The 227695-nt window shown below is 70.6% G+C and carries 207 protein-coding genes, 7 tRNA genes, 1 other RNA gene and 5 pseudogenes (2 of these 220 only partly in view); 109 read left to right on the top strand and 111 right to left on the bottom strand.

What is annotated here, in order from left to right; genetic code table 11:
- The 6 genes from BCL76_RS10685 to pknB all read left to right on the top strand — a co-directional run.
- A protein-coding gene (locus tag BCL76_RS10685; protein ID WP_109779240.1) for an FhaA domain-containing protein crosses the window boundary here: on the top strand, positions 1 to 167 show its end. Its footprint begins 673 nt before the window's first position; only the last 167 of its 840 coding nucleotides appear in the window; its start codon lies beyond the left edge, outside the window; its stop codon occupies positions 165 to 167.
- A 10-nt stretch (positions 168 to 177) separates the two neighbouring features.
- Positions 178 to 684, top strand: coding sequence for an FHA domain-containing protein FhaB/FipA (locus BCL76_RS10690; protein WP_109779241.1), 507 nt, complete (start codon positions 178 to 180; stop codon positions 682 to 684).
- A 147-nt stretch (positions 685 to 831) separates the two neighbouring features.
- A complete protein-coding gene (locus BCL76_RS10695) occupies positions 832 to 2292 on the top strand; it encodes a PP2C family protein-serine/threonine phosphatase (RefSeq protein ID WP_258309509.1) in 1461 nt (486 codons plus the stop codon).
- 34 nt (positions 2293 to 2326) lie between these two features.
- A complete protein-coding gene (locus tag BCL76_RS10700) occupies positions 2327 to 3751 on the top strand; it encodes an FtsW/RodA/SpoVE family cell cycle protein (protein WP_030714098.1) in 1425 nt (474 codons plus the stop codon).
- Positions 3748 to 5211, top strand: a complete 1464-nt coding sequence (locus tag BCL76_RS10705) for a peptidoglycan D,D-transpeptidase FtsI family protein (protein ID WP_109779243.1) — start codon at positions 3748 to 3750, stop codon at positions 5209 to 5211. The genes BCL76_RS10700 and BCL76_RS10705 overlap by 4 nt, the downstream gene beginning before the upstream one ends.
- A 195-nt stretch (positions 5212 to 5406) precedes the next feature.
- Positions 5407 to 7416, top strand: a complete 2010-nt coding sequence (pknB, locus tag BCL76_RS10715) for a Stk1 family PASTA domain-containing Ser/Thr kinase (RefSeq protein ID WP_109779244.1) — start codon at positions 5407 to 5409, stop codon at positions 7414 to 7416.
- A gap of 237 nt (positions 7417 to 7653) precedes the next feature.
- On the opposite strand, the gene BCL76_RS10720 is transcribed toward pknB, so the two are convergent.
- From BCL76_RS10720 to BCL76_RS10740, 6 genes and pseudogenes are all read right to left on the bottom strand, one after another.
- The gene (locus BCL76_RS10720; RefSeq protein ID WP_109779245.1) at positions 7654 to 8379 is read right to left on the bottom strand and encodes a class E sortase; all 726 of its coding nucleotides are present in this window, start codon (positions 8377 to 8379) and stop codon (positions 7654 to 7656) included.
- Positions 8380 to 8392: 13 nt separating this feature from the next.
- Positions 8393 to 9064 (bottom strand): annotated as a pseudogene (locus BCL76_RS10725) (class E sortase); the annotation flags it as partial.
- Positions 9065 to 9213: 149 nt separating this feature from the next.
- The gene (locus BCL76_RS10730) at positions 9214 to 9852 is read right to left on the bottom strand and encodes an aminodeoxychorismate/anthranilate synthase component II (protein WP_109779246.1); all 639 of its coding nucleotides are present in this window, start codon (positions 9850 to 9852) and stop codon (positions 9214 to 9216) included.
- Positions 9849 to 10025 carry a hypothetical protein gene (locus BCL76_RS38895; RefSeq protein WP_030011120.1) on the bottom strand — a complete coding sequence of 59 codons (177 nt, stop codon included), beginning with the start codon at positions 10023 to 10025 and terminating at the stop codon, positions 9849 to 9851. Before BCL76_RS38895 ends, BCL76_RS10730 begins: the two co-directional genes overlap by 4 nt.
- An 89-nt stretch (positions 10026 to 10114) precedes the next feature.
- Positions 10115 to 10900 carry a class E sortase gene (locus BCL76_RS10735; RefSeq protein WP_109779247.1) on the bottom strand — a complete coding sequence of 262 codons (786 nt, stop codon included), beginning with the start codon at positions 10898 to 10900 and terminating at the stop codon, positions 10115 to 10117.
- Positions 10872 to 11645, bottom strand: a complete 774-nt coding sequence (locus BCL76_RS10740; protein WP_030755224.1) for a DUF881 domain-containing protein — start codon at positions 11643 to 11645, stop codon at positions 10872 to 10874. Before BCL76_RS10740 ends, BCL76_RS10735 begins: the two co-directional genes overlap by 29 nt.
- Before the next feature lie 91 nt (positions 11646 to 11736).
- Here BCL76_RS10740 and crgA point away from each other — a divergent pair, with 91 nt between their 5' ends.
- Positions 11737 to 11991: a cell division protein CrgA gene (crgA, locus tag BCL76_RS10745; protein ID WP_030383881.1), complete on the top strand. Its 255-nt coding sequence runs from the start codon at positions 11737 to 11739 to the stop codon at positions 11989 to 11991.
- 115 nt (positions 11992 to 12106) lie between these two features.
- Here crgA and BCL76_RS10750 read toward each other — a convergent pair whose 3' ends face one another.
- Together BCL76_RS10750 and BCL76_RS10755 are read right to left on the bottom strand one after the other, a co-directional pair.
- Entirely contained in the window at positions 12107 to 12985 is an 879-nt protein-coding gene (locus tag BCL76_RS10750; RefSeq protein ID WP_109779248.1) for a rhomboid family intramembrane serine protease, read from the bottom strand.
- Positions 12986 to 13071: 86 nt separating this feature from the next.
- Positions 13072 to 13599: a peptidylprolyl isomerase gene (locus BCL76_RS10755; RefSeq protein WP_030755229.1), complete on the bottom strand. Its 528-nt coding sequence runs from the start codon at positions 13597 to 13599 to the stop codon at positions 13072 to 13074.
- 174 nt (positions 13600 to 13773) lie between these two features.
- Here BCL76_RS10755 and BCL76_RS10760 point away from each other — a divergent pair, with 174 nt between their 5' ends.
- The gene (locus tag BCL76_RS10760) at positions 13774 to 14454 is read left to right on the top strand and encodes a DUF5324 family protein (RefSeq protein ID WP_109779469.1); all 681 of its coding nucleotides are present in this window, start codon (positions 13774 to 13776) and stop codon (positions 14452 to 14454) included.
- Between the two features lie 66 nt (positions 14455 to 14520).
- Here the strand turns inward: BCL76_RS10760 and BCL76_RS40305 are convergent, their stop codons facing one another.
- Complete coding sequence (locus BCL76_RS40305) at positions 14521 to 15063, bottom strand: LysM peptidoglycan-binding domain-containing protein (protein WP_309136823.1); 543 nt, start codon at positions 15061 to 15063, stop codon at positions 14521 to 14523.
- Positions 15064 to 15261: 198 nt separating this feature from the next.
- Here BCL76_RS40305 and BCL76_RS10770 point away from each other — a divergent pair, with 198 nt between their 5' ends.
- Both BCL76_RS10770 and BCL76_RS10775 read left to right on the top strand, forming a co-directional pair.
- Positions 15262 to 16167, top strand: coding sequence for a hypothetical protein (locus tag BCL76_RS10770; RefSeq protein ID WP_109779249.1), 906 nt, complete (start codon positions 15262 to 15264; stop codon positions 16165 to 16167).
- A gap of 85 nt (positions 16168 to 16252) precedes the next feature.
- A complete protein-coding gene (locus BCL76_RS10775; RefSeq protein WP_033214888.1) occupies positions 16253 to 16432 on the top strand; it encodes a hypothetical protein in 180 nt (59 codons plus the stop codon).
- Positions 16433 to 16504: 72 nt separating this feature from the next.
- Here the strand turns inward: BCL76_RS10775 and BCL76_RS10780 are convergent, their stop codons facing one another.
- Complete coding sequence (locus BCL76_RS10780) at positions 16505 to 19711, bottom strand: AfsR/SARP family transcriptional regulator (protein ID WP_109779250.1); 3207 nt, start codon at positions 19709 to 19711, stop codon at positions 16505 to 16507.
- Between the two features lie 173 nt (positions 19712 to 19884).
- On the opposite strand from BCL76_RS10780, the gene BCL76_RS10785 reads away from it, so the two are divergent.
- Positions 19885 to 21336 (top strand): NB-ARC domain-containing protein, encoded by a 1452-nt coding sequence (locus tag BCL76_RS10785; RefSeq protein ID WP_109779251.1) that lies wholly within the window; start codon positions 19885 to 19887, stop codon positions 21334 to 21336.
- Between the two features lie 34 nt (positions 21337 to 21370).
- Here the strand turns inward: BCL76_RS10785 and BCL76_RS10790 are convergent, their stop codons facing one another.
- Genes BCL76_RS10790 through BCL76_RS10845 form a run of 12 tightly spaced genes read right to left on the bottom strand, consistent with a single transcriptional unit; the run spans position 21371 to position 34197 of the window.
- A complete protein-coding gene (locus tag BCL76_RS10790; RefSeq protein WP_109779252.1) occupies positions 21371 to 22348 on the bottom strand; it encodes an MmcQ/YjbR family DNA-binding protein in 978 nt (325 codons plus the stop codon).
- 43 nt (positions 22349 to 22391) lie between these two features.
- Positions 22392 to 23537 carry an NAD(P)/FAD-dependent oxidoreductase gene (locus BCL76_RS10795; RefSeq protein ID WP_109779253.1) on the bottom strand — a complete coding sequence of 382 codons (1146 nt, stop codon included), beginning with the start codon at positions 23535 to 23537 and terminating at the stop codon, positions 22392 to 22394.
- 36 nt (positions 23538 to 23573) lie between these two features.
- Positions 23574 to 24836: an ATP-grasp domain-containing protein gene (locus BCL76_RS10800; protein ID WP_109779254.1), complete on the bottom strand. Its 1263-nt coding sequence runs from the start codon at positions 24834 to 24836 to the stop codon at positions 23574 to 23576.
- 5 nt (positions 24837 to 24841) lie between these two features.
- Positions 24842 to 25345 carry a YbaK/EbsC family protein gene (locus tag BCL76_RS10805; RefSeq protein ID WP_109779255.1) on the bottom strand — a complete coding sequence of 168 codons (504 nt, stop codon included), beginning with the start codon at positions 25343 to 25345 and terminating at the stop codon, positions 24842 to 24844.
- Positions 25345 to 27123 carry an ABC transporter substrate-binding protein gene (locus BCL76_RS10810; RefSeq protein WP_109779256.1) on the bottom strand — a complete coding sequence of 593 codons (1779 nt, stop codon included), beginning with the start codon at positions 27121 to 27123 and terminating at the stop codon, positions 25345 to 25347. Before BCL76_RS10810 ends, BCL76_RS10805 begins: the two co-directional genes overlap by 1 nt.
- Positions 27120 to 27455: a hypothetical protein gene (locus BCL76_RS10815; RefSeq protein WP_109779257.1), complete on the bottom strand. Its 336-nt coding sequence runs from the start codon at positions 27453 to 27455 to the stop codon at positions 27120 to 27122. The genes BCL76_RS10810 and BCL76_RS10815 overlap by 4 nt, the downstream gene beginning before the upstream one ends.
- Complete coding sequence (gene ddaH, locus BCL76_RS10820) at positions 27452 to 28276, bottom strand: dimethylargininase (protein ID WP_109779258.1); 825 nt, start codon at positions 28274 to 28276, stop codon at positions 27452 to 27454. Before ddaH (BCL76_RS10820) ends, BCL76_RS10815 begins: the two co-directional genes overlap by 4 nt.
- Complete coding sequence (locus BCL76_RS10825; RefSeq protein WP_109779259.1) at positions 28269 to 29522, bottom strand: ATP-grasp domain-containing protein; 1254 nt, start codon at positions 29520 to 29522, stop codon at positions 28269 to 28271. The genes ddaH (BCL76_RS10820) and BCL76_RS10825 overlap by 8 nt, the downstream gene beginning before the upstream one ends.
- A 14-nt stretch (positions 29523 to 29536) precedes the next feature.
- The gene (locus BCL76_RS10830; protein WP_109779260.1) at positions 29537 to 30832 is read right to left on the bottom strand and encodes an MFS transporter; all 1296 of its coding nucleotides are present in this window, start codon (positions 30830 to 30832) and stop codon (positions 29537 to 29539) included.
- Between the two features lie 15 nt (positions 30833 to 30847).
- Positions 30848 to 32467, bottom strand: coding sequence for a class I tRNA ligase family protein (locus BCL76_RS10835; RefSeq protein WP_109779261.1), 1620 nt, complete (start codon positions 32465 to 32467; stop codon positions 30848 to 30850).
- Positions 32464 to 32832 (bottom strand): cupin domain-containing protein, encoded by a 369-nt coding sequence (locus BCL76_RS10840; protein WP_030755280.1) that lies wholly within the window; start codon positions 32830 to 32832, stop codon positions 32464 to 32466. Before BCL76_RS10840 ends, BCL76_RS10835 begins: the two co-directional genes overlap by 4 nt.
- Before the next feature lie 54 nt (positions 32833 to 32886).
- Entirely contained in the window at positions 32887 to 34197 is a 1311-nt protein-coding gene (locus BCL76_RS10845) for a SidA/IucD/PvdA family monooxygenase (RefSeq protein WP_109779262.1), read from the bottom strand.
- 318 nt (positions 34198 to 34515) lie between these two features.
- On the opposite strand from BCL76_RS10845, the gene ddaH (BCL76_RS10850) reads away from it, so the two are divergent.
- From ddaH (BCL76_RS10850) to BCL76_RS10900, 11 genes are all read left to right on the top strand, one after another.
- Positions 34516 to 35382, top strand: coding sequence for a dimethylargininase (ddaH, locus tag BCL76_RS10850; protein ID WP_109779263.1), 867 nt, complete (start codon positions 34516 to 34518; stop codon positions 35380 to 35382).
- 107 nt (positions 35383 to 35489) lie between these two features.
- Positions 35490 to 36044: a methylated-DNA--[protein]-cysteine S-methyltransferase gene (locus BCL76_RS10855; protein WP_109779264.1), complete on the top strand. Its 555-nt coding sequence runs from the start codon at positions 35490 to 35492 to the stop codon at positions 36042 to 36044.
- Between the two features lie 32 nt (positions 36045 to 36076).
- Positions 36077 to 36832, top strand: coding sequence for a 2OG-Fe(II) oxygenase (locus BCL76_RS10860; RefSeq protein WP_109779265.1), 756 nt, complete (start codon positions 36077 to 36079; stop codon positions 36830 to 36832).
- A 280-nt stretch (positions 36833 to 37112) separates the two neighbouring features.
- Positions 37113 to 38198 carry a 50S ribosomal protein L11 methyltransferase gene (locus BCL76_RS10865; protein ID WP_109779471.1) on the top strand — a complete coding sequence of 362 codons (1086 nt, stop codon included), beginning with the start codon at positions 37113 to 37115 and terminating at the stop codon, positions 38196 to 38198.
- 71 nt (positions 38199 to 38269) lie between these two features.
- Entirely contained in the window at positions 38270 to 39685 is a 1416-nt protein-coding gene (locus BCL76_RS10870) for an iron-containing redox enzyme family protein (RefSeq protein ID WP_109779266.1), read from the top strand.
- Positions 39676 to 40050, top strand: coding sequence for a Rieske 2Fe-2S domain-containing protein (locus BCL76_RS10875; RefSeq protein ID WP_109779267.1), 375 nt, complete (start codon positions 39676 to 39678; stop codon positions 40048 to 40050). The genes BCL76_RS10870 and BCL76_RS10875 overlap by 10 nt, the downstream gene beginning before the upstream one ends.
- A gap of 123 nt (positions 40051 to 40173) precedes the next feature.
- Positions 40174 to 41424 carry an ATP-grasp domain-containing protein gene (locus BCL76_RS10880; RefSeq protein ID WP_109779268.1) on the top strand — a complete coding sequence of 417 codons (1251 nt, stop codon included), beginning with the start codon at positions 40174 to 40176 and terminating at the stop codon, positions 41422 to 41424.
- On the top strand, positions 41421 to 42707 hold the full coding sequence (locus BCL76_RS10885) for an MFS transporter (protein WP_109779269.1): 1287 nt from the start codon (positions 41421 to 41423) through the stop codon (positions 42705 to 42707). The genes BCL76_RS10880 and BCL76_RS10885 overlap by 4 nt, the downstream gene beginning before the upstream one ends.
- A gap of 62 nt (positions 42708 to 42769) precedes the next feature.
- Positions 42770 to 43729 carry an alpha/beta hydrolase gene (locus BCL76_RS10890; RefSeq protein WP_109779270.1) on the top strand — a complete coding sequence of 320 codons (960 nt, stop codon included), beginning with the start codon at positions 42770 to 42772 and terminating at the stop codon, positions 43727 to 43729.
- Positions 43716 to 45011, top strand: coding sequence for an ATP-grasp domain-containing protein (locus BCL76_RS10895; protein WP_258309511.1), 1296 nt, complete (start codon positions 43716 to 43718; stop codon positions 45009 to 45011). Before BCL76_RS10890 ends, BCL76_RS10895 begins: the two co-directional genes overlap by 14 nt.
- 20 nt (positions 45012 to 45031) lie before the next feature.
- A complete protein-coding gene (locus BCL76_RS10900) occupies positions 45032 to 45643 on the top strand; it encodes a LysE family translocator (RefSeq protein ID WP_146228354.1) in 612 nt (203 codons plus the stop codon).
- 29 nt (positions 45644 to 45672) lie between these two features.
- Here BCL76_RS10900 and BCL76_RS10905 read toward each other — a convergent pair whose 3' ends face one another.
- Positions 45673 to 47859, bottom strand: a complete 2187-nt coding sequence (locus tag BCL76_RS10905; RefSeq protein WP_109779272.1) for a BTAD domain-containing putative transcriptional regulator — start codon at positions 47857 to 47859, stop codon at positions 45673 to 45675.
- A gap of 483 nt (positions 47860 to 48342) precedes the next feature.
- Between BCL76_RS10905 and BCL76_RS10910 the strand changes: the two genes are divergently transcribed.
- Both BCL76_RS10910 and BCL76_RS10915 read left to right on the top strand, forming a co-directional pair.
- The gene (locus BCL76_RS10910; protein ID WP_109779273.1) at positions 48343 to 49023 is read left to right on the top strand and encodes an RNA polymerase sigma factor; all 681 of its coding nucleotides are present in this window, start codon (positions 48343 to 48345) and stop codon (positions 49021 to 49023) included.
- On the top strand, positions 49020 to 49796 hold the full coding sequence (locus BCL76_RS10915) for an MGMT family protein (RefSeq protein ID WP_109779274.1): 777 nt from the start codon (positions 49020 to 49022) through the stop codon (positions 49794 to 49796). The genes BCL76_RS10910 and BCL76_RS10915 overlap by 4 nt, the downstream gene beginning before the upstream one ends.
- 73 nt (positions 49797 to 49869) lie before the next feature.
- Here the strand turns inward: BCL76_RS10915 and BCL76_RS10920 are convergent, their stop codons facing one another.
- Entirely contained in the window at positions 49870 to 50181 is a 312-nt protein-coding gene (locus BCL76_RS10920) for an ArsR/SmtB family transcription factor (RefSeq protein ID WP_109779275.1), read from the bottom strand.
- A 144-nt stretch (positions 50182 to 50325) separates the two neighbouring features.
- Here BCL76_RS10920 and BCL76_RS10925 point away from each other — a divergent pair, with 144 nt between their 5' ends.
- Positions 50326 to 51813, top strand: coding sequence for an FAD-dependent monooxygenase (locus BCL76_RS10925; protein ID WP_109779276.1), 1488 nt, complete (start codon positions 50326 to 50328; stop codon positions 51811 to 51813).
- Positions 51814 to 51861: 48 nt separating this feature from the next.
- On the opposite strand, the gene BCL76_RS10930 is transcribed toward BCL76_RS10925, so the two are convergent.
- Positions 51862 to 51934 (bottom strand) — tRNA-Ala (locus tag BCL76_RS10930).
- A 162-nt stretch (positions 51935 to 52096) separates the two neighbouring features.
- On the opposite strand from BCL76_RS10930, the gene BCL76_RS10935 reads away from it, so the two are divergent.
- Entirely contained in the window at positions 52097 to 52645 is a 549-nt protein-coding gene (locus BCL76_RS10935; protein ID WP_030012999.1) for a helix-turn-helix domain-containing protein, read from the top strand.
- 44 nt (positions 52646 to 52689) lie between these two features.
- Positions 52690 to 53991 (top strand): serine/threonine-protein kinase, encoded by a 1302-nt coding sequence (locus BCL76_RS10940; RefSeq protein WP_109779277.1) that lies wholly within the window; start codon positions 52690 to 52692, stop codon positions 53989 to 53991.
- On the opposite strand, the gene BCL76_RS10945 is transcribed toward BCL76_RS10940, so the two are convergent.
- The 11 genes from BCL76_RS10945 to dnaA all read right to left on the bottom strand — a co-directional run bounded on the left by BCL76_RS10945 (position 53978) and on the right by dnaA (position 68197).
- The gene (locus tag BCL76_RS10945; RefSeq protein ID WP_109779473.1) at positions 53978 to 55288 is read right to left on the bottom strand and encodes a hypothetical protein; all 1311 of its coding nucleotides are present in this window, start codon (positions 55286 to 55288) and stop codon (positions 53978 to 53980) included. The two genes, BCL76_RS10940 and BCL76_RS10945, sit on opposite strands and share 14 nt — an antisense overlap.
- A 122-nt stretch (positions 55289 to 55410) precedes the next feature.
- Entirely contained in the window at positions 55411 to 55545 is a 135-nt protein-coding gene (locus tag BCL76_RS39385; RefSeq protein WP_208809277.1) for a DLW-39 family protein, read from the bottom strand.
- A gap of 144 nt (positions 55546 to 55689) precedes the next feature.
- Positions 55690 to 55763 (bottom strand) — tRNA-Ile (locus BCL76_RS10955).
- A 118-nt stretch (positions 55764 to 55881) separates the two neighbouring features.
- Positions 55882 to 56430 carry a DUF3566 domain-containing protein gene (locus BCL76_RS10960; RefSeq protein WP_181382504.1) on the bottom strand — a complete coding sequence of 183 codons (549 nt, stop codon included), beginning with the start codon at positions 56428 to 56430 and terminating at the stop codon, positions 55882 to 55884.
- 87 nt (positions 56431 to 56517) lie between these two features.
- Positions 56518 to 59124, bottom strand: coding sequence for a DNA gyrase subunit A (gene gyrA, locus BCL76_RS10965; RefSeq protein ID WP_109779279.1), 2607 nt, complete (start codon positions 59122 to 59124; stop codon positions 56518 to 56520).
- Positions 59125 to 59167: 43 nt separating this feature from the next.
- Positions 59168 to 61189, bottom strand: a complete 2022-nt coding sequence (gene gyrB, locus BCL76_RS10970; protein WP_109779474.1) for a DNA topoisomerase (ATP-hydrolyzing) subunit B — start codon at positions 61187 to 61189, stop codon at positions 59168 to 59170.
- Between the two features lie 282 nt (positions 61190 to 61471).
- Positions 61472 to 62005 (bottom strand): DUF721 domain-containing protein, encoded by a 534-nt coding sequence (locus tag BCL76_RS10975; RefSeq protein ID WP_109779280.1) that lies wholly within the window; start codon positions 62003 to 62005, stop codon positions 61472 to 61474.
- Positions 62002 to 63138 (bottom strand): DNA replication/repair protein RecF, encoded by a 1137-nt coding sequence (recF, locus tag BCL76_RS10980; protein ID WP_109779281.1) that lies wholly within the window; start codon positions 63136 to 63138, stop codon positions 62002 to 62004. Before recF ends, BCL76_RS10975 begins: the two co-directional genes overlap by 4 nt.
- Positions 63139 to 63226: 88 nt before the next feature.
- The gene (gene gnd, locus BCL76_RS10985) at positions 63227 to 64102 is read right to left on the bottom strand and encodes a phosphogluconate dehydrogenase (NAD(+)-dependent, decarboxylating) (protein ID WP_109779282.1); all 876 of its coding nucleotides are present in this window, start codon (positions 64100 to 64102) and stop codon (positions 63227 to 63229) included.
- Between the two features lie 295 nt (positions 64103 to 64397).
- Positions 64398 to 65528, bottom strand: coding sequence for a DNA polymerase III subunit beta (dnaN, locus tag BCL76_RS10990; RefSeq protein ID WP_109779283.1), 1131 nt, complete (start codon positions 65526 to 65528; stop codon positions 64398 to 64400).
- An 875-nt stretch (positions 65529 to 66403) separates the two neighbouring features.
- The gene (gene dnaA, locus BCL76_RS11000; protein WP_109779284.1) at positions 66404 to 68197 is read right to left on the bottom strand and encodes a chromosomal replication initiator protein DnaA; all 1794 of its coding nucleotides are present in this window, start codon (positions 68195 to 68197) and stop codon (positions 66404 to 66406) included.
- A 355-nt stretch (positions 68198 to 68552) separates the two neighbouring features.
- Between dnaA and rpmH the strand changes: the two genes are divergently transcribed.
- The 9 genes from rpmH to BCL76_RS11045 all read left to right on the top strand — a co-directional run bounded on the left by rpmH (position 68553) and on the right by BCL76_RS11045 (position 75030).
- On the top strand, positions 68553 to 68690 hold the full coding sequence (gene rpmH, locus BCL76_RS11005; RefSeq protein ID WP_008741645.1) for a 50S ribosomal protein L34: 138 nt from the start codon (positions 68553 to 68555) through the stop codon (positions 68688 to 68690).
- 21 nt (positions 68691 to 68711) lie between these two features.
- Entirely contained in the window at positions 68712 to 69086 is a 375-nt protein-coding gene (rnpA, locus tag BCL76_RS11010; protein ID WP_078851074.1) for a ribonuclease P protein component, read from the top strand.
- Positions 69083 to 69364, top strand: a complete 282-nt coding sequence (gene yidD, locus BCL76_RS11015) for a membrane protein insertion efficiency factor YidD (RefSeq protein ID WP_076043740.1) — start codon at positions 69083 to 69085, stop codon at positions 69362 to 69364. The genes rnpA and yidD overlap by 4 nt, the downstream gene beginning before the upstream one ends.
- Before the next feature lie 3 nt (positions 69365 to 69367).
- The gene (yidC, locus tag BCL76_RS11020) at positions 69368 to 70471 is read left to right on the top strand and encodes a membrane protein insertase YidC (RefSeq protein ID WP_030755359.1); all 1104 of its coding nucleotides are present in this window, start codon (positions 69368 to 69370) and stop codon (positions 70469 to 70471) included.
- Between the two features lie 15 nt (positions 70472 to 70486).
- Positions 70487 to 70999, top strand: coding sequence for a Jag family protein (locus BCL76_RS11025; protein ID WP_030755362.1), 513 nt, complete (start codon positions 70487 to 70489; stop codon positions 70997 to 70999).
- Between the two features lie 138 nt (positions 71000 to 71137).
- A complete protein-coding gene (gene rsmG / locus BCL76_RS11030; RefSeq protein WP_030755365.1) occupies positions 71138 to 71854 on the top strand; it encodes a 16S rRNA (guanine(527)-N(7))-methyltransferase RsmG in 717 nt (238 codons plus the stop codon).
- A 276-nt stretch (positions 71855 to 72130) separates the two neighbouring features.
- The gene (locus BCL76_RS11035; protein ID WP_109779285.1) at positions 72131 to 73219 is read left to right on the top strand and encodes a ParA family protein; all 1089 of its coding nucleotides are present in this window, start codon (positions 72131 to 72133) and stop codon (positions 73217 to 73219) included.
- Positions 73216 to 74310, top strand: a complete 1095-nt coding sequence (locus BCL76_RS11040; RefSeq protein WP_109779286.1) for a ParB/RepB/Spo0J family partition protein — start codon at positions 73216 to 73218, stop codon at positions 74308 to 74310. Before BCL76_RS11035 ends, BCL76_RS11040 begins: the two co-directional genes overlap by 4 nt.
- Positions 74311 to 74412: 102 nt before the next feature.
- Positions 74413 to 75030 carry a GNAT family N-acetyltransferase gene (locus BCL76_RS11045; protein WP_030755373.1) on the top strand — a complete coding sequence of 206 codons (618 nt, stop codon included), beginning with the start codon at positions 74413 to 74415 and terminating at the stop codon, positions 75028 to 75030.
- A gap of 72 nt (positions 75031 to 75102) precedes the next feature.
- Here BCL76_RS11045 and trxA read toward each other — a convergent pair whose 3' ends face one another.
- The 7 genes from trxA to BCL76_RS11080 form a co-directional block, all read right to left on the bottom strand.
- Complete coding sequence (gene trxA / locus BCL76_RS11050; protein ID WP_109779287.1) at positions 75103 to 75444, bottom strand: thioredoxin; 342 nt, start codon at positions 75442 to 75444, stop codon at positions 75103 to 75105.
- A 59-nt stretch (positions 75445 to 75503) separates the two neighbouring features.
- Positions 75504 to 76463, bottom strand: a complete 960-nt coding sequence (trxB, locus tag BCL76_RS11055; protein ID WP_109779288.1) for a thioredoxin-disulfide reductase — start codon at positions 76461 to 76463, stop codon at positions 75504 to 75506.
- A gap of 128 nt (positions 76464 to 76591) precedes the next feature.
- On the bottom strand, positions 76592 to 77542 hold the full coding sequence (locus BCL76_RS11060; RefSeq protein WP_309136826.1) for an anti-sigma factor family protein: 951 nt from the start codon (positions 77540 to 77542) through the stop codon (positions 76592 to 76594).
- Positions 77539 to 78234 carry an RNA polymerase sigma factor SigM gene (gene sigM / locus BCL76_RS11065; protein ID WP_109779290.1) on the bottom strand — a complete coding sequence of 232 codons (696 nt, stop codon included), beginning with the start codon at positions 78232 to 78234 and terminating at the stop codon, positions 77539 to 77541. Before sigM ends, BCL76_RS11060 begins: the two co-directional genes overlap by 4 nt.
- A 109-nt stretch (positions 78235 to 78343) precedes the next feature.
- Positions 78344 to 80071, bottom strand: coding sequence for a protein kinase family protein (locus BCL76_RS11070; protein ID WP_109779291.1), 1728 nt, complete (start codon positions 80069 to 80071; stop codon positions 78344 to 78346).
- A gap of 117 nt (positions 80072 to 80188) precedes the next feature.
- Positions 80189 to 82363, bottom strand: coding sequence for a murein biosynthesis integral membrane protein MurJ (murJ, locus tag BCL76_RS11075; RefSeq protein WP_109779292.1), 2175 nt, complete (start codon positions 82361 to 82363; stop codon positions 80189 to 80191).
- 46 nt (positions 82364 to 82409) lie between these two features.
- Complete coding sequence (locus BCL76_RS11080) at positions 82410 to 84674, bottom strand: DUF6049 family protein (RefSeq protein ID WP_181382505.1); 2265 nt, start codon at positions 84672 to 84674, stop codon at positions 82410 to 82412.
- Between the two features lie 186 nt (positions 84675 to 84860).
- On the opposite strand from BCL76_RS11080, the gene BCL76_RS11085 reads away from it, so the two are divergent.
- Positions 84861 to 86327: a CCA tRNA nucleotidyltransferase gene (locus BCL76_RS11085; protein WP_109779293.1), complete on the top strand. Its 1467-nt coding sequence runs from the start codon at positions 84861 to 84863 to the stop codon at positions 86325 to 86327.
- Between the two features lie 66 nt (positions 86328 to 86393).
- On the opposite strand, the gene BCL76_RS11090 is transcribed toward BCL76_RS11085, so the two are convergent.
- The 3 genes from BCL76_RS11090 to BCL76_RS11100 form a co-directional block, all read right to left on the bottom strand.
- Positions 86394 to 87662, bottom strand: a complete 1269-nt coding sequence (locus tag BCL76_RS11090; protein ID WP_109779294.1) for an MFS transporter — start codon at positions 87660 to 87662, stop codon at positions 86394 to 86396.
- A gap of 104 nt (positions 87663 to 87766) precedes the next feature.
- Positions 87767 to 88849: an inositol-3-phosphate synthase gene (locus BCL76_RS11095; protein WP_030008394.1), complete on the bottom strand. Its 1083-nt coding sequence runs from the start codon at positions 88847 to 88849 to the stop codon at positions 87767 to 87769.
- Between the two features lie 49 nt (positions 88850 to 88898).
- Complete coding sequence (locus BCL76_RS11100; protein ID WP_030008393.1) at positions 88899 to 89501, bottom strand: PadR family transcriptional regulator; 603 nt, start codon at positions 89499 to 89501, stop codon at positions 88899 to 88901.
- A gap of 275 nt (positions 89502 to 89776) precedes the next feature.
- On the opposite strand from BCL76_RS11100, the gene BCL76_RS11105 reads away from it, so the two are divergent.
- Together BCL76_RS11105 and BCL76_RS11110 are read left to right on the top strand one after the other, a co-directional pair.
- Positions 89777 to 92401: a transglycosylase domain-containing protein gene (locus BCL76_RS11105; RefSeq protein ID WP_109779295.1), complete on the top strand. Its 2625-nt coding sequence runs from the start codon at positions 89777 to 89779 to the stop codon at positions 92399 to 92401.
- 94 nt (positions 92402 to 92495) lie between these two features.
- Positions 92496 to 93956 (top strand): glycosyltransferase family 87 protein, encoded by a 1461-nt coding sequence (locus tag BCL76_RS11110; RefSeq protein ID WP_181382506.1) that lies wholly within the window; start codon positions 92496 to 92498, stop codon positions 93954 to 93956.
- Positions 93957 to 93966: 10 nt separating this feature from the next.
- Here the strand turns inward: BCL76_RS11110 and BCL76_RS11115 are convergent, their stop codons facing one another.
- The 3 genes from BCL76_RS11115 to BCL76_RS11125 all read right to left on the bottom strand — a co-directional run bounded on the left by BCL76_RS11115 (position 93967) and on the right by BCL76_RS11125 (position 96647).
- Positions 93967 to 94998: an alanine racemase gene (locus tag BCL76_RS11115; protein ID WP_109779297.1), complete on the bottom strand. Its 1032-nt coding sequence runs from the start codon at positions 94996 to 94998 to the stop codon at positions 93967 to 93969.
- A 76-nt stretch (positions 94999 to 95074) separates the two neighbouring features.
- The gene (locus tag BCL76_RS11120; protein ID WP_030755412.1) at positions 95075 to 96193 is read right to left on the bottom strand and encodes a lipid II:glycine glycyltransferase FemX; all 1119 of its coding nucleotides are present in this window, start codon (positions 96191 to 96193) and stop codon (positions 95075 to 95077) included.
- A 151-nt stretch (positions 96194 to 96344) separates the two neighbouring features.
- On the bottom strand, positions 96345 to 96647 hold the full coding sequence (locus BCL76_RS11125; RefSeq protein ID WP_030008388.1) for a hypothetical protein: 303 nt from the start codon (positions 96645 to 96647) through the stop codon (positions 96345 to 96347).
- 251 nt (positions 96648 to 96898) lie between these two features.
- Between BCL76_RS11125 and rpsF the strand changes: the two genes are divergently transcribed.
- The 4 genes from rpsF (at position 96899) to rplI (ending at position 98602) form a co-directional block, all read left to right on the top strand.
- Positions 96899 to 97189 carry a 30S ribosomal protein S6 gene (gene rpsF, locus BCL76_RS11130; RefSeq protein ID WP_004950685.1) on the top strand — a complete coding sequence of 97 codons (291 nt, stop codon included), beginning with the start codon at positions 96899 to 96901 and terminating at the stop codon, positions 97187 to 97189.
- Between the two features lie 72 nt (positions 97190 to 97261).
- A complete protein-coding gene (locus BCL76_RS11135; protein ID WP_109779298.1) occupies positions 97262 to 97858 on the top strand; it encodes a single-stranded DNA-binding protein in 597 nt (198 codons plus the stop codon).
- A 42-nt stretch (positions 97859 to 97900) separates the two neighbouring features.
- The gene (gene rpsR / locus BCL76_RS11140) at positions 97901 to 98137 is read left to right on the top strand and encodes a 30S ribosomal protein S18 (protein WP_005315025.1); all 237 of its coding nucleotides are present in this window, start codon (positions 97901 to 97903) and stop codon (positions 98135 to 98137) included.
- Between the two features lie 18 nt (positions 98138 to 98155).
- Complete coding sequence (gene rplI / locus BCL76_RS11145; RefSeq protein WP_030008386.1) at positions 98156 to 98602, top strand: 50S ribosomal protein L9; 447 nt, start codon at positions 98156 to 98158, stop codon at positions 98600 to 98602.
- Positions 98603 to 98735: 133 nt separating this feature from the next.
- Here the strand turns inward: rplI and BCL76_RS11150 are convergent, their stop codons facing one another.
- A complete protein-coding gene (locus tag BCL76_RS11150) occupies positions 98736 to 100073 on the bottom strand; it encodes an MATE family efflux transporter (RefSeq protein ID WP_109779299.1) in 1338 nt (445 codons plus the stop codon).
- A gap of 452 nt (positions 100074 to 100525) precedes the next feature.
- On the opposite strand from BCL76_RS11150, the gene dnaB reads away from it, so the two are divergent.
- The gene (gene dnaB / locus BCL76_RS11155) at positions 100526 to 101992 is read left to right on the top strand and encodes a replicative DNA helicase (protein WP_109779476.1); all 1467 of its coding nucleotides are present in this window, start codon (positions 100526 to 100528) and stop codon (positions 101990 to 101992) included.
- A 9-nt stretch (positions 101993 to 102001) separates the two neighbouring features.
- A complete protein-coding gene (locus BCL76_RS11160; protein WP_109779300.1) occupies positions 102002 to 103387 on the top strand; it encodes a serine hydrolase domain-containing protein in 1386 nt (461 codons plus the stop codon).
- A gap of 17 nt (positions 103388 to 103404) precedes the next feature.
- Here BCL76_RS11160 and BCL76_RS11165 read toward each other — a convergent pair whose 3' ends face one another.
- The 3 genes from BCL76_RS11165 to BCL76_RS11175 are packed head-to-tail and all read right to left on the bottom strand — an operon-like array spanning position 103405 to position 106000.
- Complete coding sequence (locus BCL76_RS11165; RefSeq protein ID WP_109779301.1) at positions 103405 to 104574, bottom strand: winged helix DNA-binding domain-containing protein; 1170 nt, start codon at positions 104572 to 104574, stop codon at positions 103405 to 103407.
- A gap of 56 nt (positions 104575 to 104630) precedes the next feature.
- Complete coding sequence (locus BCL76_RS11170) at positions 104631 to 105092, bottom strand: GNAT family N-acetyltransferase (protein ID WP_109779302.1); 462 nt, start codon at positions 105090 to 105092, stop codon at positions 104631 to 104633.
- A gap of 14 nt (positions 105093 to 105106) precedes the next feature.
- Positions 105107 to 106000, bottom strand: coding sequence for a GNAT family N-acetyltransferase (locus BCL76_RS11175; RefSeq protein WP_109779303.1), 894 nt, complete (start codon positions 105998 to 106000; stop codon positions 105107 to 105109).
- 155 nt (positions 106001 to 106155) lie between these two features.
- Here BCL76_RS11175 and BCL76_RS11180 point away from each other — a divergent pair, with 155 nt between their 5' ends.
- Complete coding sequence (locus tag BCL76_RS11180; RefSeq protein ID WP_109779304.1) at positions 106156 to 106806, top strand: HAD family hydrolase; 651 nt, start codon at positions 106156 to 106158, stop codon at positions 106804 to 106806.
- A gap of 142 nt (positions 106807 to 106948) precedes the next feature.
- On the top strand, positions 106949 to 108136 hold the full coding sequence (locus tag BCL76_RS11185) for a globin domain-containing protein (RefSeq protein WP_258309520.1): 1188 nt from the start codon (positions 106949 to 106951) through the stop codon (positions 108134 to 108136).
- A gap of 33 nt (positions 108137 to 108169) precedes the next feature.
- Here the strand turns inward: BCL76_RS11185 and BCL76_RS11190 are convergent, their stop codons facing one another.
- From BCL76_RS11190 to BCL76_RS11210, 5 genes are all read right to left on the bottom strand, one after another.
- Complete coding sequence (locus BCL76_RS11190) at positions 108170 to 108649, bottom strand: NUDIX domain-containing protein (RefSeq protein ID WP_109779306.1); 480 nt, start codon at positions 108647 to 108649, stop codon at positions 108170 to 108172.
- A gap of 71 nt (positions 108650 to 108720) precedes the next feature.
- Entirely contained in the window at positions 108721 to 109626 is a 906-nt protein-coding gene (locus BCL76_RS11195; protein ID WP_109779307.1) for a LysR family transcriptional regulator, read from the bottom strand.
- 188 nt (positions 109627 to 109814) lie between these two features.
- Positions 109815 to 110975, bottom strand: coding sequence for a cystathionine gamma-lyase (locus BCL76_RS11200; protein ID WP_109779308.1), 1161 nt, complete (start codon positions 110973 to 110975; stop codon positions 109815 to 109817).
- A complete protein-coding gene (locus tag BCL76_RS11205) occupies positions 110972 to 111463 on the bottom strand; it encodes a low molecular weight protein-tyrosine-phosphatase (RefSeq protein ID WP_109779309.1) in 492 nt (163 codons plus the stop codon). The genes BCL76_RS11200 and BCL76_RS11205 overlap by 4 nt, the downstream gene beginning before the upstream one ends.
- A gap of 11 nt (positions 111464 to 111474) precedes the next feature.
- The gene (locus BCL76_RS11210; protein ID WP_030713863.1) at positions 111475 to 111855 is read right to left on the bottom strand and encodes a phage holin family protein; all 381 of its coding nucleotides are present in this window, start codon (positions 111853 to 111855) and stop codon (positions 111475 to 111477) included.
- An 89-nt stretch (positions 111856 to 111944) separates the two neighbouring features.
- Between BCL76_RS11210 and BCL76_RS11215 the strand changes: the two genes are divergently transcribed.
- The 4 genes from BCL76_RS11215 (at position 111945) to BCL76_RS11230 (ending at position 114246) form a co-directional block, all read left to right on the top strand.
- Positions 111945 to 112262 (top strand): cupin domain-containing protein, encoded by a 318-nt coding sequence (locus BCL76_RS11215; RefSeq protein ID WP_109779310.1) that lies wholly within the window; start codon positions 111945 to 111947, stop codon positions 112260 to 112262.
- A gap of 176 nt (positions 112263 to 112438) precedes the next feature.
- On the top strand, positions 112439 to 112657 hold the full coding sequence (locus BCL76_RS11220) for a DUF5326 family protein (RefSeq protein WP_109779477.1): 219 nt from the start codon (positions 112439 to 112441) through the stop codon (positions 112655 to 112657).
- Between the two features lie 295 nt (positions 112658 to 112952).
- Positions 112953 to 113699: an IclR family transcriptional regulator gene (locus BCL76_RS11225; RefSeq protein ID WP_109779311.1), complete on the top strand. Its 747-nt coding sequence runs from the start codon at positions 112953 to 112955 to the stop codon at positions 113697 to 113699.
- 97 nt (positions 113700 to 113796) lie between these two features.
- Positions 113797 to 114246, top strand: a complete 450-nt coding sequence (locus BCL76_RS11230) for an SsgA family sporulation/cell division regulator (protein ID WP_030008369.1) — start codon at positions 113797 to 113799, stop codon at positions 114244 to 114246.
- A 56-nt stretch (positions 114247 to 114302) separates the two neighbouring features.
- Here the strand turns inward: BCL76_RS11230 and BCL76_RS11235 are convergent, their stop codons facing one another.
- Positions 114303 to 115817 (bottom strand): YibE/F family protein, encoded by a 1515-nt coding sequence (locus tag BCL76_RS11235; protein ID WP_258309523.1) that lies wholly within the window; start codon positions 115815 to 115817, stop codon positions 114303 to 114305.
- A 212-nt stretch (positions 115818 to 116029) separates the two neighbouring features.
- Here BCL76_RS11235 and thiC point away from each other — a divergent pair, with 212 nt between their 5' ends.
- Positions 116030 to 117817, top strand: a complete 1788-nt coding sequence (gene thiC / locus BCL76_RS11240) for a phosphomethylpyrimidine synthase ThiC (RefSeq protein ID WP_109779312.1) — start codon at positions 116030 to 116032, stop codon at positions 117815 to 117817.
- Between the two features lie 245 nt (positions 117818 to 118062).
- Positions 118063 to 118197, top strand: a complete 135-nt coding sequence (locus tag BCL76_RS39660) for a hypothetical protein (RefSeq protein WP_258309525.1) — start codon at positions 118063 to 118065, stop codon at positions 118195 to 118197.
- 9 nt (positions 118198 to 118206) lie between these two features.
- Here BCL76_RS39660 and BCL76_RS11245 read toward each other — a convergent pair whose 3' ends face one another.
- The 3 genes from BCL76_RS11245 to BCL76_RS11255 form a co-directional block, all read right to left on the bottom strand.
- Positions 118207 to 119031 carry a hypothetical protein gene (locus tag BCL76_RS11245; RefSeq protein WP_109779313.1) on the bottom strand — a complete coding sequence of 275 codons (825 nt, stop codon included), beginning with the start codon at positions 119029 to 119031 and terminating at the stop codon, positions 118207 to 118209.
- 148 nt (positions 119032 to 119179) lie between these two features.
- The gene (locus BCL76_RS11250) at positions 119180 to 120433 is read right to left on the bottom strand and encodes a metallophosphoesterase (protein ID WP_109779479.1); all 1254 of its coding nucleotides are present in this window, start codon (positions 120431 to 120433) and stop codon (positions 119180 to 119182) included.
- A 270-nt stretch (positions 120434 to 120703) separates the two neighbouring features.
- Positions 120704 to 121819 carry a LacI family DNA-binding transcriptional regulator gene (locus BCL76_RS11255; protein ID WP_109779314.1) on the bottom strand — a complete coding sequence of 372 codons (1116 nt, stop codon included), beginning with the start codon at positions 121817 to 121819 and terminating at the stop codon, positions 120704 to 120706.
- A gap of 361 nt (positions 121820 to 122180) precedes the next feature.
- Between BCL76_RS11255 and hisC the strand changes: the two genes are divergently transcribed.
- Positions 122181 to 123260, top strand: coding sequence for a histidinol-phosphate transaminase (gene hisC / locus BCL76_RS11260; RefSeq protein WP_109779315.1), 1080 nt, complete (start codon positions 122181 to 122183; stop codon positions 123258 to 123260).
- A 91-nt stretch (positions 123261 to 123351) separates the two neighbouring features.
- On the opposite strand, the gene BCL76_RS11265 is transcribed toward hisC, so the two are convergent.
- Positions 123352 to 123720, bottom strand: a complete 369-nt coding sequence (locus BCL76_RS11265) for a cyclophilin-like fold protein (RefSeq protein ID WP_109779316.1) — start codon at positions 123718 to 123720, stop codon at positions 123352 to 123354.
- A 190-nt stretch (positions 123721 to 123910) separates the two neighbouring features.
- Here BCL76_RS11265 and BCL76_RS11270 point away from each other — a divergent pair, with 190 nt between their 5' ends.
- The 4 genes from BCL76_RS11270 to BCL76_RS11285 all read left to right on the top strand — a co-directional run bounded on the left by BCL76_RS11270 (position 123911) and on the right by BCL76_RS11285 (position 132021).
- The gene (locus BCL76_RS11270) at positions 123911 to 125416 is read left to right on the top strand and encodes a cytochrome ubiquinol oxidase subunit I (protein WP_109779317.1); all 1506 of its coding nucleotides are present in this window, start codon (positions 123911 to 123913) and stop codon (positions 125414 to 125416) included.
- A gap of 18 nt (positions 125417 to 125434) precedes the next feature.
- Complete coding sequence (cydB, locus tag BCL76_RS11275; RefSeq protein WP_109779318.1) at positions 125435 to 126436, top strand: cytochrome d ubiquinol oxidase subunit II; 1002 nt, start codon at positions 125435 to 125437, stop codon at positions 126434 to 126436.
- Between the two features lie 131 nt (positions 126437 to 126567).
- On the top strand, positions 126568 to 130191 hold the full coding sequence (gene cydD, locus BCL76_RS11280) for a thiol reductant ABC exporter subunit CydD (RefSeq protein ID WP_109779319.1): 3624 nt from the start codon (positions 126568 to 126570) through the stop codon (positions 130189 to 130191).
- 138 nt (positions 130192 to 130329) lie between these two features.
- Positions 130330 to 132021: a GAF domain-containing sensor histidine kinase gene (locus tag BCL76_RS11285; protein WP_181382520.1), complete on the top strand. Its 1692-nt coding sequence runs from the start codon at positions 130330 to 130332 to the stop codon at positions 132019 to 132021.
- A 198-nt stretch (positions 132022 to 132219) separates the two neighbouring features.
- Here the strand turns inward: BCL76_RS11285 and BCL76_RS11290 are convergent, their stop codons facing one another.
- The gene (locus tag BCL76_RS11290; protein WP_109779320.1) at positions 132220 to 133104 is read right to left on the bottom strand and encodes a Cof-type HAD-IIB family hydrolase; all 885 of its coding nucleotides are present in this window, start codon (positions 133102 to 133104) and stop codon (positions 132220 to 132222) included.
- 106 nt (positions 133105 to 133210) lie between these two features.
- On the opposite strand from BCL76_RS11290, the gene BCL76_RS11295 reads away from it, so the two are divergent.
- Positions 133211 to 134116: an LLM class flavin-dependent oxidoreductase gene (locus tag BCL76_RS11295; RefSeq protein ID WP_109779321.1), complete on the top strand. Its 906-nt coding sequence runs from the start codon at positions 133211 to 133213 to the stop codon at positions 134114 to 134116.
- 164 nt (positions 134117 to 134280) lie between these two features.
- On the opposite strand, the gene BCL76_RS38495 is transcribed toward BCL76_RS11295, so the two are convergent.
- From BCL76_RS38495 to BCL76_RS11310, 3 genes are all read right to left on the bottom strand, one after another.
- Positions 134281 to 137310, bottom strand: a complete 3030-nt coding sequence (locus tag BCL76_RS38495; protein ID WP_146228355.1) for a tetratricopeptide repeat protein — start codon at positions 137308 to 137310, stop codon at positions 134281 to 134283.
- Entirely contained in the window at positions 137307 to 139208 is a 1902-nt protein-coding gene (locus tag BCL76_RS11305) for an HSP90 family protein (RefSeq protein ID WP_109779322.1), read from the bottom strand. The genes BCL76_RS38495 and BCL76_RS11305 overlap by 4 nt, the downstream gene beginning before the upstream one ends.
- A 133-nt stretch (positions 139209 to 139341) precedes the next feature.
- On the bottom strand, positions 139342 to 139881 hold the full coding sequence (locus tag BCL76_RS11310; protein ID WP_109779323.1) for an RNA 2'-phosphotransferase: 540 nt from the start codon (positions 139879 to 139881) through the stop codon (positions 139342 to 139344).
- Positions 139882 to 140026: 145 nt separating this feature from the next.
- On the opposite strand from BCL76_RS11310, the gene BCL76_RS11315 reads away from it, so the two are divergent.
- Positions 140027 to 140836, top strand: a complete 810-nt coding sequence (locus tag BCL76_RS11315) for an aquaporin (RefSeq protein ID WP_109779324.1) — start codon at positions 140027 to 140029, stop codon at positions 140834 to 140836.
- 197 nt (positions 140837 to 141033) lie between these two features.
- On the opposite strand, the gene BCL76_RS11320 is transcribed toward BCL76_RS11315, so the two are convergent.
- Genes BCL76_RS11320 through BCL76_RS11335 form a run of 4 tightly spaced genes read right to left on the bottom strand, consistent with a single transcriptional unit; the run spans position 141034 to position 145580 of the window.
- Positions 141034 to 141948: a MerR family transcriptional regulator gene (locus BCL76_RS11320; protein ID WP_109779325.1), complete on the bottom strand. Its 915-nt coding sequence runs from the start codon at positions 141946 to 141948 to the stop codon at positions 141034 to 141036.
- Between the two features lie 10 nt (positions 141949 to 141958).
- The gene (locus BCL76_RS11325) at positions 141959 to 142909 is read right to left on the bottom strand and encodes a metal-dependent hydrolase (protein ID WP_375137903.1); all 951 of its coding nucleotides are present in this window, start codon (positions 142907 to 142909) and stop codon (positions 141959 to 141961) included.
- Complete coding sequence (locus BCL76_RS11330) at positions 142906 to 144669, bottom strand: SDR family oxidoreductase (RefSeq protein WP_109779482.1); 1764 nt, start codon at positions 144667 to 144669, stop codon at positions 142906 to 142908. Before BCL76_RS11330 ends, BCL76_RS11325 begins: the two co-directional genes overlap by 4 nt.
- Positions 144670 to 144692: 23 nt before the next feature.
- Positions 144693 to 145580 (bottom strand): M24 family metallopeptidase, encoded by an 888-nt coding sequence (locus tag BCL76_RS11335; protein ID WP_258309527.1) that lies wholly within the window; start codon positions 145578 to 145580, stop codon positions 144693 to 144695.
- Positions 145581 to 145797: 217 nt separating this feature from the next.
- Between BCL76_RS11335 and BCL76_RS11340 the strand changes: the two genes are divergently transcribed.
- From BCL76_RS11340 to BCL76_RS11360, 5 genes are all read left to right on the top strand, one after another.
- Positions 145798 to 146787 carry an ABC transporter ATP-binding protein gene (locus BCL76_RS11340; RefSeq protein ID WP_109779326.1) on the top strand — a complete coding sequence of 330 codons (990 nt, stop codon included), beginning with the start codon at positions 145798 to 145800 and terminating at the stop codon, positions 146785 to 146787.
- Complete coding sequence (locus BCL76_RS11345) at positions 146777 to 147664, top strand: hypothetical protein (RefSeq protein ID WP_109779327.1); 888 nt, start codon at positions 146777 to 146779, stop codon at positions 147662 to 147664. Before BCL76_RS11340 ends, BCL76_RS11345 begins: the two co-directional genes overlap by 11 nt.
- On the top strand, positions 147661 to 148572 hold the full coding sequence (locus BCL76_RS11350; RefSeq protein WP_109779328.1) for an ABC transporter ATP-binding protein: 912 nt from the start codon (positions 147661 to 147663) through the stop codon (positions 148570 to 148572). Before BCL76_RS11345 ends, BCL76_RS11350 begins: the two co-directional genes overlap by 4 nt.
- 15 nt (positions 148573 to 148587) lie before the next feature.
- Entirely contained in the window at positions 148588 to 149307 is a 720-nt protein-coding gene (locus tag BCL76_RS11355) for an ABC transporter permease (RefSeq protein ID WP_109779329.1), read from the top strand.
- An 83-nt stretch (positions 149308 to 149390) separates the two neighbouring features.
- Entirely contained in the window at positions 149391 to 150026 is a 636-nt protein-coding gene (locus BCL76_RS11360; RefSeq protein ID WP_109779330.1) for a rhomboid-like protein, read from the top strand.
- Positions 150027 to 150031: 5 nt separating this feature from the next.
- Here BCL76_RS11360 and BCL76_RS11365 read toward each other — a convergent pair whose 3' ends face one another.
- Positions 150032 to 150706, bottom strand: a complete 675-nt coding sequence (locus tag BCL76_RS11365) for a response regulator (RefSeq protein ID WP_109779331.1) — start codon at positions 150704 to 150706, stop codon at positions 150032 to 150034.
- Positions 150707 to 150716: 10 nt separating this feature from the next.
- Positions 150717 to 151712, bottom strand: a complete 996-nt coding sequence (locus tag BCL76_RS11370) for a sensor histidine kinase (protein WP_109779332.1) — start codon at positions 151710 to 151712, stop codon at positions 150717 to 150719.
- A gap of 165 nt (positions 151713 to 151877) precedes the next feature.
- On the opposite strand from BCL76_RS11370, the gene BCL76_RS11375 reads away from it, so the two are divergent.
- Positions 151878 to 152420 (top strand): hypothetical protein, encoded by a 543-nt coding sequence (locus BCL76_RS11375; RefSeq protein WP_109779333.1) that lies wholly within the window; start codon positions 151878 to 151880, stop codon positions 152418 to 152420.
- 139 nt (positions 152421 to 152559) lie between these two features.
- On the opposite strand, the gene BCL76_RS11380 is transcribed toward BCL76_RS11375, so the two are convergent.
- From BCL76_RS11380 to BCL76_RS11420, 9 genes are all read right to left on the bottom strand, one after another.
- On the bottom strand, positions 152560 to 153375 hold the full coding sequence (locus BCL76_RS11380; protein ID WP_109779334.1) for an HAD family hydrolase: 816 nt from the start codon (positions 153373 to 153375) through the stop codon (positions 152560 to 152562).
- A complete protein-coding gene (gene serS, locus BCL76_RS11385) occupies positions 153372 to 154649 on the bottom strand; it encodes a serine--tRNA ligase (protein ID WP_109779335.1) in 1278 nt (425 codons plus the stop codon). Before serS ends, BCL76_RS11380 begins: the two co-directional genes overlap by 4 nt.
- A gap of 527 nt (positions 154650 to 155176) precedes the next feature.
- Positions 155177 to 156112, bottom strand: coding sequence for a prephenate dehydratase (gene pheA / locus BCL76_RS11390; RefSeq protein ID WP_109779336.1), 936 nt, complete (start codon positions 156110 to 156112; stop codon positions 155177 to 155179).
- A 42-nt stretch (positions 156113 to 156154) separates the two neighbouring features.
- On the bottom strand, positions 156155 to 157432 hold the full coding sequence (efeB, locus tag BCL76_RS11395; RefSeq protein ID WP_181382508.1) for an iron uptake transporter deferrochelatase/peroxidase subunit: 1278 nt from the start codon (positions 157430 to 157432) through the stop codon (positions 156155 to 156157).
- Between the two features lie 5 nt (positions 157433 to 157437).
- Entirely contained in the window at positions 157438 to 159519 is a 2082-nt protein-coding gene (locus BCL76_RS11400) for a copper resistance CopC/CopD family protein (protein ID WP_109779338.1), read from the bottom strand.
- 22 nt (positions 159520 to 159541) lie between these two features.
- The gene (locus BCL76_RS11405; RefSeq protein ID WP_109779339.1) at positions 159542 to 160021 is read right to left on the bottom strand and encodes a copper chaperone PCu(A)C; all 480 of its coding nucleotides are present in this window, start codon (positions 160019 to 160021) and stop codon (positions 159542 to 159544) included.
- Positions 160018 to 160671: an SCO family protein gene (locus BCL76_RS11410; protein ID WP_109779340.1), complete on the bottom strand. Its 654-nt coding sequence runs from the start codon at positions 160669 to 160671 to the stop codon at positions 160018 to 160020. The genes BCL76_RS11405 and BCL76_RS11410 overlap by 4 nt, the downstream gene beginning before the upstream one ends.
- 69 nt (positions 160672 to 160740) lie before the next feature.
- The gene (locus BCL76_RS11415; RefSeq protein WP_109779341.1) at positions 160741 to 161466 is read right to left on the bottom strand and encodes a YcnI family copper-binding membrane protein; all 726 of its coding nucleotides are present in this window, start codon (positions 161464 to 161466) and stop codon (positions 160741 to 160743) included.
- A gap of 108 nt (positions 161467 to 161574) precedes the next feature.
- Positions 161575 to 162417: a PASTA domain-containing protein gene (locus BCL76_RS11420; protein ID WP_109779342.1), complete on the bottom strand. Its 843-nt coding sequence runs from the start codon at positions 162415 to 162417 to the stop codon at positions 161575 to 161577.
- 210 nt (positions 162418 to 162627) lie between these two features.
- On the opposite strand from BCL76_RS11420, the gene BCL76_RS11425 reads away from it, so the two are divergent.
- Positions 162628 to 163071: an ATP-binding protein gene (locus BCL76_RS11425; RefSeq protein WP_109779343.1), complete on the top strand. Its 444-nt coding sequence runs from the start codon at positions 162628 to 162630 to the stop codon at positions 163069 to 163071.
- A gap of 91 nt (positions 163072 to 163162) precedes the next feature.
- On the opposite strand, the gene BCL76_RS11430 is transcribed toward BCL76_RS11425, so the two are convergent.
- Entirely contained in the window at positions 163163 to 164629 is a 1467-nt protein-coding gene (locus tag BCL76_RS11430; protein WP_109779344.1) for an aminopeptidase P family protein, read from the bottom strand.
- A 129-nt stretch (positions 164630 to 164758) separates the two neighbouring features.
- On the bottom strand, positions 164759 to 166315 hold the full coding sequence (locus tag BCL76_RS11435; protein WP_109779345.1) for a PP2C family protein-serine/threonine phosphatase: 1557 nt from the start codon (positions 166313 to 166315) through the stop codon (positions 164759 to 164761).
- Between the two features lie 397 nt (positions 166316 to 166712).
- Between BCL76_RS11435 and BCL76_RS11440 the strand changes: the two genes are divergently transcribed.
- Positions 166713 to 167486 (top strand): bifunctional DNA primase/polymerase, encoded by a 774-nt coding sequence (locus BCL76_RS11440; RefSeq protein ID WP_109779346.1) that lies wholly within the window; start codon positions 166713 to 166715, stop codon positions 167484 to 167486.
- 109 nt (positions 167487 to 167595) lie between these two features.
- Positions 167596 to 168168: a hypothetical protein gene (locus tag BCL76_RS11445; protein ID WP_181382509.1), complete on the top strand. Its 573-nt coding sequence runs from the start codon at positions 167596 to 167598 to the stop codon at positions 168166 to 168168.
- 181 nt (positions 168169 to 168349) lie between these two features.
- Here the strand turns inward: BCL76_RS11445 and BCL76_RS11450 are convergent, their stop codons facing one another.
- From BCL76_RS11450 to BCL76_RS11460, 3 genes and pseudogenes are all read right to left on the bottom strand, one after another.
- A complete protein-coding gene (locus BCL76_RS11450) occupies positions 168350 to 169324 on the bottom strand; it encodes a DUF5926 family protein (protein ID WP_109779348.1) in 975 nt (324 codons plus the stop codon).
- Between the two features lie 240 nt (positions 169325 to 169564).
- A pseudogene (locus tag BCL76_RS11455) lies at positions 169565 to 170202 on the bottom strand (ATP-binding protein).
- 59 nt (positions 170203 to 170261) lie between these two features.
- Positions 170262 to 171050 (bottom strand): glycerophosphodiester phosphodiesterase, encoded by a 789-nt coding sequence (locus BCL76_RS11460; protein ID WP_181382521.1) that lies wholly within the window; start codon positions 171048 to 171050, stop codon positions 170262 to 170264.
- Positions 171051 to 171288: 238 nt separating this feature from the next.
- On the opposite strand from BCL76_RS11460, the gene BCL76_RS11465 reads away from it, so the two are divergent.
- The 16 genes from BCL76_RS11465 (at position 171289) to BCL76_RS11540 (ending at position 186396) form a co-directional block, all read left to right on the top strand.
- The gene (locus BCL76_RS11465) at positions 171289 to 172749 is read left to right on the top strand and encodes a S1C family serine protease (RefSeq protein ID WP_109779350.1); all 1461 of its coding nucleotides are present in this window, start codon (positions 171289 to 171291) and stop codon (positions 172747 to 172749) included.
- A 102-nt stretch (positions 172750 to 172851) separates the two neighbouring features.
- Positions 172852 to 173757 (top strand): LysR family transcriptional regulator, encoded by a 906-nt coding sequence (locus tag BCL76_RS11470; RefSeq protein ID WP_030755598.1) that lies wholly within the window; start codon positions 172852 to 172854, stop codon positions 173755 to 173757.
- Between the two features lie 79 nt (positions 173758 to 173836).
- Positions 173837 to 174385 (top strand): cysteine dioxygenase family protein, encoded by a 549-nt coding sequence (locus BCL76_RS11475; protein ID WP_109779351.1) that lies wholly within the window; start codon positions 173837 to 173839, stop codon positions 174383 to 174385.
- Positions 174385 to 175431 carry a YeiH family protein gene (locus BCL76_RS11480; RefSeq protein ID WP_109779352.1) on the top strand — a complete coding sequence of 349 codons (1047 nt, stop codon included), beginning with the start codon at positions 174385 to 174387 and terminating at the stop codon, positions 175429 to 175431. The genes BCL76_RS11475 and BCL76_RS11480 overlap by 1 nt, the downstream gene beginning before the upstream one ends.
- A gap of 266 nt (positions 175432 to 175697) precedes the next feature.
- Entirely contained in the window at positions 175698 to 176645 is a 948-nt protein-coding gene (locus tag BCL76_RS11485; RefSeq protein WP_109779353.1) for a trypsin-like serine peptidase, read from the top strand.
- Positions 176646 to 176696: 51 nt separating this feature from the next.
- Positions 176697 to 176781: transfer RNA gene (locus tag BCL76_RS11490), tRNA-Ser, on the top strand.
- 126 nt (positions 176782 to 176907) lie between these two features.
- Positions 176908 to 177138, top strand: coding sequence for a hypothetical protein (locus BCL76_RS39390; protein ID WP_219933939.1), 231 nt, complete (start codon positions 176908 to 176910; stop codon positions 177136 to 177138).
- A gap of 366 nt (positions 177139 to 177504) precedes the next feature.
- Positions 177505 to 177981, top strand: coding sequence for a DUF6344 domain-containing protein (locus BCL76_RS39665; protein ID WP_258309528.1), 477 nt, complete (start codon positions 177505 to 177507; stop codon positions 177979 to 177981).
- A gap of 629 nt (positions 177982 to 178610) precedes the next feature.
- A complete protein-coding gene (locus BCL76_RS11505; RefSeq protein ID WP_109779354.1) occupies positions 178611 to 178922 on the top strand; it encodes a hypothetical protein in 312 nt (103 codons plus the stop codon).
- A gap of 165 nt (positions 178923 to 179087) precedes the next feature.
- Positions 179088 to 180239 (top strand): acyl-CoA dehydrogenase family protein, encoded by a 1152-nt coding sequence (locus tag BCL76_RS11510; protein WP_109779355.1) that lies wholly within the window; start codon positions 179088 to 179090, stop codon positions 180237 to 180239.
- Complete coding sequence (locus BCL76_RS11515) at positions 180236 to 181270, top strand: bifunctional MaoC family dehydratase N-terminal/OB-fold nucleic acid binding domain-containing protein (protein WP_109779356.1); 1035 nt, start codon at positions 180236 to 180238, stop codon at positions 181268 to 181270. Before BCL76_RS11510 ends, BCL76_RS11515 begins: the two co-directional genes overlap by 4 nt.
- Positions 181270 to 182328 (top strand): acyl-CoA dehydrogenase family protein, encoded by a 1059-nt coding sequence (locus BCL76_RS11520; protein WP_109779357.1) that lies wholly within the window; start codon positions 181270 to 181272, stop codon positions 182326 to 182328. Before BCL76_RS11515 ends, BCL76_RS11520 begins: the two co-directional genes overlap by 1 nt.
- Positions 182325 to 182753 carry a MaoC/PaaZ C-terminal domain-containing protein gene (locus tag BCL76_RS11525; protein ID WP_109779358.1) on the top strand — a complete coding sequence of 143 codons (429 nt, stop codon included), beginning with the start codon at positions 182325 to 182327 and terminating at the stop codon, positions 182751 to 182753. The genes BCL76_RS11520 and BCL76_RS11525 overlap by 4 nt, the downstream gene beginning before the upstream one ends.
- Positions 182750 to 183916, top strand: a complete 1167-nt coding sequence (locus tag BCL76_RS11530; protein ID WP_109779359.1) for a lipid-transfer protein — start codon at positions 182750 to 182752, stop codon at positions 183914 to 183916. The genes BCL76_RS11525 and BCL76_RS11530 overlap by 4 nt, the downstream gene beginning before the upstream one ends.
- Before the next feature lie 134 nt (positions 183917 to 184050).
- Entirely contained in the window at positions 184051 to 184584 is a 534-nt protein-coding gene (locus BCL76_RS11535; RefSeq protein WP_109779360.1) for a SigE family RNA polymerase sigma factor, read from the top strand.
- A 162-nt stretch (positions 184585 to 184746) separates the two neighbouring features.
- Positions 184747 to 186396, top strand: a complete 1650-nt coding sequence (locus tag BCL76_RS11540; protein ID WP_109779361.1) for a long-chain fatty acid--CoA ligase — start codon at positions 184747 to 184749, stop codon at positions 186394 to 186396.
- Between the two features lie 10 nt (positions 186397 to 186406).
- Here the strand turns inward: BCL76_RS11540 and BCL76_RS11545 are convergent, their stop codons facing one another.
- The 3 genes from BCL76_RS11545 to BCL76_RS11555 form a co-directional block, all read right to left on the bottom strand.
- Positions 186407 to 186982, bottom strand: a complete 576-nt coding sequence (locus BCL76_RS11545) for an antibiotic biosynthesis monooxygenase (protein ID WP_109779362.1) — start codon at positions 186980 to 186982, stop codon at positions 186407 to 186409.
- Positions 186983 to 186995: 13 nt separating this feature from the next.
- Entirely contained in the window at positions 186996 to 190340 is a 3345-nt protein-coding gene (locus BCL76_RS11550) for a response regulator (protein WP_109779363.1), read from the bottom strand.
- 119 nt (positions 190341 to 190459) lie between these two features.
- Complete coding sequence (locus BCL76_RS11555; RefSeq protein WP_109779364.1) at positions 190460 to 190885, bottom strand: SSI family serine proteinase inhibitor; 426 nt, start codon at positions 190883 to 190885, stop codon at positions 190460 to 190462.
- 188 nt (positions 190886 to 191073) lie between these two features.
- Here BCL76_RS11555 and BCL76_RS11560 point away from each other — a divergent pair.
- Both BCL76_RS11560 and BCL76_RS11565 read left to right on the top strand, forming a co-directional pair.
- Positions 191074 to 191164: transfer RNA gene (locus BCL76_RS11560), tRNA-Ser, on the top strand.
- Between the two features lie 218 nt (positions 191165 to 191382).
- Positions 191383 to 191455 (top strand) — tRNA-Arg (locus BCL76_RS11565).
- Between the two features lie 132 nt (positions 191456 to 191587).
- Here BCL76_RS11565 and BCL76_RS39675 read toward each other — a convergent pair.
- Positions 191588 to 192808 carry a tyrosine-type recombinase/integrase gene (locus BCL76_RS39675; protein ID WP_375137904.1) on the bottom strand — a complete coding sequence of 407 codons (1221 nt, stop codon included), beginning with the start codon at positions 192806 to 192808 and terminating at the stop codon, positions 191588 to 191590.
- A gap of 335 nt (positions 192809 to 193143) precedes the next feature.
- Here BCL76_RS39675 and BCL76_RS11585 point away from each other — a divergent pair.
- Positions 193144 to 193713: pseudogene (locus tag BCL76_RS11585) on the top strand (UTRA domain-containing protein); the annotation flags it as partial.
- Positions 193710 to 194253 (top strand): annotated as a pseudogene (locus tag BCL76_RS11590) (GNAT family N-acetyltransferase); the annotation flags it as partial. The pseudogenes BCL76_RS11585 and BCL76_RS11590, both read left to right, overlap by 4 nt.
- 63 nt (positions 194254 to 194316) lie before the next feature.
- Here BCL76_RS11590 and BCL76_RS38500 read toward each other — a convergent pair.
- Complete coding sequence (locus BCL76_RS38500; protein WP_146228356.1) at positions 194317 to 195810, bottom strand: hypothetical protein; 1494 nt, start codon at positions 195808 to 195810, stop codon at positions 194317 to 194319.
- 139 nt (positions 195811 to 195949) lie between these two features.
- On the opposite strand from BCL76_RS38500, the gene BCL76_RS38905 reads away from it, so the two are divergent.
- Positions 195950 to 196114 carry a hypothetical protein gene (locus BCL76_RS38905; protein ID WP_181382510.1) on the top strand — a complete coding sequence of 55 codons (165 nt, stop codon included), beginning with the start codon at positions 195950 to 195952 and terminating at the stop codon, positions 196112 to 196114.
- A gap of 400 nt (positions 196115 to 196514) precedes the next feature.
- Positions 196515 to 196880 carry a PH domain-containing protein gene (locus BCL76_RS11600; protein ID WP_030762749.1) on the top strand — a complete coding sequence of 122 codons (366 nt, stop codon included), beginning with the start codon at positions 196515 to 196517 and terminating at the stop codon, positions 196878 to 196880.
- A 12-nt stretch (positions 196881 to 196892) separates the two neighbouring features.
- Here the strand turns inward: BCL76_RS11600 and BCL76_RS11605 are convergent, their stop codons facing one another.
- Positions 196893 to 197804 carry an SMP-30/gluconolactonase/LRE family protein gene (locus BCL76_RS11605; RefSeq protein WP_109779366.1) on the bottom strand — a complete coding sequence of 304 codons (912 nt, stop codon included), beginning with the start codon at positions 197802 to 197804 and terminating at the stop codon, positions 196893 to 196895.
- Between the two features lie 107 nt (positions 197805 to 197911).
- Between BCL76_RS11605 and BCL76_RS11610 the strand changes: the two genes are divergently transcribed.
- From BCL76_RS11610 to BCL76_RS11650, 9 genes are all read left to right on the top strand, one after another.
- Positions 197912 to 198346, top strand: a complete 435-nt coding sequence (locus BCL76_RS11610) for an Lrp/AsnC family transcriptional regulator (protein ID WP_033223357.1) — start codon at positions 197912 to 197914, stop codon at positions 198344 to 198346.
- Complete coding sequence (locus BCL76_RS11615) at positions 198343 to 199236, top strand: DUF2797 domain-containing protein (protein ID WP_109779367.1); 894 nt, start codon at positions 198343 to 198345, stop codon at positions 199234 to 199236. The genes BCL76_RS11610 and BCL76_RS11615 overlap by 4 nt, the downstream gene beginning before the upstream one ends.
- Before the next feature lie 155 nt (positions 199237 to 199391).
- Positions 199392 to 199730: an antibiotic biosynthesis monooxygenase family protein gene (locus tag BCL76_RS11620; protein ID WP_181382511.1), complete on the top strand. Its 339-nt coding sequence runs from the start codon at positions 199392 to 199394 to the stop codon at positions 199728 to 199730.
- Positions 199714 to 200595 carry an amidohydrolase family protein gene (locus BCL76_RS11625; RefSeq protein WP_109779369.1) on the top strand — a complete coding sequence of 294 codons (882 nt, stop codon included), beginning with the start codon at positions 199714 to 199716 and terminating at the stop codon, positions 200593 to 200595. The genes BCL76_RS11620 and BCL76_RS11625 overlap by 17 nt, the downstream gene beginning before the upstream one ends.
- Before the next feature lie 97 nt (positions 200596 to 200692).
- On the top strand, positions 200693 to 201514 hold the full coding sequence (locus BCL76_RS11630) for a response regulator transcription factor (protein ID WP_309136828.1): 822 nt from the start codon (positions 200693 to 200695) through the stop codon (positions 201512 to 201514).
- Positions 201514 to 203124 carry a sensor histidine kinase gene (locus BCL76_RS11635; RefSeq protein ID WP_309136829.1) on the top strand — a complete coding sequence of 537 codons (1611 nt, stop codon included), beginning with the start codon at positions 201514 to 201516 and terminating at the stop codon, positions 203122 to 203124. The genes BCL76_RS11630 and BCL76_RS11635 overlap by 1 nt, the downstream gene beginning before the upstream one ends.
- Positions 203125 to 203149: 25 nt before the next feature.
- A complete protein-coding gene (locus BCL76_RS11640; protein WP_109779371.1) occupies positions 203150 to 204424 on the top strand; it encodes a bifunctional glycosyltransferase family 2/GtrA family protein in 1275 nt (424 codons plus the stop codon).
- Positions 204421 to 206661, top strand: coding sequence for an ArnT family glycosyltransferase (locus tag BCL76_RS11645; RefSeq protein WP_109779372.1), 2241 nt, complete (start codon positions 204421 to 204423; stop codon positions 206659 to 206661). The genes BCL76_RS11640 and BCL76_RS11645 overlap by 4 nt, the downstream gene beginning before the upstream one ends.
- Positions 206662 to 206722: 61 nt before the next feature.
- On the top strand, positions 206723 to 207046 hold the full coding sequence (locus BCL76_RS11650; protein ID WP_109779373.1) for a hypothetical protein: 324 nt from the start codon (positions 206723 to 206725) through the stop codon (positions 207044 to 207046).
- A gap of 67 nt (positions 207047 to 207113) precedes the next feature.
- Here BCL76_RS11650 and BCL76_RS11655 read toward each other — a convergent pair.
- Together BCL76_RS11655 and BCL76_RS11660 are read right to left on the bottom strand one after the other, a co-directional pair.
- Positions 207114 to 208670: pseudogene (locus BCL76_RS11655) on the bottom strand (MDR family MFS transporter); the annotation flags it as partial.
- A gap of 85 nt (positions 208671 to 208755) precedes the next feature.
- Positions 208756 to 209175, bottom strand: coding sequence for a MarR family winged helix-turn-helix transcriptional regulator (locus BCL76_RS11660; protein WP_109779485.1), 420 nt, complete (start codon positions 209173 to 209175; stop codon positions 208756 to 208758).
- Positions 209176 to 209405: 230 nt separating this feature from the next.
- Between BCL76_RS11660 and BCL76_RS11665 the strand changes: the two genes are divergently transcribed.
- Complete coding sequence (locus tag BCL76_RS11665) at positions 209406 to 209648, top strand: hypothetical protein (protein ID WP_109779374.1); 243 nt, start codon at positions 209406 to 209408, stop codon at positions 209646 to 209648.
- A 28-nt stretch (positions 209649 to 209676) separates the two neighbouring features.
- Here the strand turns inward: BCL76_RS11665 and BCL76_RS11670 are convergent, their stop codons facing one another.
- From BCL76_RS11670 to BCL76_RS11710, 10 genes are all read right to left on the bottom strand, one after another.
- A complete protein-coding gene (locus BCL76_RS11670) occupies positions 209677 to 210471 on the bottom strand; it encodes a hypothetical protein (RefSeq protein ID WP_109779375.1) in 795 nt (264 codons plus the stop codon).
- Between the two features lie 50 nt (positions 210472 to 210521).
- Entirely contained in the window at positions 210522 to 211373 is an 852-nt protein-coding gene (locus BCL76_RS11675; RefSeq protein ID WP_109779376.1) for an RNA polymerase sigma factor SigF, read from the bottom strand.
- A 230-nt stretch (positions 211374 to 211603) separates the two neighbouring features.
- The gene (locus BCL76_RS11680) at positions 211604 to 212554 is read right to left on the bottom strand and encodes a SigB/SigF/SigG family RNA polymerase sigma factor (RefSeq protein ID WP_375137905.1); all 951 of its coding nucleotides are present in this window, start codon (positions 212552 to 212554) and stop codon (positions 211604 to 211606) included.
- A gap of 207 nt (positions 212555 to 212761) precedes the next feature.
- Positions 212762 to 212923 carry a hypothetical protein gene (locus tag BCL76_RS38910; protein ID WP_167745563.1) on the bottom strand — a complete coding sequence of 54 codons (162 nt, stop codon included), beginning with the start codon at positions 212921 to 212923 and terminating at the stop codon, positions 212762 to 212764.
- Positions 212924 to 213408: 485 nt separating this feature from the next.
- The gene (locus BCL76_RS11685) at positions 213409 to 213732 is read right to left on the bottom strand and encodes a hypothetical protein (protein ID WP_109779378.1); all 324 of its coding nucleotides are present in this window, start codon (positions 213730 to 213732) and stop codon (positions 213409 to 213411) included.
- Positions 213733 to 213879: 147 nt separating this feature from the next.
- A tRNA-Ser gene (locus BCL76_RS11690) sits at positions 213880 to 213964 on the bottom strand.
- 131 nt (positions 213965 to 214095) lie between these two features.
- Positions 214096 to 214524: a tRNA adenosine(34) deaminase TadA gene (tadA, locus tag BCL76_RS11695; protein WP_030768877.1), complete on the bottom strand. Its 429-nt coding sequence runs from the start codon at positions 214522 to 214524 to the stop codon at positions 214096 to 214098.
- A 56-nt stretch (positions 214525 to 214580) separates the two neighbouring features.
- The gene (locus BCL76_RS11700) at positions 214581 to 215129 is read right to left on the bottom strand and encodes a tRNA adenosine deaminase-associated protein (RefSeq protein ID WP_109779380.1); all 549 of its coding nucleotides are present in this window, start codon (positions 215127 to 215129) and stop codon (positions 214581 to 214583) included.
- Between the two features lie 456 nt (positions 215130 to 215585).
- Positions 215586 to 215765, bottom strand: a complete 180-nt coding sequence (locus tag BCL76_RS11705) for a hypothetical protein (RefSeq protein WP_030768873.1) — start codon at positions 215763 to 215765, stop codon at positions 215586 to 215588.
- 82 nt (positions 215766 to 215847) lie between these two features.
- Positions 215848 to 216858 carry a universal stress protein gene (locus BCL76_RS11710; RefSeq protein WP_109779381.1) on the bottom strand — a complete coding sequence of 337 codons (1011 nt, stop codon included), beginning with the start codon at positions 216856 to 216858 and terminating at the stop codon, positions 215848 to 215850.
- 163 nt (positions 216859 to 217021) lie between these two features.
- Between BCL76_RS11710 and upp the strand changes: the two genes are divergently transcribed.
- A complete protein-coding gene (gene upp, locus BCL76_RS11715; protein WP_030768869.1) occupies positions 217022 to 217657 on the top strand; it encodes a uracil phosphoribosyltransferase in 636 nt (211 codons plus the stop codon).
- 44 nt (positions 217658 to 217701) lie between these two features.
- Here upp and BCL76_RS11720 read toward each other — a convergent pair whose 3' ends face one another.
- Complete coding sequence (locus BCL76_RS11720) at positions 217702 to 218373, bottom strand: LytR C-terminal domain-containing protein (protein ID WP_109779382.1); 672 nt, start codon at positions 218371 to 218373, stop codon at positions 217702 to 217704.
- A 93-nt stretch (positions 218374 to 218466) separates the two neighbouring features.
- The gene (locus tag BCL76_RS11725; RefSeq protein WP_030768867.1) at positions 218467 to 218763 is read right to left on the bottom strand and encodes a type II toxin-antitoxin system VapB family antitoxin; all 297 of its coding nucleotides are present in this window, start codon (positions 218761 to 218763) and stop codon (positions 218467 to 218469) included.
- Between the two features lie 88 nt (positions 218764 to 218851).
- Between BCL76_RS11725 and BCL76_RS11730 the strand changes: the two genes are divergently transcribed.
- Both BCL76_RS11730 and opcA read left to right on the top strand, forming a co-directional pair.
- Positions 218852 to 220540: a helicase HerA-like domain-containing protein gene (locus tag BCL76_RS11730; protein ID WP_109779383.1), complete on the top strand. Its 1689-nt coding sequence runs from the start codon at positions 218852 to 218854 to the stop codon at positions 220538 to 220540.
- Between the two features lie 21 nt (positions 220541 to 220561).
- The gene (opcA, locus tag BCL76_RS11735; protein ID WP_109779384.1) at positions 220562 to 221494 is read left to right on the top strand and encodes a glucose-6-phosphate dehydrogenase assembly protein OpcA; all 933 of its coding nucleotides are present in this window, start codon (positions 220562 to 220564) and stop codon (positions 221492 to 221494) included.
- Here the strand turns inward: opcA and BCL76_RS11740 are convergent.
- The gene (locus BCL76_RS11740; protein WP_109779486.1) at positions 221443 to 221916 is read right to left on the bottom strand and encodes a cupin domain-containing protein; all 474 of its coding nucleotides are present in this window, start codon (positions 221914 to 221916) and stop codon (positions 221443 to 221445) included. The two genes, opcA and BCL76_RS11740, sit on opposite strands and share 52 nt — an antisense overlap.
- A 180-nt stretch (positions 221917 to 222096) precedes the next feature.
- Positions 222097 to 222699 (bottom strand): HhH-GPD-type base excision DNA repair protein, encoded by a 603-nt coding sequence (locus tag BCL76_RS11745; RefSeq protein ID WP_109779385.1) that lies wholly within the window; start codon positions 222697 to 222699, stop codon positions 222097 to 222099.
- Positions 222700 to 222864: 165 nt separating this feature from the next.
- Here BCL76_RS11745 and BCL76_RS11750 point away from each other — a divergent pair, with 165 nt between their 5' ends.
- From BCL76_RS11750 to BCL76_RS11765, 3 genes are all read left to right on the top strand, one after another.
- Positions 222865 to 223677 (top strand): VOC family protein, encoded by an 813-nt coding sequence (locus tag BCL76_RS11750; protein WP_109779386.1) that lies wholly within the window; start codon positions 222865 to 222867, stop codon positions 223675 to 223677.
- Between the two features lie 90 nt (positions 223678 to 223767).
- Positions 223768 to 224541, top strand: a complete 774-nt coding sequence (locus BCL76_RS38505) for a hypothetical protein (RefSeq protein WP_146228357.1) — start codon at positions 223768 to 223770, stop codon at positions 224539 to 224541.
- A 123-nt stretch (positions 224542 to 224664) separates the two neighbouring features.
- Positions 224665 to 225012, top strand: a complete 348-nt coding sequence (locus BCL76_RS11765) for a DoxX family protein (RefSeq protein WP_109779389.1) — start codon at positions 224665 to 224667, stop codon at positions 225010 to 225012.
- 37 nt (positions 225013 to 225049) lie between these two features.
- On the opposite strand, the gene BCL76_RS11770 is transcribed toward BCL76_RS11765, so the two are convergent.
- Entirely contained in the window at positions 225050 to 225829 is a 780-nt protein-coding gene (locus BCL76_RS11770; protein ID WP_109779390.1) for an ATP-grasp domain-containing protein, read from the bottom strand.
- A gap of 183 nt (positions 225830 to 226012) precedes the next feature.
- Positions 226013 to 226100 (bottom strand) — tRNA-Ser (locus BCL76_RS11775).
- 107 nt (positions 226101 to 226207) lie between these two features.
- Between BCL76_RS11775 and ffs the strand changes: the two genes are divergently transcribed.
- Positions 226208 to 226306, top strand: an RNA gene (gene ffs / locus BCL76_RS11780) — signal recognition particle sRNA small type.
- A 77-nt stretch (positions 226307 to 226383) separates the two neighbouring features.
- A protein-coding gene (locus BCL76_RS11785; protein WP_109779487.1) for a DNA polymerase III subunit gamma and tau crosses the window boundary here: on the top strand, positions 226384 to 227695 show its 5' portion. It continues 878 nt past the right edge of the window; the window shows 1312 of its 2190 coding nt (coding positions 1–1312); it begins with the start codon at positions 226384 to 226386; its stop codon lies beyond the right edge, outside the window.

Here is a 227695-nt window from a genome sequence, read left to right on the forward strand (position 1 = left end):
GCCGGCACTGTGAGATCCGGACCGGAACGCCCTCGACGATCCAGGATCTCGGGTCCACCAACGGCATCGTGGTGGACGGGCAGCACACCACCCGCGCTACGCTCCGCGACGGCTCGCGGATCGTCGTGGGCAGCACCACCATCATTTACCGGCAAGCCGAAGGGTGAAGCGGGGGCAATGTCAGAGCTGACCCTTACGGTCATGCGGTTGGGTTTCCTGGCCGTTCTGTGGCTGTTCGTCATCGTGGCCGTCCAGGTCATCCGCAGCGATCTCTTCGGGACGCGCGTGACCCAACGCGGCTCCCGTCGTGGAAGCGCGGGCGCCGGCGGCGCCCCGCAGCAGACGGGTGGCCGGCAGGCCACGCCTCCGCAGCAGCGCCAGCGGCGCGGGGCACCCACCAAACTCGTCGTCTCCGAGGGCATCCTCACGGGAACCACCGTGGCCCTCGCCGGCCAGACGATCACGCTGGGCCGCGCGCACGACTCCACGATCGTGCTGGACGACGACTACGCGTCCAGCCGCCATGCCAGGATCTATCCCGACCGTGACGGCCAGTGGATCGTCGAGGATCTCGGGTCCACCAACGGCACGTATCTCGACCGGACCCGGCTGACCACCCCGACGCCCATTCCGCCGGGCGCACCGATCCGCATCGGCAAGACCGTCATCGAGCTGCGGAAGTAGTACGAGAATGAGCGAGCGGAGCGAGCGCGCGGCGGCGATCCGTCCCACCGAGGGCACGGACCCGAGCGCGCTCCCGACCGGAGGGTGGGCAGTGTGGCTCGAGACCGGTTGTACCCGGAGGCAGCTTCGTCGACAGGGCAGGTGCGCATGAGTCTGTCCTTGCGGTTCGCCGCCGGATCACACAAGGGCATGATCCGTGAGGGGAACGAGGACTCCGGCTACGCCGGTCCCCGGCTCCTCGCGATCGCCGACGGCATGGGAGGCCAGGCCGCCGGCGAGGTCGCGAGCTCCGAGGTGATCTCCACCCTCGTGCAGCTCGACGACGACGTCCCGGGCTCCGACATCCTCACCTCGCTGGCCACGGCCGTGCAGCGCGCCAACGACCAGCTGCGCGTGATGGTCGAGGAGGACCCGCAGCTCGAGGGCATGGGCACCACCCTGACCGCCCTGCTGTGGACCGGCCAGCGCCTGGGCCTCGTCCACGTCGGCGACTCCCGCGCCTACCTGCTCCGCGACGGCGTCCTCACCCAGATCACCCAGGACCACACCTGGGTGCAGCGCCTCGTCGACGAGGGGCGCATCACCGAGGAAGAAGCCACCACCCACCCGCAGCGCTCCCTCCTGATGCGCGCGCTCGGCAGCGGCGACATCGTCGAGCCCGACCTCTCCATCCGCGAGGTCCGGGCCGGTGACCGCTACCTGATCTGCTCCGACGGGCTCTCCGGCGTCGTCTCCCACCAGACCCTGGAGGAGACCCTCGCCGACTACCACGGTCCCCGCGAGACCGTGCAGTCGCTGATCCAGCTCGCCCTGCGCGGCGGCGGACCCGACAACATCACCTGCATCGTCGCCGACGTGCTCGACACCGACAGCGGTGACACCCTCGCCGCCCAGGTCAGCGACACCCCGGTGGTCGTCGGCGCGGTCGCCGAGAACCAGCACCAGCTCTTCGACGGCGGCAACGCCATGCAGTCCGCGGCCGGCAGGGCCGCCGGACTCGGCCGCCAGGGCCGGCCCCCCGCCGGCGCCTTCGGCCCCCCCGGCAGCGGCGACGCCGCCGGCTACGGGTACTCCGGCGACCAGGGCAAGGGTGGCGGCGCGTACGGCACCTTCGGCGAAGCCGACGCGTACACCCCCGAACCCGGCTACGAGGACACGTACGACCACCCCCGCAGGCGCCGCAGCAAAGGGCGCAAGTGGACCACGCGTACGCTGACCCTGCTCATCGTCGCCGGTGTCGTCGGCGGTGGCCTCTACGCCGGCTGGCGCTGGACCCAGACCCAGTTCTACGTGGGCGTGAAGGGTGAGCACGTCGCGCTCTTCCGCGGCATCAGCCCGAAGCTGGGGCCGCTGGAGCTCTCCAAGGTGGAGACCGATCGCCCCGACATCGAACTGAAGTACCTGCCGCCCTTCAAGCGGAAGCTGGTCGAGGCCACCATCAGCGAGAACAGCTTCGACGCGGCGCGCAAGAAGCTCGATGATCTCGGCGTCCAGACGTCCGCCTGCAAGAAGGACGAGGAACGTCGCAAGGCCGAGGCGAACAGCCAGACGCCCGCCCCCAGCCTGACTCCCGAGGAGCAGGCACTGGTCGGGCTGTGCGGCAAGTAGTAGACATACGCGGGCGCAGGGGGCCTGCCACACCATGAGCGTAGTCACCAACACCACCACGATCGGCGCCATCGAGCTGCCGAGCAGGCGGAACACCGAGCTCCTCCTGCTCGGCTTCGCCGTGCTCATCCCGATGTTCGCCTACGCCAACGTGGGCCTCGCGATCAACGGCAGCCTGCCCCCCGGCATGGTGCTCTACGGCCTCGGCCTCGGCGCCCTCGCCGGGATCGCACACCTTGTCGTGCGCCGGTACGCCAAGTACGCCGACCCGCTGCTGCTGCCCCTCGCCACGCTCCTCAACGGTCTCGGCCTCGTCCTGATCTGGCGCCTGGACCAGTCCGAGCGCCTGCAGAACCTGGCGAAGCGGGCCTTCGGCGGGTTCTCCCCCTCCGCGCCCCGCCAGATGATGTACACCGCGGTCGCCATCGCCCTGTTCGCCGCCGTGCTGCTGATCCTGAAGGACCACCGCGTCCTGCAGCGGTTCACGTACATCTCGATGGCCGGCGCCCTGGTCCTGCTGATCCTGCCCGTCATCCCGGGCCTCGGCGCCGACGTCTTCGGCGCCAAGATCTGGATCAGCGTGGGTGGCTTCTCCATCCAGCCCGGTGAGTTCGCGAAGATCGTCATCGCGATCTTCTTCGCCGGCTACCTGATGGTGAAGCGCGACGCGCTCGCGCTGGCCAGCCGCCGCTTCATGGGCCTCTACCTGCCGCGTGGCCGCGACCTCGGCCCGATCCTGATGATCTGGGCGATGAGCCTGCTCGTCCTCGTCTTCGAGAACGACCTCGGCACCTCGCTGCTCTTCTTCGGCATGTTCGTGATCATGCTGTACGTGGCCACCGAGCGCACCAGCTGGATCGTCATCGGCCTGCTGATGTCGGTGGGCGGCGCCGTGGTCGTCGGCACCTTCGCCAGCCACGTCCAGGCCCGTGTCAACGCCTGGCTCGACCCCTTCGCCTGCTACACCACCTCGGGTGCCTGCGAGCAGGTCGGCCAGTCGATCATGAGCTTCGGTTCCGGCGGGGTCCTCGGCGCCGGCTGGGGCCAGGGCAACTCCGACCTGATCGGCTTCGCCGCCAACTCCGACTTCATCTTCTCCACCGTCGGTGAGGAACTCGGCCTCGCCGGCGTGATGGCCTTCCTCCTGCTCTACGGGCTCATCATCGAGCGCGGCGTGCGCACCGCCCTCGCCGCCCGCGACCCCTTCGGCAAGCTCTTCGCCATCGGCCTCTCCGGCGCCTTCGCGCTCCAGATCTTCGTGGTCGCCGGCGGAGTCATGGGCCTCATCCCCCTCACCGGCATGACGATGCCCTTCCTCGCGTCCGGCGGTTCCTCCGTCCTCGCGAACTGGATCCTCATCGCCATCCTCATCCGGATCAGCGACACCGCACGCCGCCCCGCACCGGCTCCCGCCCCGTCCCCCGACTCCGAGATGACCCAGGTGGTCCGTCCGTCATGAACAAGCCCCTGCGCCGCATCTCGCTGTTCTGCGGGCTGCTCGTCCTCGCCCTGCTGATCCGTACCAACTGGCTGCAGTACGTGCAGGCGGAGGAGCTCAGCACCCGCAAGGAGAACCGCCGGGTCCAGATCGCCCAGTACGCGACCGAGCGCGGCAACATCATCGTCAAGGGCGAGCCGATCACCGGTTCCAAGGTGACCGACGGCAGCGACTACAAGTTCAAGCGGACCTACATCAACGGTGAGCTCTGGGCTCCCGTCACCGGGTACGCCTCGCAGGCCTTCGGCTCCACCCAGCTGGAGTCCCTCGAGGACGGCATTCTCACCGGCAACGACGACCGGCTGTTCTTCGACCGCACCATCGGCATGTTCACCGGGGAGAAGAAGCAGGGCGGCAACGTCGTCACCACGCTCAACCCCGCGGCCCAGAAGGCCGCCTTCGAGGCGCTGGGCACGAAGAAGGGCGCCGTCGCGGCCATCGACCCGCGCACCGGCGCGATCCTGGCCCTGGTCTCCACGCCCTCCTACAACCCCTCGCGCTTCGCGGGCAACTCCAAGGACGACGAGAAGGCCTGGGTCGAGCTGAAGGACAGCGAGGACAAGAACCTCGTGAACCGCGCCCTGCGCGAGACGTACCCGCCGGGCTCCACCTTCAAGGTGGTCACCGCGGCCGCCGCCCTCGAACACGGCGTCGTCCAGGACATCAACGCTCCGACGGACACCCCGGACCCGTACTTCCTGCCGGGCACCAAGACCGAGATGGTCAACCACGCCACGGGCTGCGAGAAGGCGAGCCTCAACGAGGCGCTGCGCATCTCCTGCAACTCGGTCTTCGCGAACATGGGCGACAAGGTCACCCGCGACAAGATGGTGGAGACCTCGGAGAAGTTCGGCTTCAACAACGACAAGATCGACGTTCCGGTCCGCGCGTTCGCCAGCATCTACGACAAGAAGATGGGCAAGGACGGCAACGCCCAGAGCTCCATCGGGCAGTTCAACACCGCCGCCACCCCGTTGCAGATGGCCATGGTCACCGCCGCGATCGCGAACGACGGCAAGCTGATGAAGCCGTACATGGTGGACATGCTCCAGTCGCCGAACCTGGACATCATCGAGAAGCACGAGCCGCAGGAGATGAGCCGGCCGCTCTCCGCCGCCAACGCGGAGAAGGTGCAGCAGATGATGGTCAACGTCGTCCAGAACGGCACCGGCTCCAAGGCCAAGATGAGCGGCGTGACGGTCGGTGGCAAGACCGGTACGGCGCAGCACGGCGAGGGCAACAAGAAGCGCCCCTACGCCTGGTTCATCTCCTACGCCGAGACCCCGGACAAGGCCTCGCCCGTCGCCGTCGCCGTCGTGATCGAGGACAGCGAGGCGGACCGCGAGGACATCAGCGGTGGCGGTCTGGCCGCCCCCGTGGCCAAGGCGGTCATGGCGGCGGTGCTCGGCAGCCAGGGGTGAACGAGGGACCACGGACCGGAGTTCAGTGATCCGCATCACAGAATTCCGGCCGGGTCCGAGCGTACGGTACCGGTCCAGTATCAGCCTGTGGCCACGAACCGATCACGGACGATCGGCCGGTAGCCTTTGCGCGAACAGCACACCGCCGGACCACACACAGGTGCGGTCGGGACTGACGGAGAGGGCTGCAACGTTATGGAAGAGCCGCGTCGCCTCGGCGGCCGGTACGAGCTGAGCCACGTGCTCGGCCGTGGTGGCATGGCCGAGGTCTATCTCGCCCACGACACCCGGCTCGGCCGTACCGTCGCCGTCAAGACTCTGCGCGCCGATCTCGCCCGTGACCCGTCCTTCCAGGCCCGGTTCAGGCGCGAGGCCCAGTCGGCCGCGTCGCTGAACCACCCGGCGATCGTCGCGGTCTACGACACCGGCGAGGACTACGTCGACAACATCTCCATCCCGTACATCGTGATGGAGTACGTCGACGGTTCCACGCTGCGCGAGCTGCTGCACTCGGGCCGCAAGCTGCTGCCCGAGCGGACGCTGGAGATGTGCATCGGCATCCTCCAGGCCCTGGAGTACTCGCACCGCGCCGGCATCGTGCACCGCGACATCAAGCCCGCCAACGTGATGCTGACGCGCACGGGCCAGGTCAAGGTCATGGACTTCGGCATCGCCCGTGCCATGGGCGACTCCGGCATGACCATGACGCAGACGGCCGCCGTCATCGGCACCGCCCAGTACCTCTCGCCCGAGCAGGCCAAGGGCGAGCAGGTCGACGCGCGCTCCGACCTCTACTCCGCGGGCTGCCTGCTCTACGAGCTCCTCAGCGTCCGGCCCCCGTTCGTCGGTGACTCCCCCGTGGCCGTCGCCTACCAGCACGTACGGGAAGAGCCTCAGCCGCCGTCGAACTTCGACCCCGAGATCACGCCCGAGATGGACGCCATCGTCCTCAAGGCACTGGTCAAGGACCCCGATTACCGCTACCAGTCGGCCGACGAGATGCGCGCCGACATCGAGGCCTGCCTCGACGGGCAGCCCGTCGCGGCCGCCGCCACCATGGGCGCGGCCGGCGGCTACGGCTACCCCGACCCGGGCAACGGCTACGGGCACCAGGGCTACGACCAGCCCACCACCGCCCTGCGGACCACCGACCCCGGTGCCCAGACGTCGATGATGCCGCCCATGCCCCCGGGCGACGGCGGATACGGCCACGGCGGATACGACCAGGGCCCGGGCCGCCGCCAGAAGAAGAGCAAGGCGTCCACCGTCCTGCTCGTCGCTGCGGGCATCCTCGTCCTGGTCGGCGCGATCCTCATCGGCCGTTCCCTCTTCGGCGCGGGCGCCGACAACCGGCCCGCCGTGCCCAAGCTCATCGGCCAGACCCTCGAAGCGGCGCAGAGGAGCGGCGACAACGTCGGCCTCAAGGTGGTCAAGGGCCCCGACGCGCCCTGCGAGGACCAGCCCAAGGGCAACGTCTGCAAGCAGGACCCGGCGGCCGACGCGAAGGTCGACGAGGGCTCCACCGTCACGGTGACGATCTCCACGGGCGCGCCCAAGGTGACGGTCATCAACGTGCAGAGCCTCAGCTTCGAGGAGGCCGAGAAGCAGCTGAAGGAGAAGGGCTTCCAGGTCGACCGCAAGACGCAGGAGTCCGACCGACCGGCCGGGACCGTCCTCGAGCAGAACCCGAAGAGCGGCACCGAGGCGGAGCGCAACACCGTCGTCATGCTGACCGTCGCCAAGGAGGTCACCAAGGCCACGGTGCCGGAGCTCAGGGGCAAGAAGAAGGACGAGGCGGCCAAGGCCCTCACGGACGCCAAGCTCCGGCTCGGCAGCGTGACGGAGACCGAGCAGCCCGGAGCCGTTCCCGGCACGGTCATCAGCCAGCAGATCGAGGCGGGCGAGGAGCTCGAGGTGGGCAAGACGGTGAACATCACCATCGCCAAGGCCTCGGCGCAGACCGCGGTGCCCAACTTCAACGGCCTCACCGTGGACCAGTACAAGGACGAGCTGCGACGCGCCAACCTCCGGCTCGGCGTCGTCACCGGCTCGACGGACGGCAACGCGATCATCGTGCGCACCGACCCGCTGCCGGGTACCCCGATCGCCACGGGTCAGCCCGTGAACGTCATCGCCCTCGGCGGTGGCGGCCCGCAGCAGGGCGGCAACAACAACGGCGGCGGCTTCGGCGGCTTCGGCGGCTGACGCGACCGTCGTCGGGGCCCCGGCCACCGGTTCGACGAAAAGGTCCGGCCTCCTCTCCCGTTCCCGGGAAGGAGGCCGGACCTTTTCACGTACCTCTTCACGTTCTGCCGCTGTGCGGCCACCTGCGGGCTTCTCCGGGGCGGGTGGGCCTCGTGGGGCCAAGGAGGCGCCGACGGCTCCCAGAGGGGCCTTCTGGGGCTCTCGTGGTGCCGCGGCCGCTCAGGTCCCGGCAGCCGCTCAGCTCAGCTCGGGCGGCGGGGTCCGCTTCGCGTCCACCTTCTCGGTGCGGACCAGCTCGCCCCACACGATGTACCGGTACTTCGAGGTGTAGACGGGGGTGCAGGTGGTGAGCGTGATGTATCGGCCCGGGGCGGTCTTCCCCGAGTCCTTGGGGACCGCGTTGATCACGTCGGTGTTGAACTTCGAGGTCTGGCGCAGCTCCGCGAAGACCTTGTAGACGTACCAGGTGTCGCGGGTCTCGAAGACGATCGCGTCGCCGTTCCTCATCTTGTCGATGTTGTGGAACTTCGCCCCGTGGCCGTCCCGGTGCGCGGCGAGCGCGAAGTTGCCCTTCTCGTCCCACGGCAGCGCCGACTTCACCGGCTGCGTGTAGTACCCGGCCACACCGTCGTCGAGGATGTCCGGGTCGGTACCCGCCTTGACGAGCACCTCGCCGTTGCGCATCGCCGGTACGTGCAGGAAGCCGACGCCGTCCTGGGTGTCCAGCGCCCCGGGCGGAGCGGCCTGCGGGGACGGGTCGTGCCACTGCCGGCGGATCTCGTCCCCGCGCGCCGACGCCTGTCGGTCGGCGAGCACGTTCGTCCACCACAGCGAGTAGGCCACGAACAGGCCCAGCACCAGGCCCACGGTGATCAGGACCTCGCCCAGCAGGCTCAGGAATCCGGCGAGCACACTGCGGTTGCCGACGGGCGGGGCCGCGGCGCGGCAGCGGGCACGAGACACGGCTGATTCGTCCTTAACTGGTCAGCGCGGGCGGCGGGCCCTGGCTGCGGGGGCGTTCATCGGTCATCCTGCCCCATACGATCAACCGGTAGGTGCTGGTGAATTCCGGGGTGCAGGTGGTCAGGGTGATGTACCGGCCCGCGGAGGTGAATCCCGAACCCTCCGGCACGGGCTTGATCACCGCCACGTTCGTCGGCGGTGTCTGCGCGAGCGACGAGGTCGTCTCGTACGTGTAGTACGCGTCCCGGGTCTCGACCACGACGGGATCCCCGGGCGCCAGCCTGTTGATGTAGCGGAACGGCTCGCCGTGGGTGTTGCGGTGTCCGGCCAACGCGAAGTTGCCCTGCTTGTCGGCCGGCATGGCCGTTTTCAGCGCGCCCTCGCCGTAGTGCCCGACCATGCCCTTGTCCAGCACCTTCGGCTTGCTGATGCCCTCCGCCACCGGGACCTTCACGTCCAGCTTCGGGATGTGCAGGATCGCGAAGCCCTGGCCGGGCTCGAAGGCCGTCACGGGCGGTGCGGCGGCCCCGGAGCCGCCGGGGTCCCGTTCCCAGTTCTGCCGCAGGGAGCCGGCGGCGCCGTTCGCCACGCGCTCCGCCAGCAGGTTCGTGTACCAGAGCTGGTAGGCGACGAACAGCAGCATCACCAGGCCCAGCGTGATGAACAGCTCTCCGCCGAGCCGGCTCGCGATGACCACCGGGCCGCCCGAGGCCGGCCGCCTGCGCCGCCGGCCGCCCCGCCTACGGCTGCGTCGGGCGGCCTGTTTCGCGGCCTCCTGAGCGGCCCTGCGTCGCGCGGCCCGGCCCTGCGTGGGCGCGGACGGCGCGACCGCGGTCACGCGACGGCCTTGCCCACCACCGGGGCCAGCCCCACCGAGCGCTCCACGGCGCCCGTGTCACCGCACCGCACCAGCCAGTTGGCGAGCATCCGGTGACCCCACTCGGTCAGCACCGACTCGGGGTGGAACTGCACGCCCTCGACGTCGTGCTCCCGGTGGCGCAGGCCCATGATGATCCCGTCCTCGGTCCGCGCCGTGACCTCCAGCGCGTCCGGCAGGGTCCCGGGCTCGGCCGCGAGCGAGTGGTAGCGGGTCGCGGTGAACGGCGACGGCAGCCCCTGGAACACCCCGAGCCCCTCGTGGATCACGGGTGAGGTCTTGCCGTGCAGCAGCTCGGGCGCCCGGCCCACGACGCCGCCGTAGGCCACGGCCATCGACTGCATGCCGAGGCACACGCCGAAGACGGGGACGGCCGTGCTCGCGCAGTGGCGGACCATGTCGACGCAGACGCCCGCCTCCTCCGGCGTACCGGGGCCGGGGGACAGCAGCACGCCGTCGAAGCTGTCCTGCGCGTGCGCGAGCTCGACCTCGTCGTTGCGCAGCACCTCGCATTCGGCGCCGAGCTGGTAGAGGTACTGGACCAGGTTGAAGACAAAGCTGTCGTAGTTGTCCACAACCAGAATGCGCGCGCTCACGGAGTGGCTCCCGATCCCTCGTCCACCGTCACATCGTTGAACGGAAGAAGCGGCTCGGCCCACGGGAAGACGTACTGGAACAGTACGAAGACCACCGCGAGAACCAGTACGAGCGAGATCAGCGCGCGTACCCACGCGTTTCCCGGCAGATGCCGCCAGATCCAGCCGTACATGCCGCCTGATTCCTTTTCGTCCATGTTCGTTCAACGCACCGCGGGGGCGGTACGCGAACAGACTAAAGGCAGCGGCCCGAAAGGGTGGGTCACCCGGACAAACCCTCCGGCCGCCCCTCGGCGGCGGGGAGCGTCCCGGTCAGCTCCGCCCAGACGACCAGCCGGTGGCTGTGACCCCATTCCGGATCGCAGGTCGTCAGGGTCAGATAGCGGCCGGGCGCCCGGAACGGCGATTTCTCCGGGACCGGGTCGACCACGGCGACGTCGGTGGGCAGGGTGCGCAGGGGCGCGGAGCGGAGCGTGTAGGTGTACCAGGTGCTCGCGTCCTTGAGGATCACCACGTCCCCCGGGCGCAGGCGCGGGAAGTCCTTGAAGGGGTCCCCGTAGGTACGTCGGTGGCCGGCCACCGAGAAGTTGCCGACCGCGCCGAGGGGGGCGGTGGCGGCGTAGTGGCCGAGGCCCTTCTTCAGCAGTTCGGGGTCGGTGCCCTCCAGTACTGGCTTGACCCAGTCCGGGCCGAAGCGCGGGACGTACATCTCGGCGAAGGCCCGGCCGGCGGGGTGGCGCTCCGGCGGCGCGGCCGGCGTCGGCGTCGGGGACATCGGCGGGGCCTGGGCGGGAGCCCGCGACGGGGCCGGTGACGGCGGCGGCCCGGGCGCGGCGGCCGGGGCGGCCGCCCAGCGGTCGCGCATCCGGTCCATCTCCCCGTCCATGGCCCGGTCGGCCTTGACCCCGGTCCACAGCAGGACGTAGGCGACGAAGAGCACGATGAGGGTGCCCGCCGTCAGGCACACCTCGCTGAACGTCCGTACCAGCAGGCGCAGTACGACGTCAGGACGGACCCGATCACGGGGTGGGCGCCACCGGCTTCGCATAGTGGAGGTCCACTGTGCCGGAGTAGCCGGGAAGTGTCAGCGCCTTGTGCTCGTCCACTTTCCAGCCCAGCCCGTACGCGTTCACGTACAGCTGGTAGTTCTGCAGGGCCGGCGAGGCGGCGAGGGCCTTCTTCATGGTGCCCGGGTCGCCGACCGCCGAGATCTTGTAGGGGGGCGAGTAGACGCGGCCCTGGAGGATCAGGGTGTTGCCCACGCAGCGCACCGCGCTGGTGGAGATCAGCCGCTGGTCCATGACCTGGATGCCCTGGGCACCGCCGCGCCAGAGAGCGTTGACCACGGCCTGCAGGTCCTGCTGGTGGATCACCAGGTCGTTGGGCTGCGGCTCGGGCACGTTGGGGATCCGGGCGGTGGCGTTCGGCGGGGCGTCGTTGAGGGTGACCGTCAGGCCCTTGCCGGTGAGCTCCTCGGTGCCGGAGGCGGCGCGCAGGGCGGCCAGCTTGGCGTCCTCGGCCTTGGTGCTGCCGTCGTCACGCTCCGCGAGGGTGTCCACCCGGCCGCGTACGGCCGCGGTGCTCTGCTCCAGCTCCGCGTTGTCCTGGCTGCGTTCCTTGATCAGGTCCGACAGCTTCAGGAGTGAGGCGTCCGTCCGGATGTTCGTACCCTTGGAGGTGTTGAAACTGGTGACGAAGAGCAGCCCGGCCAGGGCGAAGACGGCGGCCGTCAGCAGCCGGACCGGCCTGGCCCGGCGACGGGGACCCGCGGAGGAGTCGTCTGAATTGCTCAACGTACCCTTCTCCTTCAACGCCACAGGTCCACTACGCTAACGGACGCCCGGGGCAGGCAAGGTCCCCAGCGCATCGACAGGAGAGCCCCTCGTGCCGAAGTCACGTATCCGCAAGAAGGACGACTACACGCCGCCGCCGACCCGGCAGCCGCAGAGCATCCGGCTGACGAACCGCAGCTGGGTCGCCCCGGTCATGCTGGCGTTCTTCCTGATCGGACTCGCGTGGATCGTGGTTTTCTACGTGACCGAGACCCAGCTGCCGATCGAGGCTCTGGGCAATTGGAACATTGTGGTCGGTTTCGGCTTCATCGCTGCCGGATTCGGCGTATCCACGCAGTGGAAGTAGCACCCGACAGCCCCTGAGGGAAGCTCTCCCCATGAGTTATCCACAGCGTCATCCACACCTGAGGAAAAGACAGACGATCTGTGGATAACTCTGTGGAGAGTTGACGCCGGTGTGATCAGGTGAGTTCCGCGGTGCGGATCAGGATCAGCACCACGGCCAGCAGGAAAGCCACCGCACAGGTACCCCACTGGACGAGTGCGCGATGCCGGCCGGCGGTGGGCACGAGCATGCCCAGACCCACCAGCGCTCCGGTGACCAGGCCACCCACATGGGCCTGCCAGGACACCGTGAGCGCGCGGCCGAGCGGTACGAAGGTCAGTACCAGCATCAGCACGACCATGACGATCACCGGCCGCATCTCGTAGCGCAGCCGCTTCGCCAGGACGACGGTGGCGCCCAGCAGCCCGAAGACGGCGCCGGACGCGCCGAGGGTCCGGACGTACGGCTCGCTCAGCAGATAGACCAGCGCACTGCCGCCGAGGCCCGAGAGCAGGTAGACCGCGAGATAGCGGACCCGGCCCAGCGCCGCCTCCAGGGGCCCGCCGATCACCCACAGGCCGATCATGTTGCCGGCCACGTGCCACCACTCGACGTGCAGGAACATCGAGGTCAGCAGCCGGTGGTACTCGCCCGCGGACACCCCGTGGAGCGGGCCGCCGGGATACTCCTGGTACCGGCCGCCGATCAGCTCCAGCCGGACCGCGAACGCCGGGTCGGAGAGCATCACGAGGAACACCAGGACGTTGATCCCGATGAGGATCTTGGTGACCAGATGGGGATCGGCGGCGACCACCCCGCCGGCGATGGTGCGCGGCGCGTTCGCGGTCGGTGGGTGGCCGGTGCCGGAGCCCGCGCGGACGCACTCGGGGCACTGGAAGCCGACCGAGGCGCTGATCATGCACTCGGGGCAGATGGGACGCTCGCAGCGGGTGCAGGTGATCCCCGTGACGCGGTCCGGGTGGCGGTAGCAGCCCGGCAGACGGTCGGTGTCCATCGGTTCCCTCGGTCAGCGGCGAGGCACGGGCTGCCCCGCCGGTACGTATCCAGTACGGACGGGCGGGGCCGGAAGGTTCCCGGGCGTCAGCGCTTCTCGACGACCACGGACTTGATGATCACGTCGTCCAGCGGCCGCTCGGTGCGGGGGTTGGTGGGGCCGGCGGCGATGGCCTGCACGACCTTCTGGCTGGCCGGGTCGGTGACCTCGCCGAAGATGGTGTGCTTGCGCGTCAGCCAGGCGGTGGGCGCGACGGTGATGAAGAACTGAGAGCCGTTGGTACCCGGGCCCGCGTTGGCCATGGCGAGCAGGAAGGGCTTGGTGAAGGCCAGGTCGGGGTGGAACTCGTCCGCGAACCGGTAGCCCGGGCCGCCGGTGCCGTTGCCGAGCGGGTCGCCGCCCTGGATCATGAAACCGCTGATGACACGGTGGAAGACGGTGCCGTCGTACAGCGGGTCCGTGGTCTTCTGACCGTCGGTGGGGCGGGTCCATTCACGGGCGCCCGTGGCAAGCTCGACGAAGTTCCTGACGGTCTTCGGGGCGAAGTTCTCCAGCAGCTCGATCTCGATGTCGCCGTGGGTCGTCTTCAGGGTGGCGTAGAGCTTCTCGGCCACGGATCTGCCTTCCATAGTCATCACTGTCGGTCCAGATGGTCGCACGGAGCGCTCCGCGGCACTGAAATCCTCCACCCGTATGCCCTGTCACGCATGCCTGTCCGCGATATGGCAGGCATGATCCGACAAAGGGTGGAAAGGTGAACTGTGTCCGCCACCGAGGAGGAGGATCCCGTGACCGGCAAGGAGAGCATGCGCCTGGCAGCCGAGAGCGCCAGGGAGAGTGTGCGGCACGCGACGGAAGTGGTGGCACCGTACGCGGAATCCGCCAAGGAAGCCGCGGTGCACTACGCCCAGGAAGCGAACGAGCGGCTGGCACCCAAGGTGTCCTACGCGGCCACCAACGCCGCCCAGCATGCCCGTTCGACCTACGACTGCCATCTGCATCCCCGGCTCAAGGCGGCGCGGGCCCATGTGCCGCCCCCCGTCGACCGGGCGGCGACACAGGCGCGCCGGGCGGCGCGGCAGGCCGCCGACTACACCCAGCCGAAGATCGAGAGCGCGATCGCGGCCGCCACGCCGGTGGCCGAGGAGGCCGCTTCGCGGTCGACGGCGGCCTTCGCGGCGCTGCGCGGCCAGGTGACCGCCAAGGAAGTGCAGAAGCTGGTGCGCCGTCATCGGCGGCGCGAGCGCAACGGAAAGATCCTGCGGGGTGCCGCGCTGGTCGGCGTCCTGGCGGCGGCCGCCTTCGCGGTGTGGAAGTGGTGGGACCAGCAGTCGAATCCGGACTGGCTCGTCGAACCGCCGGCGGCCACCGAGCTGTCGGCGCGCGACGCGGCGCCGACCGGCTTCGACGAGGAGCTGGCCGAGAAGGAGCGCGAGGCCGGGGCGGGCCCCGACGACAAGCAGCTCTGAGCGGCACATCGGAAGGGGCCCGGATCCTGTCACCAGGATCCGGGCCCCTTCCGCCTGCGCGCGGCGTCAGCCGGGGAGGGTGAGGACCGTGCCCGGGCGGATGAGGTCGGGGTTGGGGCCGACGGCCCCCCTGTTCATCGCGTAGAGCTCACGCCAGCGGGCCTCGTTGCCCAGTTCCTGACGGGCGATCGCGGGGAGCGAGTCGCCGGCCCGGACGGTGTAGGTGCGCTTCTTCGCGGTGGACCCTGGCCCCCGCGTCGGGGCCGCCGGTACCGCCTTGTGCGCGGCCGAGTGCGGGGTGGGCGTGTGCATGGCACCCGGCGCGGCCGGGGAGGCGGCCCCGGGCTTCGGCATCGCGGTCGGCCGGGGGGCGGCGGGCACCGCCTTGTGCGCGGCGGAGGTGGGGGTCGGGGTCGCGGGGGCGGGCCGGGGCGGCGCGGCCGCCGCCATGCGCTCGGCGGTGGCCCGGGTGGCCGAGGCGGCGTCGGCCGCCGATCCTGCGGGCGGCCTCCGGGCCTCGCCCGCCGGCTGCTGCACCTGTTCGTCCGCCTTCTCGGCGACGTCGTGCGCCTTGTGTCTGTCGGACTTCAGGAAGTCGAAGAGTCCCATGTCTGTACGCCTCCGGCGTGCTGGTCCCCCCTGGGATCGTGCCCTCCTTCCACTGTCCTGCACCGGGCGTCCGAAGGCCCTGCGACGGGGCCGTCCGGGGGACGCGTGAGCGGGGCCGCGGCCCGGTGAGGGAACGCGGCGGTAAGGGACCGGGAAGGCCCGGCGACACCATCGTGGGACACGATGGAGGAGATTTCTGTGATCATCAGACAGGCCGCGGAGCGGGTAGTGCTGGTCAGGCCCGGACCCGGGCTCGTGAGCGCCGCGATCGTGGCGGGCCTGGACGTCTGGGTGGTGTCCGATCCCGGACCCCACCCACCGGACGCGCGGCTTCCCGCGGAGCTGCCCCCGCAGCGGCTCCTGAGGGTGGACTTCGACGACACGGCCGCCCTCCGCACCCTGCTGACGGACACCGTCCGGCGGCACGGGATCGGGCAGGTCCTCCATCTCGCGAGCGATCTGGAGAAGGGTCTCGGCAGCGGGACCGCGGCCGCCACCGAGGAGGTGCTGCGGGAACTGTCCGCCGAGCGCGGGAGGCCGGCCCGCGGGTTGCCGGACGCGGTCACGATCCGGCGGATCCTCAACGAGAGCCGGACCTCCGCGGTGCGTGCCGAGGAGGCCCGGTCCGTCACCGAGGCCTGCTCGCTGGCCGAGGACTTCCCGCTGCCCGTGGTCATCAAGTCGGCCGACAGATCCGGGTGTTGGTGGACCGTCGCGGTGCACGACCGTCCCGAGCTCGCCCGGTGGGCCGAACAGGCCGTCACCGCCCGGCACTCGGCTCCTTATCTCGTCGAAGAGCTCCTGACCGGAGACAAGTTCAGGGTGGAGACGCTGACCGTCGACGGCATGCACCTGGTCGCCGACATCGCCCCCGAGGGAACGGCGCCCCCGCTCCACGACGCGGAGCAGGCCGGCATCCGCTCGACGGTGCGGGCCCTGCTGGATCTGGCCGGGTACGAATCGGGCACCACGCGGACGGATGTGCTGGTCAGCGCGCGGGGATCACGGATCGCGGCGGCCACGGAGCCGGACCGGGAACAGGCCGGGAACCGCCGTTCCCACAGCGCGACCACGGGCGGTATCGAGAGGGGAACGGACCGGTAAGCGCCTCGGCCACTCTTTGTCCTGTCGAGAGCGGCCACCGCACCACACGGGAGCCGCACCGGGTACACACCAGGGGGATCAACACATGCGCAGCAAGCTGGCGGGCCTGATCGGAATCATCGCGGCGGCTCTGGCGATCGGAGTCGGTGTGACGGTCAGCAGCCCGGTGGACACCGGTCAGCCCTCCGGCTACCAGGTCCTCGCGGACGACAAGGGCCCCGGGGTCGCCTCCCCGGCCCCGACGCCGGTCCCGTCCCCCCGCTAGGACCTGCCGCTCGCCGCGCAACGGGAAGTGCCCCGCACCGGACTCCGGTGCGGGGCACTTCCCGTTGCGCGGTCAGTACGTCCGGCGGTGCGCCGGCAGGCCCATGAAGTCGAATAACTCCTCGGCGGCCGCCCGGTATCCGGCCGCGGCCGGGAGATCCCCGAGCGCTTCGGCCGCCTGGACCATCCCCACCAGCGCGGACGCCTCCTCGGCGCGGAAACTCATCGGCTCCGCGATCTTGTGGGCGTGCGTGTGCAGGTCGAGCGCCACCTGGTGCTCCCCCCACGCCATGTGGAGCCGGCCGAGGACGTTCTCGACCTTGGCGAGCCGGATCGGGGCGCCGCTGGTGCGGCCCAGGGCCAAGGAACGTTCGGCGAACGCGCGGGCCTGCGCGCCGTCGCCCCGTTCGTGCGCGACCTGGGCGGACAGGGCCAGTACCAGGGCCACGTCACCCGGTGACCTGGTCTCGTCGCACAGGTCACGGGCGCGTTTGAGGCCGGCGTCCGCCTCCGCGTATTCACCGAGCCCCACCTGGGCGAAGGCCAGATCGGCCAGGGCCATGATCTCGTTGCTGCGGTAGCCGAGATCACGGTCGATCTCGATCGCCCGGTGGGCGGCCGCGGCCGCCTCCTGATAGCGGCCCCACCGCTCGTACAGCGTGCTGAGGGTGGTGAGGCTCTCACACTCCGCGCGCGGATTGCCCAGTTCCCGGGCCGCCGTCACGGACCGCTCCAGCAGCGGAAGGGCCTCCCCGTACCGCCCGAGCATCGACAGCAGCAGCCCGATGGTCGATTCGCTGTTCGCCTCGGTGTGCCGGTCCCCGGCACGGACCGCGGTGTCGCGCGCCTCACGGGCCACCTCCAGCCCCTCCTCGAAACGGCCCAGCTTCCAGCAGGCCGCGCCCAGATTGGCCAGGCTGATGCCGAGGAGCGCCGGATCGTCGAGCCGGCGGGCCGCCGCCACCGCCAGGTGGCCGACGCTCCAGAACTCGTCGAGCTGCCCGTGCGAGTGCAGGTGGAAGCCGATGTTGCGGCTCAGGCAGGCCGCGTACCGGTCGTGGCCGGACCGCTCGGCCAAGGACACGGCAGCCAGCAGACCCGCCTGCTCCCGGTCGAACCAGCTCACGGCCTGCTCGGCGTCCCGGAAGCGCGGCCGCTCGCCCTGGTACGGCGGGATGCCGGTCGGGCGGCGCTCACGGCCCGGGAACAGCATCTCGCAGGCCGCGTCCGAGGTCGTCATGTAGTAGCTGAGCAGCCGCTCGACCGCCGCCGCGTCGTCGTCCGCCGTCGCCGGGCCGCGCAGGCTCTGGGCGAAGCTGCGCACCAGGTCGTGGAAGGTGTAGAGGCCGATGTCGGGCTGCTGCACCAGATGCACGTCGAGCAGGAACTCCAGGGCGTCCTCGGCGTCCCGGACGGTCGTACCGAGGAGCGCGGCCGCCGAATGGACGTCGGTCCCGGCACACGGGTACAGGCTGAGGATGCGGAACGCGGTCCGGTACTCCTCGTCCATCGCCAGGTAGGACAGGCGAAGGGTCGCCGCGACGCTGCGCTCTCCCGAACTCAGCTCGTCCATCCGGCGCTTCTCGTCACGCAGCCGCTCGACCAGGTAACGCACCGTCCAGCGCGGCCTGTTGCGCAGCCGGGCGGTCGCGATCCGCAGCGCGAGCGGCAGGTGCCCGCACAACTCGGCCAGTTCGGCCGAGGCCCCCGGCTCGGCGGCCACCCGGGTGGTACCGAGGGTCTCCGCCATCAGGCTGGTGCTGTCCTCGGGCTCCATCATCCCGATCGACACCCACTCGACGCCGTCGAGGTCCAGCAGTCGCCCGCGGCTGGTGATCAGGGCGAGGGAGCCGGGCGAGGCCGGCAGCAGGGGCCTGATCTGCGCCGCGTCGACCGCGTTGTCGAACAGGAGCAGCATCCGCCGGCCGTCCAGCTTGGAGCGCCACACGGCGGTGCGCCCCTCCAGGTCCTCGGGGATCCGGTCGCCCGGGGTACCGAGGGTCCGCAGCAGGCCGTCGAGCGCGGCGGTCGGCGTCACGGGCTCGCGGCCCGGGGTGAATCCGTGCAGGTCGATGTGGAGCTGCCCGTCGGGATACCGGTCGGCCAGCCGGTGCGCGGCGCGCACCGCCAGGGTGGTCTTGCCCATGCCGCCCATGCCGTCGATGGCCACGATCCGGGCGTAGCGGTCGCCGGCGCGGCCCTCGTCCTGCACGTAGTCGAAGAGCTCGGCCAGTTCCTTGGCGCGGCCGGTGAAGTCGGGCAGGTCGTAGGGCAGGGTGCACGGGGCGTCGACCGGGGCGGTGCGCGCTCCCGGCTCCCCTTCCCGGTCCGCCTCCGTGCGGGGCGGGGCCTCGGGTGCCGCGCCCTCGGACGCCGCGGTCACGGCGACGGCCGGTTCGGGCACCGGCTCCACGGGTACCGCCGGTTCGGACACCGGACGTACGGGTGCCACGGGCACCGGCGCCGGCCGTTCGGGCGCGGCCAGCTCGGGGCTGTCCCGCAGGATCGCCTCGTACAGCTTGGCGAGCCGCGGGCCCGGGTCGATCCCGAGCTCGTCCACGAGCAGCTCGCGGACCTCCCCGTACTCCTTGAGCGCCTCCGCCTGCCGCCCGGAGCGGTACAGGGCGAGCATCAGGTGGCCGCGCAGCGTCTCCCGCAGCGGGTGCTGGGTGATCAGGGCGCGCAGGCCCGAGATGAGTTCGCCGCTCTCGCCCAGTGCCAGGCACAGGTCGAAGAACTGCTCGGCGGCGGCCAGCCGACGCTCCTCCAGCGCGGTCGCCGCGGCCTCGATCACCGGTCCGCCCGTGCCGGACAGGACCGATCCCCGCCACAGCGCGAGAGCGGCCCGCAGTGCCTCGGCGGCCGCGGACCGCCCGCCTTCCCGCAGGGCCTGCCCCGCCGCCCGGGTCAAGGCGTCGAACTCCAGGAGGTCCACCTGGTCGTCCGCCACCACCACGCGGTATCCCGGCCCGTCGGTGGCGATCACCTCGGTGCCGGTGGGTATGCGCCGCCGCAGGTCGGCGACGGCCTTGCGGACCTGGTGCGCCGCGGTCACCGGCGGGTCCTTCTCCCAGGTCGCCTCGACGAGGCGGGCCACGGGCACCACCCGTCCGGCTTCGAGCAGCAACATGCACAGGACCCGTTCCTGAATCGCTCCCCCCAGCCTCAGTCGTACCTCACCGAACCATCCCTCGAGCGATCCGAGCACGTGGAAGCGCAGCCTGCCCCCCGCAGGATTCGCGCCACGTCTCTCCCCGGACTCCGCATCCGCCCCCGGCATCGGACATCCACCCCCAAATGAACAAGACCCCTGGCCAGGTCATGTCAACCGGATCATAGGGGTTACCACTAGCAGGCGGTAAGCATCCGGTAGCAGATCAGGAAGGGCGACACGGACAGTTCATGGGCGGCCCGGAGCAGGCAGCACAGGAGCGAGTACCGAAGGAGCAGGCTGTGGGAAGACTGGAGAGACCACTGGCCCCCGATGCCGGACCAGTCACCGCGTTCGCCCGGGAGTTGCGCAGGCTGCGGACCGCGGCCGGCAGTCCCGGCTACCGCGACATGGCCACGCGTGCCATGTTCTCCGCGTCCGTACTCTCCGACGCGGCCGCCGGCTACCGCCTCCCGACCCTGCAGGTGGCCCTCGCCTTCGCCGAGGCCTGCGGCGGCGACCGCGCCAGCTGGGAGCGCCGCTGGCACGAGGCGGCCCGCGCCGACGGGGACGACGCAGGCGCCCGTCCGGCGGTCAAGGCCGTGCAGCAGCACCAGGAGAACGAGCTGCGGGCGGCCGACGTACGCGCCGTGCTGCCGCCGCCCTCACAACTACCGATGGAGGCTCATCCCCTGGTGGGACGGCGTGAGCTGCTCCAGCGGGCCCGGGCACTGACCGCCCCCTCGTACGACGGACAGCGCCTCGCGGCGCCCCTGGTGATCAGCGGTCAGGTCGGTGCGGGCAAGACGGCCTTCGCCCTGCGGCTCGCCCACGAACTCGCCGTGAACCTGCCCGACGGACAGCTCTACGCGAACCTCGACCCGGCGGCCGACGGCCGCAAGGACGCCGCCGGCATCGCGGGCGGTTTCCTGGAGGCGCTCGGCATCCCCACCGACCGGATCCCGAACGATCCCGGTCAGAGAATTGGCCTGTACCGATCGCTTCTGAACCGGCGACGGCTGCTCGTGGTGCTCGACGGCGTCCAGCACGAGCGGCAGATCCGGGAACTTCTCGTCGCGGCTCCCGAGAGCCGCGTCATCATCACCAGCCGATCGCGTCTACTGGGCCTCGACGGAATTGGCCGGATCCGGCTCCCCGCACTGGATCGCGACGAGTCGATGGAGTTGCTCGCGCAGCTCCTCGGCGGCGACCGGGTCGGCAGCGAGCCGCGCGCGTGCCTGCGCCTCGCCGACGCCTGCGGGGACCTGCCGCTGGCGCTCAACCTGGCCGGCCGGCGCATCGCGGCCCGCCCCGAGTGGATGCTCCAGGACTCCGTGTCCGAGCTGCTCGGCGAGGGTCCGGACGGCCGGGCACCCGGCCGCTTCCTGGCCCGGCTGCAGATCGGGGACGACGCGCTGAGCACCCGCCTCGACAGCGCCTACCGGCTGCTGACCCCGTGGGCCCGCCTGATGCTGCGCCAGTTCGCCGGCTCCGACAATCCGCCCTCCGTGGACAACGTGGTGTACGAGTCCGCCGACGCGCTCGCCATGCTGGTCGAGCGGTCCGCGCAGCCGGTGGAGGACCTTCTCGAACGGCTCCTCGACGCGGGGCTGCTCGACCACTCCGACCTGCCGGGCCAGTACGGACTGACGCCGATGGCCCGGGCGTACGCGCTGACGCAGCCGGACCCGACGGAGGAGGACCCGGCGCCCGCGGCGGCGCCGGGCCGGACGCCCGCGCGGCAGCCGAGGTAGGCCCGGCCGGGGGAGGACCGCGCCGCCGGTCGCCTCAGGCCGCGTAGGTGATCGTGACGTAGAGGTGCTCGTCAAGGATCTTGGCGAGGGACACCCCGGGGCGGCCGATCTCGGCGCACAGGGCGGCCTCGTCGAGGCCGCCGCTCTCCTCGATCGCCGCACGCGCCCAGCTCCGCCCGAGCTCCAGGTGGCGGGCGAAGGCCGCCCGGTCCCGGGCTCCGTGCAGCCGCTGCGCGATGGCCGCGTCCCACGGCATGACCGAGTCGGGCCGCAGCGCGTACAGCGCCTTGGCCGCGGCGGTCGGACCGAGGCTGCGGCGGCCGATCGGCAGCGCCGCCAACTCCTCGTACGCGGCGGCGAACCCGGCGATCTCCCGCGGGGTGAGCCGGGCCAGCGGGGCGTGCGAAGGTGCGTGCCGCCGCGCCCATGCGGCGAGCCCCTCGCCGAAGGTGTCGGGTTCGCCCTCGCGCGGGTAACGGATGCGGCAGCCCCAGGAGTTCAGCCAGCGGTGCAGCGCGCCGCGGTGCGCGGCGAGCGAGAGGTCCAGGGCACGACCGGTCTCCTCGCGGAACGCGAGCCAGCTCCGGTCCACCCCCGCGAAGCCGTTGAACACCTCGGCGGAGGAGCGCAGTTCGGCCAGGGACGGGGCGGGCGGCAGCGGCGGCGCGGCCGGCGGGTCCAGATGGGCGCGGGCGACCTTGGCGGGCACCACCATCCGCCAGGCCTCGGTGACCAGCTCCGTCAGCTCCTCGACGTCCAGGGCCGCCAGGTGGGCCTCCACCCAGTGGAAGCGCAGATCGGACTCGCGCGGCAGGAAGAACTTCTGCGGCTCGGCGGCGACGAGCGCCGCCCGCTCCTCCTTGGGGAACGCGAAGCCCAGTTCGCTCTCGTCCCGGGACAGGGCGAGATAGACGATGCTGCCGATCCGGAACTTCACCCGGTCCCGGATCAGGTGTTCCTCGGTCCTCGGCAGGCTCAGCGCGAGCCGCCGTACGTCGTCCACCGTCGCCACTGCCCGCTCCTCGCTCGTCCTGCCGCCCATCCCGGCCGCCCCCTCACCGACCCGCGAGCTGCGGGGTGTGGACGTCCAGCGGTGGCCCGTCGAGCGCACCGAGGCCGATCAGGGACGGACTCCTGCCGATCAGCCGGTCGGCCAGCGACCGTGCGATGAGCGGCGCGAACTTGAAGGATGTGCCACCGCAGGCCGCGTACGCGAATCCCGCGCCGCCGAGGGCGACCAGCAGGGGGCCGCCGGTCTCGGCGAAGGACGAGTAGTAGGCGTCCTTCGCCGCGGTGACCCAGGCCGGGCCGAAGCCGGGGAGGATGTCCCCGAACTCCTTCTCCAGCTTGCGCTGCCAGTACGGGTCGGTGGCGTAGTCGGTGATCCCGTCCACCTCGCGGCAGGCGGTCGCCGAGGTCAGTTTGAGGGCCGTGCCCGCCACCGGTGGGATCAGCCAGGCGCCGCCCGCGGTGCCGAGGGCCGGTATGGCCGGCGTGACCGACCAGGCCTGCGACTGCTGCCGGGGCACCCGGCAGTAGAGGAGGGACTGGCGGTACAGCGTCAGCCGCTCGGCGATGCTCGGCGGCAACAGGTCCCGGGACCAGGGGCCCACGGCCACCAGCACCGCGTCGCTGCGCAGCACCCGCCCGTCCACCAGCCGTACGCTGCCGCTCTCGCCGTCGACGGCGGTCACGGCGCGGTGCTCGATCAGCTCGATGCCCCGCTGCCACTTCAGCCAACCGACGCAGGCGGCGAGGACCCGTTCGGCGAGCAGCACGCCCGCCTCGTCCTCCAGTACCGCGCCGAGGCCGCCGCCCAGGTGCAGGTGCGGATAGCGGTCGGCCAGTCCGGCCGCCGTCAGTTCCCGTGCGTGGCCGCCGGCGTCGGCGAGCATCGTCGCCGCGTCCGTCGCGGCCGCGGGCGGCAGGACGGTGAGGGAGCCGACCTGCTCGTAGAACCGCGTCAGGAACAGCTCTTCCAGTTCGACCCAGCGGTGGTGCGCACGCAGTGCGGCCGCCGTGGTCCGCGGGTCCGCCGGGTGCAAGGCCCGCAGGATCCGGTGCTGGTCGAAAGAGGTGGCTCTGCTGTGCGGGATGGGGCCTTGGTCCACGACCGTGACCTTGTGTCCGTCGAGCACGCACTCGACCGCCGTGAGCAGGGCGATCACTCCGCCGCCCACTACCGTCACCCTCGTCGACATCACACACCTCCCTTCAGTTTTCGCATGGCCGACGGGTCAGCCGGCGAGGACGATCGTGGTCAGTGCGGCCGCCTTGTCGAGGGACTCCTCGCAGCTCAGGACGGTATCCGCGGCGCAGATGAGGTTGGCGTACCGGCTGAGGTAGCCCTCGGGCGGCAGCAGCAGCGTTGCTCCGGGCGCCACCATCACGTTCGTCTCCAGCAACCCCGGTACGTCCGGGAGGGCGGGTACGTCGACCGAGCGGACGGTGCCGTTCTCCGGCGGGTACAGGAAGCGGATCCCCACGGTGCGGGACTGCGTCGGGTCCCACACGGGGCGGACGCCGGCGGCCACGTCCGCGGCCAGCTCCCCGGGCTCCACGCCGGTGGCGAGGCTGCCGAGGTAGGGGATGAGGTCGCCGCCGAGGCGGGCGTTCACCTCGATGATCACCGGTCCGCGGGTGGTGAGCTTCACCTCGGTGTGGGTGATCCCGTAGCCGATCCCCAGTTCCCGGTGGGCGTCCCGCAGGACTCCCAGCAGCTCCTCGTCGGCCAGCAGCGGGTCGGTGGCGCTGACCACGTGGCCGGTCTCCTCGAAGTAAGGCGCGAGACCCACTTCCTTGTGCGCGAGGAACAGCGGGGACCAGTCGCCGTCGAAGACCACTCCGTCGATGCTGATCTCGGGGCCCATGACGCACTCCTCGACCAGCACACCGCCCTCGTAGTCGCTGTTCCCGCCGCGGCTCGCGGCGTCGGCGACCTCGAAGGCGGCGCGGACGCCGGCCGCGTCGTCGACCCGGATGACGCCGATGCTCGCGCCCATGCCGCGGGGCTTGAGGACGACCGGGTAGCCGAAGGAGTCGGCCGTGGCGAGGGCCTCCTCGGCGTCGGTCACGTAGGCGAAGTGCGGCTGGGGCAGGCCGGCGGCGGTCAGCAGCTGCCGGGTGTTGTGCTTGTTGCGGCAGTTGTCGGCGCCCCGGGAGGTCAGTCCCGGCAGGCCGAGCCGCTCGGCTATCAGCGCGGTGGTCACCACGAGCGTCTCGTCGTAGCTGAACACGCCGACCACGCGGTGCTCGGCGGCCACCGCCTCGGCGGCCTCGATCAGGCCTTCCGTGTCGGGGACCAGGCGTTCGCGGTCGAGCAGTGCCACCGTGGTGGAGCCGCGTACGTACTCCTGCTGCCAGGTCGGGTCGACGGCGTCCAGGATCCAGATCGGGCGGCGCCTGGCGGCGCCGGCGAGCAGGTACTCGCGGTAGGCGCGCTGTCCGCTGCCGACCAGGATCACCACGCCGTCATCGGTCGTGCGGTCGTCGTCCGTCATCTTCGTCACCTCGCGGAGTGGGTCAGGACCCGATCGCCGGCCGTCGCGATCGCCGCGAGCTGCGGCTGGGCGAGGGCCAGGTAGTCGGGGGTGGACAGGGCCACGGAGCGGTCCAGGCGGGCCGCGTTGAAGTAGATCTCTTCGGTGAGGATCAGGCCCTCGTCGACGACGAGGTGCAGATCGGGGTGGAAGCTGAGCGGCATCACCGTGCCGCAGACGCTGCCGGCCAGGCGCTCGGCGATCTCGGGGGTGGCGAAGGCCGTCCGCCCGCCGCCGAAGAGCGCGCCGACGGCCTCCAGGTCGACCTGCCGGTCGCCGGGAACCACCGCGAGCACGTACTTGCCGACGCGCTTGGTGATGCTGACGCGGACGACGATGCACTTGGCGGCCTGGTCCAGCGGGTGACCGCGCAGGACGCTCGCCAGGTCGGTCCGGCCCTCGGCCACGTGGTCGATCAGCCGGTACCGGGCCTGATTGCCGTCGAGGAGATCGATCAATCGCTGGTACATCAGAGCACCTCGCCGACGTAGTGCCAGTCCTCGGGATTGATCAGTCCGAAGGGGTTGATCGGAGCCACGCCCTTCAGGTCCTTGGCCACTTCCAGGAGACGGAAGGGGAAGTTGGGCATCCAGATGACGGGGACCTGCCGCGCGATGTAGTCCTGGTAGGCGTACAGGTCCGCCAGGTCGTCGCTGACGACGGTGCGGGCGATCAGCTCGTCCGCCTTCGGGTCGCTGTAGCTGCCGAAGTTCACCGAGGAGCCGGTGGAGTAGAGCGCCTCACCGGTCGGGTAGAAGCCGGGGCCGTAACCCCAGCCGCCGTTCCAGTCGCTGAACTCCCACAGGCAGGGGCTGTCGGGGCCCGGGGTGCAGGTGGTGTCCTCCAGGACCAGGACGCTCGCCTCGACCTCGGTCAGCACGATCTCGATGCCCGCCTTCGCGGCGTCGGCGGCGAACTTCCGCATGACCGCGGTCAGGGTCTCGTGGCCCTGGGCGTACCGCATCGAGAACCGCAGCGGGGTGCCGGCCGGGATGCCCTCGCCGGCCTCTCCGGGGCCGGTGCCCTCGCGGACGCAGCGCGCCGGGGTGGTGCTGGTGTCCCAGCCGTTCTCGGTGAGGAAGGCGCGGGCCGCCTCGACGTCGAAGGGGTACGGGTCCTCGTGCGCGGCGGGCGAGAGCAGCGGGCTGTCCGGCAGGGCCGGGATGGGCCCGGTGGTCGGGTAGCCGTAGCCCTTGTAGACGTCGCGGATGGCGCCCCGGGAGTCGAGGCAGGACTGCAGTGCCTGGCGGAAGTAGAGCTGCTTGAAGATCTTTCCGGAAACGGTCGGGTTGTTGAAGTTGATCGGGAAGTAATGAATTTTGTAAGTGAGTTGGGGGACGAGGTCGTAGTGCTCGCCGAGCGGGTTGGGCCCGCCGACCAGCGGGTCCTCGGCCGGCTCGGTGATCTCGTCGAAGGGCAGGAAGCCGATCTGCACACCGTCCTGGGCCTCGGGGCCGCGGCGGAGCATCTCGTACTGCTCGGTGTCGGAGCCGGTGGGCACCAGCCGGAACTCGTCCAGGTAGGGCTTGTTCGGGCCCGAATAGGTCTCGTTGGGCACCAGGACGGCCTCGCCGGAGATCCCGTCGATGGTGTAACTGCTGAGCTTCCAGGGGCCGTTGACCACGCTCCAGACGGGGCTGGTGTCCCAGCTCTTGCGCTCGTCGTTGCAGGCCCGCAGGTAGGCGTAGACGGCGGAGGCCTGCGCCGGGTCGTGGGTGGCGTCGGCCGGCCGGTCGTCGGCGGTGCGGTCCCAGGCCTTCGGCAGCGGGGTGATGGTGCTGAACTGGTTCATCAGCACCCAGTTGTGCGAGTAGGCGCGGTCGAAGGTGAAGCTGACCCGGTTCTCGGCGACCTTCTCGTAGCCGGTGAGGTTGTCCGGGAAGAAGCCCGGCGTGTAGCCGCCGAAGCTGTCCTTCTCGGCCTCCAGGAGGTGCATCCACAGCATCACGTTGTCGGCGTCGACGCTCTCGCCGTTCGACCACCGGTACGGCTTGATGGTGATCGTCGCCGTGCGGCCGTCCTCGCTCCACTCCGGCGGTTCGGCGAGGCTGCGCTCGTAGTCGACCGTCGGCTGGCCGCCGGTCCCGTACCAGTACAGCGGGCGGTACATCAGGGTCTGGAACTCGTGCAGGTTGGCCACCCCGTAGTACTCGCCCGGGGTGAAGGGGAAGATGAAGACCGGGCTGAAGCCGCTGGTGCAGGCCCAGGTCACGCTGCCCCCGCGGAGCGGGGTGGTGGGCGGGGTCATGTCCTTACCTCCTCCAGTGCGGACACGCCGCTGTCCGAGTGGGCTCCGTAGCGCTCCCAGCGCTCGTTGAGCCGGATCCGTCCGTCGTCCAGGAACTCGGGGGTGCTCCAGCACCGCCCGGCGACCACCTCGCCGTCGGCGAGGACCATCGTGTAGGCGAACTCCAGGTTCCCGTCGGGCTCCACGCGCCCGTTCAGCGAGCCCCTGCGGACGGGGCCTCCGTCGAAGTCGGCCCAGAGCAGGTCGCCTTCCTGGCGGTAGTGGCCCACGGGGGCGTCCTGGTCGGACGGGTAGCCGGTGTTGCGGAAACTTCTGCCGTCGTAGTCGATCACCGGTGTCGTATCTCCTGAGTGATGCACTTGACCGCGCCACCGGCCTTCAGCAGCTCGGACATGTCCACGGGGTGCGGCTCGAAGCCGCGCTCGCGCAGTTCGTCGATCAGGTGGGTGGCGGTCTCCGTCACCACCACGTTCAGTCCGTCGCTCACCGCGTTCAGGCCGAAGGCGTCGGCGTCCTGGCGGGTGGCGAGGATCGCGTCCGGGTACAGCTCGCGCAGCACCTCCTGGCTCTCCTCGGAGAAGGCGGCGGGGTAGTACGCCACCAGGTCCTCGTCGAGGACGAACAGCGCGGTGTCCAGGTGGTAGAAGCGGGGGTCGGTCAGGGTCAGGCCGACCACCGGCAGGCCGAAGAACTCGGCGAGCTCCTCGTGCGCGCCGGGGTCGCTACGGAATCCCGCGCCGGCCAGGATCCGCCGGCCGGCCGGGGCGAAGTCGCCCTCGCCCTCGTTGACGTACCGCGGGAGGTGGATGTCGGTGTGGCCGTGGGCCTCGAACCAGGCCCGGTGCGCGTCGGCCTCGGCCGCCCGCTCCTGGTGGCGGAACTTCGCGATCAGCACCTTGCCGTCGACCACGGTGGCTCCGTTGGCGGAGAACACCATGTCCGGCAGGCCCGGGACCGGGTCGATGAAGGAGACCTCGTGCCCGAAGGCGAGGTACAGGTCCCGGATCCGCTCCCACTGGGCCAGCGCCAGGTCGGCGTCCATCGGCTTCTCGGGGTTCATCCACGGGTTGATCGCGTAGGTCACCTCGAAGTGGGTCGGCCGGCACATCAGGTAGTGCCGCTTGGTGGCCGTACGCCGGGGGGCCTCAGCCATGCTCCGGCCTCATCTCGGTACGGATGCGGCCGGCCGCCACGTGCGCGGTGGTCAGCGCCTCCGTCAGGGAGGTGCCGGTGGCGCCGATGAAACCGAGGATGTTGTTGCCGGCCGGCGGGCGCTTGATGAGGGTCCCGGCCGTGGCCGTGATCTTGAGGAAGAACAGCGCCGGGTCCTCGGCGACCTCGGTGGGCACCTCGATGGACTCGACCGTGCCCGCGCCGCTGATCAGGCACATCGCGGCGGTGTGCACACCGGTCGGCGCGTAGTGCGAGACGTCGGGCCGGATACCGCGGGCCACGTCCGCCACGCACCGGATGGGGTCGTGGCCGGCGCTGATCCGCGCCATGTGGTCGAGGCCGCCGCCGCCGGGACGGATCGCGATCTCCAGGATGAAGGGCTTGCCCTGGTGGAAGCGCACCTCGGCGTGCAGCACGGACCGGCGCAGTCCCTGGGCGTGGGCCGCGTCCCGGACCACCTCGTGGACCGCGGCGATCTGCTCGGGGGTCAGGGAGCTCGGCGCGTGGTGGACGTCGTCGTCGAAGGTGCCGCTCTCGACGGTGATCCGGTCCACGATGGAACCGAGGTACACCTCGTCGTCCCAGGCCAGCGCCTCGATGAGGTGCTCGTGGCCGTCGAGGTAGCCCTCGACGATGATCCCGTTCGGGCCGAGGTCCAGGCCGTCGGCCTCCATCAGGGCCCAGGTCATGGTCTCGATGCCCGAAGTGGCGTCCGCGAAGCGGGCCCGCATCTCCTCGGGGTCGTCGACCTTGAACACGAAGTTGCTGGCGGCGCCCAGGGTGGGCTTGAGGATCAGCGGGTACCCGAGCTCGTCGCCGGCCTTCAGGGCGGCCTCGATGTCGGGGGCGTGGCGGAAGCCGGGGTGCGCGGCGCTGCCGCGCTCGTGGGCCTGGCGCATCAGCAGCTTGTTGCGGCTGGTGCGGGCGGCCTCGAAGCCGATGCTCGGCAGGCCGAGCGCCTCGGCGACGACCGCCACGGTGACGACCCCGGACTCCGAGAAGGTCAGGACCCCCTCGAACTCCTCCTCCGCGTGCCAGATCTTGGCGGCGGTGACGATGTCCTCGATCTGCTTGGAGCCGGCGATCCGGTAGCGGTCGGCGTCCCAGAAGTCCTCCGTGCCTATGCCGTTGAGGACGTGGACCTCGGCCCCGAGGGCCTCGATCTGCTGGTAGCGCGAGATGTAGTAGGTGGCGTTCTGGCTGGCTTCGATCGCGAGCAGCTTCATCTGTGCCGCCCCCCTCAGACCTTGGCCGGGACGGGCTCGGCGGCTTCGGTGACCTCGGCGCTCTCGGCGACCGGCGCGGAGACGGCCTCGGCGGCGGCCTCGGCGGCGGCGACCTCACGGTCGTGCTTGCGGAGCGAGATGACGGTGAGGGTGGAGATGACGACGACCAGGGCGGAGAGGGCGTAGAAGCCGTTCTTCACGTTGGTGGAGTCGACCAGGAGCGAGATCAGGACCACGGCGGCGGTGCCGGCGGCGAGGCCGAAGGCGTTGGTGGCGCCGAACACGAAGCCTGTCTTCTCCTCGGGGGCCGCGCTCATCAGGGCGGTGCGGGCCGAGATGCGGGCCACGCAGAAGGCGATCGCGGCGAACGGGATGACGGCCATCATCGCGTAGAGGTGGATGGACTCCATGGACAGCAGCACCGCGAAGGCGAGGTAGCCGATCAGGGCGGTCTTCAGCACGGTGGCCTTGGAGCTGATCTTCTTGAAGGCCCAGGCCGCGAACAGGGCGCCGATGCCGAACAGGGCGTCGACGATGCCGAGGTAGCCGGCGTTGGACTTGAAGCCCTCGATGACCAGGACCAGCATGATGCTGTTGCCGACGATGATGACGATGTTGCCGATGATGTACAGCAGCGCCAGACGGGCCAGCGGCGGGCGGGAGGCGGTCAGCCGGGCGGCGGCGGCCGACGCGGCCTTGGCGGCGGCCTCGGTGACGGCCTGGCCGGCCGGACGACGGCCGATGAAGAACAGCAGGACGGCGGAGAGCAGGAACGTGATCGCGTTGAAGTAGAAGAGCGACGTGGTGCCCACCCAGACGATCACCCAGCCGCCGAGGGCCGCCGAGGCGAGCGTGCCGGCCTGGATGGCGATCTCGGCGTTGCCGTTGAACTGCGCGAGCCGGGACTCCGGGATGCGCTCCTTGATCAGGGCGTTGCTGGCCGGGAAGAACAGGGCCGCGGAGATCGACAGGACGAAGCTGGCGACGTAGCTGACGGTCGAGGGGTTACCGCCGAGGGCCAGCCACACCGGCAGGGCGATCGCGGCGACCGCGCTGGCCAGGTCCGAGATCATCGCCAGGGTGCGGCGGTCGAAGCGGTCGGCGAGCTTGCCGAAGAAGAGGGACAGCGCCACCTGCGGGATGGTGACGGCGATCATCAGCCAGCTGACCGCGAGCATGGTGTTGGCCTCGGTGAAGACCAGGTAGGAGGCGGCGGTGAGCTGGATGCCGTTGCCCAGGTTCGTGATGAAGGTCGCGGGGATGAGCAGTCGTTCTGCCCGATTGGGACGGGGCGGGGCGATCGTGGACACAGTGCTCCTCGGAGGTCAGGCTCGGATGACGGCCGGCTCGGCCACGGGCGCGAACGCCCCGACCGCGGTGGACAGGAGGGGGAGTCGCAGCGGAGCGACGGGTTCGACCGGGAAGGCACCGGCCGGCAGGCTCAGATCGGCGCCGGCCCGCTCGGCCCGGGCCGCGAGGTCGACGAGCAGCGGAGCCGCGCACGCGGTCAACGTCCGGACGGCGAGGACCAGGTCACCGAGGTCGCTCGGGACGTCCGCCGCCACCCGGTCCGCCTGCTTCAGCAGCCGGTCGAGGTGCACGACGATCAGGTCCGCGGCCCGGTGCAGGCTGAAGCTCTCCAGCTCGTAGTGGGAGCGGAACCGCTCGACGACGATCCCCGCCTCCTGGGCACCGGTCTCGGAGACCGGCAGCGGCGCGTCCACCGGATGCGCGGCGAGCAGCTCCTCCAGCCGGCCCGCGAGGTGGTTCCACGGATTGACCAACCGGGAGCTCGACAGGGTGTCGAGCGCCTCCCGGCTGAAGTTCGTCCGGGAGTGCTCCGGCGCGGTGAGCGCCAGGTAGAAGCGCACCAGGTCGCGGGGGACCTCGGCGACCAGATCGGCGGCCCAGACCACGTGACCTTTGCTTGTGGAGAACTTCTGGTTCTCCAGTTCGTAGAACTCGTTCGACACGATGGCGTGCGGCTCGACGTACCGGTCGCCGTGCGCCATCAGCAGCGCCAGGTGCGTCATTCCCCAGAAGTAGACGTTGTCGAATCCGAGGAAGTACACGAGGTCGATGCCGTGCTCGGACAGCCAGTGCTCGTCGAAGCGGTCGGCGTGCTCACCGAGCTGCTCCGCCGCGTACCAGGTGCAGTACATCGAGGCGGCCATGCCCTCGGCCCAGGCGTTGAGGACCTGGCCCGGCGTCTCGGTGAACGGCGCCGGGATGCCCCACGCGGTGGGGTAGGTGATCGGGAAGTCCGGCAGCGGCCGGTCCAGCGCCTCCCGGACGAGCTGCGCGGTGTGCGGGCGCAGGACGTCCCGGTGCCGGACGTAGTAGTCGGCGAGCCGGTCGCGGTACTCCTCCATCGGCAGCACGAGGATCTGTGCCTCGCGGTGCGTGACGACGGCGTCCGGGTCGACCGTGGAGCGCGGGCGCAGCAGCTCGTCGAAGTTGTTGGGGTGTCCGCAGGACTCGCACAGTCCGCCGCGGCTCTCCACGAGGCACACCGGGCAGTCGCCGGCGACCAGGCCCTCCATCAGGTACTCGCCGGTGGCCTCGACGTACGGCAGGAGCACCGTCTTCAGGCGGAAGGCGCCCTCGCTGTGGAGGTCGGTGACGAAGTCGATGACGGTCTGGCGGTAGCCCTTGTCGAAGGGGGCGAAGCCGTCGACGGAGACGCCGGCCGCCTCCAGGGTGGCGCGGATCTGCGTGGCGGAGCGCAGGGCCAGCTCCTCCGGTGTCAGACCGGCCCGGGCGGCGCTGGCCACCACGTAGGTCTGGCTGTCGTCGGTGCCACTGGTGAAGATCACCGGCCGGTCCGACGCCCGCAGGTAGCGGGCGTACACGTCGCCCGCCAGGTACGGGCCCGCCAGGTGTCCGGTGTGCAGGTCCCCGTTGGGGGTCGGCGGCGGCGCGATGATGACCGTACGGCGTGTCATGCCTGGGCTCCTTCGTGGCGAGCTGCGAACCGCTGTGTCATGTCGAGGTCCCACCAGACGCTGTACATCTCGAAGTCCTCGTCGGACTCGTTGATCACCCGGTGGTCGGAGCCCGGGGTGAAGTGCACGATGTCCCCGGTCGTGAAGGGCTTGCGCACGCCCTGGGACTCCAGCACGGCGGAGCCGGCGACGGCGATGAAGATCTCGTACTCGTGGTGGGCGTGGGCCGTCGATGCGGTGCCGGGCCGGATCACGCACCAGGACCCCTCGAAGGGGGCGTTGAGCTCGGGCCAGGGCAGCAGCCGCTGCGCGTCGAGGCCGTTCTCGTGCGTCAGTCCTTCGCGGTCGAGTGGCTGGGTGAGCATGTGCTTCGGTCTCTCCTCGGCTGGCGGGTACGACTGGTGAGGGGCGCGCGGGTCTCAGACCGCGCCGGCGAGCGCGAACTCCCGCGTGGCCGGGGCCTCGGCGGAACGGCTCCGGCGGTGCGCCAGGATGTCCTCGGTGATCTCGGCGGAGCGGCCCGCGAGCACGCTGAGCAGCGAGTCGGCGATGCCGTGGGTGGCCTCGTTGACGCCCTGCAGGTAGCAGGCGGCGGTCGCGGGACGGCCGAGGTCGAGCCGGTAGTTGCGGCTCACGTTGATCTCCTCGACACCGATCGACTCCGCGAGGGCCTTGACCGCCCACGGCATCTCCCGGACGAAGCCGGTGCCCAGGAGCACCAGGTCCGTGCGCATCTCCCACTCGGCTCCCGACTTGCGGTCGACGAGGGTCAGGACGACCTCGTCGCCGTCCATGCGGGCGCCGGTCACGTCCGTCATGGGGTGCATGCCCAGGCGCTCCTGGCCGGAGCGGCGGTCCTGGTAGAACTGCCGGTACAGGCCGTCCAGGGTGGCCGGGGAGAGACCGCCGTAGTTGGAGCGGTACATCTCGCCGAGGAGCTGCCGGCGGGCCTCGGGCGAGGACTCGTAGAACTCGTCGATGAAGGACGTGTAGTAGAGCTCGTTGGTGAACTTGCTGCTCTCGTAGCCGTTCAGACCGATGGAGCGCATGATCATCGTCGGCTTGCACTCGGGCAGGTCCCGCAGCGCGGCGCCGAACAGCTCGGCCGCGCTCTGGGCGCCGCCGATCACCGCGACGCGGTGCGGCAGGTCGGCCCGCACATCGGTGATGCGCTGCGAGTACTGGGTGCTGTGGATGACGCGCTCGGCCGGCAGACCCTCGAACACGGCCGGAATGTGGGCGTCACGGCCCGCGCCGATCACGAGGTAGCGGCACCCGATGGTGTCGCCGTCGGCCAGCGTGACCAGCCAGCCGGCCAGCTCGCCGTCCTCGCCCGTCACCGCCTCGACGCCGGCGCATTCGCGGCCGTATTCGACCTGCACCGTCTCCAGTTCGTCGGCGACCCACTGCAGATACTCGGATATCTCGCTGCGGTAAGGAACGAAACTCGCGAGGTTGACGAAAGCGTCGAGGCGCTCCTGCGAGTGAAGGAAATTGACGAAGGAAAATCTGCTGCACGGATTGCGCATGGTGACCAGGTCCTTGAGGAAGGACACCTGGCTGAGCGCGTCGGGCAGCAGCATGCCTCGCTGCCACACGATGTCCTGCTCGCGCTCGATCAACAGGGTGTCACCGGCCAGCTCGGGTGCGAGCTCCTCGACGGCGACCGCCAGCGCCAGGTTCGCCGGGCCTGCACCGACTGCGAGCAGTTCGACATTGCGATGCGCCATGGAAGTACCTCCAGATGGAACAGGTGGACAGGTTCGTACGGTCAGGCAGGACGGTTCGCGTCCTTGCTTTGCCTCCCGGGTGATGACCACATTCCATGGCAGCGCCCGATTGCCCGGAAGGCGTCTCGACCACGGACAATCAACTCGGCGTCGGCCCTCGCGGGCGGGTTGATTGGCCGGTACCACCGATTACTTCCGGTCAATGCGGAGCCCCTTTTCCATAGGGGCACGTGATCAGTTGCGTCACACGTTTCCGGCTGGCCGAACCATCCCTCGGGCAGCCGGGCTTCCATCGAAACCCCATGAGAAGGAGCCCTCGTGCCGCTCACCGAGCCCATCACCCCTGCCGGCGCCCTCTACCGTTCCGAGAGCCCCACCCGGGTCGCCACGCGCCGACGTCTGCTGATGTGCCGGCCCCGGCACTACGACGTCACGTACTCGATCAACCCCTGGATGAACCCGCAGCACGCGACGGACAACGCGCTCGCCGTCAGTCAGTGGGAGGGTCTGCGTGACCTGTACCTCGAACTCGGGCACGTGGTCGAGGAGATAGACCCCATCGAGGGCCTGCCCGACATGGTGTTCGCGGCCAACGGCGCCACCGTCGTCGACGGCAAGGTCTACGGGGCCCGCTTCCGGCACGCGGAGCGCACCGCCGAAGGACCGGCGTACCTGCGGTGGCTGGAGGGCCGCGGCTACACGGACACCCTGTGGCCCGAGTTCGTCAACGAGGGTGAGGGCGACATCCTCACCGTCGGCCGCCGCCTGCTGGCCGGTACCGGCTTCCGCACGGACCCGCGTTCCCACGCGGAGGCGCAGGAGTTCTTCGGCCTCCCGGTCACCTCGCTGACCTTGGTGAACCCGGAGTACTACCACCTGGACACCGCACTGTCCGTGCTGTCCGAGGACGAGGTCATGTACTACCCGGCCGCCTTCTCCCAGGGCAGCCAGGCCGTACTGCGCGCGCTGTTCCCCACCGCGATCCTGGCCACCGCCGAGGACGCGGCCGTCTTCGGCCTCAACGCCTTCTCCGACGGACGCCACGTGCTCCTGCCCGCCGCGGCCACCGGCCTGCACGCCAAGCTGCGGGCGCGCGGCTTCGAGCCGATCGGCGTCGAGCTCTCCGAGCTGCTCAAGGCCGGCGGCAGCGTCAAGTGCTGCACCCTGGAACTGCGTGACCGCTGAGCGCGCAACCCTTTCGGCGGCGACGGTGTTTCTACCGTCGCCGCACGGCCCTGGCGGTGGGCCGGGTCGTGACGCACCAAGATCATGACGAACGAAGGAGTCCCGCCATGCCGACCCCCGGCCCGCTCAGCGCCGCCACCGCCACGGTGGCCGTCCATCCCACGATCCTGGGGCCGCTCGTGCTGGCGGCGACGGACGACGCGCTCGTGCTGTGCTGCTACGACACCACCGAAGCGGCCGCGGAGCGCCTGGGCCGGGGCGGACTGCGCCCGGCCGGACCGGGGGACGGGAGCGCACCGGGACAGAAGGTCCTGGACGAGGCCCGGGAGCAGATCGACGCCTATCTGGCCGGGACGCGCCGGGACTTCACCGTCGCGACGGATCTGCGGCTCGCCACCCCGTTCAGCCGGCGCACCAACCTGATGCTGGCCGAGTTCGTGCCGTACGGGAGCACCGCGACCTACGCGGACCTCGCCCGGGCCCTGGAGCGGCCCGGCGCCGCGCGTGCCGTCGGCACGGCGCTGGGCAACAATCCGCTGTGCGTGGTGCTGCCCTGCCACCGGATCATCGGCTCCACGGGCAGTCTCAGCGGCTACGCGGGAGGGCTGGAGGCCAAGCGCCATCTGCTCGCCCTCGAAGCCGCCGGTGCGCCGGCCGCCTGAATCCGCCCTCCCCTCCGCAGAAAGCAGAGCATGTGAGCGCGTACGAGCCGTCCCAGCTCCCGGGCCTCGAACTCCCCGGCCCGGTCTTCGCCCCACCCGCGCCCGGAGGCCTCCACTGGGAACGGCTGGCCGCGGAACTGAACACCGAGGGGGTGGCCGTGACCCCGCCGCTGCTGTCGCCCGAGCAGTGTGCGGAGCTACGGGAACTGTTCGACCACCCCACGGCCTTCCGCAGCACCGTGACCATGGCGCGGCACCGCTTCGGCGAGGGCCTCTACCGCTACTTCGCCTACCCGCTGCCCGAGATCGTCCAGGACCTGCGGGAGCGGCTGTACCCGCCGCTCGCCCTGATCGCCAACGAATGGGCCCGGCGGCTGGGGCAGCCGGCCTTCGCCCCCGACCACGAGGGACTGCTCGGGGCGTGCGCGGCCGCCGGTCAGCACCGCCCGACCCCGCTCCTGCTGCGGTACGGGCGGGGCGGCTACAACTGCCTGCACCAGGACGTCTACGGCGACCTGACCTTCCCGCTCCAGGTGGCGATCATGCTCGACCGCCCGGACGAGGACTTCACCGGCGGGGAGAGCGTGTTCGTCGAGCAGCGCCCGCGCGCGCAGTCCCGCCCGCTCGTCAGACGGCCGACCCAGGGCCAGGGCCTGATCTTCACGGTCGACCACCGCCCGGTGCGCTCGGTACGCGGCTGGAGCCGGGTGACGCTGCGGCACGGCGTGAGCGCCGTCCTGAGCGGGGAGCGCCACGTACTGGGCGTCATCTTCCACGACGCGCGCTAGGCGGCGGTCCTTCTATACCGGGAGGCGGCGGAATCAACCGGTCCGAGGACCCGGTTTCTGCCGCCTCGTTCCAGCGGACCGGCACGGCGGACGGTTCTCGCGGGTCAGCGTCCCGTACGGCGGTCCCGCGCCCGGCAGAACCGCCGCTCGCGCTGAAGTTCCGCTGGAGTTCCGCACCATCACGTTTCCGTACGGTCGCCTTGCGACGGAGCGCCGATCTTGACGAGCCGTCGTGCACCTCGGCTGATCGGGCGGTCCAACGTGAGGAGCGGTGGCGAACATGCAGCACGTCCAGGGCGCACAGGTCGCGACATCAGGGCACGATCCCGGACCCGCCGGTCCGAGCCTGTCGCTCAACAGCTCTCAACACCGACTCATCACCGCGTCCCTGCAATCGCTGGCGCAGGAGATGAACGACATCGCCGAGCAGGCGTCCGCGCTGCTCACGACACCGGCGGGCGGTCCGTCCACCGACTCCGAGGTCTTCACCCGGATCGCCCGCAGAACCGTTCCCCGCTGGCACTTCGCGATGCTGAACGACACCGAGCGCAACGACGCCCTGGCCGGCGCCTTGGCCCGGGGCATCCCGTCCGGGGCGACCGTGCTGGACATCGGCTCGGGGAGCGGGCTGCTCGCCATGGCGGCGGCCCGGGCCGGCGCTGCCCGCGTGATCACCTGCGAGATGAATCCGCTGCTCGCGGAGGTGGCCCGGCAGGTGATCGACGCCCACGGCTACAGCGACGTCATCACGGTGATCGGCAAGCCGTCGACCTCGCTGGAGATCGGCCGTGACCTCGACGGCCCGGTGGACGTACTCGTCTCGGAGATCGTCGACTGCGGACTCATCGGGGAGGGCCTGCTGCCGTCGATCCGGCACGCGCGCCGGCACCTGCTGAAGCCCGGCGGGATCATGTTCCCCTCCGCGGCCCGGATCCTCGGCCGGCTGGTCAGCAGCGAGGACATCCTGCGGCTCAACCAGGTCACGACGGCGAGCGGCTTCGACGTCTCACTCATGAACACGCTGTCCACCCGCGGCCACCTCCCGGTGCGCCTGGGCACCTGGCCCCACCGGTTCCTGTCCGAGACCGCCACGGTCGTGGACTTCGACCTGGCCGAGGACCCCTTGGAGCCGGGGGAGCGCCAGATCGACCTCACCGCGAGCACCGACGGCGAGGCGCACGCCCTGGTCGTCTGGTTCGAGCTGGACATGGCGGCCGGCACCACACTGACCAACTCCCCGGAGAACACCCGCTCGCACTGGATGCAGGGCTGGGTCCCGCTGGAGAAGTCCGTCCCGGTGAAGGCGGGCGAGAGCGTCCCGCTCCGGCTCCGGTGGAGCGACTTCTCCCTCGGCGTGCACGTCTGACCCACACCTCCGGCGGGCCCACCCCGTACCGCCGGTCGTACCTCCTGCGCATCCGGACCAAGGAGAACGCAATGAGTCACGTACCGCAGCACGTCCCGTTCGAACTCAGCGGCACCGAACTGCGCGACGCGATCGTGCAGTACGCCACGAACCCGATCTTCCTCGACAACCTGGACTGGCAGAACGACGACAACCCCTACCGTCGCCAGCTGCGCCCGCAGGTCCTGCCGCACCTCGACTTCGACAAGGTGCCGGGCCGGGAGAACATCCTCGACTACACGAGCCTGGCCGTGCAGCGCCTGCTCACCTCCGTCTACGAGGCCGACCTGGTGTTCTTCCCCAAGTCCGGCCTGGAGGGCAAGGAGGAGGACTTCCGCGCGTTCTACAGTCCGGCCAACCGGGCGCTCGGGGAGCGAATACGCCCGGCCCTGGAGCGGTACGCCTTCGGTTTCCTCGACGACGAGGTCGAGACGTCCGGGAAGTGGACCAGGGCGAGCCTGGACAGCTACCTCGACTCGCTCGACATGGGCGGCGGTGAGGAGCTGTCACCGATCGAGGCCGCCGTCACCGGCTCCACCGATCCCGAGCGCGCCGCCCGCATGTGGCTGGTGCAGTTCGCCCCCGACTTCCTCTCCGAGGCGTCGCCGATGATGCGCAACGTCCTCGGCTACTACGGGCCGGTCCAGTCCGAATGGTTCAAGGTCGTCATCGACGAGTACGGCTACGGCGTGCACGACACCAAGCACAGCACGCTGTTCGAGCGGACCATGGAGTCCGTCGGCCTGAAGTCCGACCTCCACCGGTACTGGCAGTACTACCTCAACAGCAGCCTGCTGCTGAACAACTACTTCCACTACCTGGGCAAGAACCACGAGCTGTTCTTCCGCTACGTCGGCGCCCTGTTCTACACGGAGAGCTCGCTCGTCGACTTCTGCCGGCGGGCCGACCGTCTGCTGCACGGCGTCTTCGGCGACTCCGTGGACACCACGTACTTCACCGAGCACGTGCACATCGACCAGCACCACGGCCGGATGGCGCGCGAGAAGATCATCGCGCCGCTCATCGAGGCCCACGGCGAGGGGATCATCCCCGAGATCGTCCGGGGCATCGAGGAGTACCGGGTGCTGCTGGAGGTCGCCGACAAGGACTTCGTCGCGCAGATCTCCTGGATGGACGACCAGCCGGAGCTCAAGAAGCTGCACGGTCCCGTCTACGAGGCCATCAAGGAGGGCCGGGTCCAGGCGCCGGTGGCGCACCTGGTCGAGCCGTTCAACGAGCTCTCCAACACGCACTGCCACGAGGGCGACGAGCTCTGCCACATCGTCTCCGGGACCATGCGCTTCGAGAGCGGGCTCGGCTCGTCGCTGACGCTGGAGGCGGGCGAGGGAGTCGTGATCCGGCGCAACCGGCTGCACGGCGCCGACATTCTGTCCGAGGAGTGCGTCTACGAGATCCACTCGGTGGGGGATTACCGCAAATGCCTGTAGTGAGCTTCCCGGTCGCGGGGCGGGAGAACTGCGTGGTCGTCTCCGGGACGGCCTACGTCTACGCCACGGTCGACGGCCGCGGCTTCGTGATGAACGCCCAGTGTCCCCACCGCGGCGGCCCGCTCCACCTGGCCGGTGTGACACCGGACGCCGGCCGGCTGATCTGCCCCTGGCACGACCGCAAGACGTCCGCGGCGCGGCTGCGGGGCGAGATCCCGGCCGTGCGGACCGGGAACCGGGTCACGGCGGTCTTCCCCGACCGGCCCGCCCGCCCCGAGACGGCCCCGGCCGACGTATGCGGCCGCACCAGCCGTGAGTACCGGCCATTGTCGGCCGAACTCGCCCGCCCTGGTGCGGCGGTCTGATCCCATCCCGTTGCACCCGACGTCGCGGATCCGGCGTCGGGTGCAACGGCCTGGACCGACCCGGTGTTCCACAGGTGGCGGCGCACCGGCCGAAGGCATCACGACGAACGAGGAGTGTGGACCATGGCGTGGGACGGCGAGAAGCCGCTTCTGCTGCTGATCGGAAGCAGCGGTCAGCGCAGCAGGGAGTTCATTCTGCGGACGGTGAGCACGCGGTACGCGTTATGGCTCCTCCAGCCGGCACCGGTGAGCTGGGAGGACCCGTACGTCGTGGGCTCCACGGTCGTGGACAACACCGACCCGGACGCGCTGACGGCGGCCGCCCGGCAGGTGGCCGCCGAGCACGAGGTGGCCGGGGTGTTCTGCTACGACGAGGGGCTCGTCACCCCCGCCGCGCACGTGGCCCGGGCGCTCGGGCTGCCGGGCAACTCCCCCGAGTCCGTCATCGCCTGCCGGGACAAGGCCGCCACGCGGGCCGCGCTGGAGACGGCCCGGGTGCCCCAGCCGGCCTCGATCGGGGTCCGGTCCCTGGCCGAGGCCCGGGCGGCGGCGGAGAAGATCGGCTTCCCGGTCGTGCTGAAGCCGCGCGGGCTGGCCGGCGGGATGGGCGTGCGCAAGGCCGACGGTCCCGAGGACGTGGAGAGCGCCTACCGGGCGGCGTCCGGCGCCTCCTACCCCGGTGTGCCCGTCTTCGACGTGTCGGTGCTCGTCGAGGAGTTCGCCGACGGCCCCGAGATCAGCGTCGACGCGGTCTTCTTCGACGGGGAGTGCGTGCCGCTCGTCGTCGCCCGCAAGCAGGTCGGCCTGGCGCCCTTCTTCGAGGAGACGGGTCACGAGGTCGACGGCGCCGACCCGTTGCTGACCGATCCCGAGCTGCTGGAGGCGCTGCGGGCCGCGCACACCGCCCTGGACTTCCACACCGGCGTCAGCCACACCGAGTTCCGCATCACCGCCGGCGGCCTGCGCCTGATGGAGGTCAACGCCCGCCTCGGCGGCGACATGATCCCCTACCTCGGGGAGCTCGCCACCGGCGTCGACGTCGCGATGGCGGCGGCGGACACCGCCGCGGGGGTCCGCCCGGACACCGAGGTCCGCCACCGCAAGGCCGCGGCCATAGCCTTCCTGTACCCGGACGAGGACATCGAGATCGACGCGGTGACCGTCCACGAGGACCGCTTCCCGGCCGATGTCCACAGCGCCGACGCGATGGCGGGTCCCGGCGCCGTGCTGCGTCTGCCGCCCCGCGGCTACATCTCCCGCTACGCCCGCGTGATCGCCCTCGCCGACTCGGTCGAGCGGGCCCGCGCCGCCCTGCTGACCGCCCCCGAGATCGTGGAGATCGACTCCCGACCGGCGGAGGTACCCGCTCCGTGACGAACACCGGACACGACTCCCCGGAGGGCCGCAAGGCCGCCCGGCCGTCCGTCGTACAGACCCTGCGCGGGATCCCGGGACCGATCTGGCTGGTCCTGGTCGGCATGCTGATCAACCGGCTGGGCAATTTCCTCCAGATCTACCTGGTGCTCTACCTGACCGACAAGGGCTTCAGCACGTCCGCGGCCGCCTTCGCCCTCGGTGCGTACGGGGTGGGTTCGGTCGTCGGTGTCCTGGCGGGCGGCTCGATCTCGGACCGGGTCGGCTACGCGTGGACCATCGTCTCCTCCATGGCCCTGGCCGGCCTGCTCACCCTCAGCCTGGTCTTCCTCGACAGCCTGCCCGTGGTGATCGCGGTGGCCGCGGTGATCGGCATCGCCGCGCAGGCCTACCGGCCCGCCTCCTCGGCGCTGCTGGTGGAGGCGACCCCCGAGGAACACCACGTGATGGTGTTCGCGGTCTACCGCATGGCGTTCAACCTCGGCACGACCGCGGGCCCGCTGCTGGGCGCCCTGCTCATCAGCTACTCGTACGACCTGATGTTCTACATCGACGCGGTGACCTCGGTCGGCTTCGCGCTCTTCGCCCTGGTCCTGGTCCGCACCGGGACGACCGACGGTCCCGGCACCCGGGATCCGCAGGCCGACGGCGCCTCGTACCTGGCCGTCCTGCGCGACCGGCGCTACCTGCTGTTCCTCCTGGCGCTGTTCCTCAACGCCGTCGTCTACATCCAGCACACCTCCGCGCTGCCGCTCCAGCTCAAGGCGGACGGCCACGGACCGACCTTCTACTCCACCCTGCTCTCGCTGAACGCGGCCATGGTCATCTGCCTGGAGCTGCTGTTCACCAAGTACGTGCAGCACCTCCCCGGACGGTTCGCCGTCGCGCTGGGCGTCGGTCTGGTCGGCGTCGGCATGAACCTCTACGTGGCCGGTCCCGGCATGGCCATGTTCGTGATCGCGACGGTGGTCTGGACGGTCGGCGAGATGATCGGCACCCCGACCGCCTCCGCCTGGCCCGGCAAGGTCGCCCCCGCGCACCTGCGGGGCCGCTACATCGCGGCCTCCGCCTTCCCGATGCAGATCGGCTACGCGGTCGGCCCGGTGATCGGCATCGCGGCGTGGCAGGCCTCGGCCGCCTCCGTGTGGTGGCTGTGCGGAGCACTGACCGCCGTCGCCGTCGTCGTCACCCTGATCGGCATGGTCGAGCCCCCTGCCGACAAGCGGCGGCCGGCCGCGGACGCCGAGGCGTCGGCCGCGCCGGCGCCCGCCGAAACACCCTGAGCCCCCTCCCCCGTGCCGCGGTTCTCCGGCACGCCGTGATCCGGAAGTGAGCGAAGCTGCCCATGGCCTACGCAGACGGCATCGAGAATTTCGTGAAGACCGTCGACGGCGCCCTGCCGCCGGACTTCTACACCTACCCCGTCGAACGACAGCGCGCCCTGTACGACGGGCTGACCGAGGTCCTCCCGATCCCCGTGCCCGAGGGCGTGACCCACCGGGACGCGAGCGTCACCCACGGCGGACGGACCGCCCGGATCCGCATCTACGAGCCGGCCCGGCGCACGGGCGACGCCGTGCTGTTCTACATACGCGGCGGCGGCTTCGTCATCGGCTCCCTGCACAGCCACCACAGCCTCGTCGCCGAACTCGCCGACCGCACCGGCCTGGTGGCGATCGCCCTCGACTTCGGCATGGCCCCGGAGAACCCGCACCCCGGCCCGCTGGAGGACTGTTACGCCGGACTGTGCGGCACGCTGGCCGACCTGCCCGCCCTCGGCCTCGACGGCATCGACCCCGAGGGCGCGGTGCTCTGCGGGGAGAGCTCCGGGGCCAACATGGCCGTCGTCCTCTCGATGATCGCCCGCGACCGGGGCGGCCCCCGGCTGCGCGGCCAGGCGGTCATCAGCCCGGTGCTCGACTTCACCCGCTGGCGGCACGGCGGCGAGGACGCCCCGCTGCTCTCCGGCGGGGAGATGGAGTTCTACACGGCCTGCTACTGCCCCGAACCCGGGCAGGCGGAACTCCCGTACGTCTCCCCGCTGCTCACCGGCACCTTCCACGACCTGCCGCCCGCGTACGTGGTGGGCTGCGAGATGGACTCGCTGCGCGTGGACGCCGAGAAGTACACCGCCCGACTGCGCCAGAACGGCACCCCGGTGACGTACGTGATGGAAGAGGGGATGGTGCACGCCCCGGTGCGCGCCCGCCGGATCAGCGAGCCGGCCGGGCAGTTCTTCGCGCGCTACTGCGACGCCGTCGCCGCCCTCGCGGCCGGAGAGGCGGTCGACCGTGACGCGCGCTGAGCGGATCCCCGACGCACCGCAGGGCCCCTGCGTGATCGTCGACCCGTACTCCTCGGGGGCCCTGTTCGCCCAGGCACTGGCCGACCACGGCGTCCCGGTGATGGCGGTGGTCACCGGCCCCCGGCCCCCGGAGGCCTACGCCGGCTCCTACCGGCCGCAGGACTTCCCCGAGATCATCGTCCACGAGGGCGACCTGGAGTCCGTCGTGGAACGGCTGCGGGCGTTGGACCCGCGCTGCGTCGTGGCGGGCTGCGAGTCCGGGGTGGAACTGGCCGAACGGCTCGCCCCGCTCGTGACGCCCGAGCGGTGCAACGTACCCGAACTCGCCGACGCCCGCCGGGACAAGAGCAGCATGGCGGCCGCCGTCGCGGCGGCCGGCCTGCCGGTCATCCCCCAGCTGTGCACCGACGACGCCGACGAGGTGGCGGCCTGGCTGGAGCGCGAGGGCCTGGCCGGGGCGGACCTGGTCGTCAAACCGCCCAAGAGCGCCAGCACCGACGGTGTGATCAAGCTGGTCGGCGGCGAGGACTGGCGGGCGGTGTTCGCGCGCCAGCTCGGCCGGGTCAACCAGTTCGGCGAGGTCGACGACCGGCTCCTGGTCCAGAAGTTCGTCACCGGCACCGAATACGTGATCGACACCTTCAGCCACGACGGCAAGCACGCCGTGGTCGACGTGTGCGCCTACCGCAAGGTCGACAACGGACCGCACATGGCCGTCTACGACACCATGCGATGGCTCCCCCCGGACGATCCGGCCCTGCCCGGCCTCACCGAGTACGTCTTCGGCGTCCTGGACGCGGTGGGGTTGCGCTTCGGCTCGGCCCACGTCGAGGTGATGGGGACGGCGGAGGGACCGCTGCTCATCGAGCTCGGTGCCCGGCCGCACGGCGGCGGGCAGCCGCGCTTCAACCGCCACGCCACCGGCGACAGCCAGATCGACCGGACCGTGCGCTGGCTGACCGGGGGCGAACTCCCGCAGGGCTACGAGCTGCTCGTCCACCAGATGTGCGTCTTCCACATCGCGCCCCGCTCCGGGACCGTCAGCGGCACCGCCGCCCTGGACTCGGTCCGTGACCTCCCCAGCCACCACTTCTCGATCCAGAACCTGACCGACGGCGACCACGTCCCCGCCACCCGGGACCTGGTCGACAGCCTCAACTTCGGATTCGTGATCCTCGCCCACCCCGACGCCGAACAGATCCAGCGGGACTACGAGGCCGTCCGGGCCGCGGAGCGCCTGCTTTCCATCGAGGAGCAGCGATCAACACCGCCGCTTTCCTGATCAGTTCCCTGGTGGTGATCATGACGCCCGGACCCGACCTCGTCATGATCACCAACCTGGTGCTGAACGGCTCCCTACGGGTGGCCACCGCCGCCGCGCTCGGCATGATCACCGCGGGGGCCGTCCAGGCCGGACTCGGCGCGGCCGGGCTGGCCGCCCTCCTCGCGGCCAGCCCGGGGCTCTTCGCGGCCTTCCGTTGGGCCGGCGCGGTCGTGCTGCTCGGCTGGGCCGTGCTCGCCGTGCGGCGGGCCACCGCCCGGGCCGGTGCCGGTGCCGAGGCCCCGGCGCAGGCCACCGGCAGCCCGGCCGTCCCCGCGCACGCGACGGGCGAACCCTCGGTGCGGCAGGCCTTCGGGCAGGGCCTGCTGTGCACCGGCTCCAACCCCAAGGTGGGCATCTTCCTGATGGCCTTCCTGCCCCAGTTCGTGCCCGTGGGCATGGCCCCCGAGATCGGCGTCCCGCTGCTCGCCGCCTGCTATCTGGCCCTGGGCCTGCTCTGGCTCCTCACCTGGATGCGGCTGGTCCACCGGCTCGCACCGCACCTGAGGTCCCCGCGGGTGCTACGGATCGCCGACAGCCTCACCGCCGCCGTGTTCGGGCTCTTCGCGGTCCGGCTGGCACTGGGCGGGTGAGCCGGCCTCCCGCCCACGCCCCGCTGCGGTCACACCGACCGCAGCGGGCACTGCGCGTCCTCCCGCAGCGCCAGTCTGCGCGCATAGCGCAGCAGCGGAGCGGGGAGCGAGAACCGGTTGGGCGCGCACTCCCGCAGCAGGCTCACCCCGACCAGGCGGCGCAGGGCGCGCGTCGCCTCCAGCGGGGTGGTCCCGGCCAGGTCCGCCATGGCGTAGCCGCTGACGAGCCGTCCCTCGGTCCGGGCGAACAGCCGGAACCAGCGGCGCAGGGGCTCGGGCAGCGACATATAGGAGAGTTCGAACGCCGCGTGGACCGCGGTGAACAGGTCGTCGTTCTCGACCGGCAGCTCCTGGAACGCCCCGGCCTCCTGCAACTCCACGCAGAGCTGGGCGACACCGACCCCGGGATGCTCCTCCAGCCGTGCCGCGAGCAGCCGGATCGCCAGCGGCAGACCTCCGCACTGCCGGTTCAGCGCCCTCGCGGCCAACGGCTCGGCGTCCACCCGCCCGCTGCGCAGCAGCCGGGCCAGCAGGGTGATCGCCTCGTCCTCACCGAGCACGTCGAGGTCGAGCCGCGGCACACCGTCGCGGGCCACCAGTCCCGGCAGGGTGTCACGGCTGGTGACGAGAACCGCGCAACCGGCCGCGCCCGGGACGAGCGGACGGATCTGGCTCTCCTGACGCGCGTTGTCCAGCACGATCAGCATCCGCCGGTCCGACAGCAGGGTGCGGTACAGGTTCGCGGCCTCGTCGAGGGAGCGGGGGAGTTCCCCGTCGGGGACGCCCAGGGCGCGCAGGAACGAGGCGAGGACCTCCTGCGGGTGCAGCGGCCTCCGGTCGGCGTACCCGTGCAGGTCCACGTACAACTGCCCGTCCGGGAACCGGTCGCGCACCCGGTGCGCCCAACGCACGGCCAGCGCCGTCTTGCCCACCCCCGGAAAGCCCGTGACCAGCACGGCCGGTACCTGCCCGACCTGCTCGCCGGTGGGCAGGAGCAGCCGGTCCAGCCGCTTCAGCTCGGCGGCGCGGCCGACGAAGCCCGTGCTCGCCGCCGGGGTCTGGGACGGCCGGGGTCTCGGCGGGGGCGCGGCCGGCCGGGGCGGGGGCGCGGGCGCCGCGTCGAAGGCGGCCCACGCGGCCGCCGGACCCGTCCGCGGCCAGGGCAGCTCCTGGTGCAGGATCCGCAGGTGGGCGCGGCGCAGTTCGTCGCCCGGCTGGACACCCAGCTCCCGGTCGAGCCGGCGGGCCACCTCGGAGTAGATCCGCAGGGCCTCCCGCTGCTCCCCGCAGCTCGCCAGCACGAGCATCAGCCGTGCCTGGAGGCCCTCGTGCAGCGGTTCCTCCTCCGTCGCCCCGCGCAGCGCGCCCAGTACCCGCTCGGGCCGCCGCACCTGCAGCGACAGGTCGGTGTACAGCAGCAGGCTCTCCACCCGCTGTCGGGCGGCCGCCATCGCGGCGGGATGGTGCGGCAGCAGCGGTTCGCAGGCCAGGAGCGGGCCGCGCCAGCAGCCGTAGGCGCGTTCGGCCAGCTCGTGGGCCGCCTCGGCGTCCCCGGCCCCGTGGGCGTGGCGCGCCCGTGCCCACAGGTCCTGGAACTGGGTCAGGTCGACCTGGTCGCGCTCCAGTTCCAGCACGTAGCCCGTGTGGGTGCGCGCCAGGAACGAGGGGGCCGGCGCCTCGGCCTCACCGCCGGGGAGCAGCAGCACCCGGCGCGCCTGGCTGACGTAGGTGTGCACCAGGTTCTGGTACGACCGCGGCGGGTCCTTGGGCCACAGCGCGTGGGTGATCTCCCCCAGGCCGGCCGCCTCCGGGTACCGCACGGCGAGCAGGGCCAGCAGGCGCCGCACCTTGGCCGCGTGCACCGGGGTCTCGACACCGCGGTACCGGACGGACAGCGGGCCGAGGATGCCGATGTGCAGTCGCTCGCCCCCCGGGCGTACGGCCTCCCGCGCGGGCGGCGCCAGCTGCCGTGCGGTGTCCGCGTCCAGGCCCAGGACCCGGGCCAGGAGTCGTACGGTGCGCGTCTGGGGCCGGTGGACCCGGCCGTGCTCGATGTCCCGCAGGACCCGCACGCTCACCCCGGCGCGTTCCGCCAGCTCGCGCTGCGTCAGTCCCTCGCGTCCCCGGAACGAGAGAAGCCGTTCACCGAAGGACCAACTGCCGCCGCTTAAGTCTTCGTCCGCGGGCGTCGTACCGCGGACGCGGTTCCCCATCATGCCGGAAATGCGGGTACGGACGAAAGGAGGACGGGAAGGAGACGTCTTGTGAATCGTTTTTCCATTGCTGTGCGCAGAACGGTCGCCACCACGCCTCCCCCGAGACCTCACCGGATCTTGAGCAACCCGGACCGTGAGCGACCCGGCTGTGCGCCCACAACTCGTCCGCAACTCTAGCTTCGCGGTGCGACCACTGGTCAAGGGGCTCGCCCCCTTTTGTTCCGAACCGGTCACATCGCACCCCTTGCACCTCCCACTTCGGGAATCCCGCGAATATCGGCCAGGTGGCGAGAAATATGCAGTACTTCATGATCTCGCCCGAACAAGATCTTCACCGCGCCCCGGAAGATCGCAGCGACACCGCCCGATATTCGGATGACATGAAGTGAACCGAATATCACACGGAATGCGAATGGCAGGCAAAGTGAAAGAATTTTCCCGGTAGCTGCAACGCTCTCGCGCGCACCGGTGTTCACAAGGAGGATGGACGAGACGACTCTCCCGCTGACGGAACTGCTCGCGACCGACCTGGACGACGGGTTCACCGAACTCGTACGCACCCAGGCCGGCACCGTGCGCGCTGTCCTGCTGCGTCTCTCCGGCTCCGCGCGGGACGCCGACGACCTGGGCCAGGAAACGTTTCTGCGCGCCTACTCCGCCCTGCGCGGGTACCCGCCCGAGCGCCGCGGGCAGCTCCAGCCGCGCGCCTGGCTGCTGACCATCGCGGCGAACGTATGGCGCAACCACGTCCGCACCCTGAGCCGCCGGCCCGGCGTCGCCGACGGTATCGAGGTGACGACCATCGAGATCCCGGACGGCTCCCCCGGGCCGGAGCAGCTCGCGCTCGACGGCGCGCGCCGGGCCCGGCTGGTGGCCGCGCTGTCCGGGCTGCCGGACCACCATCGGCTGCCCGTGGTCCTGCGGCACATCGGCGAGCTGAGCTACCAGGAGGTGGCCGGGATCCTGGACTGCCCGGTCGGCACGGTGAAGGCCCAGGTCTCGCGGGGGCTCGCCGCCCTGCGCGCGGAGCCGGGACTCGCCCCCGACCGCAAGACGTACGGAGCGGCGGGAGATACCGGAACGGCCGGGCCGGCGCCCGGGGGAGCGACGGCGAGGACGGCACACGAGGCGGCCCGGACGGAAAGGAAGGAGGCGACGGGATGAGACTGCCGGACGAGTTGGACACGTTGCGCGAGGCGGCACCCGCGGGGTTCGCGGCACGCGTGCTGGACCGCGTCGGCGTTCCGGCACATCGCTACGACTGCTACGTACGGGCCGAATCCCCGGTCGGCCCCCTCTACGTCGCCCACGGACGGGGCGCGGTGACCGGCGCCGCCGCCACGGACTGGTACGCCGACGACCGGGCGTTCGAGGACGCCTACCGGGCCCGGACCCATCGCTCGGTGCTCTCCGGGGTCAAGCCCCCGCCGGGGCTGGCACGGGCCCTGCGCGGCCGGGACCGGACCCTGCGCTACGCGTTCGGGCCGCTCCCCGAGGAACAGCGCGCCGTCCTGCAGGCGACCCGGGCCGTCCCGTTCGGGCAGCTCCGTCCGGCGGCCTGGCTGGCCCGCGAGGCCGGGATGCCGGACCTTCCGCCCGAGGCGGTGCTGGCGGCGGTCCGGGCCAATCCCGTCCCCGTGCTCGTGCCGGCGCACCGACTGTGCACGGACGACGGGCTCCCGGCGGACTGCGGACTGCCGGCCGGGTTCCAACAGCGGCTGCGGGACCACGAGGGCGTGGACGCCGAGCGCGTGGAGCGGTTCGTACGGGCGGGCGCCCGGTTCCTGGGCAGCGGCACCACGCGGATCTTCTGCTATCCGACCTGTGCGCACGCGCGCCGCATCACCGCCCGCCACGAGGTGCCCTTCACCTCGGCCGACGAGGCTTCGGCCGCCGGATTCCGGGGCTGCCTCAGCTGCCGACCGGCCGTCGTCTGACCGGCCGTCGTCCGACCGGCCGTCGTCCGACCGGCCGTCGTGCGACCGACGGTCCGCTCCGGCCGGCGCGTCCTCAGCTCTCGGCGGCGATCAGGTCGAGCAGGCCGGGGAAGCGCGCGTCCAGGTCCGCGCGCCGCAGCGTGGCGGCCCGGCTGTTGCCGCGGTCCACCTGCCGCACCAGGCCCGCCTCGCGCAGGACCCGGAAGTGGTGGGTGGTCGTCGACTTCGAGACCGGAAGGTCGAAGGAGGCACAGGTGCGCTCCGTGCCCGCCGGCTGCCTGAGCAGCTCGCTCACGACGGCGTAGCGCAGCGGGTCGGCGAGCGCGGTCAGCACGACCTGCAGGCTCATCTCCTGCGGCGAGGGGTGGCCGTCCTCGTCGGGCATCGCGCCCTCCTCCTATAGGTACGCCTTGCATCATACCTCCCCCATGTGTCAGCTTAAGGTTCGACCAAAAGCGAACCTGACCGTCGACGGGCCGGGCCGGGCCGAGCCCGCAGGCGTGCCCACGAGTACGCGGAGGAGCACCGCATGACACACACCCAGGTCCTGGTCATCGGGGGCGGGCCCGTCGGGATGCTCGTCGCCGCCGAGCTCGGGCACCACGGCGTCGCCACCGTCGTACTCGAAGTCGAACCCCGGACCGTCGACCGGCCCAAGGCCGGCACCCTGCACGCCCGTACCGTGCAGGGCCTGGCCCGGCGGGGCCATCTGCCCGGGCCCCTCGCGACCGAGGAGCTGCTGCGGCGCGGCTCGGCCGAGGCGTTCCACTTCGCGGGAGCGCCGGGCCTGGTCATCACCGCCCCCGCCACCGAGCCCGGACCCGTGGTCGGCCGCTCCCAGGCCGATCTGGAACGGGACTTCGAGCGGCGGGCCCGCGAACGGGGCGTCACCGTGCTGCGCGGACACCGCGTGATCGACATCGCCTCGGACCCCGACGCCGTCCGGGTCACCGCACAGGGACCGGACGGCTTACGGCAGTTCACCGCCGAGTACGCGGTCGGCGCGGACGGCGCCCGCAGCACGGTGCGCGAGCGGCTCGGCTTCACCGCGGACACCCATCCGGCCACCGTGTCCGCCCTGCTCGGCCTGGTACGGCTGACCGACCCGGACACCGTGCCGTACGGCTGGCACCGCACCCCGCGCGGCTGGACGGTCGCGGGCGTCTCCCCGTACGGGCACAGCCGGTTGATCACGATGGACTTCCGCGGCCCGCACCCCGACCGGCACGCCCCGCTCACCCTCGACGAGCTGCGCCGGGAGGGCGAGCGCATCGTCGGCCACCGCATGCCGATGACCGACGCGCGATTCCTCTCCCGCTTCAGCGACTTCGCCCGGCTGGTGCGCAACTTCCGCCAAGGCCGCGTGTTCCTCGCCGGCGACGCCGCCCACATCCACTTCCCCGTCGGCGGGCAGGGCCTCAATCTGGGCCTGCAGGACGCTCTGAACCTGTCCTGGAAGCTCGCGCACACCCTCGCCGGCACCGCGGGCAAGGACCTGCTCGACACCTACGACATCGAACGCCGGCCCGCCGGGCAGCGCGTCATCGACAACACCCGGGCCCAGGTCGCCCTGATGCGGCCGGACCCGGGGCTCGATCCCCTGCGCGACCTCTTCGCCGAACTCCTCGAACTCGACGCGGTGACCACCCACCTGGGGCACAAGATCAGCGCCCAGGAGACGGTGTACCCCGGGCGCACCGGGCGCGGCTCCCGCTGGGAGGGCCGATTCCTGCCGAACCTGCCGCTCACCACCGCCGACGGCCCCACGGACCTGACCCGGCTGCTGCTGCCCGGCCGCCCCGTCCTGCTGCTGCTCGGGGAGGCCGGCCGGGCCCGCCGCGAGCAGGGCGCGGGCTGGGCCCACGTGGTGCGCACGGTGTCCGCGAGCACCGCGCGGCCACTGCCCTGGGACGCCGTCCTCGTGCGGCCCGACGGATACATCGGCTGGGCCCCGGACAGCAGCTCCCTGGGCGACGCCCTGCGCGACTGGTTCGGCGAGCCCCGCGGCCAGGCATGAAAAATGCCCTCCGACCTGCGTTTCCGCAGGTCGGAGGGCATTTACATGTGGAGCCTAGGAGATTCGAACTCCTGACATCTGCCTTGCAAAGGCAGCGCTCTACCAACTGAGCTAAGGCCCCATGGAAGTGGACGCACCCGTCCCGTGCGGGAGGTGAGGTCGTTCCGCAGAACAGAGTACCGGGTGTACCCCCTCATCTCGCAAAATGATAGGGACTCCCGCCGTGCGACCACTCTCCGTAAGATGCTCGCGAGGTTCGCACCAGCGAAGGGGAGTAGTCAGAGTGGACGCAGTACAACAAGAGGCCACGGCCAGAGCCAGAGAGCTTCAGCGCAGTTGGTACGGGGAGCCGCTGGGAGCGCTCTTCCGCCGGCTCATAGATGACCTCGGCTTGAACCAGGCCCGCCTCGCTGCCGTCCTCGGACTGTCGGCGCCCATGCTGTCCCAGCTCATGAGCGGCCAGCGAGCCAAGATCGGGAACCCGGCCGTGGTCCAGCGCGTCCAGGCCCTCCAGGATCTCGCCGGCCAGGTCGCCGACGGAAGTGTCAGCGCGGGGGAGGCCACCGACCGGATGGACGAGATCAAGAAGACCCAGGGGGGTTCCGTCCTCAGCAACAGCGGCCAGACCACCACGAGCTCCGGCGCACCCACGGTCAAGCGGGTCGTCCGCGAGATCCAGTCGCTGCTGCGCTCGGTCTCCGCGGCCGGCGACATCATCGACGCGGCGAACACCCTCGCCCCCAGCCATCCGGAACTGGCAGAGTTCCTCCGGGTCTACGGCGCGGGCCGCACCGCCGACGCGGTCGCCCACTACGAGGCCCACCAGAACTGACACGCACGAGGGCGGACGACGGGTGACGGGGGACGGGCGCAGCGATGGGTGAGGTGTTCGCCGGTCGGTACGAGCTGATCGATCCGATCGGCCGCGGTGGCGCGGGTGCCGTTTGGCGGGCCTGGGACCACCGCCGTCGCCGCTACGTCGCCGCGAAGGTCCTCCTGCAGAGCGACGCCCACACGCTGCTGCGGTTCGTACGGGAGCAGGCACTGCGGATCGACCATCCGCACGTACTGGCTCCGGCCAGCTGGGCGGCCGACGACGACAAGGTCCTGTTCACCATGGACCTGATCGGCGGCGGCTCGCTCGGCCATGTGATCGGGGACTACGGTCCCCTGCCGCCCCGTTTCGTGTGCGCCCTGCTCGACCAGCTCCTGTCGGGGCTCGCGGCGGTGCACGCGGAAGGCGTGGTGCACCGCGACATCAAACCGGCCAACATCCTGATGGAGGCCACCGGAACCGGGCGGCCGCACCTGCGGCTGTCCGACTTCGGCATCTCCATGCGCAAGGGCGAGCCGCGGCTGACCGAGACCGACTACGTGGTCGGCACGCCGGGCTATTTCGCCCCCGAACAACTCCTGGGCGCCGAGCCCGACTTCCCCGCCGACCTCTTCGCCGTGGGGCTGGTCGCCCTGTACCTCCTCCAAGGCCGTAAGCCCGATTCCCAGGCGTTGGTGGAGCACTTCTTCGCGCAGGGCACCCCGGGCGCCCCCGAAGGCGTTCCCGCACCGCTCTGGGACGTCATCGCCGCTCTCCTGCAGCCTGACCCCCAGAGCCGCTTCCGGACGGCCACAGGGGCGCGCAAGGCCCTTGCCGAGGCCGTGGAGCTGCTGCCGCCGCCCGCCCCGGACGAGGAACCGGTGGAGGTGTTCGACCAACTCGGCCCGCTGCCTCCCGGATTCGGCCCGCAGGGCCCGTTGAGCACGGCGGCCGCGCCCCCGCGGGCGCCCGCGGCCGAGGCCGCGGCGCCGGGGGCGTCCACCTCCGTCACGGTGCCCGCGGAGCCCGGGCCGCCCGACCCGCGCGGTACGGCGCGCACGGCTCCGACGGCCCTGTCCGCGCCGACGACCCCGTACCCGGCCGCCCCCGTCGTCCCCGTCGTCCCGGCCGGCCCGGTCCCCGCCGTCCCCGCCCAGGCACCCGGGTACGGGCCCTCGGAGACGGGCAGCTTCCACCTGCCGCCGCCGTCCGTGCCCACCGCGCCGGTCCCCTCGGCCCCCGCCGCGGCGCCCGTCCGGCCGGGCCGCGGGATCGCCCCGCCCCCGGCGAAGGCGGTGGCCTCGCTGCTCGCCGCGGCGCTGCTCTGCTTCGCGGTGGGCGTCTGGGCCCTCACGCAGTTGTAGGACCGCGCCCCCGCCGCCGCCCGAGCAGCGTCCAGCCGCCCAGCACCGACAGCAGGACGGCCCCGGTGCCGAAGCCGGCGCCCGCCACGATCCGCATCGTGGAGTGCCGCTCGGCGGCCTCGGCCGCCTCCGGGGCGGTGAGCCCCTCCTCGGCCGCGGCCCGGTCCGCGTCGCCCACCCCGAAGCCGCCGGCGGCGGGACTGCCCTGGTACGCGGGCCCCTTGGCGGGCGTACCGGTGACGTCCAGGCGAAGGGTCAGCGGCACGGGCACCGCGTCCTCGGTGAAGTCGGCGACCTTCGCGCCCATGGTCACGGCGACGTAATACCAGCCCGCGACGGAGACGCTCTGCACGGTTCCCCCGCTCGCGAAGCGGTTCTCGTACGTGACGGGCGGGGTCTTCTCCAAGGTGATTCCGGCCTGCTTGCCGTCGTAGGAGACGTCCTTGTCGGAGATCAGGCCCCGGTAGGGGCTGTAGAGGGAGACGGTGAGCCCGCCCGAGGCCGAGCCGTAGGTCTTGGTCATCTTCGCGGCGGCCAGTTCGGCGCCGAGGCCCAGTTGCTGTCCCCAGTCCAGCGGGACCCGGTAGAAGCGGGTCTGCCCGGGCCGCATCTCGTCACGGAACACGCCGGCGCCCAGGGCGCGGGCGTCGTTGAAGCCGGTGCCGCCGCTGCGGGGCACCGCCTCGGTGCCGGGCAGCGCGGGGGCGCCCGAGGGCCAGGCCTCGGGCGCGACGGTGGGGGCGCCGGGGCCGCGGCCGGGCTCCCGCTGGACCTTGATCTCCAGCGGCCAGGGGCTCTGGTCGTAACCCTTGGCCGAGGTCCGCGTGACCTTGGCGTAGTAGACGCCCGCGGGCGCGCAGTCCTCGTCCTCGGAGCCCCTGCGGACACCGGCGGCGGCGATCGGGTAGGCGTCGTAGCCGAAGTTCGCCCGGCCGCCGCTGCGCGGGCAGGAGCGCCCGGCGGTGGTCATGATCTCCACGTCGACGCCGTCGCCGCCGGAGACCTTGGCGCCCGCCGCGGGGCGGACCACGGCGGAGACGTAGACGTCGGACCCGTCCTTGTCGAGGACCAGCCGGTACAGGCGTTCGCCGGGCCCGAGCGTGTCCCGGTAGACGTTCCCGGCCTCGATCAGCGGGGCGTCCGCCGTGGAGGGCTTGCCCTCCACGGCCTCGGCGCCGTCGGCGGTCCGGTAGGTCGGCAGGGGACCGGGCGCGGCCCCGTCGGCGTACGCGACCCCCGGCGCTCCCGCGACCAGGCCCAGGGCCGCCGCCCACACTGCCGTCCGTCCCCGAACCATCACGCCCACCCCGAGTTTGCTCGCGCAAGCCAAATATTTACATAACGGAAGTTTTCGTCACAGAGCAGCACAAAGCCCCGGCCGCAGCGGCAGCCGGGGCTTCATGGGATCAGCCGTGGGTCTCACACACCGGAACCAGAGGGCACGGAGTCAGTTGCCTCCGTCCACAGGTCCTGCTCGGCGCGGTCCGCCTGGATCTGGCGGTACACGAGGAGCCCGCCGATGGCGGCCAGTGCGACCAGGAGCAGCTTCTTCACCGCGCGACCTCGTCTTTCGTTGACGTAGGGGACTTCTGGCGCCCAACAATACACACCGACCGATACCGATCGGTGACCTGCCGGCCCACCAACTGGCCCAACGACGAAGACCCCCAGGCCTTGGCCTGGGGGTCTTCGACACTGTGGGGCTAACAGGATTTGAACCTGTGGCCTCATCCTTATCAGGGATGCGCTCTAACCAACTGAGCTATAGCCCCATCCGCGCTGCGCGCTGACTCCTGAAGATTAGCGCACAGACCCGGTCAGGCCAAAATCCGTTGCCCGGGGGCGTCTGCGCAGGTCATCCGACCCGTCGCGGGCGCCCGAACGGACGGCCTACTCGTCCTCGGCGAGGGTGAGCTCCACACCGCCGACGAAGCCCGCCGACAAGTTGTAGATGAACGCGCCCAGCGTCGCCAGTGCCGTCGCCAGCACCACGTCGATCACCGCGATGACCGAGGTGAAGATCAGAACGCGCGGCAGCGACAGGAACGACTGGAGGTCGAAGCCGTTGCCCTCGTTCGAACCGGTCGCCTCGCTGATCGTGCCGCCGACGGTCGAGAAGACGCCCATCGCGTCCATGACCATCCACAGCACGGCCGCCGCCACGATCGTGCAGATGCCGAGCGCGATCGACAGCAGGAAGCTGACCTTCATGACCGACCACGGGTCGGCCTTGGCCACCCGCAGTCGCGCCTTGCGCGTGCGAGGGGCCGTACGGACCCCCGTGCGCGGCTTTCGCTGCGCGCCCGCCGCCTTACCGCCCGGCGCCGCCCCCGGGCCCGAGGGCGCCGAGTAGGCCTGCGGCGGGTGGTACGGCTGTGCGGGCTTGTCCTGGCCGGCGTCCGCGCCGACCGACGGCTTCGGTCCTCGGGTGTCCGTCACGGTTCCCCCCTGGGAGTCCGCGGCAGGGCCACGGGCACCGTTCGCTCCAGTCTTGGCCGGTCCGGCGCCCGTGGCTCCACTCACGACTTACTCCTCGTGCTCCCCGGCCGAGGGCTGCGTGCCCTCGGCGGCCTCGGCGACCTGTCCGTCGGCCACCTCGGTGTCGTTCTCGTCGGCCTCGACCTCGTCAGCTTCCTGACCGGCCTCGGCGTTCCGGGCGATGCCGACCACGGCATCGCGCTTACCCAGGTTGATCAGCTGGACGCCCATGGTGTCACGGCCGGTCTCCCTGACTTCGTTGACGCGCGTGCGAATCACACCACCGCCGAGCGTGATGGCGAGAATCTCGTCCGTCTCGTCGACCACGAGCGCCCCGACGAGCGATCCGCGGTCCTCCACGATCTTGGCGGCCTTGATACCCAGACCGCCACGCCCCTGGACGCGGTACTCGTCGACCGGCGTCCGCTTGGCGTAGCCGCCGTCGGTCGCGGTGAAGACGAACGTACCCGGCCTCACAACGCTCATGGAGAGCAGTTCGTCACCTTCACGGAAACTCATGCCCTTCACACCCGAGGTGGCGCGGCCCATCGGACGCAGCGCCTCGTCGGTCGCCGTGAAGCGGATCGACTGCGCCTTCTTGCTGATCAGCAGCAGGTCGTCCTCGGCGGACACCAGCTCCGCGCCGATCAGCTCGTCGTCGCTGCCGTCCTCGGTCTCCCGGAGGTTGATCGCGATGACGCCGCCGGAGCGGGGCGAGTCGTAGTCCTTGAGCGCCGTCTTCTTCACCAGGCCGCCCTTGGTGGCCAGGATCAGGTACGGCGCCGCCTCGTAGTCACGGATCGCGAGGATCTGGGCGATCTTCTCGTCCGGCTGGAAGGCCAGCAGGTTCGCCACGTGCTGCCCGCGGGCGTCGCGGCCGGCGTCCGGCAGCTCGTACGCCTTGGAGCGGTAGACCCGGCCCTTGTTCGTGAAGAACAGCAGCCAGTGGTGCGTGGTGGAGACGAAGAAGTGGTCGACCAGGTCGTCCTGCTTCAGCTTGGTGCCGCGCACGCCCTTGCCGCCGCGCTTCTGCGAGCGGTAGTCCTCGGTCTTGGTGCGCTTGACGTAACCGCCGTGCGTGATCGTGACGACGATGTCCTCTTCGGCGATCAGGTCCTCGATGGACATGTCACCGTCGAAAGGCACCAGCTTGGAACGCCGGTCGTCACCGAACTTCTCGACGATCGCCGCCAGTTCCTCGCTGACGATGGAGCGCTGGCGCTCCTCCGAGGCCAGGATGGCGTTGTACTCGTTGATCTTGGCCTGGAGCTCGTCGTGCTCGGCGACGATCTTCTGGCGCTCCAGGGCCGCGAGGCGACGGAGCTGCATCTCCAGGATCGCGTTCGCCTGGATCTCGTCGATCTCCAGGAGGCCCATCAGGCCCTCGCGCGCGATCTCGACCGTGTTGCTGCGCCGGATGAGCGCGATGACCTCGTCGATCGCGTCCAGCGCCTTGAGCAGGCCGCGCAGGATGTGGGCGCGCTCCTCCGCCTTGCGCAGGCGGAACTTCGTACGCCGGACGATGACCTCGATCTGGTGCGTCACCCAGTGGCGGATGAAGGCGTCGATCGACAGCGTGCGCGGCACGCCGTCCACCAGCGCCAGCATGTTCGCGCCGAAGTTCGTCTGCAGCTCGGTGTGCTTGTAGAGGTTGTTCAGCACGACCTTGGCGACGGCGTCGCGCTTCAGCACGATCACCAGGCGCTGGCCGGTCCGCGACGAGGTCTCGTCACGGACGTCGGCGATGCCGCCGACCTTGCCGTCCTTCACCAGGTCCGCGATCTTCTGCGCGAGGTTGTCGGGGTTGGTCTGGTACGGGAGCTCCGTGACCACCAGGCACTGGCGGTTCTGGATCTCCTCGACCTCCACCACCGCGCGCATCGTGATGGAGCCGCGACCGGTCCGGTACGCCTCCTCGATGCCCTTGCGGCCCACGACCAGGGCGCCCGACGGGAAGTCCGGGCCCTTGATCCGCTCGATCAGCGCGTCCTGGAGCTCCTCGTGCGAGGCCTCCGGGTGCTCCAGCGCCCACTGCGCACCGGCCGCGACCTCGCGGAGGTTGTGCGGCGGGATGTTGGTCGCCATGCCGACCGCGATGCCGGCGCTGCCGTTGACCAGCAGGTTCGGGAAACGCGCCGGGAGCACGGTGGGCTCCTGGTTGCGGCCGTCGTAGTTGTCCTGGAAGTCGACGGTCTCCTCGTCGATGTCCCGGAGCATCTCCATGGCCAGCGGCATCAGCTTGCACTCGGTGTAGCGCATCGCGGCCGCCGGGTCGTTGCCCGGGGAGCCGAAGTTGCCGTTGCTGTCCACCAGCGGCATGCGCATCGACCACGGCTGGGCCAGGCGGACCAGGGCGTCGTAGATCGAGCTGTCACCGTGCGGGTGGTAGGTGCCCATGACGTCACCGACGACACGGGCGCACTTGTAGAAGCCCTTCTCGGGCCGGTAGCCGCCGTCGTACATCGCGTACAGCACGCGGCGGTGCACCGGCTTGAGGCCGTCGCGCACGTCCGGCAGGGCGCGCGAGACGATGACGGACATCGCGTAGTCGAGGTAGGAGCGCTGCATCTCCGTCTCGAGCCCGACGGGCTCGATGCGCAGCACGGGCTGCTCCTCCGCGGGGTTCTCTGCGGTGGGGGTGGTTTCGTCGGCCATTGCTGGTCAGAAGTCCTTTCAGGCGGCGGTCAGCGGAGCCGACTCAGATGTCGAGGAAGCGGACGTCCTTGGCGTTGCGCTGGATGAAGGAGCGCCGCGCCTCGACGTCCTCACCCATCAGCACCGAGAACAGGTCGTCGGCCTGCGCCGCGTCGTCCAACGTGACCTGGCCGAGGACACGGTGGTCCACGTCCATGGTGGTGACGCGCAGTTCCTCGGCGTTCATCTCGCCCAGACCCTTGAAGCGCTGGATCGAGTCTTCCTTGATCCGCTTGCCGTTCTGCTTGCCGAGCTCCACCAGCGCGTCCCGCTCGCGGTCCGAGTACGCGTACTCGAAGTCGTCCCGGCCCCACTTGATCTTGTAGAGCGGCGGGCGCGACAGGTACACGTGCCCGGCCTCGACCAGCGGCCGCATGAAGCGGAAGAGGAAGGTCAGCAGCAGGGTGTTGATGTGCTGGCCGTCGACGTCGGCGTCCGCCATCAGGATGATCTTGTGATAGCGGAGCTTCTCGATGTCGAAGTCCTCGTGCACACCGGTACCGAAGGCGCTGATCAGCGCCTGGACCTCGGTGTTCTGGAGGATCTTGTCGATCCGCGCCTTCTCGACGTTCAGGATCTTGCCGCGGATCGGCAGGATGGCCTGGTACATCGGGTTACGGCCGGACTTCGCGGAGCCACCGGCCGAGTCACCCTCGACGATGAAGATCTCGCACTTGGTCGGGTCGTTGGACTGGCAGTCGGACAGCTTGCCCGGCAGCGAGGCGCTCTCCAGCAGACCCTTGCGACGGGTGAGGTCACGGGCCTTACGGGCCGCGACGCGCGCCGTGGCCGCCTGGATCGACTTGCGGATGATGTCCGCGGCCTCGACCGGGTTGCGGTCGAACCAGTCGTTGAGGTGCTCGTGGACGACCTTCTGCACGAAGGTCTTGGCCTCCGTGTTGCCCAGCTTGGTCTTCGTCTGACCCTCGAACTGGGGCTCGCCCAGCTTGACCGAGATGATCGCCGTCAGACCCTCGCGGATGTCCTCGCCGGCGAGGTTGTCGTCCTTCTCACGCAGCAGCTTCTTGTCACGCGCGTAACGGTTCACCAGACCCGTCAGAGCCGCGCGGAAGCCCTCCTCGTGCGTACCGCCCTCGTGCGTGTGGATCGTGTTCGCGAAGGAGTAGACCCCCTCCGTGTACTGCGAGTTCCACTGCATCGCGATCTCGACCGAGAGCATGCGCTCCTTGTCCTCGGCCTCGACGTCGATGACGGTCGGGTGGATGAGCTCACCCTTGCGCGAGTTGAGGTACTTCACGAAGTCGACGATGCCGCCCTCGTAGTAGTACTTCACCGTGCGCGCCTGGGGCTCGGCCGTGTCCGCGTCCGGGTCGTCGGCGCCCGCGGTCGCCTTCGCGGACTCCCGCTCGTCGGTCAGCGACAAGGTGAGGCCCTTGTTGAGGAAGGCCATCTCCTGGAAGCGCCGCGACAGCGTCTCGAAGGAGTACTCGGTCGTCTCGAAGATGTCGCCGTCGGCCCAGAAGGTGACCGAGGTGCCGGTCTCCGCTGTCTCCTCGTTCTGTGCCAGCGGGGCCGTCGGCACGCCCAGCTTGTAGTCCTGGGTCCAGCGGTGGCCGTCCGTCTTGACCTCGACCGCGACCTTCGTCGACAGGGCGTTCACGACGGACACACCGACACCGTGCAGACCACCGGAGACGGCGTAGCCGCCGCCGCCGAACTTGCCGCCCGCGTGCAGGACGGTCAGGACGACCTCGACGGCCGGCTTGCCCTCGGACGGGACGATGCCGACCGGGATACCGCGACCGTTGTCGATCACGCGCACCCCGCCGTCGGCGAGGATCGTCACGTCGATGGTGTCCGCGTGCCCGGCCAGCGCCTCGTCGACCGAGTTGTCGACGACCTCATAGACGAGGTGGTGCAGACCACGCTCACCCGTCGAGCCGATGTACATACCCGGCCGCTTGCGGACCGCGTCCAGGCCCTCGAGGACCTGGATCGCACTGGCGTCGTAATTCTTCTCGTTGGAGTCGCCGGAATCGGCCACGAAGCGCCCTTTCTGGCACAGCGCAGCCCGTACTCCGGGCCGGCAAGTGCGCCGGCGGAGCGGCCGCGTCGATCTGCGTTGTCTGCGTGATCCCGCGAACAGGCGGGATTTGCTCCAGTCTACCGGTACCACGGACATGAATGGGGGTTTGCCGGTACCTGAGTCCGCATGTGCCGCCCTGAACCTCCACTCTCCGACTCCCCACATCCGGGGAGGGGCTCAAAGAGGCTCACACGGGCATCCAGCGCTTCGGCCTGTCAACCTCCGGCTACCGTGAGGGACGCCACCCGCCGGACCACCTACTCACCCGTAGGTGTCGCCCGGGCCCTTGCTGCCCGGCGCCCGCCACGGCCCGTAGCCCTTCGGCCGTCCGCCGGGCCCCTGGACCTTGATCAGGCGTACGGTGCCCTGCCCCAGATCCGCGTTCAGCCGCGCGACCAGCTGCGGAGCCAGCAGCTTCAGCTGCGCCGCCCACGCCGAGGAATCGCACCGCACGACAAGCTCACGGTCCTCGTACCGTTCCGGTTCACAGTGGGCCGCGATCTCCGGGCCGACGATCTCCGGCCAGCGCTCCATCACGCCCGCCACCGCCATCGGCATCTCCCAGCCGCGTTCGGTGCGCAGCCGGTCCAGCGCGGCCATCAAAGGCATCGGGTCCCGGCCGTCCGCCCGGGCTCCCGAGCGCAGCCCGGGCTGCTGCCGCTTCTTCCCGCCGACCGCGTTGCCCCGGGCCCGCGCCTGCTCGCGCGCCGCCGCGAGGGCCTGGCGCGCGAGGTCCACCCCGGAGACCTCCGGGGTCCTGCGACCCTCCTGCGGGTCCTTCGCCTGTTCGTTCACAGCCGGGTCACCTCACCGCCGGACACCCCGAACCGCGTTCCGACCAGCACCCCCGGGACGTCGTCGTCCACCGCCGCCGTCACCAGGACCTGCTCACCGGGGGCCACCAGCTCGGCCAGCCGCTCCCGACGCCGGGTGTCCAGCTCCGCGAACACGTCGTCCAGGATCAGCACGGGCTCGCTGCCCTCCGAGCGCAGCAGCTCGTAGGAGGCCAGCCGCAGCGCCAGCGCGTACGACCACGACTCCCCGTGACTCGCGTACCCCTTCGCCGGCAGCTCCCCGAGCCGCAGCACCAGGTCGTCCCGGTGCGGGCCCACCAGGGTCACACCGCGCTCGATCTCCTGCTTGCGCACCTCGGCCAGCGCGGCCAGCAGCACCTCGTAGAGGGCCTCGCGGGTGCGCGCCGCACCGCTGTCCACCGGCTCGCCGACCGAGGACTTGTACGCCAGGCCCAGCGGGCCGCCGCCGGGCGCGAGCTGTTCGTAGGCCTTGTCCGCCAGCGGCAGCAGGGTCGCGATCAGGTCCAGCCGCTGGGCGAGCAGCTCCGCGCCCACGCGCGCGAGGTGCTGGTCCCACACGTCGAGGGTGGACAGGTCCATGGAGCGGCCGCCGTGCCGGCGGGCCATCGCCGCCGACTTCAGGAGGGTGTTGCGCTGCTTGAGCACCCGCTCGTAGTCGGAGCGGACGGCGGCCATCCGCGGCGAGCGCGCCGTGACGAGTTCGTCCAGGAACCGGCGCCGCTCGCCCGGGTCGCCCTTGACCAGGGCCAGGTCCTCGGGGGCGAAGAGCACCGTCCGTATGATCCCCAGCACGTCCCGCGGCCTGACCTGCGAGGAACGGTTGATCCGGGCCCGGTTCGCCCGGCCGGGATTGAGTTCCAGTTCCACCAGCTGCTGCCGCTCGCCCTGGGTGACGGCGGCCCGGATGATCGCGCGGTCCGCGCCCATCCGCACGAGCGGGGCGTCCGAGGAGACCCGGTGGCTGCCGAGGGTCGCGAGGTAGCCGATCGCCTCGACGAGGTTGGTCTTCCCCTGGCCGTTGGGGCCCACGAACGCGGTGACGCCCGGGTCGAGGGGAACCTCGGCCCGGGCGTACGAGCGGAAGTCGGCCAATGAGAGATGCGAAACGTGCATTCGGCGCCGACCTCCCCCGGCTTCCCACTACTCACTGTGGTGCTGTGCTGCTGTACCCCGGGGCCGCTCGGCCCCGGGCTGCGACGTGCTACTTCTTCTCGACCGCGTGGCCGCCGAACTGGTTGCGCAGGGCGGCGATCATCTTCATCTGCGGGGAGTCGTCCTGCCGCGAGGCGAAGCGGGCGAACAGCGACGCGGTGATCGCGGGCAGCGGTACGGCGTTGTCGATCGCCGCCTCCACCGTCCAGCGTCCCTCGCCGGAGTCCTGGGCGAAGCCGCGCAGCTGCTCCAGGTGCTCGTCCTCGTCGAGGGCGTTCACGGCCAGGTCCAGCAGCCAGGAGCGGATGACGGTGCCTTCCTGCCAGGAGCGGAAGACCTCGCGGACGTCGGTGACCGAGTCCACCTTCTCCAGGAGCTCCCAGCCCTCGGCGTAGGCCTGCATCATGGCGTACTCGATGCCGTTGTGGACCATCTTCGCGAAGTGGCCCGCGCCGACCTTGCCGGCGTGCACGGCGCCGAACTCGCCCTCGGGCTTGAGGGCGTCGAAGACCGGCTGTACCCGGGCCACGTCCTCGGCGGCGCCGCCGTACATGAGCGCGTAGCCGTTCTCCAGGCCCCAGACGCCGCCGGAGACACCGCAGTCGACGAAGCCGATGCCCTTGGCCTTCAGCTCCTCGGCGTGCTTCTCGTCGTCGGTCCAGCGGGAGTTCCCGCCGTCGACGACGACGTCACCGGGCGACAGCAGCTCGGCGAGCTCGTCGACCGTGGACTGGGTGGCCGCACCGGCCGGGACCATGACCCACACGACGCGGGGGGCCTGCAGGCTGTCCACAAGTTCCTGCAGGCTGTGGACATCCGCGAGGTCCGGGTTGCGGTCGTATCCGATGACGGTGTGGCCTGCGCGGCGGATGCGCTCGCGCATGTTGCCGCCCATCTTGCCGAGACCGACGAGACCAAGCTCCATCAGGTGGTTCCTTAAGCGTTGTGGCCGTCTTTGCCGGGGCTTCCCCGGCCGTGTCCGCACCGGACGCGCAGGGGGGTCGCCCACCGGATCCGAGCCTACGCCGGGCCGTGGCGGCGGGCCCTGCGGGCGCTCCATGGCGGCCCGTCCGGCTTTCCGGCTTTCCGCGTTTCCGGCGGTCCGGCCGTCCGGGGTTCCGGGGCTTGTGGGTCGTCCCCGGTCACTCCCCACCCTGTGGACGACGTCGGGCCCGGTCCCGCTGCGTGCGAGACCGGGCCCGACGTCGACAGGTGGAGCGTCAGCCGGACAGTCGCACCGGCATGATCAGGTACTTGTAGGTCTCGTCCGCCTCCGCGTCGATCGCCGGGCGGCCGCTGAGGAGCGCCGGCTTCGTCGACGTGGTGAAGCTGAGCTGGGCCACCGGGGAGGCGATCGCGCTCAGGCCGTCCAGCAGGAAGGTCGGGTTGAAGGCGATCGAGATGTCGTCGCCGTCCAGCTGGGCGTCGACCCTTTCCACAGCCTGTGCGTCGTCGGAGGAACCGGCCTCCAGGATCAGCACGCCCTGCTCGAAGCTGAGGCGGACCGGGGTGTTGCGCTCGGCCACCAGGGCCACGCGCTTGACGGCCTCGACGAACGGCGCGGTCTCGATCACGGCGACGGAGTTGAACTCGGTCGGGAAGAGCGTCCGGTACTTGGGCAGGTCGCCTTCGAGCAGCCGGGTGGTGGTGCGGCGGCCCGCGCCCTCGAAACCGATCAGGCCCTCGCCCGCACCGGATCCGGACAGCGCCAGGGTGACGGTGTCACCGCTGGTCAGCGAGTTGGCGATCTCCTGGAGCGTCTTGGCGGGCACCAGGGCCACGGCCGACGCCTCCGGATTCTCCGGCTTCCACAGGAACTCGCGGACCGCGAAGCGGTAGCGGTCGGTGGAGGCCAGGGTGACGCGGTCGCCCTCGATCTCGATGCGGACACCGGTCAGCACCGGCAGCGTGTCGTCACGGCCGGCGGCGGTGGCCACCTGCTTGGCGGCGGAGGCGAAGACCTCGCCGGCCACGGTGCCGGTCGCGGTCGGCATCTGCGGCAGTGCCGGGTACTCCTCCACAGGCAGGGTGTGGAGTGTGAATCGCGAGGAGCCACAGACCACGGTCGCCCGTACACCGTCTGTGGAAATCTCCACCGGGCGGTTGGGGAGGGCGCGGCAGATGTCGGCGAGCAGCCGGCCGGAGACCAGGACGGTGCCGTCCTCCTCCACGTCCGCCTCGACCGAGACCCGGGCCGAGACCTCGTAGTCGAAGCCGGACAGGCTCAGGGTGCCTTCCTCGGCCTTGAGCAGCAGGCCCGCGAGGACGGGCACCGGCGGCCGGGCCGGGAGGCTACGGGCCGCCCAGGCCACCGCCTCCGCGAGTACGTCGCGCTCCACCCGGATCTTCACCGGAACCGCCTCCTGCTGTTGCTCGCTCGTCTGCCGGCCTTCGTCGTCGGCTCGTCGATGCCTCGACCGATGCCGGGGACCAGTCTGACGTACGGCGCCGACACTCGGTGCGGCCGGCGGTCAAGTCGGGGACGAGGCGTCGGGGCGGGCGATCGACGAGTTGTGCACAGGACCCGCTTGAAAACCGAAACCGGCCTAACTCTCTATGGGGGTAGTAGTAGGGCCTGTGGAAACGGTGGATAAGCCCGTTCTCGCAGGTCAACCCCAGTTTTTTATCCACCGACCCTGTGGGTGGCACCGGTGGACAACCCCGTGTCTCTGTGGAGAACGAAAAGTTCTGCACAGGCTGTCCCCAGGTGACCCCGATTACTCCACAGGTGCGTCCCCAGCTTTCCCCCGGTACTCCACAACCCAAACGTCTACATCCGTGTGACCGCTTTCACTCCGGGCGGTGAGAGGGGGTGGTGTGTTGCCGAACAGTGGACAAGGGTGTGGAGAAGGCCGCGCATCCTGTGCACAGGACGTGGAAACCTGTGGGCCGACGGTGGACAACGCCGTGGACAGGGCTGTGGACGAAAAATTTGTCCACAGCCTGTGGATGACGTTTGTGCACAATTCCACAGGGGGCTGACCTGCCCTGATGGAGGCTCACCCCGCACGCCTGTGGACAGATTGTGGGCGACGCGACCCGTCCCCAGGGTGTGGACGGAAGAAAGTCTCCCAATCTGTGGATGAGTTGCTCCTGCGGGGGCGTATTCGAACAGGTCAGGGGCGCGCGAACGAAGAAGGGCGCCCCCGTTGTGGACCGGGAGCGCCCTCTGGATGTGTTTGAAGGGGCCCTGAAGCGGCCCCGAACCGGGTGTCGGGGGCCGCGCTCAGGCGTTCTTGATGCGGTTGGTGAGCTCGGTGACCTGGTTGTAGATGGAGCGGCGCTCGGCCATCAGCGCGCGGATCTTGCGGTCCGCGTGCATGACGGTCGTGTGGTCGCGGCCGCCGAACTGCGCCCCGATCTTGGGCAGTGAGAGGTCGGTGAGCTCCCGGCACAGGTACATGGCGATCTGCCGGGCGGTGACCAGGACCCGGCTGCGCGAGGAGCCGCACAGGTCGTCCACGGTCAGGCCGAAGTAGTCGGCGGTGGCCGCCATGATGTCGGAGGCCGTGATCTCCGGGGCGCTGTCCTCGCCGCCCGGGATCAGGTTCTTCAGGACGTCCTCGGTCAGGCCCAGGTCGACCGGCTGCCGGTTCAGGCTCGCGAAGGCCGTGACCCGGATCAGCGCCCCCTCCAGCTCGCGGATGTTGCGCGAGATGCGGGAGGCGATGAACTCCAGTACCTCCGGCGGGGCGTTGAGCTGCTCCTGGACGGCCTTCTTGCGCAGGATCGCGATACGGGTCTCCAGCTCGGGCGGCTGGACGTCCGTGATCAGGCCCCACTCGAAGCGGTTGCGGAGCCGGTCCTCCAGGGTGACCAGCTGCTTGGGCGGCCGGTCGGAGGAGAGCACGATCTGCTTGTTGGCGTTGTGGAGCGTGTTGAAGGTGTGGAAGAACTCCTCCTGCGTCGACTCCTTGCTCGCGAGGAACTGGATGTCGTCGACGAGCAGGATGTCCATCTCGCGGTAGCGCTTGCGGAACGCGTCGCCCTTGCCGTCGCGGATCGAGTTGATGAACTCGTTGGTGAACTCCTCGGAGCTCACGTACCGCACCCGGGTGCCGGGGTAGAGGCTCCGCGCGTAGTGCCCGATGGCGTGCAGCAGGTGCGTCTTGCCCAGGCCCGACTCCCCGTAGACGAAAAGGGGGTTGTAGGCCTTCGCGGGCGCCTCGGCGACGGCCACCGCGGCGGCGTGCGCGAAGCGGTTGGACGCGCCGATGACGAAGGTGTCGAAGAGGTACTTGGGGTTCAGCCGAGCGGTCGGCTCCAGCGGACCCGAGGTGGAGCCGCCGGACGGGGACGGCGCCGAGGGCCGGCCGGGAGCCTGTCGCGGCGCCGGCTGCTCGTACTTCTGCTGCTCGTACTTCTGCTGTTCGTACGACTGCTGCTCGTATTGATGGGACGGGTGCTGCTGCTGGGGCTCGTACGGGGACTGCTCGTACTTCTGCTGCTCGTAGGAGCCCTGGTCGTAACCGGAGGGCTCGGACTGCTGCATGTAGCCGGGCTGCGGGGAGGCGTACGGGTCGCGCTCGGGGAAACCGCCGAGGCGCGGCTGCTGCCAGCCGTAGTCGTCCTGTTGGCCGCCGCGGGGCCAGGCGCCGGGCTCGGGGCGCTGCTGCTGGTAGTCCGGATAGGCCGGGCGGGCGGTGGGGAGCTGGTCGTCGCCGGGGCCGCCGCCGGGGCGCTGGCCGCCGTACGGCTCGTACCCACCCTGCTGCTGGGCGGACGGGGCGGGGGGCGCGGGCTCGCCGGCGGAGTCGTCCACGGTGATGGCGATCCGGATGGGGCGGCCGCACTCACGGCTGAGGGCGTCACTGATCAGCGGGGCGAGGCGGCCCTCGAGGACGCGCTTGCCCCATTCGTTGGGGACGGCCAGCAGTGCGGTGTCGGCGACGAGTGCCAGGGGCTGACACCGCTCGACCCACTGCTTGTCCTTGGGCTCGATCCCCGGCTGTCCCTCCCCGAGGAGCTTTTCGAGCACCCTTGGCCACACTGCGGCAAGATCGGCAGGTACGTCAGCCACAGAGCACGCTCTCTCACAGGGGTCCCACGAATGTGTGGTTCTTTGGGACGGTCGGGACAAAAAATCCGGGGTCAGGCAACGGTAGTCAGGCCAGCGGGTACGGTTCAAGTCGTTGTCCACAGCCTGTGCACAGTGTGAGGCCGCGCCGGCTCGGTTTGACCGGATGGCGTAGCCGCGCGTACCGTAACGAGGTCGAGTTGTCGATGGCTGCTGCCGCCTGCCTACCGATGGGCGAAGGTCACTGATAGTGATCATTTAGCGGTGCCACTCGGGCGAACACGCGAGATTCCTCGTGGGCGCACGGTGACAGCCAGGCGATGTCCCGCCACAACGATTCATTCTCTGGAGCCCCCGAGTGAGCAAGCGCACCTTCCAGCCGAACAACCGCCGTCGTGCCAAGACCCACGGCTTCCGCCTGCGGATGCGTACCCGTGCCGGTCGCGCGATCCTCGCGAACCGTCGTGGCAAGGGCCGCGCCGCCCTTTCCGCGTAACAACACGCAGGTCGTGACGTCGTGCTGTCTCCCGAGAATCGGCTGAGGCGGCGCGAGGACTTCGCGAGCGCGGTACGTCGAGGTCGTCGGGCTGGTCGCCCGCTCCTCGTCGTCCATCTACGTACAAGCGGTGCAACGGACCCGCACGAGTCGGGGGAGATCGATCCCTCGTCGCGTGCGGGTTTCGTCGTCAGCAAGGCTGTCGGCAACGCCGTCGTACGTAACCGGGTCAAGCGCCGTCTGCGCCATCTGGTCCGCGAGCGGCTGTCCCAGCTGCCCGCCGGTAGCCTGGTGGTGGTACGCGCGTTGCCCGGAGCGGGTGATGCCGGCCCCGACGAGCTGGCCCGGGACCTGGATGCCGCTCTGGTGCGGCTCCTGGGAGGCGTGGCTCGATGAAGTACCCGCTGCTCGCTTTGATCAAGCTGTACCAGTGGACGATCAGTCCGCTGCTCGGGCCGGTGTGCCGCTACTACCCCTCGTGTTCGCACTACGGGTACACGGCCATCGACCGGCATGGTGCGGTGAAGGGGACGGCCCTGACCGCCTGGCGGATCCTGCGGTGCAATCCGTGGTCCCCGGGTGGCGTGGACCATGTCCCACCCCGTAAACGCCCGCGTTGGCACGAGCAGCTGCGCAGTGCGTTGCGTAGATCTCGCAATGCTCAAGGAGCCTGATTAGTGGACACGATTGCCAGTCTGTTCAGCTTTATCACTTATCCCGTCTCGTGGATCATCGTCCAGTTCCACTCGCTGTACGGGGCGATCTTCGGTGAGTCGAGTGGGTTGGCCTGGGGCCTGTCCATCGTGTCCCTTGTGATCTTGATCCGTATCTGTCTGATCCCGCTCTTCGTGAAGCAGATCAAGGCGACACGGGGTATGCAGGCGCTCCAGCCGAAGATGAAGGCGATCCAGGAGCGCTACAAGAACGACAAGCAGCGTCAGTCCGAAGAGATGATGAAGCTGTACAAGGAGACGGGTACCAACCCGCTCTCCTCGTGCCTGCCCATCCTGGCGCAGTCCCCGTTCTTCTTCGCGCTGTACCACACGCTGTCGAACATCGCCGATGGCAAGCCCGTCGGTGCGATGGACCAGCAGCTGGTCGACAGCGCCCGTGCCGCCAAGATCTTCGGTGCGCCGATCGCCGCGAAGTTCATGGACAGCCCGGAGAAGGTCGCCGCCCTCGGCGCCACCCTCACCGACGTCCGGATCGTGACCGCGGTCATGATCATCATGATGTCGCTGTCGCAGTTCTACACCCAGCGTCAGCTGATGCAGAAGAACGTCGACCTCTCGGTCAAGACGCCGTTCATGCAGCAGCAGAAGATGCTGATGTACATCTTCCCCGTGATCTTCGCGGTCATGGGCATCAACTTCCCCGTCGGTGTTCTCGTCTACTGGCTGACCACGAACGTCTGGACCATGGGTCAGCAGATGTACGTGATCAACCAGAACCCGACGCCGGGCAGCAAGGCGCAGGACCAGTACCTGACCCGCCTGCTGAAGCAGATCAGCTCGCACGGTGAGCTCAAGGGCCGGGGCAAGAAGCGGGTCGTCTCGGCGATCGTCGCCAAGGGCCCGGACCGCAACGACAACGAGCGCAAGTTCATCGCCGCTCTCAGCAAGCAGGGCATGGCCGCCCAGGCGGACGGCTCCGTGATCAAGAGTGTCGAGGCCACGGCAGACTCGGATGCGGCGAGCGGCGGTGCCGCGAAGCGGCAGCAGCCGAAGCGTCAGTCGAAGTCGCAGCGTCAGACCCCCAGCAAGCCCGCTCCCAAGAAGTAAGAAGGAGTCCCTCCCGTGACGGAAGGCACCACCACCGCCGCCGCTGAGAGTGGCGACACCCTGACCCGCCTCGAGCAGGAGGGTGAGATCGCGGCCGACTACCTCGAGGGTCTGCTGGACATCGCCGACCTGGACGGCGACATCGACATGGACGTCGAGGCCGACCGGGCCGCGGTGTCGATCGTCAGTGACTCCGCCGGCCGCGATCTGCAGAAGCTCGTGGGCCGCGACGGTGAGGTCCTGGAGGCTCTGCAGGAGCTGACCCGCCTCGCCGTGCACCGGGAGACCGGCGACCGCAGCCGGCTGATGCTGGACATCGCCGGCTTCCGCGCGAAGAAGCGCGAGGAGCTGGCGGCCCTGGGCGCCCAGGCCGCGGCGGACGTGAAGGCGTCCGGCGAGCCGTTGAAGCTGGCTCCGATGACCCCGTTCGAGCGGAAGGTCGTCCACGACGCCGTGGCGGCCGCGGGTCTGCGGAGCGAGTCCGAGGGCGAGGAGCCGCAGCGCTTCGTCGTTGTGCTCCCGGCCTGATCGTCGACGCGAGTTGTTTCGGCCCCGTCTGTGTCGCAGGCGGGGCCGATGTTTGTCAGCCTGGCCTGACAGGTGAACGACGCCTCATCTTGAAGACGTGGTTTTTTCAGAACCATGCGGTACGGAAGGACGGTCCCCGTGACGGAGGCAGCTGAGCTTCCCCCGGCGCCTGAAGAGGCGCGCGCGGTGTTCGGTGAGTTTTTCCCGGAAGCTGTGCGGTATGCGGAGCTGCTGGCGGACGCAGGAGTCAAGCGGGGCCTGATCGGGCCGCGTGAGGTGCCGCGCCTGTGGGAGCGGCACCTGCTGAACTGCGCTGTGCTGTCGGAGGTGGTCCCTCAGGGCGTCACCGTGTGCGACGTGGGCTCCGGTGCGGGTCTGCCCGGTATCCCGCTCGCCCTGGTGCGCCGCGATCTCAAGATCACGCTGCTCGAACCGCTGCTGCGGCGTACGACCTTCCTCCAGGAGGCCGTGGAGCTGCTGGGCCTGGACCACGTCACGGTGGTGCGCGGGCGGGCCGAGGAGGTCCTGGGCAAGCTGCAGCCGGTGCATGTGGTGACGGCGCGGGCGGTGGCTCCGCTGGACCGGCTGGCCGGCTGGGGCGTGCCCCTGCTGCGGCCGTACGGCGAGATGCTGGCCCTGAAGGGCGACACCGCGGACGAGGAACTGGTGTCGGCGAAGACGGCGCTGGCGAAGCTGGGTGTGGTGAAGACCTCGGTGCTGCAGGTGGGCGAGGGTCTGGTGGATCCTCTGTCGACGGTCGTGCGGGTCGAGGTCGGTGAGAGCCCCGGTGGGGTGAGGTTCGCGGCCAAGCGGGCTAAGGCGGCGCGGGTGGGACGTACCCGCCGACGCCGGTGATCTTCCGCTGATTCGCTGAGAACCGGGGCCCACGCGGGAGATTTCATCCGCGTTGGGCCCTATAGGTATGGATTTCGGAGTGTCGTAGAGGTCGGGAGACTCCCTCCGGGCATCGTGTTTCACGTGAAACGTCGCTCTCTGCTGCACGGAATCATCAGCCGCGGTCGTGCGGCTGCTTCCCCCCTCCAGCGCAAGGACGCAAGGGGGACAGAGTTGTCCACAACGGTGGATTCATCCACAGGAGTACGGGCCCCGCTGGTTCGCGACCCGGGTGACATGGGAGGCTCTGTTCATCGCGAGCCTGATGTCGAGGAGAGTGACACCGTGCGGTCCGACGCCAACCTCGCGGGGCCGATGGCCGATCCGGTCCCCGGTCCCCGCTCTGAATCGGCGGGAGAGGATGTTTCACGTGAAACATCGCCTCCGCCTCTTGTAGACAACGACACCCCCATCGGCCGAGCTGCCCAGCAGGCGGTCGAGGCGATGGGGCGCGCCGGTGAGAGGCTGCCCCGGCCGAATCAGACCCGGGTGATCGTGGTCGCCAACCAGAAGGGCGGCGTGGGTAAGACCACGACGACCGTGAACCTGGCGGCCTCACTCGCGCTGCACGGTGCACGAGTCCTGGTGGTCGACCTCGACCCGCAGGGCAACGCATCCACGGCGCTGGGCATCGACCACCACGCCGACGTGCCGTCCATCTACGACGTGCTCGTGGACAGTCGGCCCCTGCTGGAGGTCGTCCAGCCGGTGGTGGATGTGGAGGGGCTCTTCTGTGCTCCGGCCACGATCGACCTGGCGGGCGCGGAGATCGAGCTGGTGTCGCTCGTGGCGCGGGAGAGCCGCCTGCAGCGGGCTATCCAGGCGTACGACCAGCCCCTCGACTACATCCTGATCGACTGCCCTCCCTCGCTCGGACTGCTGACGGTGAACGCACTGGTGGCCGGCGCGGAGGTGCTGATCCCGATCCAGTGCGAGTACTACGCACTGGAGGGTCTGGGGCAGCTGCTGCGCAATGTCGATCTGGTGCGGGCCCACCTCAACCCGACGCTCCACGTGTCGACCATCCTGCTGACGATGTACGACGGCAGGACGCGGTTGGCCTCGCAGGTGGCGGAGGAGGTGCGCAGCCACTTCGGCAAGGAGGTGCTGCGGACGAGCATCCCCCGATCGGTGCGCATTTCCGAGGCGCCGAGCTATGGGCAGACGGTGCTCACGTACGACCCGGGTTCCAGTGGTTCCCTCTCCTACCTGGAGGCAGCGCGAGAGATCGCGTATCGGGGGGTCGGCATTCAGTACGAGGCTCGGCACGCCCATCTGGGCCCGGGCACGAACAGCACGCAGAGTGTGGCGGAGGGGATCCAATGAGTGATCGACGTAGGGGGCTCGGTCGGGGGATCGCTTCACTGATCCCCGCGGCTCCGCAGGAGAAGACGCCGCCGGTGATCAGCGCCGGGTCGACGTCCCCGTCGGCGGTGCCGACGCTGGCTTCGGAGCGTGGGGCCGCTGCGGCGAAGCTCGCCGCGCTCGTGCAGGCCGATGTTTCACGTGAAACATCGCTCGCGGTGGTCCCGGTGCCCGATGTGGAGCCCGAGCCCGAGGCCGAGAGCAATGTGGTGGCAGGGGCGATGTTCGCCGAGCTCCCCATGGACGCGATCACGCCGAACCCGCGCCAGCCGCGCGAGGTCTTCGACGAGGACGCGCTCGCCGAGCTGGTGACCTCCATCCAGGAGGTGGGCCTGCTCCAGCCGGTGGTGGTGCGGCAGTCGGCCCCCGGCCGCTATGAGCTGATCATGGGTGAGCGTCGCTGGCGTGCCTGCCGCGAGGCCGGGCTGGAGGCCATTCCGGCGATCATCCGGGCGACGGACGACGAGAAGCTGCTGCTGGACGCGTTGCTGGAGAACCTCCACCGGGCTCAGCTGAACCCGCTGGAAGAAGCCGCGGCCTACGACCAGCTGCTGACCGACTTCAAGTGCACCCACGACCAGCTGGCCGACCGGATCGGGCGCTCGCGTCCTCAGGTGTCGAACACGCTGCGGCTGCTGAAGCTGTCCCCTTCGGTGCAGCGCCGGGTCGCCGCGGGTGTGCTGTCGGCCGGGCATGCGCGTGCGCTGCTTTCGGTGGAGGACTCCGAGGCGCAGGACAAGCTGGCGCACCGGATCGTGGCCGAAGGGCTGTCGGTGCGTGCGGTCGAGGAGATCGTGTCGCTGATGGCCTCGGAGCCGTCGAGCGCGGTGAAGCCGAAGGGGCCGCGTGCGGGTGCCCGGGTGGCTCCGGCGCTCAACGAGTTGGCGACGCGCCTCTCGGACCGGTTCGAGACGCGGGTGAAGGTGGATCTGGGCCAGAAGAAGGGCAAGATCACCGTCGAGTTCGCCTCGATGGAGGATCTGGAGCGGATTCTGGGGACGCTGGCGCCGGGCGAGGGTCGGGTGCTGGATCAGGGTCTTGCCGGGGAGTGATCCCCGGGCCGCCGAGGGGCGGATCGCAGCGGTGTGAACCTCTGCGATCCGCCCCTTCGCTTTGCTGTCGAAGAACGATGGACCAGTGGATACCATGCGGTCATGGGTCGTCGGCTGGTACCGCTCACGCTGGACAACCTCCAGGACCTGCCACGTCGTTGCCGGTCCTGTGTCTTCTGGGAACTGGACCCGGTCAGCGGCGAGGCCGCCGTGAAGGCGGGTACTCCGGCGCAGGAGAAAGAGGCGTGGATCTCCGCCGTTCTGCTGGAGTGGGGTTCCTGCGGCCGAGTGGTCTATGTGGACGAGGTGCCCGTGGGCTTCGTCCTCTACGCGCCGCCGGCGTACGTACCGCGGGCCACCGCCTTTCCGACCAGCCCGGTCTCACCCGACGCCGTGCAGCTGATCACCGCCTGGATCATGCCGGGGTATCAGGGGCAGGGGCTGGGGCGGGTCCTGGTCCAGACGGTGGCCAAGGACCTGCTGCGGCGTGGCTTCCGGGCGATCGAGGCGTTCGGGGAAGCACATTGGGAGGGGCCGGCGTGTCTGCTGCCCGCGGACCATCTCCTGGCGGTGGGCTTCAAGACCGTACGGCCACATCCGGTGCATCCGCGGCTGCGGCTGGAGCTGCGCTCGACACTGTCCTGGAAGGAAGACGTGGAGCTGGCGCTGGATCGGCTGCTGGGCGCGGCACGCAAGGAGCCCGCGCTGCGGCCGTTGTGATGTGAGCGCGAGACGCGGAACGGGGCCGCCCCATGGAGGGGCGGCCCCGTTTCACGTGAAACATCGAGCGCGTCAGGCGGTCTTGACCTCGACGAACTCGGAGAGGTCGCGCAGGATGGCGGCCTTCGGCTTCGCACCGACGATGGTCTTGGCGACCTCGCCGCCCTGGTAGACGTTCAGCGTCGGGATGGACATGACGCCGTACTTGGCGGCCGTGCCCGGGTTCTCGTCGATGTTGAGCTTGACGATCTCGATCTGGTCGCCGTACTCGGCGGCGATGGCTTCGAGGGACGGCGCGATCTGGCGGCACGGTCCGCACCAGGCGGCCCAGAAGTCCACCAGTACGGGCTTGTCGCTGGCGAGAACCTGCTCGTCGAAGTCAGCGTCGGTCACGTTCTTGAGGGTGCCGGCCACAGCGGCCTCCTTCTTCTTCCTGCGGGGTGTGGGGTGGGGCGGAGTGGGGGTCAGACCGGTCAGACCGCTGCGTGGACCTTCTCGGCGTCCGCGAGCGCCGCGAGGAAACGCTCGGCGTCGAGGGCGGCGGAGCAGCCGGTGCCCGCAGCGGTGATGGCCTGACGGTAGGTGTGGTCCACGACGTCGCCGGCGCCGAACACGCCGGTGGCGCTGGTCCGGGTGGAGGGGGCCTCGACCTTGAGGTAACCCTCCTCGTCGAGGTCGAGCTGGCCCTTGAAGAGCTCGGTGCGCGGGTCGTGTCCGACGGCGATGAAGAGGCCGGTCACGGGCAGCTCGGAGGTCTCACCGGTCTTGGTGTTGCGCAGGGTGAGGCCGGAGAGCTTCTGGTCACCGCGGATCTCCGCGACCTCGCTGTCCCAGGCGAACTTGATCTTCGGGTCGGCGAAGGCGCGGTCCTGCATGGCCTTCGAGGCGCGCAGGCTGTCGCGGCGGTGGACGATCGTGACGGACTTGGCGAAGCGCGAGAGGAAGGTGGCCTCCTCGATCGCCGTGTCGCCGCCGCCGACGACGGCGATGTCGTGGTCCTTGAAGAAGAACCCGTCGCAGGTGGCGCACCAGGAGACACCGCGGCCGGACAGGGCGTCCTCGTTCGGCAGACCGAGCTTGCGGTGCTGCGAACCGGTGGTGACGATGACGGCCTTGGCGCGGTGCACCGTGCCGGCGGTGTCGGTGACGGTCTTGATCTCGCCGCTGAGGTCTACGGCCACCACGTCGTCCGCGATCAGCTCGGCGCCGAAGCGCTCGGCCTGGGCACGCATGTTGTCCATGAGGTCGGGGCCCATGATGCCGTCCTGGAAGCCCGGGAAGTTCTCCACCTCGGTGGTGTTCATCAGGGCGCCACCCGCGGTGACCGCTCCTTCGAAGACCAGCGGCTTGAGCGAAGCGCGTGCGGTGTACAGGGCGGCGGTGTAACCGGCCGGCCCGGAGCCGATGATGATCACGTTTCGGACGTCGCTCACGGGTTTCTTCCTCGTCTCTGCGGACTGCGTACTGCCTACCGGGGGCCGGTGCGGACTCTCACCCCACCCAACGGATCCTACGGCGCATGCATTCCCCGCCCGCCCCACCACAGCCCTGAACGCCTCGGCTACCGCGCGTAGGTGTTCGTCAGAAGGACCTTTCCGGGGTCGTCCGAACCGGTCTGCTCGCATGCCGTGTCGACGAGGTAGGCGTCCACACGGGCGGAGTCGGCAGGGTTCGGCAGGACGAGGAGATAGACGGGTGTGCCCTGGTAGCTGCCGCGTTCGGCGGCGAGAGGTGTGTCGGGCCGTCCGGTGGCCTGCTGGACGCAGGCGGGCACGGAAGTCGCTCCTCGCTTGTCCCCCGAGGCGGGGGCCGTGTTCTCCAGACCGAGGGTGTTGTTCTGCTCCTCGGGAACATTCTTGGCACCCTGGCCGCCCGCGATGAGCTGCCGAACGCTGTCCTGCAGTCCTTGAGCGGTGTACTTGTCCTCGCCCGAAGCCGCGGCGGGCGGGCGCGCGGCGGAGTCGGAGGCCTGGCCGCTCGTGGCGGTTTCGTGGGTGGTCGTGCCCGAGAAGTCGCCGAACAGGAAGATGCCCACGGCGCACGCCGCGGCTGCGACCAGACCCGTGAGGACGCCGATCCGGCGACGCGCGCGTCGCCGCCCCGGTCCGGTTGGGCCGGTCGGGTGACCGGCGGGCCGGGGGTACCTCCCAGCGGTAGCTGGGGGCGTTCCACGTGAAACATCGCGGTCGGCTGTGCGGGGCGGCCGGTCGGCCGGCACGTCCTGGACCTGCGGCTGGGTGGAGTCGAGAAGGGCCTCGGCGGCCAGCGCCGCGTCGATGCGTCCGGCGATGTCGGCGGGCATCCGGGCCGGGCCCGGGAGGGTGCCGAGGAGGGAGCGGATCTCCTCCAGGGAGGCGCGGACATCGGCGCACAGGGCGCAGTCGTCGAGGTGGCGCCGGATCTCGGCGGTACGGGACGGGGAGAGGAGACCTTCGGTGAGGTCGGAGATCTCCGAGACGTCCGGGTGCCGGATCGTGCCGGTCGCGCCGGACATGCCAGTGGGCGGGGTCACGATCGTCCACCTCCGCCCTTCACAGCGTCTGGATCTGGATGCCTGGGTTCTGCCGCTGGTGGGACGGGCGGGCCCGGCGTCCGGTTCCTTCCCCGCTCGATGGCGGTGTTATCCCCGGCATTCGTGCGCAGATGAGTGAGGAGTGGCACGAGTTTCGCCCGGCCACGCGCGCACCGGCTCTTGACGGTGCCGGTGGGTACGTCGAGGAGCCGGGCGGCCTCGGCGACGGGGTACCCCTGCATGTCGACGAGGACCAGCGCGGCCCGCTGATCGGCCGGGAGGGTGCTCAGAGCGGCCAGGAGCTGGCGATGGAGGTCCTGGCGCTCCGCAGGGGCCTCCGCGGACTCGTGGGGCTCCAGAAGGCGCTCCAGGCGCTCCGTGTCGTCCAAGGGCGAGGTCCGGCGTGATGCGGCCTTACGGGCCCGGTCCAGGCAGGCGTTGACGGTGATCCGGTGCAGCCAGGTGGTGACGGCGGAATCCCCGCGGAAGGTGTGGGCGGCCCGGTAGGCGGAGACCAGGGCGTCCTGTACGGCGTCCGCGGCCTCCTCCCGATCCCCGAGGGTCCGCAGCGCCACGGCCCACAGCCGGTCGCGGTGTCGCCGTACGAGCTCACCGAAGGCCTCGGGATCCCCGGCCACGTGCTGCGCCAGGAGCTCCTGGTCGCTGCGGCCTTCCGTGCTTCCTTCTCGCATCACACCCCTGCTTCCTCCCCGGGTGGAGCCTAGGGGCGCCGGGCGGCCCGCGTAAAGAATCACGCGGCCCGCCCGGCGAGCGGGCCGCGTGCGGCCGACGGGAGTGCGCTCAGGATGACGAGCCGAGCACCTTGATCTCGTTGATCCCGCCCCGGTAGCCGCCGCCGGAAGAGGGCAGCTCCGTGATGTGGATCAGCACGTAGCGGGCACGGATCGGGGTGTCGAGCGTGGTCTCGATCTTCTTGTCGGTGCGCTTCAGCTCGGTTATCCGCTGGGCGAAGGCGGAGACGGAGCCAGGGGCGGCGCTCTCCGGGGCGGCGGCGAGGATCTCGACCGTCTGACCCGGCACATACATGTCGATGTCGAGCCCGGACACGTACCGGACCTCGCCCAGGTCGACGATGATCCCGCTGCCGTCGTTCTCCGTCTCCAGACGGCCGAAGTTGGCGTAGTTGTAGTACTCGGGGGTGATCCAGGCGGAGCCGGGGCCGGGGTCCCCATCGATGGTCTTCGGAGCCAAGGCGGGCTTCACCGAGCCCCCGAGCACGGAGACGTCCCGGATCTTCAGTTCCTTGCCGGGTTCGGGCTGCTTCGGGTTGTCGTCGGTGCCCGTGTTGGTGTTGCTGTTGGTACCGCTGTTGCCCTTCTGGGTGTTGTGGTCCAGGAGGGTGTCGGCCAGCTGCCAGCTGCCCAGACCGAGGGCGGCGATGAGCAGGGCGGCGACGCCCCACTTGAGCGCTCGGCCGGTACGGCTCTGCAGCGGGGGCGGCGGGGGCACGACGGGCCGGCTCTGCACGGTGTTCACACCGGGAGGCGTGGGACGGCCGTAGTTCCCCTGCTGGTAGGTGGTGTGTTGGTACTCCGGCGGGGCGGTGAAGGCGGGCTCCGGCGGCCGGATGCGAGGCATCGCGGCCACGGCCTTGGCCAGCTCGTCGGGGGTGGTGCAGGCGGGCTCCTGACGGGAGGCGGTGGCCCCGTCGTTGGCGAGTGCGCGCATGGCGAGTTCGCCCAGGCCCCGGTGCACACCGGCGCGTACCTGGTCGGGAGCGATCAGGCCGACGCCCTTGGGCAGGCCGGTGAGGCCGTACGCGTCGCTCTCGTACGGCCAGCGTTGGGTGAGGGCGGCGTACAGCAGGGCGCCGATGGCCTCGGTGTCGGCCCGCTGCGGGGTCTCGCTGGTGATGCCGCGCAGGGCGGCGTTCACGGCGAGGCCACGGATGCGGTACTGGCCCGTGGAGGTGCGCAGTATCGCGCTGGGTGTCAGCCGCAGATGGGCGAGACCCTCACGGTGCGCGGCGGCCATCGCCTGGGAGACCTGGCTGACGAGCTGGTAGGCCTCGTGGGCCTCCAGAGGACCGACGGCGAGGAGAGCGGTGAGTTCGGTGGCGTCGGGCAGCCACTCGTGGACGACGTAGACGAGGTCGTTCTCCTCCACGGCGTCCAGGACCTGGACGAACCGCGGGTCGCCGAGCAGGGCGGAGGACCGTGCGGCGGCCAGGACGGAGCGAGCGCGCGCGTGGTCGGCGGGCATCAGGTGCACACCCACGGCCCGGCGCAGTTTCTCGTCCATCGCGCGCCAACTGCTGAATCCGTCCACACGGGTGACGCACTCTTCCAGCCGATAGCGTCTGGCGAGCTTGTGTCCGCTGTGCAGTTCGGGAGCGGCCGCAGGGGCCGCGTTGGTGCGTTCGCCGTCCTTGTCGGGCATGGGTCCGTCCGCGGCTCGTCCGTTCTGGGTGTCCACCCCGTCGGACGTGGCCTGTGCCGCCTGAGCGGTCAGCGGCTCATTGCCGCTGTTGTCGGCCACGTCGACGGCAGCCGTGCTACGTTCCGCCACCGTCGTTCCCGCCTCCCCATTCGTTGCGCGCTGTCGGCCAGTCTGCGAAGCCATGCCAATTGTGCCCACAGTCCGACGCTAAGCACGACACACGAAAGGGGGCGACGGTTGTGCGCATCAGCGCCCCAAACGTCCGCGGACCATTCCGACCATCGCGTTGAGCTCCTCGATCCGCATCCGCTTGGCGGCGATGAGGAACACCGCGGCCAGGGCGATCCCGCCGGCGACGAGGGACGCGGCGGAGCCGGTGACTCCGCTGCCCAGCCACTGGGTGACCCCGTAGGCGGCCGCGCCGGCCACGGCGGCGGCCGGGACGCAGGCACCGGTGAGACGGGCGTAGGTGCGCATCACGTGCGCCCCGTCGAGGTCGCCACCGAGCCGGGCACGCAACCGGCGCCAGGCGACACCCACTCCGACGGCGTAACCGAGGCCGTATGCGGCGGCCATGCCGACCACCGCCCACCGGGCGGGGAGCACGAAGAAGGAGAGCGCCGAGACGGCCGCGTTGACGGCGGCGACGATGCAGGTGTTGTAGAAGGGCGTGCGGGTGTCCTCGTAGGCGTAGAAGCCGCGCAGGACCACGTACTGGATCGAGTACGGGATCAGGCCGAGTCCGAACGCCATCAGGATGTAGCCGATGTTCTGCGCGCCCGAGCCCGAGCCGGCGTAGAGCAGGGTGGCCATCGGGACACCGAGGGCGAGGAACGCGAAGGCGCAGGGCACGATCGCGACGGCCGAGGTGCGCAGCCCGTAGGAGATGTCGTCGCGGACGGCGGCGGCGTCGCCGTCGTGCGCGGAGCGGGAGATGCGGGGCAGGACGGCCGTCATGACGGAGACGGTGATGATCGCCTGCGGCATCTGCCACAGCAGCAGCGCGTAGTTGTAGGCGGTGATGCCGGTACCGGGGTGGCCCTGCTTCTCGGCCACGGATCCGGCCCAGGTGGCGAGCTGGGTGACGACCACGAGGCCGACCTGGTTGGCGAGGACGAAGAAGAACGTCCACTTGGCCAGGCGTGCGGCCTTGCCGAGGCCGTGGCCCCGCCAGTCGAAGCGCAGGCGCGGCTTGAAGCCCGCGTCGCGCAGGTACGGCAGCATCGCGAGGGCCTGGACGGTGAGGCCGAGCAGGGTGCCCAGGCCCAGCAGGCGCACACCCTCGGGGGTGACGGTGGTGGCGTTGACGCCGGAGGTGGTGAAGCCGCCGAAGGCCCAGATGAAGGCGCCGAAGGTGGCGATGACCACGATGTTGTTCAGGACCGGGGTCCACATCATCGCGCCGAAGCGGCCACGGGCGTTGAGGATCTGACCCAGGACCACGTGGATGCCCATGAAGAACATGGTGGGCAGGCAGTAGCGGGCGAAGGCGACCGCGACGTCCATCTGCTGGGGATCGGAGGCGATCTTCGGCGACATCATCGTGATGAAGACCGGTGCGGCCAGGACGCAGATGGTGGTGATGCCCGCCAACAGCACCACGACGAGGGTCAACAGTCGGTTGGCGTACGCCTGCCCGCCGTCGTCGTCGTTCTTCATGGCCCGGACCAGCTGCGGGATGAAGACGGCGTTCAGGGCGCCGCCGCCGACCAGCACGTAGATCATCGTGGGCAGGGTGTTGGCGATCTGGTAGGTGTCGTTGAAGGTGCCGACACCGATGGCACCGGCGATGACCAGGGTCCGCAGGAAGCCGGTGATGCGGGACACGATGGTGCCCGCGGCCATCAGCGCGCTGGACTTCAGCAGGCTGGAGGACCGCCCGGCGGGCTTGCTCGGCGCCGGTGCGGCGACGGGCGCCTCCTCGGCGGCGGCGCGGGGCGCCGCCTCCTGGTCCCGGTACAGGTGCGCGAAGGCGTCCGGTTCGGGCTGCTCGTCCGAGGCATTGGTGACGAGGGAGTCCACGCCGACGAACTGGGTGGTGGTGGCGTGGTCGCCGTACGGCAGGTGGCGCGAGGGGCCGTCCGGCTCGGGCGGCGGGGTCTGGGCCCAGACCCGCGGGTCGGGCGAGTACGAGGGCGCGGTCGGCGCGGCGTAGAGCGGACCGGGCTCCTGGTAGGTGCCGGGCGGCGGCGGAGGGTGCGAGGCCCGGTCGTAGAGCACCTCGGCGACGGGGTCCTGGGCCGACAGGTCCTGGGACCGGTACGGGTCGTGGTCGTAGGCATCCTGGACATACGGGTCACGCTCCGGCGCGGGCGCAGGCGCGGGAACCTGCCCGGGCACCGGGGTGCCCGGGGCAGCGCCCTGGGAGGGCGCAGGCCCACCAGTGCTCTGCGCGCGGTCACCGTCGTACGGCGCGTTCATCGAAACCCCACCTCATCGTCCCCAGGCCGACCGGCCACGGCGTCAATCAACGGTCCACTGTCTCACTCGTGCCGGACCCCTCGGTGCTTTGCGCTCCGGTGTCCGGGGACTCGTCACTCGGCTGCGTGCTCTCCTCGGCGGCCGCGCGTGCCGCGACGCGCTTGCGACTGGCGTACATCTTGATGCCCGCCAGGACCAGGAGGAGCACACCGCCGGCGATGACGAGCATCACGGTGGGCGTGATCTCGGTGGCCTCGACGGTGAACTTGCGTGCCTTGCCGTAGGGGATGCCGTCCTTGGTGAACAGCTGCGCCGTGACCTCGACGGGGCCGCTCGCCGTGGCGTTGGCGGTGAACTTGACGGTCTGGGTGTGGTCGCCCTGGACGGTGACCTGCTGCTCGGCCTCGCCCTTGTCGCCGAACATCAGGCGGGTCGGGTTGGCGGAGTGCACCCGCAGGACGAGATCGTGGACGTCCTGGACCAGGCTGTTCTGGACGCTGACCGGGATGGTGGCGCTGTGCCCGGACAAGGTGGCGTCGGACTTGGGGATGACCTTGACCTTCTCGGTGAGACCGATCAGGTAGTTCTGTACATCGTCCCGGTAGAGGGCGGCCTCGTCGGGGCGACCGCGCCAGGAGGTGGACATCTCCCGGTTGGTGGTGTTGCCGAAGGGGATCTCCACGCGGTCGGGCGCGGCGAGGATCACCTTGAAGTGGTCGAGGGTGTTCTGCGTGGTGCGGATCTTCTCGAAGGCCGACACGGGCAGCTCCTGCTTGCGCAGGGCCTCGGGGTACTGGCCGGCGCCCGGCACCTGGGTGGTGGCCCCCGGGTCAGGCTTGGCAGCGGCCGCGGCTTCGAGGTCCGCCTGCTGGGTCCAGCGGCCGGGCTGGAGGCCCCGTACGGCTGCGGCCATCGACTGGACCTGGCTGACGCTGGGCGTCCGCTGCGGGGCGACGACGAAGCTGCGCGGCTCGTCGGTCCCCTGCAGGTTCAGCGCGAGGCTGTGGGCGAGGAACCGCTGCACGGCGAGGGTGGAGGTCCCCGCGTTCAGCATGTCGCCCTCGAAGGCGGTGGACAGGTCGGCGTCGGCGACGACGGCGGTGGTGCCGGCGCCGATGGGTCGGGCCGCCGAGGGCGTGTAGCCCAGGGCGCCGCTCTCCACGAGGCTGTCACTGCGGGTGAGGACGTTGTGGGCGCCGGCCGAAGTGGCGACGTTCACGATCGACGGATCGATGGCGCCGTCCACGGGCCAGGAGAAGTCGGTCGACGCGGGGACGTGCAGGACCGTCTCGACGGCCTGCTTCGCCTTGTCGGTGGCGGGGCGCAGCTGGCCCAGGGTGCCCGAGACGTCCTTGCCGTGATGGGCGAGGGAGGCGAGGTCCGGATCGGCGAACGGCAGGGCGACGACCTTCTTGCCCTGGACGGCCGCCTCCAAGGAGCTCAGCCACTGCTCGGCGACGGCCTTGCTCTTGCCCTGGACGGGCTTGCCGCCCGGGCTGCGGACCCGGTAGCCCTTGGTCATCGCGTCGACCGTGTAGAGCAGGTCGGGGTCGATGACCCAGGTGATCGGTAGGTCCTTGCCGAGGGTGACCATCTGTTCCAGGCGCCCGCCCGCCCTCAGCTCATCGGCGAGGGAGTCGTCGAGGAAGACGGGGGTCTGGAGCTCGTCGGAGCCGGTCTCGGCCGTCACGCGGGTGGTGGAGATCAGCGGCCAGGCGTAGGTGAGCTGGGAGCGCTTGGCGGCGGCCTCCGGCTGCCAGGGCAGGAAGGTCCGCTTGATGCCCATCACCTGCTCGGACGGCTGGCTGTCGGTCACCCCGGACAGGGAGACGCCGAGCTGGTAGACGCCGTCCTTGTCCAGCTCCAGCTTGTTCACGGGGACGGTGAGGGTGAACTCCTGGCTGACCTTCGACGGCAGGGAGTCGATCTTCACGGCGTAGGCCGGGTCGATCTCGCCCGGGTCGGCGCCGGCCCGGAAGCCGGTGCGCTCCGCCGCTTCGTCGATGGACGAGCGGTCCGCGAGCGCGGGCCCGACCCGCAGACCGACATGTGCGCCGGTGATCTTTTCGGAGCCGGTGTTGAGCACGGTGCCCTTGATGGTCAGGGTGTCGCCCTTGACCGGTGCCGTGGGTGCCATGGAGGTCAGCTGGACGTCCACGGACGAGGCCTGAGCGGCCTGGGCCCGGGGGGCGGGCGAGTAGATCAGGGCAGCCAGCACGGGCGTCCCGGCGAGCAGGACGATCGCCCGCCGCAGCCACTTACGCCGGGCAGGAGCGGGGGACGCCCCCTGGTTGTCTGCCGCCTCGGCCACGCGCTAGCCCGTCCCTCGAAGTGTCAGTGGTCGTCTTTTGTGCGTCCACGCATGGTAACGAGGCCCGCTGTGTGCGAGTGCCGCGCCTTGCTCCACATGATCGGCTCAGAGGCCCGGTGGCCGTGTACCGGGGTGGCCGCAAAACGGGGCGGCCCCTGGGGGGCCGGGCACGTACCCTTTTCAGTTGTGCCGAACGCCAACGAAGACAACCCCAGTGCCCTGAGTCAGGTGCAGCGCCGCGCGGTCAGTGAACTGCTGCGGGTCGCTCCTGTCGCCGACGAGCTCGGCCGCCGTTTCCAGGAGGCGGGCTTCCGCCTCGCCCTGGTCGGTGGGTCCGTCCGCGACGCGCTGCTGGGGCGTCTCGGCAACGATCTCGACTTCACCACCGATGCCCGCCCCGAGGACGTTCTGAAGATCGTCCGGCCGTGGGCCGACTCCGTGTGGGACGTCGGTATTGCTTTCGGCACCGTCGGGGCGCAGAAGAGTGCCCGCTCCGGGGACGCCGTACGGAATTTCCAGATCGAGGTGACGACGTACCGTTCGGAGGCTTACGACCGTACGTCGCGCAAGCCCGAGGTCTCCTATGGAGACTCGATCGACGAGGACCTGGTCCGGCGCGACTTCACGGTCAACGCCATGGCCCTGGCTCTGCCCGAGCAGGAGTTCATCGACCCGCACGGCGGTCTGGAGGACCTGGCCGCCGGCGTGCTGCGCACCCCCGGAACCCCGGAGGAATCCTTCTCCGACGACCCGCTGCGGATGCTGCGGGCGGCACGGTTCGCCGCGCAGCTGGACTTCGAGGTCGCCCCTGAGGTCGTCGCGGCCATGAAGGCGATGTCCGAGCGGATCGAGATCGTTTCCGCGGAGCGGATCCAGGGTGAGCTGAACAAGCTGATCCTGTCCGCCCACCCGCGTAAGGGTCTGGGGCTGCTGGTGGACACGGGACTGGCCGACCGGGTGCTCCCCGAGCTGCCCGCGCTTCGGCTGGAGAGTGATGAGCACCACCGGCACAAGGACGTCTACGACCACTCGCTGATCGTGCTGGAGCAGGCGATCGCGCTGGAGCAGGACGGCCCGGACCTGGTCCTGAGGCTCGCGGCCCTGCTGCACGACATCGGCAAGCCCCGCACCCGCCGGTTCGAGAGCGACGGCCGGGTCTCCTTCCACCACCACGAGGTGGTGGGCGCGAAGATGACCAAGAAGCGGCTCACCGCGCTGAAGTACTCCAACGACATGATCAAGGACGTGTCCCGGCTGGTGGAGCTGCACCTGCGCTTCCACGGCTACGGGGACGGGGAGTGGACCGACTCCGCGGTCCGGCGCTACGTCCGCGACGCGGGTCCGCTGCTGGAGCGTCTGCACAAGCTGACCCGGTCCGACTGCACCACGCGCAACAAGCGCAAGGCCAATGCCCTCTCCCGGACCTACGACGGGCTGGAGGAGCGCATCGAGCAGCTGCAGGAGCAGGAGGAGCTGGACGCGATCCGGCCCGATCTGGACGGCAACGAGATCATGCAGGTGCTCGACGTGGGCCCCGGCCCGGTGATCGGCAAGGCCTACGCCTTCCTGCTGGAGCTGCGGTTGGAGAACGGTCCGATGGGCCGTGACGACGCTGTCGTCGCGCTGAAGGAATGGTGGGCCGCGCAGGCCTGATCCACGGACGAAGGGGCCGATGTTTCACGTGAAACATCGGCCCCTTCGTCCGTCAGCGCTGATGTTTCACGTGAAACGTCGCTCGCCCCGGGCCAGGAGCAGGGCGGTCGCGGCGTAGAGGGCGGACACGATGAGGATCAGGGCCACGGACCGGCCGTCGGCGGGGAGCATCAGGGAGGCCACCGCCGCCGCGCCGACGAACGCGACGTTGAAGAGCACGTCGTAGACGGAGAAGACGCGGCCGCGGTAGTCGTCGTCCACCCGGGACTGCACCTCGGTATCGGTGGCGATCTTGGCGCCCTGGGTGGCGAGGCCCAGCACGAAGGCGGCGGCCAGCATCGGCCCCGGGGCGAAGAACAGGCCGAGGGCCGGTACCAGGACCGCGGCGCCCGCGGAGCAGGCGGTGATCCAGCCGAGCGGGCCCAACCGCCCCACCAGCCAGGGGGTCACCACGGCGGCGGCGAAGAATCCGGCCCCGGAGGCGCCGACGGCGATGCCCAGCAGGGCCAGGCCGTCGGACTCGTTGTCCGACCAGGCGTAGCGGCAGAGCATGAGCAGCATCACGAACAGGGCCCCGTAGCAGAACCGCATCATGGTCATCGCGGCGAGCGCCCGGGCCGCCTCGCGCCGGGAGGCGAGGTGGCGCAGGCCCTCGGCCATCCCCCGCACCGTGAGGGCGACCCCTTCGGTGATCGAGGGGTGCGCCCGGCCGGCGGGGTGGTCCGGTCCGAGGAGGCCGATGGCCAGCTGCAGGGAGACGAGGGCCGCGCACAGGTAGAGCCCGGCACCCAGAAGCACCACGAGGGCGTTGGAGTCGGAGGCCAGCAGCCGGACGAGGAAGGCCAGCCCTCCGCCCGCCACCGCCGCGAGGGTTCCGGCTGTGGGGGAGAGCGCGTTCGCGGTGACCAGCTGATCGGGCCCTACGACATGGGGCAGCGAGGCGGCGAGCCCGGACAGCACGAACCGGTTGACGGCGGTCACGGACAGGGCCGAGGCGTAGAACAGCCAGTCGGGCACCTGCGCGACGATCAGCATCCCGGTGACGCAGGCGAGGAAGGCTCGTAGGAGGTTGCCGTAGAGGAAGACCTGGCGGCGTCGCCAGCGGTCGAGCAGCACTCCGGCGAAGGGACCGATCGCCGAATACGGCAGGAGCAGCACCGCCATGGCGGAGGCGATGGCCGCCGGGGAGGTCTGCTTCTCCGGGGAGAAGATGACGTAGGTGGCGAGCGCGACCTGGTAGACGCCGTCCGCGGCTTGGGAGAGCAGCCGTACGGCGAGCAGGTTGCGGAAGTCCCTCAGGCGCAGGAGTACGCGCAGATCACGTACGACAGGCATGAGGGCAAGGGTCACATACGCGGAGGGTCCCCGGGCACATTGCCCGGGGACCCTCCGCGGAAGAACTGCCGAAGTCCAGGTGTCGTGAAGACCCTTGGGTTCGGTTAGCGCTCGACCTCGCCCTTGATGAACTTCTCGACGTTGGCCAGGGCCTCGTCGTCGAAGTACTGCACCGGCGGGGACTTCATGAAGTAGCTGGACGCCGAGAGGATCGGGCCGCCGATGCCGCGGTCCTTGGCGATCTTCGCGGCGCGCAGGGCGTCGATGATGACACCGGCCGAGTTCGGGGAGTCCCACACCTCGAGCTTGTACTCGAGGTTCAGCGGGACGTCGCCGAAGGCGCGGCCCTCGAGGCGGACGTAGGCCCACTTGCGGTCGTCGAGCCACGCGACGTAGTCGGACGGGCCGATGTGGACGTTCTTCTCGCCGAGCTCACGGTCGGGGATCTGCGAGGTGACGGCCTGCGTCTTGGAGATCTTCTTCGACTCGAGGCGGTCGCGCTCGAGCATGTTCTTGAAGTCCATGTTGCCGCCGACGTTGAGCTGCATCGTGCGCTCGAGGCGGACACCACGGTCTTCGAACAGCTTCGCCATCACGCGGTGCGTGATGGTCGCGCCGACCTGCGACTTGATGTCGTCGCCGACGATCGGGACACCGGCCTCGGTGAACTTGTCGGCCCACTCCTTGGTGCCGGCGATGAAGACCGGGAGGGCGTTGACGAAGGCGACCTTGGCGTCGATGGCGCACTGGGCGTAGAACTTCGCCGCGTCCTCGGAACCGACGGGCAGGTAGCAGATCAGGACGTCGACCTCACGGTCCTTGAGGACCTGGACCACGTCGACCGGAGTCTCGGCGGACTCCTCGATCGTCATGCGGTAGTACTTGCCCAGGCCGTCGTAGGTGTGGCCGCGCTGGACGGTCACACCCGCGTTCGGGACGTCGCAGATCTTGATGGTGTTGTTCTCGCTGGCGCCGATGGCGTCCGAAAGGTCGAGGCCGACCTTCTTCGCGTCGACGTCGAACGCGGCGACGAACTCGATGTCACGCACGTGGTAGTCGCCGAACTGGACGTGCATCAGACCGGGGACCTTGGCCGCCGGGTCGGCGTCCTTGTAGTACTCGACGCCCTGCACCAGCGAGGCGGCGCAGTTGCCTACGCCGACGATGGCTACGCGAACCGAACCCATTCCGGTTGCTCCCTGTTTGTTCTCGGACGAGGTCTGCGAGATGCAGGCCTCATTTTTCAGTTTCGTCGGACGGACCGGATCGTCTGCGATCCCGTCCTGCCCGCTCACTCTCGATGAGCTCGTTCAGCCAGCGCACTTCGCGCTCCACGGACTCCATGCCGTGCCGCTGCAGCTCGAGCGTGTAGTCGTCGAGGCGCTCCCGCGTCCGGGCGATCGAGGCGCGCATCTTCTCCAGCCGCTCTTCCAGCCGGCTGCGGCGGCCCTCCAGCACCCGCATGCGGACGTCTCGTTCGGTCTGGCCGAAGAAGGCGAAGCGGGCGGCGAAGGACTCGTCCTCCCAGGTGTCCGGGCCCGTGTGGGAGAGCAACTCCTCGAAGTGCTCCTTACCCGCGGCCGTCAACCGGTAGACGATCTTGGCGCGGCGCCCTGCGAGTGAAGCGGCGAGCGCGTCCTCCGGGGCGTTGCCCGGTTCCTCGATCAACCAGCCGTTGGCGACCAGCGTCTTGAGGCAGGGGTAGAGCGTCCCGTAGCTGAAGGCTCTGAACACCCCCAGCGAGGTATTGAGCCGCTTGCGCAGCTCATAGCCGTGCATGGGGGATTCGCGAAGCAGGCCGAGGACGGCGAACTCGAGGATGCCTGAGCGTCTGCTCATCCGCCTGCCTCTCCTCCGCCCCTGAGTCTTTATACCGAGCTGATGTATCGGCTCGATACATCCAGACGATAGAACGGGGCGCTCTGATCGACAAGTGGAGACGTAGTGACCGGTGTCACATCACCAATTCGCACCAGGCAGGTTGCCTGATTTGGGGTGAACTTCGGCACTGGGCGCGTTTTGAGCGTGCGTAGTCTGTGCGCCAGGACACCGGGGGGGACCGGAAACAATCTGCCGCTTCCAGGCCACTCGCCTGCCCGAGGAGTAGTCGTTCGATGAGCGAGCACCGTCGCAAACCGCCGCAGCCCGAGGGCGGTGGGCGCGCCTCAGCCCGCCGCGCTGCCCAGCCGCGCCCTGGAAGGGGCGCGGCCGGACGTGATGTCCCCACGGCATCGCACAGCGGCCCGTACGCACCGCAGCCCGGCCAGGGCAGCCGTGCCGAGAACCGTCGGGCTGCCCAGAGAGGCAGCGGCCGAGGGAGAGGAACCGGCACCGCCACGCGCGGCACCGGGCGCCCGGACAAGCGGCTCATCAACTACCCGCGGTCCGACAGGGACGGCTGGAAGCGCTTCGTGCCGTCCTGGAAGTTCGTGGCCGGTACGGCGCTGGGCTTCTTCGCCGTCATCACGGCGGGTGCCGGCATCGGCATCGCCATGGTGAGCACGCCGGACCCGAACAAGGCGGCGCAGGCGCAGAACAACGTCTTCTACTGGGCCGACGGCAGCCAGATGGTGGCGACGGGCGGTTCGATGAACCGGCAGATCGTGCCCATCTCCAGCATCCCCCGGTCGATGAGGGACGCCGTGATCTCGGCCGAGAACGAGTCCTTCGAGACGGACAAGGGCGTGGACCCGATGGGTGTCGCCCGCGCCGTGTACAACATGGCCACGGGCGGCTCCACCCAGGGCGGCTCGACCATCACCCAGCAGTACGTGAAGAACACCTACCTGGACTCGGACCAGACGCTCAAGCGGAAGGCCACCGAGCTCTTCATCGCGATAAGGCTGGGTGTCAGCGAGGAGAAGGACAAGGTCCTCGCGGGCTACCTGAACACCGCCTACTACGGCCGCGACGCCTACGGGATCCAGGCCGCGGCCCGCGCCTACTTCGGCAAGGACAGCCAGAACCTGAACCCCTCCGAGTGCGCCTTCCTGGCCGCCATGCTGAAGGGGCCCAACCTCTACAACCCGGACGGCGGCATCGGCGCCGCGGCCACCCCCGCCCTCAACGAGAAGCGGGCCCGGGAGCGCTGGTCCTGGGTGCTGGACCGTGAGGTCGAGGTCGGCCGGATGGCCAAGGCCGAGCGGGCCAAGTTCACGGACGCGGACTTCCCGCCGCGGGTGGAGTCGGAGCAGGCCCGCGGCATGACCGGCCAGATCGGCTACCTGGTCGACACGGCCAAGGCCTACGTGATGAAGACCAAGGGCATCACCCCCGAACAGATGGCCCTGGGCGGCTACCGGATCAAGACCACCTTCCAGAAGCCGAGGGTGGACGCCCTGGTCAAGGCCGTCGAGGACACCCGTAATGGGTTCATCGACGAGAAGGGCCGCCCCGAGACGGACACCTTCGTACAGTTCGGCTCGGCCTCCGTGGACGTGAAGACCGGGGCCCTCGTCGCCCTGTACGGCGGCCCGGGCTGGGACCACAAGTACTTCAGCAACAACGCCAACACCAGCGGTGTCCCGGTCGGCTCGACCTGGAAGCCGTACGTGCTGGCGGCGGCCATGGAGTACGGCACCCAGAACTCCAAGGGCAAGGGCATCTCGGCCGACAGCAAGTACATGGCCAACGACCTCACCGTGATCAACAACCGTGAGGGCAAGCCGCTGCGCGACGCGTCGGGCGCACCGTTCAAGCAGAAGAACGAGAGCCCCACCCCCTTCGGGTACGTGACCCTCAACGAGGCGATGGAGAAGTCCATCAACGTGCCGTTCGCCCAGCTCGTCTTCGACGTCGGCCACGACAAGGTCAGGGCCGTGGCGAAGTCCACGGGCATCCTGGAGGAGTCGATCAACCCGAACACCGACGCCTCCTTCGCCCTCGGTACCTCCACCCCGAGCGCGATCCGCATGGCCGACTCGTACGCGACCTTCGCCGCCTCCGGCACGCACCGCGAGCCGTTCTCCGTGACCGAGGTCGAGAAGAACGGCGAGAAGCTGTCCGGCTTCGAGGCCCCCAAGGACCAGCGGGCCATGGACAGCGCCGTCGCCGACAACATCACCAAGGTGCTGGAGAACGTCGTCGAGAACGGCACCGGCAAGAAGGTCCAGAAGCTGGGCCGGCCCGCCGCGGGCAAGACCGGTACCACGGACGAGAACAAGTCGGCCTGGTTCGTCGGCTACACCCCGGAGCTCTCGACCTCCGTGGTCCTCTTCCGTACCGACCCCAACTCGGCGGACAAGAAGCTGATCTCCATGAAGGGTGTGGGCGACATCCCCTCCCTCCACGGTGGTGACATCCCGGCCGAGATCTGGACCGAGTACATGGGCGCGGCGCTCAAGGGCCTGCCGGTCAAGCAGTTCCCGGAGGCCGAGGACATCGGCGTGACCGCCGACTCCGCAGGTGCCCCCTCCCCCACGCCCTCGGTCGTCGTCTCCCCGTCCCCGTCCCCGTCGACGCAGCCGTCGACCTCTCCCTCGCCGTCCCCGTCCCCGTCGAAGGGCGGCCGGCCCTCCTGCCCGCCGTGGAAGCTGTACTGCGACCCGGACACCACGCGCGGAACCACCAACGGAGGCGCGAACAGCGGTAACACGGCCGGTAACACGGCCGGCAACACGTCGGGGAACACCTCCGGGGTGATCGGCGGACCCAGCGGATCACCGTCCCCGACACAGACCGGCAAACCGGGCCGCCCGGGCGGCATCACCGGCGGGTTCGACGACTCCGGCTCCGAGTGACCCGTAGCCCCGCTCCCTGAGCCCTGGAAGGCCGTCGCACCCACCGTGCGACGGCCTTCTCCCGTGTCCGCTCCGGTACGGCAGGATGGCCCCCATGACCAAGGTGCACGAGGACCGCCCCGTACTGCCCACACAGCAGGACGAGGTCGCCGCAGCCGGCAGCGAGCTCATCGGCGGCCCGCTCGGCCGCTACGCCCGGCTCGGCGGGCACTGGCTGGGGCCGGTCCGGGTCGTGGCGCTCATCGCCATCGGCATGTTCGCGCTCGGCATGGTCCAGAAGCTGCCCTGCTACGACTGGGCGTGGTTCCGGGGGGCGGGCTCGCAGTACACCCACGCCTGCTACTCCGACATCCCGCACCTGTACGCGGTCCGCGGCTTCGCCGACAACCTGACGCCCTACTTCGACCGGCTCCCCGGCGACATGGAGTACCTGGAGTACCCGGTGCTCACCGGGCTGTTCATGGAGATCGCCTCCTGGCTGACGCCCGGCAGCGGCTCCATGCAGCACCGCGAACAGATGTACTGGATGGTCAACGCGGGCATGCTGATGGCCTGCGCGGCCGTCATCGCCGTGTGTGTCGCCCGTACCCACCGCCGCCGCCCCTGGGACGCCCTGCTCTTCGCCCTGGCGCCCGCCTTCGCCCTGACGGCGACGATCAACTGGGATCTGCTGGCCATCGCCCTGACCGCCGCCGGGATGCTCATGTGGTCCCGCGGCCGGACGGTGCTGTTCGGCATCCTCATCGGCCTGGCCACCGCGGCCAAGCTCTATCCGGTGCTGCTGCTGGGCGCGCTGTTCGTGCTCTGCTGGCGGGCCGGGAAGTGGCGTGCCTTCGGCGCCGCGGTACTCGGCGCGGCCGGAGCCTGGCTCGTGGTCAACCTGCCGGTCATGCTGTTCGCCTGGGACGGCTGGCAGAAGTTCTACACCTTCAGCCAGGAACGGCCCATCGACTTCGGCTCGGTGTGGCTGCTGATCTCCCAGCGCTCGGGCAACTCGCTGGACGGCGCCAACACCTACGCGACCGGCCTGACGCTCCTGCTCTGCGGGGCCGTCGGACTACTGACCCTGACCGCCCCGCGCCGGCCCCGCTTCGCCCAGCTGGCCTTCCTCGTCGTCGCCGCGTTCATCCTGTGCAACAAGGTCTACTCGCCGCAGTACGTGCTGTGGCTGATCCCGCTCGCCGCGCTGGCCCGGCCGCGCTGGCGGGACTTCCTGATCTGGCAGGCCGGCGAGGTCGTCTACTTCCTCGGGATCTGGTTCTACCTCGCCTACACCGCCAGCGCGGACAAGCACCAGGGCCTGCCCGTGGAGGGCTACCAGCTGGCGATCACCGTCCACCTGCTGACGACCCTGTACCTGTGCGCGGTCATCGTCCGGGACATCCTGATGCCGGAGCGGGACGTCGTACGACGGGACGGCTCGGACGACCCCTCCGGCGGCGTCCTGGACGGCGCGGAGGACGTGTTCGTCCTGTCGGACGCAGCGAGGGCGCCGCGGTACGCGACGCCCTCGGAGGGACAGCGGGTCGACTGGGGCGCGAGTCCCCAGGACTGACCGGTCGGACTCAGGCGTCGAGCACCCGGTCGAACTGGGTGGTGGTGTGCCGCAGGTGCGCCACCAGCTCGTCGCCGACCTTCGGCTCGGTCGCGTCCGAGGGCACGAACAGGATCGACACCTGCATGTGCGGCGGCTCCGCGAACCAGCGCTGCTTGCCCGCCCAGACGAAGGGCGAGAGGTTGCGGTTGACCGTGGCCAGACCCGCCCGGGCGACGCCCTTGGCGCGCGGCATCACACCGTGGAGCGCCTTGGGGGCCTCCAGGCCCACTCCGTGCGAGGTACCGCCGGCCACCACGACCAGCCAGCCGTCGGAGGCGGCCTTCTGCTGGCGGTAGCCGAACCGGTCGCCCTTGGCCACGCGCGTGACGTCGAGGACGGCGCCGCGGTACTCGGTGGCCTCGTGGTCGCCCAGCCACAGCCGGGTGCCGATGCGCGCCCGGAAGCGGGTCTGCGGGAACTGCTGCTGCAGCCGCGCGAGCTCCGTGGCCCGCAGGTGGCTGACGAACATGGTGTGCAGCGGCAGCCGGGCCGCGCGCAGCCGGTCCATCCAGCCGATGACCTCCTCGACGGCGTCCGAGCCGTCCGGGCGGTCCAGGGGCAGGTGCAGGGCGAAGCCCTCCAGCCGGACGTCCTCGATCGCGGCGTGCAGCTGGCCGAGGTCCTGCTCGGAGATGCCGTGGCGGCGCATCGAGCTCATGCACTCGATGACCACCCTGGCTCCCACCAGACCGCGCACCCCGTCCAGCGACGCGACCGAGCGGATGACCCGGTCCGGCAGCGGCACCGGGTCCTCGCCCCGTCGGAAGGGGGTGAGGACGAGCAGGTCGCCGCCGAACCAGTCCTTGATGCTGGAGGCCTCGTACGTCGTTCCCACGGCCAGGATGTCGGCGCCCATACGGGTCGCCTCCTCGCAGAGCCGCTCGTGACCGAAGCCGTATCCGTTGCCCTTGCAGACCGGGATCAGCCCGGGGAACTGGTCCTGGATCTGCTTCTGGTGCGCACGCCAGCGCGCGGTGTCGACGTAGAGCGTGAGCGCCATGCCCGTCCGGAACCTCTCCTGAGAAGCTGCCTGGTGCAGCGGTGCTGTCTGTGCGTGTGGGGCGGGGTGGGGCCGGTCAGCGGCGCGACATGTAGATGTCGAGCGCCTTGTGCAGCACCTTGTTGAGCGGGAAGTCCCACTCGCCGACGTACTCCACGGCCTCGCCGCCCGTACCGACCTTGAACTGGATCAGACCGAACAAGTGGTCGTTCTCGTCCAGCGTGTCAGAGATACCGCGCAGGTCGTAGACGCTTGCGCCGAGCGCGTACGAGTCGCGCAGCATCCGCCACTGCATCGCGTTCGAGGGGCGGACCTCACGCTTGTGGTTGGCGGAGGCGCCGTAGGAGTACCAGACGTGCTGGCCGACGGTGAGCATCGTGGCGGCGGCCAGCGGCTCTCCCTCGTGCGTGGCGATGTAGAGCCGCATCCGGTTGGGGTCCTCGGAGTTGAGGGCCGTCCACTGACGCTGGAAGTAGCTGAGCGGACGCGGGCGGAACTTGTCGCGCTCGGCCGTGATCTCGTACAGGTGCTGCCAGGTCGGCAGGTCGTCGTAGCCGCCCTGGACGACCTCGACACCGGCCTTCTCGGCCTTCTTGATGTTGCGGCGCCACAGCTGGTTGAAGCCCTTGAGGACATCGTCCAGCGAGCGGTTGGCCAGCGGTACCTGGAAGACGTAGCGCGGCTGGACGTCACCGAATCCGGCGCCGCCGTCCTCGGCCTGCTGCCAGCCCATGCGGCGCAGCTTGTCCGACACCTCGAAGGCGCGGGGCTCGATGACCGAGGCCTCCACGTCGCGCAGGCGCTTCACGTTCGGGTCCTGGATACCGGCCTTGATGGCGGTCGAGTTCCAGCGGCGGATGACGACGGGCGGGCCCATCTTCACGGTGAAGGCGCCCTGCTGCTTGAGGTGGGCCAGCATCGGCTGGAGCCATTCCTCCAGGTTCGGGGCGTACCAGTTGATGACCGGGCCCTCGGGCAGGTACGCGAGGTACCGCTTCACCTTGGGCAGCTGCCGGTACAACACGAGGGCGGCGCCGACCAGTTCTCCGGACTCGTCGAACCAGCCGAGATTCTCGGAACGCCACTCGTTCTTCACGTCGGCCCACGCCGGGACCTGGCAGTGGCTCGCCGAGGGCAGGCTCTGGAGGTAACCCAGATGCTGCTCTCGGCTGATGGTCCTCAGGGACAGGCTCATGCGGGGCGTCTCCTCGGCGGCTTCGCTGGCTATGGCGCGAAGCCTACTGCGACAAGGGCGCCACCCTTCTGGGGGACGGGCCGTGGGCCCGGGCCGGTGCGTGGCCGGCGCCCTGCCGCGGAGGTGTCCCGGTCTGTCCCGGGTGGCCCGCTCAGCCCCCGAAGAGGCCGCCGTGGAACATGCCGAGGTAGAAGCCGATGGCAGACGCGCCAAGGCCGATGATCAGCGCGAAGCGCTCGCGTGTCGTGACGGAGACGAACTGTCCGTACGCGCCGGTCAGGATTCCGATCAGCCCGGCCCACGAGCTGATCAGGTGCAGGTTGTGGAAGAAGGCCGTGACGAACGCCACGGCGCCGAGGGTCAGCGTGACCGCCATCAGGGTGTCCTGCAGCGGGTGGGGCTTGCCGTCGGTGGAGAGCAGGGAGATCTGAGGGGGCCGCATTGCCTGTGCCATCGGTAGGGCACCTCCTGGCTGAAGCTGGCGGTGCTGCGGGCTGCCTCCGACAAGCGGCCGAGGGTCTAGCACCGAGCACACCCGATGGATACAGATTGTGGCCCTCTTCCGGAGGATTTCAACCGGAAGGGTGCGAGCAGGTAGTCTGTACAGCTGCGCGGTGTCTGCTCTACGGACGCCGTGCTCACGCATCACGACCCTCCTGCCACGGAACGACCGTGGCCGCTGAGTCCAAAGGAGGTGGGTTCCACATGCGTCACTACGAAGTGATGGTCATCCTCGACCCCGATCTCGAGGAGCGCGCTGTCTCCCCGCTGATCGAGAACTTCCTTTCTGTCGTCCGTGAGGGCAACGGAAAGGTCGAGAAGGTCGACACCTGGGGCCGTCGTCGTCTCGCTTACGAGATCAAGAAGAAGCCTGAGGGCATCTACTCGGTCATCGACCTTCAGGCCGAGCCTGCGGTCGTCAAGGAGCTTGACCGACAGATGAACCTGAACGAGTCGGTTCTCCGGACCAAGGTCCTTCGCCCCGAGACCCACTGAACTTCGGTTCAGCGGTAATCGGGATCGAGTAGCACAGCAGCCCAGCAGCAATCCCCGCCGAGAGGTTCATCCATGGCAGGCGAGACCGTCATCACGGTCGTCGGCAATCTCGTCGACGACCCCGAGCTGCGCTTCACCCCCTCGGGTGCGGCGGTCGCGAAGTTCCGTGTCGCGTCCACTCCCCGCATCTTCGACAAGCAGACCAATGAGTGGAAGGACGGCGAAGGCCTGTTCCTGACCTGCTCGGTCTGGCGTCAGGCGGCGGAGAACGTCGCCGAGTCCCTTCAGCGGGGCATGCGCGTCATCGTGCAGGGCCGGCTGAAGCAGCGGTCGTACGAGGACCGTGAGGGTGTCAAGCGCACGGTCTACGAGCTGGACGTCGAGGAAGTCGGCCCCAGCCTGAAGACCGCCACGGCCAAGGTCGCCAAGACCACCGGTCGCGGTGGCCAGGGTGGATACGGCGGCGGCGGTCAGCAGCAGGGCGGCGGCGGTGGCAACTGGGGCGGAGCCCCCGGTGGCCAGCAGCAGCAGGGCGGCGGAGCTCCCTCCGACGACCCGTGGGCGTCCAGCGCGCCGGCCGGTGGCCAGCAGCAGGGCGGCGGCGGGGGCGGTTGGGGCGGAAGCTCCGGCGGCTCCGGCGGTGGCTACTCGGACGAGCCGCCCTTCTAGGGCAGCTCGCATCCCACTTCTTGATCACACAGGAGAGACACAATGGCGAAGCCGCCTGTGCGCAAGCCTAAGAAGAAGGTCTGCGCTTTCTGCAAGGACAAGACCGCGTACGTGGACTACAAGGACACGAACATGCTGCGGAAGTTCATTTCCGACCGCGGCAAGATCCGTGCCCGCCGCGTGACCGGCAACTGCACGCAGCACCAGCGTGACGTCGCCACGGCCGTCAAGAACAGCCGTGAGATGGCGCTGCTGCCCTACACGTCCACCGCACGATAAGGAAAGGGTGACCGACTAATGAAGATCATCCTGACCCACGAGGTTTCTGGCCTCGGTGCCGCCGGCGATGTCGTCGACGTCAAGGACGGTTACGCTCGCAACTACCTGGTCCCGCGTGGTTTCGCGATCCGCTGGACCAAGGGTGGCGAGAAGGACGTGGCGCAGATCCGCCGCGCCCGCAAGATCCACGAGATCGCGACCATCGAGCAGGCCAACGAGGTCAAGGCCAAGCTCGAGGGTGTGAAGGTCCGTCTGGCCACCCGCGCGGGTGACGCCGGTCGTCTCTTCGGTTCCGTGACCCCGGCCGACATCGCCACGGCGATCGAGTCCTCGGGTGGCCCGAAGGTCGACAAGCGCCGCGTCGAGCTCGGCTCCCCGATCAAGACCCTCGGTTCGTACCAGGTCTCCGTGCGTCTGCACGCCGACGTGGCCGCGAACGTGGGCATCGAGGTCGTCGCCGCCTAAGGGCTGCGCATGAAGGGCCGCACCCCCAGGGGTGCGGCCCTTCGTCGTTGTCGGACGCTGTTTCACGTGAAACAGCGCGGCCCGGCCCGGACGTTTCACGTGAAACACGACCGGGGGCCGTACGGGACACCCCTCAGCGGGTGGCACCCGCGATCAGCCATCGACCCGAGCCGGCGCGCAGCTGGAGCGTGATCATCCGAACCACCATCATCAGCGTCATGGCCCACCAGAGCGCCGTCAGGCCGCCTCCGAGCATCGGCACGAGCAGCGCGGCCGGGGCGAATGCGGCGAGGGTCAGGAGCATGGCCCGAGCCAGGTAGCGGCCGTCTCCGGCGCCCATCAGGACCCCGTCGAGTACGAAGACGATGCCGGAGACGGGCTGGGAGAGGGCCACGACGAGCAGAGCCGGCAGCAGGGCCGACTCGACGGCCGGATCGCTGGTGAACAACGGGATGAACACCGGGCGGGCCAGGACGACCAGAAGCCCGAGCACGACGCCCGAGGCGATCCCCCACTGCACCATGCGGCGGCAGACGGCCCTGGCGCCGTCGGTGTCGCCCGCGCCCAGGTAGCGGCCGATGATCGCCTGCCCTGCGATCGCTATGGCGTCCAAGGCGAAGGCGAGCAGGCTCCACAGGGAGAGCAGGATCTGGTGGGCGGCGATATCGGCGTCGCCGAGCCGGGCGGCCACGGCGGTGGCGATCATCAGGATCGCGCGCAGCGACAGGGTGCGGACCAGCAGCGGAGCGCCCGCCCGGGCGCAGGCCCGGATGCCCGCGAGGTCGGGGCGTAGCGAGGCATCGTGGCGCCGGGCGCCGCGGACGACCACGACGAGGTAGGCGGCGGCCATGGCGCACTGGGCGATGACCGTGCCCCAGGCGGAGCCCGCGATGCCGAGGCCCGCACCGTAGACCAGGGCGACATTCAGGCCCGCGTTGAGGGCGAAGCCGCCGATGGCGACGTAGAGCGGCGTACGGGTGTCCTGGAGGCCGCGGATGACCCCTGTGGCGGCCAGGACCATGAGCATGGCCGGGATACCGAGGGCGGAGATCCGCAGGTAGGTGACCGCGTGCGGGGCGACGGTGTCGGAGGCCCCGAAGAGCGAGACCAGGGAGGGGGTCGCGGGCAGCACCACGGCGACGACGGCCACACCCAGCAGGAGGGCGAGCCAGATGCCGTCGATCCCCTGCCGGATGGCCGCCTGGAGGTCTCCTGCGCCGACGCGGCGGGAGACGGCCGCGGTGGTGGCGTAGGCGAGGAAGACGAAGACGCTCACAGCGGTGGTGAGGACCGCGGCGGCGATGCCGAGGCCGGCCAGCTGGGGGGTGCCGAGATGTCCCACGATGGCGCTGTCGGCCATCACGAAGAGGGGCTCGGCGACGAGTGCGCCGAAGGCAGGGAGAGCGAGTGCGAAGATCTCTCGGTCATGCCGTCCCGGCCCTGCCTTGGGTGCTGCGACAGCCTGTTTCATGCGCTCAATCTAATCTTCCACAGGTAATGGATGCAACCACCTTGGGATCCTTACTGGCGCGTTGACTTGCGCGTTCCTCGCACCTCGTTGGAGGCGATCTCGGGACGGCGGCCAAGAATTTTCTCCACCGCTGGGTCCGGAGGAGGAAAGCGCAGGTCAGAGTGCGTAACGGGGTGGCGCGGGTGATTTTGTCCACAGCGTCGTCCCCCGGTCCGTACACAGCTTCCGGCGAGTTACCCACAGCATTGGCGCGGTCATCCACATGTCATCCACACACCCTGTGGATAACAAGATTGGCTGACGCCGCTCTCGGGCCTACCGTGGTTCGTTGCCCGACTCGCCGACAGCGGATTCGGGTGCCCCAAATGTCAGAGCCGTGTCGTAGAAAGAGTGACACGGCGAGGTCCGCGTTGCGGACGGGAGGAGGCGGCCCGGTGAGCATGCCCGAGCCCATGGACGACCCCTGGGCCGACAGCGGTCCGGGTGACCGTCTGCCCGCCCGTCCGCGCCGTAACAGCGAAGGCCGTGGCCGCGGGGACGAACAGCACGACCGGGGCCGTGAGGGCGGCTCCTGGGACTCCGGCGGTGGCGGCGGCTTCGAGCGTGTCCCGCCCCAGGACCTCGACGCCGAGCAGTCGGTGCTCGGCGGCATGCTGCTCTCCAAGGACGCCATCGCGGATGTCGTCGAGGTCCTCAAGGGCCACGACTTCTACCGGCCCTCGCACGAGACCATCTACCAGGCCATCCTCGACCTGTACGCCAAGGGCGAGCCGGCCGACCCGATCACCATCGGCGCCGAGCTGACCCGTCGCGGCGAGATCAGCAAGGTGGGCGGGGCCTCCTACCTGCACACCCTGGTCCAGTCCGTGCCGACCGCGGCGAACGCCGAGTACTACGCGGAGATCGTCCACGAGCGGGCCGTCCTGCGCCGCCTGGTCGCCGCCGGTACGAAGATCACGCAGATGGGTTATGCGGCCGACGGCGACGTCGACGAGATCGTCAACAGCGCCCAGGCGGAGATCTACGCCGTCACCGAGCAGCGGACCTCCGAGGACTACCTGCCGCTGGGCGACATCATGGAGGGCGCCCTCGACGAGATCGAGGCGATCGGCTCCCGAAGCGGCCAGATGTCGGGCGTTCCCACCGGCTTCACGGACCTGGACTCGCTGACCAACGGCCTGCACCCGGGACAGATGATCGTCATCGCCGCCCGTCCCGCCATGGGTAAGTCCACGCTCGCGCTGGACTTCGCCCGGGCTTGCTCGATCAAGAGCAACCTGCCGAGCGTGATCTTCTCCCTCGAAATGGGGCGCAACGAGATCGCCATGCGCCTGCTCTCGGCGGAGGCCCGGGTGGCGCTCCACCACATGCGCTCGGGAACGATGACGGACGACGACTGGACCCGCCTCGCCCGCCGGATGCCGGACGTCTCCGCCGCCCCGCTCTACATCGACGACTCCCCCAACCTCTCGATGATGGAGATCCGGGCCAAGTGCCGTCGGCTCAAGCAGCGCAACGACCTCTCGCTCGTGGTCATCGACTACCTCCAGCTGATGCAGTCGGGCGGCTCGCGTCGTCCCGAGAGCCGTCAGCAGGAGGTCTCGGACATGTCCCGAAACCTCAAGCTGCTGGCGAAGGAGCTGGAGGTCCCCGTGATCGCGCTCTCCCAGCTGAACCGTGGTCCGGAACAGCGCACCGACAAGAAGCCGATGGTCTCCGACCTGCGTGAATCGGGATCGATCGAGCAGGACGCGGACATGGTGATCCTGCTGCACCGCGAGGACGCGTACGAGAAGGAGTCCCCCCGCGCGGGCGAGGCGGACCTGATCGTGGCGAAGCACCGTAACGGCCCTACGGCCACGATCACGGTGGCCTTCCAAGGTCACTACTCACGCTTCGTGGACATGGCCAACACGTAGCATCCGATCATGGATGAGCTTGCTGAGGACCTGGAACTTCTCCCTGCCACCCGGCGTGCGCTGAGGCACCGGATCGCCGTCGCCCAGAGCGAAGGGCGGGCGCCGTCCGTGGTGGCGGCCGTCCTGCGGGGCGGGGAGGTGGTCTGGGAGGGCTCGCGGACCTCGGTCGAGGGCCACGGTCCGGACGGTGACGTGCAGTACCGGATCGGTTCGATCACCAAGACCTTCACGGCGGTCCTCGTGATGCGGCTGCGGGACGAGGGCCTGATCTCGCTCGCCGATCCGCTGGAGAAGCACCTGCCGGGAACCGGCGCGGGGCAGGTCACCGTCGCTCAACTGCTCTCCCACACCGGCGGATTGGCGGCGGAAACGCCCGGTGAGTGGTGGGAGCGCACTCCCGGCGAGCAGCGGCCCGAGCTCGGCGACGTGCTGGGGGAGGAGCCCTTCAAGCTGACGCCGGGAACCAGGCACCACTACTCCAACCCCGGTTACACCCTGCTGGGTTCGCTGGTGGAGGCGGTGCGCGGACGGTCCTGGGAAGAGTCGCTGCGGGCCGAGGTGCTGGAGCCGCTGGGGCTGGAGCGCACGAGCGGACAGCCGCAGGCCCCGCACGCGGGCGGCTGGGCGGTGCACCCCTGGGCGGACGTGATGATGCCCGAACCGCTGGAGGACCTCGGACTGATGGCCGCGGCCGGCCGGCTGTGGTCCACGACCCGGGACCTGGCGCGGTTCGCGGCCTTCCTGCTGCGCGGTGACGAGCGCGTCCTGTGCGCCGAGTCCCTACGGGAGATGCGTACGGCTGCCTCGCCCCCGGAGCCCGGTCTCGCCGAGCACGGCTACGGGCTGGGCCTGCAACTGGCGGGCGTCGGCGGGCGGGGGCTCGTGGGGCACAGCGGATCGCTGCCCGGCTTCGTCGCGGGGCTGTGGATGAGCGAGGCGGACGACGTGGCTGCGGTGGTGCTGGCGAACTGCACCTCAGGGCTTCCCGCCTCGACGGTGGCCGCGGATCTCGTGGGGATCGTGGCGGACGCCGAGCCGCGCTTCCCGCGGCCGTGGCGGCCGTTCCTGGAGTCGGACCACGTGCCGCTCGAACTGTGCGGCCCCTGGTACTGGGGGACTTCGCCCCAGGTGGTGCGCCTGACCGCGGACGGGCTGTTGGAACTGGGGCCGGTGGGCGCCAGTGGCCGCACGGCCCGCTTCCGGGCCGAGCCGGACGGCAGCTGGACCGGTCTCTTCGGCTACTACGCCGGTGAGACGCTGCGGGCGGTACGCCGTGCCGACGGCTCGGTGAGCCATCTCGACCTGGCGTCCTTCGTGTTCACCCGGGAGCCGTACGACGCCGACGCCCCGGTGCCCGGCGGGGTGGACCCGCAGGGCTGGCGGGGCATCGGCTGACGGCCGGGGCGAGCGGGTCAGGCGACGAGTTCGCGCTCCAGCGGGGTACGGAAGCGCGGGGTGATCCGGGCCTCTCCCACCCATGCGGCGAGCCGACCGGCCTCGGCGGTGATCGCCTGCTCTGCGGCCCGGCCGGGGTCGCCCAGCAGCCGCCAGACGATCTCGCCGTCGGGGCGCTGCCCCCAGCCGCCGACGATCTCGCCGTTCCACCACACGGTGGGGCCGATGTTGCCGGCGTAGTCGAACAGGGCGCTCCGGTGGGCGGGGTCGAGGTGGAAACCGCGGTCGGCCCAGCCCATGCCGGAGGGATCGAGGCCGGGCAGCAGAGCCGCCCACGGCTCCGGCGCAGGTTCGGGCCCGGTGTCCCCGGGGCTGACCAGGGCGGTGCTGCCGTCCTCCAGAGCGACCTGGTCGGGGCCCACGGCGGCAAGGGCCTTGCGGACCTCCGTGAGGGTCCAGCCGGTCCACCACTTGAGGTCGGCCTCGGTGGCGGGCCCGTACGCGTGCAGCCATCGGCGGGCGATCTCGACGCGGGCCTCGGCTGCGGGTACGGCGGGCCAGGGCTCGGTGTGGACCCAGCGGTACTGACTGGAGGTCCATGAGCCGCGGGGTCGGTCACGGCGGATCCGGCCGTCGGCGGCGAGCAGCCGGATGACCCGGGTGGCTACCCCCTGCTCCGCCTCGTACTTCTTGCCGCGGCTGATGGTGATCTTCTGGCGTAGGGCGGGTACGGCCGCGGACAACTGACTTCCGGTGGAGGGCCCGTGGGCGTCGAGGGCGGCGAGCGCGGCGGCCTCCGCCCCGGCGAGCCACGCGGCGTCGAGACCCTGTCCGTCCTCGTCGAGGTGCTTGAGGAGGGTGCGGCGCTCCTTGGCGGCGATCGCGCGGGCCGTGGAGGCGTCGACGTGCGGGGCGAGTTCGGCGGAGACCGCGAAGAGCGTCCTGCGCATGCTGAGCAGGCGCACGAGGCTTACGTCCTCGTAGAGCGCCCGCTCGATCATGTCCGGGCCACCTGCGGCGAGCCGGGCACGGGCCGAGAGGAAGACGGTCGCGGCGTCGGTGGCGTGCAGGGCGACGACGGAGTCCGCCGCCTCCGAGACGGTCGCGGCGTGGGCCGAGGGAGCCAGGCGGTGGCGCCGGCCGAGCCGGTGGCGTCGCTCGGCGGTGGTGACGAGAGGGAGGCTCATCCTCCCGATCGTAGGCCGGGCCGCCTCCGCGGCGGCCCGGCTTGCGGGGGCGTCGTTCAGAGTTGGAGCTTGAATCCGACGTGCGAGGCGGTGAAGCCGAGCCGTTCGTAGAAGCGGTGGGCATCGGTCCGGGTCACGTCCGAAGTCAGCTGCACCAGTGCGCAGTTCTCGGCACGGGACTTCTCGACGGCCCATTCGACGAACCGGGTACCGAGGCCGCTGCCGCGTTCGTCGGCGTGCACGCGGACGCCCTCGATGATGGACCGGGTGGCCCCCTTGCGGGAGAGCCCCGGGACGATCGTCAGCTGGAGGGTGCCCACGACACGATCGGCGCGGACGGCGACGACCAGATGTTGGTTCGGGTCGTCGGTGAGGCGCTTCAGGGCCGCGAAGTAGGGGGTCAGGTCGTCCGGGGACTCGCGGGTGGCGCCCAGCGGGTCGTCGGCCAGCATGGCGACGATGGCGGGCACATCGGCCTCGGTGGCCGGCCGGATGGTCAGCTCGGGAGTGTCGTTCATGATGCTTCGTCCTCTCAGCCCGCGGCCACGGTGAGCGGTGCCCACCGGCGGGTCCAGTCGCCGGGCAGGCCGGGGATGTCCCGGGTCATGACGGCGTTGAAGGCCACGGGCGCCAGGCCCCGGTCCTTGAGCCAGGCGAGAAGTTCCTCGTGCCGTACGTCCACATCGGTACGCAGCTCGCGGCCGGTACCGGCCGCGAGCGCGGTGACCAGGGATTGCGCGGTCGCGGTGTCATGGGCGATCAGTGGGCCGATGACCTGGGTGTCCATATTGGGCCAGGCCGCGGCGTAGCCGGTGAGCGTGTCGTCTTCGGAGCGGTCCTCGGCGACGACCAGCCGGTCGGCGAAGGCGGGCAGTCGGGTGATCATGTGCGTGCGGTCGGTGCCGAAGACCTCGGTGTCCAGACGCAGGATCCGGGGCAGGTCCTCGGCGGTCGCCGGCCGGACCCGGGAAGTCCCGTACGTGGCGGGGGCTCCTTCATGCCGGAAGGCGCCCTTCAGCATCTCGGCGCGGCCGGTGGTCTCGAAGCCCAGCTCCTCGTACAAGGGGCGCCCGTAGGGAGTGGCGTGCAAGGTGAGGGGGACGCCCTTGAGTACGCCGTCGCAGACGTGGGTCATCAGGCGGCGGCCCAGACCTTGGCGGGCGAATCGGTCGGCGACGAGAACCATCCCGATGGCGGCGAGCTCCGGTCCGGCATGCGATTCGCCGTAGCGGGTGACGACGCACGCGGCCGCGAGCCCCCGGCCGTCCGGGGCGTCGACGCCGTAGCCGTTTCCTGCGGTGAGGAGCAGACGCCACTTGTGTTCCTCGCGGAGCCATCCGCGATCTTCGGACAGGTCGGCGCAGCGGCGGAGATCATCCGCGGTCAGCGCCCGGATCGGTAGATCGGTGATGTGTGGTGGTGTCACCTGTCCCAGACTGGATCATGGACCGGGAGTCGTCCAGAGGGTTTGTGGGTGGATGTTTCACGTGAAACACCAGGTGCCCCGGCCCGGGGCGCCGGGCGATGTTTCACGTGAAACGCGGTGTTTCACGTGAAACGCAGCGGCTAGCCTCGTTGGCTATGACCCTCCTGCACCTCTTCGATCTCGACGGGACGCTGATGTACGGCTCGTCCTCGCCGGTCGAGATCTCCCGGCAGCTCGGGCTGAGCGCCGAGATCGCCGAACTGGAACGGGCCTTCGGCGCGCAGAAGATGAGGCCGCACCAGTTCTCGGTGGCCGCCCACGCGCTCTGGGCCGATCTGACACCCGCGCACGTACGGGCGGCGTTCGACGGGGCTCCCTGGCTCGCGGGCATCCGGGACGTGTGGCAGGAGATCCGGGAACGCGGGGACCACTGCGCGGTGATCTCCCTGTCTCCGTCGTTCTTCGTGGAGCTGCTGCTGGAGTGGGGTGCGGATGCCGCGCACGGCTCCGTCTTCCCGGAGGTTCCGTTCACCCGACCGGTGGAGGAGTCCGGGATCCTCACGCCCGAGGGCAAGGTCATGGTGGCGGACCGGCTCTGCGCGCAGTTCGGTGTGAGCCGGGACGACTGCGTCGCCTACGGGGATTCGGTGACCGACGCCTTGCTCTTCGATGTGGTGCCGGTTTCCGTGGCGGTCAATGCGCGGCCTTTCCTGGCCGAGCGGGCGACTCATGTCTACGAGGGCCGGGATCTGCGGGAGGCATACCAGCTCGTGGGGCTGACGCGCCCGGGAGTTGACGCATCTTAGGAGGAAAGTGGGTTCGAAACGCGGATTTTCCGCATTTCCCCGCAGCCCTCTGGGCCGGCCGGCACGCTGTGAAACCCGGAACCACGGATTCACAGGCCGTGGCGTGTGCAGACCGACCGAGATGCTCGAAGCGAGGCACCGCATGGACGCTCCGCCCACCAGATCGGCCAGACGCGAATCGGCCCGGATATCCGGCGAGGGCGGTGCGATCGAGCCCTCACCGGATGCCGTACTCATCCGCCGGACCCTCGCGGAGATCGCCCCCGTCGCCGACAAGGTGACCTCGTACTTCTACGCTCTGGTCTTCACCGGGCACCCTGAAGTGCGCGGTATGTTCCCCGCCGCCATGGACGTGCAGCGGGACCGCCTGCTGAAGGCGCTGCTGACCGCGGCCGAGCACATCGACAATCCAGCCGTCCTCGTCCCCTACCTACGCCGACTGGGCGCCGGGCATCGCAAGTACGGCACGATGGCCGGTCATTACCCGGCGGTCGGCGAAGCCCTCGTAGGGGCACTGGCCCGCTACGCGCACACCAGCTGGGGGCCGGAGGCACAGGCCGCCTGGGTACGCGCGTACACCGCGATCTCCCAGATCATGATCGACGCGGCGGCGGAGGAAGAGGTGAAGGCCCCGGCGTGGTGGAACGCCGAGGTGGTCTCCCACGATCTGCGGACCCCGGACATCGCGGTGCTGACGGTCCGCCCCGACCAGCCCTACGCCTTCCTCGCCGGCCAGTACACGAGCCTGGAGACCCCGTGGTGGCCGAGGGTATGGCGGCACTACTCCTTCGCCTCGGCTCCGCGCGCCGACGGACTGCTGTCCTTCCACGTCAAGGCCGTTCCGGCGGGCTGGGTCTCCAACGCGCTGGTGCGGCACGCCCGCCCGGGAGACGTCCTGCGCCTGGGACCGCCGGCCGGGTCGATGGTGGTGGACCACACCACGGACAACGGCATGCTGTGCCTGGGCGGTGGCACGGGGATCGCGCCGATCAAGGCGCTCATCGAGGACGTGGCCGAACACGGCGAGCGGCGGCCGGTCGAGGTGTTCTTCGGTGCCCGCAGCGACAGCGACCTCTACGACAAGGACACGCTGCTGGGGCTCCAGCGCTCCCACCCGTGGCTGTCGGTGCGCCCGGTGGTCGGCGACGGGCTGGCCGGACAGCTGCCGCACGCGGTGGGTGAGCACGGGCCGTGGAGCTCGTACGACGCCTTCATCTCCGGGCCGCCCGCGATGATCCGCAGCGGAGTGGACGAGCTCGTGCGGATCGGCATCCCCTGCGAGCGGATCCGGCACGACGCGGTGGAGGAACTCGCCGGCATCGCCGGCTGAGACCGGAGGCAGCCCGCCGGTCTCAGGCCGGCCTCAGCCCAGGTCGGGAGCGTGCATGGCGCGGACACCCTCGATGTTGCCGTCGAGATAGTGCCGCAGGGACAGCGGGACGAGGTGGACGGCGGCGATGCCCACCCGGCTGAAGGGCACGCGGACGATCTCGTACTCGCCCTCGGGCTCGTCGACCTCGGGGCCGTGCCGCAGGCTCGGGTCCATCGATTCGAGGCGGCAGACGAAGAAGTGCTGCACCTTCACACCGGTCACCCCTCCGTCGGCGATGTGCTCGACGGTGTCGACGAAGCAGGGCACCACATCGGTGATCTTCGCGCCGAGTTCTTCGTGGACCTCCCGGTGGAGAGCGTCGACGACGGTGGAGTCCGAGAGCTCCACTCCCCCGCCGGGGGTGAGCCAGTACGGGTCGACGCCGGGCCTGGTGCGTTTGATGAGGATCAGGTCGTCACCGTCGAGCAGGATCGCGCGGGCGGTGCGTTTGACCACGGGACGTTCGGTCATGGGAGAAGAGTGGCCCACCACTCCGCTTCTGAAACGCGCCACGGCCGGAAAAGGGTCGAGTCACCGTCGACTCACCAGTGCGTCGCGGCATCCAGCAGCCGCTCGTGCGCCCGGGCCAGGTGGGCGAGGGCCAGGCTTCCGGTCCGCGCGACCAGGAACCAGGTACGCAGCGGCGGCACCGCAGGCTCCGCCAACGCCACGATCCGACCGCTGTCCAGGGCGTCCTGGCACAGGTAGCGGGGCAGGACGGCGAGCCCGGCGCCGGCTCGTACGCATTCCAGTACGGCCCGCAGGTCCGGCACGACCACGGTGGCGGCCAGGGACCTGGCATCGGGCAGGGTGTCGAAGACGGCGGCCCAGTAGCGGGTGACGAGCGGCAGGCTCTCATGGACCTCGACCAGGGGGATGCCGTCCAGGGCGGCGCAGCCCTCCTCGCGCAGCCGGTCCATGTCGACGAGCGCCGCCCAGTAGGGCGCGGCGACCAGGACGTGCTCCTCGTCGCACAGCGCGGTGGCGGTGAAGAGCCCGCCCCGGGGGTGGGCGGTGGTGACGACGAGGTCGTGATGGCCGCCGGCGAGCCCGTTGAGGGTGGCCTCGGCATCGGTCTGCGGGGTGGCACGCAGAGTGTGCCCCTGGCCGACCAGGAGGGCGAGGGCCGGGAGTACGCGCAGGCACAGGAACTCGGGGGACCCGGCGACGTGCAGGGTGCGTAACGCACCGGCGGCCTCGCGCTCGGTCTCGGTGATCCGCAACAGGGCGTCGAGGTGCGGGGCGGCCTTGTGGGCCAGCTCGTCGCCGACGGCGGTGGGGGTGACGCCACGGGCCCGGCGGTGGAAGAGCGGGCGCCCCAACTGTCGTTCCAGAGTGCGGATCTGCGAGGTCACGGCGGGCTGCGACAGTCCGAGGAGGGCGGCCGCGCGGGTGAACGAGCCCGCCCGGTGGACGGCGACGAAGGTGCGCAGCAGGGTCAGGTCCATCGCTGCACCTTTCGGTGGGGGCCTACAACTATAAATATGTGGATAGGTCCCTGTCGTTACCGTGATTGGACTCTGACGCAGAGTCAATTAGCCTTGTCGCGTGGTTCTTCGCGCGCGGAACCCGGGGCGGTCCGAGCCACCAGGGGGGAGGCTCGGACCGCTTCTCGATGACGACGGCCGGTCCCGGTTCAGCCCCGGGCCCCCGCGTGGTCGAGGGCCCGCAGCACGTCCGCGACCAGGTCCTCGGTGTCCTCCGCGCCCGCGGAGAAGCGGATGAACCCCTCCGGCACGGCGTCGCCGCCCCAGCGTCCGCGCCGCTCGGCGGTGGACCGTACCCCGCCGAAACTCGTGGCGTCCTCGACCAGGCGCAGGGCCGCCATGAACCGCTCCGCGTGCGCGCGATCGGGCAGGGTGAAGGAGACCACCGACCCGAAGCCCCGCATCTGCCGGGCGGCCGTCTTGTGGGAGCGGTCCGTGGGAAGCCCCGGGTAGCGCAACCCGCTCACGTCCGTCCAGTGCGTGAGCGCCTCGGCCACGGCCAGTGCGTTGGCCCACTGGCGCTGTGCGCGCAGCTGGATCGTGGCGAGCGAGCGGTGGGCGAGCCAGGCCTCCATGGGTCCCGGGATGGCACCGACGATCTTGCGCCACCGCCGGACGCGGGCGGCGAGCTCCGGATCGCGGCACACGACGTAGCCGAGCAGGACGTCGCCGTGGCCGGTGAGGCCCTTGGTCCCGCTCGCCACCGAGAAGTCCGCCCCCAGCTCCAGGGGTCGTTGCCCGAGCGGGGTGGCCAGGGTGTTGTCGACGGCGACCAGGGTCCGGCCGGCGTGCGCCGCGTCCACGAGGCGGCGCACGTCGCACACGTCGAGCCCGGGGTTGGACGGGGTCTCGATCCACAGCAGTCGGGCCCCGTCGAGGGCCGCGAGCTGGGCGTCGTCACCGGTCGGAGCGGTGCGCACGTGGATCCCGTACGCCTCCAGCTGCTCACGCAGCAGGGGCAGCGCCTGGTACCCGTCGTCGGGCAGGACCACGGTGTCGCCGGTGTGCGCCTGGGAGAGGAGGACGGCGGAGACCGCCGCCATGCCGGAGGCGAAGACGATGGTGTGCACGTCCTCGCCGGGGGCCTCCAGCTCCCCGATCGCCCGTTCCAGCAGCGTCCAAGTGGGGTTGGTGTCGCGGCCGTACGCGTAGGGCCCTTCGACGTCACCGGGGAGGTGGAAGTGGGCGGCGAAGACCGGTCCGGGCAGGGGCGGCTCGTTCTTGACGGCCTCGGGAAGTCCGGCCCGGACGGCGCGGGTGCCGTCGCCGAGCGCGGGCGCTCCGGTCCCCTGGGGGGCGTATTCGTTCATGGGGTGGGCTCCTTCACGGCGGCGCGTACGGCGTCCAGCAGGCCGGGGCTCGCGGCCTCGACCAGCTCCAGGCACTCCTCGAACCCGTCGAGCGGCCCGTAGTAGGGATCCGGTACGTCGGTCTCGGCGGCCGAGGCCGCCGGATCGTAGGACCGCAGCAGCCGCACCTTCGCGGCGTCCTGCGAGGTGGGCGCGAGTGCCCGGAGGTCCCGCAGATGCCCGGCGTCGAGTGCGATGACGAGGTCCAGGCGCGCGAACCAGGAGGCGTGGAACCGGCGGGCCCGGTGGTCCTGCTCGTAACCCGCCGCCTCCAGGACGGCGATGGTCCGCGGATCGGCGCCATCCCCCTCGTGCCAGCCGCCGGTGCCGGCGCTGTCCACCTCGACCAGGGCGTCGAGCCCGTCCGCCGCCACATGGGCGCGGAAGACCGACTCGGCCATGGGGGAGCGGCATATGTTGCCCGTGCAGACGAAGCAGACGCGGTACATGGCAGGCCCGTTCAGTTCTTGTCGGGCAGGACCATGTTCATGGCCCAGGAGACGATGGAGATGATCAGGCCGCCGAGGAGGGCGGTCCAGAAGCCGTCGACGTGGAAGCTGAGGTCGAGCTTCGAGGCCAGCCACGAGGTCAGCAGCAGCATCAAGGCGTTCACCACGAGGGTGAACAGGCCGAGGGTGAGGATGAACAGCGGCAGCGAGAGCAGCTTCACCAACGGCTTGACGAGCAAGTTGACGAGGCCGAAGACCAGCGCGACCAGGATCAGGGTGAGCGCCCGTCGGCCCGTGCTGCTGCCGTCGTCGAGGGTGATGCCGGAAAGCAGCCAGATGGCGACGGCCAGGGCCGCCGCGTTGGCGAGCGTCTTGACTACGAAATTCGTCATGTGTCTGATCGTGGCAGAGAAGATCCCGGTGGGACATCCGCAGATCAGCGGATGCGAGGGAACGATCGAGTACAAGGGGCACAACGACGATGAAAGCCTTCCGGCTTGACGATCTCGAAGCGGAGCGGGCCGCGAACGACGGCGCCTATCTGCAGTTCCTGCGCGAGCGGAACATGTCGGTCGGGCTGTACGCGCTCGACGCCGGACAGGTCGATCCGCAGCTTCCGCACCGGCAGGACGAGGTGTACTTCGTCGTCAGCGGCCGGGCCTCGATCACCGTCGGGGAGGAGACGACGACCGTGGCGCGCGGCAGCGTCGTCTATGTCCCGGCGGGTGTCACGCACAAGTTCCACCACATCACCGAGGACCTGAAGGTGATGGTGGTCTTCTCCCCTCCGGAGGGCTGAGCCGCCCCGCCGGATGAGGGTCGCGGCCCTGATCCCCCTAAGGGGCGGATCAGGGGACTCCGAGGGCTCGCGAGCCCCGATACGAGGCCCTGGACTCCTAGCATCGAGAGCAGGAAGCAACGGACTGAGTCACGGACGAAGTCACGGACGAAGAAGAGGTCGAGGACATGGACGGCATCCGAGAGATATTTGCAGGCATGCCCTGGTGGGTTAAGTGGGTGGCGGTTCCGCTGCTGGCCCTGTTCGTCTTCGGCGGTGTGATCACCAGCATCCTGGGCGCACTCATCGGGATCGTCTTCAAGCTGCTCCTCTTCGTCGGTCTCGTCGGCGGTCTGATCTTCCTCGTGAAGAAGTTCAGCGGCGGTGCCTCGAAGTCCTCCTCCTCCGAGTGGTGACCTGCGGCGGGCCGGACGGGTCAGGGATTGAGCCAGGCGGGGGAATCTGACCCGCTGAACGGCTCACATCCCCGGAATCGGTGGATAGAGTGGCAATCTATGCCGTTCCCTGGGCACCGAAAGCCGGTACCACCGCTCCGACCTGCCGCCCTGACCTGCGGCGACGCCAACGAGCCGCCGAGTACGACCCCCAGGAGCCACGGCACGCGCGGGGGCGGCCCCCGCAGGGCGGGCCTCCCCATAGGTCCGTCGCCACGCCTGGGGGTGACCTTTGTCTCCGGTTCACAATGCCGGTGTGCCGACTCTGATCGCTTCGGTGCAGCGCGCGCTGAGGCTGCTCGAAGCGGCGGGGTCCCATAGCGAGGGAGCCCCGGCGAAACAGCTGGCGCGTGAGGCCGGGCTCCCGCTTCCCACCGCGTACCACCTGCTGCGCACTCTGACGCACGAGGGCTATCTGCGCAGAGCGCGCGGAGTGTTCGTACTGGGCGAGGCCGCGGCGCGGCTCGCCGGTGGGGGACTCCAGCAGAAACGTCGCAGCATGATCCTCGACTCGCTCGCGCACTTCCGCGACACGGTCGGAGCCCCCGTCTACTTCGCGATCTACCGCGAGGGTGAGATCGAGATCGTGGGTGTCTCGGACACTCCGACCAGCCCGGCCTGCGAAGAGTGGGCCGACTTCCGTGAGACGGGTCATGCGCACGCCATCGGGCAGTGCCTGCTCGGGCAACTCGACGAGAAGACGCGCAAGGACTACTACAACCGTCATCCGGTCGAGGCCATCACCCCCTATACCGTCCGCGATCTACGGTCCCTGGAAAACCGGATCGGGGCGCTCGGGCGAATGCAGCCGGTGATCGAACGTCAGGAATATGCCCTCGGCACAATCTGCGCGGCCATCCCCATTACGGCCGGCGATACGGTCGCGACCATGGCCATTTCTCTCCCTCTCCACCAAGAAGAGCGATTGCTCTATGTAGTCAATCGGCTACGGAGTGAAGTAGGCGCGCTGTTGAGCACCCTCTCGTTCTCTATCAGTATCTGAAAACTCACTCCTTGTGATCTGCTACCGCTTCCACCACTCTTGTCAAGTGGGTCCTGGGGGATCATTCCTGGCCACTTCAACTACAGCGGGGTAGTCAATGCGCGAGTCGGTACAGGCAGAGGTCATGATGAGCTTCCTCGTTTCCGAGGAGCTTTCGTTCCGGATTCCGGTGGAACTCCGGTACGACGCACGCGACCCCTACGCAGTCCGCCTGACCTTCCACCTTCCCGGAGATGCGCCCGTGACCTGGGCGTTCGGCCGGGAACTCCTTCTCGACGGCATCAACAAGCCATGCGGTGACGGCGATGTGCACATCGCCCCCACCCACCCGGAGGACCTGTCCGACGTCCACATCCGCCTCCAGGTCGGCGGTGACCGGGCCCTGTTCCGCGCCAGTGCGGCGCCGCTCGTCGCGTTCCTCGACCGGACCGACCGGATCGTTCCGCTCGGACAGGAGCGTAATCTCGGCGACTTCGAGGAGAACCTCGACGAGGCTCTCGGCAAGATCCTCGCCGAATCGCAGCAGAACGAGCAGAACGCCGGCTGATCGGTCGATCGGTCGATCGGCTGAGCGGCTGAGTGGCTGAGTGGCTGAACGACCGATCAGCGCTTGCGCCGCCGGCCCCGGCCGCGGACCGGCCCGGTGGCCGGGGCGCCGGCCGGGGATCCCGGTCGGTCGGCGGAAACCACCAGCGCGGCCAGCGCCGTTGTCACCGGGACCGAGGCCACCAGGCCGATCGACCCCACGAGGGTCCGTACGATCTCCTCCGCCACCAGCTCGCTGTTCGCGACCGAACCCATGCTGCTGTTCGCGATCGAGAACAGCAGGAGCAGCGGCAGCGCGGCACCCGCGTAGGCCAGTACCAGCGTGTTGACCACCGACGCGATGTGGTCGCGACCGATCCTGATCGCCGCTCGGTAGAGGGCACGCGGCCCCATGGAGGGGTCCGCGTGGTGCAGTTCCCACACCGCCGACGTCTGGGTGACCGTCACGTCGTCGAGCACGCCCAGCGATCCGATGATCACGCCTGCGAGCAGCAAACCGCTCATGTCGATGTCCGGGTACAGCCCGTGGATCAGCCCGGTGTTGTCGTCGGTGTTGCCGCTGAGGAACGCCCAGTCGATGAACCCCGAGCCGAGCAGCCCGATCAGCAACAGCGAGACGAGCGTGCCGAGGACGGCCACCGAGGTACGGGCGGTCAGCCCGTGGCACATGTAGAGCGCGATCAGCATGATGGCGCTCGCCCCGACCACCGCGACGACCAGCGGGTTCGAACCCTGCAGGATGGCCGGGAGGATGAAGAGGGTCAGTACGCCGAAGCTGACCACGAGGGCGACGAGCGCGAACAGCCCGCGCATCCGCCCGACGAGGACGACGGCGGCCGCGAAGATGCCGGCCAGCAGCGCGATCGGGAGTTTGCGGTTCACGTCGATCACCGAGTACTGGAGGTCGCGCGGGGCGTCGGGCGCGTACGCCACCACCACCTCCTGCCCGTCCTCCAACTGCCGTGGCGCGCCCGGCTGGACGATCTCCACGAAGGTGCGGCCCTGGTCCGGGCCGCTGCTGACCTCGACGGTCGCCTTCTTGCACGCGCCGGCCGGTCCGCCCTGCGCCGGCCGGCCCCCGGGAGCCGAGGGGGTCTCGGTCGTCGGCATCTGCGCGGCGTTCACGGATTTGCAGTCGACCTGTTCGAGCGAGGTGACCACGCCCTGCTGGGTCTGCCGGTCGAACCCCACCCCCGTGCGCTCGTGGCCGGGGGCGCCGCCCGGCCAGAGCACCACCATGCCGACGAAGACGGCCACGGCGAAGGGGATCAGTACGGCGGCGATGACCTTGCGCAGGTGCTTCGAGACGGGGGCCGCCGGGCCGTGGCCATGGCTGTGGCCGTGCCCGTGGTCGTGGGACCGATCCGAGGGACGTTCGCCGGAGCCCCCGCCGGAGCCGCTGCCCGAGTTCCCGCCGGAGCTCCCGCCGGAATGCGGGTCGACATGGCCGTCGGAGTGCCGGTCGGAATGGCCGTCGGACGGTCTGGCGGACGGTTCGGGGCCGGCATGCGGGTGGCCGATGTGGCCGAAGGTCTCTGTGGGCTCGGTGGGGGGCTGCGGCGAGGGCGTCACCAGCAGATCATCGCAAGAGATGAGGGGGCCCACTGTTCAGCACGCCATGGATGACGCTAGCGTGGGGGCACCTTTGCACAACGCGGGAGCTCGGAGCACCGGGCTGAGAGGACGCTGATCACCGTACGAGCATCACGGATGCGTACGGGAAGAGGCTGCGTCGACCGCCGAACCTGTTACCGGGTAATGCCGGCGTAGGGAGATCAGGTCTCATGACCATTCAGGACGCACGCACGCCTGCCGTCAGCCAGGACACCGACGGCCAGACCGAGCGCCAGCCCGGCTGGCACAAGGGATACCTGGCGGGCTCCCGCCCCGACCTCCGGGTGCCGGTCCGCCAGGTCCACCTCACCAACGGCAAGGACGTGACGCTCTACGACACGTCCGGTCCGTACACCGACCCGCAGATCGAGACCGACGTCCGTCGCGGTCTCGCGCCGCTGCGCGAGAACTGGATCATCAGCCGCGGGGACACCGAGGAGTACGCGGGCCGCCCCGTGCGCCCCGAGGACGACGGAATCAAGCACACCTCGCCCCGCGGCGGCCTCAAGAACCTCGACGCCGTCTTCCCGGGCCGCCCCCGCCAGCCCCGCCGCGGCCGCGACGGCGCCGCCGTCACGCAGCTCGCGTACGCCCGCCGGGGCGAGATCACCCCGGAGATGGAGTACGTCGCGATCCGCGAGAACGTCTCCCCGGAGGTCGTCCGCGAGGAGATCGCCGCAGGTCGCGCGGTGCTTCCGGCGAACGTGAACCACCCCGAGATCGAGCCGATGATCATCGGTAAGCGGTTCCTGGTGAAGGTCAACGCCAACATCGGCAACTCCGCGGTCACCTCCTCCATCGAGGAGGAGGTCGACAAGATGACCTGGGCGACCAAGTGGGGCGCCGACACGGTCATGGACCTCTCGACCGGCCGCAACATCCACACCACCCGCGAGTGGGTGCTGCGCAACTCCCCCGTCCCGATCGGCACCGTTCCGCTCTACCAGGCGCTGGAGAAGGTCGACGGCCGCGCCGAGGACCTGACCTGGGAGATCTACAAGGACACGGTCATCGAGCAGGCCGAGCAGGGCGTCGACTACATGACGGTCCACGCCGGCGTGCTGCTGCCCTACGTGCCGCTGACCGCCCGCCGCAAGACCGGCATCGTCTCGCGCGGCGGCTCGATCATGGCCGCGTGGTGCCTGGCGCACCACAAGGAGAACTTCCTCTACACGAACTTCGAGGAGCTCTGCGACATCCTCGCGACGTACGACGTCACCTACTCCCTCGGTGACGGCCTGCGCCCCGGCTCGATCGCGGACGCCAACGACGCGGCGCAGTTCGCCGAGCTGAAGACGCTGGGCGAGCTCAACACCATCGCCAAGCGCCACAACGTCCAGACCATGATCGAGGGCCCGGGCCACGTCCCGATGCACAAGATCAAGGAGAACATCGACCTCCAGCAGGAGATCTGCGAGGAGGCGCCGTTCTACACGCTCGGCCCGCTGACCACGGACGTCGCCCCGGCGTACGACCACATCACCTCGGGCATCGGCGCCGCGATGATCGCCTGGTGGGGCACCGCGATGCTCTGCTACGTGACGCCCAAGGAGCACCTGGGCCTGCCCAACCGCGACGACGTCAAGACCGGCGTCATCACCTACAAGATCGCGGCCCACGCCGCGGACCTGGCCAAGGGCCACCCGGGTGCCCAGGAGTGGGACGACGCCCTGTCGGACGCACGGTTCGAGTTCCGCTGGGAGGACCAGTTCAACCTGGCCCTGGACCCGGACACGGCCCGCGAGTTCCACGACGAGACGCTCCCGGCGGAGCCGGCCAAGACCGCGCACTTCTGCTCCATGTGCGGTCCGAAGTTCTGCTCGATGAAGATCTCGCAGGACATCCGCCGTGAGCACGGTGGCGACCTGAAGGCGGAAGAGATCCAGGCGGGCATGGCGGAGAAGTCCGCCGAGTTCGCCGCCTCGGGCAGCCGCGTCTACCTGCCGCTGGCCGACTGACGCCGTTCGGCAGGGCAGCAGCACGGACCCGGCTGACGGGCGGACCCGCGACCCATGGGGGGAGTCGCGGGTCCGCCCGTTTGTCGTGCCGACGAGGGGATGCGGGGGCCATTGGTGTCGGAACGATAGTCCGATGAGTGGACTTGTCTGCGAGGTGTTCCGGGGCCTGCGGAGGTGGTTCTCACGCTACCGATGTGGCCGGAGAGGCCCACCACCGTCGATCGACCGTTTCGAGAAGGAGTGGTATGCGCCCCGAGAACAGGACCAGGTCGCCCCTCACCCTGCAGCCCGACGCGAACGACCCCGACCTCCGCCGAGGGGCCGCCACCGCGCCGATCCGCCCGATGGACCCCAACCACCTGCCGAAGGGGCTGAAGTAGCGAACGAGGTCAGTTCTGGTCCGGCTGGTGTTCCGGGCCGCCGAAGTCCGGGCTCGTGAAGTCCGGAGGTGTGTAGCCGGGCCGGGGACTCTCCGACGGGGACCCCGGACTGGTGAAGTCCGGCCGGCTGTATCCCAGATTGGGGATGCGGCCGGCCGCCGGTGTGCGGGGGGTGGGAAAGCCCGGGCCGGCGCTCGGGTCGGCCAGCGCGTCCCGTAGGAACGGCATGATGCCGCGCTCCAGCAGCGCGTGCCGCCAGGCCTCGCGGGCCCGTGCGACCTCGTCGGGTATCGCCTCGGTCTCGTCCGCGGCCACCTCGGTCGCGCTGTTGCGGACGGCCGTCACCAGCAGCCCGATCACCGCGAAGAGCAGGGCTGCCGCAGTGAGCCCGCCGAAGAGCCAACCCGCCGTCAGCATCGTCTCGGCGAAGGCCGGTTCGGGCTCGATCATCTTCAGGATGTAGCCGACGAGCAGGAAGATCAGCATGGCGGTGCCCGCCAGGACCGGCGCGAGGACCGCGACCACGGCGCTGATGCCCGCGCCGCCACCGCCGCCCTGGGTACCGTCCTCGTCTCCCGTCGTGCCGGGCGCGGCCGGCACCTCGTCGCGTCGTTCCTCGCGGATCTTCACGTAGTGGTCGTACTCGGCGGCGGCCGCGGCCGCCAGCAGGGCGCTGGCCCCCTGGGCCATGGTGCGCAGCTGTTCGGCGTTCAGTCGTTCGCCGAGGGTGGCGAGCTCGGGCCGCTCGTGCGCGGCGCGCAGCGCCTCGTCGACGAGCCGATCGAACTCCGGTCGGTCTTCGGTCAGCAGGTGCGGAGCGCTGGTCATGTGCATCCCCCGATGCTCCGTAGAAGCCGGTATGCCCGCGTAGACCCGGGCGCCGGCACAAACGGAGGAGAGCCTGCTACGGATAGAGCGATGGTAGAGCGCCCACGCCACGCCGTGACAGGGGCTTTCCGGAAATACCCCTCTCCGTAAGCTCTCAGTCGCTCAGGGGGAGTTGTACGACAAGCAGTTTGCCCGCCATCGTCACCCCGCCGTCCATCGCGATGGCCAGCCCCTCCGCGTACACGTGCGGGCCGTCCACGGCCTCGGGGCCGCGCGACTCGTCGCCGTCCTCGGTGCCCACCTCGCCGAGCAGGTAGGGGATGGGGCTGTGCCCGTGGACGACGCGGCTGCCGCCGTAGGTGTCGAGGAGTTCCCGCACGGCCGCGGGTCCCGTTCCCTCGTCGCGGAAGGCGAACCGCTTGGTGAACTTGCGGAAGAGGTCCCAGGTGATGTCGGCGTCGCCGCGGTTGAGGAGCTCGTGGATGGTGTCGTTGACGTCCTCGATGGAGTCGCCGTAGTCGAGGTAGGCCGTGGTGTCGGAGTGCAGCAGCAGGTGGCCCTCCTCCAGGACGGCCGCGTCCAGGCGCGACATCCACTGCAGGTGGACGTCCTGCAGGCGTTCCATGTCGGTGCGCTGGCCGCCGTTGAGGAGCCAGGCCGCCTGGAAGGTGGCGGTACCGGCGCCGGAGACGACCGGGGTGTCGCCGAACCGCTTGGCGCCGATGAGCAGGAGTTCGTGATTGCCCATCAGGGCCTTGCAGTAGCCGCCGGCGGCGGCGGCCTCGGCGGACAGCCGCATCACGAGGTCGATGACGCCGATGCCGTCGGGGCCGCGGTCGGTGAAGTCGCCGAGGAACCAGAGCCGGGCATTGCCGGCGGACCAGCGGCGCTCCGCGTCGATCAGACCCTGGGCGTGGAGTTCGGTGACGAGCTCGTCGAGGTAGCCGTGGACGTCGCCGACGACGTAGAGCGGGCCGGGGCCCGCGGCGTGCTCCTGGGGCACGTACTGGACCTGGACGGTGTCACCGGGGCCGCCGATCGCGCCGCGGCCGATGACGGGCAGGTCCCGGTAGGTCGGGGTGTAGCCCTCGGGCTCGTCCTCGTCGGGGCCCTGGGCCGAGGCGTGCGCCGGTTCCACGTCGGCGTGCGGGTGGAGAGGCGTCCGGGGGTACGAAGGCTGCTGCGCGGGCGCCTGCGGCGGGTAGCCCGGCTGCGCGGGCGTGTTCGGCGTGCCGCCCTCGTAGTACGCCGGGTACTCGCCGTAGACGGGCGTCTCGCCGGGCAGCCCGGTGGACGTGGATACGGCGTACAGGGCGGGTTCGGTGACGGGAACCCGGAAGTCCCGCAGCGTGTCCGTCCGCATCGCGGGTCCCTGACCGGCCCCCTGAGTCATCGACCCCTCCACCACCGTCGCGCTGCCGTACACCTGCGGACCCTCCTGACCTCCAGGGAGGAGGGGCCGTGATGTCGTGCGCCCATCATAGGAATGCGGCTCGCGCTCTGTGACGCACCAGGGGTGGTGAATCCTTTACGGAGCGGATCGTTCCTACCGTTTTCTACCGATATCGGTGTTGCGGAAATCGTCGGCCGGTCCTTGGTCGGTGCTCGGTCGGTGTTCGGATGGCCTTCGTACGGTCCTGGGTCGGCCCTTCGGCAGGCCGACCGGACGGTCTGTCGGTCAGTCCTGGGCCGGCGAACGGGGCGGGCTGACGGTCGTGCGGGGCTGCCTGCGCTGCGACGAGGTACGGATGATCAGCTCGGTCGGGACGACCTGCTCGACGGGGCGTCCGGTGTTCACTCCCTCGATCGCGTCGATGAGGAGCTGGACGACGGCGGTCCCGATGCGGCGGGGTTTGAGGGACAGGGTGGTGATGGGCGGCTCGGTGTTCGCGTAGACGGTGGACTCGCTGCAGCACACGAGCAGCAGGTCCTCGGGGACGCGCAGGCCGTAGCGGCGGGCGGCGGCGAGCAGATCGGTGCCGTTGGGGTCGAAGAGCCCGTAGACCGCGTCGGGCCGGTCGGGACGGGCGAGGAGCCGGTCGGCGGCGACGGCGCCCGCGCACGGGTCGTGCGCGGGGTAGGACTCGTAGACGGGGTCCTGGCCGACGCGCTCGCACCAGCTCAGGTAGGCGGTGGTGGAGAGCCGGGTGTAGGTGTCGGTGGTGGTCCCGGTCAACAGGCCGATCCGGCGGGCGCCGGCGGCGGCGAGGTGGTCGAGCAGGCCGAGTACGGCTGCCTCGTGGTCGTTGTCGACCCAGGCGGTGACGGGGAGGGTGCCTGCGGGGCGGCCGTCGGAGACCACGGGCAGGCCTTGGCGAACCAGTTCGGTGACGACGGGATCGTGGTCGGAGGGGTCGATGACGACGGTGCCGTCGAGGGCGACGTTGGACCACACGTCGTGGCGGGAGGTGGCGGGGAGGATGACCAGGGCGTAGCCGCGGGCGAGCGCGGCGGAGGTCGCGGCCCTGGCCATCTCGGCGAAGTAGGCGAATTCGGTGAAGGTGAAAGGTTCATCCCCGTACGTGGTCACGGTCAGGCCGATGAGGCCGGACTTGCCGGTACGGAGGGTGCGGGCGGCGGCGGACGGGCGGTAGCCCAGCCGATCGGCCACTTCGCGAACGTGGCGGCGGGTGGCGTCGGGCAGCCGTCCCTTGCCATTGAGCGCGTCGGAGACGGTCGTGATGGAGACGCCCGCCGCGGCGGCCACGTCCCTGATGCCGGCCCGGCCCTGTCGGCCGGCGGCCCGCCGGGTGGTCTCGGTCCGGCTCACCTGATGCTTCCCTGCTGCTGTCATGGCGAGCCGATAGTAGGGCTCGGTGGGGAGGGTGGTCTGGGTGCATATGCAGGCGTTGACAGGCACGTTTCTGCATGGTTCGCCACCCCCAATGACCTTGGAAATGAAGGTGTTTGATCGCTGAGGGTGAGTGTGGAGCTTGTCGTCGGGTCCGGGCATGCCAAAACGATGCGATCTCGGGCCGTTCTCGACTCACCTGCACGAGGGATGCGCGCCACGGCGCAGGCCACCGGCGCGCGCATATATGCGTGCGCTCCCCCGCATTCCTGGCGCCCCCATTCTCGGAACGGCGGAATCCTCATAAGGTGAGCAGTATTGAGTCGACGGCGACGTCGGACGGGACGGTCGAGGAGGACCTGCGGTGAGCGAGAAGAGCCCGAAGCTGCGCGCCGAGCTGGACGGCATTCCGACATACAAGCCCGGCAAGCCGGCTGCCGCGGGAGGGCCTGTCGCGTACAAGCTGTCCTCGAACGAGAACCCGTACCCGCCGCTGTCGGGCGTGCTGGAGACCGCGGTCGCCGCGGCCGGGAACTTCAACCGGTACCCCGACATGGCCTGCACCGGCCTCGTGAACGAGCTCGCCGAGCGCTTCGGCGTGCCGGTCGAGCACATCGCGACGGGCACCGGCTCGGTCGGCGTGGCCCAGTCGCTGATCCAGTCGACCGCCGGCCCGGGCGACGAGGTGATGTACGCCTGGCGCTCCTTCGAGGCGTACCCGATCATCACGCAGATCTCGGGCGCGACCTCGGTGCGGGTTCCGCTGACCGACGGGGACGTGCACGACCTGGACGCGATGGCCGCGGCGATCACCGACCGGACCCGGCTGATCTTCGTCTGCAACCCGAACAACCCCACCGGCACGGCCGTGCGCCGCGCCGAGCTGGAGCGCTTCCTGGACCAGGTGCCCTCGGACATCCTGGTGGTCCTGGACGAGGCGTACCGCGAGTTCGTGCGCGACGCGGACGTACCGGACGGCATCGAGCTCTACCGCAGCCGCCCGAACGTCGCCGTGCTGCGTACGTTCTCCAAGGCGTACGGGCTGGCCGGCCTGCGGGTCGGTTTCGCGGTGGCGCACGAGCCGGTGGCGGCGGCGTTGCGCAAGACGGCGGTGCCCTTCGGCGTCAGCCAGCTCGCGCAGGACGCGGCGGTGGCTTCGCTGCGCGCCGAGGACGAGCTGATGGGCCGCGTGGGGGCGCTGGTGAGCGAGCGCACGCGGGTGCACGAGGCGCTGATCGCCCAGGGCTGGACCGTGCCGGACACGCAGGCGAACTTCGTGTGGATGCGGCTGGGGGAGCGGACCGGCGCGTTCGCGGAGGCCTGCGAGAAGGCCGGTGTGGTGGTCCGGCCCTTCGCGGGCGAGGGCCTGCGGGTCACGATCGGTGAGACCGAGGCGAACGACCTCTTCCTGCACACGGCCGAGGCGTTCTTCAAGGAGCTCTAGGAGCTGCCGGCGGGGCCGTCCAGATCATCCGGACCTGTCGGATGTGCCGGAGCGGCTGGGGCTGCTGGGGTTGCTGGGGCTGCCGGGGCGATCAGGCGAGTTCCACGCGGACGGGATCTCCGTCGCGGACGGTGGACAGCAGGCGGGGGTCGCCGTCGAAGGAGCCGAGCACGTTGCACGGGCTCGCGAGGCGGCTCTCGCCTGCGCGTGAGATCGGCGTGGGGCCGTAGGGCAGCGCGAGAGCGTCGCCCTCGGTCCAGAACGCGACCGTGCCGGGGGCGACGACCTGCTGGGCGTCGTCCTCCAGGGCGACGGAGACCCCGGTGTCGAAGTAGACCTCCTCGCCCCAGGTGTTGGCGGAGGCGGAAATCGGAAGGGCCTCGACCAGCGCCTTGCTGGTCGGGGTCTCGTCGAGGGTTGCGGTGAGCTGGCCCGCGGGCCAGGAGATTCGTATCTGCATGAGCTGAATTCAACAATCTGTTGAATAAATTGGCTAGGGGGGACCCCCCTCGACGGTGGCCGAGAGTGGTACGACATAATGCTTGTGAATGTGAACGCGTTCACAAGCGTGTCCTGCTTCCTCCCGGTATGGGTGGAACCCGCCAGGCAGACTGCGGCTGTGACCACGGCGACGACAAGGAGAAGACGACGTGGACCTAGCTTTGGCGCCGGAGACATTGGCGCGATGGCAGTTCGGCATTACGACCGTCTACCACTTCCTCTTCGTGCCCCTGACGATCTCGCTCGCCGCCCTGACGGCGGGCCTGCAGACGGCGTGGGTGCGCACCGAGAAGGAGAAGTACCTCAGAGCCACGAAGTTCTGGGGAAAGCTCTTCTTGATCAATATCGCGATGGGTGTCGTCACCGGCATCGTCCAGGAGTTCCAGTTCGGCATGAACTGGTCCGACTACTCGCGATTCGTCGGCGACATCTTCGGGGCCCCCCTGGCCTTCGAAGCCCTGATCGCCTTCTTCTTCGAGTCGACCTTCATCGGTCTGTGGATCTTCGGATGGGACAAGCTGCCGAAGAAGATCCACCTGGCGTGCATCTGGATGGTGTCCATGGGCACCGTCCTGTCCGCCTATTTCATCCTGGCGGCCAATTCCTGGATGCAGCACCCGGTCGGGTACCGCATCAACGAGGAGCGGGGCCGGGCCGAGCTCACCGACTTCTGGCTCGTGCTGACCCAGAACACCGCGCTCACCCAGTTCTTCCACACCATCACGGCCGCCTTCCTGGTCGGTGGCGCGTTCATGGCCGGAATATCGGCCTTCCACCTGGCGCGCAAGAAGCACATCCCCGTGATGCGCAGCTCGCTGCGCCTCGGCCTGATCGTCATGATCATCGCCGGCATGGGCACGGCGATCAGCGGTGACCTGCTCGGCAAGGTGATGTACAAGCAGCAGCCCATGAAGATGGCCGCCGCGGAGGCGCTGTGGGACGGCGAGGCGCCCGCGCCCTTCTCCGTCTTCGCCTACGGGGACGTGGACAAGGGCCACAACAAGGTGGCGATAGAGGTCCCCGGCCTGCTGTCCTTCCTGGCCAACGACGACTTCACCTCCTTCGTCCCGGGCATCAACGATGTCAACAAGGCGGAGCAGGAGAAGTTCGGCCCCGGTGACTACCGGCCCAACATCCCGGTCGCGTACTGGGGCTTCCGCTGGATGATCGGCTTCGGCATGGCCTCCCTGGGTGTCGGAGTGCTGGGCCTGTGGCTGACCCGCAAGAAGTTCCTGCTGCCGCAGGGGCTGCGTACCGGGGAGGACGAGGTTCCCCACCTGGTGCTCTTCAAGAAGCCGCTGAGCCCGAAGTTCGCCGACCTCTACTGGCTCGTCGCGCTCTGGACGATGGGCTTCCCGCTCATCGCCAACTCCTGGGGCTGGATCTTCACCGAGATGGGCCGCCAGCCCTGGGTCGTCTACGGAGTGCTGCGCACCAGGGACGCCGTCTCGCCGAACGTGTCCCAGGGCGAGGTGCTCACCTCGATGATCGGCTTCACGCTCCTGTACGCGGTGCTGGCCGTGATCGAGGTCAAGCTCCTCGTCAAGTACGTCAAGGCCGGCCCGCCCGAACTCACCGAGGCAGACCTCAACCCGCCCACCAAGATCGGTGGGGACGACAAGAACCCCGACCGGCCGATGGCCTTCTCGTACTGAGGGAGAGGAGCGCCCACCATGCAACTCCACGACGTCTGGTTCGTACTCATCGCCGTCCTGTGGACCGGCTACTTCTTCCTGGAGGGCTTCGACTTCGGGGTCGGCGTACTGACCAAGCTGCTCGCCCGTGACCGCACGGAGAAGCGGGTCCTGATCAACACGATCGGACCCGTCTGGGACGGGAACGAGGTCTGGCTGCTCACCGCGGGCGGTGCCACCTTCGCCGCCTTCCCGGACTGGTACGCCACCCTCTTCTCGGGCTTCTACCTGCCGCTGCTGCTCATCCTGATCTGCCTCATCATCCGTGGCGTCGCCTTCGAGTACCGGCACAAGCGCCCCGAGGACCGGTGGCAGACCAACTGGGAACACGCGATCTTCTGGACCTCGCTGATCCCCGCGTTCCTGTGGGGCGTCGCCTTCGCCAACATCGTGCGCGGCGTCAAGATCGACGAGAACAAGGAATACGTCGGCGGCCTCCTCGACCTGCTGAACGTCTACTCGCTCCTCGGCGGACTGGTCACCCTCACCCTGTTCACCTTTCACGGCACGGTCTTCACCTCGCTCAAGACCGTCGGTGACATCCGGGACCGCTCGCGGAAGCTGGCGACCCGGCTGGGCGTGGTCACCGCCGTACTGGCCCTGGTCTTCCTCACCTGGACCCAGGTCTCGCGCGGCGACGGTACGAGCCTGATCGCGATGATCGTCGCGGTGTCGGCGCTGGTCGGGGCCCTCGGCTTCAACCTCGCCGGTCGCGAGGGTTGGTCGTTCGCACTGTCCGGGATCACCATCGCGGCAACCGTCGCGATGTTCTTCCTCACGCTCTTCCCGAACGTCATGCCGTCCTCGCTGAACGAGGCCTGGAACCTCACGGTCACCAACTCCTCGTCCAGCGCGTACACCCTGAAGATCATGACCTGGTGTGCGGCCGTGGCCACCCCGCTCGTGCTGCTCTACCAGGGCTGGACGTACTGGGTATTCCGCAAGCGGATCGGGACGCAGCACATCGTCGATGTGCACTGATCGGTGCACCGATCCGGTCACCGATCCGTCCACCGATCCGTGCGTCGATGGGGTACCGGGCCCCCGCACCCGGTCCCCGCGACGTATGACCCGCCCGTCCGGCTGACGACCTCCCCGAGGGGATGTTTCACGTGAAACCGATCGACCCGCGCCTGCTCCGGTACGCCCGGTCCACCCGCCTCTTCCTGGGGGCGGTGGTGGCCCTGGGTCTCGCCGGGGCGGGGCTGGTCGTCGGTCAGGCGATGCTGATCGCCGAGATCGTGGTCGGAGCCTTCCAGCAGGGGCTCGACGGCCAGGCGCTCCGAACGCCCCTGCTGCTGCTCGCGGCGGTGGCGCTCGGGCGCGGGTTGATCGCCTGGCTCACGGAGCTGGCCGCGAACCGGGCGGGCGCGGCGGTCAAGTCCGAGCTGCGGCGCAGGCTGCTGGACCGGGCCGCGGAGCTCGGGCCCGGGTGGCTGTCCGGGCAGCGGACCGGATCACTGGTGTCACTGGCCACCCGGGGCGTGGACGCGCTCGACGACTACTTCTCCCGCTACCTGCCGCAGCTGGGGCTCGCGGTGGTCGTGCCGGTGGCCGTGCTGGCCCGTATCGTCACCGAGGACTGGGTGTCGGCGGCCATCATCGTCGTGACGCTGCCCCTGATCCCCGTGTTCATGATCCTCATCGGCATGGCCACGCAGTCCCGGATGGACCGGCAGTGGCGCCTGCTGTCCCGGCTCTCGGGGCACTTCCTCGACGTGGTGGCCGGGCTTCCCACGCTCAAGGTCTTCGGCAGGGCGAAGGCGCAGGCCGAGTCGATCCGCAAGATCACCGACGACTACCGACGCGCGACGATGCGGACCCTGCGCATCGCCTTCCTCTCCTCCTTCGCCCTGGAGCTGTTGGCGACCCTGTCGGTGGCCCTGGTGGCCGTGACCATCGGCATGCGGCTCGTCCACGGCGAACTGGATCTCTACACCGGGCTGGTCATCCTGATCCTGGCGCCCGAGGCGTATCTGCCGCTGCGGCAGGTGGGGGCCCAGTACCACGCGGCGGCCGAAGGACTGGCGGCCGCCGAGGAGATCTTCGAGGTCCTGGAGACCCCCACCACCGGTACGACCGGTACGGCCGAGCTGCCGGCCGGCGCTCCCCTGCGGATCGAGATCGAGGGCATCGCCGTCCGCTACGAGGGCCGCGGGGAGGACTCGCCCCGGCCGGTCTCGCTGACGGTCGGGCCGGGGGAGTGCGTGGCCCTGACCGGCCCCAGCGGAGCGGGGAAGTCCACACTGCTCCAGGTGTTGCTGGGATTCGTCACGCCGACCGCCGGGCGGATCAAGGTCGCGGGCGTGGACCTGGCCGAGCTGTCGCCGGCGCAGTGGCGGCAGCAGGTCGCCTGGGTGCCGCAGCGGCCGCACCTGTTCGCCGGAACGATCGCCGAGAACGTACGCCTGGCCCGCGCGGGAGCCTCCGACGCCGATGTGGCCGAGGCGTTGCGGGATGCCGGGGCCTGGGAGTTCGTGACCGCGCTGCCGCGCGGGGTGCAGACCCCGCTGGGCGAGGGCGGTGTGGGGCTGTCGGCCGGACAGCGGCAGCGGCTGGCCCTGGCACGCGCGTTCCTGGCGGACCGGCCCGTGCTGCTGCTGGACGAGCCCACGGCGGCGTTGGACGGGGAGACCGAGGCAGGGATCGTGGACGCGGTCCGACGGCTCGCCACGGGGCGGACCGTGCTGTTGGTCGTGCACCGGCCGGCGCTCCTCGCCGTCGCGGACCGGGTGGTGGCGATGTCGGCGGGCGACGGACCCGAGGGGCTTCGCACCGACGGGGCACTCCCCCGCCGTGCCGCTTTGCCGGTCGGCGCTCCCCTGTTGTCCTCCGGTGCGGCCGATGACCGCGGTGAGTACCTCCCGGACACCGGCGAGTGGATCCTCGGCGCGGCGCGTGAGCGGGCGGCCGAACCTGCCGACGGTACGACCGGCTCGGGCACGACCGGTTCGCGCGTGGCGGGTTCAGGTGCGGCGGGCGATCCGCTGCGCCGGGTCCGGGCGGTCGCCAAGGCGTGGCAAGGACGCTTCAGGCTCGGGCTGGTGCTCGGCGCACTGGCCGTCGGATGCAGCGTCGGCCTGATGGCCGTGTCGGGCTGGCTGATCTCGCGAGCCTCGGAACAGCCGCCCGTGCTCTACCTGATGGTGGCCGTCACCGCCACCAGGGCCTTCGGAATGGGCCGCGCCGTCTTCCGGTACGCCGAGCGGCTCGTCTCGCACGACGCCGTGCTCCGGATGCTCGCCGACCTGCGCGTCTCCGTGTACCGCCGACTGGAGCGCATCGCGCCCGCCGGGCTGCGCGAGCACCGGCGCGGGGACCTGCTGGCCCGGCTCGTGGCCGATGCCGATGCCCTGCAGGACTACTGGCTGCGCTGGCTGCTGCCCGTCGGCACCGCCGTTCTCGTCGGGACGGGGTCGGTCGCCTTCACCGCCTGGCTGCTGCCCGAGGCCGGTGTCGTGCTCGCCGTCGGGCTGCTCGCCGCCGGTGTCGCGGTACCGCTGGTCAGCGGGGCCTGCGCCCGCCGTGCGGAGCGCAGGCTCGCGCCCGCCCGCGGTGAACTCGCCGCTCGGGTGGCCGATCTGCTCACCGGGACCGCGGAGCTGACCGTGGCCGGGGCGCTGGAGGACCGTAAGGGTCGGACGCGCGAGAGCGACGGCCTGCTGACGCGCATCGCCGCGCGGGGCTCGGCCGCGGCCGGACTGGGCGGCGGCCTGTCGGCCCTGGTGTGCGGGTTCACCGTCGTGGCCGCCGCGGCCGTCGCCGCGAACGCCGTCCACGACGGACGGCTGTCCGGGGTGGCCATGGCCGTCGCGGTCCTCACGCCGCTGGCCGCCTTCGAGGCGGTGAACGGGCTTCCGCTCGCCGTCCAGTACCGCCAGCGCGTGCGCCGTAGCGCCGAGCGGGTCTACGAGGTCATCGACGCGCCGGTCCCGGTCGCCGAGCCGGAGCAGCCGACCACGGCCCCCGCTTCGCCGTTCCCGCTGCGGTTGACGGGGCTCACCGCCCGCCACCCGGGCCAGGAGCGTGCCGCCCTGCGGGACCTGGACCTGACCTTGGAGGCAGGCCGCCGCATCGCCGTCGTCGGTCCCTCGGGGTCGGGCAAGACAACTCTGGCCCAGGTGCTCCTGCGGTTCCTGGACCCCGCCGAGGGTGCGTACAGCTTGGGCGGGAGCGACGCGCGCACGCTCGACGGCGACGACGTACGCGCTCTCGTGGGCCTGTGCGCCCAGGACGCCCACATCTTCGACAGCTCGGTACGGGAGAACCTGCGCCTGGCCCGGACCGGGGCGAGCGAGGAGCAGCTGCGGCAGGCGCTGGCCGCGGCCCGGCTGCTGGAGTGGGCCGACGGCCTTCCGGACGGGCTGGACACGCTGGTCGGCGAGCACGGCGAGCGGATCTCGGGTGGCCAGCGCCAGCGACTGGCCCTGGCCCGGGCGCTGCTCGCGGACTTCCCGGTGCTGGTCCTGGACGAGCCGGCCGAGCACCTGGACCTGGCCACAGCGGACGCCCTGACGGCGGATCTGCTGGCCGCGACCGAGGGCCGGACCACCGTGCTGATCACGCACCGGTTGGCCGGCCTGGAGGCGGTCGACGAGGTGCTCGTGCTGGACCGTGGTGAGGTGGTGCAGCGTGGCCCCTACGCGGAGCTGGCCGCCGCCGAGGGACCGCTGCGCCGGCTGCTGGAGCGGGAAAGGGCGACGGACGGAACTTTGGTCAACTTTCCCCGCCAATAGGGACTAACTACGCTCAGGACCATGTCAGCGCAGCAGTCGCAGGAATCGCCGGATCCCTCATCGGGGCCCTTGCCGGATCCGTTGTCGGGACCGCCGGGACCACCGGCGACTGCGGGAGCCTCGGAAGGTCCGGACCCACTGGTGGCCGCCGCCCAGGCCACCAGGAGTCTGCAGGGCCTGTCCACCGAGCTCACGGCCCGTGTACCGCAACTGTTGGAGGCCATGAGGTCGGTCGGGACCGGGCTCGAACTGCACTCCACTCTGGACCGCATCTGCGAGACCGCGGCAGAGCTCGCGGGCGCCCACTACGCGGCGATCGGCGTCGTCGACACGGAGGGCCGCGGGCTCTCCGACTTCGTCACCCACGGGATCAGCCCCGCGCAGGCCCGAAAGATCGGACACCGCCCCGACGGGAAACGGGGCCTGCTCGGCGCACTGATCTCGCACTCCGACACGGTGCGGCTCACCGATCTGACGAAGGATCCGCGCTCGGCGGGGTTCCCACCGCACCACCCGCCCATGAAGACCTTCCTCGGAGTGCCGATCCGGGTGCAGGGAGAGATCTTCGGCAATCTCTACCTCGCCGAGAAGCACGGCGGCGGCGAGTTCAGCGACTACGACGTGCACATGGTCCGGGTACTGGCCACCGAGGCGGGCATCGCCATCGGCAACGCCCGGCTGTACGAGGCCGCCACCCAGCGCGAGCGCTGGATCGACGGATCGGTGGCCGTCACCACCGCCCTGCTGTCCGGCGGGGACGCGGACGACGCCCTCGCGGTCGTCGCCGAACAGGCCCGCCGGCTGGCCGACTCCGACGCCGGAATCGTCATGCTGCCGGCTCAGGAAGGCGGGATGGAGATCGTCGCGGTCTCCTCCGAGAACCCGGCCACCTCGCTCGGTGTGGTGATCCCGGCCGAGAGCCCGGTGATCGACAGGCTGCTGGAGGGAGAGCCGGTCTTCGTGGACGACGCCGCGTCCGACCCTCGCATGACCAGCGAGCTCACCAGTCGGTACGGCCCGTGCATGTTGCTGCCGCTGCAGAGCGGGGGGCGGGTGCTGGGTGCGCTGGTCACCCCCCGGGCCCGCGGTGGGCGGGCGTTCACCGAGGTCGAGCGGACCCTGGCCACCCAGTTCGCCTCGCAGGCGGCGCTCGCCCTGATGATGGCCGAGGCGCAGCGCGACCGCGAGCGGCTGGCGGTCTTCGAGGACCGGGACCGGATCGCCCGAGACCTGCACGACCTGGTCATCCAGCGGCTCTTCGCCACCGGGCTGATGCTGGAGGGCGCCCAGCGCCGGACCGCCGTCCCCGAGGTACGTGACGGCGTGGGCAAGGCGGTGGACGAACTGGACGTGACGATCCAGGAGATCCGCACCGCGATCTTCGCTCTCCAACAGGGTCCGGCGGAGGCCCCGTCCGGGTTGCGCACCCGGGTGCTGCGGGAGATCAACATGGCCGCGGTGCCCCTGGGCTTCAAGCCCGCCCACCGTTTCCTCGGCCCGATCGACACGGTTGTCGGTGAGCTGGTGGGCAAGAACCTGATCGCCGCCCTGCGCGAGGCGTTGTCCAACGCCTTCCGCCACGCCGAGGCGAGCCGGATCGACGTGGTCATCGACTCCACCATCACGCTCGCCGACGGTCGGCCCGGGGTCCGGTTGGAGGTCGCCGACGACGGGGTGGGCATCCCGGAGGGCGGCCGCCGCAGCGGGCTTCGCAATCTGCGCCGCCGGGCCGAGTCGCTGGGCGGCGCGAGCTCCTACGGCCCGGGCATCGGCGAGGACGGCGGCGGGACCACCGTGGTGTGGGAGGCCCCACTCGAACCGGCGGTCTAGGCCGTCTCCGAGGGGGCGATCCGGACGAGACGGCTTAGGCCGTCTCTTCCGGATCTTGCCGGGCCCGCGTCGCCCGGCACCGCACCCGGCCGCGTTGTCGGGGCGACCGAGTACGTCCAGTACACGGGCGCCCCTCCGCCTTGCCGGGCACGGCACCGGACGCCGCGGGCTCGACCGACAAGATCCGGAAGAGACGGCCTAGGCCTGCTGCGCGGTCCGTTCGGCCAGGATGCGCTCGATGACGAGGGCGACCCCGTCCTCGTTGTTGGCGACCGTACGGCCGGACGCGGCGGCGATCACATCGGGGTGGGCGTTGCCCATGGCGTACGAGGTGCCTGCCCAGCTGAGCATCTCCACGTCGTTGGGCATGTCCCCGAAGGCGACGACCTCGGCGGGGGAAATGCCGCGCTCGGCGCAGCACAGCGCCAGGGTGCTCGCCTTGGACACGCCCGGGCCGCTGACCTCCAGCAGTGCGGTGGGGCTGGACCGGGTGATCGACGCGTACTCGCCGGCGGCGGCTCGCGCCAGCGTCAGGAACTCGTCCGGGGCCAGCTCGGCGTGGTGCGCCAACAGCTTGAGCACGGGCGCGGAGCTTTCGTCCGTGTCCTCGTGCAGCAGCTTCTCGGCGGTGGCCACCCGAGCCCCCGGGTCCTTGAAGAAGGGCGGGTACGCCGGCTCGTAGTTGATGCCGGTGGTCAGCTCGACCGCGAAGGAGGTGCCGGGGGCGGCAGCCCGCAGGGAGTCGACGACGGCGAGCGCCGCCACTCGCGGAAGGGCTCTGACCTGCACGAACTCTCGTCCGGCATGCAGGTCGACCACCGCCGCGCCGTTGGCGCAGATCGCCAGGCCGTGGCCGTGGACATGGTCGCTGACCACATCCATCCAGCGGGCCGGGCGGCCGGTGACGAAGAAGACCTCGATCCCGGCCTCCTCGGCGGCGGCGAGCGCGGCGACCGTGCGCGGCGAGACGGACTTGTCGTCGCGCAGCAGGGTGCCGTCGAGGTCGGTGGCGATCAGCCGGGGCGTGGGGGTTGGCCCGTCCGGGCACTGGGGAGCCGAGGTCACGGCTCCATCTTCGCCCATGGCCGAGGAGCTCCTGACCATGGGAGGGAGGCTGTCACCTCGGGCGATGTTTCACGTGGAACAGCGCCGTTTCACGTGAAACATCGGCTCGCCGTAGGCTCGAACCATGAGTCTGCGTCTGAGCACGGTGATCCTTCCGGTACGTCGATGGCACGAGGGAGGGCGCGATCAGTGGCTCCGGGCCGAGCAGCTCGGGTTCCACACCGCGTACACCTACGACCACCTGTCCTGGCGGACGTTCCGCGACGGCCCGTGGTTCGGCGCGGTCCCCACCTTGACCGCGGCGGCCACAGCCACCGAGCGGCTGCGCCTGGGCACGCTCGTCACCTCGCCGAACTTCCGGCACCCGGTGACGCTCGCCAAGGACCTCATGAGCCTGGACGACATCTCCGGCGGGCGCATCACTCTGGGCATCGGTGCGGGCGGGAACGGCTTCGACGCGACCGCGCTGGGGCAGGAGGCCTGGTCCCCGCGTGAGCGCGCCGACCGGCTCGCCGAGTTCGTGCCGCTGCTGGACCGGTTGCTGACCGAGGGATCGGTGAGCCACGAGGGGACCTTCTACTCTGCCGAGGAGGCCCGCAACATCCCCGGCTGTGTGCAGCGGCCCCGGCTGCCGTTCGCGGTCGCCGCGAACGGACCGCGTGGCATGAGGCTCGCCGCCCGGCACGGCCAGGCCTGGGTGACCACGGGCGACCCGAAGCTCTTCGAGGAGGGCACGCCCGAGCAGTCGCGGGAAGCCCTGCGCGGGCAGCTCGAACGGCTCGGCGCGGCCTTCCAGGAGATCGGGCGGGACGTGGAGCCCGTGGAGAAGATCCTCCTGACCGGCTTCACGCCGGAGGCCAACACCGTGCTGCAGTCGGTGGACGCGTTCGTCGACTTCGCCGGGCGCCACCGTGACCTGGGGTTCACCGAGATCGTGATCCACGCGCCGATCCCCGACTCCGAGTTCGCCTGCGACGAGGGCGTGTTCGAGAAGATCGCCACCGAGGCCCTGGCCCAGATCGACAGCTGACGCGCCGGTCGTCGTCGCCGCTCGCACGAGCGGCGACGACCGGGACCGCTGGGCCGTCTCTGTCGGATCCTGCCGGGCCGGCGACGCCGGCACCGCACCCGGCCGCGTTGTCGGCCCGGCTCCGGACGCCGCGGGCTCGGCCGCCACGATCCGAAAGAGACGGCCTAGTCCCTGTCGTTCAGCTGGGCGAGCAGGCGCTCCGCGGCCGGCAGGAGCCAGTCCGGCAGGTCGGCCTCGGGCAGCGCCCGGATCTCGTCGATCAGCGCGGAGACGCGGGCGGAACCCGCTTCCGCGTCGCCCCGCTCCTGTTCCGTCCAGGCCGCGTTGTTCACGCTCTGGAACCGGTCCCGTAGGTGGTCGGGGCCGAGCTCCGCGTAGACCCGGGCGGCCCGGTCACACAGCTCGATCTCCTCCAGGCGCAGCTCGTCGACCTCCGCGGGGCTCAGCGTCGTCGCCCGCTCCGCCCCGGCGTCGGCGAGCCGCTCGTCTTCCTCGTCGCCCTCGTCGTCGCCCAGGTCGTCGTCCTCGTGGGACTGCCCGTTCGCGTTGATGTGCCGGTCGAGCACCTGCCCCAGCTGGTGCCAGGTCTGGGCGAGTTCGGACTGCAGCCCAGGGGCTCCGGGATCCGCCGCCAGGGCCGCCTCCAGTACCTCGGCGGCCTCTTCCATCCGCTTCCGGGCCCCCGCCACCGTGGCGGCGGTGACCTCCGCGCGCAGCCCCAGCCAGGCCAGGGAACGCAGGATCCGCACCTCGGCGACCGGGACCTCGCCCGTGCGCCTGTGCAGCTCCAGGGCCCGCTCGTAGGCGGCGGCCGCTTCCACGGCCAGTCCGGCGTCGTTCAGGGTGTCGGCGGCCGAATGCGCGAGGCCCGCCTGCGGACGGGGATCCTCCCAGTCCTTGGTGATTTCCGCCGCCAGCAGATACTGCTCCGCCGCCGGCCGGAGGTCGTGCAACCGGCGCAGCAGATCGCCCAAGAACTCCCGTACGGAAACCGCCTGCTGGTCGCCGTGCTCCAGCAGGTCGGCCAACGCCGACTGCAGGACCTCCACCGCCTCGGCGCTGCGGCCGTCCCCCGCGTAGGCCCGGGCCAGCAGCAGCCGGGCATGCGCACCACCGTCGGCAGTGAGCCCCGCCTGGTCGAACCAGTGGGCTCCGACCAGCGCGTGCTCCGCGCTCTCGGCGGCCGCGTCGCCCCGCTGCAGCAGGATGTCCGCGAGCGTCAGCCGTACGACGCCCTGCGTCTCGGCGTCGGTCACCTCCGCGGAGTGTTCCAGCGCCGAACGCGCCGCGGCCTCCGCTTCCTCGGGCCGCTCCAGGGTCATCAACACCCCGGCCCGCAGCACCAGCGGGTCCACGGCCTGCCACGGCCGATCCGCCAGGACCGCCCGCGCGGCGGACGCCGCGAGCAGGGGCACGGCCCGTTCGGGGTCGCCCTGTGCCAGCGCCACCCGGCCCAGCATCTCCTCGGCCTCCGCCACCAGGTCCGCCACGGTGCCCTCGTGGGCGGCGACGAAGCCGGTCAGTTCGGCGGCCAACACTCCGTGGTGGTCGTGGTGGTCGTCCGCGTCGGGCGTCTCCACCGAGCGCAGGTACGACTCCATCCGGATCGCCGACAGTTCCGCGAGCGCGATGCGCCGGGCCCGGAGCGGCTCGGCGGCGTCCAGCGCCTCGGCGGATCGCAGGGCGGCGCGCAGCAAGGCCCGGACCTCCGCCGGCGCGGCTCCGGACTGCGCTGCCACACCGGCCAGCCGCAGTTCCGCGAGCGCCACCCGCTCGGCGAGACCGAGCGCCCGGTAGTTCTCCCGGACCGCGCTCAGCAGCTCCGGCGCCTCCTTGTCGCCGCGCCGACCGGCGGCCAAGGCCTGCTGGTCCGCGAGGTCGGCGCGGACCAGCGGATCGACCTCCGGCTGCGCGTCCAGCCGTACCGCCACCTCGGCCCACAGCGCGTCCGTACCCGGATGGCCCAGGTCACGGGCGCGGCGGGCCCGCTCCACCAGGTCGGTGAAGACGGCGGCCGTCAGGGCCGGCCCGGATCCGGGGGCAGCGGGAACGGGAGCGGGGGCCGTGGCGGTCTGCGGCAGCGCCGCACTGCGTACCCCGAGCGGCAGCGCCGCCAGCAGCGGTTCCCGGCGCACCTGCGCGAGGAAGCGGTCCGAGACCCGGGTCGTGCCGTTGCGCGCGTCGAACTGTCGGGCGATGTCCAGGCAGCCCGCGTACAGCACCTCGTACAGCTCGTCGACGCTTCGCGGGGTTCCTTCGTAGGGCACGGCCGGGGTCCGCCCGTGGCCCAGTTCCCGCAGGCGGCGCAGCAGCACGAGGATGGCGCCGTGGAAGGCCAGCCGGTCGTCGAGGTTGGCGAGCGGAGCCACATGGGCGGCGTGGTCGGCCAGGATCTCCAAGCCACGGGATTCGTTGCCGGTGAGGGCGCAGAACTCTATGTGCTTGCCGACCGAGGGCAGCAGGCTCTCGTTGCCGCGAGCCATGCGGTAGCCGCGCAGGTGGTGGGAGCGCGCCTCGTCGGCCTGGCCGAGCCGCAGCAGTGGCAGCAGCGAGGTGGCGAGCAGCCGGTGGGGCTCCTCGGCGCAGGTCAGGTCACCGTCGAGGACGGGCTTCCACAGCTTCAGCGCCTCGGCGTCGTTGCCGTGCAGGACGGCGTACTGCCCCTGACCGTTGAGTTCGCAGGCCCGGCAGTCGCTCATGTCGTCCCGCTCGGCGGCCAGCCAGCTCCGGAAGGCCCGCTCGGCGCGCTCGTCCTCACCGATCGCGTCGGCGAGCCACAGCTCCGCCTCGCGTACGGGCCGCTCGCTGTATCCGGCGATCCGGTAGCGGCGTTCCATCTCGTCCAGCCAGCCGGTCGCCGACTCCAGCGGAATCCCGGGGGAGTCGGAGATGGCCGTGGCCACCCACTTGAACTGCCAGAACAGCGAGTGCGCGTCCCAGTGGGAGAAGGCCCCCGGGTCCTTGTCGTACTCCTGGAGCAGCCGGGCGAAGGGGACCAGCATCCTGGACGACTCGGCGCTGTAGAGGTAGGCGTTGATCAGGTTGTCCAGGGCCTCACGGAACAGGGTCCGGTCACCGCTCGTCTCCGCCGCGCCGGCCAGCGCCTCGGCGTGCGCGTTGCGCGCGGCACCGTTGGGCGATTCGCGGTTCTCCGCCAGACCCCGCACGATCTCCTCGCGCGTCAGCGTCGTCACTTCTGGTCCTCCTGGGCGTCGCGGGAGTCGGTGGAGTGGGTCGCCCATTCCAGGAGGCCGAGGAACGCCCGGTTGAGCAGGGTGGAGTCGGCGGGACGCAACGGCCGCTGGGACATCAGCAGGGCCTGCCCGTAGAGCGATTCGACGGCCGTACTGGTCAGTGCCTCGTCGGGCAGCGCGGCGATCCGGCGGATGAGCGGGTTGTTGTGGTTGAGGACCAGGCGGGCGCGGGGTGCGGAGCCGCGCAGCGCGCCGAGGATGCCGCTCCACAGGGAGTCGGCGCTCTCCAGCGCGGCGGTGCGGTCGCGCTCCTGGCGGGCCTGCCGGTCGTCGAGGTACAGCGCGGGCACGGAGACGGGCTGGAAGGCGCGCAGCACCACGTCACAGCCCTGCGCTTCCAGTCGGGTGCGCGCGGTGGCCAGGAACGGGGCGAGTGCCAGTTCGGTCGCGGTCGGCACCGGGTCGAGCCGCTCGGTGACGGCCCCGGCGTCGAGCTCGGTGACCTTGAGCTCCGGCCGTACGGTGGGCAGCAGGGCCAGCAGGTCCGCGTCGTAGGTGTATCCGGCGTTGATGACACCGAGCCCGTGGGCCGCGGCGATCGGCGCGATCTGCCGGAACTCCTCGACGGTGCGGGTGAAGTGGATGTCCGTATGGGCGGCCGCGAACTCCTGGAGGCTCATCGAGCCGTCGCTCGTCTCGAACGGCAGCCACGGCAGCATCAGCCCGAGCAGCTCGGAGTCGTGCCGGGCCATGGACTTCACACCGAGGTGATGGACCTGAAGGAAGGCGGCCAGGCGCTCCGGATCGCTCGCCGCGAGCTCGGCGAGCCAACCGCGGACGCGGGCGCCGAGCGCGTCCCGTACGGCGGCAAGGGTCTCGTCGTCGTACAGGTTCTCGCGGGAGGCGGTGGGACGCAGGGTGTCCGTGTCGAGGACGGCGCGGACGAAGAACGCCCAGTCGGGCAGCAGGTTGTCGGCCCTGTCGGTCAGCAGCATGCCCTTGAGGTGGACGCGGTGTCCGGCCCGGTGGGCGGGGCTGGTCGGTTCGGGCAGGACGTACGCCACCCCGCGTACGCCGGCGACCGGCAGGTCGAGGTCGATGCTGTCGAGCGGGGTGAAACCGAAGAGCTGCGCGCAGTGCCCGGCGAGCGCGACGCGACGGGCGGCCGGGGTGGGGAAGGGGCGGTCCCAGACGGCGGGCCGGTCGGTGACGGGGCGCGGCGCGCCGCCCTCGCCGTCGTCGAAGGTGATGTCGTACGGCAGCAGTGAGCCGTAGTCGCGGGCCAGCTCCTCGACCTTGGCCGGGACGGCCCACTCCGCGGCGCCCGGGCGGGCCTCCAGTACGACGGTGGTGCCCGGCTCCGGCCGTGCCTCGTGGGGCAGTTCCCGGACGGTGTAGGAACCGTCGTCCGTGGCCAGCCATTCGACGGGCGCGGCCTGGGGGTCGCGGGCGGAGCGGGTGACGACCCGGATCTGGCGGGCCACGACGAAGCACGCGAGCAGGCCGATGCCGAACTGGCCGAGGAACTCCTGGCGGGACGCCTCCAGGCCCTGCTCGTCGAGATCGGCGCCGTCGCCACCGCGCTTGGAGCTACGGCCGATGGTGGCGAGGAGGGAGTGGGCCTCGGCGGCGGTCAGGCCGATGCCGCTGTCCTCGATGGTCACGCGGCCGCCGGATGCCGAGAGGCGGATGCGGACCTCGGCCGCCGGGTCGAGGGCGTGGCGTGCGGTGATCGCGTCCACCGCGTTCTGCAGGAGCTCGCGGACGTAGACGCGCGGGCTGGAGTAGAGGTGGTGGGAGAGGAGGTCCACCAGGCCGCGCAGGTCGACCTGGAAGCTGTGGGGCGCGGACGGGGGCGTGGACCGCGGTGCGGACGGGGGCGTGGACGTGGACGTCATAGGGCGTCACCTCGCGTGCATACAGGGATGGTTCGGTGATCGCGAGGTCCCCCCTCACTGATCCCGGAGTGGTTCACACATTAGGGGGATGGTCGGACAATCTCTGCGTGAATTCCGGCGCCCTGCCCCGGATCTACTGGAAGCGCAGGAACTGCGGCGGTACGGCGTCCACCAGCCACACCCCGTTGGCGCTGATCCGGAAGACGTGCCCGGCCGCTCGCATCGCCCCGGCGTCCACGCTGAGCACGACGGGCCGGCCGCGACGCGCGCCGACCCGGGTGGCGGTCTCCCGGTCGGGGGACAGGTGCACATGGTGGCGGGCCATCGGACGCAGGCCCTCGGTGCGGATCGGATCCAGGGCGGCGGCGACGGTGCCGTGGTAGAGGTACGCGGGCGGTTCGGCCTCCGGAAGGTCCAGGTCCACGGCGACGGTGTGCCCCTGGCTGGCCCGGATCCGGGTGCCGTCGACGGCGAACCGCTGCTTGTCGTTGGCGGCGACGACGTGGTCGAGCTCGGCCCGGCTGAAGGGGAAGCCGTGCGTGGCGGCCGCGCGCAACAGGTCGTCGATCTCCACCCAGCCGCGAGGATCGAGCACCAGTCCGATCCGTTCCGGCTGGTGTCGCAGGTGTTTCGAGACGTACTTCGACACCTTCACGGTGCGTCTTTCATCCATGGCCCCAGCGTGCCCCCGTCGGACCGCCTCGTGGCAGCGATTTTCCGGGGGTCGGCGGGTGGAGACAGCTGGTGGACACCCTCTATCGCCATTCCAAGATGCGGAATATATTTTCCGCTGCCGCTTCTGTTCAGAGGGAGAAACCATGACAGCCCAACCCTCACTGTCACGCCGCGCCGCTGCTGAGCTGGTCGGCACCGCCGGCCTGCTCGTGGTGGTGATCGGCTCCGGACTCAAGGCCGCCGAGCTCAGCCGCGACACCGGTGTCGCCCTCATCGCCAACTCCTTCGCCTCGGCCATCGGCCTCGGGCTGATCATCACGATCTTCGGGCCACTGTCCGGAGCCCACCTCAATCCGGTGGTCACCCTCACCTCCTGGTGGTCCCGGCGGACCGGCGGCGCAGGCCTGGGCGGCCGCGAGGCGCTCGTCTACGCCGCGGCCCAGAGCGCGGGAGCCATCGCCGGAGCCCTCGTCGCGGAAGTCATGTTCGGCCGGACCCCGGGCACCTTCGCCACCCAGGTTCGCGACGGTGGGCACCTGCTCATCGGAGAGGTGGTCGCCACCGCCGGTCTGGTCCTCCTGATCCAAGGCCTCGGCCGGACCGGGCGCCCCAAGCTCATTCCGCCGGCGGTCGCCGCGTACATCGCGGCCGCGATCTGGTTCACCTCTTCCGGCTCGTTCGCCAATCCGGCGGGCACCATCGGGCGGAGCTTCAGCGACTCCTTCACCGGCATAGCCCCCGAGTCGCTGCCCGGATTCGTCGGCGCCCAGCTGGTCGGCGGAATCCTCGGTCTGGCCCTGGCGGCCCTCCTCTACGGGACAGGGACCGGGTCGGGGACGGGGTCCGGGACCGGCTCCAGGGCCAGGTTCGGGGGCCGGTTCGGCCGGAGCGTGAAGCCGGCCTCGGTGGACGGAGCGAGCCCCGCCATGGCGGCGTACGAGACCGTAGGGTGAGACGACGACTCAGTTGCCCACAGGAAAAGGGTACTTGTCCACAGCCGTTTGGGCGGGTTTTGACGGCAAACGCGTGATCCGCCCTGTGGAACCTGTGGAATCTGTGGATCGAGCTCGACCGGGTGTGACCGAGCGCTCCTCCGCGACCACCCAGCCCGCCGCGACCGCCCGGCCCGCCACGACCGCCTGCCCCGGCGTCACCGCTCGGCGCGGCGCGCCAGATCGTTCATCGTCCGGGCCTGGAGCTCCCGCTCCGTCGCGGCCCGGACGAACTCCGCGACATGATCGGCGCCCACCAGATCCTGCACCGCCCGCACCGTCCCGGCCGGCAACGCCACGGGCGAGGGTCCCGTCGGCCCCGCCGCGCCGGCCGATCCCAGGTGGCGCTGGAGGTGCCGGGTCGCGAAGAGCCGCATGGCCCGCGCCAGCTCCGCGTCCACGGTCTGCTGGGCCAGCGGCCGAAGCCGCCGCACCATCGTCGCTGCCTCCGCCGCGTCGGCGTCCGTGGGCGGCACCTGCCCGAGGTAGCGCGCGAAGACGTGCTCGGTGGTGAACTCCAGGAACCGCGAGGCGATGTGCTCCACCTGTCCCCGCAGTTCCCGCAGGTGCCCGGTGATCGCCGACAACGGCACCCCGGCCGCGTACAGCTCGGCGGCCACCGCCAGTTCCTGCGGGGAGGGCACCAGGAACTGGTCCGGGCGCCCCGGGATCCGCTCCAGCACCCCGAGCTCGCACGCCTCGTCCACGGCCTCGTCGTCCGGCCGGCCGCCGAACCGATCGTTCAGCTCCTCCCGACTGATCCGGGCCGCCTCCTCGTCGGTCCACGGCCCGTGCACCTCGGCGACCAACCCGAGTACGCCGCCCAGACCGCGCCCCGCGTCCCAGGCCTCCAGCAGTTCCTTGATGGAGGCGAGCGTGTAGCCGCGGTCCAGCAGGTCCGCGATCTGGCGCAGCCGCGCGAGATGCGTGTCCCGGTAGACGTTGGAACGGCCCCGCCGCTCCGGTTTCGGCAGCAGGCCGCGGTCCTGGTACGCCCGGATCGTGCGCACCGTCGCCCCGCTGTGGTGTGCCAGATCCTCGATCCGGTACTCGGCTACCGCCTGATCGGACAATCCCGGCTCCCTACGACATCGCGGCTCGGCCGACCGCGCCCGCCGCGGCCCGGGCGGCAGGTGAAGCCGCAAGGTACTCGACCGCCCTGCGCAGCGAGCCCTCCTGCGAGGGATGGTACGACCGCCGGAAGTAGCGGGGTATGGCCATGCCGAGCTCTCTCCACGGAGGCAGCAGGCCCTTGGCCACCGCGCGGTTGTGCGCGCCGAGCGAGTAGCGCGGCGGGCCGCCCGGTTCGGGGTCGTTGCGTATGAGGTACGAGGCCCCCCAAAGCCACAGCCACGCCAGCACGGGCGCGACCACGACCATCCCCTCGACGCGCCGCGCGTAGCGGGCGAGACCGACTCCCCCGCAGTGCTGGTACATGTCGAAGGCGACGGAGCGGTGCTCCACCTCCTCCGCACCGTGCCACCGCAGCAGGTCCAGCATGATCTCGTCGGCCCCGGCCCGGTCGAGACCCTCGGCGCGCAGCACCCAGTCCCCGAGGACCGCCGTGAACTGCTCGATCGCGGCTACCACCGCCAGCCGGAAGCGCAGCCACTCCCGCTCCGTGACCGGCATCCCGAACGGCGGGGACTCCCCGAGCAGTTTCTCGAACAGGAAGTCCACGTGCCGCGTGTACGCCTGCGTCGGCAACCGCTGCTCGGCGAGGTGGTCCAGAACGTAGGAGTGCTGCACGCTGTGCGTGGCCTCCTGGCCCATGAACCCCTTGACGTCATCGCGCAGCTCGGGGTCGGTGACCAGGGGCAGGCCCTCCTTGAGGACCCTCACGAACCAGCGCTCCCCGGCGGGCAGCAGCAGGTGCAGCACGTTGATGACATGGGTGGCGGTGGGCTCGTCCGGTATCCAGTGCAGAGGGGTGGTCTTCCAGTCGAAGGCCACCCGGCGCGGGCCGATCGGATGCCGGTCGCGGTCGCGGTCGAGATCGAGGTCGAGGTCGATCCGGTCCCTGTACCCGCTCACAGCCTTGGCTCCAGCCTCGCGATACGCCGCAGGGCGCGCGGGGCGAAGCGGGACATCCACAGGGCGCCCTTGGACTCCGGGGTCACCGGTACGACGGCCTCGTTGCGCACCACCGCCCGCAGGATCGCGTCGGCGACCTTCTCCGGCGGGAAGTTGCGCAGCCCGTACAGCCGCGAGGAGCGTTCCTGGCGGCGCTTCTCCTCGGCCTCGTCCACCCCGGCGAAACGCGAGGTGGCGGTGATGTTGGTGTTGACGATGCCCGGGCAGATCGCGGAGACGCCGATCGACTTCGAGGCCAGTTCGGCGCGCAGGCACTCCGACAGCATCAGCACCGCGGCCTTCGAGGTGCTGTAGGCGGGCAGGGTCCTGGAGGGCAGATAGGCGGCGGCGGAGGCGGTGTTGACGATGTGCCCGCCCTGGCCGCGCTCGGCCATCTGCTTCCCGAAGATCCGGCAGCCGTGGATGACACCCCACAGATTGACGTCCAGGACCTTCTTCCAGTCCTCGGCGCTGGTGTCGAGGAAGGCCCCGGACAGGCCGATCCCTGCGTTGTTGACGAGGACGTCGACGATTCCGTACTCGGCGGCGACCTTCGCCGCGAGCTTCTCCATCGCCTGCTCGTCGCTGACGTCCACGCATTCGGCCCAGGCCTCGGCGGCGCCCACGAGGCGGGCCATGTCGGCGGTGCGCGCCGCGCCTTCCGCGTCGCGGTCGACGGCGACCACACGGGCCCCGGCCTCGGCGAAGGCGAAGGCGGTGGCCCGGCCGATGCCGCTGGCCGCGCCGGTGACCAGGACCAGTTGGCCCGCGAAGCGGTCGGCGTACCTGCCCGGGGCCTTCCGTTCCGGCGCCCGCGTGGCGGGCTCCTCCCGGTCGTCGACGAACTCGGTGATCCAGGCGGCCACCTGGTCGGGCCGGGTCCGGGGCACCCAGTGCTTGGCGGGCAGGGTCCGGCGCAGCAGGTCCGGGGCCCACCGCTCCAGATCGTCGTAGAGCCGCTCGGACAGGAAGGCGTCCCCGGTCGGGGTGATCAGCTGCACCGGTACGTGGGCGTACGCGTCGGGGCGCGGCCGGCGCAGTCGCGACCGTACGTTGTCGCGGTAGAGCCAGGCGCCGTGCGCCGCGTCCGAAGGCAGCGATGCCGTCGGATAAGCGCCGGCCGGAACGTCCTCGAGGCGCTCGAGCATCGCCGGCCACCGCTTGCCGAGCGGCCCGCGCCAGGCGAGTTCCGGCAGCATCGGGATCTGCAGCATGTAGACGTACCAGGACTTGGAGCCCTGACTGAGGAGCTGCGCCGCCGCACGCGGGGTGGGCCGCGTCATCCGCTTCTTGATCCAGTGCCCGAAGTGGTCGAGGGAGGGCCCCGACATCGAGGTGAAGGAGGCGATCCTGCCCTCGGTGCGGGCGACCGTCGCGAACTCCCAGCCCTGTACGGAGCCCCAGTCGTGGCCGACCAGGTGCACGGGCCGGTCCGGGCTGACCGCGTCCGCCACCGCCAGGAAGTCGTCGGTCAGCTTCTCCAGGGTGAAGCCGCCGCGCAGCGGCTGCGGCGCGGTGGAGCGCCCGTGGCCGCGTACGTCGTAGAGCACCACGTGGAAGCGGGTCGCGAGCCGCTCGGCGACCTCCGACCAGACCTCCTTGCTGTCCGGATAGCCGTGCACCAGGACCACCGTCGGCCGGCCCGTCTCACCGAGCTCGACGACGCACAGCTCCACCCCCCCGGTGCTCACTCGGCGCTCACGCGCACCCGCCAGGCCCATGGTTTCCGCTCCGGTCATATCGCTCACGCTGCCTTCTCCTCGGCCCAGCGCCGCACGTGCGGCAGATCGTCGTCCAGCCAGAACGCGCTCTCCTCGGGGTCCTGGGAGTCGGTGACGACCAGGATCTCCTCGAACTTCGCGCCGGTACCCCGGAATCCGAGGTGGGGTTCCACCGCCCACAGGCCGGGCTGCGGCGGGTGGTCGGAGAAGTGGTAGGGGCTCCACAGCGGGGACCAGCCCTCGCGGTGGCCGTGCAGGGCGTCACCGGCCAGTCCCTTGAGGGACTGGGTGCCGAAGCCGAAGGCGGTAGGTGACCAGCGCCGCTCCTTGACGCGGTCGATCTTGTGCGCGATCACGCCGAAGGGATAGGCCCGGTGCCGGTTGGCGTACCCCTGCCGGGTCATCAGCCGTTCGACGTTCTCGTAGATCTCGCGCAGGGAGCGCCCCTCGCGCACCTGCTCCAGGATCAGTACGCGGTGCGCCTGAAGGTCGGACATGAGCCGGTCCTGCACCGGATTGAGCCCGAGGCTGCCCGAGTATCCGATGTCGGCCGCGTAGCCCTTGTGGACCGGTGCCATGTCGAGGATGAAAGGCATCCCCGGCTCCAGCTTCCGGTTGGTCGGGAAGAACTGCAGCGGGATCTTGAAGTTCGCGAAGGCGGTGCGGTCCCCGAGCCAGGCGAAGGGCAGATGGAACCAGTCCCGCACCCCGCGCTCCCGCAGCCACTCGCGCTGCATCCGCGCGGCCTCGCGCTCGGTCACCCCGGGCCGCAGCTGGGCGGCGACGGCCTCGGCGCATTCGTACGCCAGGCGCTGCACCTCTCTGAAGCCGCTCAGGTCGCGGTCGGCGGAGTGCCGTCCGGAGGCTCGTCCGGAGAGTCGCGCGGTGCGTTGCTTGGTGTCCCCAGCCATCTCAGCCCGTCCATCCGTGTAGCCGTACGCGCTCGTAAGTTGACACTGATGAATGTGACAATGACCGGAGATCACGTCAAGGGTCGTGCATGGACCTGTGGACAAAGTTGTCGGGTCCACATCAGCCTCCAGTACGGGTGTGTACGCCTGAAGGCTGAGACCGGATCCAGCTCCAGGTCTGACGTTTCACGAGAGCCACGCCACTAACGTCGAACCCGTGACTGTCATCGCGACCGAAAGCCTGAGCAAGCGGTACCCCCGAGTGACCGCCCTCGACCGGCTCTCCCTGGACATCGGGCCTGGTGTGACCGGCCTCGTGGGTGCCAACGGAGCCGGCAAGTCCACGCTGATCAAGATTCTGCTGGGACTGTCCCCCGCCACCGAGGGCAGCGCTGCCGTGCTCGGCCTCGACGTCCACACGCATGGCAGCGCCATCCGTGAACGCGTCGGCTACATGCCCGAGCACGACTGCCTGCCACCCGACGTCTCGGCCACCGAGTTCGTCGTCCATATGGCGCGCATGTCCGGGCTGCCGCCGACCGCGGCCCGCGAGCGCACCGCCGACACCCTGCGCCACGTCGGGCTGTACGAGGAGCGCTATCGCCCCATCGGCGGTTACTCCACCGGCATGAAGCAGCGCGTGAAGCTGGCCCAGGCCCTCGTCCACGACCCCCAGCTGGTGCTCCTCGACGAGCCGACCAACGGCCTGGACCCGGTCGGCCGTGACGAGATGCTCGGCCTGATCCGCCGTATCTACACGGACTTCGGCATCTCCGTCCTGGTGACCTCCCACCTCCTCGGTGAGCTGGAGCGGACCTGCGACCACGTCGTGGTCGTCGACGGCGGCAAGCTGCTGCGCTCCAGCTCCACCAGCGACTTCACCCAGATCACCACGACCCTCGCGGTCGAGGTCACCGACTCCGACACACACCCGGACGGCACCGCCGCCCTGCGCAAGGCGCTCACCGAGGCGGGCGTCACCCTGCACGTCGGAGAGGAGCAGGGCCTGCCCGGAGCCGGCCACATCCTCCTCGTCGAGGCCACGGGCGAGGAGACGTACGACACCGTCCGCGACACCGTCGCGGACCTGGGCATCGGCCTGGTCCGCATGGAGCAGCGCCGGCACCACATCGCGGAGGTCTTCCGCGACAACGACCAGCCCTCGCCCACCGTCCAGCAGAAGGGAGCCGGTTCCGATGGCGCCTGACACCTCGACCCAGATCCACAACATCGGCTACCGGTCCTACGACGGACCCCGGCTCGGCCGCGCCTACGCCCGCAAGTCGCTGTTCTCGCAGTCCCTGCGCGGCGCCTTCGGACTCGGCCGCTCCGCCAAGTCCAAGGTCCTCCCGATGCTCCTCTTCGCGGTGATGTGCGTGCCCGCGCTGATCATCGTCGCGGTCGCCATCGCGGTGCCGGGCTCCACCGACCTGCCGATCAAGTACACGACGTACGCCCTGACCACCCAGGTGATCATCGGCCTCTTCCTCGCGTCCCAGGCTCCGCAGTCGGTCTCGCGAGACCTGCGCTTCAAGACGGTGCCGCTCTACTTCTCGCGGCCCATCGAGCGCGTCGACTACGTCGTGGCCAAGTACGCGGCCATGGCCTCGGCGCTGTTCATCCTCACCGCGACCCCGCTGCTGATCATGTGGATCGGCTCGCTCCTGGCGAAGTTCGACTTCTCCCACCAGACCAAGGGATTCGGGCAGGGACTCGTGTCGGTTCTGCTGCTGTCGCTTCTCTTCGCGGGCCTCGGCCTGGTCATGGCCGCGCTCACCCCGCGCCGCGGGTTCGGCGTCGCCGCGATCATCGCGGTGCTCCTGATCCCGTTCGGCGCGGTGACCGCGGTCCAGGGGATCTCCTACAGCACCGGGAACACCGGGGCCATCGAGTGGATGGGCCTGTTCTCCCCGATCACCCTCATCGACGGCGTACAGACCGCGTTCCTGGGCGCGACCTCCGCCTTCCCCGGCGGCGAGGGTCCCTCGGCCGGCGTCGGCGTCGTCTACCTGATCGTCGCCCTCGGCCTCATCGTCGGCTCCTACGCCGCCCTGATGGCCCGCTACCGGAAGGCCGGGCTGTGACCACCATCGACATCGACCACACCTCCCGCTGGTTCGGGAACGTCGTCGCCGTCAACGACGTGACCATGAAGATCGGACCCGGTGTCACCGGGCTCCTGGGTCCCAACGGCGCCGGGAAGTCCACCCTCATCAACATGATGGGCGGCTTCCTCTCCCCCTCCACGGGCACCGTCACCCTCGACGGCGCGCCGATCTGGCAGAACGAGCAGGTCTACAAGCAGATCGGTGTCGTGCCCGAGCGCGAGGCCATGTACGACTTCCTCACGGGTCGGGAGTTCGTCGTCGCCAACGCCGAACTCCACGGTCTCGACGACGCGGCCGCCCAGCGGGCGCTCGCCACCGTCGAGATGGAGTACGCCCAGGACCGCAAGATCTCCACGTACTCCAAGGGCATGCGCCAGCGCGTGAAGATGGCCTCGGCCCTGGTCCACGACCCGGCCGTCCTGCTCCTCGACGAGCCGTTCAACGGCATGGACCCGCGCCAGCGCATGCAGCTCATGGACCTGCTGCGGCGCATGGGCGACTCGGGGCGCACCGTCCTGTTCTCCTCCCACATCCTGGAGGAGGTCGAGCAGCTCGCCTCGCACATCGAGGTGGTCGTGGCCGGCCGGCACGCCGCTTCCGGCGACTTCCGTAAGATCCGCCGCCTGATGACGGACCGCCCGCACCGCTACCTCATCCGCTCCTCCGACGACCGGGTGCTCGCCGCGGCCCTGATCGCCGACCCCTCCACCGCCGGCATCGAGGTCGACCTCAAGGAAGGCGCGCTGCGCATCCAGGCCGTCGACTTCGGCCGCTTCACCGAGCTGCTGCCCCGCGTCGCCCGGGCACACGGCATCCGGCTGCTGACGGTCTCGCCTTCCGACGAGTCCCTCGAGTCGGTCTTCTCCTACCTCGTCGCGGCCTGAAAGGAGCTGGCACCCATGTACGAACCCACCGTTGCCCGGCTCACCTACCGGGCCCTGCTCGGTCGGCGCCGCGCGCTGATCCTTCTCGCGCTGCCCGTCCTGCTGATCGTCATCGCGCTCGTCGTCCGTGCCTTCGTCGGCGTGGACGACAAGGTCGCGGCCGACCTGCTCGGGGGCTTCGCCCTCGCCACCATGGTCCCGCTGATCGGTGTCATCGCCGGCACCGGAGCCATCGGGCCCGAGATCGACGACGGCTCCATCGTCTACCTGCTCGCCAAGCCGGTGAAGCGCCCGAAGATCATCATGACCAAGCTGATCGTGGCGATCGCCGTCACGATGGTCTTCTCCGCGATCCCCACCCTGATCGCCGGCTTCATCCTCAACGGGAACGGCCAGCAGATCGCCGTCGCCTACACGATCGCGGCCCTCGTGGCCTCGATCGCCTACAGCGCGCTGTTCCTGCTGCTCGGCACCGTCAGCCGGCACGCGGTCGTCTTCGGCCTGGTCTACGCACTGATCTGGGAGTCCCTCTTCGGCAGCCTGGTCGACGGAGCCAAGACCCTCAGCGTCCAGCAGTGGGCCCTGTCCGTCGCCGAGAAGGTCGCCGGGAACGGGTACGTCGACGCCACCGTCGGCCTGCCCACCGCCGCGATCCTGCTCTGCGCGGTCACCGTCGGCGCCACCGTCTACGCGGGCCAGAAGCTCCGCCGCCTCACCCTGGCGGGCGAGGAGTAGGCCCCGACGCACCGCATACGAACCTGTGCCCCGCCCGGCCCACCGGCCAGGCGGGGCACAGGTTCGCGCGGCATCATCGGTGCATGGTCGCGCACACCGAGCCGGAGCCGTCCAGGCCGCTGCGGTCCTGGATACGCTCCTCGCCCGGAACGCACATCTGGCTTCTGATCATCGCCGTCACCAGCGTCGTCGTCGCGATCGCGCCCGACCGGGTCGACAGCGTCCTGCTCCACCGCAACAGCAGCAACATCAACCAGCTCGTCAAATATCCCGTCCGGGCACTCGTCGGCAGTGCCTTCTGGATCGTGAACCCGGCCTCGCTCGCCCTCTACGCCGTGCTCTTCGAGGTGTTCCACGCCCCCGTCGAACGCTGGCTCGGCACCCTGCGCTGGCTCCTGATCGTCGCGACCGCCCACGTCGTCGCCACCCTGGCCAGCCAGAAGATCCTCCTGACCGCCATCCAGGATCACCGGGCCCCGCACAGCATGACCCACGTCGTCGACATCGGCGTCAGCTACGGGCTCGCGGCCTCCATCGGCGTCCTCACCTACCGACTCCCCGGCCCCTGGAGATGGCTCTACCTGGCCGGAGCGGTCGCCTTCTTCGGGATGCCCTTGGTCACCGGCGGCACCTTCACGGACCTCGGCCACGCCATCGCGCTCTCCGTCGGCCTGCTCTCCTGGCCACTCACCCGCAACGTTGTTTCACGTGAAACATGAGCGGCCTAGGGTCGGGTGTCGCGCCGGTCCGCGTCCGTCGCCGAATCCGGTTCGGCGACACCGTGCTCCCATGCCCAGGCGGCGATTCCCACCCGGTTGCGAGCCCCCAGCTTGGCCTGGACGTTCGCGATGTGGGTCTTGGCCGTTCCCGCGCTGATGAACAGCTCGGCGCCGATCTCGGCGTTGGTGAGCCCCCGCGCCACCAGACGCACGATCTCCACCTCCCGTTCCGTCAGCGGATGCGTCGCGGGACGGGCGACCGGCCCCGCCTGCGCCAAGCGGCTCAGCAGCCGCACCGTGATCTGCGGACTGATCAGCGTGTCCCCCGCCATCGCCGCACGGACCCCCTCGATCAGCAGCGTCGGCCCGGACCGCTTCAGCAGAAAGCCGCAGGCGCCGTTGCGGAGCGCTGTGTGCACGTACTCGTCCAGGTCGAAGGTGGTCACCACCACCACTCGTGTCTGCGGCGCCAGCAGCCGGGTCACCTCCAGCCCGTCGAGCCGCGGCATCCGGATGTCCGCGAGCACCACATCGGGCCGCAGTTCCCGAGCCAGCGCCACCGCGCTCTCCCCGTCCGCGGCCTCCCCCACCACGGTCATGTCCGGCTGTGAGTCCAGGATCAGCCGGAAACCGCTGCGGATGTCGTCTTGGTCATCGGCTATCAGGATGCGTGTGGTCACACCGCCATGATCACCCGAGGGTGCGCTCCTGGGCCGGGAAAACGGCGCATACCCGCCACCCTCCGTCGGTGCTCGCGCCGGCCCGCAGTGTCCCGCCCGCCGCTTCCACCCTGCCGCGCAGACCGGCCAGCCCCGTTCCGCTCCGCCGCCGCAGCCCCAGTCCCCGCAGTCCGCCAGTGCCTCGGGCCGGTGCGGAGTTGGCCACGCTCAGCTCGATCCCGTTCGCGGCCCGGTGCAGGCGTACCCGTACGACCGCCGCGCCGGGCGCGTGCCGGCGTACGTTCGTCAAGGCCTCCACGGCCACCCGGTACGCGGTGGTGTCCGCCTCCCGCGACAACTCCCGGACCGCCGTGGGATCGGCGTCCAGTACCCCGCCCTCGAACCGCTCCACCAGCCCGGGCAGTTCCGAGGTCCCCGGGACCGAGGCGGACCGCGCACCGGCCGCCTCCCGCAGCGCGTGCACCGTCCGGTCCATCGAGGCGAGCGCGCCGAGCCCCGCCGCCTCGATCCGCTCCAGCGCGCGGACCGCCTGCTCGGGGTCTTTGTCCGCCACGAACCTGGCCGCCTGGGCCTGCACCACGATGGCGCTCACGTCGTGCGCCACGAAGTCGTGCAGATCCCGGGCCAGTTCCAGCTGTTGGTCCCGTCGACCGTCCCGGACCGCCCGGCGCATCCGGCTCGCCTGACGGCGCAGATATCCCCCGGCCGCCAGAGCCCCGAGTGCGGGCGCCGCCCAGAACGCCGCCGCCCCGCAGACCTCCAGCCACGATGCCGCCCGCCACATCAGCGGTACCGGCCACAGTGCGACGGCCGCCACGCCCAGCACAGCAGCGAAGGCTCCCGCGCGCATCGGGGACCATCGGGCCACCAGGGCCAGCAGCGGGAGCAGCAGACCCACCCAGACCAGCGACCAGGACGGGGGCGCCCCGAGGAACCCCCCGAGGAGGCCGACGACGCCGGCAAGGGCGAGTAACGGGGCGTACGCGGCACGGAGGTCGAGGGACATGCACCGACCCTACGAGCGCACCCCGGGTCCCGGCCATCTGCCGATCGGCAGAGCTGCAGGGACCGTCATGGGGACCATCGGCCTGCTGATCGGCGGATGGTTGCAGAGGTCTCGGCCGACCAGGCTGGAGTCATCAACCGGCACCTCCTGAAAAGGACTTGGCAGATGACCTCGCACGCCGCCGTTCGCGCTTCGCACACCGTGCCCGGAGTCTCTCCATGGCTTCGCCGGCTCGCCCAGCTCACTTCGCTGACCGTGCTTCCCAGCTGCGTGTGGCGGCTCGCGATCGCGGTCGGCATTCCCATGGGTTGGGGCCCGGGCAGCGATCTGCACCATTCGTACTACCCCGGCTCCGGGTCCCTGGTCCTCCTCTTCGTCTGCGTGCTGCAGGAGTGCCTGGGTCTGTCGAGCCTCGGGCTGGTCCAGCGCTGGGGCGAGGAGTTGCCCCGCTGGATCCCCGTGCTGGGCGGACGCGCGATCCACCCCCTGGCGGCGGTGGTTCCCGCGGCGCTCGGCGCGATCGCGGTCACCGTCGTCACGGTCCTCGGCGCCTGGACCTGGAGCGAGGTCAACGCCGCGAATCCCGATGCGCCCACCGGGCTCGCCCTCCGGATCTTCGACCTGTCCTACGTACCCCTGTTGCTCTGGGGCCCCCTGCTGGGCGTGCTCACCGTCGCCTACTGGCGACGCCGCCGGGTCCACGGGTGATGCACGGAAATTCGCTGGTAAGGGACCTGCGCCCGGTGCAGAGTGAGTGGTGCGGGGAGCAACAAAAGGTCCGGGGCAGCCACTTCGAGCGCGCCTTGCGGCGCGGGCTGTCCCGGACCTCTCTCCTACGTCGTGCGCGTTACGCGGCGCCCAACAGACGCTCCAGCACCACCGCGATGCCGTCCTCCTCGTTGGAGGTCGTCACCTCGTCGGCCACGGCCTTGAGCTCGGCATGGGCATTGGCCATCGCCACCCCGTGCGCGGCCCAGCCGAACATCGGGATGTCGTTGGGCATGTCGCCGAAGGCGATGGTCTCCGCCGCCTTCACCTTCAGCCGGCGCGCGGCCAGCGACAGGCCCGTGGCCTTGGTCAGACCCAACGGCAGGATCTCGACGATGCCCGGACCCGCCATGACGATGTCGACCAGGCTGCCCACCGTTTCACGGGCCACCTTGACGAGCGCGTCGTCGTCCAGCTTCGGGTGCTGGATGTAGAGCTTGTTCAGCGGAGCCGTCCAGAGCGCCTTGGCATCCTCCAGGTAGAGGGCCGGCAGGCCGCCTTCCTGCACCTGGTACCCGGGCCCGAACAGGACCTCGCCGTCCACCCCGTCCCGGCTGGCCGCCAGGGCCAGCGGGCCGATCTCGGCCTCCAGCTTCGACAGCGCCAGACCGGCCAGCTGCCGGTCCAGCGTCACCGAGGTCAGCAGCCGGTGCGCACCCGCGTCGTAGACCTGCGCGCCCTGCCCGCACACGGCGATCCCCTTGTAGCCGAGATCGTCCAGGACGTGCCGGGTCCAGGGCACGGCCCGACCGGTGACGATGATGTGCGCCGCGCCCGCCGCGGTGGCCGCGACGAGCGCTTCACGGGTGCGTTCCGAGACGGTGTCGTCGCCACGCAGCAGCGTGCCGTCGAGATCGGTCGCGACGAGCTTGTACGGGAACGGGGCCGGGCTCACTTGGCGATCGGCTCCAGGACCTCGCGGCCACCGAGGTAGGGGCGGAGCACCTGGGGCACCCGTACCGAACCGTCGGCCTGCTGGTGGTTCTCGAGGATCGCGACGATCGTGCGCGGTACGGCGCACAACGTGCCGTTCAGCGTGGACAGCGGCTGGGCCTTCTTGCCGTCGCGGTAGCGGATCGACAGGCGGCGCGCCTGGAAGCTGTCGCAGTTCGAGGCCGAGGTCAGCTCGCGGTACTTGCCCTGGGTGGGGATCCACGCCTCGCAGTCGAACTTGCGGGAGGCCGAGGCGCCCAGGTCACCGGTGGCCACGTCGATCACCTGGAACGGCAGCTCCAGGCCGGTCAGCCACTGCTTCTCCCATTCCAGGAGCCGCTGGTGCTCGGCTTCGGCCTCCTCCGGCGCGACGTACGAGAACATCTCGACCTTGTCGAACTGGTGGACGCGGAAGATGCCCCGGGTGTCCTTGCCGTAGGTGCCGGCCTCGCGGCGGAAGCACGGGGAGAAGCCGGCGTACCGCAGCGGCAGCTTGTCGCCCTCGATGATCTCGTCCATGTGGTACGCGGCGAGCGGGACCTCGGAGGTGCCGACCAGGTAGTAGTCGTCCTTCTCCAGGTGGTAGACGTTCTCGGCGGCCTGGCCGAGGAAGCCGGTGCCCTCCATGGCGCGCGGGCGGACCAGAGCGGGCGTCAGCATCGGGATGAAGCCGGCCTCGGTGGCCTGGGCGATGGCCGCGTTGACCAGCGCCAGCTCCAGCAGGGCGCCCACACCGGTCAGGTAGTAGAAGCGCGAGCCGGAGACCTTGGCGCCGCGCTCGACGTCGATGGCGCCCAGCAGCTCGCCGAGCTCCAAGTGGTCCTTGGGCTCGAAGCCCTCGGCGGCGAAGTCGCGGATGGTGCCGTGCGTCTCCAGGACGGTGAAGTCCTCCTCGCCACCGACCGGGACGTCCTCGTGGACGATGTTGCCGATCTGGAGGAGAAGCTGCTTGGCGGCCGCGTCGGCCTCGTTCTGCTCGGCCTCGGCCGCCTTGACGTCCTGCTTGAGCTGTTCGGCCTTCTTCAGCAGCTCGACCCGCTCCTCCGGAGAGGCCTTGGGAATGAGCTTGCCGAGCGACCTCTGCTCATTGCGCAGGTCGTCGAAGCGCACGCCGGAGGACCTGCGGCGCTCGTCGGCGGAGAGCAGTGCGTCGACGAGTTCGACGTCCTCTCCACGGGCGCGCTGCGAGGCGCGGACACGGTCAGGGTCTTCACGGAGCAGCCGGAGGTCAATCACCCCTCCAGGCTACCGGGCTGGGGTTCCAAGGATCACACCGATATCACGCTGCGTGTCGCTATGTCCTAATTGCAACGAATGGATAAGTCTTGACGGCTGACCGGAAGTGGCCCTTCCCGAAGCGTCAATAAAAGCGGGTCCATTCCCCGAAAAGGGGCAGAATGCCGACGGCTCGGCGGGCTCTGAGCAGGCCCGGAGAGGCTTCTTGTCCACAGGAATTGCCGTGATCCGCAGCTTATCCACAGGCTGTGTGCTGCCTCTGTGGACACAGGAATAGATCATTCCTGATCGGTGGACGCCCGGGACGAATCAAGGTTCAAACCACCCTCACACACTCATTCGGGTGGGAATGCCTCGCCCCAAAGAGTTGATCGGCGATACGGAGGTGACACCGTTCACCTCCCGCTCCCCAGAGCGAAAGCTGAGCCACTCGGGCGATTTGTCGACCTTGTCGCGTCGTACTGTCGACTTGTCCCCAGGTCCCCATCTCTGCCTGTGGATAACTCTGTGGACAGTGGACGACGGTCTTACGCCCGCCCGTCGAGGCAACGACCCAGCCAGTCGGAGGCGGCCGTGAAGTCACCGTCGGAGGTCCCGTGCCGAGGAGCCCGGACATCACTCTGAGCGACGCCGGCACGCGGGTAGGAGCCGAGGAAGCGGACCTGCGGGCAGGTCCGCTTGAGGCCCATGAGTGCCTCGCTGACCCGCCGGTCGGAGATGTGGCCCTCGGCGTCGACGGCGAAGCAGTAGTTGCCGATGCCCTGCCCGGTCGGACGGGACTGGATCAGCATCAGGTTCACCCCACGGACCGCGAACTCCTGAAGGAGCTCCAGCAGCGCACCGGGGTGGTCGTCGCCGAGCCACAGCACGACGGAGGTCTTGTCCGCGCCGGTCGGGGCGGCCGGCCGGGCGGGGCGACCGACCAGGACGAAGCGGGTCTCGGCGTTCTCCGCGTCGTGGATCTCGGTCACCAGCGGAACGAGCCCGTAGGTGGCGGCGGCGAACTCGCCAGCGAAGGCGGCGTCGAAGCGGCCCTCCTGGACCAGCCGGGCGCCGTCGGCGTTCGAGGCGGCCGACTCCCACACCGCGTCGGGCAGATTCGCCCGCAGCCAGTTCCGCACCTGCGGCTGGGCGACCGGGTGCCCGGTGACGGTCTTGACGTCCGAGAGGGCGGTCCCGGGTCGCACGAGCAGCGCGAAGGTGATGGGCAGCAGCACCTCGCGGTAGATCATCAGCGGTTCGCCCGAGGCGAGCTCGTCGAGGGTGGCCGTGACCCCGCCCTCCACCGAATTCTCGATCGGGACGAGAGCGGCGGCCGCCTCGCCGTTGCGCACGGCGTCCAAGGCGGCCGGGACGGACACCATCGGGACGAGTTCGCGGGTCGCGGCTTCCGGCAGGGTGCGCAGGGCGGCCTCGGTGAAGGTGCCCTCGGGACCGAGATACGTGAAGCGGGTGGCTGACATGCGATCAGCCTAATGCCGGGGTGCCGCCCGCCGGGTTGCTGTTCATCCTTCGAGCAGCCGCTGCCCCACGTACTCGCCGCTGCCGGGGCCGGGCGGCACCGCGTACAGGCCGCTGGACTCGTGCCGGATGAACTGCGACAGCGCGTCGCCTCGGTCGAGCTTGCGCTGAACGGGCACGAATCCGCGCAGTGGATCGGCCTGCCAGCAGACGAAGAGCAGCCCGGCGTCGGGAGCGCCGTCGGGGCCGATCCCGTCGTGGAAGGAGAAGGGGCGCCGCAGCATGGCGGCCCCGCCGTTCTGCTCGGGGGCGGAGATCCGGGCGTGCGCGTTGGACGGGATGACGGGCTTCCCGTCGGTGCCGAGCTTGTCGAGTTCCATTTCGGTGGTCTCGTCGCCGCCGGTCAGCGGGGCGCCGGTGGCCTTCGTGCGCCCGATGACCTGTTCCTGCTGCGCGAGGGACTGCTTGTCCCAGTCGTCGAGGAGCATGCGGATGCGCCGGACGACGGCGTAGGAGCCCCCGGCCATCCAGGCGTGTTCGGCGGGCCCGGGGCCCGCGCCGGGTACGAAGATCCGCTTGTCGAAATCGGGTTCCGATCGCTTCGGATTGCCGGTGCCGTCGATCTGGCCCATCAGGTTGCGGGCGGTCATCGGTGTGCCGGTGGCGCCGGGAGACCGGTTGAAGCCGTTCATCTGCCAGCGGACCCGGGCGGCCTCCCCGGCCTCCTTCTGCAGGGCGCGCAGCGCGTGGAAGGCTACGAGGCCGTCGTCGGCGCCGATCTGGACCCACAGGTCGCCGTTGCTGCGCTGGGCGTCCAGTCGGTCCGAGGAGAAGTCCGGCAGCGGGTCGAGGGCCGTGGGACGGCGTGCGGTCAGGCCGGTGCGCTCGAAGAAGGAGTGGCCGAAGCCGAAGGTGACGGTGAGGGAGGACGGGCCTGCGTCCAGCGCGATCCCGCTGTCGGAGGTCGGGGCGGGATCGCCCGCCATCAGCCGCCGGGCGGTGTCCGACCAGCGTCGCAGCAGCGCGGCGGCCTCCGTACGGCCCGCCCCGGCGGTCAGGTCGAAGGCGACGAGGTGCCCCTTGGCCTGCAGCGGGGTGGTGATGCCGGCCTGGTGGTCTCCGTCGAAGGTCACCTGGGTGGCGCCGAGGGAGGCCAGAGAGCCGGCTGCTCCGCGGGCGGAGCCGCTCCCGGAGTCGTCCAGCACGGAGTGCGCCAAGGCGCCGCCTGTGGTGCCGAGGGCGATCCCGACGGCGCCCGCGGCGCCGACGGTACCCAGCAACCTGCGCCGGGAGATCTCGATGTCGGGGTTGGTCTCGGTCACGCTGGTCAGCCGATCTTCACAGTCTTCTGGACGGTGGTCTGGTCGATGTCGGAGGTACGGACGGTCACGTCGATGCGCCAGTCACCGGCGAGCGGCAGTTGGACGCCGGAGGCGGTCCAGTGTCCGGGGGCGGCCTGCTCGGGGGCGAGCGGCAGGGGGCCGATGTCCTTGGCGGGAAGGGTGAAGGCGACCTTGACCTCGGGGAGGTCGAAGGGAGTGCCGTCGGCGGACTCGGACCAGAGGTGCAGGGTGTTCGCGCCGACCCGCCCCGGGTCGAGTTCGAGCCGGACGGTCCCCTTGCCGTTCGGACCGCCGGTGTCGAACGGCAGGGTGATCTTGACGGCGCGGTCGGGTACGGCGGTGGCGGTGGAACCGCGGCCGGCCTCCCGCTCCACGGTCCGCCCGGGCTCGGTACCGGTGAGCACGGTGGTGACGGCGAGCAGGATCACGGCGATGGCCGCTTCGGCGAGGACGGAGCGGCGCAGTCCGGCGCGGTCCGGGTCGGCGTCCCGGACCCGCTTCTCCAGCGCGCTCTCGCGAGCGGCCCGCTGTCGGGCGAGCTGGGCGGCCCGTTCCGGGTCCGCGGGGACGGCCACGGGCGCTGTTTCACGTGAAACATCGGAGCTTTCGGGGACGGCGCCCGGCGCTGTTTCACGTGAAACAGCGCCGGCGGTCCGCACGGTGGCTGCCACGGCCCCGACGCCCGCTTCGCCGTCCACGCGGGCGTCGGCGAGTCGCGCGGTCCATGTGCGGGACATGTAGGCGATGCCGAGGAGAACGGCGACCAGGCCGACCTTCAGGAGGAGCAGTTGCCCGTAGTCCGTGCCGGTGAGGGCGGACCAGCTGCCGAGCTGACGCCAGGACTGGTAGACGCCGGTGACGGCGAGTACCAGGACGCTGACGAACGCGACCCGGGAGAAGCGCCGGACGGCCGAGGGTTCGATCCCGGGGATCTTGTGGAGGGCGACGAGCAGCGCGGCGAGACCGCCGAGCCACGTGGCGACGGCCATCAGGTGCAGGATGTCCGCCGGCATGGCGATCCCCGGCTGGATACCGGTGGAGGCGTGCTCGGAGAGGGCCCAGGTGGCGGCGATACCGCCGGACACCACGGCTCCGCCGATGGCCAACCCGAAGGTGAGATCGCTGGTGTCGTCCGGCCTGTAGGCCTCCTCGGTCCCCTCGCCCTCGGCGGTCCCGTCGGCCTGGTCGGATCCGTCGGTCTCCTCCTCGGGCCGGTCGGGCGCATCGGGCCCGAGGCCCGCCACGCGGCGTGCGTAGACGCCGAAGAGGACCGCGACGAACAGGGCGGCAGCCCCCAGCAGGAGCAGCCTGGAGACGAGCGAGGCCCCGGTCTTCGTCTCCAGGACGGCCCGGAGCCCGTCGAGGTCGAAGACGTCGGAGAAGTTCCCGGACCCGGTGTACGGGGTCCGCAGCACCAGCATGGCGAGGGTGGCCGCGGTCAGGGTGACCCAGGCGCGCACGACGAGCTTCTGGAGCGGTCGTTCGGCAGCGCCCCTGCGCCAGCACAGCAGGATGAAGGCGGCCCCGCCCACGAGGACGGCGAATCCGGCGTAGGAGGCGTAACGGGCGATCCCGTAGGCGATGCCGACGGGTCCGCCGCCGGCCTGCGCGGTGGGCAGCGAGACATCGGTGGCCGAGGGCGCGCCGATGGAGAAGGTGAAAGCACCGGAGATCGGATGGCTGTCGGCCGAGACGGCCTGCCAGGCAACGGTGTAGGTGCCGTTCGGCAGTCCGGTGTGCAGCGCGGTGCCGTAGCGGACGGTGTTCCCACTGCACATGTCGCGCAGCTCGCCCGTGTCCACGCGTTTGCCCTGGGGGTCCAGGACGCGGATCGAGTCGTCGCCCATGGCGACCTGCTCCGAGAAGGAGAGGGTGACCTGGGCGGGGGCCGTGGCGACCACCGCCCCGTCCTTGGGGTCGCTCGCGGTGAGTGCGGCGTGCGCCGTGGCCGGTGAGGCCACGGTGAACAGGGTTGCCAGCAGGGCTGCGAGGACCAGCGCGAGCCGCGGCAAGGATGCCGTGGCACGGGCGCGGGCCGTGGAGGGGGCGGGGGCGGTGGCCGTCATGGCGTGTGAGCTCCTCGGTCCGTCAGTGGTGGTTGCCGGACGCGTTCGTCGGAGCCTGGGCGTTGTACGTCCGGTCCTTCACGTCCAGCTCGACCTTGACCGGACCGGCCTTCTCGAAGCGGAGCTCGACGCTGACCTTGTCGCCGACCTTGGGAGTGCTCTTGAGCCCCATGAACATGATGTGGTTGCCGCCGCGCTCCAGCCGGAGCTCGCCGTTCGCCGGCACGTCCATCGACTGCACCTGCTGCATCTTCTGGTCCTTGGTCTCGTGGATCTGGAGATCGTCGGAGAGCGAGGAGGTGGCGCCGGTGAGCCTGTCGGCGGTCTCGGAGCCGTTCTTGATGACCAGGAACCCGCCGGCCATCTTGTCGTTCACGGGCTCGGGCATGAAGGCGCCGCTGACGGTCATCTTCGGCTCGGCCTCGCCGGAGCAGCCGGATATGGCGAGCGTTGCCGTCAGGGAGAGGGCGGCGGCGAGGGTGCGGGTGGTGCGGGCGTTCACGGGTTCTCCCCCTTGACGAGCTTCGGCAGGTCCTTGGTGTAGTCGTCGACGGTGGTGCCCTCGCCGTAGAGGACGTAGCCCTCGTCGGTCTTGGGCGAGAACGCGATGACCTGGGCCCCGTGCATGGAGACGACGTCGCCGTTGGCGTCCTTCGTCGCGGGGTCGATGCCGATGCCGAGCGTGCGTGCGGCGGCCTGGATGGTCTTGAAGTCCCCGGTGAGTCCGACGAAGGACGGGTCCTGTGACTTCAGCCAGGCGGCGAGGGACTCGGGAGTGTCCCTCTCGGGGTCGGTGGTGACGAAGACGACCCGGAGGTTGTCCTGGTCGGCCTTGGGCAGAGCCTTCTTGGCGACGGCGATGTTGCTCATCGTCAGCGGGCACACGTCGGGGCAGTTGGTGTAGCCGAAGTAGATGAGCGTCGGCTTGCCCTTGGTCTGCTCACGCAGGTTCCACGGGTTGCCGGTGGTGTCCGTGAGGACGAGCTCCGGCTTGTTGAAGGGGCGGTCCAGGAGGGTCGCGGCCTTGTCGTTGCTCTGACCGCCGGCGATCTGGGTGACCCCGCCGGGCTTGACGGGCTCACCGCCGCAGGCCGTGAGGGTGAGTACGGCCGCAGCGAGCAGCGCGGCGACCGTCACACGTGTGGTGCGCATGAAGAAGTGTCCCTGGGATCGGGGATGCTACGGATGGTTCGGAAGGGCGGCGCCGACGGGCGCGGCGGGTCAGGCGGAGCGGCGGCGCGAGGCGATGCCGAAGGCGACACCGCCGAGTCCGACGACGATGCCGGCGATGCCGAGGACGCGCGCGGTGGTGTCGGAGCCGTGTTCGCCGGCGGCCTGGTCGTGGCCGTGCTCGGCGTCCTTGTCGGCGTTCTTCGGCTCGTCGGCCTTCGCACCGCTGTCGTGGTGGTCGTCGCCCTTGGGGGCGGTCAGCTTCAGGACGGGCGCGGGGTTCTGCGGCTCCGCGGCGCCATCCTTGGACTCCTCGATCCAGCGGACGATCTCGCCGTTGTCGTACGTCTGGATGGACTTGAAGACCATCTGGTCGACGTTCTCGGGCAGCTTGCCCACCGAGAGCGGGAACTGCTGGAACTTGCCGGGCTCGATCTTGCCGCCGGACCAGGTCACCTTGGTGACGGCCTTGGTGATCTGCTTGCCGTGCACGGTGAGCGGCTTGTCGAGGTCGCTCGTCTCGACCTTCACGGTCCAGCCGGGAACGTCCTGCGGCATGACGGAGCTGAGCGGCTGGTCGATCGGGAAGTTGACCTCCAGCTGGGTGGTCGACGCGTTGTCCCGCTCGTTGGGGACCTTGAAGTTGATCGTCGCGTAGCCGCCCTTGGCCGCCTCACCGGCGGGCTGCACCCCGACGTGGGCGAAGGCCGGGCCGGAGAGGAAGAGGACGGAACCGGCGGCGATGGCGGCGGCGATGGAGACGCGAGAGGTCTTCATGACAGGAACACTCCACGGAAGCAGTGGTGGCGGTTGCTCCGCGCACGGGCGCGCACGGAGTTCGCGGCACCGGTATCCCGTTCTGCGTCCGGGAAGGTGGGTGCCGCGTCAGGCTGCGAGGGCGAACGCCACGGGTGGGCCGCGCCGGATCACCGTGTGCTGGAGTGCTTCCCGCCCCGTGCGGCGCGCCGGGTCGGACCCGGTCCGCAGGTCCTGCGGAGTACGGGGGGCCGAGGCCGGGAGTCCGGCGCCGAGGGCCCGTACGAAGGCGAGTGCGGCGCGCAGCGGACGTATCGGGGCGGCTTCGGCGGAGCGACGGGACAGCTCGACCAGGCGGAAGAGCGCGGCGTCTCCGCGACCGAGCAGCCAGCCCGCGGCGAGGGCGGCCAGCAGGTGGCCGGCCAGCATGGCCGGGCTGAACAGGCCGGTCGCGGGTGCCATGGTGACGGCCTGGGCCATGTGCGCGTGCGCTTCGTGTCCCTGTGCCACGACCTGCCCGGCCTGCGCGGCCTGTGTGGTCTGCTCGGCGAGGGCGGCGGGGTCCAGGCCTGCGGCTTCCAGGATCTGCCGGGCGTCGGCCGGGCTGAGCGGTACGGAGTTGCCCCCGCACACCAGCCGTGCGGCGAGCTCGGCGAGCGAGGCGTCGGCGGTGCCGGCCGGTGCCTGCGCGGCCGCCGCGCCGTGCTGGCCGAGGCCGAACATCGCGTGCAGGCCGAGTTGTCCGGCGGTGAGAGCGGCGGCGATCCCCGGCAGCGTGCGTCGACGGCCCGCGAGCGGGGCGGCGACCGCGAAGACGGCGAGGAAGCCGAGGCACAGTGACCACCAAGGCACGGTGGCGCAGGACGCCAGAGCGTGCCCGATCGCGGACAGCACGACACAGACCGCGGTGAACACCGCGGCCCGGATCAGCCGGAGGCCGACTCCGGCCTGCGTCGCGTGGGGATCAGACATGGCCGGGTCATCATCGCACTGCGCTCGGGCCCCTCATACGGCAGGTCCGGAAGGTCCGTATGAGTCCTGTGCCCGAGGAGCGTTCGGGCCCGCCGCGGGTGGCCGCATACACCGCTCCCCCGGAGAGCCGCATCGGCCGGACGGGCGTATTGAGGTCTCGGACGGTCGCAGGGCGCTTACGCCCCCTCGCGGGCGGCAATACGTAACCCTATGAGCATCTGGTGGTCTCTCCACTTGAGGCGCGAAGCCGCGAGCGTGCCGCTCGCCAGGCGACTGCTGCTGGGGACGATGGAGACCGCGGGGGTGGACCCGGACATCTCCTTCGATCTCTCGGTGGCGCTGAGCGAGGCGTGTGCGAACGCGGTGGAGCACGGCGGGGGTGGCGAAATCCCGGACGATACCGAGGCGTACCACGTCACGGCCTATCTGGACGGGGATTGCTGCCGCATCGAGGTGACCGATTCCGGTCCGGGGTTCCCACCCGCGACGGTGGCCCGCCGCAGACCCTCCCTGGCCGAACACGGCCGGGGCCTGCACCTGATCGCCGAACTCGCCGACCACGTCCGCTTCCGCAACCGGCCGGGCCGCGGTGCTGTGGTGAGCTTCGACAAGATGCTGAAGTGGCGCGACGACGCGCTCCTGAAGGTGTCGTAGCCCCCAGGCGTGTCCTGGCGTCCCGGAAACGCCGACGGGCGGGACCCGTGGAGGATCCCGCCCATCTTCGTCCGTGCGCAACGCGGAGGCGTCAGCCCTTCAGGCGCGCCATCCAGGCCTCGACGTCGGTCGAGGTGCGGGGCAGACCCGCGGACAGGTTCCGGTTGCCGTCCTCGGTGACGAGGATGTCGTCCTCGATCCGGACGCCGATGCCGCGGTACTCCTCGGGCACGGTCAGGTCGTCGGCCTGGAAGTACAGGCCGGGCTCGACGGTGAGGCACATGCCCGGCTCCAGGGTGCCCTCGACATACGCCTCGGTGCGCGCGGCGGCGCAGTCGTGGACGTCCATGCCGAGCATGTGGCCGGTGCCGTGCAGGGTCCAGCGGCGCTGCAGGCCCAGCTCCAGCACCCGCTCGACCGGGCCCTCCAGCAGGCCCCACTCGACGAGCTTCTCCGCCAGCACGTGCTGGGAGGCGTCGTGGAAGTCGCGGAACTTCGCACCCGGCTTCACCGCGGCGATGCCGGCTTCCTGGGACTCGTAGACCGCGTCGTAGATCTTGCGCTGGATGTCGGTGTACGTGCCGTTGATCGGCAGGGTGCGCGTGACGTCGGCGGTGTAGAGGGAGTGGGTCTCCACGCCGGCGTCGAGCAGCAGCAGGTCACCGGAGCGGACGTCACCGTCGTTGCGGACCCAGTGCAGGGTGCACGCGTGCGGGCCGGCGGCGCAGATGGAGCCGTAGCCGATGTCGTTGCCCTCGACGCGGGCGCGCAGGAAGAAGGTGCCCTCGATGTAGCGCTCGGAGGTGGCCTCGGCCTTGTCCAGGACCTTCACGACGTCCTCGAAGCCGCGGACGGTGGAGTCGACGGCCTTCTGCAGCTCGCCGATCTCGAAGGTGTCCTTCACGGCGCGGGCCTCGGAGAGGTAGACGCGCAGTTCCTCGTCGCGCTCCTTGGTCACCTTGTCGGTGAGGGCGGACTCGATCACCGAGTCGTGGCCGCGCACCGCGCGGACGGGGCCCTCGGCCTCGGTGAGGGCCTCGGCGAGCTCGCGGACGTCCTTCGCGGGGATGCCCAGGAGCTGCTCGGCCTCGGTGAGGGAGTGGCGGCGCCCGACCCACAGCTCGCCCTGGCCGGACAGCCAGAACTCGCCGTTCTCGCGGTCGGAGCGCGGCAGCAGGTAGATGGTGGCGGTGTGCCCGGCCGGCCCGGTGGGCTCCAGGACCAGGACACCGTTCTCGGTCTGGTCGCCGGTGAGGTACGCGTACTCGGTCGAGGCCCGGAAGGGGTACTCGGTGTCGTTCGAGCGGGTCTTCAGGCGCCCCGCGGGGATGACGAGACGCTCACCGGGGAAGCGTCGGGACAGCGCGTCGCGGCGGGCGAGGGTGTGGGCGGCCTGGGCGATGGGCTCCAGCCCGTGCAGCTCGGTGTCGGCCCAGCCGCTGCGCATGCTCTCCGCGAGTTCGTCGCTGACGCCCGGGTACAGACCGTTCTTGCGCTGCTTGTGCGTCTTCTTGGGCTGCTCTTCTTCCGGGGTCTCCGGGGTGAGCTCGTCAGCCACGTCTTCTCCTCAGCTACGACGGTACGGACCTGGGTGTGGACCGCATCCATCGTATGCGTGTGCGGAAGAGAGCTGTTCCGAATCGTGCCGTCCGTCACGATTCGGAACCTGCCGAACATGCGTCGGGTCCTATTCGAACCGGGCCGCGAGCAGCACGATGTCCTCGGGGGCGTCGGTCGGGTTCCCGCCGGGCAGCACGGTCCGCAGGATGTGCTCGCACAGGGCGGCCGGGTCCTCGCGGACGCTGCGGGGTGCGGTCGCGGCCGCGGCGTGCAGTCGGGCGTAGGCCCGGTCCATCGGGTCGCCCGTGTGGTGCAGCAGCCCGTCGGTGTAGAGAAGCACCGTTTCTCCGGGTGCGGGTTCGATCTCCACGCTCGGTGCCTCCCAGCAGGACAGCATGCCCAGCGGCGCGGAGAGCGAGGTCTCCACGTACTCGGTGCGGTGCTCGCCGATCAGCAGCGGCGGGGTGTGTCCGGCACCGGCCAGAATGATCTTGTTGCCCTGGCCGCCGGATTGCGGCCCCCCGGCGGGTTCGCAGTAGGCGAAGAGCGCGGTGGCGGAGCGGGCGGGCTCGGTGAGGCGCAGCAGCAGTTCCAGGTCGGACAGGACCGCTACCGGGTCCTCGCCCTCCATGACGGCGTAGGCGCGCAGCGATGCGCGCAGCCGCCCCATCGCGGCGACGGCGCTGGGCCCGGCGCCGGTGACGGAGCCGACGGCCAGGCCCAGGGCGCCCTCGGGCAGCGGCAGGGCGTCGTACCAGTCACCCCCGCCGAGCGGCCCGGTGTGGTGGCGGGCCGCGAGCTGTACCCCCGGGATCCGGGGGAGCCGGCTCGGCAGCAGTTCCTCGGAGACGGTGGCCAGGTGCGAGCGGGAGCGCTCCACCTCCAGCATCCGAGCCAGGTGCTCGGCGGCGTGCCGTACGTACAGCCCGACGAGGTCGCGCTGGCGGTCGTTCGGCTCGGCCTGCTCGTCGTAGAGCCAGACGGCCGCGCCGAGTCGGCCGGTGGCCTCGGCGGTGAGGGGGAGCGAGTAGCTCGCGGCGAAGCCGAGACGGGCGGCGACCTCGCGGTGGCGGGGGTCCACGGGGGCGGCGAAACCCCCGGTTCCGGGGGGTGCGCCCGGCTCGGGGAGGAACTCGGAGCCGCCCTGGGCGTCGGGCAGGCCGTCGAGGATCCGCCCGTAGGAGGTGGCGCTGCGCGGCACGGTCTCGATGTGGCCGAGCTCCGCGTGGCCGAGTCCGAGGCCGATCGTGCTGGTCGGGCCGAGGCCGTCGGAGGGCTCCAGGACGATCAGGCCGCGGCGGGCGCCGACGAGCGTGGCGCCGGCGCGCAGGAACTCGCGCAGCGAGGTGTCGAGGTCACTGGCGCGGGCGAGGCGTTCGGTGAGTTCGTGGAGGGTGGTGAGGTCCGAGACCATGCCCGCCAGCCGGTCCTGGATGACACTGCCCGGGCCGCCGGGCGCAGCGGCCGGTGCGGGGGTGGTCCGGGCAGGCGTGGGCGCCGCAGTGTGCGGCGACGCCGGTACTGCTGGATCGATTCCAGCCACTTTCGGCAGATGCGGGGCGCTCATGGCGTCCGCCTTTCCACCTGGTGCGATTCGCCAAATAGCATCGCAAACCCCCAGATCGTGCTGCGCCGCCATCAAGGAATCCACATCTACACGCACACATGGATGCATGTCCAGCATTGCCCAGGTGGGAATCCTGGTGTCCGTGGGGCCGCAACTCACTGTCGGGCCAAGGCTAGAACTTGGCCGGAAAAAGCGGCAAGCAGTCGGTTTTTGCGATCGACTGAGCGGGCTCCGCTGGGGCCTCGGGTACGTACTCGGTGATGCACGCGGCCAGTTGGCGCTCCGGGAACCACCCGACGCGGTCCGTCGTCCTTAGCGGCGGCCGCCGGTCCCGGTGGCCGGCGCGGGTCGCGCTCCACCCCCGCGGGACGTTTGATGGACCTGTAAGAAAACTGCACAGAACCGCGTGAACCTGCTTCTGGCGGACAGTGACGCGAAACCTGTACGTGTGGTGAGACACCGGTTGCACGGTGTGATGTGGCCCTCGGCGTTCAACGGAAAGGAACGAGCGCACATGCGCGAGATCCTCGGAAGGCGTCTCCAGCGGCTCCGCGATCGCTTTCAATTCCTGCGCACCGACCCGGTACAGAGCGACGGCCCGTCCACTCTCCTCGACGCTGCGCTCGTCTGCGCCGGCACCTGGCAATGGCCCGTCCTGCCAGGCGTCGGCCGGTCCGGCACCGACGGCAAGCGATGCGCCTGCCCCGACCCCGACTGCGCCGTCCCCGGCGCGCACCCCTTCGACCCGGGACTGCTCGCCGCCACCACCGACCCCCGGATGGTGACCTGGTGGTGGACCAACCGGCCCACCGCCCCCGTCCTGATGGCCACCGGCGGGGCCGCCCCGTGCGCGGTGAGCCTGCCGGCCGGCGCGGCCGCGCGCGCCCTCGTACGACTGGACGCGCAGGGCTTGCGGCTCGGTCCGGTCGTTGCCACGCCCACCCGCTGGGCGTTGCTGGTGGAGCCCTACTCCCTGGAACGGCTCGGCGAACTCCTGTACGCGAAGGATCACGTGCCCTCCTCCCTGCGCTTCCACGGTGAGGGCGGTTACCTGTTGCTGCCGCCGTCCGCCGCGTCCAGCGGTGGTGAGGTGCGCTGGGAACGGGAGCCGGGTGCGGAGCCGACGGCCCAGCGGCCTCGGTCGCGTTCGGCGCGGGCACAGGCGCATGCGCAGGCGGCACAGGCGCCGGCGGGAGAGCTCTGGCTGCCCGAGATCGAGGCGGTCGTGGACGCGCTGGTCGAGGCCAGCAGCGGCGCTCCCGGCGGCGGCAGCAGGCTCGCGTACTGACCTGCCGGGCCTGTGAGGATCACTCGTACGGGTGCCGGCGGGGCGAGTTTCCAAGGGAATTGGGCGCGGGTATCTCCGTGCCCCATTCCCTCCTCGCTATGTTCGGCGAATGAATCTCCGCCTGATCGGTATCGGCGCCGGTGTGTTGATCATCTTGTCGCTCCCGCTCGCCGGTGCGATCGCCGGGCCGGACTTTGCCGGTCGGGACGACGGAAAAGGTGGCGGCCTGTTCTCGGCGCTCGGCCTCTCTGACTCCTCCCGCACATCCCCGGCCGCGCCCGTGCGTTCGGCGTCGACGGCCGACCCGCAGCAGCCCGGGCCGGCCGAGCAGCCCCGTACGGATTCCCGCTGCGGCCCCGAGCTGTCCTCGCCGCACGGGGTGGAGGCGCAAACCTGTGTGTTGGTCGGTGAAGCTCAGACGTGGGGCCGGAGTTACTACCGGAACACAAGTGGTCGCGCCCTGGACGCGGTGCTGACCGTGATGGGTCCGGCCGGGCGCACGGTACAGATCCGGTGCGCGGTGGGCGCGGGTGACGAACCGGGTTTGTGCGAGACGCCGAAGGAGGCTTCGGTCGGCGGCCCGGAGGGTTACTCGGCCGTAGCGGAATTTGCAGTTCCGGATGATGAAGGGGAACTGCTCTTGAGGTCCGGGAGCAACTCACCGGCACCGGGTGACCGTTGATCGGACCCCGAAAATCAAGGGCCCGGTCGCTGGCGACGGGGGATGCACCAGCGACCGGGCTACAAGAACGGTAACAAGAGATCGCCTGTACGCAAATTCGATCTCCGATATTCAGACACCGATTTGCAGACGATTAGCGGGAGTTGTGACTCCGGTCACCGGCTCCGCGCGCGGCGCTCGGTCAGCTGAGCGTCACCTGGCGGTTGGTGAGTCCGCCCCGTGCCCGGCGCTCCTCCGTGGTCAGCGGGGCGTCCGTGGCCAGAGCCCCGGCCAGCCGCTCCGCGAACTCCGCCGCGGGCTTCTCGACGTCGTCGGCCGTGACCCCGGTGGGCAGGTCCCAGACCGGGACCATCAGGCCGTGGGCGCGGAAGGAGCCGACGAGCTTCGTGCCCTCGCCGAGCGAGGACGTGCCGGCCGCGTGCAGCCGCGCGAGGGCGTCGAGCAGCTTCTCCTCGGGGTGCGGCATGACCCAGCGCAGGTGGTTCTTGTCCGGCGTCTCGCACCAGTACGCGGCGTCCACGCCGGTCAGCTTGACGGTGGGAATGGCGGCCGCGTTGGCGCGCTCCAGCGAGGCGGCGATCTCCGGCGAGGCGTTCTGGGCGTTCTCGGATTCCGGAATCCAGAATTCGAAGCCGGTGTGCACAACCGGCTCGAAACCGCCGTCGGCGTCCAGGAGATCCTGAAGTCGGGGGCCCTCGGCGGGAACCCGGCGAGCGGCAACCGGCGTACCGGGGTCCGCCACGAGGGCGCGCTCCAGGGTGTCGGCCATGTCGCGGCCGAGGTCCCCGGAGGACGAGTCGTTCTGCAGGCCGAGGAGGACGGACCCGTCCTCGCGGCGCAGCGCGGGCCACGCCATGGGCAGTACGGTCACCAGGGTGACGGAGGGGACGCCCTCGGGCAGACCACCCTTGAGGGACAGCGGGACGGTGGCGGCGGGCACCAGCTCGCGCAGCGCGACCCAGTCGCACTCGCCCGGCAGTCCTTCGAAGGGGCGCCGCACGTGCTCGGTGACGGCGTGCGCGGCGGCTGCGCCGTGGCAGGCCTTGTAGCGGCGGCCGGATCCGCAGGGGCAGGGCTCGCGGGCGCCCACGACGGGGATCTCACCGTTGTTGAGCTGCGGCTTTGCAGTCTTGGCTGCGGGGCGCTTCTTGGCCATCGTGCGTGTCTCCCGGTTGCGGCGGTACGGCGTCGTGTCTGGGCGCGAGCCTAGCCGTTCGTACCGCCGGAACCGGGTGGGTGCGGCCGGGAGCACGGTCGGCGTGCGCTCCCGGACGGCCGCCTGTGCGGATGACCGGTACTGCTGTGCTGCTGTCGTGCTGTCGTGCGCTGTCTTGCTCTCGTGTCGGTCGTGCGGTCGTGCGCCCGCTCGTGTTCGTCGTGCGGTCGGGATCCCGGTTCAGGGATCGAGGTCGTCGAATGCCGTACAGAAGTCGATCGCCGGGGGCGCAACGCGCGTAGCGAAATCCTCGTGCCGGGGCCCACAGGCAACGATCACCCACACGGTGACCTCACCCGCCGCTCCGTCCCGGACACCCCAGTCCTGGGCCAGGGCGCTGATGATGTTCAGCCCCCGACCGCCCCGTGCGGTGACCGAGGGCGTGGCAGGAACCGGGCGGGTGGGCCCGCCTCCGTCCGTGACCTCGACCGTCAGTCGACCCGCTCCGTCGACGCGCCATGCGGCGCGCATCTCCCCGTCTCCGACTTCCCGAGAGCCGAGCGGCCTGCCGTGTCGGCAGGCGTTGCTGAGCAGTTCGGAAAGGATCAGTACGGCATCGTCCACGACCGATTCGGGCACTCCGCCGATACGCAGTTCCTCGCGCATCCGGTGTCTTGCCTCGCCCACGCCCGCAGGACCATGGCGTACGTCCATGCACGACGACGTGGGCACTTCTTGTGCCACCATCAACGCCACCCCCGGAACCTCCTTAGCCCCACGCATGGTCTGGATGCCCCAATGGCCTGGACCGGAAACCGTCGAAGCAGCCCGAAGCGGGTCCCTCTGACGCATTCATGTCGACCGAATGCGGAGCGGATGCGCCGGGGCACACCCTGTGACGAAAGGGGTGGGAGTGGCGAGTGGGCAAAAGGGTGTTTCAGCGCCCGAGTTGGGACAGAACCTGGCGCGGTCTGTTCGTGATGATTGCTTCCACGCCCAGATCAGCGCAGAGCTGAACGTCTTCGGGTTCGTTCACTGTCCATACGTGTACGGAGTGGCCCGCGCCCTGGAGCTTGTGGATGAAGGCGGGGTGATTGCGCACGATCCGCATCCCGGGTCCCGCGATCGTCACGCCGGCCGGCAGCCGCCCGTCCCGCATCCGGGGCGAGATGAACTGCATCAGGTACACGGTGGGGATCGTCGGCGCGGCCGCTCGGATCCGGTGCAGGGAGCGCGCGGAGAAGCTCATGACCCGCACCGGGTGCGGACCCTCGGCCGGTGGGGCGTCCAGGCCGAAGCGCTTGAGAAGGACGAGGAGGCGCTCCTCCACCTGTCCGGCCCAGCGGGTCGGATGCTTCGTCTCGATGGCGAGCTGCACCGGTCGTCCGGCGTCGGAGACCAGCTCCAGCAGGCGCTCCAGGGTGAGGACTGAGGTGCGCTCGGGGTCCGCGTCCCAGTCGGGGGACTCCTCGCGGTCCTTCCAGGAGCCGAAGTCGAGGGCCGCGAGATCGGCCAGCTCCAGGGCGGAGACGGCGCCGCGGCCGTTCGAGGTGCGGTTCACCCGGCGGTCGTGGACCAGGACCAGATGGCCGTCCGCGGTCAGCCGGACATCGCATTCGAGGCCGTCGGCGCCGTCCTCGATGGCCTTGCGGTAGGCGGCCAGGGTGTGCTCGGGGGCATCCTCGGAGGCGCCGCGGTGGGCGACGACCTGGATGGTGCGCGGCATTGCGTGGGTCACCGGGTCATGGTGCCACCGCGAGGCCCCCGGGCGTCGGGGTCGAGCCCGAGAGAGCATCCGAAATGTCGGATATAAAGAACGGGGAGAGATGCACAGGTCCGGCTTACAGTGCTCTGACGGGTCATGGGAAAGGCTTTGCCCAGGAACTTGTGCGGCACGTCGAACGTTCAGTCGGACCGATATCGCCAGAGAATTCTGAAGCCGTGTGTGACGAGGAGAGAACGCTGTGAGCAACGAGAACGAGGGCACCGCGGCCCCGACACCCCCCGCGGCCCCGTCCGTACCCCCTGCTCCGGCCTCCGAGACGCAGGAAGCGACCCCCGCGCCCGCCGCCGGTGAGCCGGTGACCCAGCAGCTGCCGCCGAGCCCGGCGCCCGGCACCGAGCCCACCCAGCAGATCCCGCCCGCACAGGCGCCCCCGGCCTACGGTCAGGCGCCCGCCCCGGCCGCGCACGGGGCCGAGGGCTGGCCGCCTCCGCCGCCCACGGTGCCGGCGTACGGGGCGGGCGGCCACGGCGGCGGCGCCTGGGGCGCTCCCCTGACCACCGACGGCCACCCCGCGCCCAAGCCGAAGGGCAAGGGCGGTCTGGTCGCGGGCGTGCTCGTGGCGGCCCTCCTCGCGGGCGGCATCGGCGGTGGCGTCGGATATTGGGCGGCGCAGCGCAGCGACGACGGCACCGGTTCCACCACGATCAGCGCCGCGAACACCCCCAAGGACCTCAAGCGTGAGGCCGGCTCCATCGCGGGGCTGGCCGCCGGAGCCCTGCCCAGCGTGGTCACCATCGAGGCCTCGGCCGGCGACGGCGAGGGCGGCACCGGCACCGGCTTCGTCTACGACCAGCAGGGCCACATCCTCACCAACAACCACGTCGTGGCCTCCGCAGCGAACGGCGGCAAGCTGTTCGCGACGTTCTCCGACGGCAAGCGGTACGACGCCGAGGTCGTGGGCCGCGCCCAGGGCTACGACGTCGCCGTCCTCAAGCTGAAGACCCCGCCGGCCGGCCTCAAGCCGCTGCCGCTGGGCGACTCCGAGAAGGTCGCGGTCGGCGACTCGACCATCGCGATCGGCGCCCCCTTCGGCCTGTCGAACACCGTCACCACCGGCATCGTGAGCGCCAAGAACCGCCCGGTCGCCTCCGGAGACGGCTCCGGCAGCAAGAACTCGTACATGAGCGCCCTCCAGACGGACGCCTCGATCAACCCGGGCAACTCGGGCGGCCCGCTGCTCGACGGACGCGGCGCGGTCATCGGCATCAACTCCGCGATCCAGTCGGCGGGCAACGGCGGCTTCGGCGGCGGCCAGGCCGGATCCATCGGTCTCGGCTTCGCCATCCCGATCAACCAGGCGAAGAACGTCGCCGAATCGCTCATCAAGACGGGCAAGCCGGTCTACCCGGTGATCTCCGTCTCGGTCGACCTCCAGGCCAAGTCCGAGGGCGCCAAGATCTCCGAGCAGGGCGCGGCCGCCAACGAACTGGTCGACCCGAACGGCCCGGCCGGCAAGGCGGGCCTCAAGCCCGGCGACATCATCACCGAGTTCGGCGGCAAGCCGGTCGACAGCGGCCCGACCCTGATCAGCATGATCTGGACGTACAAGCCCGGCGACACCGTGAAGCTGACCTACCTGCGCGGCGGCAAGCCGACCACGGTCGACATCACGCTCGGCTCGCGGGTCGGCGACAAGTAGCAGCACCCGAGCACCACCGGTCGCGGCGGCGACCCGATGAGGAGGGGGCCGTAGGCGGAATTTCGCCTACGGCCCCCTCCAACGTCCGCTTATGCTTCGCTGGTGTTCGATTCTCGGCACATACGGACCTTTCACGCGGTGGTCGCCTCCGGGTCGTACTCGGCCGCCGCCCGCGTGCTGGGGTACACCCAGCCCGCCATCACCCAACAGATGAAGGCGCTCGAACGCGCCGTCGGGACGCCCCTGTTCACCCGCGTGGGCCGCAAGATGCAGCTCACCGAGGCCGGGGAGTCCCTCTCCCGGCACGCCGAGACCATCCTCGGCAACCTCTCCGCCGCCGAGGCCCAGCTGAGGGCGTACGCCCGGCTGCGCACCGGCCGGGTGAGGCTGTGCGGCTTCCCCAGCGCCAATGTCACCCTCGTCCCCGAGGCCCTGAGCGGCCTGGCCAAGGACCATCCGGGCATACAGGTGGAACTGCTGGAGGGCGAGCCGCCCGAGTCGCTGCGCCGACTGGAGCGCGGGGAGTGCGACATCACCCTGGCCTTCACCTATCCCGGGCTGCACGAGGAGATCCCGGAGGAGGTCGCCGAGGTCAGGCTGATGGAGGACCAGCTGACGGTGCTGCTCCCGACCGGGCATCCGCTGGCCCGCCGCCGTGCCGTGCACCTGGCCGACCTCGCCGAGGAACGGTGGATCGCGGGCTGCCCGCGCTGCCGGGCGAACCTGCTGCACGAGTGCGCGGAGCTGGGGTTCGTGCCCGACATCCGGTTCGCCACCGACGACAACCTGGTCGTGCAGAGCCTGGTCGCACAAGGACTGGGCGTGGCGATGATGCCGGCCCTGGTGCTGCCCTCCCTCTCGCTGAGCCGAGTCTGCGGGCGGGCGCTCCAGCCCGCCGCGCGCCGGCACATCGCCGCGTACGTCTACCGCGACCATCTGCGGATCCCGGCGACGGCCGTGGTGCTCGACGCGCTGAAGCAGGTGGCGGCGAACCGGGTGGGCTGCTGACCGATCCATAAGCAGGGCTTGGGATTTCAGGTCATAACTGTCGTTGGACGTGATGGAATGTCGGCAGCACGCTGCCGATATGACCACCACCACGCCGGCCCGTACCACCACGAGGATGGCCGCCCTCGTCAGTGAGATCCGCACGGTCGTGGAGCGGGGGCTGGCTCCCGACCTCACCGCGTACCTGGTGGGCGAACGGCTCGCTCCGCACCTGGGCGCGCCGGACCTGCTGACTCCGGCGCAGCGGGAAGGCGACCCGGAGCGCTATCGGCAGCACATCCTGCACGCCGAGACCGACGGCAGCTTCTCCGTGGTGGCGCTGGTGTGGATGCCCGGGCAGGAGACCTGCATCCATGACCACGTGTCCTGGTGCGTGGCCGGGGTGCACCAGGGTGAGGAGAGCGAGCGCCGCTTCCGGCTCGCGCCGGGCGCCGGTCCCGCCCGGCTGGTGGCGACCGAGGACGTGGTCAACGCCCAGGGCGACGTCTGCGGGTTCGCTCCGCCCGGTGACATCCACAAGGTGCGCAACTCCTGTACGACCAAGGCGATATCGGTGCATGTGTACGGCGCCGACGTCTCCCGGCTGGGCACCAGCATCCGTCGCGTCTACACGCTCCCCGTCGACTGATGGCCCTCCTCCACCGCCCCCAAGGCGCGCCGGTCCGGGCTGTTTCACGTGAAACACCCACTCCGTGGCCCGGGTTGGCGATGGCCGCAGGCGGCGCGCTGACGGCCTGGTGCGTGCACCGCCTCGTGCCCGCCGTGCCGATGCTGACCGCGGCGGTGCTGCTGGGCATCGCGGTGGCGCACCTTCCGGGCCTGCGGACGTTCGTACGCACGGCCGCGCGCCCGGGTCTCTCCCTGGCCGGTCGTCGGCTGATGCGGATGGGCATCGTCCTGCTGGGCCTCGGTCTGGGGCTGGACCAGGTGCTCCGGTTGGGCTGGGCCACGGTGGCCATGGTGGTCGGCGTGGTCGCGGCCACCTTCTTCGGCACGCTCTGGCTGGGCCGCAGGCTGGGACTCCCCGGAGATCAGCCGCTGTTGATCGCCACCGGGTACTCGATATGCGGCGCCTCGGCGATCGGCGCAGTGAGCGAGGTGTCCGGGAGCGACGAGGAGGACGTGGCGGCCTCGGTGGCACTGGTCACCCTCTGCGGGACGCTCGCGATAGGGGTACTCCCCCTTCTCCAGGATCCGTTGGGGCTCTCCGACGCCGCCTTCGGGCGTTGGGTCGGCGCCGGGGTCCACGACGTCGGCCAGGTCGTGGCCACCGCGCAGACCGCGGGTCCCGCCGCCCTGGGCGAGGCGGTCCTGGTCAAGCTGATGCGGGTGGCGCTGCTCGCCCCACTGGTGGCGGCCGTCGCCTTCTCGGTACGGGCCCGGCGCCGCGGGGTGCGCACCGCCTCGGGCCGCAGGCCGGCGCCGGTGCCGCTGTTCGTGCTCGGGTTCCTGGCCGCGGCCGCGCTGCGCGCCACCGGGGTACTGCCCGACGTAGCGCTGGAGTGGGCGCACACCGCCCAGGAGGCCCTGCTGGCGGCGGCCCTCTTCGGCCTGGGGAGCGCGGTGCACCTGCCGACGCTGGCCCGGACCGGCGGGCGGGCTGCGGCCCTGGGGCTCGGGGCATGGGTGGTGGTGGCGGGGGTCTCGTACGCGGGCGTGATGCTCACCGTATGAGGCCGTGCGACGCCGCATGACACCGCATGACGCCGTACGGCGTTGCAACGGAGGGGAGTTGGCCATTTCCTGGCCGGAACCGACCGAACGTTCCGACTGCCCGCTGACATTGCGACGCGCCCGTGCCACTCTGCCCCCGGTATTCCGCACGACGCACGACGCACGACGCTCCACGAACCGCGCACAGCCGATCCGCACCGACCGCTCTTCACCCCCACCCTGCCCGGCTTCGCCACCCGGCCCGGGCACGGCAGAAGGAGTCATGCGTGAATCGTCATCGCACGGCCTTGTCCGTCCTGCTCGCGGCCGGCGCCCTGGTCGCGGGCGCCCTGACGGCGGCCACCCCCTCGATCGCCGCGGACGCCCCCGCGTCCTTCCGGCAGCAGCACACCCAGGGCTTCTGGACCGCCGAGCGGATGCGCGCAGCCGTCCCGCTCGACGTGACGGCGGTCCCCGGAGCGGCCCGTACCGCGGTCGCCACGTCGGCGACCCCCACGACCGTTGCACCGACGGCGGCGGGGTCCCCCACGGCGTTCCCGCAGGTGGGTGGCGCCTGGACGGCCGGCGGCGCGGTGGTGAAGACCTCGGGGCGCGTCTTCTTCACGATGGGCGACCGGACCGCTTCCTGCTCCGGCGACTCGGTCACCAGCGCCAACGGCAGCACGGTCATCACGGCCGGCCACTGCGTGAAGTACCAGGGTGCCTGGCACACGAACTGGGTCTTCGTCCCCGCCTACAACAACGGATCCGCACCCTACGGGCAGTGGTCGGCCACCAAGACCTTCGCCACCGACCAGTGGGCCGCGAGCGAGGACATGAACATGGACGTCGGCCTTGCCGTCGTCGCCCCGCTGAACGGGCAGACCCTCAGCCAGGTCGTCGGGGCCCAGGGGATCGCCTTCAACGGCGGCTACAACAAGAAGATGTACTCCTTCGGCTTCCCCGCGGCGGCCCCGTACGACGGCACCAAGCTCGTCTACTGCAGCGGCAACACCGGTAAGGACTTCCTGCTGACCAAGGACCACAGCCTGGGCTGCAACATGACCGGCGGCTCCAGCGGCGGACCCTGGTTCCAGGACTTCAACGAGGCCACGGGCCTGGGTACCCAGGTCTCGGTGAACAGCTTCGGCTACACCTTCCTCCCGAACCGGATGTACGGCCCGTACTTCGGCAACGAGGCGAAGGCGGCCTACGACAAGGCCCAGGCCTCCTGACCTCCGACCCGCTCCCGCCACCCCCACCTGGCCGGTACTCTGTACCGGCCAGGTGGGTTGCCCGAGCGGCCTAAGGGAACGGTCTTGAAAACCGTCGTGGCGCGAGTCACCGTGGGTTCAAATCCCACACCCACCGCAGTTGAACGGCCCCTGACCGGGATTCATGGTCAGGGGCCGATCTGTTTTCGATCGTCAAGGAGGGCAGCCAGCCCTCGTCCTGGCCGACGAACCGACGGGCGCCCTCGACCACGACAACACCTCCATGGTCGTCGAGATCCTCCGCACGATGTGCGAGGAGGGTTGCGCCGTCGTCATCGCCACCCACGACGACGCGGTGCGCGACCGCTGCGACATGGTCCTGACCGTCGGCGACGCCACACGCCCCGTACCCGTGAGAGAAGCCGTGCTGCTCCTTGCCGCCGTCGTGGTGCCGGCCGTCTACGGCACGCACGCCGGCACCCTCCTCGGCCGGATCGGGCTCCGTATCTTCTGATGCTCCGCCTTTCTCGCCTTTCCTGGAGCAGGCCCGGGCCGCCGACCCGGGCCTGCTTCCGCGTGCACGCCCCCGGTACGTGCCTGCGTACGTACTCCGCCGGGGCAAGGCGGGCTCGGTGATTCCCAGCTTGCCGGTCGGTGGGGGGCGTGCTGGAGGAAATGTGCAGGTCAGAGCCGGTTCTGGTGCCGATTTGCCGGAGGCTTCGGGGAGGGCGGCAAGGGGGCTGAGCCAGGGTATTGGGCCTTCCGAGTGGTGTTTGTCGGAAGATCGGCGCGCGTCGTGGGACCGACACGGTTGCGGCCACATCATGACGAATGTATTCAGATCCGCCCGTCCGAACATCGTGAAACGAGGCACCTCGTCATGACTCACCGCAGCATTCTCACGTCGATCTGGACCTCCGTCCTCGCCGTCCTGATGGCCGTCCTCTCCGGCTTCGGTCTCGCAGTGAAGTCGGCTCCGGCCGCGGCCTCCGCCCCCGCTGCGGACGCCACGGGTACCGAGTCCGGCGCTGTACGCCGGCCGGCCGTCACGGCCCGGCGGAGCTGGCGGGAGATGATGCGGGGCGGTTCGCTGCCGCCGACCATCAAGCAGCGGATCCGCGCCGAGGCGCACGGCAAGACCCCCTCCGTACGACGTTCCACCACCGCCGCGGCCATGGGTGCCGGGACCGGGACCGGGACGGAAATCGGGGCCGGAACCGCCTCCCGCACACTGACCTCGGCCGCAGCGCACACCGCGGTACCCGCAGCCGGAGCCGGAGCCGGAGCCGCAGCCGCACCCGCAGTGCCCACGGCCGCCACCGGTGCCGGCCGGGACGCGCTCGCGCTCGCTGCGTAGTCCGGTGGTGCAGGTGAGTGCCCGTGAGCGCAGGTAAGTCCCCGTACGTGCAGTCCGCGAGAGCGAAGAGCAGTCGCAGGGTCCGGTTCGCAGGCGTGAGCGCCGCCGCCGGACAGCAGCAACGGCTGGAGCAGTAGCAGTAGCAGAGAAGCAGGCCCGGTGTCAGGCGCTGGAGCCCGGTCGGTCGTGACCGTGGATCGCGCCTGGAGGGTGCCCCAGGGCAGGGCACGGACGGATCACCCCGGCTCACGCCGGGGCGTGCAGGGGTCGCGCAGGGGGCGTGAAGCTTGGTATTGCAGGGCCGCAGGCCCGGGAGACGGTGGGGTTCCCGGACGGCGCGGCCCTTTTCGGCATGTTCGGGACAGGTTGTCTGGCGGAACGCTTCATCCCTTGTGCGGCGCGGGGTTCAGCCGCTTACAGGGTGTTGACCTGGGCCTTCGAGGGCGCGAATGAGGTTTATCCGATGTTGGTCATACTTGCGGGGGAATCGGGCACTCCGGGGTGGTTCGCCGGGGATTCGGTGGGCAACTCTGGTCTCGCGACGTCGTCACCACGCAGAACGAACCAACAAGGCGGTCGGCCAACTGCCTTGGAGCAAGTCCCACTTCGGTTTTCTGGAGGATAAAGACATGGCAAGCATCCGTACCGCCCGCGTCATGGCCGCCGTCGCCGCTCTCCCCCTTGCCGCCGCGCTCTTCGGCGGGGTGGCGGTGGCCGACAACGACTCCTTCGCGAACGACGGATCGAATGCGAGCGTGGCCGGCATCGTCGGCAGCGGTGTGGGCGGCAACAACAACGGCAACTCGTCCACCTCGCAGCAGGTGGCCACGGGTTCCGGCGCCTCCAATCAGAGCAACACCGCCCAGGTGAACGGCTCGGCCCTCACCGCGATCGACCAGTCCAACCCGACCGTCGCGGTCAACTTCGTCCCCTGGTGGTAGCCGCGGCCTGAGCCGCTCCGATTCTTGAGGGCGTCTGTGCGACCGGACCGGCTGGGGTCCGGTAGCGCAGGCGCCCTCGCGCATGTCGCCCCGACCTTGACACCACGGGTGAATCTGACGGACAGTCAGGTTCCCTCGATGATGTGATGCCGGGAGGCCAGCGCCGTGCACCTCGCCCCGACCGAAGGCCAGTTGCGGCTCCGCGCCGAACTGCGCGCGTACTTCAAGGACCTGCTGCCGGACGGCCTCCCCGACGATCCGACCCGTCAGCGCGAACTCCTGCGTCGGATAGGCGCCGACGGGCTCCTCGGTCTCGGTTGGCCGGTCGAGTACGGCGGCCAGGGGCGCGGCGCCGACGAGCAGTTCGTCTTCTTCGACGAGGCCTACCGGGCAGGCGCCCCCGTCTCCATGGTCACGCTCAACACCGTCGGCCCGACCCTGATGAAGTACGGGACGCAGGAGCAGAAGGACTACTTCCTCCCCCGGATACTCGCGGGCGACATCGTCTTCGCCATCGGCTATTCCGAACCCGAGGCCGGCACCGATCTCGCCGCCCTGCGCACCCGTGCCGTCCGTGAGGGATCCGACTGGCTGATCGACGGGCAGAAGGTCTTCACCTCCAACGCCCAGAACGCGGACTGGATCTGGCTCGCCTGCCGCACGGACCCCGAGGCCCCCAAGCACAAGGGCATCTCGATCATCCTGGTGCCCACCGACACCCCAGGCTTCTCCTGGACGCCGATCGACACGGTGGGCGGGCTCACCACCACGGCCACGTACTACGACGGCGTCCGCGTGCCCGCAGGCCATCTCGTCGGACCCGAGCACGGCGGCTGGGGCCTGATCACCAACCAGCTCAACCACGAACGCGTCGCCCTCGCCGCCATCGGCATGCAGGCCGAGGACTTCTACGCGTACGCGCTCGACCACGCCCGCACCCCCGACCCGATCACCGGCGACCGGTCCGCGGACCTGCCCTGGGTGCAGTCGCGGCTCGCCGAGGCGCACGCGCGCCTGGCCGCCGTACGCCTCCTCAACTGGCGCCTCGTCCAGGACGTGGGCAGTGGCGCGCTGGCTCCCGGCGACGCCAGCGGGGTGAAGTTCCTCGGCACCGAATCCACCGTCGAGGTGTACCGGATGTGCCAGGAGGTGGTGGGCGAGGAGGCACTGATCCGCGGGCCCGAGGCGTTCGCGGGCGGCGAGCTCGAACGGATGAACCGGGCCGCCCAGATCAACACGTTCGGCGGCGGGGTCAGCGAGGTCCAGCGGGAGATCGTCGCGATGATGCGGCTCGGCATGAAGGGAAGGAAGCGATGACGGCGGACGCGGAGGCGGACGGGCGCGACGCGGAGGGAGGCGCGGACACGGCTGCTGCCGCGGCGGTTCTCGCGGCCGAGGCAGAGGCAGAGACCGAGGCAGAGACCGAGGCTGCGGAGGCAGCGCGGTTCCACGCACTGCTGGCTGCCTTCGAAGGCCTGCCGGCCGCCACTGCGGGCCGGGGCAAGGACGCGGTCAACGAGCCGATGATCCGCCACTGGTGCGAGGCGATGGGCGATGCGAACCCCGCCTACACCGGGCCCGACGCCATCGCGCCGCCCACCATGCTCCAGGCCTGGACGATGGGCGGTCTCTCCGGCCACGCGGACCGCTCCTCCGCCTACGACGACCTCCTCACGCTCCTCGACGGCGCCGGCTTCACCTCCGTGGTCGCCACCGACTGCGAGCAGGAGTACCACCGCCCCCTGCGCCCCGGCGTCGCGATCACCTTCGACGCCGTCATCGAGACCGTGTCCCCCCGCAAGACGACCAAGCTGGGCACCGGCCACTTCGTCACCACCCGCATGGACGTCCAGGCCGACGGGGAGCTCGCCGGCACCCACCGCTTCCGCATCCTCAAGTACGCGCCCGCAGTCCGGCCGGTGCGGCGGTCCCCGGCGCAGCGCCCGCCGGCGCAGCGCCCCCGCCCGGTGATCAACCGCGACAACCAGGGGTTCTGGGACGGGGTGCGCGATCACAAACTGCTGATCCAGCGCTGCACCTCCTGCGCAGCCCTGCGCTTCCCGTGGCTCCCCGGCTGCAACGCCTGCGCGAGCCCCGACTGGGACACGGTCGAGGCCTCCGGGGCCGCCACGGTGTTCAGCTACGTCGTCATGCACCACCCGCCCTTCCCGGCCTTCGACCCGCCCTACGCGGTCGCACTCGTCGAGCTCGCCGAGGGAGTCCGGATGGTCAGCAACATCACGGGCGTGCCCTACGACAAGGTGCGCATCGGCCTCCCCGTCCAGTTGGAGTTCCTGCGCATCGACGACGGCCTCGAACTCCCCGTGTTCAGAGGGAGTGAGGGCTGATGGACTTCCACCCCACCGAGGAGCAGGCCGCCGCGGTCGGTCTCGCCGCCCGGATCTTCTCCGATCTCGCCACCCACGAACGCCTCGCCGAAGCCGGCACGGGCAGCGACGCCGAGCTGTGGAAGGCCCTCACCACGGTCGGACTGACCGCCGCGGTCGAGGAGATCGGCCTGCTCGGCCTGGTCCTCCTGCTGGAGGAACAGGGGCGCACCACCGCACAGGTTCCCTATGCCGCCACCTGCGTGTACGGGATCCTTCCCGTGGCCGCGCACGGCAGCCCCGAGCAGCGCGCCCGGCTGCTGCCCGCCCTCGGCACGGGCGAGGCGGTGGCCACCGGAGCCTTTCCGGAGCGCGGCCGGATCACCGCCGACGGCGGCCGGCTCACCGGTACCGCCCCCGCCGTGCCGTGGCTGCGCGACGCCACGCACGTACTGGTCCCGGACGCGGATCGGGCGCTGTGGCTGGTACGGACCGACGCGCCCGGCGTGCGGACCGCACCGGTGGAGACCACGGCTCCCTGGTCCGCGGGCCGGCTCACGCTGACCGGAGCCGAGGGAGAACGCCTCGGCTCCGAGGGCGCGTACGAGGACACACTGGCCGCCGCCCGCACCGCCTTCGCCGGACTCCAGGCGGGCGTCTGCGCGGGCTCGCTGGCCCGCGCGGTGGAGTACACCTCCACCCGGGAGCAGTTCGGCCGGCCGCTCTCCACCAACCAGGCGGTCATGCTGCGCGCGGCCGACGCGTACATGGAAACCGAGGCGATCCGGGTCACCACCTACGAGGCGGCATGGCGCATCGACCAGGGCCTTGCGGCGCACGAGCACGCGCTGACGGCCGCCTGGTGGGCATCGGAGGCAGGCAAGCGGGTCGTGCACGCGGGCCAGCACCTGCACGGCGGCATGGGCGCCGACCTGGACCACCCCGTCCACCGGCACTTCCTGTGGGGCCGCCATCTGGACGCCTACCTGGGCTGCGGCAGCGAGCTGCTGGCCGAGCTGGGGGCCTCGATCGCGGCCTCGCCCGCATTCGCTTCGACAGCCGAGGGAGAACAGGCATGAGGGTCGGCGACACGCTGCCGCCGCTGGAGATACCGATCACCCGCACGCTGATCGTCGCGGGTGCGGTCGCCTCCCGTGACTACCAGGACGTGCACCACGACGCGGCGCTCGCGCAGGAGAAGGGCTCCCCGGACATCTTCATGAACATCCTGACCACGAACGGCCTGGTCGGGCGGTACATCACCGACCACCTCGGGCCGCAGGCCGTCCTGCGCAAGGTGGCCATCCGCCTCGGTGCCCCCAACTACCCGGGCGACACGATGACTCTCACCGGCACCGTCACCGCCGTCTCGGGGACCGCCGTCTCGGGGACCGCCGTGCCGGCGACCGCTGTCGCCCGGACACTCGTCGAGATCCGGGTCGTCGGCGCCAACGGAATCGGCCACCACGTCACGGGGACCGTCACCGCGGAGGTGCCGGCATGAGCGTCCGTACCCGCGACGAGCTCGGCGGCCGCGCCGCCATCGTCGGCATCGGAGCGACCGAGTTCTCCAAGGACTCCGGCCGCAGTGAGCTCAAGCTCGCCGTCGAGGCCGTGCACGCGGCCCTCGACGACGCCGGCCTCACCCCCGCCGACGTCGACGGCATGGTCACCTTCACCATGGACACCAGCCCCGAGATCACCGTCGCCCAGGCGGCCGGCATCGGGGACCTCTCCTTCTTCTCCCGGATCCACTACGGCGGCGGCGCGGCCTGCGCCACCGTGCAGCAGGCGGCCCTGGCCGTCGCCACCGGGGTCGCGGAGGTCGTCGTCTGCTACCGCGCCTTCAACGAGCGCTCCGGACGCCGCTTCGGGTCAGGGGTCCAGCAGCGGGAGCCTTCGGCGGAGGGGGCGGCGCTCGGCTGGTCGCTGCCCTGGGGTCTGCTGACCCCGGCCTCCTGGGTGGCCATGACCGCCCAGCGTTACCTGCACACCTACAACCTCACCCCCGAAGCCTTCGGGCACGTCGCGGTCACCGACCGCCGGCACGCCGCGAACAACCCCGCCGCGTACTTCCACGGCAAGCCCATCACCCTCGCCGACCACGCCGCCTCACGCTGGATCGTGGAACCGCTGCGGCTGCTCGACTGCTGCCAGGAGACGGACGGCGGCCAGGCCGTCGTCGTCACCACGACCGAGCGCGCCCGGGACCTGCGGCACGCGCCCGCCGTGATCACCGCGGCCGCGCAGGGCGCCGGCCGTCGCCAGGAGGGCATGACCTCCTTCTACCGCGACGACCTCACCGGGCTGCCGGAGATGGACGTGGTCGCCCGCCAGCTGTGGCGGACCAGCGGGCTACGGCCCTCGGACATCGACGTCGGCATCCTCTACGACCACTTCACCCCCTTCGTGCTGATGCAGCTGGAGGAGTTCGGATTCTGCGCGCCCGGTGAGGCCGCGGACTTCGTGGCCGAGGACGCACTGCCGCTCAACACCCACGGCGGCCAGCTCGGGGAGGCGTACCTGCACGGGATGAACGGCATCGCCGAGGCCGTCCGTCAGCTGCGCGGAACCTCCGTCAACCAGGTCGCGGGGGCGGCGCACGCGCTGGTCACGGCCGGCACCGGGGTCCCGACCTCCGGTCTCGTCCTCAGCGCCGACGGCTGAGAACCGGGACCAGCGGCCCCCGCCCCCTCCACCTTCAGGGGGTGGGGACGGCCCTGTTCCTACAACCTGAGATGGATCCACCATCGGCACCTGCGGTCGATCCCATGGCAGGCGGGCGCTCCTAACGTGGAGACATGACCACGCCAGTGTGCACGCTCGCCTCGACTCCGACGCCGTATCCGTCGTTCTCGGCGTACGTCCGGACCCGCGGCACGGTCCTGATGCGCACCGCGCGCTCCCTCACCGCCAACCCGTGCGATGCGGAGGACCTGCTCCAGACGGCCCTCGCGAAGACATACGTGGCCTGGGACCGGATCGAGGACCACCGGGCCCTGGACGGCTACGTCCGGCGGACCCTCGTCAACACCCGTACCTCCCAGTGGCGCAAGCGCAAGGTCGACGAGTTCGTGTGCGACGAGCTCCCGGAGACCGAGGCGGTTTCGGCCTGCGACCCCGCCGAGGCACAGGCGCTGCGCGACGCGATGTGGCGCGCGGTGACCCGGCTGCCCGACCGGCAGCGGGCCATGGTCGTCCTGCGGTACTACGAGGACCTGAGCGAGGTGCAGACGGCGGAGCTGCTCGGCGTCTCGGTCGGTACCGTCAAGAGTGCGGTCTCCCGCGCACTGGGCAAGCTCCGTGAGGACCCGGAGCTCGTGCCGGTCCGGTGATGCGCAGGCTGTTTCACGTGAAACCTGGGGACGTCCGGGGATGTTTCACGTGAAACACGCCGTGGTTTCTACTCCCGGGTAGTGACATGCCGGCCGGTACGTGCGCAGAATCGGCAGCATCCGTAGCCGCCGCAGCGCCGCAGCGCTCACCGGGAGGACGCTTTGCTCAGCACCATGCAGGACGTACCGCTCCTCGTCGCCCGCATACTCCGCCACGGGATGACGATCCACGGGAAGTCCCAGGTCACGACCTGGACCGGGGAGGCCGAGCCGCACCGCCGCAGCTTCGCCGAGATCGGCAACCGCGCCACCCGTCTCGCCGGCGCCCTGCGCGACGAGCTCGGAGTGCAGCAGGAGGAGCGGGTCGCCACCCTTATGTGGAACAACGCCGAGCATGTCGAGGCGTACTTCGCGATCCCCTCCATGGGTGCGGTCCTGCACACCCTGAACCTGCGGCTTCCTCCTGAGCAGCTGGTCTTCATCGTCAACCACGCCGCCGACCGGGTGGTGCTGGTCAACGGCACGCTGCTGCCCCTGCTCGCACCGCTGCTGCCCCACCTGCCGACCGTCGAGCACGTGGTGGTCAGCGGCATCGGCGACCGGTCCGTGCTCGAAGGCCTGAACGTGCGCGTGCACGAGTACGAGGAGCTCCTCGAGGGCCGCTCCGACAACTACGACTGGCCGGAACTGGACGAGCGCCAGGCGGCCGCGATGTGCTACACCTCCGGTACCACCGGGGACCCCAAGGGCGTCGTCTACTCCCACCGCTCGATCTACCTGCACTCGATGCAGGTCAACATGACCGAGTCGATGGGGCTCACCGACCGGGACACCACCCTCGTCGTGGTCCCGCAATTCCACGTGAACGCCTGGGGGCTGCCGCACGCCACCTTCATGACCGGTATCAACATGCTGATGCCGGACCGGTTCCTGCAGCCCGCCCCGCTCGCCGAGATGATCGAGCGGGAGAAGCCCTCGCACGCCGCGGCCGTTCCCACCATCTGGCAGGGCCTGCTGGCCGAGGTCACCGCCAACCCGCGTGACCTGACGTCGATGAAGCAGGTCACCATCGGCGGCGCGGCCTGTCCGCCCTCCCTGATGGAGGCGTACGACAAGCTCGGCGTCCGCGTCTGCCACGCCTGGGGCATGACCGAGACCTCGCCGCTGGGCACGATGGCACACCCGCCGGCCGGCCTGAGCGCCGAGGAGGAGTGGCCCTACCGGATCACCCAGGGCCGCTTCCCGGCGGGCGTCGAGGCCCGGCTGATCGGGCCCGCAGGCGACCTCCTGCCCTGGGACGGGGAGTCGGCCGGCGAACTGGAGGTGCGCGGCAACTGGATCGCGAGCTCCTACTACGGCGGTGTGTCCGGCGAACCCCTCCGGCCCGAGGACAAGTTCAGCGCCGACGGGTGGCTCAAGACCGGCGATGTCGGTGTGATCAGCGCCGACGGCTTCCTCACCCTCACCGACCGCGCCAAGGACGTCATCAAGTCCGGCGGCGAGTGGATCTCCAGCGTGGACCTGGAGAACGCGCTGATGGCGCACCCCGAGGTCGCCGAGGCCGCGGTCGTCGCCGTCCCCGACGAGAAGTGGGGGGAGCGCCCGCTGGCCACGGTCGTCCTCAAGGAGGGCGCGACCGTGAACTACACGGGTCTGCGCGAGTTCCTCGCCCGGACCGTCGCCAAGTGGCAGCTGCCGGAGCGCTGGACGTTCATCGAGGCGGTGCCGAAGACCAGTGTCGGCAAGTTCGACAAGAAGGTGATCCGCAAGCAGTACGCGGACGGCGCACTGGACGTCACCAAGCTCGACTGACGATCAGGGCCTAACCGCGGGTGAGCCATGGCCGCAGCAGCCTGCTGACCGCGGGCATGGCCACGTAGGTCATCAGGGTGCTGAACACGAGGGCGAAGGCGGCCGTCCGCAGCACGAAGTGCAGATTCACCAGGTACGGCCCGAGCACCGCGTTGCCGATCAGCGAGATCGGGAAGATGGCCAGCCCCGAGCTGATCACCATCTTCCACCGCGGCGGCGCGGGCCGGGTCGTACCCGGCTTGGCGAACCACGTCTCCATGCCGTGCAGTTCCCGGCGGGCTATCTCCGTGTGGTGGTGGCCGAGGCAGTTGGAGAACCACTCCGCCCGCTCCGGGGAGTCCTGCCAGCGCTCGAAAGCGGCCTGATTGCGGAAGCGGTGGACCAGGAACCACGGCCCGCCCTGCGTCGCCGGACGGAAGAGCCCGTACCCCAGGTGGTCCGGGAAGCCCGCGGCCGTCTCCAGGATGCCGTGGGCCCAGGCCTCGAAGGTCTCCTCGTGGCCGGGCTCCACCTGCCGGGCGATGAGCAGATTCACCTCCCCGTTGTCGGCGGGGACGGTGTGCTCGCTCGTGTTGATGATGGCCATCGGCCCAGGATTACTAGTTGGTGCCGATCTTGGCGAGCAGGTCCACGATGCGGCCCTGGACGTCCGCCGTGGTGGCCCGCTCCGCGAGGAAGAGGACGCTCTCGCCGGACGCGAGCCGCGGCAGTTCGGCCGGGTCGATGCCGGTCGTCGTGTAGACGACCAGCGGGGTGCGGTTCAGCTGCCCGTTCGCGCGCAGCCAGTCCACGATCCCGGCCCGCCGACGGCGCACCTGCATCAGGTCCATGACCACCAGGTTGGGTCGCATCCGCGTCGCCAGTTCCACGGCGTCGGTGTCCGCGCCCGCCCGCGCGACCTGCATGCCGCGTCGTTCCAGGGCGGCGGTCAGTGCGGTCGCGATCTCGTCGTGCTCCTCGATCAGCAGCACCCGGGAAGGGTGCTGCTCGCTGTCACGCGGCGCCAGCGCCTTCAACAGCACGGCCGGATCGGCCCCGTACGCCGCCTCGCGGGTGGCGTGCCCCAGCCCGGCCGTGACCAGTACGGGGACCTCCGCGGCCACCGCGGCCTGGCGCAGGGACTGCAGAGCGGTCCGGGTGATCGGCCCGGTCAGCGGGTCGACGAACAGCGCGGCGGGGAACGCGGCGATCTGCGCGTCCACCTCCTCGCGGGAGTGCACGATCACCGGCCGGTAGCCACGGTCGCTCAGCGCCTGCTGCGTCTGCACATCGGGCGCGGGCCACACCAGGAGCCGGCGCGGGTTGTCCAGGGGCTCCGGCGGCAGCTCGTCGTCGACAGGCTGCGGCACGGGCCGGTTGACCACCTCGACGGCGCCGCCCGGGCCGTCCAGCGGCTCGGGGCCCTCGTCGGAGCCGGCCTCGGGCGCCCCTATCGCGAAGGCTCGGCCCTGCGGGGTGGGCTCGGCGAGCCGGCGACGGCGGCCGGAACCGGAAGCCGCACCGGAACCGGAGGTCGGGCCGGAGCCGCTCGCATCGACGGAGATGCCTTGGCCGAGCGTGCCGAGGGCGCGCACGCTGATCGGCTGCGCGGCCTGGCCCTCCGCCGGGGCGTCCTGCGGGCGACGCGCACCGGGGACCGCGACCTGACCGGAGGCCTCGTCGCCCTCGGGAGCGGTACGGGCGGCCGGAACCGGCCATGCCGGAGCGCCGGCCAGCGCGCGGCGCCGCCCGGTCGGGTTCTCGGCGGAATCGTCGGGCTGCGCGGAGCCGGTGGCAGCGGCGGTAGCGGCCGCCTCGGGCTCGGGTTCGGCGGCGGGGGCGCCCAGCACCCGGCGGCCACGCCGCCCGGCCGGAGCGTCGGCGTCGGAGCCCGCCGCGGGGGGAGCCGCTGTCGGGCCGGCGGGCAGCGCGAAGCCGCCCTCGGGGGCGATGGGCCGCGCGGGAGCGGGCGTCGGCCCGAGCCCGGTCGCGGGCACGGGGCCGCCGGGCTGCGCCGAACCGGCCGGCCCCAGCGCCCGGCGCCGCCCGGCGGGATGCTCGGTCACCGGAACCGGGGGCACCGCGGGTACGGGCGGGAGCGCGGGCATGGCGGTGCCTTGCGGGGGCACGGGCCGTCCGGGGCCCTCGTGCCCGCCGGGGCCCTCGGCCTCGCCGCTGCCGTCACCGGCCCGGCCGCGCCTGCGTCCGGTGCCGAGCCCCGCCGGGTTCACCGGGGACTGCGCGAGCTCGGGGCCCGTCTCGGGAGCGTCCGCGGCCTCGCCCCCGCGCCGCCGCCCGGAGGGCAGCGCCAGCGCGCCACCACCCGGTGCGGGCTGTGCGGCCTGTGCCGCCGCGGGGTCGGGGGTCTCGTCGTCCAGGAAGGCGTCCACCCCGCGCCGGGCACGCCGGCCGCCGGAGACCTTGCCGGGAGCGGCGCCCCCGGCCGTCCCCGCGCCGTCCGTGGTCGGACCGGTCGGGGGCTCCTCCGCCGGCTCCGGCAGGACCACCGTTCCGGCGCCCGAGCCGAGCGGGAGCTCCAGCACGTACGCCCCGCCGGGCGCGCCCGGGACCTCCACCGTCTGCAGGACGCCGCCGTGCGCGGCCACGATCCCCCGCACGATCGGTTCGTGGACCGGGTTACCGCCCTCGTACGGCCCGCGCACCTCGATCCGTACGACATCGCCACGCTGCGCGGCGGCCACCACGATCGTCGAGTCGCTGTACCCGCTGCCCTGGCGGGTCTTGCCGGTGGCGTCGACCCCGGCCACGTCTGCGACCAGGTGGGCGAGCGCGGTCGCGATCCGGTCCGCGTCCACCTCGGCCTCGATGGTCGGCGCGTGGACGGCGAACTGCGCGCGGCCGGGACCGATCAGCTCGACGGCCCCGTCGACGCCCGCCGTGACGACGGTGTTGATCAGGACGTTTTTTTTCGTGAGCCGGTCCCTGCCGGTGTCCAGGCGCTGGTAGCCGAGGACGTTGTCCACCAGCGTGGTCATACGTGAGTACCCGGCGGCCAGGTGGTGCAGCAGCTGGTTGGCCTCGGGCCACAGCTGTCCGGCGTCGTCGGCGGCGAGCGTCGCCAGCTCACCGCGCAGCTCGTCCAGCGGTCCCCGCAGCGATTCGCCGAGGACGGCCATCAGCTGGGCGTGCCGCGCGGCGAGGGCGTCGTAGGGCCGCCGGTCGGTGAAGGTCATGACGGCGCCGACGAGCTGCTCCCCGTCCCGTACGGGCGAGGTGGTGAGGTCGACGGCGACCGGCTGTCCGGCCTTGTTCCACAGCACCTGCCCGCGGACGCGGTGCTTGCGGCCGCTGCGCAGGGTGTCGGCGAGCGGGGACTCCTCGAAGGGGAAGGGGGAGCCGTCGGCGCGGGAGTGCTGGACGAGGCCGTGCAGTTCGCGGTTGCCGAGGTCGGTGGCGCGGTAGCCGAGGATCTGGGCGGCGGCCGGGTTGACCAGCACCACCCGTCCGTCGGTGTCGGTGCCGACGACACCCTCGGCGGCGGCGCGCAGGATCATCTCGGTCTGCCGCTGCGAGCGGGCCAGCTCGGCCTCGGTGTCCACGGTCTGCGAGAGATCGCGGACCACGAGCATCAGCAGCTCGTCACCCGTGTACGAGGGTTGCGGCTCACGGTAGGCGTCGCGCCCGTCGAGATGCGCGCTGGTGACCTCTACGGGGAACTCGGAGCCGTCGGTACGGCGCGCGGTCATCCGTTTGGGTTTGGCGCGGCCGCCGTCGTCCTCGCCGGGCCGGCGCATGGAGCCGGGGATCAGCTTGGAGTCGAACTCGGGCAAGAGGTCGAGCACGCCCCGGCCGACGAGCCCGGTGCCGGGACTCTCCATGACCTCGAGCGCGATCGAATTGGCGTTGACGACCGTGCCGTTGGCGTTGACGAGCAACAGCGCGTCCGGAAGAGCGTCGAGTATTGCTGCGAGGCGAGCAGCGCCTCGGGATGGCCTGCTGCTCACGACGAGCTTCCTCCCTGACCACAACTACCGGCAAGTCACGGGAGGAGTCTAAGGCCACAGGCCCGCGATGAGGTGGCCGATGTGTGGTGGATACCGCCCATCCCGCGCATCCTCCCAGGTCAGGAACGCCCACTCGGAAGCAGAGGTTCCAACTCGTCCCAACGACGGATCTCGCATCCGTCGGTCCGCCGGAACGTGGCGTCCACCTTGTGGCCGTTCCACGTTCCGGTGATCCGGGCGGTGGCGGGACCCCCGTGCTGCATGGTGCAGATCTGTCGCTTGGAGACGGGGGCGAAGGGGTCCTTCCCCTCCCTGGCGAAGTGGTCCAGCCGGGCGCAGGCCCCTTCCGCCTCCGGGTGGTCGCCGCCGACGGGGCCGCATTCGAGCCGGTACTCCCGGTCCAACTGGCGGTTGCCGGTGTCGGCCATGGCGATGGTGAGGTGGTCGGGCGTCGCCAGCAGCCTGCCCAGCGGGAGCGGCGGCAGTGGCCCGGCCACCGCGGCGGCCAGGGCGGAGGTGGCGGCGAAGGCGGCGAGACGCAGCATGGGGCACTCCAGGTCGTCCGTACGTCGTACGGCCTGCCCAACGACGAGAGGCGCTCCGACGTTGCGTGCCGCGGCCGCATTAAGGCTTTGCCCTCCGCCCGTCCCGCCTAGTACCGTGGGAGCGGATTGGTGAGGGGCCCTGCGCCTGTGTCATCATCTGCACGCACCTTCGTACGCGAGGGTGTGCTGGAGGCGTCGCCTAGTCCGGTCTATGGCGCCGCACTGCTAATGCGGTTTGGGGCTTACACCCCATCGAGGGTTCAAATCCCTCCGCCTCCGCACCTCATCGAAGCCCCGGTCCTGACGGACCGGGGCTTCGATGCGTTCCGGGACGATCCGGCCCGCTCCACCCTTTGCGCGAAGCCATCCGGATGATCTCCATCCGGCCCGTTTCCGCAGGTCAGCATGGGTTTGGCTAATGGATTTCGCGTCCCGGCGAGGTCCATGTATTGTTGTTCTCGCAAGGCCAACGGGGCGCAAAACCCCGAGAAGCCCAAGCACTCGTAGCTTAACGGATAGAGCATCTGACTACGGATCAGAAGGTTGCAGGTTCGAATCCTGCCGAGTGCACGCTGATCAAAGGCCCCCTGGAGATTCTCCAGGGGGCCTTTGACATCAGCGGGTGACATCAACGTGTGAAGCCGGACCGGTCAGGCAGCCGGAGACTCCTCCCGCGCGTCACCCTCCTCCTCGCCGGATTCGTCAACGCCGAGCGCGTCGTCCATCCGGTCGGCGGCGGCGCGCAGCGTCGTCTGCATGACGTGCGCGTAGGTATCCAGCGTCATGGTGATCGTGCTGTGCCCGAGCGTCTCCATGATCGTGCGAGCGTCCACACCCTGTGCGAGCAGCAGTGAGGCGCAGGTCGTGCACACGGACCCGCCGGACCTTGGCGTTGCTGCACAAGATCGTGAGCATCCGATTCAGGCTGCGCGGGTCCGTGGCGCGGCCGGTCGGTGTCGTGAAGATCAGCACGTTCGGCTGGTGGGCGAGCGGCTGCCACTTCTCGCCGGCCACCTTCCGGGCTGTCTCCTGCTGCTTCTGGTGGGCGAGCAGCGCGTCCACGCATCGCTTGGGGAGAGAAACGGTGCCGATGGAGCGCGCCGTTTTCGGGGTGCCGAAGATCAGCTCTCGTCGGATGCGCTGGAGATTGCGCCGGACCCTGAGCTGTCCGCCCACCAGGTCGACGTCCGACCAGGTGAGTCCCAGGACCTCCCCGCGCCGCAGCCCGGTCGAGATCAGCAGGAGCCATAGCGCGTACAGGCGGTGGGGCCTGGCGGTCTTCAGGAGCGTCCGCACTTCTGCTGCGTCCAGGGGCTGGACTTCTTCGCGCTGCACGGTGGGTGTCTCCACGATCCGGGCGACGTTGCGCGCCACGAGTTCTTCACGGACTGCCTGCTGGAGTGCCGAGCGGAGCACGGCGTGCACGTACTGGACCGTTCGAGCCGACGGCCGGTGTGCGCAGCATCGGCCCACCGCGCAGCAGGTTCGGTCCTCCTTGGCACGCGCGGCATCGGCTCCACGCATGCAGCAGAGGCACCCTGCCTTGAAGTCGGCGAGGAACCGGCGGACATCGGTCGGCGACAGTCGGTTGAGCCGCTTCGTGCCGAGCGCGGGACGGATGTAGAGGCGAGACAGCCCCTCGTAGCTGCTGAGCGTCGCGGGCTTGAGCCGGTTCGGAGCGATGGCGGCGAGCCAGTACGTCAGGTACTCCCCGAAGGCCATCGACGACGTCGCGGCCGGGATGCCCTGGCGGGTCTTGTCTTGCAGCTCGATGAGTTTGCCGCTCACCTCCCCGCGGGTCTTGCCGTAGACGAACTTCCGGACCCGAGTGCCGTCCGGCCGGTAGACGTAGGCGGCCGCCTGATAGCGGCCGTCCTTGCGCTTTGTGATGGTGCCTTCCCCATTGGCGCGCCTCTTGGCCATCAGGCAGCCTCCTCAAGCTTGTTGTGGATGTAGGTCTGGAGGGAGACGAGGGGATGCGCCGCGTGCGGCCCTCGGTGTAGCTGAGAAGGGCGCCGGAGCGCAGCAGGTCATAGAGCTTGCTGCGGCTGAGCCGAAGGGCGTGCATCGCCTCCGGCACGGTGATGGCCTCATGGGTCGCGGGCAGCGTGAAGCTCGAAGCGGGCTCCATGTGGTGTGAGAGGGGCCGTCGCCTGGCCCTCTGAAAAGTTGGCGGCACAATGCCGTGGGTCGCGGACCATCGCGGACCACCCCATCTGACCTGGGGCTTTTCGGGGCCGATTGCTGGACCATCGCGGACCAGCCGCGCTGGCGTGGTTAGCGAGGGGCTGATCTCGTCCAGTCAGGGGCTCGGCTACGAGGTTCGCAAGCACGAGGTGTTCAAGCTGAACGCGTCGCGCTTCGAGAATCTGACCTTCGAGCAGAACGGCGACGCCTACAACACGGACGTTACCAATGCAGGGCGGCGACCAAGCCAGACGTTCCGGGTGGAGATGGCGCCCGCCAACGCATACGTAGATGACGTGCCGTGGTCGACACAGGCGACCTACTACCCCGATTGGCTTGCAAAGGAGGCACCGCGCCTTGCCGAGCCCGGCGACATCGCGGAAGGTACAACGCGATATCTCGCTGCCGCTGGCATCGAGTAGATCGGCTACTTCGATGAGATCTCTACCCGGATGCCGACGCCGGATGAAGCTCGTCTCCTTGACATGGGGGCCGGCGTCCCCGTGCTGCTCTGGACCCGAACCGGATTTTCTGGGGAAAGGCCACTCCGTTGCACGGTCACCACCTTCCGGGGTGACCTCAACCGGATGAATTACAAGATCGGTGACCTGTCCGCGCGATCCGAGGTTGAACCGAAGTGATCATCGAAAGTGCAACAGTCGACGACGTTGCCAAGCTGCTTGCCTTCCGTGGGGAGGCGGCGAATTGGCTGCGCAAGCGTGGCTCTGATCAGTGGCGGCGCCCGTACCCGGCAGACCGCCTGCTAGCCACAATCAGGCTGGAACAGTCTTCATGGTCCGCGACGGTGACGAAACCGCCGCCACGATTACCCTGACGCGTGACGTCGAGGCCGGGCTGTGGTCAGGCGAGGAACTCGCCGAGCCGTCTACGTTCGTGAACAAGCTGACGGTCGCCAGGGCGCACGGAGGAAGCAACCTTGGCGGGCGGCTACTCGACTGGGCAGGCGACCGGGCGCATCGCTCAGGCGCTTCATGGCTTCGCCTTGACGCATGGACGACGAACTTTGCACTGCAGAACTATTATCTGCGCTATGGATTTGAGTACGTTCGCACCGTTACGGAGGGTGGTGCCGTCAACGGGGTCCCCGAGTTTCGGGCGGGCTTGCGCAACGTCCCACGCGGCCAGCAATCGTTTACGGGCTGAAGGATGGAGCGCCGGTCCTATCCCGATCTCCTGGTCCGAGGGCTGATCCCGGACGATACGAAAGGTCGGTGGCGCACGGTCTACCCCTTGGAGTGCGCTCGCCTGGCTTGCTCAAATAGAAACAGGTCCCTTTCTCCCGCGGCTCCCAAGGACTTGAAGATCTCCAACAAAGGGTCGATTGAGTCAATTCTGCTCTTTGCGATCCCCTCAATTAGCAAGTCGGCGAACTGGATTTGATCTGCCTCTCTCAGCCCGAACAGGAGCCCTGGTATTTTACTTTCCGGCCTTTCTGTCGCGATGCCGTCAATAATGAGTTGCCGATGCTCCGCGCTCAAGGAGCCAACTAGCTCCGTAATTTCTGTGTGATTCTTTCGCACGGCGATGGATTTGAAAATTGTGCGAATCGGCTCATCGGAGGGGAACTCGGCGAACAGATGGATCATTTCCAGAATTCGTTGCGAGTCTGCACCCCAAGTGAACCAAGTGAGAGTGCTATCCGGCAGGTATCGACCGTTCATGGTCTTGAAATCCCACCCCAGGTCCATGATGAGGTCAAAAACTTCCTGGGGTGAGCGATCCGCAAAGTAGATGCAGACCTGTGGACCGATGCTGGATTCGTGCCTTTTGTTGAGTTCTCGAAGGAGATCAGCCACGGCAGTCAGGGGGTAGTGCAGCCCGATGGCCCTACCCATTGCGCGCATTTCTTCTTCTGTCTTTCGGGTGAGGAAGTTAAGTAGGGTTGTCGTTAGCTCTGCTGGGGAAAGTTTAAGTTCCGCTGCATCCTGTCCGGGTCGCGCGGATGGAACATTTTCTCGAGTCAAGCGGTCCAGCTTTCTTTGTAGGCTTTCAGCCCTTGAATTCGATTCAACCGCTTCCTGTAGTGCGATTTCCAAAGCCTCTGCGTTGCGCGATTCATTTCCCGACTCTGCCGCTATTTCTGCGCTTTCCAATTGAGATTCAAGGGCGTTGCAGCGCTCCTGGGTGGATTGAGCGATTTCTCGCGCGCGCCCAAGTTCTTCTTGTAGGCTCACGATCTCTTGGCGAAGGCGCGTGATTTGGTCCTGCGCACTCTCGTTTCTGGATTCAAGTCGCAGAATTTCTGACTGTTGGTCCGCCTCCGCTCCTTCTAGCTCGCGCATGGTGACCTCTAGTTCTGCGATGCGCTGTTGCCGGGACTGCAACGCCTCCAGAAGTACCTGCTCTCTGATCTCTGCCCGGCGGTGGCTTCGGTCCGCTTCTTCGAGCTGATCTTGCAGGTTTTGGACTTCGTACCGACCCATGTTGCTGACGCGCAACGCGGCCCTATGAAGCTCTCGTGTGTGGTCCACCACGGCGCCGAGCAGGGGCACTTGCCGCATCACCCCTACCTCGGCGAGCAGGCCGTGAACAAAGGGCCACGGTGGGATCCGGGTGCCGTTCAGATAGCGGGATACCGTACCGGGATCGCAGTGGCAACGAGTCGCGTAGAGGCGTACCGAAACGCGCAAGGGGCGAAAGAGATCGCGTAGGTGCTGAGCTAGGGCTCGTGCTTCTGGCGAAATCTCGTTGCTGACCGGCTGCAGCTCGGAGTTCAACTGCTCCCCCTCGGTGGTGTGTGAAGTGTTGCAAGTATCGGCAACGCGTGACAGTAGCGGCAACACCCCATCGAGCGGCGAATCTTGACGGGCAAGCCCAACTCGGCCTTTTTGGCGCTACTTGAGGAGCTGTTAGAACATGACTGCGAATAATGTGGAGCCGCAGATGCCGGACGAGACCCCCACCGTTGTGGTGTTGCTGAGCTTGATCGGTGAGTTGGTGTCCGACGACACCAATCAGGCGTCGGCATTCTGCCTGCTCCTCGCGCTCGCCTTCCTCCTCCTGCGCTACCAGCGTCGATGACGGCCTGACGTCTTCAGCTGGTTGACTTCAGCGCCTGACATCAACGTCAGCAGACGTCAGCGCACGGCGATCGACTGGGTGGACTCGTCGACGAGGCGTCGGAACCGGCATCGGCCCTTCTGACGGCTGGTGGAGGTGAGCGCACCCGCCTACGGATCAGAAGGTTGCAGGTTCGAATCCTGCCGAGTGCACAGCAGGACAGAGGCCCCGGACGAAAGTCCGGGGCCTCTGTCGTATGTCCTGACGGCCCGGTGTCTCCTCCTTGATGGGGACGGGGTCCCCCGGAGGATGTCGGGGGTGGGATGGCTCTGGCGGGGGACGCGGACCAGCGGCCGGCGTCGGTACGGTTTTTGGAGATCGTCCGAGGCTGGACGTCCGAAGCCGGAAAACGGGGGCACTCATGGGACTGTTCGGGAACGCTCACACCGTCGACCCCGTGTCGGCGCAGCGGGACTACGCGCGGCTGCTGGGGCAGGGGGAGCAGGTGCATGCCGCGTATCTGCTGATCCGGGACACGATCCTGTTCACCGACCGGCGGCTGGTGCTCGTCGACAAGCAGGGGCTCACGGGGAAGAAGGTGGAGTACCACTCCGTCCCGTACCGGAGCATCACGCACTTCTCCGTCGAGACCGCCGGGCACTTCGATCTCGACGCCGAGCTCAAGATATGGATATCCGGCAGCTCGACGCCGATCGAGAAGACCTTCACCAAGGGCGTCGACATCTACGAGGTGCAGGCGATCCTGACCCAGTTCGTCGCCCGGTAGGCGGCCCGGCGGTCACAGGAAGCGGGGCAGCCCGGTCACCGACATCACCAGGGAGTAGAGGGAGGTGGTGGCGGTGATGAAGAGGCGGTTGTTCTTGGGGCCGCCGAAGGTGATGTTCGAGACCGGTTCGGGGACGCGCAGGCGGCCGATCAAGGTGCCGTCCGCGGCGTAGCACCGGACGCCGTCCTCCATCGCGGCCGCCCACAGCCGGCCCTCGTCGTCGAAGCGGATGTTGTCGACGCCGGGGCAGGTGGTGAAGACGCGGTCGTCGGTGAGGGTGCCGGCGTCGGTGACCTTGAAGGCGCGGATGTGACCGGCCCGGGTGTCCGCGGCGTACAGCTCGCTCTCGTCGGGGGAGAAGACCAGGCCGTTCGGGCCGAGGAAGCCGTCGGCGACCATCCGGACCTCGCCGGTCGAGGGGTCGGCCCGGTAGAGGTTGCAGGCGCCGATCTCGCCGGCGGCGCGGTGGCCCTCGTAGTCGCTGGTGATGCCGAAGTCCGGATCGGAGAACCAGATGGAGCCGTCCGAGCGGACGACCGCGTCGTTCGGACTGTTGAGCCGCTTGCCGTCGAAGCGGTCGGCGATGACGGTGAGACTGCCGTCCGGTTCGGTGCGGGTGACGCGCCGGTAGCCCTGCTCACAGGTGATCAGGCGGCCTTCGCGGTCCAGGGTGTTGCCGTTGGGGTGGCCGGCCGGGGAGCGGAAGACGGAGACCGCGCCGGTCGCCTCGTCCCAGCGCAGCATCCGGTCGTTGGGGATGTCGCTCCACACCAGCTGCCGCCACGCGGGCAGGTAGAGCGGGCCCTCCGCCCATCGGCAGTCGTCGTAGAGCCGATCCAGCCGGGCGTCGCCGTTGGCGCAGCGGCCGGTCCGGAATCGTTCATCCAGAATCTCGTACAAGGTGAGGTCGGCTATGGCAGACATGATTCCCCCTGGAAGAGTTCTACCGAATTATGTTTGGCCTGATGGTGAGATTGCAGGATCAGGTACCGTCTTCGCAAGGGTCGACAGGCCCATGAGAGGAAGATTGCGTGGACGACATCGACCGTGCGCTCGTCCTGCGCCTGCAGCAGGACGCCGGCCAGTCGTACGCCGCTCTCGGCACGGCCGTCGGGCTCTCGGCGGGGGCCACCCACGAGCGGGTACGGAAACTGCGCGAGCGCGGGGTGATCCGGCGGACCACCGTGGACGTCGACCCGGCGGCCGTCGGCAGCGGCGTCCTGGCCTACGTGATGGTCGACTCCAACGCCTGGATGGGCGAGTCCGGCGCCGACTTCGCCGCGATCCCCGAGATCCAGGAGGCGCACATCATCGCGGGCAGCGCGTCGGTACTGGTCAAGGTGCGTACGGCCTCGACCGAGCAGCTGCAGGACGTCCTGCGCCGCCTCTACGCCATCGACGGCGTCAGCGGTACGCACGCCACCGTCGTCCTGGACACCTTCTTCGAGCGGCCGCTCCCGCTGTGACGTGGTGGTGCACCGGGATCCGGTGGAAGGCGGGACGCCCCGCCATCGGGTGGTACGGGGAGGGGCGCGGCGAGCGGGTGAGCGAGCTCGTCTTCGGGCAGCGGATCGCCTTCGCCGCACACGGGGAGCGGCACTGCCTCGGTGTGCGGCGGGCCGGGAGGCGCACGCCCTGCCCCACCGCGGACACCGTGCCGGGCCGCGCCGGGAACGCGCAGTGCCCCGAGTGCGCCCGCCTCGACCGGTCGTTCTCCGTGGCGGCCGACACCAACGCCGCGGATCCGCGCACCTACCGGGTCTACCTGGCCTGGTTCGGGCCCGGCATGGTCAAGGTCGGGATCACCGCGGAGGAGCGCGGCTCCGCCCGGCTGCTGGAGCAGGGGGCGGTGGCATGGGCCTGGCTCGGGCGTGGCCCGCTGATGGCCACCCGCCGCACCGAGGAGCTGCTGCGCGCGGCGCTCGGGGTGCCCGACCGGATCGCGTACGCCCGTAAGCGCGGCGTACGGGCCCACCTGCCGGCAGCGTCCGATCGGGCCCGGGAGGTCGCCGAGCTGCACGCCCGGGCGACGGCGCTCGCCGGGTGGCCGGAGTCGCTGGAGCGGGTGGAGTGCGAAGTGAGCGACCACGCCGGGGCGTTCGGGCTGGACGCCCTGCCGGGCCTGCCGGGGCCGGGCCGGGTGCTCACCGAGATGGTGCCCGGCGGGTGTGTCGTGGGCCGGCTGGCGGGCGCGGCCGGTCCCGATCTGCACCTCGCCGACGGACTGGTGGTGGACACCCGGCTGCTGGCGGGCTGGGAGCTCGTCGCCGCGGGGGACGAGGCCGCGACCTCGGTCCCGACGGCGCAGATCCCGTCCGCCTCCGGGGGGCCCGCTGAGCAGGGCGGGCTGTTCTGACCGGGGTTGCCCGTGGCCCGGCCCGTGGCTCGGAGTACGGCGCGGGTTCGGCTCGGCTCGGGTCGTGGCGGCCAAGGTCAAAACTTGGATCCCTTCGGCCTTCCGGGGCCGATTCCGGTGGACAGGCCAGGGGCGCTCCGCCGAGGGTGTTCGACATGACCATCGAGCCGGTACAGGCCTTCGAACCCCCTTATGTCATGGCCGTTTTCAGCAACATCCGCACGGCCGACGACAGCGGATACCCCGAGACCCTCGCGAGGATGAAGGAGCTCGTCCGGACGAATCCGGGCTACCTCGGCTACGAGTCCGCGCGCACCCCGGGAGGCCTCGGTATCACCGTCGCCTACTTCCGCGACCACGAGTCCCTCACCCTGTGGCGTAGGGACATGGAGCACCAGGCGGCCATGCACCAGGGCCGCTCCGACTGGTACGAGAGCTACACCCTGCACGTCGGGACCGTCGAGCGGAGCCACGGCTTTGTCCGCAACGGCTGAGGCGGTCCACGCCTTCCGGGAGCGGCTCGGGCTGCCGGGACTGGTCGACGTCCACACCCACTTCATGCCCGAGCGGGTCCTGGCCAAGGTGTGGGACTACTTCGACGCGGTGGGCCCGCTGACCGGCGTCGAGTGGCCCATCACCTACCGGCACGAGGAGGAGCGGCGCGTGGCGCTCCTGCGGGAGTTCGGGGTCCGGGCCTTCACCGCCATGCTCTACCCGCACAAACCGGCGATGGCCGCCTGGCTCAACGCCTGGTCCGCCGACTTCGCCGCCCGCACTCCCGACTGCCTGCACACCGCGACCTTCTTCCCGGAGGAGGGGGTGAGCGCGTACGTCCGCCAGGCCGTCGAGTCCGGGGCGCGGATCTTCAAGTCGCACCTCCAGGTCGGTGGCTACGACCCGAACGACGAGCGGCTCGACCCCGTCTGGGGGCTGCTCGCCGAGGCCGGCCTGCCGATCGTGATCCACTGCGCCTCCGGCCCCGTCCCGGGCAAGCACACCGGCCCCGAGCCGATCGCTCGGCTGCTGGCCCGCCACCCGAGGCTGCCCCTGGTCATCGCCCACATGGGCATGCCCGAGTACACCGATTTCCTCGACCTCGCCGACCGGTACGCCGAGGTGCGCCTGGACACCACCATGTCCTTCACCGATTTCTCCGAGCGGATGTACGGCTTCCCGTCCGGGGATCTGGGACGCCTCGCGGACCTCGGCGACCGGATCCTCCTCGGCACCGACTTCCCGAACATTCCCTACCCCTACGAGCACCAGCTCGCCGCGCTCGAACGGCTCGGTCTCGGCGACGACTGGCTGCGGGCGGTCTGCCACGACAACGGCGCCCGGCTGTTCCGCCTCGACGGCTGACGGCTGACGGCTGACGGTTGACGGCCGGATTCCTTTCTCAGGAAATTCACAGGAAGGCACAAGAACGCTCTCAGAGGCGCCGGACAGCCTCTTCGGTATGACTGCGACGACCACCTCCCATGCGTCCACGTCCACCAACCACCCCGCGGCCCTGGTGCGGCCCGACGGCGGGCCCTGCCGGGTACTCGTCGTCGACGACGAGGCCTCGCTCTCCGAGCTGCTGTCCATGGCCCTGCGCTACGAGGGCTGCGAGGTCCGCAGCGCCGGCGACGGGGCGGGCGCGGTGCGGGCGGCGCGGGAGTTCCGGCCCGACGTGGTCGTCCTCGACATCATGCTTCCCGACATGGACGGCCTGGCCGTCCTCGGGCGGCTGCGCCGGGAGATCCCCCAGGTCCCCGTGCTGTTCCTGACCGCCAAGGACTCGCTGGAGGACCGGATCGCGGGCCTCACGGCGGGCGGCGACGACTACGTCACCAAGCCCTTCAGCCTGGAGGAGGTCGTGGCCCGGCTGCGCGGCCTCGTCCGGCGCTCCGGGGCGGCGCAGGCCGCGCGTGGCGGTTCGGTGCTGGCCGTCGGCGATCTGCGGCTGGACGAGGACAGCCACGAGGTGGTGCGGGGCACCCGGGAGGTCCACCTGACCGCCACCGAGTTCGAGCTGCTGCGCTACCTGATGCGCAACCCGCGCCGCGTGCTGAGCAAGGCGCAGATCCTGGACCGGGTGTGGTCCTACGACTTCGGCGGCCAGGCCAATGTGGTCGAGCTCTACATCTCCTACCTGCGCAGGAAGCTGGAGAGCGGTCTCGGTATGCCGCCGATGATCCACACCCGGCGCGGCGCCGGATACCTGATCAAGCCGGCCGAGTCGGCCGAGTCGGCCAAGCTGTCGGAGTCGGCCAAGACGGCCAAGACGGCCGAGTAGTGGCCCTGCGCACGAAACGGCGGCCGCGTGGCCGCCGGCCCTGGTCCCTACGCACCCGGCTCGTCGTCTCCGCGGTCGCCCTGATCGCCGTGGTGGGCACGGCCATCGGGACCGTCACCACCTTCGCCCTGCGCTCGTACCTGGTCACCGAGCTCGACGAGCAGCTGAAGACCGCCGTGAGGATGGCCGTCCGGGCGCCCGGAGGGAAGCCGGCCCGGGAGAACGGCGCCGGCTTCGTCATGGCCCCCGGCAGCCCGCTGGACGCCGCCGGGATCCGCTTCGATCCCGCCGGGACCGTGCTCGGTACCGCCCGCAACGCCCGCGTCGACGGATGGTCTCTCGACCAGGCGCCGCCGCTCACCGAGGCCCAGGGCAAGGCCCTCGCCCAGGCCGCCAAGGCCGCCCGCACGGCCGCGCGGGGCGAGCCCGGGCCGGTGGACACGGAGCTTCCGGGCCTCGGCAGCTACCGGGTGCGGATCGCTCCTGACGGGAGCCTCGCCCTCGCCTTCCCGCTGGGCGACGTCGACTCCACCGTGCGCACCCTGGTCGGGGTGGAGCTGTGCGTCACGCTGGCCGGGCTGATCGCAGCCTCGCTCGCCGGGCAGGCCCTGGTCGGGGTCGCCCTGCGCCCGCTGCGCCGGGTGGCCGCCACCGCCACCCGGGTCTCCGAACTCCCTCTGCACGAGGGCGAGCCCGACCTCCGCGAGCGGGTCCCGGACGCCGAGGCCGACCCCCGTACCGAAGTGGGCCAGGTCGGCGCGGCCCTCAACCGGATGCTGGGTCATGTCTCCTCCGCCCTCACGGCCCGGCAGCAGAGCGAGATGCGGGTCCGGCAGTTCGTCGCCGACGCCAGTCATGAGCTGCGCACCCCGCTGGCCTCCATCCGCGGCTACGCCGAACTGACCCGCCGGGGACGCGAGGAGCCGGGTCCCGACACCCGGCACGCCCTCGGCCGGATCGAGTCCGAGGCCACCCGGATGACCGGCCTGGTCGAGGACTTGCTGTTGCTGGCCCGGCTCGACGCGGGCCGCCCGCTCTCCACCGGCGACTCCGAAACCGACCTGGCCCCGCTCGTCGTCGACGCCGTCAGCGACGCCCGGGCCGCGGGCCCCGAACACCACTGGCGCCTGAGCCTGCCCGAGGAGCCGGCCCCGATCCGGGCCGACCCGGCCCGGATCCAGCAGGTTCTGGTGAACCTGCTGGCCAACGCCCGTACGCACACCCCTGCGGGCACCACCGTCACCGCGCGCGTTTCACGTGAAACATCCGCCGTCCGGCTGCGGATCGAGGACGACGGGCCCGGGATCGCCCCCGACCTGCTCCCCCGCGTTTTCGAGCGCTTCGCCCGCGGTGACGCCTCCCGCTCCCGCGTGGCCGGCTCCACCGGACTCGGGCTGGCCATCGTCCAGGCCGTGGTCACGGCGCACGGCGGGCGGGTCGAGGTGCGGAGCGAGCCCGGACGGACCTGCTTCGAGGTCCTGCTGCCGCATGCGCGGCCCGACCGGCCGGACTCACCGGTAGGACAGCCGGACTCGCAGGCAGAGCAGCCGGACTCACCAGCAGGACAGCCGGACTCACAGGCAGGGCACAGGCTCAGCACACAGCGGTGACAGGGCGCCCCGGGAGTGTCGGACCATGCGAACCGACACCTCTCCCGGGGCCCTTCCGGCAAGGGCGCCCCTCGCGCTCGTGCCCGGCGAGCCCGTCCTCGACGTGGTGATCCCCGTCTTCAACGAGGAGAAGGACCTCGGCCCGTGCGTCCGCAGACTGCACGAGCACCTCGCCCGGACCTTCCCCTACCCCTTCCGGATCACCGTCGCGGACAACGCGAGCACCGACCGCACCCCCGAGGTCGCGCGCGGGCTCGCCGCCGCGCTGGACGGCGTACGCAGCACCCGGCTGGAGGAGAAGGGCCGGGGCAGGGCCCTGCGTCAGGTGTGGTCCGGTTCCGACGCCCCCGTCCTCGCCTATATGGACGTGGACCTCTCCACCGACCTCAACGCCCTGCTTCCACTGGTCGCACCGCTGATCTCCGGCCACTCCGACCTCGCCATCGGCACCCGCCTGGCCCGGTCCTCACGGGTGGTCCGGGGCGCCAAGCGGGAGTTCATCTCACGCGCCTACAACCTCTTCCTGCGGTCCTCACTCGCCGCCCGGTTCAGCGACGCGCAGTGCGGCTTCAAGGCGATCCGCCGCGAGGTCGCCGAGCGGCTGCTGCCGCTGGTGGAGGACACGGGCTGGTTCTTCGACACCGAGCTCCTCGTGCTCGCCGAACGCGCCGGGCTGCGGATCCACGAGGTTCCGGTGGACTGGGTCGACGACCCCGACTCCACCGTCCACATCGTCCGGACCGCCACCGAGGACCTCAAGGGCGTCTGGCGCGTGGGCCGGGCTCTGGCGGTCGGCGCCCTCCCGCTGGACCGACTCGCACGCCCCTTCGGCGACGATCCGCGCGACCGCGCCGCACTGCCCGGAGTGGAGGGCGGACTCGCCCGCCAGCTGCTCGGCTTCTGCGCCGTCGGAGCGCTGTCGACCGTGCTCTATCTGCTCCTGTACTCCGCCTTCCGCGCCGGGACCGGTCCGCAGTTCGCCAACGGCGCCGCGCTGCTGCTCTCCGCGATCGCCAACACCGCCGCCAACCGCCGGCTCACCTTCGGGGTGCGCGGCCGGGACCGGGCCGTACGCCACCAGGCCCAAGGCCTCGTGGTGTTCGGCATCGGGCTGGCCCTGACCAGCGGCTCCCTCGCCGCGCTCGGGGCGGCCACGGCCGATCCCGCGCACAGCACCGAACTGGCCGTGCTGATCACCGCCAACCTCGCCGCCACCGTGCTGCGCTTCCTGCTCTTCCGCGCCTGGGTCTTCCCCGAGCGGCGCGACACTCCCGTGAACGTGAAGGACGACATCCGATGACCACGGCAGCACCCTCGCTCTTCCCGGTCCCCGAGGCCCGCGCCGGCACCGGCACCGGCCGCGACGCGGTCGACCGCCCCCGCTGGGAACTTCCCTCCCTGGCCGGGCTGCTGATCGTCACCGCCGCCCTGCTGCTGTGGGACCTCGGCTCCTCCGGCTATGCCAACTCCTTCTACTCCGCCGCCGTGCAGGCGGGCAGCGAGAGCTGGAAGGCCTTCTTCTTCGGCTCCTCCGACGCCGGGAACTCCATCACCGTCGACAAGCCTCCGGCGTCCTTGTGGCCGATGATGCTGTCCGTCCGGCTCTTCGGGCTCGGGTCGTGGCAGATCCTCGTACCGCAGGCCCTGATGGGCGTCGCGACCACCGGTGTCCTCTACGCGGCCGTGCGCCGCCAATTCGGTCCCGCGGCCGGTCTGCTGAGCGGCGCCGCCTTCGCGCTGACGCCCGTCGCCGCGCTGATGTTCCGCTTCAACAACCCCGACGCGCTGCTGACGCTGCTGCTGACGGTCACCGTGTACTGCGTGCTGCGCGCCTTGGACGGGGCCCGCACCAAGTGGCTGGTCTGGGCCGGGGTGGCGGTCGGCTTCGCCTTCCTCACCAAGACCCTGCAGGCCTTCGTCATCCTGCCGCCTCTGACCCTGCTGTACGCCGTCTGCGCGCCCACCCGGCTGCGCAAGCGGCTCGGCCAGCTGCTGCTGGCGGGGCTCGCGATGGTGGTGGCCGGCGGCTGGTGGGTCGCGATCGTCGAACTGTGGCCGGCGTCCTCCCGCCCGTACATCGGTGGCTCGCAGAACAACTCCTTCCTGGAACTGACCCTCGGCTACAACGGCCTGGGCAGGATCAACGGCAACGAGACCGGCAGCGTGGGCGGCGGCGGTGGCGGTCGGGGCGGCGCCGGTGGTGGCGGAGGCTGGGGTGAGACCGGCATCGACCGGCTCTTCTCGGGCAACATCGGCGGGCAGATCTCCTGGCTGCTGCCGGCCGCCCTGGTGCTGCTGGTGGCCGGCCTGGTGATCACCTGGCGGGCCCGCCGGGCCACCGACTCGCTGGAGGGCATGGCCCGGGCGGCCTTCCTGGCCTGGGGCGGCTCGCTGCTGATCACCGCGGTCGTCTTCAGCTACATGCAGGGCATCTTCCACGAGTACTACACCGTGGCGCTGGCGCCGTTCGTGGCCGCGCTGATCGGCATGGGCGCCGCCGTGCTGTGGGAGGAGCGGGGCGGCAAGGCCGCCGCGATCACCCTGTCCGGCACGCTGGCCCTGACGGCGGTCTGGTCGTTCGTGCTGCTCGGCCGGGCCACGGGCTATCTGCCGTGGCTGCGCTGGGCGGTGCTGGTGGGAGGGCTGCTCGCCGCGGCCGCGCTGCCGTTCGCCGCGCGGGCCGGGCGCCGGGCACTGCAGGTCACGGCGGCGCTGGGCGTGGCGGCGGCGTTGGCCGGACCGTTCGCCTACTGCCTGACCACCGTGAGTACGGCGCACACCGGCTCGATCGTGACCGCCGGACCGGCGGTGGCCGGGGGCCGGGGCGGACCCGGCGGAATGATGGGCGGCCCCGGCGGCCCCGGGGAGATGTTCCAGGGCGGCCCGGGTGCCGCGGGCGGGCAGCGCGACGGTGGCCGGCCGGGCGCCGGTCAGCAGGGCGGCTTCCCGCCGCAGGGCGCGCCGATGCAGGGCCAGGGCGCTCAGGGCGGTCAGGGCGGTCAGGCGGCCGGTGTGCCGCAGGGCCAAGGCGGGATGCCGCAGGGCCTCGGCGGCCAGGGCGGACGCGGTGGCGAGCGGTTCGGCGGCGGCCAGGGCGGTCCGGGGGGCCTGCTGAACGGCGCCCGGGTGAGCGCCGAGGCCAAGACGGCCCTGACCACCGACGCCGACGCGTACACGTGGGCGGCGGCCGCCATCGGCTCCCAGAACGCGGCGAGCTACCAGCTGGCCTCGGGTGTGCCCGTCATGCCGATCGGTGGCTTCAACGGAAGCGACCCCTCGCCGACCCTGGAGCAGTTCCAGACGTACGTGCGGGACGGGAAGATCCACTGGTTCGTCGGCCAGGGCACGAGCACCGATGCGGCCGGTGCCGCCGAGGGCGGCATGGGCGGCATGGGCGGTGGCGGTGGCCAGGGCGGCGGTCGCGGCGGACCGGGCGGCGGAACGAGCTCGGACATCGAGACCTGGATCAAGGCCAACTTCAAGGCGACCACGGTCGGCGGAGCCACCTTCTACGACCTGACGGCTCCGACGAGCTGACCCGGTCCCACACGATCGGGCACCGCTTCCTCATCCGGCCGGATCGGCGGGACACCCCAGGGTGACGTCCCCCGATCCGGCCGGGCCCGCGTGCCCGGCACGCACGTTCGCGGCGTTCGCTGCGCTCTCGGCGGTCGCCGACTCCCAGGCCACCGCAGGCCCGCACGCGCGGGCCTTCGACGCCGCCCTCCAACGGCAGCTGGACGCCACCGGCCTGGCGGGCGCCACCGGCCTGGCGGGCGCCACCGGCCTGGCGGGCGCCACCGGCTTGGTAGGCGCCACCCGCACCGGCGCCCATCCGGCCGTCTCGCAGTTCCTGAACGGCTGCGAGGGGATGGTTCGGCGGGCGCCGGCGGGCACCTCTGCCTCGCGCTCGACATCCTGATCGCGGGCATCGAGGCCAAGGCTCCGACCGGCCCCTGGGCCGGCCGGAGCGAGGACACGGCCTAGGCCTTGACGGCCGTCTCGGCCGGGGCCGGCTCGTTCGACGCCGCCGGGGTGTGGGCCGCCGGCTTCGACTTCAGGGCGACCTCCTTGATGAACACCACCAGGACCAGTCCGAGCAGCGCGAACGGGGCGGCGTAGAGGAAGACGTCGCCGACGCCGTGCCCGTACGCGGACTCGATGACCTCGCGGAACGGCGCGGGCAGCTTGTCGAGGTCGGGGATCCCGCCCCCGGCGGTGCCGCCGTGGCCGAGGGCCGCGGCCTTCGGGCCGAGGGCCGCGAGGCCGTCCTGGACGTACTGCGTGACCCGGTGGGCCATGATCGCGCCCAGCGCGGAGACGCCCATGGCGCCGCCGAGCGAGCGGAAGAAGGTGACGACCGAGCTGGCCGCGCCCAGGTCCTCGGGGGCCACCTGGTTCTGGGTGGCGAGGACGAGGTTCTGCATCATCATGCCGAGACCGAGGCCGGTCAGCGCCATGTAGATCGCGATGTGCCAGTACGGGGTGTCGTGGCGCAGGGTGCCCAGCAGACCCAGGCCGGCCGTCAGCAGGACGCCGCCGGAGACGAGCCAGGCCTTCCACTTACCGGTCTTGGTGATCACCTGACCGGAAACCGTGGAGGAGACGAACAGGCCGCCGATCATCGGAATCGTGAGGATTCCGGACATCGTCGGGGACTCACCGCGGGCCAACTGGAAGAACTGGCTGAAAAACACGGTCCCCGAGAACATCGCGATGCCCACGAACAGGGAGGCCGCCGAGGCCAGGGTGATGGTCTTGTTGCGGAACAGCCGCAGCGGGATGATCGGGTCGCTCGCGCGGGACTCGACGAGGACGAACAGCAGGCCGAGCAGCACCGCGCCGCCCGTCATCGCCCAGGTCTGCCAGGAGATCCACGCGTAGGAGTCACCGGCCTGCGTGACCCAGATCAGCAGCAGCGAGACGGCGCCGCTGATCAGGAAGGCGCCCAGCCAGTCGACCTTGACGTCGCGGCGTACGACCGGGAGGTGCAGGGTGCGCTGGAGCACGATCAGCGCGATGATCGCGAACGGCACGCCCACGTAGAAGCACCAGCGCCAGCCCAGCCACTCGGTGTCGGTGATGACACCGCCCAGCAGCGGGCCGCCGACGGTGGCGACGGCGAAGACCGCGCCCAGGTAGCCGCTGTACCGCCCGCGCTCGCGCGGGGAGATCATCGCGGCCATCACGATCTGCGCCAGGGCGGACAGGCCGCCGACGCCGATGCCCTGGACGACGCGGCAGGCGATCAGGGTGCCGGTGTTCTGGGACAGGCCCGCGACCACGGAGCCGAGGACGTAGATCACGAGGGATATCTGGACGAGCAGCTTCTTGCTGAAGAGGTCGGACAGCTTGCCCCACAGCGGGGTGGCGGCCGTCATCGACAGCAGGGCGGCGGTGACCACCCAGGTGTACGAGGCCTGGGTGCCACCGAGGTCGCTGATGATCTGGGGGAGGGCGTTGGAGACGATCGTGGACGACAGGATCGCCACGAACATGCCGAGCATCAGCCCGGACAGCGCCTTCATGATCTGCGGGTGGGTCATGGTCACGGGATGGGCCGCGGAGGTGGCCGCGGACGTGGGCGGGTGGTCGGTCGTCGTCTCCGACTGGGCCATGTCTTTCCTTTGTCTAGAAGCTCGATCGGAGTCGGGCCAGCAGGGTGTTCAGTACGTCGATGTCCTGGGGGGACCAGTCGCGGAGGGATCTCTCCAGCGAGGCCGTGTAACGGGCGCCGAGGTCGGCGAGGAGCGCCCGGCCGGCCGGGGTGAGCCGCAGGATCCGGCAGCGTCCGTCGCCCGGGTCGGTCTCGCGCTCGATCCAGCCGCGGTCGGCGATGTGCGTGACGTGCCGGCTGGTCACCGAGATGTCGACCCCCATGAACTCGGTCAGCCGGCTCAGCCGCATCTCCCCGTGTCGTTCGAGCAGGGTCAGGACGGCGGCGGCGCCGGGCGGGCAGTCCGGGGGCAGGCTGCGGGCGAGCTCTCGCTTGACCGCGCCGATTCCGGTGAGCTGTCGGGCCAGCTCCGCGTACGGAGCGGTCGGCGTCAGCTGTGTCGGCCGTGTCGGCTGTGTCGGCTGTGTCGGCAGGTGGGTCCGCGCGGGCGGCGTCGGCTGCGCGGGCGGGGTGCTCTGCAGGGTCGGAGCTGTCTGCGCGGTCGTCACCGGGTTCCCCCATCTCGTTGCTTGAGGCAACCATAGAAGCGCATGGTTGCTACAGGCAAATGAATCTGGGGGGTGGGGCGGTAAAGGAATCGGAAAACCGGCTAGGGTCCTGCTCCATGGCTGACAACCACAACTCACAGGTCCCCGAGGGCAACTATGACCCCGCGGGCAGCACGCAGATGTTCAAGGCTTTCGTCGAGGAGGCCGCGCCGACCCGGCCGGCGGGTCCCGGAGCCCGTCAGCAGCGCCGTGCGGAGCAGCAGCAGCGGTCCGGGTCCTCGAACCCGGCGCTGAAGGTGGGGCTCGCCCTCGCCCTGGTCCTGGTGATCGGCGTCGCCGCCTGGATGTTCATGAAGTGACGACTTCCGGGCCGGGCGCACGGGCGTCTCAGCTCCAGGTCGCGGTGACCGTCCGGGTGTCCACGTGCATGCCCAGCGGCACCCGCCAGGACTCCACGCACACCGTGTAGGTCTGCGTCTTCGACGCCCCGCCCGCCAGTGGCACCGGCAGGGGCTGGTTCGTGGTGATCGTGGCCCAGTCGATGCCGAGGGCTCCGATGATGTGCGTCGCGAAGCTGACCGTGCCCGCGCGGGCCGCGGTGGTTCCGGTGTTGGTGAAGGTCACGGTGACCCGCTCGCACCAGCGGTCGGCCGCGGCGAGCCGGACCGGCGTGGAGAGCGCCAGCCGGGCCGGTGTGGACGGCGGGGCCGGCGGTGTCGTGCCGGGCTTGCCGGGCGGGCTCGTCGGCGTGCCCGGGCCGCCGGGTGAGGTCGGGGTGCCGGGCGCCGACGGCGTGCCGGGTGTGCCGGGGGACGGTGGGGTCCGGCCCGGCTCCGGCGGGGTGCCGGGGGTGCCCGCGGAGCCGCCGGGGTCGGTGGTCGTGGCTCCGCCCGGGGCGGAGCCACCAGGGGGCCCGGATCCCGCGGGACCGGTCGACGTATCGGAGGTCGTGACGGACTGCGCGGAGCCGCCCGCCACGTCCGGGCCGCCGAGCCGCTGGAATTCCACCTGACCCCGCGGTGCCACGTTCTCCCCCGCACCCCGTTCGGGGCCCGGGGCCGCGGCGCCCACGGCGACATAGCCGTCCCGCGCGGGGCCGCCGCAGCCGGTGAGGCCGGCGGCGGCCGTGCAGCACAGGGCGAGCAGGGTGGTGGTGGCGGTCGCCCGCGCTCCCTTTCGCATCGCGCCAGTGTTCCTGACGGTCCGTCAATTGGGAAGCGCGAGGCGCCGGATCACTCCCCGATGAGGCCTACGCGCAGTTGCGCGAGGGTGCGGGTCAGCAGCCGGGAGACGTGCATCTGGGAGATGCCGACCTCCTCGCCGATCTGCGACTGCGTCATGTTCGCGAAGAAGCGCAGCATGATGATCTGCCGTTCCCGGGGCGGGAGTTTGGCGAGCAGCGGCTTCAGGGACTCGCGGTACTCGACACCCTCCAGCGCGGTGTCCTCGTAGCCGAGGCGGTCCGCGAGGGAGCCCTCGCCGCCCTCGTCCTCGGGAGAGGGCGAGTCGAGCGAGGAGGCGGTGTAGGCGTTGCCCACGGCGAGGCCGTCGACGACGTCCTCCTCCGAGACCCCGAGCACGGCGGCGAGCTCCGGCACGGTCGGCGAGCGGTCCAGCTTCTGGGCGAGCTCGTCACTGGCCTTGGTCAATGCCAGGCGCAGTTCCTGGAGCCGGCGCGGGACGCGCACGGACCAGGAGGTGTCCCGAAAGAATCGTTTGATCTCGCCCACGACGGTCGGCATCGCGAACGTCGGGAACTCGACGCCGCGTTCGCAGTCGAAGCGGTCGATCGCCTTGATCAGGCCGATGGTGCCGACCTGGACGATGTCCTCCATCGGCTCGTTGCGGCTGCGGAATCGTGCGGCCGCATAGCGCACCAGAGGCAGGTTCAGCTCGATCAGGGTGTCGCGTACGTACGCCCGTTCGGGGCTGTCCGCATCCAGGGCGGCAAGTCGCTGGAAGAGGGAGCGGGAGAGGGTCCGGGTGTCGATGGCTTCCGAGCGGTCGGGCGCTACAGGTGCTGTGGGCGCAGGAGCGCTCTTGACGAGCGTGAGCACCTTGGAGCTGCCCTGGTCTACGGACATGCCACCCCCTTGAGGTCGCGGACGGTCGCGTACTGCGCGCCCGTCGGAGGAACGCAGCCTCCACCTGAATACCGGAGGCGGGGCTGCGGCAAACGCGGTTCACGCAGAATGTCACATGTCGGCAACGCGCTGTAGCGCCATGTCGACATATATCTCCAGCGACAGAGCAGGTCGGAGGGCGATCAGCCCGATCTGTCGGGAAACGTGGGAATGATCTCCACTCGTTCCGGTTACGCCTCGATCCTGTTTGCGGATCTCAATCGGGCGAAGCTCCGGGCGAGGAGTCGGGAGACGTGCATCTGGGAGACGCCGAGCTCCACGCTGATCTGCGACTGCGTCAGGTTGTTGTAGTACCGCAGGAGCAGGATCCTTTGCTCACGTTCGGGCAGCTGTACGAGGAGATGGCGGACGAGGTCGCGGTGCTCGACCCCGGCCAGTTCCGGGTCCTCGTAGCCGAGGCGGTCCAGCAGCCCGGGCATGCCGTCGCCCTCCTGGGCCGCCTCCAGGGAGGTCGCGTGGTAGCTGCGGCCGGCCTCGATGCAGGACAGCACCTCGTCCTCGGTGATGCGCAGCCGCTCGGCGATCTCGGCGGTGGTCGGGGTGCGGCCGTGGAGGGTCGTGAGGTCCTCGGTGGCGGCGTTGACCTGGACCCACAGCTCGTGGAGGCGGCGCGGCACGTGGACGGTGCGGACGTTGTCGCGGAAGTACCGCTTGATCTCGCCCACCACCGTCGGCATCGCGAAGGTCGGGAACTGCACGCCCCGGTCCGGGTCGAACCGGTCGATGGCGTTGATCAGACCGATCGTGCCGACCTGGACCACGTCCTCCATCGGCTCGTTGCGGCTGCGGAAGCGGGCGGCCGCGTACCGGACGAGCGGGAGGTTGGCCTCGATGAGGGCCCCCCGCACCCGGCTGTGCTCGCAGGTGCCCGGCTCCAGGCCCTTCAGCTGGCCGAACAGGACCTGGGTGAGGGCTCGGGTGTCCGCGCCCCTGCTCGGGGGTCTCGGCGCGACCGTGGGCTCCGCGGGCGGCTCCTGGTGGGGCTCCGGGCGGGACTCGGGGCGGGACTCGGGGCGGGGCTCCGGGTGGTGGCCCGGGCGGTGCTCCCGCTGGGGCTCCGGCTGGGGCGGCACCTGGGGGTCCTGCTGGGGTGGTACTTGAGGCGCAGTACTGGCCGGCACGGTCACGCCACCCCTTCAGTCAACTCTCATCCATCAAAAGCGGTCATAGCATCACAAGAGATGTGCACTGTGTGCAAGCACCGTATATCGCCGTGTTGACGGCAAGTTGGGCATACTGGGGCAATACGCCCAGTAGTAGGTATACAAAAAGCCCCCCACCCGTCGGAGTGGGGGGCCGGAAGTCCGGGAACCGCTTCAGCGTACGGGTCAGCGCACCAGTTCGGTCATGAACTCGCCGATGCCGGAGGCGGCATCCGATATCCCCTGGAAGCCTATTTCCACGATCTCGGCCGCTCTCTTCGGCTGGGTGATGATCACGAAGAGGGCGAACACGGTGAGGGCACCCGTGATGAGCTTCTTGGTGTCCACGTGCGGGCGGCCTCCCCAACCGGTCCGAGCAAGTCGGGTGAGTCTAACCGGTCAAGATTGGACACTCACCTGCCCTTTAAGGACCAATGGCCCGGTACTCCGGGCCTTTTGTCGTGAAGGGAGCGGTTGCGGTGGCCGCAGGATGGGTGGGAGCCCACCGGTTCTGGCAGGAAACCGGTGGGTGAGGGACAGGGCCTCACTGCGGGGTCCGGGCCGCGGGCTTCCCCCTGAGCGCGGCCCGGACCGGCAGGTCCGTCCTCGTCGGGGGAAGTGGCTCGTCCCCCCGACGCCACTTCCCCCGTCCCACCCTTCGAAGGTCCCGACTCCGGTCGGGGCCTTTTTCGCGTCCCCCCGGCCTCGGGGGGGGGCGTGCGGGGTCCGACAGGGGCGCACGGGGCGCTCAGGCGGGCCGGGGCGTGCTCGGGGCGTACGAGGGGCGCGCGGGAGGTGTTCGGGGGCGTACGGAGCCGGTCCGGGCTCGGCGGCTACTCCAGGCCGCCGGCCAGGTCCGTGAGGGGCTGTACGGGCGCGATGACGGGGGCCAGCTGGTTCGGCAGCTCCATCAGGGCGTTGAGCTGGTTCGCGCCGGCGCTGAGCTGCGACCCGATCTCCTGGACGGACGTGGGCTGGGCCCCGGCCGGCATCCCGGGGGCGGCCGACGGCAGGTCCGGGAGGGTGAGGGGGGAGACCGGGGCGGCCGAGGCGGCGGGTGCGGCGAGGCCCGCGGCGGCCCCCGCGAGGGCGAGGGCGGCGAGCAGGCGCTGGGTCTTGGTCATGCCGTGACAACGGCCGAGGGGGCGGGCGGTCACGCGGGTGTCCTCCGGAGAGGCGATCGGAGCCGTCGGACCGTCCGGAGTCGTCGGTCCGTCCGGAGCCGTCCGGCCGATCGGAGCCGTCGGACGCATCGGGATATGCCGAGAGCCCCGACCCTTGCGGGGCGGGGCTCTCGATCAAGGCGGTAGTGGAGGGATTTGAACCCCCGATGGGTTGCCCCATACTCGCTTTCGAGGCGAGCTCCTTCGGCCACTCGGACACACTACCGAGATGGATCCTAGCCTAAGGAACCCCATCCTCTGAAATCGGTAAGTCCAGGGGCGTCGCAGTGGCCGTACGCAGGCCTTTTCCGGCTCCCGTCCGGCTCCGGCTTCCGGCTCCCGCGGCCGTCCTGCGGCTCAGAGGTCGCGGAAGAAGTCCGTCAGCTGCCGCGCGCACGCGTCGGCGAGGACACCGCGGATCACCTCGGGGCGGTGGTTGAGCCTGCGGTCCCGTACGAGGTCCCAGAGCGATCCGGCGGCGCCGGCCTTCTCGTCGTCCGCGCCGTAGACGACCCGGGCGACGCGCGACTGGACGAGCGCGCCCGCGCACATGACGCACGGCTCCAGGGTCACCACGAGGGTGCACCCCGGAAGGCGCCACTCCCCGAGCTCGGCGGCCGCCCGGCGCAGGGCCACCACCTCGGCGTGCGCAGTGGGGTCGCCGGTCGCCTCGCGTTCGTTGTACCCGGTGGCGAGGATCCGCCCGTCCGGGCCCAGCACGACGGCGCCGACCGGCACATCGCCGGCCGGCACCGCCCGGGCGGCCTCCTGGAGCGCCAGGCGCATGGAGTCCCGCCACGGGTCCCGTACGGGATCGGGATCGTCGGTGTTCGCAGGGAGCACTAGCGGACGGCCTCCAGGACCTCGGTGGCGCCGAGGGAGTCGGCGATCTCCGAGAGGGCGTCCCCGTCCAGGTTCATCAGTTGTTTGTTGGTCACCCCGAGATCGTCCAAGAGCGCGGGGTCACCGAGCGGACCGGCCGGTACCGGTTCCGCACCGGTCCCGCCCACCTCGTCCTCGTCGGCGTCCTCGTCCGTGAAGGAGGCGACGGCCTCCTCCTCGCCGTCCTCGGTGCCGTCCAGGTCCAGGTCGTCGAGTTCGTCGTCCTCCTCGTCGCTGCCCAGCAGCTCTTTGGTCAGCATCGAGCCGTAGGAGCTGCGGGCGGCCGCGGAGGCGTTCGATACGAAGTACCGCGGGTCCTCCTCGCCGTCCACGCGGACGACGCCGAACCAGGCGTCCTCCTGCTCGATGAGGGCGACCACCGTGTCGTCGTCGACAGCGGCGGACCGGGCGAGATCGATCAGATCACTGAGGGACTCGACGTCGTCGAGTTCCATGTCGCTCGCTTCCCACCCGTCTTCGGTGCGCGCGAGCAGTGCGGCGAAATACACCGTGACTCTCCCACTGGTCTTAGGCGTGCCGGTTGGAGGTCCCCCCGGCCGGAGGTTGGGGCACAGCGGCCGTGCTGCTCGCCGTCCGTACCCCGCCCAATCGGCATCGTGGCAGAAACAGCGGCTTTGCGAGAGGTCTTCCGCGCTTGCGTCGTGCCGCGCCGTCCGTCGGCGGGGGCCGCGCGGGGTTGCGGCGCGGGGGCGGCGGGGTCGTGGGGAGGGCCGTGGGGCGCGTGGTGCGCTCCGGACGTGTCGCGGCGTGCCGGGGCGTGCCGGGGTCCGGATCACCGCGACATCATCGCCACACGTCATCCGTGACACGTCATCCGTGACGCGTCAGGGCCGCATCACCCGCCTGCCGGTCGCGGGGCGCCCGCGGAGCACGGGAGGCGGACGGCCGGACGGCCGAAACGACTGGAACGGCTGGAACGGCCGAAACGGCCGGAAGGCTGCAGGTCACCAGCGGAAGGTGCGCATGCGCATCTGCTGGCGCATACGGGCCGCTCGGGCGCGGCGGGGCTGGACACGATCGCGCAGCTCGCGCGCCTCCATCAGGTCGCGCAGGAACTGAGCGCGGCGTGCTCGGCGCTGCGCCGCGGTCTCGGGCACCTCGTCCTTCGGCTGCCTGTCGGGCATCGGCCACCACCTGGCTGGTCGGTCGTCCCCCCTTGCACCCACCTTCCCCCGGACGGCGCGTTTGATGCCACCCCGTCGCAGGTCAGACGTCATCCCTCAGGGTCGGGACCACGGCCACCGGTCCGTGCGCGTGGTGGAGCACCGCGTGGGCCACCGAGCCGATCGCCAGCGACATGGCGGTGCGCCGCGGGTGGTGGCGGCCCACCACGACCAGCGCCGCCGCCCGGGAGGCGATGACCAGCCGGCCCGCCGGGTCCCCGGGCACCGCGGCCTGCTCGACCGGGACGTCCGGAAACCGCTCCCGCAGCGGCGCCAGCCGCTCCGTCTGGGAGCGCAGCATCTCCCGTTCGGCCGGTACCCCGTCCCCCTCGTCGGCCAGTCCCTCCGGCGGGATCACCACGAACGGGCTGTCCATCACCAGGGTCGGCGAGGGCGGGATGGCGTACGCGGAGACCACCTGGACGGTGGTCCCCCGCACGGCGGCCTCGGTGAAGGCGAAGGTCAGTACGTCGTCGGGCGTCTCGGCGGCGTGCAGCCCGAGCACCACCCGCCCGGCGGACTGCTCGGCGTCGGCGTCGGGGTGGGCGCCGCGCTCGGCGTGCGGGACCACGACCACCGGGCAGGCGGCCGAGCTCGCCACGGCCCGACTGTTCGAGCCGAGCAGCAGGCTGGCGAAGCCGCCGCGGCCCCGGGAGCCCATCACCAGCATCCGGGCCTGCGAGCCGATCACCCGCAGCGCCTCGGGCACGGAGCCTTCCAGGGCCTCGTACGTGACCCCTTGGGGCAGCGCGGAGTCGTCGTCGCCGGTGCCGCCGGTGCCGCCGGTGCCGCCGGTGCCGCCGGCGCCGCCGACGCCGCTGCCGCCGCCGAGCAGGGACCGGACCCAGTCGCGGACGGGGTCGGCGAGTTCCTGCGGCTCGGAGGCGTCGTGCAGCGAGGCCCGGCGTCCGGCGTACAACTGGGCGTGGTCGGGCAGTACATGGGCGACCAGCAGCCCGGTGTCGTGCCGGACGGCCTCCTTCCGCGCCCACTCCAGGGCTCTGAGGCTGTGTTCCGAACCGTCGACGGCCGCGATCACCGGTGTGTTGCTCATCCGTCCAGCCTGCTGGGCGCCGGCGCGGGTCGCATCCGCAAGGAAGCGGCCGGCGCGGCCGCCCTTCGGACGCGAAGGAGCCGTGTCAGCGCGTAGCCTTTTGGGTGCAGGTCGCGTCGTGCGACCGTTTTTGCAGGTCGCAGGCTGAGTTTTGGAGGATGTTGTGCGTTTGCAGGTCGTCGATCACCCCTTGGTGGCGCACAAACTCACCACCCTGCGCGACAAGCGCACCGACTCCGCCACCTTCCGGCGGCTTGCCGACGAGCTGGTGACCCTGCTCGCCTACGAGGCCACCCGGGACGTGCGTACGGAGCAGGCCGACATCGAGACGCCGGTCGCCCCGACCACGGGCGTGAAGCTCTCGTCCCCCCGCCCGCTGATCGTCCCGATCCTGCGGGCCGGTCTCGGCATGCTCGACGGCATGGTGCGGCTGCTGCCGACGGCCGAGGTGGGCTTCATGGGCATGGTCCGCAACGAGGAGACCCTGGAGGCCTCCACGTACGCGACGCGCATGCCGGAGGACCTCTCGGGCCGCCAGGTCTACGTGGTCGACCCGATGCTCGCCACCGGCGGCACGCTGGTCGCGGCGATCCAGGAGCTGATCAAGCGCGGCGCCGACGATGTCACGGCCGTGGTGCTGCTGGCCGCGCCCGAGGGCGTCGAGATCATGGAGCGCGCGCTGGCGGGCACGCCGGTGACGGTGGTGACGGCCGCGGTGGACGAGCGGCTCAACGAGCACGGCTACATCGTGCCGGGTCTGGGCGACGCGGGCGACCGCATGTACGGCTCGGCGGAGTAGGTCCTACGGCGGTCCGGCACGCCGCCGAACGGCGTGCCGGCGCGTCAGCAGTTCTTGGGCGCGGGCAGGGGGTTGGCCAGCAGGGCCAGCGCCTTGTCCGCGTCCTCCTTCTTACTCAGCTCCGTGAAGGCGTCGCCCAGGATCAGGTCGACGTCCGCGGTCTCGCGGGTGTCGGTCTGCTGGGTGGTGCCGGCGAGCTGTGTGCCGAGTACGGAGAAGACGGCCTTGTCGGTCGTGGGGGAGCCCAGCAGTATCCCCGTGCCGGGGACCTTCTTGTCGAAGGTGGCGGGGGCGTTGCCCACGTTGCCGATCACGAAGCCGCGTTTGGCGAGCTCGTCACCGACGGCCTTGGCCAGACCCGCGCGCGGAGTCGCGTTGTAGACGTTGACCGTGATCTCCCCTGGCGGGGGGAGCACGACGGCCGGTTTCGCGGCCGCCGAGGCGGTGGAGGCGGCGCCGGGGCCGCCCTTGGCGGCGGTACCGGGAGGCGTCGTCGGGCAGTCCTTGGCACCCGCAGCCGTGTTCCGCTTCGGGCTGTCGCCCCGGAACACGTCGATGAGCTGCAGGGCCCCGTAGCCGACCAGGGCCAGCGCAAGGATCGAGCCGAGCACGGCGAGGACGATCCGGGTACGGCTCCGCTTACGACTCATACGGGGGTAGGCGGCTCCCGTGACGCGGTACTTTCCGCCCATGCCGGGGGGAGTGAGCATGCTCATGGGCGCAGCGTAGTGCGACCCGGTGTCGATGCCTACTAAATGATCTGCTGATAGGTCAATGGTGACCCGAAAGGCGCAATCCAGACGAACCCGTCAGTCCATTTCGAGGACCCGCGCGTGCAGCACCTGGCGCTGCTGCAGGGCCGCGCGCACGGCGCGGTGCAGCCCGTCCTCCAGATAGAGGTCGCCCTGCCACTTCACGACGTGGGCGAACAGGTCGCCGTAGAAGGTGGAGTCCTCGGCGAGCAGCGTTTCGAGGTCGAGCTGGCCCTTGGTCGTCACGAGCTGGTCCAGCCGGACCGGGCGCGGCGCGACGTCCGCCCACTGCCGGGTGGTTTCCCTGCCGTGGTCGGGATAGGGCTTTCCGCTTCCGATGCGCTTGAAGATCACACGGAAAGCCTACCGGGCCGGTGCGTGCGGGCGCAGCCTCGTGACGGTGGTGCAAAAGTGGCGAACAGCGCTATTTGGGGAGTGAATCATGAGTGAGAGCACCGACCCCGCCCTTCCCACGGACCGGACGGACCCTCCGGTCCCGGCGGCCCCGACGGGAGGAACGGCCGGAGGAACGACGGGCGGAACAGCGGGAGGAACGACGGGCGGACCGGCCGCCGAGATCGCCGCCGGGTACGCGTTCACCGGACCCGCGCTCGACCTCGGGGCCCTCCTCTGGGACGGCGTCTGCCTGCCCGACCGTCAGATCCGCATCCCGCTGGCGATGCTCAATCGCCACGGCCTGGTCGCCGGAGCCACCGGAACGGGTAAGACCAAGACGCTCCAGCTCATCGCCGAACAGCTGTCCGCGAGCGGCGTCCCGGTCTTCCTCGCGGACATCAAGGGCGACATCTCCGGGATCTCGGCTCCCGGCACGCCGGGCGAGCGGATCGACGAACGGGCCCGGGACGTGGCCCAGTCGTGGGAGCCCACCGGATACCCCTGCGCGTTCTACTCGCTGGGCGGGATCGGCCCCGGGATCCCGCTCCGGTCCACGGTCACCAGCTTCGGCCCGGTCCTGCTGTCGAAGGTGCTCCAGCTCAACCAGACGCAGGAGCAGTCCCTCGGCCTGATCTTCCACTACGCCGACACCAAGGGCCTGGAGCTGATCGACCTCAAGGACCTGCGCGCGGTCGTCGCCTTCCTCGTCTCCGACCAGGGCAAACCCGAACTCAAGGGGATCGGCGGACTGTCCACCGTGACGGCCGGGGTGATCCTGCGGTCGCTCACCGCCTTCGAGCAGCAGGGCGCCTCGGAGTTCTTCGGCGAGCCCGAGTTCGACACGAGCGAGTTCCTGCGGACGGCCGCCGACGGGCGCGGACTGGTCTCCGTACTGGAACTCCCGGCCGTCCAGGACAAGCCGCAGCTCTTCTCCACCTTCCTGATGTGGCTGCTGGCCGACCTCTACAACGACCTGCCGGAGGTCGGCGACCTGGACAAGCCCAAGCTCGTCTTCTTCTTCGACGAGGCGCACCTGCTCTTCAACGGGGCCTCGAAGGCCTTCCTCGCGTCCATCACCCAGACGGTCCGGCTCATCCGCTCCAAGGGCGTCGGCGTCTTCTTCGTGACACAGACCCCCAAGGACGTGCCGGCGGACGTCCTCGCCCAGCTCGGCAACCGGGTGCAGCACGCGCTGCGCGCCTTCACCCCCGACGACGCCAAGGCGCTGAAGGCGACCGTGAGGACCTTCCCCAACTCCGCGTACGACCTGGAGGAGCTGCTGACGGGGCTGGGGACGGGCGAGGCGGTCGTCACCGTGCTCAGCGAGAAGGGCGCCCCCACCCCGGTCGCGGCGACCCGACTGCGCGCCCCGCAGTCGCTGATGGGACCCGTCGCGGCGGCCGACCTGGAGCAGGCCGTGAAGTCCTCGCTGCTCTGGTCGCGCTACGCGGAGCCGATCGACCGCGAGTCGGCGTACGAGAAGATCACCGCCGAACAGGCGGCCGCCGAGGCACGGGCGGAGGCCGCCGCGGCCGCCGCCGACGCCGAGAAGGAGGCCGCGGCGGCGGAGAAGGAGGCCGCGCGGGCCGCGCGCAGCGCCCCGAAGCCGGATCCCTCGTTGGCCGAACAGGTGGTGGGGAGCGGGCTGTTCCGCTCGCTGGCCCGGTCGATCGGGACCCAGCTGGGAAGGGAGATCTCCCGCTCCGTCTTCGGTACCGCGCGCAAGCGGCGGTGACGCGGTGACAGACTCTGGCCCATGCGGACCGAACTCACCGACACCACGTCCAGCAAGGTCAACCGGGCTCTGCTCGAAGCCCGCCGGGCGATAGGCAGCCCGACCATGGGGCTGGTGCTGACCCTTGTCCTCGCCACCGACGAGGAGAACGCCTACGACGCCGTACGCGCGGCCTCCGAAGCCTCGCGTGAACACCCCTGCCGCATCATCGCGGTGATCCGGCGGACCACCCGTGGCCCGCACAAGCTCCGCGCGAACCGCGTCGACGCCGAACTGCGGGTCGGCTCGGACGCCGGGACCGGCGAGATCGTACTGCTGCGCCTGCACGGGGCGCTGACCGAGCACGCCGGTTCGGTCGTCCTGCCGCTGCTCCTGCCGGACGCTCCCGTGGTGGCCTGGTGGCCGTCCGACGCGCCCACCGAACTGGCGCGGGACCCGCTGGGCGCGCTCGCGCAGCGCCGGATCACGGACGCGGCCGCCGCCTTCGACCCGGTCGGCGTGCTCGACGAACGGGCCGCCGGCTACCAGCCCGGCGACACCGACCTGGCCTGGACCCGGCTCACGCCGTGGCGCTCGCTGCTGGCCGCGGCCCTGGACCAGAAGCCGCTGCCGGTGACCGGCGCGGCGGTGGAGAGCGAGCCGGACAACGCGAGCGCGGAGCTGCTGGCGCGCTGGCTGGAGGACCGGCTGGGGGTGCCGGTGGCCCGGGTGGCGAGCGAGGGCCCGGTGATCACCGGGGTCAGCCTGCAGACCACGGGCGGTGAGATCCGGGTGGACCGCCCCGCGGGCGTGCTGGCCACCTTGAGCCTGCCCGGGAGCCCCGACCGCAAGGTGGCCCTGAAGATCCGCAGCGGCGCAGAACTGATCGCGGAGGAACTGCGCCGCCTCGACGCGGACGTGGTCTACGGCTCCGCGCTGCGGCGGCGGCCGCTCCAGACGGGGCTCTCCGCGTAGTGGTTGTCGTAGGTCGCCGAGCTGTCCTTGATGTCCTGGACGGTGGCCTCGCCCGCGTTGACCCGGCCGAGGAGCCGGTAGTAGTCGAAGCGGCCCATGCCGGGGGTGAAGCCGACGAAGACGGCGGCGGTGTGGCCGGCGGCGGGGGCGAAGGCGTGCTTGACGCCCGGCGGGACGGCGATGAAGTCGCCGGCGCCCAGGGTGTGGATCTCGTCGTCGACGAGGATGTCGAGCCGGCCCGCGGTGACGTGGAAGAACTCGGTGGCCTTGGTGTGGAAGTGGACGGGGGCGCCCGCCGCGCCCTCGTCGAAGGTGGCGGTGTTGCAGGTGAGCTCATCGGTGTCGGTGAGCAGGGTGATGAGGCTGCCGGGGCCGTCGTAGATGGCTTCGGCGGTGGCGGCGCGGGTCGCGATCTCTGTCATGTCCACCAATCTACGATCTTGAGCGACCGGAATCAGGGGTCAATCGACGGTCGGTCCGGCCGGTCAATTCCGGACCGGTCCGCCGCCGGACCGCGCCCGTCCGCCGCCTGAGCTCGACCGGTCCGCCGCCCGGCCAGGACGGGTCCGCCGCCGGACCACGTGCGGGATCCGGCAGCCGGATCAGGAGCCGCCCGCGGCCTTGGCCGCCTTCGCTGCGGCCTTCATCTCCTGCTTGTGCGCCCGCACCTTGGCCAGGGACTCCGGGCCGGTGATGTCGGCCGCCGAGCGGTAGACGTTCGCCGGTCCGTACCCGCCCGCCGCCTCCCGCCAGCCCGTCGGGCGCACACCGAAGCGCTTGCCCAGCAGGGCGAGGAAGATCTGTGCCTTCTGCTCCCCGAAGCCCGGCAGCGCCTTGAGCCGCTTCAGCAGTTCCTGGCCCGTCGTGGCGTCGGCCCAGACCGCCTCCGCGCTCCCGTCGTAGTGCTCCACGAGGTACGCGCACAGCTGCTGGATCCGCGTCGCCATCGACCCCGGATACCGGTGGACGGCGGGTTTCTCGGAGAGCAGGGCGGCGAAGGCCTCCGGGTCGTACGCGGCGATGGTGTGCGCGTCGAGATCGTCGGAGCCGAGCCGCTGGGCGATGGTCCAGGGCCCCGAGAACGCCCACTCCATCGGCACCTGCTGGTCCAGCAGCATTCCGACGAGGGCGGCCAGCGGGCTCCTGCCGAGCAGCGCGTCGGCGTCCGGCTGCTGGGCCAGCCGGATGGTGATGTCCTTGTCCATGGCTCCAGCGTCCCGCCTGGGCGCGCTCCCCGCGCGGTCGCCGCACCGCGCGCCTAGCGTGAGTACGACCGTCGACGACGACAGCTGAGCGACGACAGCTGAGCGACGACAGGTATGTGACGACAGGTACGCGACGGCAGGTACGAGACGAGGAGTCGATCGATCATGTCTGAGTTCTCCGAAGGCGCTCCGTGCTGGGTGGACGCGATGTTCGCCGACGTGGAAGGGGCCAAGACCTTCTACGCGGACGTGCTGGGCTGGACCTTCGGCGAGGCCAGCAGCGAGTACGGCAACTACACGCAGGCCTACTCCGACGGCAAGGCCGTCGCCGCCGTGGTCCCGCCGATGCCGGGAGCCGACGCGCCGTCCCAGTGGTGTCTGTACTTCGCCTCGCCCGACGCGGCGGCCACCGCCGGGAAGGTGACGGCGAACGGCGGCGAGGTGCTGATGGGCCCCATGCAGGTGGGCACCTTCGGCACGATGCTGATCGCGAAGGAGCCGAGCGGCGCGGTCTTCGGCGTCTGGCAGCCGGGCGAACACAAGGGCTTCGAGAAGATGGGCGAGGCGGGCTCGTACGCGTGGGCGGAGGTCTTCACGAGGGACCCGGCCAAGGCGGACGGGTTCCTGCCGAAGGTCTTCCCGTACGGCGCCCAGCAGATGGACCCGGGCGACGACCCCGAGATGGCCGACATGGACTTCAAGGTCTTCAGCGTCGGCGGCGCCGGGAACCCGGTGCTGGGCCGGATGAAGATGGACGACGACTTCCCGCCGGACCTGCCGCCGTACATCCAGATCTACTTCGGGGTGCCGGACTGCGACGAGGCGGTGGCGAAGACCCAGAAGCACGGCGGGAAGCTGCACTTCGGCCCGATGGACAGCCCGTTCGGCCGGTTCGCGGCGGTCACGGACCCGCAGGGCGCGGCCTTCGCCGTGATCGACATGTCGACAACGGTGGGTGAGATGCCGAGCTTCGGCTGAGCTGCCTCCGCCCTGCCGTGCCGCCCCGTCGGGCGGCACGGCAGACTGCCCCCGCACACACGGGTTCCATCTGCGCGGGGGCGGATTCACATGAGACACGGGTCGATCGCGGCTGCCGCGGGATGCGCGCTGGCGATCCTCACGACGGCGGGGTGCGGTCTGCCGCCCGCGCCGGAGCTGTCGCCGCCGCAGCACTCACTGCACGGGAGCTCGGCGCTGCCGTCACCGGCGCCGTCGTGGACACCGTCGCCCGTACCGTCACCGTCGGCACCTTCCTCGGCTCCTTCCTCGGCTCCGTCCGAGTCGCCGCGGGCGTCCGGGCCGGCCGAGCCGGTCGGGGACGCGAAGGTCACGGCCGCCGACGGCCCCCTGCTGGCGGCCGTCCGCAGGGACACGGCCCCGGACGTCAAGGTTCCCGGTGACGGGTCCGTCCTCGTCATCCACCGCGAACCGGCGGGCGACACGGGAGAGCTGGCCTGGATGCCGGACGACCGGAACTACTGCCTGGCCGTGGTCCGCGAGGCCCGAGCCAGCACCACCTGCAACCCCCTGCCGAAGTCCTGGGCGCGCATCGGGATCCGGCTGGTGACCGAGGGCGCCGTGTATCCCGGCCGGACCACGGTCTACTTCGCCGTCGTGGACGGCGGCCACGCCCCGTACGCGTACGCCGGACCCGGTCAGCACCGGCCGGACCTGGGCCCGGTCCGCGAGGCCACGGCAGCCTTCGCCCCGGGCCGGACACTGAGCCTGCTCACGTACGAACGCCACGTCCCCGTGGTCTCACCGGGCGACCGGGACATCTGCAGCGCGGACAACGCCGTCTGCTTCCCCGCCCTCGACGTCTACGTCCCCGGCAGCCCCTGAGCGTGGCGAAAGTTTTTTCGCGCGGCCTGTCACATCGGTGCGGCGGGGCGGGTCAGAGGAGTGAAGCAGGCGGGAGACAGACCGGAGCGAGTCCGCACCGGCGCCCGCCCGAGGGGAGCTCGGATGTCCACCACCGCTGTTGTCTTCGCCCTGGTCGGCGCGTTCATGGTCGGATTCTCGGCGGCCTCGATGTTCCTCGGGGCGAAGTGGGTCGTGGAGCCGCTGGTCGAGTACGGGGTTCCGCGCTCGTGGTGGACCCGGCTCGCCACCGCGAAGGCGGCCGGCGCCGTGGGCCTGGCGGTGGGTGTCTTCGTCCCGGCGATCGGCATCGCGGCCGCGATCGGGGTCGCCCTGTACTTCGCGGGGGCCGTGATCACGGTGCTCCGGGCGAAGTCCTACGCTCACGTCGCCTTCCCGGTGATCTACGCGGCCCCGGCGGTCGTGACCCTGGTCCTCGGGTTCAACGGCTGAGGCGCGCCGGGTGCCGGGTGCCGGGTGCCGCGTGCCGCTACGGGGTCACGAACGGCAGGTCCGCCGCGCGGACGCGGTGCAGCGGCCCGGCCGCGCGCAGCACCACGTCCAGGACGGCCTCGGGCCGGGCGGCGTAACTGTTGGAGAACCACGGCATGTTGGCCTCGACCACGGCGTACCGGCCCGTGGCGCCGATCAGGCCGACGTCGACGGTGACGGCGCTGGGCAGGTCCGGGCCGGTCGCGGCGAGCAGCGCGGCCGCGAAGCCGCGTACGTCCGCCCCGCGCCCGTCCTCGTCGAGCGGGGCGGGGTCCAGGCGTCCGTGGACGGCGTACCGGCTGCCGGCGGCGATCTCGCCGTCGAGCAGGAACAGCCGGTATTCGGCGGCGAAGTCCACCACCTCCGAGACCAGTACGGGGGTGGCGGCGGGCAGGGACCGCGGCAGGGGCGCTCCGGGCCCGTACACGGCGGGCGGGAAGGACTTCTCGCGCGGCGGCTTCACGAAGGCCGGCCGCCCGGATCCGGTCAGCTCCCGCGCCGCCCGGCCCAGGGTGGTCAGCTCGATCCGGCGGCCCGTGAACCGCTCGGGCAGCCGCGTGAGCCAGTGGTCGGGCGGTTCCAACAGCCCCAGCCCGAGGGCCCCGGCCACCCGCGCGGCGGCGTGCGGACCACCGCACCAGTGCACGGCCCGGCCGGCCAGTTCGGCGAAGCCGGGGCCGAGGGCCCGGACGGCCATCCCCCGGCGGGCGGCGACCTCCGCGAGCAGCCCGGCCGTGGCGGTCGGCCGGGCGGGTAGCAGAAACACCTCGTCCGTCATCCGGCCATTGTGTCCCGGGAGCCCGCGCCGCTGTGCGGGGCGAAGGAGCCCCCACCCGCGGCGCTGATCATGGCCGCCGCGCGCAACACGGCGCCGAGGCGGTGGCGTCCTCCGTGGCGGGGCAACGCAAAGAGCCCCGCAGCAAGCTGCGGGGCTCTTCGACGTATTGCCCGGTGAGAGCAATGGCGGAGGATACGAGATTCGAACTCGTGAGGGGTTGCCCCCAACACGCTTTCCAAGCGTGCGCCCTAGGCCACTAGGCGAATCCTCCGCGGCAAACAATACAAGACGTTGAGGGGTGCTCGCGAACGTGATCGTCGAGCGGAGGGCAGGTGGGGGTCCGGCTCGATTCCAGGGGCTTTCATCCGCTAGGGTGGGGCCAGCCCCTCACGTGGCGCTATCTCACCGAACTCCCCCAGGGCCGGAAGGCAGCAAGGGTAAGTGGGCTCTGGCGGGTGCGTGGGGGGCGCTTTGCGTTCCGGGTGCCGCCCAGGAGGCCCTTCAGGGGCTACGGCGGGCCGCTGATGTCGGTGGGCCCGGATAACCTCGTATACGTGTCGTCCCTTGCGCTGTACCGCCGCTACCGCCCCGAGTCGTTCGCCGAGGTCATCGGGCAGGAGCATGTCACTGCCCCGCTGATGCAGGCCCTGCGCAACAACCGGGTCAATCACGCGTACCTGTTCAGCGGGCCGCGTGGCTGCGGAAAGACCACCAGCGCGCGCATCCTCGCCCGTTGTCTGAACTGTGAGCAGGGTCCCACCCCCACCCCCTGCGGGGAGTGCCAGTCCTGTCGCGACCTGGCCAGGAACGGCCCGGGGTCCATCGACGTCATCGAGATCGACGCCGCTTCGCACGGTGGCGTGGACGACGCCCGTGACCTGCGTGAGAAGGCCTTCTTCGGGCCGGCGTCCAGCCGCTACAAGATCTACATCATCGACGAGGCCCACATGGTCACCTCGGCGGGCTTCAACGCCCTGCTGAAGGTGGTCGAGGAGCCGCCGGAGCACCTCAAGTTCATCTTCGCCACCACGGAGCCGGAGAAGGTGATCGGGACCATCCGGTCCAGGACGCACCACTACCCCTTCCGACTCGTGCCGCCCGGCACCCTGCGGGACTACCTGGGCGAGGTCTGCGGGCGTGAGGGCGCCAAGGTCGAGGACGGCGTGCTGCCGCTGGTCGTGCGCGCCGGCGCCGGCTCCGTGCGTGACTCGATGTCCGTGATGGACCAACTGCTCGCCGGCGCCGCCGACGACGGTGTGACGTATGCCATGGCCACCTCCCTGCTCGGCTACACCGACGGTTCGCTGCTCGACTCCGTCGTGGACGCCTTCGCCGCCGGGGACGGGGCGGCCGCGTTCGAGGTCGTCGACCGGGTCGTCGAAGGCGGGAACGACCCGCGCCGTTTCGTCGCCGACCTGCTGGAGCGGCTGCGCGACCTGGTGATCCTGGCCGCCGTGCCGGACGCCGGGGAGAAGGGGCTGATCGACGCCCCCGCCGATGTCGTGGAGCGGATGCAGGCCCAGGCGTCCGTGTTCGGGGCCGCCGAGCTGTCGCGCGCCGCCGATCTGGTCAACACCGGGCTCACCGAGATGCGCGGCGCGACCTCGCCCCGGCTGCAGCTGGAGCTGATCTGCGCCCGGGTGCTGCTGCCCGCCGCCTTCGACGACGAGCGGTCCTTCCAGGCCCGGCTCGACCGGCTGGAGCGCAGCGGTCCGCCCGCCGCCGCTTTCGCCGCGCCGCCGGTCGCCGCGCCCGCCATGGGCTATGTGCCCGGGCCCGAGGCGCATGCCATGGCGCCCGCCGGTCCCGGTGGAGGTGCGGCCGCCGCGCGCGCCGCCGCCCCCGCGACCGCCCCGGCCCCGGCTC

The sequence above is a fragment of the Streptomyces sp. CG 926 genome (genome assembly GCF_003148825.1).
Classification (GTDB): Bacteria; Actinomycetota; Actinomycetes; order Streptomycetales; family Streptomycetaceae; genus Streptomyces.

What these genes read in the sequence shown, in the direction of transcription:
- BCL76_RS10690 (WP_109779241.1), top strand. Translation starts at nt 178, where the DNA reads ATGTCAGAGCTGACCCTTACGGTCATGCGGTTGGGTTTCCTGGCCGTT.
- BCL76_RS10695 (WP_258309509.1), top strand. Translation starts at nt 832, where the DNA reads ATGAGTCTGTCCTTGCGGTTCGCCGCCGGATCACACAAGGGCATGATC.
- BCL76_RS10700 (WP_030714098.1), top strand. Translation starts at nt 2,327, where the DNA reads ATGAGCGTAGTCACCAACACCACCACGATCGGCGCCATCGAGCTGCCG.
- BCL76_RS10705 (WP_109779243.1), top strand. Translation starts at nt 3,748, where the DNA reads ATGAACAAGCCCCTGCGCCGCATCTCGCTGTTCTGCGGGCTGCTCGTC.
- pknB (WP_109779244.1), top strand. Translation starts at nt 5,407, where the DNA reads ATGGAAGAGCCGCGTCGCCTCGGCGGCCGGTACGAGCTGAGCCACGTG.
- BCL76_RS38895 (WP_030011120.1), bottom strand. Translation starts at nt 10,025, where the DNA reads ATGTACGGCTGGATCTGGCGGCATCTGCCGGGAAACGCGTGGGTACGC.
- BCL76_RS10735 (WP_109779247.1), bottom strand. Translation starts at nt 10,900, where the DNA reads ATGCGAAGCCGGTGGCGCCCACCCCGTGATCGGGTCCGTCCTGACGTC.
- BCL76_RS10750 (WP_109779248.1), bottom strand. Translation starts at nt 12,985, where the DNA reads ATGGACACCGACCGTCTGCCGGGCTGCTACCGCCACCCGGACCGCGTC.
- BCL76_RS40305 (WP_309136823.1), bottom strand. Translation starts at nt 15,063, where the DNA reads ATGGGACTCTTCGACTTCCTGAAGTCCGACAGACACAAGGCGCACGAC.
- BCL76_RS10775 (WP_033214888.1), top strand. Translation starts at nt 16,253, where the DNA reads ATGCGCAGCAAGCTGGCGGGCCTGATCGGAATCATCGCGGCGGCTCTG.
- BCL76_RS10780 (WP_109779250.1), bottom strand. Translation starts at nt 19,711, where the DNA reads ATGCCGGGGGCGGATGCGGAGTCCGGGGAGAGACGTGGCGCGAATCCT.
- BCL76_RS10795 (WP_109779253.1), bottom strand. Translation starts at nt 23,537, where the DNA reads ATGTCGACGAGGGTGACGGTAGTGGGCGGCGGAGTGATCGCCCTGCTC.
- BCL76_RS10800 (WP_109779254.1), bottom strand. Translation starts at nt 24,836, where the DNA reads ATGACGGACGACGACCGCACGACCGATGACGGCGTGGTGATCCTGGTC.
- BCL76_RS10805 (WP_109779255.1), bottom strand. Translation starts at nt 25,345, where the DNA reads ATGTACCAGCGATTGATCGATCTCCTCGACGGCAATCAGGCCCGGTAC.
- BCL76_RS10810 (WP_109779256.1), bottom strand. Translation starts at nt 27,123, where the DNA reads ATGACCCCGCCCACCACCCCGCTCCGCGGGGGCAGCGTGACCTGGGCC.
- ddaH (WP_109779258.1), bottom strand. Translation starts at nt 28,276, where the DNA reads ATGGCTGAGGCCCCCCGGCGTACGGCCACCAAGCGGCACTACCTGATG.
- BCL76_RS10825 (WP_109779259.1), bottom strand. Translation starts at nt 29,522, where the DNA reads ATGAAGCTGCTCGCGATCGAAGCCAGCCAGAACGCCACCTACTACATC.
- BCL76_RS10835 (WP_109779261.1), bottom strand. Translation starts at nt 32,467, where the DNA reads ATGACACGCCGTACGGTCATCATCGCGCCGCCGCCGACCCCCAACGGG.
- BCL76_RS10840 (WP_030755280.1), bottom strand. Translation starts at nt 32,832, where the DNA reads ATGCTCACCCAGCCACTCGACCGCGAAGGACTGACGCACGAGAACGGC.
- BCL76_RS10845 (WP_109779262.1), bottom strand. Translation starts at nt 34,197, where the DNA reads ATGGCGCATCGCAATGTCGAACTGCTCGCAGTCGGTGCAGGCCCGGCG.
- BCL76_RS10855 (WP_109779264.1), top strand. Translation starts at nt 35,490, where the DNA reads ATGCCGACCCCCGGCCCGCTCAGCGCCGCCACCGCCACGGTGGCCGTC.
- BCL76_RS10865 (WP_109779471.1), top strand. Translation starts at nt 37,113, where the DNA reads ATGCAGCACGTCCAGGGCGCACAGGTCGCGACATCAGGGCACGATCCC.
- BCL76_RS10870 (WP_109779266.1), top strand. Translation starts at nt 38,270, where the DNA reads ATGAGTCACGTACCGCAGCACGTCCCGTTCGAACTCAGCGGCACCGAA.
- BCL76_RS10875 (WP_109779267.1), top strand. Translation starts at nt 39,676, where the DNA reads ATGCCTGTAGTGAGCTTCCCGGTCGCGGGGCGGGAGAACTGCGTGGTC.
- BCL76_RS10880 (WP_109779268.1), top strand. Translation starts at nt 40,174, where the DNA reads ATGGCGTGGGACGGCGAGAAGCCGCTTCTGCTGCTGATCGGAAGCAGC.
- BCL76_RS10890 (WP_109779270.1), top strand. Translation starts at nt 42,770, where the DNA reads ATGGCCTACGCAGACGGCATCGAGAATTTCGTGAAGACCGTCGACGGC.
- BCL76_RS10900 (WP_146228354.1), top strand. Translation starts at nt 45,032, where the DNA reads ATGACGCCCGGACCCGACCTCGTCATGATCACCAACCTGGTGCTGAAC.
- BCL76_RS10905 (WP_109779272.1), bottom strand. Translation starts at nt 47,859, where the DNA reads ATGATGGGGAACCGCGTCCGCGGTACGACGCCCGCGGACGAAGACTTA.
- BCL76_RS10910 (WP_109779273.1), top strand. Translation starts at nt 48,343, where the DNA reads ATGGACGAGACGACTCTCCCGCTGACGGAACTGCTCGCGACCGACCTG.
- BCL76_RS10915 (WP_109779274.1), top strand. Translation starts at nt 49,020, where the DNA reads ATGAGACTGCCGGACGAGTTGGACACGTTGCGCGAGGCGGCACCCGCG.
- BCL76_RS10920 (WP_109779275.1), bottom strand. Translation starts at nt 50,181, where the DNA reads ATGCCCGACGAGGACGGCCACCCCTCGCCGCAGGAGATGAGCCTGCAG.
- BCL76_RS10925 (WP_109779276.1), top strand. Translation starts at nt 50,326, where the DNA reads ATGACACACACCCAGGTCCTGGTCATCGGGGGCGGGCCCGTCGGGATG.
- BCL76_RS10940 (WP_109779277.1), top strand. Translation starts at nt 52,690, where the DNA reads ATGGGTGAGGTGTTCGCCGGTCGGTACGAGCTGATCGATCCGATCGGC.
- BCL76_RS10945 (WP_109779473.1), bottom strand. Translation starts at nt 55,288, where the DNA reads ATGGTTCGGGGACGGACGGCAGTGTGGGCGGCGGCCCTGGGCCTGGTC.
- gyrA (WP_109779279.1), bottom strand. Translation starts at nt 59,124, where the DNA reads ATGGCCGACGAAACCACCCCCACCGCAGAGAACCCCGCGGAGGAGCAG.
- recF (WP_109779281.1), bottom strand. Translation starts at nt 63,138, where the DNA reads ATGCACGTTTCGCATCTCTCATTGGCCGACTTCCGCTCGTACGCCCGG.
- gnd (WP_109779282.1), bottom strand. Translation starts at nt 64,102, where the DNA reads ATGGAGCTTGGTCTCGTCGGTCTCGGCAAGATGGGCGGCAACATGCGC.
- yidD (WP_076043740.1), top strand. Translation starts at nt 69,083, where the DNA reads ATGAAGTACCCGCTGCTCGCTTTGATCAAGCTGTACCAGTGGACGATC.
- BCL76_RS11035 (WP_109779285.1), top strand. Translation starts at nt 72,131, where the DNA reads ATGGGAGGCTCTGTTCATCGCGAGCCTGATGTCGAGGAGAGTGACACC.
- BCL76_RS11040 (WP_109779286.1), top strand. Translation starts at nt 73,216, where the DNA reads ATGAGTGATCGACGTAGGGGGCTCGGTCGGGGGATCGCTTCACTGATC.
- BCL76_RS11045 (WP_030755373.1), top strand. Translation starts at nt 74,413, where the DNA reads ATGGGTCGTCGGCTGGTACCGCTCACGCTGGACAACCTCCAGGACCTG.
- sigM (WP_109779290.1), bottom strand. Translation starts at nt 78,234, where the DNA reads ATGCGAGAAGGAAGCACGGAAGGCCGCAGCGACCAGGAGCTCCTGGCG.
- murJ (WP_109779292.1), bottom strand. Translation starts at nt 82,363, where the DNA reads ATGAACGCGCCGTACGACGGTGACCGCGCGCAGAGCACTGGTGGGCCT.
- BCL76_RS11090 (WP_109779294.1), bottom strand. Translation starts at nt 87,662, where the DNA reads ATGCCTGTCGTACGTGATCTGCGCGTACTCCTGCGCCTGAGGGACTTC.
- BCL76_RS11095 (WP_030008394.1), bottom strand. Translation starts at nt 88,849, where the DNA reads ATGGGTTCGGTTCGCGTAGCCATCGTCGGCGTAGGCAACTGCGCCGCC.
- BCL76_RS11100 (WP_030008393.1), bottom strand. Translation starts at nt 89,501, where the DNA reads ATGAGCAGACGCTCAGGCATCCTCGAGTTCGCCGTCCTCGGCCTGCTT.
- BCL76_RS11105 (WP_109779295.1), top strand. Translation starts at nt 89,777, where the DNA reads ATGAGCGAGCACCGTCGCAAACCGCCGCAGCCCGAGGGCGGTGGGCGC.
- BCL76_RS11110 (WP_181382506.1), top strand. Translation starts at nt 92,496, where the DNA reads ATGACCAAGGTGCACGAGGACCGCCCCGTACTGCCCACACAGCAGGAC.
- BCL76_RS11115 (WP_109779297.1), bottom strand. Translation starts at nt 94,998, where the DNA reads ATGGCGCTCACGCTCTACGTCGACACCGCGCGCTGGCGTGCGCACCAG.
- BCL76_RS11120 (WP_030755412.1), bottom strand. Translation starts at nt 96,193, where the DNA reads ATGAGCCTGTCCCTGAGGACCATCAGCCGAGAGCAGCATCTGGGTTAC.
- BCL76_RS11125 (WP_030008388.1), bottom strand. Translation starts at nt 96,647, where the DNA reads ATGGCACAGGCAATGCGGCCCCCTCAGATCTCCCTGCTCTCCACCGAC.
- rpsF (WP_004950685.1), top strand. Translation starts at nt 96,899, where the DNA reads ATGCGTCACTACGAAGTGATGGTCATCCTCGACCCCGATCTCGAGGAG.
- BCL76_RS11135 (WP_109779298.1), top strand. Translation starts at nt 97,262, where the DNA reads ATGGCAGGCGAGACCGTCATCACGGTCGTCGGCAATCTCGTCGACGAC.
- rpsR (WP_005315025.1), top strand. Translation starts at nt 97,901, where the DNA reads ATGGCGAAGCCGCCTGTGCGCAAGCCTAAGAAGAAGGTCTGCGCTTTC.
- rplI (WP_030008386.1), top strand. Translation starts at nt 98,156, where the DNA reads ATGAAGATCATCCTGACCCACGAGGTTTCTGGCCTCGGTGCCGCCGGC.
- BCL76_RS11150 (WP_109779299.1), bottom strand. Translation starts at nt 100,073, where the DNA reads ATGAAACAGGCTGTCGCAGCACCCAAGGCAGGGCCGGGACGGCATGAC.
- dnaB (WP_109779476.1), top strand. Translation starts at nt 100,526, where the DNA reads ATGGACGACCCCTGGGCCGACAGCGGTCCGGGTGACCGTCTGCCCGCC.
- BCL76_RS11160 (WP_109779300.1), top strand. Translation starts at nt 102,002, where the DNA reads ATGGATGAGCTTGCTGAGGACCTGGAACTTCTCCCTGCCACCCGGCGT.
- BCL76_RS11165 (WP_109779301.1), bottom strand. Translation starts at nt 104,574, where the DNA reads ATGAGCCTCCCTCTCGTCACCACCGCCGAGCGACGCCACCGGCTCGGC.
- BCL76_RS11170 (WP_109779302.1), bottom strand. Translation starts at nt 105,092, where the DNA reads ATGAACGACACTCCCGAGCTGACCATCCGGCCGGCCACCGAGGCCGAT.
- BCL76_RS11180 (WP_109779304.1), top strand. Translation starts at nt 106,156, where the DNA reads ATGACCCTCCTGCACCTCTTCGATCTCGACGGGACGCTGATGTACGGC.
- BCL76_RS11185 (WP_258309520.1), top strand. Translation starts at nt 106,949, where the DNA reads ATGGACGCTCCGCCCACCAGATCGGCCAGACGCGAATCGGCCCGGATA.
- BCL76_RS11190 (WP_109779306.1), bottom strand. Translation starts at nt 108,649, where the DNA reads ATGACCGAACGTCCCGTGGTCAAACGCACCGCCCGCGCGATCCTGCTC.
- BCL76_RS11195 (WP_109779307.1), bottom strand. Translation starts at nt 109,626, where the DNA reads ATGGACCTGACCCTGCTGCGCACCTTCGTCGCCGTCCACCGGGCGGGC.
- BCL76_RS11200 (WP_109779308.1), bottom strand. Translation starts at nt 110,975, where the DNA reads ATGAACGAATACGCCCCCCAGGGGACCGGAGCGCCCGCGCTCGGCGAC.
- BCL76_RS11205 (WP_109779309.1), bottom strand. Translation starts at nt 111,463, where the DNA reads ATGTACCGCGTCTGCTTCGTCTGCACGGGCAACATATGCCGCTCCCCC.
- BCL76_RS11210 (WP_030713863.1), bottom strand. Translation starts at nt 111,855, where the DNA reads ATGACGAATTTCGTAGTCAAGACGCTCGCCAACGCGGCGGCCCTGGCC.
- BCL76_RS11215 (WP_109779310.1), top strand. Translation starts at nt 111,945, where the DNA reads ATGAAAGCCTTCCGGCTTGACGATCTCGAAGCGGAGCGGGCCGCGAAC.
- BCL76_RS11230 (WP_030008369.1), top strand. Translation starts at nt 113,797, where the DNA reads ATGCGCGAGTCGGTACAGGCAGAGGTCATGATGAGCTTCCTCGTTTCC.
- thiC (WP_109779312.1), top strand. Translation starts at nt 116,030, where the DNA reads ATGACCATTCAGGACGCACGCACGCCTGCCGTCAGCCAGGACACCGAC.
- BCL76_RS39660 (WP_258309525.1), top strand. Translation starts at nt 118,063, where the DNA reads ATGCGCCCCGAGAACAGGACCAGGTCGCCCCTCACCCTGCAGCCCGAC.
- BCL76_RS11245 (WP_109779313.1), bottom strand. Translation starts at nt 119,031, where the DNA reads ATGCACATGACCAGCGCTCCGCACCTGCTGACCGAAGACCGACCGGAG.
- BCL76_RS11255 (WP_109779314.1), bottom strand. Translation starts at nt 121,819, where the DNA reads ATGACAGCAGCAGGGAAGCATCAGGTGAGCCGGACCGAGACCACCCGG.
- BCL76_RS11265 (WP_109779316.1), bottom strand. Translation starts at nt 123,720, where the DNA reads ATGCAGATACGAATCTCCTGGCCCGCGGGCCAGCTCACCGCAACCCTC.
- cydB (WP_109779318.1), top strand. Translation starts at nt 125,435, where the DNA reads ATGCAACTCCACGACGTCTGGTTCGTACTCATCGCCGTCCTGTGGACC.
- BCL76_RS11290 (WP_109779320.1), bottom strand. Translation starts at nt 133,104, where the DNA reads ATGGGCGAAGATGGAGCCGTGACCTCGGCTCCCCAGTGCCCGGACGGG.
- BCL76_RS11295 (WP_109779321.1), top strand. Translation starts at nt 133,211, where the DNA reads ATGAGTCTGCGTCTGAGCACGGTGATCCTTCCGGTACGTCGATGGCAC.
- BCL76_RS11305 (WP_109779322.1), bottom strand. Translation starts at nt 139,208, where the DNA reads ATGACGTCCACGTCCACGCCCCCGTCCGCACCGCGGTCCACGCCCCCG.
- BCL76_RS11310 (WP_109779323.1), bottom strand. Translation starts at nt 139,881, where the DNA reads ATGGATGAAAGACGCACCGTGAAGGTGTCGAAGTACGTCTCGAAACAC.
- BCL76_RS11315 (WP_109779324.1), top strand. Translation starts at nt 140,027, where the DNA reads ATGACAGCCCAACCCTCACTGTCACGCCGCGCCGCTGCTGAGCTGGTC.
- BCL76_RS11330 (WP_109779482.1), bottom strand. Translation starts at nt 144,669, where the DNA reads ATGGGCCTGGCGGGTGCGCGTGAGCGCCGAGTGAGCACCGGGGGGGTG.
- BCL76_RS11335 (WP_258309527.1), bottom strand. Translation starts at nt 145,580, where the DNA reads ATGGCTGGGGACACCAAGCAACGCACCGCGCGACTCTCCGGACGAGCC.
- BCL76_RS11345 (WP_109779327.1), top strand. Translation starts at nt 146,777, where the DNA reads ATGGCGCCTGACACCTCGACCCAGATCCACAACATCGGCTACCGGTCC.
- BCL76_RS11355 (WP_109779329.1), top strand. Translation starts at nt 148,588, where the DNA reads ATGTACGAACCCACCGTTGCCCGGCTCACCTACCGGGCCCTGCTCGGT.
- BCL76_RS11360 (WP_109779330.1), top strand. Translation starts at nt 149,391, where the DNA reads ATGGTCGCGCACACCGAGCCGGAGCCGTCCAGGCCGCTGCGGTCCTGG.
- BCL76_RS11370 (WP_109779332.1), bottom strand. Translation starts at nt 151,712, where the DNA reads ATGTCCCTCGACCTCCGTGCCGCGTACGCCCCGTTACTCGCCCTTGCC.
- BCL76_RS11375 (WP_109779333.1), top strand. Translation starts at nt 151,878, where the DNA reads ATGACCTCGCACGCCGCCGTTCGCGCTTCGCACACCGTGCCCGGAGTC.
- pheA (WP_109779336.1), bottom strand. Translation starts at nt 156,112, where the DNA reads ATGTCAGCCACCCGCTTCACGTATCTCGGTCCCGAGGGCACCTTCACC.
- BCL76_RS11400 (WP_109779338.1), bottom strand. Translation starts at nt 159,519, where the DNA reads ATGACGGCCACCGCCCCCGCCCCCTCCACGGCCCGCGCCCGTGCCACG.
- BCL76_RS11410 (WP_109779340.1), bottom strand. Translation starts at nt 160,671, where the DNA reads ATGCGCACCACACGTGTGACGGTCGCCGCGCTGCTCGCTGCGGCCGTA.
- BCL76_RS11415 (WP_109779341.1), bottom strand. Translation starts at nt 161,466, where the DNA reads ATGAAGACCTCTCGCGTCTCCATCGCCGCCGCCATCGCCGCCGGTTCC.
- BCL76_RS11420 (WP_109779342.1), bottom strand. Translation starts at nt 162,417, where the DNA reads ATGTCTGATCCCCACGCGACGCAGGCCGGAGTCGGCCTCCGGCTGATC.
- BCL76_RS11425 (WP_109779343.1), top strand. Translation starts at nt 162,628, where the DNA reads ATGAGCATCTGGTGGTCTCTCCACTTGAGGCGCGAAGCCGCGAGCGTG.
- BCL76_RS11435 (WP_109779345.1), bottom strand. Translation starts at nt 166,315, where the DNA reads ATGCTGGACATGCATCCATGTGTGCGTGTAGATGTGGATTCCTTGATG.
- BCL76_RS11440 (WP_109779346.1), top strand. Translation starts at nt 166,713, where the DNA reads ATGCGCGAGATCCTCGGAAGGCGTCTCCAGCGGCTCCGCGATCGCTTT.
- BCL76_RS11445 (WP_181382509.1), top strand. Translation starts at nt 167,596, where the DNA reads ATGAATCTCCGCCTGATCGGTATCGGCGCCGGTGTGTTGATCATCTTG.
- BCL76_RS11450 (WP_109779348.1), bottom strand. Translation starts at nt 169,324, where the DNA reads ATGGCCAAGAAGCGCCCCGCAGCCAAGACTGCAAAGCCGCAGCTCAAC.
- BCL76_RS11460 (WP_181382521.1), bottom strand. Translation starts at nt 171,050, where the DNA reads ATGCCGCGCACCATCCAGGTCGTCGCCCACCGCGGCGCCTCCGAGGAT.
- BCL76_RS11475 (WP_109779351.1), top strand. Translation starts at nt 173,837, where the DNA reads ATGACCACCACCACGCCGGCCCGTACCACCACGAGGATGGCCGCCCTC.
- BCL76_RS11480 (WP_109779352.1), top strand. Translation starts at nt 174,385, where the DNA reads ATGGCCCTCCTCCACCGCCCCCAAGGCGCGCCGGTCCGGGCTGTTTCA.
- BCL76_RS39390 (WP_219933939.1), top strand. Translation starts at nt 176,908, where the DNA reads ATGGTCGTCGAGATCCTCCGCACGATGTGCGAGGAGGGTTGCGCCGTC.
- BCL76_RS39665 (WP_258309528.1), top strand. Translation starts at nt 177,505, where the DNA reads ATGACTCACCGCAGCATTCTCACGTCGATCTGGACCTCCGTCCTCGCC.
- BCL76_RS11505 (WP_109779354.1), top strand. Translation starts at nt 178,611, where the DNA reads ATGGCAAGCATCCGTACCGCCCGCGTCATGGCCGCCGTCGCCGCTCTC.
- BCL76_RS11515 (WP_109779356.1), top strand. Translation starts at nt 180,236, where the DNA reads ATGACGGCGGACGCGGAGGCGGACGGGCGCGACGCGGAGGGAGGCGCG.
- BCL76_RS11520 (WP_109779357.1), top strand. Translation starts at nt 181,270, where the DNA reads ATGGACTTCCACCCCACCGAGGAGCAGGCCGCCGCGGTCGGTCTCGCC.
- BCL76_RS11525 (WP_109779358.1), top strand. Translation starts at nt 182,325, where the DNA reads ATGAGGGTCGGCGACACGCTGCCGCCGCTGGAGATACCGATCACCCGC.
- BCL76_RS11530 (WP_109779359.1), top strand. Translation starts at nt 182,750, where the DNA reads ATGAGCGTCCGTACCCGCGACGAGCTCGGCGGCCGCGCCGCCATCGTC.
- BCL76_RS11535 (WP_109779360.1), top strand. Translation starts at nt 184,051, where the DNA reads ATGACCACGCCAGTGTGCACGCTCGCCTCGACTCCGACGCCGTATCCG.
- BCL76_RS11545 (WP_109779362.1), bottom strand. Translation starts at nt 186,982, where the DNA reads ATGGCCATCATCAACACGAGCGAGCACACCGTCCCCGCCGACAACGGG.
- BCL76_RS11555 (WP_109779364.1), bottom strand. Translation starts at nt 190,885, where the DNA reads ATGCTGCGTCTCGCCGCCTTCGCCGCCACCTCCGCCCTGGCCGCCGCG.
- BCL76_RS39675 (WP_375137904.1), bottom strand. Translation starts at nt 192,808, where the DNA reads ATGGCCAAGAGGCGCGCCAATGGGGAAGGCACCATCACAAAGCGCAAG.
- BCL76_RS38905 (WP_181382510.1), top strand. Translation starts at nt 195,950, where the DNA reads ATGACTGCGAATAATGTGGAGCCGCAGATGCCGGACGAGACCCCCACC.
- BCL76_RS11600 (WP_030762749.1), top strand. Translation starts at nt 196,515, where the DNA reads ATGGGACTGTTCGGGAACGCTCACACCGTCGACCCCGTGTCGGCGCAG.
- BCL76_RS11605 (WP_109779366.1), bottom strand. Translation starts at nt 197,804, where the DNA reads ATGTCTGCCATAGCCGACCTCACCTTGTACGAGATTCTGGATGAACGA.
- BCL76_RS11620 (WP_181382511.1), top strand. Translation starts at nt 199,392, where the DNA reads ATGACCATCGAGCCGGTACAGGCCTTCGAACCCCCTTATGTCATGGCC.
- BCL76_RS11630 (WP_309136828.1), top strand. Translation starts at nt 200,693, where the DNA reads ATGACTGCGACGACCACCTCCCATGCGTCCACGTCCACCAACCACCCC.
- BCL76_RS11640 (WP_109779371.1), top strand. Translation starts at nt 203,150, where the DNA reads ATGCGAACCGACACCTCTCCCGGGGCCCTTCCGGCAAGGGCGCCCCTC.
- BCL76_RS11645 (WP_109779372.1), top strand. Translation starts at nt 204,421, where the DNA reads ATGACCACGGCAGCACCCTCGCTCTTCCCGGTCCCCGAGGCCCGCGCC.
- BCL76_RS11665 (WP_109779374.1), top strand. Translation starts at nt 209,406, where the DNA reads ATGGCTGACAACCACAACTCACAGGTCCCCGAGGGCAACTATGACCCC.
- BCL76_RS11670 (WP_109779375.1), bottom strand. Translation starts at nt 210,471, where the DNA reads ATGCGAAAGGGAGCGCGGGCGACCGCCACCACCACCCTGCTCGCCCTG.
- BCL76_RS11675 (WP_109779376.1), bottom strand. Translation starts at nt 211,373, where the DNA reads ATGTCCGTAGACCAGGGCAGCTCCAAGGTGCTCACGCTCGTCAAGAGC.
- tadA (WP_030768877.1), bottom strand. Translation starts at nt 214,524, where the DNA reads ATGCGCCTGGCGCTCCAGGAGGCCGCCCGGGCGGTGCCGGCCGGCGAT.
- BCL76_RS11705 (WP_030768873.1), bottom strand. Translation starts at nt 215,765, where the DNA reads ATGCCCGACAGGCAGCCGAAGGACGAGGTGCCCGAGACCGCGGCGCAG.
- BCL76_RS11710 (WP_109779381.1), bottom strand. Translation starts at nt 216,858, where the DNA reads ATGAGCAACACACCGGTGATCGCGGCCGTCGACGGTTCGGAACACAGC.
- BCL76_RS11720 (WP_109779382.1), bottom strand. Translation starts at nt 218,373, where the DNA reads ATGAGCATGCTCACTCCCCCCGGCATGGGCGGAAAGTACCGCGTCACG.
- BCL76_RS11730 (WP_109779383.1), top strand. Translation starts at nt 218,852, where the DNA reads ATGAGTGAGAGCACCGACCCCGCCCTTCCCACGGACCGGACGGACCCT.
- opcA (WP_109779384.1), top strand. Translation starts at nt 220,562, where the DNA reads ATGCGGACCGAACTCACCGACACCACGTCCAGCAAGGTCAACCGGGCT.
- BCL76_RS11740 (WP_109779486.1), bottom strand. Translation starts at nt 221,916, where the DNA reads ATGACAGAGATCGCGACCCGCGCCGCCACCGCCGAAGCCATCTACGAC.
- BCL76_RS11745 (WP_109779385.1), bottom strand. Translation starts at nt 222,699, where the DNA reads ATGGACAAGGACATCACCATCCGGCTGGCCCAGCAGCCGGACGCCGAC.
- BCL76_RS11750 (WP_109779386.1), top strand. Translation starts at nt 222,865, where the DNA reads ATGTCTGAGTTCTCCGAAGGCGCTCCGTGCTGGGTGGACGCGATGTTC.
- BCL76_RS38505 (WP_146228357.1), top strand. Translation starts at nt 223,768, where the DNA reads ATGAGACACGGGTCGATCGCGGCTGCCGCGGGATGCGCGCTGGCGATC.
- BCL76_RS11765 (WP_109779389.1), top strand. Translation starts at nt 224,665, where the DNA reads ATGTCCACCACCGCTGTTGTCTTCGCCCTGGTCGGCGCGTTCATGGTC.
- BCL76_RS11770 (WP_109779390.1), bottom strand. Translation starts at nt 225,829, where the DNA reads ATGACGGACGAGGTGTTTCTGCTACCCGCCCGGCCGACCGCCACGGCC.